This window comes from Halodesulfovibrio aestuarii DSM 17919 = ATCC 29578 (assembly GCF_000384815.1).
Lineage (GTDB): Bacteria > Desulfobacterota > Desulfovibrionia > Desulfovibrionales > Desulfovibrionaceae > Halodesulfovibrio > Halodesulfovibrio aestuarii.
Genome location: NZ_ARQF01000020.1, coordinates 1 through 230686 on the forward strand (window position 1 = coordinate 1; position 230686 = coordinate 230686).

Sequence of the window (230686 nt, forward strand, 5' to 3'; positions counted from 1 at the left end):
TATTAGCAGTCGTTTCCAACTGTTGTCCCGTACCAATAGGTAGATTATCCACGCGTTACTCACCCGTGCGCCACTCTACTCATCTCCGAAGAGACTTTCGCGTTCGACTTGCATGTGTTAGGCACGCCGCCAGCGTTCAATCTGAGCCAGAATCAAACTCTCCAGTTTAATAATTCTGTATTGAATTGCCCGTTACCTTAGTAACGAACAACGCTAGCTGATCTCTAAATCAATCCGATTCGCTATTTAATTGTCAAAGAGCTTTCTAAAAGCTCCGCGCGGCTTTTCGGCCTTGCGTCGAGTTGGCGTTTATGCCACCTCGTTTTGGCTCCGTCAACAAGTTTTTAATTTTTAGTATCTTAAAAACTTGCAGACTACTGCTTGCTTTTCTGAAGCGCAGAAGTATTTTTTACGAAAATGACACCGTTGTGTCAACTAGTTTTCAAAAAAATACTTACAGCATTTTCGATTCGCAAACTGAGTCACTGCCTCATCAGCAGCGGAGAGGAAATCTACGCGCTTTTCTTCACAAGTCAACACGTTTTTTGTTTTTCTCTTATTTTTTTGTTAACTTTCTGTTTTTACACTGTCTTTTTTTTACTCTGTCACTCTGACCGCGTTGTATCTTATAATCTGGCGTACTATTCAAAGATGCGCTACACACTCCCATATACAAAAGGAGAGCAACATGGGCTTTTTAAACGCCAGTACTTCATTCACCCGATATAAGATTACAGAGCCTGTTCCTAAAGAGCTCTGGCCGGAAATTCCTGAGAAACTTCGCCAGTTTTCTTTCAAAGAAATTGAAGAGTCCGCAGAAGAACGCGGCTGGGGATGGGTCTGTTTTGACGACATGCTGGATTCTTCATGGCACACCGCACCGCCTGAAAAAGGGGCTTACCTTACCTTTTCTTTGCGCCTTGATACTAGACGTATCCCCGCAGCAGTTATGAAAAAACACGTTGCAATTGCTATTCGTGAAGAAGAGCGCAAGATCAAAGAACAGGGTAAAAAGTACGTTTCCCGCGAACGTAAGAAAGAACTAAAAGAACAGGTACAGCTAAAACTTCGCGCACGCACTCTTCCGGTTCCAGCTGAATTTCATGTAGTATGGAACATGCAAACGAACGACGTATACTTTGCTTCAACTCAAGCAAAAGTGTTAGAATTATTTGTAGATTACTTTGCACAGACTTTTGGTGTCGATCTCGAGCCGATGACTCCATATTCCCTTGCGATATCCCTTATGGGTGAAGACATCGCAGAAAAACTTGATACCCTTGAACCGGCTAACTTCGCATAGGAGACATCATGGCTGATTATCTTGGTCAGACTACAGACATTATATTGGGTCAGGACTTTTTAACCTGGCTGTGGTTCAGAAGCGAAGTCACGAACGGTAACTTCTCTTCTAAGGAAGGACGCCCATACAATTTATATGTTGAGCAGCGTATTTCCGTTCAGGGTGGTGAAGGCGAGACTCTGGAAACAGCAACTGTGTCCGGCAGCACATCCGAACTGAAGGAAGCACGTCTCGGGCTGTCTATGGGAAAAAAAGTTACGCGTGCATTGATTCGTATTGAACAAGACACAGAAGCGTGGCAACTTACATTAAAAGCAGAAGATTTTTCTCTTGGCAGTCTCAAGACACCAAAAGTTGAAAAAGCTGATGCCAATGAGGAAGATGATGTTGACGGTCCTTTCCTCGAAAAAATATATCTGATCGAAAGTTGTCTGACACTGTTGGACGATACTTATAGAACATTCCTTGAGACACGTCTTTCCAACGACTGGAAAGAAACTGTTCAAAAAATAGGACAGTGGCTCAACAACTCGGAGTAATACCCCACTATGGAACATGCGCCTACGAGCGAGATAACGCCTTCAGTTATCCTACGCCGCGTCTTATACAGAGTTTGTAAGAAGATTGGCATGACCATGCTGATTCTCTTCGGCATTACGGTCATAAGCTTTTGGGTTATTCATCTTGCTCCCGGCTCTCCTACCGATTTACAGACGACATTGAACCCGCAGGTGGGTGCGGCAGCCCGCGCCCGCCTCGAACGTCTGTACGAACTGGATCAGCCTCTGCATGTTCAGTATTATAGGTGGGTCAAACGCATAGCGCGCTTTGATTTCGGTACATCCATGTCCGGTGACCATCGGCCGGTATGGGATAAAATAAAAGAACGAATGCCGCTTACCATAGGCATGAACGTTACCTCACTGATACTCACCCTGCTTTTTGCAATACCTATCGGGGTGGGAGCCGCCTACTATCAAGGGCAATGGTTCGACAAAGCGAGTACAGTCTTTGTCTTTATCGGATTTGCTATGCCCGGATTCTGGCTTGCACTTCTGCTGATGCTCTACTTCGGCATCTACCTGCAATGGCTCCCTATCTCCGGACTAACCTCGCTGGATTACCACAACTTATCTTTCTGGGGAAAAGCGGGAGACCTGGCGAAACATTTGGCGATGCCGATCTTCATTTATACATTTGGCAGCCTTGCCGGCATGTCTCGATTCATGCGTTCCTCAATGCTTGAAGTGTTACGACAGGATTTTATTCTTACCGCAAAAGCAAAGGGACTGCCGTTGCGCACTGTTATCTATAAACATGCTCTCCGAAACGCCCTGCTTCCGGTCATTACAATCCTCGGCCTTTCCATTCCAAGCCTTATCGGCGGATCAGTTATCATTGAATCAATTTTTGCGTTACCAGGACTTGGGCAGCTTTTCTATGCATCTGTTCTCGCACGAGACTATCCTATGATTATGGGGAACCTTGTGCTCGGAGCGGTACTCACACTCGCAGGCAACATGATAGCCGACCTTTGTTACGGCCTAGCTGACCCTCGAATCCGTAATACAGGAGGTAATGCATAATGCTTCCTGTCACCTCCCGTGCTTTTTGGAGCCAATATGGGATGCTCATAATCGGCCTCGTCATTGTGGGAACCATGACGCTAGCCGCCGTTTTTTCCCCGTTCCTTTCACCTTTTGATCCAGACGCACTAAACCTTGACTACATCCTTCAACCGCCTTCTCTTGGTCATCTTATGGGGACAGATGCTCTTGGACGCGATATTTTCTCACGAATGCTTCATGGAGCACGCATTTCTTTATGGGTTGGATTTGTGGCTGTCGGTATTTCGATTTCTATCGGGCTTATACTCGGACTTATTGCTGGATATTTCCGAGGCTGGGTAGATGAAATCATTATGCGTTTTGTTGATGTGATGCTCTGCTTCCCGTCATTCTTTCTTATCCTTTCTGTTATCGCCTTCCTTGAACCGAGTTTAGTCAATATTATGATAGTCATCGGACTTACTTCATGGATGGGAGTCGCCCGACTTGTACGGGCAGAAACATTAAGTCTGAGGGAAAGAGACTTTGTTGCTGCGTCGCGCCTTACCGGTGCATCATCCACCCGCATAATCATACAGCATATCCTGCCCAACGCTCTTGCACCGGTGCTTGTTTCCGCGACTCTCGGAGTAGCCGGAGCAATTCTCACAGAATCTGCACTCAGCTTTCTCGGACTCGGCGTTCAGCCACCGACAGCAAGTTGGGGCAACATGCTTCTGGAAGGAAAACAAGTGTTGGAAATTGCACCATGGCTCTCTATGTTCCCCGGTTGCGCTATTCTTATCACAGTGCTCGGCTACAATTTACTTGGTGAAAGCCTTCGCGATCTACTAGACCCACGTTTGAAGCGCTAGTCTAATTGCTACGAACTACTTCCCATGCATTGCCAAAGTATGCTGCTCTGTATAAGAATACTCGCACGAAAGCTTTTTAAAATTTTTTAATTAAATAATTACAGGCAATTAGAATGCTCGAACTTCTCCGAATCCGTCATCTTGCGTTAATTGACGATATGGAACTTGAGTTTTCCGGCAAGATGAATGTTCTCACCGGCGAAACAGGTGCCGGCAAAAGCTTTATCTTAAAGGCACTCAATTTTCTAACAGGCGAAAAAATGCGCGCAGATCTTGTACGCGCCGGTGAAGAAAAAGCACAGGTTGAAGCTATTTTTCTTATCAATGATGAAGAGTACATCATCCGAAGAGAGCTAGTGGCAGCAACAGGCCGAAGCCGACTGTACATCAACGACAAACTGAGCTCACAAGAAACTATTCGAACGCTAAAACCTAAATTGCTGGTCCATACAAGCCAGCACGGTCAGCAACAACTGTTACAGCCAGCCTTTCAGGAAAAACTATTAAATAGTTTTCTTCAACGTCCCGATCTTTTTGAAAAACGAAATACTGTTGTAAAAACGTTGCGTGACATTGCTGCTCAACAGGATGAGTTACGGGAACGCGCGCGCAATCTGGAAGATAAGCGCGATTTTCTGGAATTTCAGCAAAAAGAAATTGCAAAAGTAGCTCCAGTTACCGGAGAAGAAGAAGAGCTCGAAGCTAAAAAGCAGGAAACTCGTGAGCAAGGTCTGGTTCAAGAAGCTGTAGATCACACATTAGGACTGTTTTATACAGACAGCGGCGGCTTGGCTGAAATGATCAGCCGTCTTGAAAACAGTCTTGATGACGTTTGCCGCTATATCCCGGAGTACCAGCCAGATGTTGAACGCATTATGGAGTTCCGTCACTCACTGGGAGAAATTGAAAGCCGGCTGCGCAACCAGCCTATGAACAAACCGGACGAAGATTCCATTGAAGAAATAGAAGCCCGACTTTACGAACTTTCGCAACTTAAACGTAAGCTCAACCGCTCTCTTGATGAGATCGTAAACATGCAGGAAGAAATTGAAGAAAATCTGACTTTTCTAGATACCTGCAACCTTGATCTCATCCTTCTTGAAAAGCAGGAAGATGAAGCACGCACTACACTTCAAAATATTTTACAGCAAATTAATGAGCTGCGTGAAACAAAGGGCAGCGAACTTTGCCGTGCCATTGAGACTGAACTAAAGACTCTCGGCTTCTCTGAACATGTTCACGTGGAGTTTGATTTTACTCCCACCGAAATTTATCCGGAATGCTTTGAACATAAAGCACGTCTCATATGGGTGCCAAACCCTGGACAATCGCCGCAGCCGTTGGATAAAATTGCATCCGGCGGTGAACTTTCCCGATTCTTACTCGCTGTTGTCGGACTCATGAACAAAGATGAGACACCTACGCTTATTTTTGACGAGGTGGATGCAGGCATTGGCGGCATTACACTTAATTATGTTGCAGATGCACTGACCAAGCTTGCGGAACGTCAGCAAATGCTGTTGATTACTCACTGGCCGCAGCTTGCAGCGCGTGCAGAAAAGCACTTCCTCGTACATAAAGATGTCCGGAGCAGTGCAACATTCACAAGCTGCGACGCTCTGTCCGAAACCGGCATTCGCCATGAATATGAACGGATGGCTGGCGGCGGACAACAAGGTGAGGCTCTCGCCCACAAACTGTTAGGAACTGGATAAAAAAAGGGCTTCACATACTGCATGTGAAGCCCTTTTCTACTTTCTTTTTCCTAAGGCATGTTATTCGGGAAGAACCTATTCGCCGTTCTCGTCAGAAGTATCTTCGCCTAAGGCGTCCTCTTCCCGTAACTTCAGATTAATTTCCATTCGAGCCAAGTTAACATCATAGAGCCAGACTTTTACAACCTGCCCTAATGCAAACCTGCGTCCAGTCCGCTCGCCTATAAGCTCATTCCGCTCTGAAAGATACACATAGTAATCGTCATCAATGCTAGACAACCGCACCATGCCTTCTGCCATAACTTCTTCCAGCTCCGCCCAGAAACCAAATTCTGCAACGCCGGAAATAACGCCTGTGAATTCTGCACCAACCTGAGTCAACATGTATAACGCAGTGATGCGTTTCAGAATTTCGCGTTCTGCTTCCATTGCCACACGTTCACGCTTATTAAGATGTTCTCCGATAGCCTGAACTTTATCTACACCACGGATATGCTCATACCCTTTTACCTTCAGCGCATGTTTCAGTGCACGGTGTACAATAAGGTCCGCGTAACGGCGAATTGGAGACGTGAAATGACAATAGCAGTCCGAAGCAAGACCGAAGTGAGTCTGATGAATGGCAGTGTACTGCGCCTGCATCATGGTTCGCAGTGTAAGCCGATGAACGACAAACTCCTGCTCGGTTCCTTCTGCAATTTTTAATACGACTTGCAAGTTTTCCGGCGTCGGTTCCTTCGGGAATGACTCACCAAGTTCAGTACGATGCAGCATCTTGAACAGTCCAGACAACTTATCCAGCTCAGGAGCCGGATGAATACGATACAGGAACGGAACCTCAACCTCGGTAAGGAATCGTGCCACCGCCTCGTTTGCGGCAATCATAAATTCCTCAATCATCATATGCCCGAAATGACGAATCTTTCGATCAATAGCAATCGGAGCACCGGAAACATCAAAGGTTATTTGTGCTTCCGGAACATCAAAATCAAGACTTCCGCGATCACTTCGCTTCTGTTTCAATAGCCTTGCCAGTTCCTCAGCCCTTTCAAGCATCGGTAAAACAGGAGAAATAACTGCTCGTTCTTTTTCATCCTTATCCAGCAAGGCACGCTTTACCTGACCATAAGTCAATCGCGCTTTACTCTGGATTACTGCCGGATAAAATTTAGACTTACCATAGGTTCCGTCTGCATAGAAGTATGTCTCAGCAACCATCGCCAAACGAGGGACTCGTGGATTCAAGCTGCATAATCCATTTGACAGTTCCACAGGAAACATCGGCTCCACAGACTGCGGGAAGTAGTATGAGTTGGCACGCTGAACAGCCTCCTGATCCAGCACAGAATCTTCCTGCACATAGTGGCTTACATCAGCAATTGCTACCCACAAACGATAGCCGTCACGCTGCTCTTCGACGTACACAGCATCATCAAAGTCACGAGCCGTCGCCCCATCAATGGTGACAAAATCAAGATTGCGCAAATCAATACGATCAACAAAATCTTCTTCAGATGGAACAGCAGGCAAGCCCTTTGCAGCTTCTGTAACTTCATCGGGAAAACTCATTGGAATATCGTGATTTATTTTAACCAGACGTTCCTGCACATTACCGTCTTCCTCGTCGCCAAGGCTTTCAAGAATTTCAGCGGCCCATAATCCGGCTTCAAGCTGCTCACGAGGTTCAACCACCAGCAATTCATTTTTACGAGGACGACGTTCAAGGACATCGCCTGTAGCAAGAATTGAGAAGGTTAGACGGGAGTCTGTCGGACGACAAATATAGCCGCTCTTACCCATTTTCTTAATAACACGGCAGGTAATTGTAGCTCGGGCACGCTTCAAAATCCGGACGATGCGTCCTTCCTGATTTTTACCTCTACCCCCCGGTAACAACGCTACAACAACAGTGTCGCCATGCATTGCATTCCCAAAGGCAGACGGGGCTACAAAAATGTCAGCACGACGTTTATCATCCAGCAGGACAAAACCTACACCGGAACGCTGCACCTGCAATTTGCCTGTGAGTAGGTGAAGATTTTTTGTTAATCCCCATGCACCACCGCGCAAACGGATTATTTTTCCATCTTTTTCGAGATGTTCAATCATATCCTCAAGATCACGCCTCCATCGCTTGCTTAAATGCAAAAAGCGATAAAAGTCATTCATCTTTATCGGACGTTTCACTTCACGAAAAAGCTCAAGTATATCTTTAGGTGAAATCGGGCATTCGCCGGATTTCGGTTTTCTTTTTTTTACCATTCTCTATTCTTATCCCTTAAACAATTGTTACAGGAAGTTTTATACTATCCCACAATGTTACAGGTTATTGTCATATTATTTTTCATTTTTTAAGACGGGACGCGGTGCAGACGTTGCAACAGCCGATTTCTTCGTTATTTTCTTTCTAGTACCGGAAGCATCCCGCATGGCATTCCATTCTTCCTGCCACCAGTCAGCAAATAATTTCCCCGTGAACATGGAATCACCAAACTTTGTGCTCAAAGCAAACGTCCAAACTTCAACCCCTAAGACCTCCGGAACCTTCACGGCGTCTTTAGGTGTGCATAGCAATGGCAGCCCTACGTTCCCCATCTCCGCAATTTCTGCCTCAGTGTATGCGTGATGATCTGCAAAACGCTGATGTTTGTAAGGAGAGCGGCCCATAAATTTTTTAGCTGTTTCTTCAACCTGCGCAGGTTCCCCTACCCCATTAAACAGAATATAATTTTTTAATATGACAGTTTGATGCTTTTCTTTTGCTTTTTCAAAGGCTTCAATCGCTGCTGCACTTACCGGAACAAGCTGTTGCGGTACCAGAGAAAAGCTGAATACTGGCACACCGAACTGAGCAAGCCTATCTTTTATAACACTTTTTAGTGGAGCAAGCGAGTCAACTTTTATCAAAAAAGCATGTGCGCGAGACAACGCACTTTGATCTTCACGCCATGAACCTGCGGGGATCACTCTATCCCACTCAGTAGTCAAGTCTTCTGGTTTAAGCAGAACCAGATTCAAATCACGTTTCACTGCCAGATGCTGAAAGCCGTCATCAAGTACCAAAAGTTCCGGTCGAAACTTTTTTTCCGCCCACGCTCCTGAACGTCTCCGAACCGGATCGACAACAATACGAGCTTTGCGGTGTGCATTGGCAAGCATAACAGGCTCATCCCCTGCCTGCGCTGCAGTACTTTCCGGAGTAACAAGATACGGAGTTTTTGGCGGTGACGCCTTATAACCACGGGAAAGAACCACTGATGAATAATGATTACGCTCTGCCCATTCCAACAGCCAGCTGACAACTGGAGTTTTTCCAGTCCCCCCCCAGCTGATATTCCCTACAGCAACACAAGGCGCTTTGGGGGAAAACTGCTCTTTTGCTCCCGCTTCGTACTGTTTACGTCGATACGACATAGCAAAGGAATAAATTTTACTAATTGGATATAAAAGTGGGAACAATGCCCGCTGGATCGGCAGTGAAGACATAAACTCTCCTGAGAGCTTTCAGTTTCAATAAGTAATGGATTAGGTGTCGGAAAATATGTCTCATGAAAAAAAAGGAGAGCCGTTGCAGGCCCCCCTTATTTAATCGTCTATGTGCGAATTTCTTTAATTTTAGTCTCTAGCTGATCCAAACAAACGAAGCAACATCAGGAACAAGTTAATAAAGTCGAGGTACAAAGTTAGTGCACCAAGAATAGTACCACGACGAACTGCGGTAGCATCGTTAGCAGGCATAGTTTCACCCATTTCTGCGAGACGCTGCGTATCGTATGCGGTCAAACCGGTAAATACGATTACGCCGATTGCGCTAATAACCAGTTCCATCATGGTAGAGCCAATAAAGATGTTCACGACGGTCGCGATGATAATACCGAACAGCCCCATCATCATGAAGCTACCCATGCTTGTCAGGTCGCGCTTGGTTGTCATGCCATACAAGCTCATTGCACCGAACATACCAGCTGCGGTAAAGAATGCTGAAGAGATAGTACTTGCTGCGTACACAAGAAGAATTACAGACAGGGTTACACCATTAAGCGCACTATACAGTAGGAACAACCCAGTAGCTGCACCTGCGGAAAGTTTGGCAATACGGGCACTCAAATACATTACAAGTCCAAACTCAGCAATAATCAGTGCGAAAAAGCTGAACTGGCTGCCAAAAACAAGCTGTTGAACAGCAGGAGTAGTTGCAGTTAAAAATGCACAGACCGCAGTCACAAGAAGACCCAGCATCATCCAGCCATAGACGCCACGAAGATACACATTCACAAGTTCTGCACGGCGTACATTTGGCGCTGCTGCATTTCGTCCTAACATTCCATCCTCCGGAATTATTTATATTCAGTTGATACCATTTTTTTAATACGTAAAAAATAAGGTATCAAGCCCACTCCCGTATTGCAAGCCTATCAGTACAGTGATCTATTTTAAAATAAAAAAGCCCGATCAGAAGATCGGGCTTTCTATGGGCGTACGGTGTGGTTCGACTATAAACCACAAGAGCGAAGATCTTCGCCAAGGTATATACGTTCATTCTCACCGAGAACACCGAGAGCAAGAGCAACAATCGTCCATAAATGAACAACATGGTAGCCTGCTCCGTAGTGTTCGGAGAGATCATGAATCTGAGAGTGACAGTTATGACATGGTGCGATGACATACGGTGCACCAGTATTAACAAACTGCTCGTTTTTAATCTTACCGTAATGACGGCGCGCTTCGGGGTAGCCAGCCTGAAGAGACCCACCACCACCGCCGCAACAGTAGTTATTGGATTTATTAGGCCATGTATCAATAAAGTTCTCTTCACCGACACACGTTTTTATTACGTAGCGCAACTCGTCCGCTGCAACATCGCCGTAGCCTTTACGAACGAACTGACAAGGATCCTGTACGGTAAATTTGACGTTATTAACGTTCCAATCTGAATTAACTTTCAGAACGCCCTCTCGTATCCAACGGGCGTAGAGACGAATAACGGAAAGTACTTCAAATTTAGGCTTAATACCAAATTTTTCCAATCCAGTACGGAATGAATAAAGCTCATGACCACACTCGGTGTTGAGCCAATACTTGGCACCAAGGTCCTCTACAGCCTTAACTGTATTTCGAACAATTGTTTCCCAAGCTTCATCATCAGCTGCGAACATACAATAGTTCTCACCGGCCCAGCCTACAGAGCCGTAAGTCCAGTCGTCACCGGCGCCGATATTCATGATTTTCCAAAGAGGAACCATTTCTTCAGGCTCAGTTACCGGCTCACGAGAGTTCTGGTTGAGGAAGTAGGTTTTTCCGAATGCATCAAAAGGTACTTTGAGATCTTCCATACCTTCCTGTTCGGTCTGTACTTCTTCAAGAACGTCTTCAACTACAAACTTAAAGTCTTCAGAGGAAGCGCCCATTGCGCTGTGGCCAGGGTTACGTAAGGCCACGTCACAAGAGTCAACAATACCTTTCGGGCGGTCTTCACGTGGCCAGGCCTGACGAGCCTTGTACACGAGTTGCGGAATGTTAATCTGCATAGGGCAGACATACGTGCACCGTTGACACATGGTACACATCCATACCCAAGGGGTGGTGGTGATTTCTTCATCCATTCCAAGTGCGGCAAGACGCAAGAATTTGCGTGGATCCATATCCTCAAGCCCTGTTGCGGGACAGCCTGCAGAGCAGGCACCACAAGTAAGACACATGTTGAGGTTACCACCTTCCGGCAGTAATTGGGCTACACTTTCTATGAAAGAACCACCGCACTCCTTCTCAGGATGCTGCTTTGAATCTGACATATAAAAATACTCCTTAACCGCTTTGCGCTGCTCTTTGTGTTGCGTTTTTTTTTAACAAAGCGGCTGACGCTCTATTAAACTGGGTTAGCATTGGTGACAAGATAACAAACGCAAATTGCTTCACAATTAATTTTTCCTGCAAAGCACATACGTTTTCTATTGTCATTGCTCAATGGTCACAGACCCGCCTACATTTTTTACACCATTTAAAAATTAATAAAAAATGTATAAAACATACTTAACTAGGAGGTCTAATGGGCACTAACCCATAGTGGTTACACGCATTTTAAAAAGGCGCACCAACTATTTTGCATTATATTGCATGGCGGTTTTCCAACCTCATAGCAGTATTTTTGCGTTCCGTCATACTGATTATCGATGAAACCGGTTAACTTTGCATTTAATTGACATTGATGCGGCTTTATTGATATTTTGACCTTCAAATGAATTGTTCATACAATCAATATCCATGCGAAGATACTTTCAACAAATAACCTTTTATTTTCTGGGGTATTCTTGTATCTTCCACAACTAGAGACTTGACCACTCGCGAACTATGTTCTACCTCAGAATTTCGCCCGCCATGTCGGGCGCTTTTTCTTGTGAAGAAAAAACGGCCTCCTGTTAGCCGGAAAATGCAGGAAAGAATTTTTTAAGGGAAAAATGATGAGTAGTATTCCTATTTCAATTGAAGGCTTTGAAAAAGTTAAACAAGAGCTTGAGGCTCTAAAAAAAGAGCGCCCAGCAATCATTCAGGCTATTAAAGAAGCCCGTGAAGAAGGCGACCTGAGCGAAAACGCAGGGTACGATGCTGCACGTGAGCGTCAGGGTATGCTCGAAGCACGTATCTCCTACATCGAATCTCAGATGTCTCGCTACAACGTTATCGACCTTAAAACCCTCGGTGGCGATAAAGTAACTTTTGGCGCAACTGTAGAAATTGAAGATCTCGATACTGGCGAAGTAAAAAAATATACCCTGCTCGGACCAGATGAAGCTGACTATCAAAATGGCAGTATTTCTGCGCTTTCCCCTGTTGGCAGAGCAATGCTCGGCAAAGAAGAGGGCGACGAATTTGTTGTAAACGCACCTAAGGGACGTATCTCTTACGAAGTAGTTTCCATCGAGTTCAATCACTAAGCAGCACGGTAGCCCCACCGGGCACCACCGACGTTCTCTATCAAGAGAAAAAGCCATGCCTCATCACATAATTGCGTGATGAGGCATGGCTTTTTTTACGTCGAGAGAGTCAGACAGATTTACACTGCGTGACTTAGCTTTTTATCTAGGATTTCAAGGGCCTTTACGGCTTCAGCAAATTCTGGATTCACTTCTACAGCCTTAGCCAGCATGACCCGAGCTTTTTTATATTCTTTTATTTCAACAAGCACCCGCCCCATATTATAAAGCAAATGTTCATCCAATGCTGAAAGTTTTTGTGCTCTGCTATAGAATTGCAATGCCTGATCATACATTTTATTTTTACGAAGTTTGATACCAAAATCGTTAAACATATGTTTATGCTCTTCAGCAAAGGCCGCTTCCATTTCTACCAGCTTCGAAAAAACTTCCTGCCCTTTATCTATCTCGTTCCGTTCTAAATATGTTAGCCCAAGACCAAATGTCGCACGAACATTCTCCTCGTCCATATCCAGAACCTGAAGATATTCAACCTCAGCCCCATAGGGTTGTCCATTCACACGCAGACGGTCACCTCTGGCAATCCCCTGAGCAACCTTGCGCATAGCCGGATAAATATTTTCTTGGTAAAATGCCGGTTCAGGTAAGTACTCTGCCATAAGAGTCTCAAATGAAACTTTGTCGTACTTTTCAAATGGGATATGGTTCTTGTTCAGCTTCCATAAGATAATGTCTCCATTACCTTCCTGCTCTGCATATAACATTACAACGATTTTATTTGTCCGCTTCGTTGCACCAAAGCCCACCCGCACCAGTTTTTCAGCAGAAAACGCCCCCCGAATAGGCTGTTTCTGATGGCTACCATCCATATGCATCCCTCTAGCTAATCAAAAAAAGCTTACTACTGCCTACAAAAATAGAATAAATAATCCAAACAGTCTCGTTATGCCGTTACATAATCATGCTAACGGCCAGTTGTCATCCTTTTATGATACAATTTCCCGAATTGAAGCATCATGGAGGAACCATGTCCCCTTATCTATGTATCCACGGTCATTTTTACCAGCCCCCCCGCGAAGATCCATGGTTAGGCGAGATAATGCCTGAGGGCAGTGCTGCACCAATGCTTAACTGGAATGAACGTATCACACGGGAAAGTTACACTCCTCTTGCATTTGCTAAACGTCTTGATGGCAAGGGAAATATTATTGAACTGATAAACTGTTATGAATGGATCAATTTTAATGTAGGTCCTACCCTTATGCGGTGGATGGAAACAGCATTCCCTGACACCTACAAACGAATCATTGAAGCCGACAAAGCCAGCGTCCACAGATTTGGGCATGGCAACGCAATTGCGCAAAGTTACCATCATACCATTCTTCCACTGGCAAATAAACGGGACAAAGAACTCGAAATTCAATGGGCCATTCAAGACTTCACAAAGCGTTTTGAAAGAAAACCGGAAGGCATGTGGCTTGCAGAATGTGCAATTGATACAGCCACACTGGAGACTTTGGCCCGACATAATATAAAATTTACGATTCTTTCACCGCATCAGGCCCAGGCAATAGGGAATAACGGAGACTGGGAAACAATCAAAGACAGCGCTTTTGATACTTCCATGCCTTACCAGATAGCGTTGCCAAGCGGGAGAACCATTGCAGTATTTTTTTACGATGCTGAAATATCACAGGCGGTAGCATTTGAACGCCTTCTTTCTGACGGCGATAAGTTCTGGAACAAAATAAAGTCATCCTCAAGCAACGGCGTTCTTACAATCAGTACTGACGGTGAAACCTACGGTCACCACTTCAAATTCGGAGAAATGGCACTTGCCCATGTAATAGATAACGCCCGAGGCTCACGGGACGGCATAGAATTAATAAACCTTGCAGCATTCCTTGCCAGCAATCCACCGCAGCAGCAGGTTCGCCTGTATGAACCTTCTGCATGGAGTTGTGCGCACGGCATAGAACGCTGGCGGAGCAACTGCGGCTGTACAGACGGGGGACATCCTGACTGGCAGCAGGAGTGGCGGAAACCATTACGCGACGCAATGAATTTTATGAAAGAATGCGTTGATAATTTTTTTGATTTAAAAGCACACGAGTACTACAATTCACCGGAAGAAGCACTGCAAGCTTACGGCACCGTCCTTTCGGGACAAAAAAATCGTGATGAATTTATGTCCGAGTATACCCTCAAGGGACTTACAGAACAACAGAAGCATGAAGCCACCCTTCTTCTTTTCATGCAAGAACAAGCGCTGTCAGGCTTTGCAAGCTGTGCTTGGTTTTTTGATGAATTAACGCGCATTGAACCAAAAAATGCCCTTTCCTATGCGCTGCATGCTCTGAATATTCTGGAAGAGTTTGAAGGACACACCCGGCTGGATGACTTTGCAGAAATACTCACCGATGCCGTCTCTAACAAGAAAGGCCACGAAACCGGCAAAGAACTATTATATGAACGTATTCTCCCGCGCAAAGAATCTGAATCGTCCATTCTGCTTCAGGCACTGCTTCTTCTATGTAATGACAATGAGTTCCCGCAAAAAGGTAAGACCTATATTGTCACATGGAGTAATGTGAACATCAAAGTTACGCCGGACAATATTGAAGGTAATCAATTTTCCGGTAATGCAGTAATCTTCTGGAAAGATTCAACTGTGGGAACCAACCTCACATGGCAATATGCTAAACTTCCTCCCGGTTTTATAAACAGCTCAACCGTTACTGCTACCGTAGAAGGGAAAGCCCCACAAAGTTGCATGTACACAGCACTGCCGCGTAACAAACGACAATCTATTACCGCCCACTTTATGCAGCATATTGTGGAAGACCTTGCAACGACATATTCGCCACTGGGGTTAGATGCTACAGTACTTTTTGAAACATGGACAGAAGGGCAGCACGACCAGCCGGCAGGAGAACTGTGGGACAGCATGTGTCCAGCACTCATCGAAGGATATATTTTCTCCGAACATTGCGAAGTACAACTCAAAAAAGAACAAATAACTTTTTTACGCAAGTATCTAAAAGGATGGATAAAACGTCGACGCTTTGATCCGACAATAACATTACGAAAAGTTGAAACAAAACTTATTGAAATACTTTCAGATGAAAACCCTGCATACGTCAAAGCGACAGGCATTCTGGAACGGACTAAAGAGCTTTTTCCTGCCGTTCATACGGATGCTCTGCTATACTTCATATGGCTGGAAAAGCAGCACGATCCGCACATCCGCGACATTGCAGCGTTAGTAAACCTTGTGTTGCCTTAACATAAACACAACCTCAAAAAGGATGGAGACTTTTACCTCCATCCTTTTTTATAGGCAAAATAACGTTGCAACATAGTTATCACATTGCGTCACAGACTTGTGCAGCATGCGACACTTTTTCGTAACACAGGTTCATTAGTTTCCTTCCAACGCAACTAAAACTATCTACGTTTTTAATTTTGGAGGAATCAACATGCGTCCTTGGTACTATATTTTTTCTGCTTTCTTAGTTCTTAGTCTTACTGCACCTGCTATGGCTGCTAATTCTATTACAGTTAAGGGCTCCACAACAGTACTCCCTATTATGCAACGAGCTGTTGAAGCTTTCATTGCTGAAACCGGCACCCCTGTCGCTGTTTCCGGCGGCGGTTCTTCAAACGGTATAAAAGCACTTCTCGATAACAGTACTGATATCGCAATGGCATCCCGTAAAATGAAAGGCAAAGAAATCAAACTTGCCAACTCTAAAAACCTCACCCCTGTTGAGCACGTAATCGCACTTGATGCTGTTATTCCGATCGTGCACCCGTCCAACCCGGTAAGCAACCTTACTTCCGGTCAGCTCAAAGCCATTTACGAAGGTAAAATCACCAACTGGAAAGAAGTTGGTGGCGATGACGGTAAGATCATCGTTATTTCCCGCGATACTTCTTCCGGTACCTACGAAACATGGCACAAAATTATTATGAAGAAAGCACGCGTATTCCCGGGTGCACTGCTTCAGGCATCTTCCGGTGCAGTACTGCAGGCTGTTTCTAAAAACAAAAACGCCATCGCTTACGATGGCATCGGCTACATCAACAATACAGTCAAAGCACTTTCTGTAGACGGTATTACAGGCAGTGCTGCCACTGCAAAAGATAAAACCTATCCAGTGGCACGTACCTTACAAATTTACACTTCTTCTGCACCTTCTTCTGCAGCAAGCCAACTCGTTGAATTCATCCTCTCTCCAAAAGGTCAGGATATCGTTGAGCAGGCTGGCTTCATCCGCCGCTAGGCAACCTGCCGAATCTATTTACCTGCCTTTCCTTACCGTAAGGAAAGGCAGGTTTCATGCATCTGCACTATTGGGGACATACTATGCGGATTTCAAGACAACATAAGGAAATGGCAATCCACGGCAGTTTTTTTGCCATTGCCTCGATGAGTATTCTCGTTCTTACTCTCATAATGATTTTTCTCATTATGGAAGGGCTACCAATTTTTCATCAAATATCCTTACCGGATTTCATATTCGGTAAATACTGGTATCCGACAGACGATCCCGCAGACTTCGGGATTCTGCCCATGATCACGGGATCACTTTCCGTAACTGCATTTTCTTCCTGCATTGCCATACCACTTGGACTTATGACTGCAATCTACCTTGCAGAAATAGCAACGCCGCGTATGCGCAGCATCGTCAAACCGCTTGTTGAAATGCTGCAAGCGCTGCCTTCCGTTGTTATCGGCTTCTTCGGTATGGTTGTAGTCGCACCACTGCTTCAAAAATGGTTCGGCATTGCAACAGGACTCAACTTATTTAACGCCTCTATCATGCTGGCATTCATGGCAGTACCTACAATTACTTCTATAGCAGAAGATGCCATCTTCAGTGTGCCGGAAGAACTCAGAGCCGCCTCACTCGCTCTTGGCGCCACAAAATGGCAAACCATTGCCGGCGTAGTTATCCCTGCTTCACTGCCCGGCATCAGTACGGCTGTAATTCTCGGTATGGCACGCTCCATAGGTGAAACTATGGTAGTTCTCATGGTAGCTGGCGGTGCCGCAATGACACCAACATCAATTTTCGACCCTGTGCGCCCTATGCCGGCATCCATTGCAGCAGAAATGGCAGAAGCACCATATCAGAGCGAACATTATTATGCTCTTTTCGCTACAGGCATGGTTCTATTTCTGTTCACCCTGATGTTCAATGTTCTTGCAGCGTATATTGCAGAAAAGAAAAAACAAATCGGCACGGCTTCGCTGTAGCAACAAGGAGAGTACAATGTCTCAGTTGATAGACACTGCAGGAAACCAAATAGTACATCATTCGCCCGCCACTTCCGGAGCATGCTCTATGCGCCACGTTATTCAAAAATGCATGTTCACGCTGTTCAAACTGAGCGTGATCATTAACGCGCTTGCGCTAATCATTGTCTGCGGGTTCGTACTATATTATGGCGCTCCTGCCATTTCATGGGAATTCTTACTCGAAAACCCGCGTAACGCTATGACAGAAGGCGGGATTTTCCCATGTATTCTGGGCACGATTGCCCTGTCCTACGGCTCCATGCTTATTGCACTGCCATGGGGCGTTGCCACCGCAATTTATCTTCATGAATATGCAAAACCGGGCAAAGTGGTTCATCTTATCAGGCTTGCAATTAACAACCTTGCAGGTGTCCCCTCTGTAGTGTTTGGTTTGTTCGGCCTGTCACTCTTTGTTACGGTTCTTGGTATGGGGGTTTCGCTCCTCGCAGGTATGCTTACCCTTGCGGCACTTGTCCTTCCACTAATTATTGGAGCCTCAGAGGAAGCGCTGAGGAGTGTTTCCCCCACATACCGCGAAGCCTCATTAGGACTCGGTGCCACCAAATGGCAGACTATCTACCGGATTGTACTGCCAGCTGCTGCACCGGGAATTTTGACAGGCGCCATTCTTTCTGTAGGACGCGCTGCAGGTGAAACCGCAGCAATCATGTTTACCGCGGCAATGTTCTTTTCTCCACTGCTTCCACAATCTATTTTCGACAGCGTAATGGCTCTGCCATATCACATATATGTTCTGGCTACTGCCGGTACAAATATCGAGCAAACACGGCCGCTGCAATACGGCACATCTCTTGTACTCATTGTGCTGGTACTAAGCATGAACTTCATGGCCATTATGCTCCGGGCACGAATGCAGAAAAAGCTTTCATAATATAATCAGACCTAAAACAAACATCCACTGTCCAGTAAAAGCCCGTAGGCACCAAGCCTGCGGGCTCTTTGTGTCTTCGTCTATTTTCAACAAAACGGCAGCAGCAGTCCCCTCATATCCTGTGTTATTCGTTGCCTGCCAACAATATTATGTGTATTTTATCAAAAAGATAAAAGGGGTGCAGAATGGACAACAAAAAATATTTTCTGAATGAAATTAGTTTGTTTAATATCCGCAACAGGAACGAAGTGCGCGTAATCAAGATTATGAAACAAGTTATGGATACCCCTCCATACTACAAGCCATCCGAAAAAGATCTGTTGGACATTTATGCGCTATCGCTCAACTCCCTTCCTCCACGATACGCACAGCAGGGGACAATTGTTTTGCGTGATCCTGTCCGTGATAACGAAATTGAAGATGCAGTGCGCAAAGCATTTGCCATTGTTGTTGAAAATCCTAAAAAATAACACAGGACTATTATGATCTCCGTTGATACCCACATACACACGCTGTACTCCCATGGCAAAGCTACACCTGAAGAGATGTATGAGGCTGCTGTAAAAAAAGGGATTAAGGTATTCGGCTTTTCTGAACACTCGGTACGCCCAGCGGGCATGAGCTACCCACAACGAGAGTACAGAGAGCATTTAGCAGCACATTGGGACACCTATATTAAAAAAGTAACTGCTCTGAAAAATAACAATGATGACGTTACTGTTTTACTGGGTATTGAAGTAGATTGGATGGAAGGCAACGAAGAATTCATTAAGGCACAACTTGCAAAGCATGATTTTGATTATGTGCTTTGCGGCATCCATTTTTTAGAAAACTGGGGATTTGATTACTCGGAAGCAGATTGGGAATCTCTTAACTATGATGAACAGGTAGCACTTTACAAAAAGTACTTCGAAACTATGGTCACGATGGCTAAGACGGGTATTTTTGACACAATTGCACATCCCGATATCATTAAGATTTTCTCATGCGCTTATTTCAGCAAATGGATTGCAACAGAAGAAGCACAGGCGCTAGTGCACCAAGCACTTTCAGCTGTTCGTGATGCAGGTATGTCCATGGAGATTTCTTCAGCCGGAATACGCAAGAGTTGTCAGGAAATTTACCCGGGTGAGATTATCATGGGTATTGCCAGCAAGCTTAACCTGCCAATTTCCTTTGGTTCCGACGCTCATTCCACATCGTCCGTAGCTTTCAATTTCGACAAGCTGGAAGAACATGCGCGCCGCTTCGGGTACACAGAAAGTGTCTATTTCCAAAATAGAAAAATGCATTCACGTCCATTCTAACTGACACGCATGCTCAATAAACATTCAAAATTTCACAGCCTCATACAGATTGCCGGAGTCCACGACGTGCAGGAAACACAAATGCTTGCCGACTGTGGGGTGCATTGTGTGGGGCTGCCTTTACGTCTACCGGTCAACAAGGAAGACATCACAGAAGATGAGGCCCGGGAAATTATCCAACAGACCTGTACACATATTCTTCCCGTCTGCATCACATATCTCGATAAAGCAGAAGATATCGTCCAATTCTGCAGCGAGTTGAACATTACACATGTACAATTACATGGACATGTTGAATTGGCAGAACTGCAAAAGCTTGCGCGCATTGCACCAGATCTCTACATCATTAAATCACTTGTAATACAGGCAGACGGCAGCAACAAAAAGGCACTATTGCAAGTTGTCAAAGATAGTGCCCCCTATGTTGATGCATACATTACTGACACCCACAATTCTAAAACCGGTGCAGACGGTGCGACAGGTTTAACCCACGATTGGAACATTTCTGCCGAGCTAGTGCAGCAATCACCGCGCCCTATCATTCTCGCAGGTGGACTAACTGCCGACAACGTTGCTGAAGCAATCCGCATTGTAAAACCGTCAGGAGTTGACGCGCACACCGGTGTAGAAGATGCCACAGGTCGAAAAAGCCAGACGCTGGTATATAAATTTGTTCAGGAAGCAGCCAAGGCTTTTGCTAAACTCACAGGTTAACTGCCTCTCTCCCAAAGAGTTACAAGGAAGTAAGCCGCCTCTATCTTCTTGTGAATATCAGTAATTTACAGTATGTACCCTGCGTGGGCTAAAAAATTTTCAAGAGCTGGCAGGCTCAACAGACAAGGAGTGACAACATGGATTATATTTTCTTTTTTCTCGGAATAGCTGCAGTTGCCTGCGCATTGCGCTACATCAAAAAAACAAGCTAATTGCCGCAACCAGAAACCGTTATGGAACTGGTTGACCGGAATACCGGTCTACTTCAGGACATGAACTCATGCAGTACATGTCCTTTTTTGCGGCCTGCACTACAGCAGACATCCTTAATAAAGCGTAATTGTCAGCTAGGCGACAGATGGGCAACCCCAATCAGATGTACCCTTTGCGAAGCATTTCTGTAGTTTTTTCATCAAACGTAGACGAGGTTTGTAGACTATGTCTCAAAAAATTGTAACGCCCCATATTCTACGGCGCGTTATTCAGTGTCTTTTTCTCTTATTCTGCCTCTTTATCGGCTACCGTCTCTTCCAACATTTTATATGGGCAACAGGCCAATCTTCGGTATTCGTTTCTAAACCTCCGTCCGTAGAAGCATTCCTCCCTATCAGTGCGCTTATGGCAGCCAAACAATTCATTCTCACAAAAAAGTGGGATATGGTTCATCCTGCCGGCTTGACGCTCTTTTTTGCCTTTATCTGGATGGCACTTTTATTCAGAAAAAGCTTTTGCGGATACATTTGTCCTGTGGGATTCATCTCGAACCTTATAGAACAACTCGGACGAAAATTAAGACTGCAAAAAGAATTACCAGCAAGGGTTGAACGTGCTCTTTCTGTACCCAAATATCTTATCCTAAGCGGATTTGTATACTTCATTGTCTTCAACATGAGCACCCGCCAAATCAGCAGTTTTCTCACCCTTCCATACAACTATGTTGCTGATTCCAAAATGCTGACATTTTTTCTTGCCCCGTCTGGAACCACATTGATCGTAATTGCTATTCTTGCAGTTCTTTCTCTTTTTATCCGCAACTTCTGGTGCCGATTCCTCTGCCCTTACGGCGCACTATTAGGACTTTGTTCCACATTCAGCCCTACAGCTATTACGCGCGATACCGGTTCCTGCATCTCCTGTGGTAAGTGCAGAAAAATTTGTCCTTCAGCCATCCATGTCGACAAACGAAAAACTGTTCATTCGCCAGAATGTGTAGGGTGCGCAGAATGTGTAGGGGTATGCCCAGTTAACGACTGCCTCACCGTCCGAACGTTCAACAAAAAAGTACCGTTTGCGACCATAGCCATCGGCGGCATCTGTGTTCTGCTTGCCTTCTATGGAATCGCCATTGCCACCGGACACTGGTATTCAAACGCAACGCCGGAACTTATCCGAAAGTTCCATATGCTCATCTTCAACAAATAACTAATAGGCAATCTCACCTGCGAGAAAAAATAGTTTCAACATGTTAGGCAACCTTTTCCATCCGAAAGGTTGCCTTTTATCTGGCACGTCTTATACATTCCAGATAAAGAAAGTATTCATACTCATTCAGGCATTGATCATTTTCGCAAGGAGACTCAAGAATAATGACAAGCAACTTAAAAACAATGATGTTACTTGCCCTACTCTCCGGAATTATTATCGTTCTGGGTGGAGCACTTGGTGGCAAGGGCGGGATCATTATCGCTTTCGTGTTAGCTCTTCTCATGAATGTTGGGAGCTACTGGTACTCAGATAAAATTGTTCTTCGCATGTATGGAGCACAGGAAGTTTCCCCGCATGATGCTCCTATGCTGCACAATATCGTTGAAGAACTTGCATACAAAGCTGGTATACCCAAACCACGTATCTGCATAATTCCCGAGCAGGCACCAAATGCATTCGCAACTGGTCGTGATCCGGAACATGGTGTTGTGGCGGTAACTCAGGGCATCATGCAACTTCTTTCAACAGAAGAACTCAAGGGAGTCCTAGCGCACGAAATCGGGCATATCACCAACCGCGACATTCTGATCCAGTCAATTGCAGGTGTTATGGCATCTGCCATTGTAAGTATTGCACATTTCATGCAATTTGCTGCAATTTTCGGATTTGGAGGTGGAGATGATGAGGAAGGAAGTAACCCGTTTGCGGCGCTGCTGCTTGCATTTGTAGCACCAATTGCAGCCAGCCTTATTCAGTTTGCAATCTCCCGTTCCCGCGAATACCTTGCAGATGATACAGGAGCACGCCTTTCTGGAAACCCATTGTACCTTGCATCAGCATTAGAAAAGCTTAACGCATACTCACAGCGGGTACCAATGCATCATGGCAGTGAAGCGACCGCACACATGTTTATTGTTAATCCCTTTTCAGGCGCCAACATGGCTAAACTTTTTAGCACACACCCACCAATCGAAGAACGCGTAAGTCGACTTCGCCAGATGGCACACAGATAATTACAAGCCCCGCACAGCGGGGCTTGTTTTCTCTACCAACTTAGCACCTGTTAACTACAGACACACTGTCTCCAACTGACAAAAACGCCTTCTTCCCTACCCCCATTCGAGCCTCCTGCTCTGTCTACATAAGGCGGATTACAGCAGCCTGTTGCACACAATCTTACATCTATTTGTACAATAAAGATTTCTTTGTGCAGAACCACACTCATCAGGGCATACTTGCTAAGACTTTCCCAAGGGGCTACAACGCGACTTTGATTTACGATTATTTAAGAAACTGAAGAGAGAATTATGATTGAACTCGGCGAATTAATTTCTTCTGTTGGCGGCTGGAGCAACATTTATGTTGTCAAAGATGCACCAAACATGTGCGTTAAGGTACTTGCACCACATCGCAAATACCAAGGCGAAAAACCCGATCCGAATTTAGTTTCAAAGAAAAAATACGGCATCGATGACATGCTGGAATTTGAATACGCCAACTATCAAAAAATTATCGAATGCGTTCCTGATGCTCTCAAAAAATATTTTGTGCGCATTGATGGTATGTATATGACTTCCATTGGTGTTCGCGGGCTGGTTATGGAACGTGTTATGACTGCCGAAGGCACTACCGCTCCGAGTCTTGATCACTACAAAGGTAAAGCCCTTCCTGATGCTTTTTTCTGCAGACTGGAACAACTTCGCCGCGACATTCTCCATAAGTATTCTCTTGATCACTTTGGAGTGGCACGCAGAAATGTTCTCGTTCGTGACGAACAGACTCCTGTACTGATTGATTTCCAAAAAAACCGCCGTATCTACCGCAGTCAGATAAATCTCTATATTCCTTACTTCACACGCCAAAAAGTGAAGCGTAACTTCCAGCGCCTTTACAGAGAAGCAAAAGTTCAAGACTGGACAAAAGTTTCTGAACTAAACTGCTCAGAATAATTCTTACGCGAATATATCTACCTGTTTTCTTTAAGCGACCGATAATCCTACGCACCAGCTCAGAACAATTACCAGTTCTGAACTGGTGCGTAGGATTGCTGCCCGCAATTGCTGACAACAACTTTTCTGCGTACACTACTGTTATGGAAAATATTCACCAGCCACTTATAGACTTTATTGAATCCGGAAGTCCTTTTCACCGGTTTCTTAATATTCAAGTCATTGATGCAAAACCCGGTTTCATAAAACTGCTTCTTCCATACAAAGAAGAATTTGGCGGGAATATGGAGCGCGGAATTTTACACGGCGGTATATCCGCTATGTTCGTTGATATTGTCGCGGCTTCTGCCTTGTGGACACATCTAAAACCAGAAGACAAAAGCGCAACCATTGATCTGCGTGTCGATTACCAACGTCCGGCAATGCTGGAGAATTTAATAGGGGAAGGCGAAGTCCGTATGCTCGCAAACTCTGTTGCGAACGTACATGTCCGCCTCTACAGTGCTTCCACTCCAGATACACTACAGGCGGAGGGACGCGCTGTTTTCCACATTAAACGAAAAAGCAGCACGTAGTCTTACATAGTATACGCTGCGTTATATACACATACAAAAAGCGCTGTTCAGTAATACTGAACAGCGCTTTTAAACTGTTTCTAAGCAGAGAGGCGTGAGTACTGCTCAGAGACAGGGTCTACTACCTCTAGCGAAAACTTATAGAACGACCTTTCCCACGAATGGGGTGTCTATAACAGAACAAATCTGTTTTATAAGCCTACGCAAAAACGCAACTATGCGCCGAATTTTTCTAATCGGCCTGCTTACGAATAAAAGACGGAATTTCGAAATCTTCTTCAAAAACGAAAGTGTCTTTCCCTGGTTCGTGAGCATGACGTACTTTATGAGCACGCTGTGCAGCCTGTGCACTGCGGCGGATGTACGTTGGCACATTGGTGTCATCAGCTTTAAAATCGTAGCCTTCTCGTGCTGGCTCAGGATGGGTAATATCCATCTTTGGCTCTACGCGAGGAGCAACTGCCTGTGGCTGTTGCACTGGCTGTGGAACAGCTTGTACAGGCTGTGCTGACTGTACTGGAGCAACCTGAGGTGCAGAATAAACCTGCTGTACAGACTCTGCCTGAGGTACAGACTGAACAGAAGGATCCACCGGTGCAGCTTGAGGCTGTGGAGCCTGAACTGGAGCGGCCTGAACTGCCTGCGCCTGCGGTGCCTGATATGCCTGTGACTGTGGAGCTTGATATGTCTGAGTCTGCGGAGTAGGGGCAGCTTCAGCACGCGGTGCACTTGCACGGGCGGAAGAAAGAGACGTTACGCTGCGTGCACCATTGCTGTTAACCGCAACGCCTGATCCGTTTCCCTGTGTTCCAGCATCCATAGTATCAATGCCGGTAGCAATAACAGTAATGCGCATTTCATCACCAACAGTATCGTCGAACACAGTACCAAAGAAGATACGTGCATCGTCGTGTGCTGCTTCCTGAATTGCGCCAGCTGCTTCGCTCACTTCATCAATAGTGAGATCTGGACCGCAAGTAATGTTCATAAGAACACCACGAGCTCCATCAATAGATACATCTTCAAGCAGTGGGCTGGTGATTGCCTTCATTGCGGCTTCGCGCGCACGACCTTCACCTATAGAACTACCGGAACCCATCATAGCAAGACCGGATTCACCCATAACTGCTTTTACGTCAGCAAAGTCAAGGTTGATAAGACCCGGAACCATAATGAGGTCAGAAATACCTTTAACTGCAAAGTACAAAACTTCATCAGCTTTTTTAAGCATTTCTACGAAGGTTGCTTTTTTGGAAGCCAAAGAAAGCAAGCGATCATTCGGAATGGTGATGAGAGAATCAACATGCTCACGGAATGCTTCGATTCCGGCATCAGCCGCTTCCTGACGCTTTTTGCCTTCAAAGAAGAAAGGCTTGGTTACAACACCAACGGTAAGTGCGCCCATTTCTTTTGCTACCTGAGCAATTACTGGTGCTGCACCAGTACCGGTGCCTCCACCCATACCTGCAGTAACAAAAACCATATCTGCTTCGCCGATTGCGTTGCGGATTTGGTCAATAGATTCCTGTGCAGCTTCACGGCCAACGGCAGGATTTGCACCTGCGCCAAGACCTTTAGTGAGCTTATCACCAAGTTGAATTTTTACTTCTGCCTGAGAATTGTTAAGCGCCTGTACATCAGTGTTTGCAGTAATAAACGTAACACCTTTCAGTACGGAGCTAATCATGTTGTTAACGGCATTGCCTCCGCCGCCACCAACACCGACAACCTTAATCTTCGCTTGGCTGTCGTTTTCAATTTCATGAAATTCCATACGCCTCTCCTTTTGCCAATACCTAGGTTACTTGTAGACCCATTATACTTTTACAGGAGCGTCTAAGAGACATCTGTAAACCATTTTTTCATTGTAGAAAGCACACGGTTGAACATAGAACTTTCACGCTTTGGACTGCTACTACTGAAATGAATATCGAAATCTTCTTTTTCAGATCCGTAGTTGAGTAAACCAACCGCTGTTGCAAATTTAGGGCTGTTAACGACATCTTTAAGTCCGCCCACCCCGCGAGGGTACCCTATACGGGTCGGGAGACCAAAAATTTGTTCACCAAGTTCCTGACAACCCTCAATAAGAGAAGTTCCACCAGTAAGAACAATACCTGCACCTATAAGATTCTTAAATCCGGATCGGATAAGTTCCTGATCCACAAGAGTAAGAATCTCTTCCATGCGTGGCTCACAAATTTCTGCCAAAACCTGACGGGAAAGCTTTCTTGGCTCTCTACCGCCTACGCTTGGCACTTCGATAACTTCATCACCCTGCACTATTTCAGCCAGTGCACAGCCATACTTCATTTTAATTTTTTCAGCACTCACCATAGGAGTACGCAAACCAAAAGCAATATCGTTGGTAAGATTCTGCCCGCCTAACGGCAACACTGCAGTGTGTTTAACAGAATCATCTGCGAATACGGCAATATCAGTAGTTCCGCCACCAATATCTACCAACGCAACACCGATCTCGTTTTCTTCTGCTGTCAGAACAGCTTTGGAAGACGCCCAAGCTTCGAGTACTATATCAGAAACATCAAGGCCGCTTCTGTGACAGGAACGCACAATATTCTGAGCACTTGTCACTGCACCTGTTACGATATGCACACGAACTTCAAGACGAACGCCCGCCATACCGAGAGGATCAGCAATTCCATGCTGATCATCAACAATAAATTCTTGTGGCAAGGTGTGGATGACTTCACGATCAAGTGGAATAGCTACCGCTTTTGCGGCATCCATAACACGTTCAACATCACGGCTGCATACTTCGCCGCCTTTAACTGCGATCACGCCATGGCTGTTAAACCCTTTAATGTGGCTGCCGGCAATACCTGCATACACAGAAGCGATTTCACAACCTGCCATTAATTCAGCTTCTTCCAAAGCTTTCTTAATAGACTGGACAGTCTGCTCAATATTTACCACTACGCCTTTGCGCAAACCAGTGGACGGAGCAGTGCCAATGCCTACAATATCGACCCCGCCCGGAGCAGGTTCCCCGACTACGGCACAAATTTTTGTCGTTCCAATATCAAGGCCCACAATGAGGTCGGACTTAGACATGCAACACTCCTCTTTATCTAACTTGCCAGTTTGGAAGTAGTACCGGTATTCACCCAGACGTTTCTATCTTCCGCCTTAATACTGCGAACATTAACAAATTCGCTACGCCGTTTAAGATCATCAATAGTGGCGACCAGATGACGCAAATTGGAAGCCCAGTTATCTACTCCAACGCTCAACAAAATATTTTCTGATTCCAGAAACAGTGTAATCCCGCCGCTTAAGCTCAGTTTTATCCATGCAGCATTTTGCGATGACACCGGAAGTCTCGAAGAATCCAGTTCTGCCAACAATTGTGGCAACCGTTGTAATAAATGTTCTGTGCCTGCATCTACAGATAGAAAAGGAAGGGAGGCAAATTTATACGTGCCTACGTAGTCAATAGGATTTCCCTTTTCATCTGCATAAATGATGCGGTTCTCTTGCCGCATCCAATAGCGTGGTTCGCGCTCTTCAATAGTAATAGCGAGATTACCCGGTAACTGACGCTTAACTGATACGTTTTCAACCCAAGGGCTACGGAGCAGTTGGTATTCTATCTCTGAAATATTTACTGCGATACTATTGTCACCACTTTTAAGGTGAGCAAGACTTAAAACGTCTTCTTGTTCCAAACGGACATTTCCAGAAATCTGAATTTTTTGCACCGCAAAAAAAGTACTATTCGTAATGAAACGATAACTGAATAACAGTCCGACACTTATTATGACAATAAAAGCCGCTCCAGTAAAGAGGGTTATCGCCCAAGAAAGCAACAAAGAGGTACCTTTTGCATGAACAAAATTCGAAAGCAAACGTCTATACCGTTTCTGCATTAAAGAATAAGGAACTTTTTTTTGCCTTCTTACAGCCATAGTACGTTACCCGATTACTTTTACTTCAAGCTCTAGTGAATATCCGGATACATCCAAAACAGTCTGTTGTGCTATATGTAAGAGCTCAAACGCTTCTTTGCTTGTGCCGTTATTTACGTTGACAAGAAAATTTGCGTGCAATGGAGAAAACGCCACTCCACCATAAATTTTTCCTTTAAATCCGCACTGATCGAGAAGCATTCCTGCGCTGACACCTTCTGCAGGATTCTTAAAAACACACCCTGCGCTATGTGCAGAAACCGGCTGTGTGGCTTTTTTTCTCGTTAAATTATCATCGATAACTTTCTTTATCTCTTGAGGATCTTTCTTGTTCAATCTGAAGACACTACTTAATATAACGGGCTGATCATTTACAGTTGGAATAGAAAAATGTCTATACTGTAATACTACATCTGTTTTTTTGAACACTGCAGTACCAATTTTCTTTATGAAAACTTCTACAGAGTCTAAACAGTCTACAACCTCACAACCATACGAACCGGCATTCATTGCCACGGCCCCGCCCACAGTTCCGGGTACACCGGCCAGTCCTTCCAATCCAGCGTATCCATGTGTAGCGCACCAGTTCAAAAAACGGGGCAGGCGATATCCCGCCCCGACGTGTACTGTGACAGTTTCATCTGTTTCTTCTACACAAACCGGCTCAGTCGTAATAGCCGGATTTACAATCACCACGGGTAATTCACCATCTTTTGCAAGCAAATTGCTGCCACGCCCGATGACAAGAGGCTCCCCGCCCAGTGAAAGTAAAATATCTGATAACTGTTCACAATCATCAGTATGCGTCAACACCACTTCTGCAAGGGCACTACCGCCCATACGAAGCGTCGTACGCTCACTGAATGAAAAAGACGGGTGAACAGTAATCGCCATTAGTTATCTCCATCCAAGTATCCTTGGCCAATTGTCCAGATATTACCCGCACCAAGTGTGATAAAGATATCGCCCTGTTGCAGTTCTTCAGGCAGTTTTGCAGATACTGCTTCAAAATCTTCGCAATATTCAACTTTAGTAGTGGATGCCTGACGAATACCATGCGCTAATGACTCACCATTAATACCTGGAATCGGGGATTCGGATGCAGGGTAAATTTCTGTAAGAAGCAGCTTGTCCACACCTTCAAAGGCAGTACAGAACTGACCGAACAATGCCTGAGTGCGACTGAATCGGTGAGGCTGGAATGCTACAACAAGCCTGCGTTCCGGGAAACATTGACGCGCTGTTCGTATAGTTGCTGCCACCTCTACAGGATGATGACCGTAATCATCAATAACAAGAACACCGTTGCGTTCACCTTTCCGTTCAAAACGACGACCTACGCCGTTGAAAGCGGTAAGTCCGGAGATGCAGTGATCCGCAGAGATGCCGGATTCAATAGCAACACCGATTGCACCAAGTGCATTCAAAATGTTGTGTCGGCCCGGTTGTGAAAGCAAAACATCACCAATTTCTTTTCCGTTTACTACAACTGTAAACGCAGACTGCTCGCCGCACGACTTTTCAATTGCACGGATATCGTTCCCTTCTTCAAAACCATATGTAATCACACGGCGCTTAACCTGTGGGATGAGACGCTGTACGCCTTTATCATCACCGCACACAATATTTGCGCCATAAAATGGCACACTGTTCATAAACTGAACAAACGCTGTGTCAATGTCTTCTTGTCCGCTATAGAAATCGAGATGGTCACAATCCACATTAGTTACAACGGTAATAATCGGGAACAGACACAGGAATGAACCGTCAGACTCATCTGCCTCTGCAATCAAAAATTCACCGGCACCAAGGCGGGCATTTGCACCATATGCGTTGAGCCGACCACCAATAATAACAGTCGGGTCAGTCTTTGCTTCATCAAAAATGGCTGCGGTCAAAGAGGTCGTCGTTGTTTTGCCATGAGTACCGGCAATTGCAATGCCGAGACGCAGACGCATAAGTTCTGCAAGCATCTCTGCGCGCGGGATAATGGGAATCCCCATTCTTGTAGCTGCTATGATTTCGGGATTATCGTCAGAAATCGCAGTGGAACGCACAACAACCTGTGCATCTGTAATATTTTCTTCTGCATGCCCAAAGCTCACGCTTGCACCAAGTTCGCGCAATCGCTGAACAGGTGCCCCGTCAGACAAATCAGAACCTGTCACGTTAAAATCAAGATTCAGCAGAACTTCAGCGATACCGCTCATTCCTGAGCCGCCGATGCCTATCATATGGATATTTTTAATTTTAGAAATCATATTCTAATCCGTTGATTCATTGTTTTCCGGATCATTGTAAGGATGAACCAGAGATTCAAGAGAGACTTTAGGCAGCAGATCCATTACACAGCTCACAACATTTGCTGCGGCTTCCGGTCTACCAAGTTTTTTTGCTGCCTCGCTCATGGACTGAAGCTTTTGGTCGTTTGTTAGTAGCTCAGTCACAATGGAATTCATATCTTTCTGTACAAGCTCACGCTCTTCCACAACCACGGCTGCCCCTTTTGATTCCAAATAACGGGCATTATGCACTTGATGATTATGCGTGGCATAAGGAAAAGGAATAAACAGCGCAGGCTTACCGGCAACTGTCAATTCTGCAATCGTTGTTGCACCTGCACGGCAGATAACCAAATCAGCGGCAGCATACGCTGCAGCCATATCATCAATAAAAGGTTCAACAGTGCACTGCTCCATGCCTGCCTCTTTATATGCAGTCCGGATACTTTCTAAATCTGCTTGACCTGTTTGATGATGGATAATGCAGCCAAGTTTTTTCAACGTCGGCAACATACCGACAACTGCACTATTTACAGCTTTAGCGCCAAGACTTCCACCACAAATCAACACGGAAGGTGCATCAGCATCCAACGTTTTAAAAACACAACGAATATCTGCAATGGCTGCACGGACAGGGTTACCTGTCAATACGGTATAGTCCGGTTCAAAAAATTCCTGCTCATCCGGCAGTGAGATAAAAATGCGCTGGGCGACTTTACTCAGCAATCTATTTGTTAAACCGGGAACCGAGTTCTGTTCGTGAATTGAAACCGGAACGCCGCATAATTTTCCGCCAACACAACCGGCAACAGCAGCATAACCACCAAAGCCGATAACAACTTCCGGATTAAATTTACGAATAATCCGCATGGACTTAAGAGTGGATATACCAAGCCCGACTAAAGCGCCGATCGCCTTTATTCCACGGCCGAGTACTCCACGAACAGGTAATCCAACAAAAGGGATACCTGCTCTTTCTACCATCTGACGTTCCGGACCGTATTCCCCTCCAATAAAGAGGAATTCAGCGTCAGGGAAACGCCTGCGAATTTCTTCAGCAACAGCCAAAGCAGGAAAAACATGCCCGCCTGTGCCGCCAGTGGTTAATACTACCCGTTTCATTTTCTGCCTCTACCCTCGCGCTCTTCTTGCGAGCGGGAAAAATTCAGTAACAATCCAGTGCAGAGCATCATGGCAATGAGGTTACTGCCGCCGTAACTCATAAATGGCATGGCTATTCCTTTTGGAGGTGCAGCACCCATAACAACAGCAAGGTTTAACACAGCGCCAAGGGAGATAATAAGAGCCAACCCAAAGGTGATAAACTTATCCCTAAGTTCAGTCTGCTTATAGGAAATAGAAAAAGCTCTGAAGAGTACTATTCCCATTAACAGGAAAAAGAGGGACATGCCCACAAAACCAAGCTCTTCACCAACAACGGCCATAATAAAGTCATTATGAGCCTCCGGCAGGTAGAACAATTTTTGCTTTCCTGCCCCGAGTCCCTGTCCGCTGAAGCCTCCTGAACCGAAAGCATAAAGAGACTGCACAAGCTGATAACTAATGCTATCAGCATCCTTGAACGGATCAAGGAATGCAAGCAGCCGTCTGAAACGATACGGCGACTGTACAATCAGCATGTATCCGGCACATAAAGCCAATACCCCTGAACCGGCAAGATACAAAGGACGTGTTCCACCGTACCAGCACATGAAGAAGAGTAACGCGGCCAATACCGCTGCACCACCGAAATCCGGCTGGATCAGCAACAGGGCACATAAAAAAGCAGTTATCAAAAACGGCGGAATAACACCTTTTGAAAACGTCTTAACTAATTCTTGCTTGGTGCTGAAAAAGTATGAAAGATACAGCACCAGAGAAATCTTTGCGAACTCCATCGGTTGAACCGAAAACGGCCCGATACTGATCCAACGGCTTGCACCATTAACCTTAACTCCTAGCGGAGAAAGTGTTATAATCAAGGCACATATTGACATACCCAGTAATGGATAATGCAGTTTGTAAATAAAACGCTTCGGCAGCATGGCACTAATACTCATGACCACAAGGCCGATGCCCGCAAACATAAGCTGTCTCTGGAAGAAGTGATATTTACTTCCAAAATTACGCTCTGCCATAATCCCGCTGGAACTCAGAACCATTATCAGTCCGAATGCAAGAACACACAGGACTGCGATTAACAGCATCCAGTCCATGGAGATAGTTGTGTTCTGTCGCTTATCAGCCATATAATGACTCCAACCATAGCCGGCGTTCACCGGCAATTATCGATTATTTGCTAAGTATATTGGCGATGCGTCTAAAGTCATCACCGCGTGCTTTGTAATTTGCATACTGGTCAAAACTGGAAGTAGCCGGCGAAAGCAACATTACGTCACCATCATGCGCTTTATGCATTAAAGCTCGAGCTGCATCTTCCATAGACTCATGCCACTCAAGATCAACAATGCCGTCCCATGCTGCTTCAAAAACATCGCGACTGTCACCATAAAGCCCGACAGCACGAACATGCTTTTTCAAGAGATCTGCAAGAGAGGCCAGATCGCCGCCTTTGTAATGACCACCTGCAAGAAGCAGCACTGGATCTGTAAAACTTTCCAATGCAGCACGAACAGAATCAACGGTTGTGGCTTTGGAATCGTTCACAAAAACAATCCCGTGGCCTCGGGCAACCGTTTCCAATGTATGCGGTGCAGCAGAAAAATCTTTCACAGCGGCTAAAGCACCATCCAAGGTTACACCGAACGGAGCGGTTGCTGCATAGGCAGCTTCCATATTCAAACGATTGTGCGTCCCCTTAAGATGCGCCTTTGCAAAACGTCCTGTGTCCGAAAATACATGCTGTTCGGCACGCTGCAGTCCAGCATTATTGCTGCCAGAAGCGAGCTTTTGTGCTTCTTCTCCCAGAAGAGCCTTGTCACCTTGCTCCATGTTGGAGAACAGGTGCAACTTGGCATCAAGGTATTCCTGCATGTCTTTATGATAATCGAGGTGGTCTTCTGTTACGTTAAGCAACACTCCCACTGTCGGACGAAAATGACGACATGTCTGTAACTGGAAGCTGGAAACTTCCAGAACGAGCACATCTGCTTCCTGCCTTTCCAGAACAAATTCGCTAAGCGGTGTCCCGATGTTGCCACCGAGAAAAACACGCTTCCCAGCTTTTCGAAGCATGGCATCACAAAGTCGCACAGTAGTTGTCTTACCGTTTGTTCCGGTTACAGCAATGGTTGGAAGATGGGGCACGCATGACCATGCAAGCTCCACTTCAGCCAGCACTACAGCCTGTTCTGGAATAAACGCTGCAAGCTTGAGCATTGGGACACCCGGGCTTGGTACAACCACATCTGCACCGGCGAACTGCTCTGCAGTATGAGGGCCGAATGCGGTTTCAAACCCGCATTCGGCTATTGTTTTTCGGAAGGTTTCCGGAACGGACTCCTCATTCATATTCACAATGCGTACAGAGGCACCAAGAGAATGCAGCAACCGCGCAGCAGCCTGACCAGAACGGCCAGTGCCGACAACAACGGCTTTGCACCCCGGTGTAACTACCTGTGGTCTATATTCCACGAGTCACTCCTTAACGCAGTTTGAGAACGCTGAGAGCCATTACGCCAAGTAAGATCGAAATGATCCAGAAGCGGATAATGACTTTAGATTCCGGAATGCCACTTATTTCAAAGTGGTGATGGATTGGTGCCATCTTGAATATCCTTTTTTTCCGCAGCTTATAGGAACCTACCTGCAAAATTACAGACAAGGTTTCCACAACAAACAAGCCACCGACAACGATCATCATCAGTTCCTGCTTGCAGAGCACAGAAATAAATCCAAGAGTACCGCCAATAGAAAGTGAACCGACATCACCCATAAAAACCTGTGCCGGATACGCATTGAACCACAGGAAACCAAGCCCTGCGCCCACAAGCGCTCCGCAAAAAACGGTAATTTCACCTACTCCAGGCACCCCTGCAACTTGCAGATACTGCGAGAGTGCAGCGTGACCGGCAATATATACGAAAACACCATATACAAGTGCGGTGACAACAGCAGGTACAATGGCAAGCCCATCCATACCGTCTGTAAGGTTCACACCGTTTGATGAGCCGATAATAACCAGCATGGCAAACGGGATATAAAAGAGTCCAAGATCCGGACTCACATTTTTAAAAAGTGGAACATATAACTCTGTGGAGTATGCCGGAAGCTGCACCAGCAGGAACAAGGCAACTCCGGAAATAACTATCTGACCTAAGAACTTGGCACGGGCGGATAAGCCCTGATTTTCTTTACGGCGTAACTTTGTAAAGTCATCCATAAAACCGACAAGTCCGAACCCTGCGTATACAAGCAAGGTAAGCCAGACATACGGGTTAGTTAAATCACACCATAACAGTGTGCTGGTTATGAGTGAAAACGCGATCAATACGCCGCCCATTGTAGGCGTACCAGCTTTACTGGTGTGACAGGCCACTTCAGACTGAATGTACTGTCCGCACTTGATCTTTTTTAGCCAGTTAATGAAATACGGGCCCAAAACGATTGAAAGAATAAGGGCTGTAAGTAGCGCCCCAACAGTTCGAAACGAAATGTATTTAAATACATTCAAAAAGCTCAGATCAGAACTGAGCGGGTAAAGCAGATTATAAAGCACCAGTTATCCCCGTTGTTCTGCCACGACAACAGTTGTCGCAGAACACAGAAACAAAACGCTCCAGCTTATTACCACGTGACCCCTTAAATAAGATGACTCCGTTGTTTACACTAAGCGTTCTGCAAAGATTAAGAAATTGCTGCGGTGTTTCCACGCAGTGGAATTCCCCGGTAAAGTTAGTCTCATCAAGACCTTCTTTCACCGCATTGCGGTTTTTGCCAATCCAGCACACAACGTCAGCTTTCGATTCAGTAATCTTTTCACCAAGTTTTTTGTGTGCCTCGTAAGCCTGCTCCCCCAGTTCCAGCATTTCACCCAATACCAAAACAAGCGGCTTATCTTCTGCCAACTCTGCTGCTGTTTCCAGCGCTCGGGCACAAGAAAGCGGATTCGAATTATAACAATCGTCTATAACAAGCCAGTTTCCACGCTGGGAACAATTAAACCGTTTTTCCGGTAATGTTGCCTGCGCAAAACCCTGAATTATTTCTGTAGACTTAAGCCCGATAATGTCTGCGGCGGCAGCAACTGCGATCACGTTCTCGGCTGCAAAAGCCCCCCTGAACGGAGCAGTCACTTCGAACTCTTTGCCACATAAATTAACACGATATTTTCCCTGAACTTCTGATACAGGCCCGCTGTATTCTGCGTAGTAACCACATTCAGGATCTTTAATACTAAAATACCGCATTTCATTAAATTGTCGGGCGCACGCTTCTGTCAGTTCTGGATAATCGGCAGAGACAAGCCCTACACCACCCTGCTGAACATATTTTAGAAGCTGCGATTTATAATGAGCTACACCCTTGTCACCCAGACCTTCTGTGTGACCTTCGCCCACGTTCAAAATAATGCCAAGGTCAGGTCGCAGAATAGCGCCAAGCTCGTCCATATCGTTCGGCTTGCTGATGCCTGCTTCCATAACCCAATATTTTTCATCACCGGATGCGCCAAGCATTGATACCGGCAATCCGATCTGATTATTTAAATTAAGATGATTTCTAGCTGTGGTACCGCGGACGGAAAGAACCTCTGCAAGTAATTCCTTTACAGTTGTTTTCCCTGCAGTTCCGGTAATACCGGTGACAATAGCTTTGGTAAGCAGACGATGATACGCTGCCAGCCTTCCGAGAGCCACCACACAATCCTGAACCATCAACAGAGGTACGCCGCCTTCACGGCATTCCATGTCCATCATTTCTTCCATGGAAAAAGGAGGACGTTCTGCAACAATAGCGCATGCGCCATGCTCAAGTGCTGCTTTCGCAAAGTTATGGCCATCAAACCGTTCGCCTGAAATACAAAAGAACAGTTCACCGCGCTTCAGCACGCGGCTATCAGTCTGCACACCGGCAGGTACCGTACTTTCCGAGTCACCAAGGAAACCCACAGCCCCCATTGCGCTCTGAATCTGACCGAGCGTTAACTTCACTAGAGCAACTCCTTAAGAATTGCCTGATCGCTGAATGATACTTTTTTAGTACCGATTACCTGATAGTCTTCGTGGCCTTTACCAGCCACAAGGATACAATCACCAGGTGTCGCAATGGATACTGCAAGCTCAAGAGCTTTTTTACGATCCACTTCAACATGTACTTCTTTACAATCAGCAAGACCCGGCTTCACATCTTCAAGAATAGCGTCAGGATTTTCTGTACGCGGGTTATCAGAAGTTAACACCGCGACATCAGATCCCTTTGCCACTGCCTCACCCATTATCGGGCGTTTTGTACGGTCACGATCGCCGCCGCAGCCGAACACGGTAATTATGCGCTTAAACCCTGTCTCACGCAGAGCGGAAAGAACGTTCACCAGCGCATCAGGAGTATGTGCGTAGTCAACAAAAGCATAAATACCTTTGTCTGTCGGAATACGCTCCAGACGCCCGCAAACACCGTTGTATCCGGAAAGACACTGCATCTGATCCGGAGTAAGTCCCATACCGATACCCACAGCCATCGCTGCAAGCAGGTTGGAAGCGTTATGTGTACCTACCATCGGTGAAACAATATTCCACTCCTTCCCTTCGAAGGACATGTGGAGATGAAGGCCATCCACGGTAGACTCAACAATGTTGCCACGTAAAATCCGGCAACCTTCAATTTCCCTACCGGTCAAAGTAAAGCCGATACCGTTCGTGAGCTCCGGCAACAGACGCTTACCATACTCATCATCGATATTCACAACACCGAGCTTTGCAATGTCCGGAACTGTGGTAAACAACTTTTTCTTTGCTTCATAATAGGTTTCCATATCCCCATGGTAATCCAGATGATCCTGTGTCACGTTTGTGAGCACACCACCGGCAAAACGAATACCGGAAGAACGATTCTGATCAAGAGCATGGGAGGAAACTTCCATAAAGGCATACTCAACACCGGCAGCTTCCATCCGGGAAAGGAGAGAATGCTGTTTTAAACAATCAGGTGTTGTCATGCTGGCAACGATCTCCGTACCCGGCCAGCGATACGCAACGGTGCCAATAACACCTGTTTTGCGCCCTGCCTGAGCAAAAAGATATTCCAGAATGCTGGTTACGGTTGTTTTGCCGTTTGTACCGGTAACACCCACCAGTTTCAAATTCAGGTTCGCCGTTCCAAAACGGGCAGAGGCTAACTTACCAAGAGTTTCTTTTGGATTCTCAGCCACAACAAATACCGCATCGGCAGAATCTGCTGGAATATTATCTTTGCTGCATACAATGTATGCTGCACCATTCTCAATGGCGTTTCCGATAAATTTCCCACCATCAACAGAAGCACCCGGAAGCGCGATAAACACGTCTCCCTGCTTCACTTTTCGGGAATCAATATGCAGCGTTAGCAAGCCGGTTGCTACCTGCTGCTCCAGCTGTTCCATAGGTATTATCTGCGCCATATTACGATTGCTCCGATAGCCACAGTGTATATTGCTGTTTACTTCCGGCAGACCACTTTGCACCTGCTGCCGGTTTTTGTTTTTTTACAAAAGCGCCACTGCCCATTACAGAAGGTATAATGCCCTGACGCGCATAAACTTCCATTGCGAAGCGTATAGACCTGCCCCGTAAGTCCGGAATTGAATTTCCGGAAACCTGCGGCTTGCCGCCTACATCAAAACGTCGCTCACCATATTTTGGGATAAGTGTTGACGGAATTGCAGATGCAAGAAGACGGGACTTTTCAAAGTCGGGCAATGTGCCATTGAGAGCCATGTACCGCATAGCGATTTCTTTAAAAGCTGGTGCGGCAACCTTGCTCCCGTAATAGTTTTTTGCAGGTTCATCAACAACAACTAATATGATGAACTCTGGATTTAACGCCGGAATCAGCCCGACGAATGAAGAAGTATACTTACTGCCGTACCCGCCACTGCGGGCTGCTTTTTGCGCTGTGCCTGTTTTTCCACCGATAGAAACACCAGAAATGGCAGCACTTTTCCCTGTACCGGACTCAACAACATCCTGCATCATTTTTAACACAGTATGTGTTGTTTCTTCTGAGAATACCCGCTGGGAGTTTTCTTTCAGCACCTCTTCACGTAATGGAAAATTTTTTACCAGCCGCAACGGTTTTCGTACTCCACCATTTGCAAGAACAAGGTAGGCCTCTGCCAACTGTGGCAGTGTTGAAGCAAAGCCCTGTCCAAATGCTGCGTTGGCAAGGTCAACCTGTGTCCAGTTCTTTAGTGGTCGCAGGATTCCGGAGGACTGACCAGCCAGTGGCAACGCCGCTTTTTTGCCAAAGCCCAACCGCACAAGGTAGTCACGATACTTGGTTGCACCAAGTTCAAGTCCAATTTTGGCTGTGCCGATATTGCTGGAATAACTCAGCACTTTTTTTGCAGTAAGCCACTGTAATTTTTTCGTGTCACGAATCCGGACATTGTGCAGCTTCCATTTGCCATTTTCACAAAAAAACAAGGAATCCGGTTCAATAATTTTTTCTTCCAATGCTGCCGCCATAAGAAACGGCTTAATGGTTGAACCCATTTCAAGCACGTCCTGCGCAATGTGGTCACGACGCTGACTGGAAGAATACTGTCCAAACACGTTCGGATTAAACATAGGAGCCTGAGCCCATGCAAGGATATCACCGCTGGCAACATCAACAACCATGGCTCCACCCCATTTTGCATCATACGCATTAACGGCATACTGAACGGCCTGCTCTGCAAAGAACTGAACCTCTGAATCAATGGTCAGGCTTATGTCATCACCCTGTAGCGGAGTAGTTTCTTCTGCACCTTGCAAAAAAAGCCTCCGACCAGCGGCATCACGCTGCACAACAAATTTAGAGGAGGACCCGGTGAGCGTTTTATTAAATGCATACTCAATACCAGCAAGTCCCTTCTCGTCTACACCAACATAACCGAGCAGGTTACCGGTCAACATTTTATTCGGGTATATCCGCCCGAATTCAGTCTGAAGATATACGCCTTTCAGTCCTTGTTTTTTAATGGCAGCAGCTGTCCTGTCGTCGATTTTTCTTTTTATCCAGACAAAATTCCGACCTTTTTTTATCTTCTTACGAATAAATTTGGGATCAACCTTCAGAATATTGGCAAGACGAACTGAGACGGTATACGGGCTTTCCACTTCATAGGGACGCACAAAGACAGATTTAATGGCAAGAGTTGATGCCAGTACCCTGTTATCCCTATCAAGAATTTTGCCTCGCCGCCCTGTTACCAGTTCCGATGTAAGATGCTGGCGAAGTGCCCTGCCGCTCAAATTTTGCGTATCCACAACCTGCAAACTATAGGCTCGCCCCCATAAAGAGCACCACACTACCGCCATAAGTGCTGCAACGCACAAAAACCGCACGCGGCTCCAGTCCCGCTTTTGTGAAGCGGAAGCCCGGTTTGCCGAGGCGGTTCTTTTTGATCGGGAAAGTGATTTGGTTCGCGTTGCCCTGGCCACGGTCACTCCGTCATTCCTTAATAGGTTTGTTACCCAGTTGCCGTATCTGCCCGACCTGAGCGGCCTGCATACCAAGTCGGGCGGCTTCTTTCTTCAACCTGTACGGAGACAACAAGTTGTCCCGTTCTAACTGAAGTCTGGCTGTATGGGCTTTCTTTTTATTGACACTGACCTGAAGCTCTTTCAGGGCATAGCCCATGTTCACCTGCTCAATATTCAACCACACAGTGGTAAGACACAGAGCCAAAGTGACTACTCCGGAAAGGACCAATGCAAGAATCCATACATCAAACTTTTTGGCCATTAGCTTCTCGCTACAGTTTTTCAACCACGCGCAATTTTGCGCTGGAAGAACGGGAGTTGATCTTACGTTCTTCTTCGGTTGCAGTAACCGGCTTTTTGGTTAGCAACTTAACATTCGGGGTATGGTTGCAAATACAAACAGGAATCTGTTTCGGACAAATACATCCGGTTGATTCTTCCTTGAACATGCGTTTGACCATACGGTCTTCCAAAGAATGGAAGGTAATTACCGCAAGTCGCCCACCCGGGCGAAGATGATCCAAAATGCGTTTCAAAAATGCTTCAAGCTCTTCTAATTCGCTGTTAACGACCATACGCAACGCCTGAAAAGTTCGTGTTGCAGGATGGTTTCTAGATTTAGCGCGCCACTTGGCCGGATACGCTTTTTCTACAATTGAAGCCAACTGTGTGGTGGTTTCAATCGGAGCAATCGAACGTGCTTCTAGAATTGCTTTTGCAATGCGTCCACACATCGGATCCTCACCATATCGGCCAATAATAAATTTTAACTTTTCGTATGAAGCCTTATTTACAATGGAGCTTGCTGGCGGCATGCCTCCGGCAGGGTCCATACGCATATCAAGCGGTCCTTCTATTTTAAAACTGAACCCACGCTCCGGTTGGTCAATCTGCATAGAAGAAACACCAATATCGATAAGTGCCCCGTCAAGTTCATCCCACCCAGCATCACGCAGCACCATTTCAAATTCGCTGAACTTGGCATGGGCGGTTACAACATAATCTCTAAACGGCTCAAGACGCTTGCGGGCGCGTTCAAGAGTTTCAAGATCTCTATCAATACCGAGCAGATGCGCTTTACCTTCTGCTTTTTTCAACAAAGCTTCGCTATGCCCCGCGAGACCAAGGGTACCATCCAAATAGTATCCCCCCGGTTTCGGGTCGAGATAGTCGATCACTTCGTTCAGCAACACCGAGACATGATCGCCCCATTCTTGCTGGTTTTGTGCGCTATCCTGTTCGGAACTCATTACTAATCACCTTATTCCTAAATCGGGAAATCAATCCCACTTTCTGTTAATTCGTCGGCCACATCATCAAAGTTGAGTGTCATCAGATCTTCAAACCGAGTTTTATCCCAAATCTCGAACTTGCTTCCCTGCCCAACAATCACTATTTCTCTTTGAAGTCCACCGTATGCCATATGGTCCGCAGGAATTCTGATGCGTCCCTGCTTATCCACAATAATTTCTTCGGCTCCGCCAATAACGAGTCTTCGAAAATGACGCAACTTAAGAGATGGATTTTTTAATCGATGAAATTTTTGTTCGAACTCTTCCCAATCAGGCAGAGGAAAGCCCATTACACACCTGTCGTAGGTGGTAAGGACAAGAGTCCCGCCTTCTGAGCGAGATAGAAGAATGTCCCTAAAGGCTGAGGGGAGCATTACCCTACCCTTATTATCGAGACTTCGGTGGGATCGGCCTCTGAAATACATATTTCACCTCTACCACCTTTTACCACACTTTACCACCCCAACTATTATAGAATGCCATCTCCCCAAATTTGTAAATAGACGCATACAAACTAAAACCGGTTTCACGCTTCAATAGCTCTTGACAATATGTTGCAAATCACAAAATATCGATAACATGAGAACTAAAATTATTGCCACCATTGGTCCGGCCAGTAACTCCCGACAAAAATTGTCAGAGCTTATCGAAGCCGGCGTACGAATTTTCAGGCTTAACTTCTCTCATGGTGATGCGACCATGTTTGAAGGTCTTATTGCACTTATCCGTGAACTCGAAACAGAGTACGAGACTCCAATTACCATCCTTCAGGACCTTTCCGGCCCTAAAATGCGTATTGGTCAGCTTAGCGAAGACAGCTATACGCTGAAAAAGCATGACCGTCTCGTTCTCGGCCCTTCCGGTTCCGAACACGTGCGTCAACTTCCTTTCATTCCGTTCGATGTTCCTGAGATCATGGAAACTCTGGAAATCGGCGACAAAATCGTGCTCGCAGACGGTGTTCTTCCGTTCCGCGTAACCGAAAAACTCGACCTCGGCGCATTCGAGATCGAATGTCGTAACGACGGATTCCTGACCTCCCGTAAAGGTCTTGCTCTTCCAGGTAAGCCGATCAACCTTCCGGCTATGACCGAAAAAGACCAGAAAGACCTGCGTGACGGTCTGCGTCTCGGTGTTGATGCTTGCGCTCTCTCCTTTGTTCAGACTGCTGCTGACATTGAAGTTGCACGCAAAATCATCCTCGAATCTGGCAAGAACATTCCAATTATCGCAAAGCTTGAGCGCCAGAACTCTGTCACCAACCTCGATGCTATCCTCGAAGTTACAGACATCATTATGGTTGCCCGTGGCGACCTTGGAGTTGAATGTCCGCTCCCACAGCTTCCTGCTATGCAAAAACGCATTATCGAAGCATGTAACCGCGCAGGGAAACCGGTAATTGTTGCAACCCAAATGCTTCTGTCTATGGTGAACAACCCTGTTCCTACCCGGGCAGAAACTACTGACGTTGCAAACGCAGTGCTTGACGGTACTGACTGTCTTATGCTTTCCGAAGAAACCGCTATGGGTAACTATCCGGTACAGACAGTTAAATATATGACGAACATTGCTCAAGAAGCAGAGAAATACTACTTTGAGCAAGAGCGTGACATGACTCCAAGCAAAGGTCAGGCTACTCCGGACTTCCTTGCGTACTCTGCATGTCTCATGGCTGAAAAAGTAGAAGCTAAAGCGCTTGTCTGCCACTCTAACAGTGGCACATCCGCCCGTCTTTTATCAGCCCGACGTCCAAATCAACTCGTTCACGCACTCACTCCGAATGAAAATGTTCGCCGTGCCCTGAACTTCTCATGGGGAGTTGTCAGCGATCCTATTGACAAATCTATTGAAGCCCACCTACAACGAGCTGAAACATTTGTTGAAACATCCCCTGAATTCCATGCTGGTGATCGAGTTGTTATTACTGCAGGACAGCCTAAACCGGGAGGACAAGCCAGGGGTACAAACTTGGTTAAAATCTACCATAAGTAAGTATGACAACTGACCACTCCGCTGCTTCAGAAAGCTTTAGAGAAGCCTATTACCAGATAGCGAAATCTATTCTGGAAAGCTTTCCGAAATACAGGCCACCACTGGACCTGTTCGTATTCAAAGATGAGTCTGCCACACTTGAGACCTTTTGCCGTAAGGGCCAAAGGCTCTCCAACGAGCAGGTAGATGAGATCCACAGCCTTTGTGCTGCCGGAAGCCTGTTTGTAGCCCGAGCAGACCATTCGGTTTACTTTAAGCACATTGTCAAACAGCTTGACCTCGTGCTTGTTGATGAAAACTTGAAACAGAGTGAAGTAGCTGAAGTTATTATTCAGGCGTTAACCATCCGCCTTGAAGAATTCATGGATCAGCCTGTACGCCCGATGTTTGAAAAGCTGTACAAGGACGTCATGGTCTTTACAGAGTTTCTTTCTCAGGACAAGTTTCGTATTAAGCTCTTCATGCGTCGTTTAATTACGGAAGAGTATGCGCTTAGCTCACACTCACTGAACACAGCGATAACCGGTATCTGGCTCTTCTTTGAAACCCGCAAGGATTTCAAACGCAGAGACTTAGACAAGGCAGCGCTGGCGCTCTTGCTTCACGATATTGGAATGTCAAAAGTACCTTCCTTTATCCTGTCTAAAAAAGAGCCGCTGAACCGTGATGAGCGTGCAAAAATTATCGAACATGCCCTTCAGGGTGGAAAAGTAGTACACAAACTCGGTTTTGCTTTCGATGAAATGGTGCAGGCAATTATGCAGCACCATGAGCGGTTGGATGGATCAGGATACCCTAACAAACTTAAAGGTGATGATATTGGCTGGTTCGGCAGACTTACTGCTGTTGCCGATTCCTTCAGCGCAATGATTACAGACCGTAATTATGCTAAAGCGATACCGCCGGCTGAAGCTGCTGTTTCCCTTCAAAAAGATGACAAGCGGTACGACAGCAAATACGCCTCCTTGCTTAATGCTGCGTATGCCACCAATCTGTTTTAGCATCACCGCTATTACGCCCATAAGAGACCACTGTTCTACAGTGGTCTTTTTTTATGCCCGAAGTTCTAACCGTCCCTTACTACAGGTATGATTATTCTTCAGCCATCTCTCTTAGAATAGCTATCACTCTCATGGTTAGAGTACAGTTGAGCAGTCTCTACACAGAAAAGGACATATACGAATGCGTAAACGGACTGTTATTTTTTTATCTGTGCTTATAACCGTATTGCTCATTTCTGGAGCAGTGTGGTTTATCAGTGTGCAGCAAAAAGGCAGTTCAATAAAAGTATTACAGACAGTTCAAGTTCAGCGTGGCAGCGTATCGGTTCAACTCAAATCCACTGGAATAGTTCAGCCGCAAGTTGGCGCTGTTGTCAAAACGGGTACTCGTGCCACCGGTGAAATTGAACGCATGCTCGTCCATGTTGGTGACAAGGTTGAAAAAGGAGTACTCATTGCAAAAATTGACGACAGAGAAGAACGGGCAGCCTATCTGATTCAAGAAGCAGCGTTAAGGCAAGCACAGGCAGAGTTGGTTAATGTAAACAAAACCTATCCACTGCAAATAGAACAGGCACAGGCCACTCTTAACGGCTCTCTTGCAAAACGGCGGTATACGTATCTCACATGGCAACGCAGAACAGCACTCGTTGCTACCGGAGTTTTGGAACAGGCATCACTTGATGAGGCATATCAGGACTATGTTGTGGCAGTTACACAAGCTAAAGCAGACAAAGAAGCACTCCGCCTTGTAGAAGAAAACTATGCAACCGCCATTATTAATGCTGTTGAAGCCGTTGCTTCAGCACAGGCAGAGTTAGAAAACGCCAATATCCAAATCAGCTATACCGAAATTTATGCGCCAATCACCGGCCTTGTAAGTCAGGTAACCGCACAGGAAGGTGAAACAGTCGTAGCCGGATTGCAGGTTGCAAACCTGATTACCATTCTGGATCCAACCCGCCTTGAAATGCTCATCTATGTCGACGAAACGGATGTCGGAACAGTCACCAGCGGAATGGCGGTTAACTTTACTGTAGATGCTTACCCGAATGTCATTTTCAGAGGAACTGTTTCTCAAATTTATCCTGAAGCGGTGGTGCAGGATAACATTGTCTACTATCAAGCCCTTGTTCCGCTCTCACCAGAAACGGCTATCCAGCTCCGACCTGAAATGACCACTCAATGTTCCATTATTACCAAAGAAATAGACAGCGTACTTGTCGTCCCCAATGACGCAATCAAATGGGTAGACGGCAAAAAATACATTTATATCGTGGATGAAAACGACAGAGCAACGCCTGTTTCGCCTGAATTGGGTGTAATGGGAGAGAACAATACTGAAATAGTGTCCGGCATCAAAGAAGGGGATAGGGTTGCCACGCGGATTATTATTCCAACCACGCAAACAGCTGATGACAAGTAAAGCTCATGAACAAACCAGTAATAGAAACAAAAGGCTTAACAAGAACATTTCTACAGGGCGGGCAAACTATTAATGCGATAAAGCCCCTTGATATGGTCATCAACCATGGTGAACTTGTTGCTATTCAGGGCACATCCGGTTCGGGAAAATCCACGTTGCTTCATCTTCTTGCACTACTCGACCGACCAACTGCCGGTTCATACTTTTTGGATGGTACAGACACAGCGAAAATGTCTGACAACGAACAAAGTGACGCTCGAAACAGGCTCATCGGAATTGTCTTCCAAAATTTCTATCTTATCCCTTATGCAACCGCCGTAGAAAACGTTATGCTCCCCGGTCTCTATCGACGAGGCAAACAGCCCCGAATCCGTCAACGCGCTGAAGACCTTCTGGAGTCAGTCGGGCTTGGAAACCGCATTAACTTTAAACCGTCCAGCCTTTCCGGAGGCCAGCAACAGCGTGTGGCGTTGGCCCGTGCAATGTTCAACAATCCACCGCTCCTTTTAGCAGACGAACCCACAGGTCAGCTGGACACAACCACAAGCAACGAAATTCTCGACTTATTCGAACAAATTAATAAGACCGGAAAGACCATCATCCTTGTCACACATGATCCACTTACGGCGGATACCGCTAGACGCCACATCACCTTTAAAGACGGGGAAGTAGTAAGCGATAAGGAACAGCCTGCTACCCGCAAAAAAGACCAACGTACAGTCTCGAACAATAAGTGAGGAAGTTATGTATAAACAAATTATTACACTATTTTTTACAGTAACACTTATGGTAACAGCTATTCCTGCATCAGCAGAAAAAGCTCCTATTCGATTTGCAGTACCACCATGGTCAGGTGCCATGGTAAAAGCAGAAATCGCCACCCAAATACTTGAGGCCATCGGCTATACAACCGCTACCACGCCCATGGATGCAAGCGAAGCCTACGAAGCTCTTAAAAATGGCGATGTTGATGTATTCATGAGCGCTTGGCTCCCTACACAGGAAATGCTGCTTGCCCCGCTATTAAAAAATAACTCCGTACATGTTGCTGGCGCCAACGTTGAACACGCTCGAACCGGCCTCTGTGTTCCGGGATACGTAAGTAAAAAGGGAGTCACTTCGATTACAGATCTTGCACCGAGCGCTGCAAAGTTTGACTCAACTATCTACAATATTGAGCCGACCTCTGGCATGTATCTCGTTGTTGACAAGTACATTCATAACGACTTTGAAGGACTCGGCAGCTGGAAACAGAAAGGGACATCAATAGACAACATGCTTGGTAATGTAATCAAAGCATTCAAAGAAAAACAGTGGATTGTGTTCAGTTGCTGGGAACCGCACTGGATGAACATTACACTTGATATGCGATATCTAAAAGGTGTGAAAGGCTCTGAAGAGCTTATTGCAGAAAACACCATCAACACACTTATACGCCCAGAGTTGAAGACTACATATCAGACTCCCTACATGATTCTTTCCCGCTTCAAAATTGACAAGCTCACACAGGGAAAATGGACATACGATGTTTCGTTAAAAGGACAGTCTGTAAAAGAAACAGCCACTTCATGGATCAAGGGCAACCTCAATGTAGTTCGCCAGTGGCTTGGAAATCTTAAAGTAGCCAATGGCAAAAGAGCTGTTGATATCATCGAAACAAAGTTTTGATTTTCAACAAAGTCGAACTTGACATTTTTGTACAAGTCGTTGTAGTTGGAGAAATATGAACAAGCTCACCACCAACATCTTTTATGCATTTTTTGATTTCCGCGGCATTCAGGCCTGCGGATCGGTCGAGTATGTTCAAACATAACGTAATATAACTCTATGCACCGATGAAACCGCAGGCGAAAGTCTGCGGTTTTTTTTATACCCAATCACAAGGAAGGCACTCATGTTACTAGGACTTGGAAGTATTGAAACGGCCCTGCCGTACTGGCTTTGCATTTTATCAACAATTGGCTGCATCGTTTACGGAATTAAGAACTGGAACAATGCAGGTACGCCTGACACCGTCACAGCTGAAGTTGAATCAATAGTGCAAAATTGCACGGATAATTAAAAGGAGAATCTGACGTGGCCGTCAAACTTATTACTGCAATGCTGTACTTTGTTACAGTTTTCTATCTGGGCTGGAGAGGGTGGAAAGAGACCAAAGGCGCAAGCGACTACATGCTTGCAGGGCGCTCTGTTAACCCTTTTATTATGGCCATGTCATATGGTGCCACTTTCGTATCCACCTCAGCCATCATCGGCTTTGGCGGTGTTGCAGCAATGTTCGGTATGCCTCTGCTCTGGCTTGCCTTTCTCACCATTTTTGTGGGTGTTTTCATTGCAATGGTATTCCTTGGCAAACGTACACGGCGCATGGGGCTTACTCTCAACTGTCACACTTTCCCGGAGTTGCTGGGCAAACGGTACAATTCTAAATTTGTGCAGTCCTTTTCCGGCGGCATCATCTTTTTCTTCATTCCTGTTTATGCCGCCGCAGTGCTCACAGGTATCTGCCGCATGACAGAAGTATCCCTCGGTTTACCATACGAATGGATGCTCATCGGCATTACTGCCATCCTGTCTCTCTACGTTATTACTGGTGGTATGAAAGCCGTTATGTACACAGACGCATTCCAGGGCACAATAATGGCTGCTATGATGCTCTTCCTGCTCGGATATACATACTACCTGCTCGGCGGGGTCATTCCTGCACATGAAAAGCTTACAGCCATGTCGCATCTTATGCCGCAGGCGCTCCAAAAAGGCGGAATTCTCGGCTGGACACAAGGCTCCGCACAGGGAACCCCTCTCTGGCTCGTTATCTATACGACACTTGTGTACGGTGTAGGTATAGGCGTACTGGCACAACCCCAGCTTGTTGTTCGCTTTATGACTGTTTCCAGTGACAAGGAACTTAACCGTGCAGTGCTCTACGGTGCAATTTTTCTCCTGCTCACCGTTTTCGTTATCTTTGTCGTAGGCGCACTTTCAAACGCAATATTCTTCGATAACTTCGGAAAAATCAGCATCCAGATGGCGGGCGGCAACCTTGACAAAATTATTCCGGTGTTCATTGAAAGAATTATGCCGCCGTGGTTCTCCGCCGCATTCCTGCTTGCGATGTTTGCCGCTGCAATGTCGACCCTTTCAAGCCAATTCCATATTGGAGGAACTTCACTTGCTCACGATGTATCTCAAGTCGTCCTTCCAACTAAACGTGACGCCAAACAAATTAACCAGCTCGGGATCGTAATAACCATCCTTGCCACACTCATTTGGTCATGGCTGCTGCCGCCTTCCATTGTTGCACGCGCAACTGCGTTCTTCTTCGGACTCACAGGCGCGGCATTCCTTCCTGCATACGTCTTCGGACTCTACTGGAAAGGCATGACTAAATCCGGAGCAAAGGTATCCATGGTAGGCGGATTCACAGTATCTATGCTATGGATGCTTTTTATCCATAAAAAAGAGGCTGTTGCCATAGGACTGTGCAAAGCCCTCTTCGGCAAAGCAACTCTCGTGGCAGACGCAGCACCCGGCAGCACTATGTTTCTGCTGCAATGGGTTGACCCGAACGTAGTTGCACTGCCAGTGTCCATCTCTATTGCTATCATCGTGAGTCTGGTTTCGCGTAGTCTTGCAGAAGACCATATCCAGCTTTGCTGGCAGAATAATTAACCACGACAAACGACTCTTATCTCAGGCGGGTCATAGGCCCGCCTGAGGCGTCTCTCAACCTGACCTCTTTCGATATAGCAAAAGAATACACTTTTCTGTTTTATCGAACTTGACATTTTTGTACTACAGTGAGTACTAATAAAGGCATGAACACAATCAACCGCCATATGAACAACTATTTCTATGCATATTATGGTTACCGCGTCTCCAAGACCTGCGGATCGGTTGAGTGCGCGTAACAGCGCACACAGATTAAGGGAATTATACCGACAAGCCGCAGGTGACAGCCTGCGGCTTTTTTTATGTAAAAGGAGAACTACATGCTGTTAGGACTCGGAAGCTTTGAAACTGCTCTGCCTTACTGGCTCTGCATCATATCAACCATTGGCTGTGTCGCGTACGGCATTGCGAACTGGAACAACGCGGGTACGCCGGACACTGTAAATGTTGAATCGCTGGTGCAGGAAAGCACTGATAAGTAACGGGAGAACTCGACATGGCCACCAAACTGATTACCTCACTGCTCTACTTTGGAATCGTCTTCTACCTAGGCTGGAAAGGATGGAAGGAAACGAAAAATGCCGGCGACTACATGCTCGCCGGACGTTCTGTTAACCCTTTCGTCATGGCTATGTCGTATGGTGCAACCTTTATCTCTACCTCTGCTATTATCGGATTCGGTGGCGTTGCGGCTATGTTCGGCATGTCGCTTCTCTGGCTGGCGTTCTTAAATATTTTTATGGGCATTTTCATAGCGATGGTGTTTTTAGGCAAACGCACCCGTCGCATGGGCTTGGTACTAAACTGCCACACGTTTCCAGAGCTTCTCGGTAAACGCTACAACTCAAAATTTATCCAAAGCTTCTCGGGCGGTATTATCTTCTTCTTCATTCCCGTGTACGCTGCTGCGGTTCTCACCGGTATATGCCGAATGACAGAAGTTTCTCTTGGCTTGCCATACGAATGGATGCTTGTTGGCATCACGGCTATCTTGTCTCTTTACGTTATCACGGGCGGCATGAAAGCCGTTATGTACACAGACGCATTTCAGGGAACCATCATGGTTGCTATGATGGTCTTTTTGCTGGGCTACACCTACTACCTGCTTGGTGGTGTTATACCTGCGCATGAGACACTCACATCCATGGCGGATCTTGTGCCTGCCCCGCTACAAAAAGGCGGAATCTTAGGCTGGACACAGGGCACAAAGACAGGCTCCCCACTATGGCTCGTTATATACACCACCATCGTATACGGCGTCGGCATCGGTGTTTTGGCACAACCGCAGCTTACAGTTCGATTCATGACTGTTTCCAGTGATAAAGAACTGAACCGTGCAGTGCTGTACGGCTCCATATTTCTTCTGCTCACTATTGGCGTAGTCTACGTTGTGGGAGCACTCTCTAACGCAATTTTCTTTAACCAGTTTGGCAAAATCAGCATTCAGATGGCTGGCGGCAACCTCGATAAAATCATTCCCGTTTTTATTGAAAAAGTAATGCCGCCTTGGTTCTCTGCCATGTTTCTGCTGGCTATGTTTGCCGCAGCCATGTCCACACTCTCCAGCCAGTTCCACATTGGTGGAACCTCTCTTGCGCATGATGTTTCAAGAAACATTATGCGAAGTAAAAACAATCTGAGCGCTTCATCCATCAGCCAACTCGGCATTGTTGCTACTATTATTGCTACTCTTGTGTGGGCATGGCTGCTTCCTCCTTCCATTGTTGCACGCGCAACAGCGTTCTTCTTTGGATTAAGCGGAGCGACCTTCTTACCGGCATACGTCTTCGGACTTTACTGGAAAGGTATGACAAAATCCGGAGCCAAGCTCTCCATTGTGGGAGGATTTACCGTTTCTATGTTGTGGATGCTGTTCATCCACAAAAAAGAAGCTGCGGCTATAGGCCTGTGCGAAACACTGTTTGGAAAAGTAACGCTTGTTACAGATGCAGCACCGGGCAGCACAATGTTTCTCCTCCAATGGGTTGACCCGAATGTCATCGCGCTACCGATATCCATTGCAATTGCTGTCGGCGTAAGTCTTGTTTCCCGCAGCCTCGCGAAAGACCATATCCAGTTATGCTGGCAAAATTGCTAAAAAAATAGAACAAATAGAGACCCGTTATGGTAGCAGGAAAACGCAGCAGTTTAAGAACCTGCACAGAGCATGTGTTGTTCCTGCTACCTGCGCGGCTCCATATTCAAAAAAAATGCTTATTTTTTTCAAAAGAACGATCTGATATCCGTGTAGAGTCAGTCCCAATCCATACAACCACTCAGCAGATACATCTCCTGCCTTTATGTGTCTGCTGAGTTGAAAGCATCCCGAACTTGCTTTCACACGGATACCCAATATTGATGCTTCCCTCCCTGAAACATCATACGTTCTTTTGATCCCCCAAGGTCCGGCTTCACGATGTGTGCGTGAAGCCGGACCTCTTTGAATAGCAATCTCCGTACTACGCCTTGCATTGTTTATAGATTCTATGCCCCCCGCTTTGAATCTATACGCCATCTCTCTTGTCCAAGTATCCATCTCAGGTACAATGACATGAATGAAACTCGACGAACTCAGATCAACTATAGCTATCCTGAGCAGAACAGGATTACTCGCGCTGCATGCACTGTGGGCGTATAAAATTCGCTCGATCTTTGTAATCATCTCAGTTTCTCTCGGCATTGCCTCTCTTACAGTCATTATTGCTGCACATGACGGTGCGAACCAAAAAGCTGACGAACTGACACAATCTTTCGGGCCGGATGCCATACTTGTGCTTGGCGGGGATATTTTTAACCGTCCAGTAGGACAACGCACACTGACTCTCTCATGGAACGACCTGAATCAAATAAAGCGCTCCCTGCCGGGAACATATCTTGTAGTCCCCTTAGGAACTGTGAGAGAAAAAAAAATTCGTTACAAAAACAAAAGCTGGGACGTAGCACTCGTCATCGGCACATCTGCCCAATACAGTGAAGCATGGAACTGGCCGCTCATTTCCGGAAGAGATCTTACACAGGAAGACGTCAACCGGGGATTAAGGGTCTGCCTAATAGGCGAAACCGTCACCAGCGCACTTTTTTCTAAAAATGAAAGCCCCATCAGTAAGACCATCTTTGTCGATTCCATTCCGTTTACTGTTATCGGGGAACTCTCCCACAGGGGATTCACAGGTGGAAACGGGATAAGCATTGATGACCGCATCATCATACCTCTCACCACGTTGGCACAACGCTTTGGAGCTAACAGGCAATACTTCAGGGGGCTGCGCATCAAATACATTGATATGCAGAACATGCAGGCAAACATCAACAATTTAACCAGCTTCCTGCGACACTTGCATAAGATCTCCCCCAGTGAGCCAAACGACTTTACCATTATTTCCGCTGAAGAAGTGCAGCAATTTCTTTCTGCCCTCAAAGGCGGACTAACTGTTTTCCTTGGCGTTACAGCAATCACTGCCATGATTGTAGGCGGCTTTGTGTTGGCTAATTTATTCTATCTTTCCGTTTCAGAACGCACACTGGAAATAGGGATAAAGCGCGCTATCGGCGCAACCCAAGGTGCCATAGTGCGCCAATTCTTGCTGGAAGCGGTACTTCTAACTATTCTAGGAGGATTACTCGGGATTATTATGGGGCTTGCTCTCGCGCGAGTACTCTTTATTTTCAACCTGATAGAGATACGGCTCTCACTTAAGATTTTCCTTTCCGCATTGGGAGCGGCCATGACAGTGGGGCTTATTTTCGGTCTCGGTCCCGCGCGGCAGGCAGCAGGTTTTGACCCCATTCGCGCATTGCGGGGAGACGGCTAATGTTAAACTATCTACGTATAGCCCTGCGATCGCTTGCTGCGCACAAACTACGCTCAATCCTTGCTATGCTGGGGGTTTTTCTGGGTACACTGGCGCTGACAGGGGTTATACACGTATCTGAAGCGCTCAAAGAACAGGCACGGATTGAAACAGAAAAACTAGGCCCGAACCTGCTCGTAGTTCTCGCGGGAAAGCCGACATTCAGACGCAGCGGATCCTTGAGATATGGTGGACAGACAACGACGTTCAAGCTTGAAGATGCAGAAGCCCTGCTGGCCAATAACCCCTTTGTTAAACAGGGAACGCCATTTGTTACAAAAAACTCCACAATCAGCTACCGCCGCAACACTATAAACTCACAACTTATCGCAGCAAATGCAGATTTCCCCGCTGTGCGTGCCGCCCCTGTAGCGATTGGGCATTTCTTCACCAAACAGGATGTCAGACAACGGGCTAAGGTCTGTATTCTCGGCTTCACTGTTGCCAGCAAACTTTTTACACACCATACACAAGCCATCGGTAAAATTGTTCAATACGATTTTACCAATCTGCGTGTTATTGGTGTTATGCCTAAACGCGGGAGTGATCTTGCAGGAACAGATCAAGACGAACAGGTCTTTGTCCCCATCACGACGTACATGCGCAGAATGTCGAATCAGGATTGGGTGTCCGGTGTATTTATGACGCTGTACACAGACAAAGATGAAGAAGCTGCAAAACAATCTGCCATTGCTATTATGCGGCGACAGCACAACATCACACGAAAAACGGATGAAGATTTTTTGGTACTTTCCCCGAAGGATGTATCCGAACTTAAGACACAGGCATTACAGCTTGTGTGGCTTCTCGGGCTCATGAGTTCATCTATTTCTTTTTCAGTCGGAGCAATGGGCGTATTATCTATCATGATTCTGCTCGTACAGACACGTAAGCTGGAAATCGGTGTCCGGCGTGCAATCGGAGCGCGCCGCAGCGCTATTATGTCCCAATTCTTATTAGAATCCAGCCTGCTCTCCGGTATCGGAGGGACACTAGGCGCTCTTGTCGCTCTTATTATCATCACCATTGTCTATTACGCGGCAGGGTACCCCTACGTGTATAAACCCGCCCTTATAGCCGGAGCAAGCATAGGTTCATGTCTGCTTGGCGTTGTCGCCGGTGCCTATCCAGCCTGGGTTGCCTCCAATGTCGATGTTCTTGACGTGTTGAGAGACAAATAGCGTTATTTAATAACACATTGACATATGAAGACTTTCATAGACAATACACTATGAAGAAACATTTGTTGTGAGGTAATTTTCAAGACATACGATACGATCAATTTTGGAGGAATAAATGAAGTTGCATGGACTTTCATGGAAATCAGTCCTTCACGCAATACTGCTTGGTTTTCTTATACTGACGATTCCTGCTGCTGCATTAGCAGAAACAAGCATAAAAATGAGTTACAACGGCCCACCAACGGCAGAGGATAATGCTGTTCACGTATTCGCAACTCATTTCAAAGAAATTGTTGAAAAGGATACCAACGGTACTGTTACTATTGAGCTATACCCGAACAGCCAACTCGGTAATGAGCAACAGCGTATGGAACAGGTAATGACTGATCCAATGATAAATGTTGCATCATTCGGCGGCATGGAAACAGTATTCCCAGAAATTTTTGCGACAAATGTACCATTCCTTTTTGACAACTACAAAGCTGCGCACATATTTTTTGATTCCAGCCCTGTCATGGCAAAGCTACGCAAAGAATTCAGAGAACGCACTGGGATTCAGTTACTTGAAGTAATTGAAGAAGGAGGTTTTATCGCATTTACTTGCACAAAACCCATCAGATCACCCAAAGACTTTAACGGGCTTAAATTTCGGGCAATGGATGCCAGCCAGGTCGCAATGTACGAGGCCTTTGGCGCTACTGGTACTCCTATCCCTTGGACAGAAGTCTACCTCGCGCTAAAAACAGGTGTCGCAGACGGGCAAATGAACCCGCCTACATACATCATTATCGGTAGTCTTTTTGAAGTACAGACCCACCTCACACTTGCCAACGTACAGTACTCCGACCAGTTCCTTCTGGCGAACAACGCCATGATGGAAAAACTTAGCGAAAAAGAGCGTTCCGCCGTTCTAGCTGCTGCTAAAAAAGCAAACCAACTGACCCGTGAATTTGTTGAATCGCAGGTAGAAAGCAGAATTAACTTCCTGCAAGAAAAAGGAATGCAAGTTTACAGACCAACCCCTGAAGAGATGAAAGCCTTCAAAGACCTTAGCACCCCCTCTTACATCGCATGGTTAAGCAAACAGATTAATCGCGAATGGATTGACCAATCTATTGCAGACGCACAAAGAGCTAATGACAAGGTGAAGTAATGACCTCTATGGCAACGATATGCCAAACTATTTCGAATAAACTGGAACGCCTCTGCCTGTTCGGGGCAGGGGCGCTTCTGCTTATAAATTTGGCAACAGTAATTTTAGGAGTATTTTCCCGATTCTACCGTCCGCCTATATGGACAACAGACCTCGCAAAGATAACTCTGGTCTGGATGGTTATGCTTGCCGCTGCTCCTGCGTTAAAGCATGGCGAGCACATGGCAATTACAATTCTTGTAAACAGGCTTCCCCCGTCTTCCAAACGTATTGTCACCTTACTGCGTACGTTGTGCTTTTTCTGCATACTCCTGCTTATGATCTGGCTCGGATTTAACTACGCGTATAAACTGCGTCTGTTTACCATCATGACGCTCGGCATTAAAAAAGCGCTTCCGCTGTTGGCTGTCCCTGTCGGTATGTCTTTGATGCTTCTTGAATATCTGCTTCAACAGTTCATTCCTGCTGAAGATGATAAACTGTCTGTATCCACGAACGTAGCAGAACCTTTATCTACTACGTCCAATTCAACGCAATCTTCACAAAATATGTCTTCGTCCGTTACTGCCCCTTTCAGACCGACTCCCAATGATCAACCGTCAGAGGATACATAACCATGGCTCTCGTTCTTCTATGTATTTTCTTCGTAACTCTAGCTGCCGGCCTTCCGCTCTTTGCTGCCATGCTTTCCACCGCATTTTCCGGTATCGTCTATATCGGTAAGCTTGGCCAACTGCGTATTATGATCCAGCAATTCTACGGCGGAATGGAGCCCTTTTCGCTCTTAGCGATCCCCTATTTTATTCTGGTGGGAGAGCTTATGAGCCACTCCGGCCTTACTGCACGTCTGCTTCGCTTTTCTGAAGCGTTAGTGGGACACTTAAAAGGCGGCCTTGGTTACGTTACCGTAGTGGCAAGTATCATCTTTGCCGGAGTAAACGGCTCCGCCGCAGCTGACGCCTCTGCTGTAGGCTCCATCATGATTCCTGCCATGAAAAAAGGTGGATACCCTGATTCATACGCCGCCGGACTGACAGCCGGCAGTTCTCTTATTGGGCCGATCATCCCGCCGAGTATTTTTATGATCCTCTTCGGTGCTATGACAAAAACTAACGTAGGTGCTCTGTTCATCGCCGGAGTTGTTCCCGGCCTGCTGCTCGGGCTTGCCTTTATCATCATGCACCGCATCAGTGCCTCCCGTCTCGGTCTTCCGGTAGTCAACGCTAAATTTTCCTTTAAAGAACTATTCGTATCCGCAGGTGGTGCGGCTGCAGCACTATTTGCCCCCGGAATCATTGTAGGCGGCATCCTTTTTGGTTTTATGACGCCTACAGAATCAGGCGCAGTTGCCAGTGGGTATGTGCTACTTATGGGGCTACTATGGACAAGGCAGCTCTCCTTTAAAGGGATTGTACAATCCATTTCCAGCACAGTTCGGCTCAGCAGTGTCATCTTTATCGTTATTGGTGCTGCTACCATCGTGGGCTGGATTCTATCTTCAGAACGAATGCCGCAACAACTCGCACCGCTTGTAATGCAGTATGCATCCACGCCATCTACAGTGCTCCTCCTTATCAGCATTGTAATCTTCGCCATCGGGATGTTTATGGAGGAAATTGCCGCGTTGGTACTGCTGACTCCGGTATTCAGCCCACTAGCAGCTCAGGCGGGTATAGATCCACTCCATTTCGGTATTGTTATGACGCTTAACATCACCATTGCGCTCATCACTCCCCCCATGGGCGCATGCGTCTATATCGTGTCTTCCGTCGGCAATGTTCCTTTGGAAAAAATGTTCAAACATATCTGGCCTTTTGTCGTTGTTGCGCTTATTTGCCAGTTACTGCTTATTTTTGTGCCGGAACTATCCCTCTGGCTACCGCGCCGACTGGGATATTAACGTTGACCTATACATATTACAGGATTTGTCATGCCTGATAAAATTGTACCTCCCATTCATGGACTGTCTGAACCATCATGGGAATCTGTTTACGCCATCCCTTCTGTAGAATCACATGAAGAAGTTGTATCTCTGTCATTAGCACCGGAACACATGCTCAGTCGTTCAATTTATTTTGAACGCCAGATAACCGGAGCACTGCCGGAATGCTACGCACGTGAAGGAATTGTCGATCGGCTGCTGCACGCTTCATCCCTGCTCCCGTCTCATCTGCGCCTCGTAATATTAGACGGCTGGAGATCAACAGACGTACAGTCATTTCTTTTTTCAGAATGCAAAAAAGCACTCGCCTCCATGTATCCCGACAGATCTACAGATGAAATCTTTATTATGGCGCAGCAGTATGTTGCTAAACCAATGAAAGACACAAGTACCCCTGCACCGCATTCAACAGGCGGGGCAATTGACCTTGCCATCGCAGACCGCGCTGGAAAAATGTTATTCTTCGGTGCCCCCTTCGATTATCCCGGAGAAATTTCAAACACGCAGTATTTTGAAAAAAAACAGGAACAAGGATACAAGTTCACTAAACAAGAAGAGGAAGCACTCTATAACAGACGCCTGCTCTACTTTGTTATGACGCAGGCAGGCTTTGTAAACTTCCACTGCGAATGGTGGCATTTCGAATACGGTACACAGCGCTGGGCATTAGCTACACACGCCGAACATGCCATCTATGCGCCAACACAATTTTCGCTCAATCCGTATGCAAATCTGACAAACATCTAATTATTTATCCGGCAGTTACAGCTACGTTTTCACACAATGCTGTAACTGCCGCACTAAAAACCACTCTCCCCCCTTGCCCTCCACACATGTCAGTGATAGCTAACATGCTTATTCAAAAGGGGAATCATACATGACATTGAAGGGTATAGAGTCTTTCACCATTAAGACCTATCATACAGACAGGTTTGGAAAAGCTTGTCCTGCGACCTTTGCCGCATTTTTTGAAGAGGCAGCCGCTAACAACGCACGCTTACACGGCTTTCCGGGTGAATATCTATTGCAGCATGGTATTGCATGGGTACTCAGCAGACTAACCTTTACTGTTGATCGCTACCCGAATATCGGAGAAACCATCTCCATTCACACATGGCCTTCTGCCCACACACCTAATCTTGCGTTACGTTGTTTTGAAGCCTTTGATGCGGAGAACCACCTTATCGCGGAAGGAACAACGGCTTGGCTTGTCATCGATATCAAAAAGCGTAAACTCGTTCCGGTGCCGGAGTTCGTCACCGAAAACTACCCGCATAGCAACCCGCCATGTAAAGAATTCCCAACTCGTGCCGTGCCGCGCCTGCGCAATCCACAGCACGAATGCCCGCTCATAAGCAGAAAAGCGGACATTGACACTAACGGGCATGTTAATAACGTTCGGTACCTCGGTTGGATTCAAGAATCCATGCCGGAAGAATTCATTATGGAGTACGAGCCGGTACTCATCGACATCAGCTATCGTATGGAGTGCGGAGCCTTTCAAAAACTCACAAGCAAATCAGGCGGTACAGATGACGGTGATTACCTGCACACCGTATCCTTTGACGAAACGGGCAGAGAACTATGCAGAGCCCGTACTGAATGGCGGAAACGGCAACACGTTGACGTGCCGTATTTACAGCACCACATATAAGATCGACTAACTATATAAAGGGAATGACTATGGCAGAATTTCCAACTCCCGAAATATGGATGGCGCATCGTGTTTCCTATGGTGAAACAGATGCTATGTCTGTCATGTACTATGCCGAATATCTCCATTTATTCGAGCGGAGCCGTAGCGAATACATTCGCGAACAGGGTATGAGCTATAACACTGTAGAAGAACGGGGCATCATGCTCCCCGTCCGAGAAGCACAGTGTCGTTACAAACGCCCTGCCCGCTTTGATGATTTGCTGTACGTTCGTGTCGGTATCAGCAAATGGGGCCGGGCTTCCATGACCTTTGAGTACGAAATTTACAACGAAGCAAAAGACACCATTCTTGCCACCGGCCATACAGAACACGCCTGTACCAACGATAAAGGGCGCCCTGTAAAAGTTCCGGACTGGCTGAAAGAACTCTTCGTAGGAAAATAACTTCTAATATTAAAAGAACGCTGCACTATTATGTATCTCGATTTCCACACTCACGCATTTCATCCAAAAATTGCCGCCAAGGCTGTTGAGCATTTGAACTCCCATTACGGGATAACTTGCCAATGTACTGGCATCATGGACGACCTTATCCGCCGAGTTAAAAAAGCCGGTCTGGATAAGATGGTGGTACTCTGTGCAGCAACCTCAGCCGCGCAGGTTATTCCAGCGAATAACTTTGCGTTGTCCCTTAAGGCTGCACACCCCGATGCAATTCCTTTCGGCACCATTCATCCCGACTTCGATGATTGGGAAAATCAACTCACACGCCTAAAAGCACGCGGAATCAAAGGGCTTAAACTGCATCCTGATTTTCAAGGATTCAGGCTGGATGAAAAACGTCTGCTGCCGATAATAGAGGCAGCTCAGAAAGACTTTGTCATACTTTTCCATATAGGTGACAAGCTGGAGCCCAAAGATAACCCGTCCTGCCCATACAAGCTTGCGGCACTACTTGAAAATTTCCCTAATGCACGTTTTGTAGCAGCGCACTTTGGTGGATACCATCACTGGCAACACGCTCTGGAAGTGCTCATAGGAAAAAATATCTACATCGACACCTCAAGCACGCTTGATTTCATCGATGATATGACTCTAAGCGCGATCATGAAAAAACACCCGCACGAGAAAATCCTCTTCGGGTCAGATTATCCGCTCTATAGTCCGGATAAGGAAGTCACCAAACTAAAAAAACGCCTCAAACTTTCACTGCCGAAGTTAGAAATGTTTCTCAGCAACGGCGCAGAACTGCTTGGGTTGGAATAACGTTTTTGCCCCCGCGGCCAGAAAACATTGTTGTATGACTGGTAGCTCCCCTCTCATATACTTCGAGAGCAGCTACTGCTTTTAAAGCAGGCTTTCTGGACTTTCTCAAAAATTTTACCTGTGTCAGCCCGTTCCTTATGCTCTCATGCGGCTTGACCTTGCTACCGTTCTAAAAATAAGAAAAGGCTGTTCTTACATAAAGAACAGCCTTTTCTTATGGAAGACTATCTGGGCATAACCAGTTATTTTCTCTACTGACAAGTTTTTCTACACACCGCGGTCAAAAGAAGGTTCCCCTTACAGGTGCGGGGTAGCTTCCTTCTTCAACGAAAGCAATAAAAACTCAAAAAATCAGAAAAGTTATACTAAAATTTTTTCTGGCGGGCGGCGTTCAGGGATAGCCACTTCGCCATGCTCTTCCTGATTGTATTCTTCTGTCACGTAGAGACCGCAATAACAGGTACCAAACTCTTCTAAATCCGGATCGCGATACTCACACGGACAGACAATATCTCTATCTTTATCAAAATCACCATTAGGCAAACGGCAAGGACACGCCATGTAACCGTACTCGTCTTTGTTAATTAACAAGCTTTCAAGAAGCGGTATGGTGATGGACATATCTTTGTTAAAATAAAACCCACGCGGCTCTTGAATTTTTTTAAGCATTTCATAGAGCTTTTCAGCTGTCATTTTTTCACTCATAAGTTCAATGCCTCCTCAACCTTATCTTTATGGAAGCCCACAATAATACATTCTCCTCCTTTAACAACAAGCGTCGGGAAAGAGAGTTTCGGGTTGTAGTTTCTAATTTTATCGAGAATTTCTTTTCGCTCATCGCCTCTCAGCTTATCCACGAAAATATTATCGAACGCTACATCATGATCTTCTAAAAAAACTTTCATTCTTCTGCAATGAATACAGGTAGAAAGTGCATACAGGGTACATTCTATCGACATTTCGCCCCCATTTGAAAATGTAAGAGTACGTCAGACTAAATAAAAAAATCAGACGCAATGAACAATTACAGCCTGCCATTCATATCTCACAACAACCAACTGCTACTAAGCAAATTGTTGTTACCTACTCAAGGTTCTACAACATTGACGATTTCCCGGGCAATAAGACGTATAGTCTCTTCTTCAGTTGCAGCCTGATGGGTTGTAATAACATTACCATCCTCGTCTTTGCACTCTATGACAAAGCTTTGGTGCATAGCCACATCATCTGAAAAATCCTGCTCGTTACCTCTAATTGAGAACTGCGTCAGCCGATGAGTAATTTCTACATATGATTTTTCAAAAATAATCGCCACACTGTCGCGGTTATTTTCTATAGTAAACTGCTTTTCTTCTGGCAATGCAGCATTCATTTCTTGAAGAGCCTGTTTCACAGGAATCAACTTTTTCATGCCGGTCTCACGAAGACGCTCTATATTAGCCGCTATCTGTTCCTGCTTTTTCCGTCGCTGTTTCAGCTCATCTTCCATAATTTTCGCAGGTGATTTTAAGCGATTCAAAAAGTCTCTCACTATCCACACAACAAGTACGACAAAGACAATTCCAACAAGTATATTAATGTACATATGTACTCCCGAATCAGCAGTATTGTCAGAGACAAAAAATTAAGGACTGATTATATTTCTATAAGTTACAATAAAATTCAACAAAAAGGTATGTATCCATTTGAGAATTTAAAATTTTCACCTGAGAGGTTGACAAGTACCGCTGCGTTATACAAGGTGGAAGCATAGGGGTGCCCCCTAAAGCATCACATCGGCACCCCCTCTAGACAAGTTATGGAACACCGCAGTTTGCATGTTAGCAGGCATAATCCCCTAAAACCACATAAGGGAGAAGGTATATGGCCAAGACACTTGATTCTCAGAGAACTTATGCCCTTGTGGGCACAGGAGGAAGTGGAAAAACCTCGCTGGCTGAAATGCTTATGTTTCAGTCCGGGGTTATCAATCGCCTTGGGAAAATTGAAGAAGGCACCACTTCACTCGACTATGAACCAGAGGAAGTAAAGCGGAGGGGGTCTATTCAGCCCGGCTTTGCCACCATTGATTGGAACAAAAATCGCCACTTCCTTATGGACATTCCCGGCGACAATAACTTTGTAGGCGACATTAACTACCTGTTGTTCGGGGTTGATGGCGCCGTTTTTGTTATTGACGCGGTTGACGGAGTCCGCCCCCTCACCAGTCGTCTTTGGAATTTTGTCCAAGAGGCAAATCTTCCTTCCATCATCTTCATCAACAAGATGGATCGAGACCGGGCAAATTTTGATTCGGCCTTCAACGGACTTTCCTCAATTCTTGGAATCCGCCCAGTCTTACTGCAAGTGCCAATCGGTCAGGGTGATGATTTTAAAGGATACGTTGACGTTCTCAACAACAAAGCGTTCTTCTTCAACGAAGATGGAACAACCGCAGAAGGCGAGGTACCAGAGGACCTCGCTGATGAAGTTACCATGCTGCGTGAAACAACCATCGAAAATATTGCGGAAAGTAATGAAGAGTTGATGGAAAACTACCTTGAGACAGGGGAACTCTCTCAAGACGAAATCACTTCAGGGTTACGAGACGGCGTACTCTCACGCGAACTCATTCCGGTCATGCTGGGTTCCGCCCTTGATAACCGTGGCGGAACTGAACTGCTCAACGCTGTGCAGGACCTTTTGCCTTCCCCTCTGCAGCACCCTGCATGGATGGACAAAGAGGGCAATGAACGCCTGTCTTCTCCGGATGAACAGCTAGCCCTGCTTACTGTTAAAACATTAACTGACCCATTTTCCGGTCAACTCTCCATCATGCGTGTTCTTTCCGGTTCTTTCTCTGGCGACGCGACCGTGAAAAACGTAAACCATGATGAAACAGAACGTATCGGTGCTCCACTCTTTATGAATGGCAAAGAATCTTCACCAGCTAAAGGTGATATCGGACCGGGTTCTATTATCGCGGTACCTAAGCTCAAAGTTACAAAAACTGGCGATACGCTGGCAGATCCTAAAGCCTCTTTTGAAGTTCTGATGCCGAAACTTCCTCCTAACCTGATTTCATACGCGATCGCTCCTAAAGAAAAAGGCGACGAAGATAAGATTTACGCTGCTGTCCAAAGACTACTTGACGAGGATATTACACTCACCCTTTCCCGCGATACAGAATCAAGTGACATTCTACTCTCCGGCATGGGACAGCTGCACATTGAAACAAGTGTTGAACGCGCCATGCGTCGGTACAAATGCGACATGGTTCTAAAGACACCTAAAATTCCGTACCGTGAAACTATTAAGGGTAAAGCACAGGTTCAAGGCAGACACAAAAAGCAATCTGGTGGGCGCGGTCAATTCGGTGACTGCTGGATTGAAATTGAAGGGATGCCACAAGGCTTTGGCTATGAATTTGAAAACGCTATTGTTGGCGGTGTGATTCCTCGCCAATATATTCCTGCTGTTGACAAAGGCATTCAGGAAGCTGCGCAACGCGGATGTCTTGCAGGATTCCCTCTGGTAGATTTCAAAGTAAAACTCTACGACGGTTCATACCACTCTGTTGACTCGTCCGAAATGGCATTTAAAATTGCCGGATCCCTTGCCCTCAAGGGCGCAATGGATCAGGTAAAACCAACGTTGCTTGAACCAATTGTATTAATGACCGTACATATCCCTGATGAGTTCATGGGCGATGTTATCGGCGACCTGTCATCACGCCGGGGTAAAGTTCTCGGATCAGACTCCCAAACAGGTATCACCGAAATTAAAGCACATGTCCCGATGGGCGAAGTACTCCGCTATGCTCCAGACCTTCGTTCCATCACAGGCGGTCAGGGTGTCTTCACCATGGAATTTGACCATTATGAAGAGGCACCACCTCCGGTAATCGATAAAGTAGTTGCTGAAAAAAAAGCAAGCTAGCATCGCTAGTCGGTAACAAAAAAGAAAACCCACTTTCTGCGGGTATTATAGAAAAGCCCCCTGTCTGTTGGCAGAGGGGCTTTTCTATTGCAACCATATCAGCAGCTCTTCTCAGCTACGCTATTGAAGTCATACCTCATATCTCTCACTTAGCGAGTCCATTAATATTCAAAAGCTTATCATGTATGGTACGGTTTCGACCCCATATTATTTATGAGGAAAAGCATAAAAATACGCATCACACCCGCAGCGATTGTATAGGTGAGAACTGCATCAGCATAGTGGAGGGGATATGAAACCGACAGATTTGACATTAAATGAGCAACTAAGAATCACAACCCGTGAACTAAGCAAGCGAAAAAAAGCTTTCAATATTTCTGAAAAAAGCATTCAAACCTTGCTTGAAGCAAAACCTATTATATTCGCTGAGTTAGACGATATTGTAAACGATTTCTATAAAGAATTACTCAATGTTGATGGAGTTCCAGAAATAATCGGTGATGCAGAAAGTCTGCATCGCCTTGGAAATCATGTTAAGTTCTATATCCGCACACTCTTGGGTGGAACGTATGACATGGACTATATTCAATCGCGTCTGCGGATTGGCATGGTCCATAAGCGGATTGGAGTTTCTCCAAAGTTATATTTTGCTGCCTATAAAATATTTAACAAACTCATTCGGACTAGACTATTGACTTTGGGTAACACTTCTTCATGTGAATCTTGCCTAGACCGAACCGATGCACTAGAAAACATAATACTTTTTGATTTAGCACTGGTATCAGACACGTTCATTCTAGGGCTCGTCAACGAACTTAACCGAAGTAAGGAAGAACTTGAAGAATATGCCCATGAACTTGAAAAAACTGTTGCAATACGTACAAAGCAATTAGCAGAGCAGGCAAGTAAAGATGGCCTTACAGGACTCTACAATCAACGTACATTTTTTGACCATCTCGAACTTGAAATTTCTAGATCCCACAGAAGAGGTGATACATTTTCCATTTGTTATTTCGACCTAGACAACTTTAAAAAGGCCAATGACACACACGGACACAAATACGGTGATGAAATACTCATAAACGTTGCCACCGCCATGAAGCAGGTCTTGCGCAAAGAGGACATCGCAGCACGATATGGTGGAGATGAGTTCTGCATACTCTTTCCTGACACCCAGAGTGGAGAGTGCAGAACAATCTGCGAACGACTGATAGAAGATTTTTCTAAAATCAATTCAATGAATATCGTCACCATGAGTATCGGCCTTGCGGAATTCTCTCCCGAAACGGGGCTAGACGCAGATACGCTTATTAAAATGGCCGACAAGGCGATGTATTCATCGAAAAAAAAACCGGGACATTATATTACCCAATATTCTGATGTTGTTATTACATCACCTGACGATGAATACGACCCAACAGCATAAAAACCTTATAAGAACCTTGGCCAACCTTTATTCATAGCCTTTAATAAAAGTTGGCCTTTTTTATTTTGCGAGCAGCAACTATCCCTTCGGAACCTCAACCACCTATCACTACTGAAAATTTTCTGGCACAATAAAATGCTAACGGCTTTCCTCGCCTCCATGCTACAAGCACCGCATCATTAAATCGCGCCCCGCTTTCTGTTCTTGAGCCTGGTGCTGATTTTAGTTAGTCTACCAGCTCACTTTTTATTTGGATAATGTATGATACGCACAATTTGGTTTTATTTTTCTTTTTTACTTACAACGCTTTATGTCTGCATTTTTATGCCTATAGCTGCAGCACTGGACAGCACAGGGAAAATGGTTCGTTACTTTGGGCTATTCTGGTGCAAATCTGCACGCTTTTGCTCCCAGATCAGGCTTATTGCAGACACTGACAATATTCCAACAGATACACCGGTAATCTTTGTTGCCAACCATCAGAGCCAATTTGATATACCGCTTTCCTCGGTTGCTCTTGAAAAGGCGCTACCTGCGTTCATGGCAAAAAAAAGTCTGCAAAGCCTTCCATTGCTCGGGCGCTGCTTCAGATTATTTGGTAATATTTCCGTTGATCGAAGCAACAGACGTGCCGCAATGGAGTCTCTTGAAACTGCGGCCGCCACAATCCGCAATGGACGTTCTGTTATTATTTTTCCTGAAGGCACTCGTCAGGAGCAGCTCGAAGAGCTCGGGGAATTTAAAACCGGTGCCATTATGCTTGCGCTGAAAGCCGGTGTCCCCATTGTACCTGTCCTAATTGAAGGTACAGGAGACATTCTGCCTAAAGGCCGAATTTCCCTTGGCACCCGCAAAAATGTTTATATCACTGCCCTAGAGCCAATCAGCACTGAAGAATACACAGTTAAGCAACGAAACGAATTTAGTGACATGCTCCGCGAGCACATGAACCAAAAATACATGGAGATGCGTGCATGCCACAAAAATCAAGCGTAACGCTTACGCCTTTAGGCGGCATGGGCGAAATCGGCATGAACTGCACCATGTGGTCTACCGAAACAACCACTGTTATCGTAGATTGCGGCCTTATGTTTCCGCACGATTACCATCTTGGTGTTGATGTCATCATTCCACAGTTCGAACATATACTTAAGCAGAAAGAAAAAATTAAGGGAATCGTGCTCACCCACGGGCATGAAGACCACATCGGCGCTCTGCCATGGCTTATCCGCTGGCTCAGTGTCCCGATCTATTCTTCCCGTTTCACGCTTGCCCTTGTTGAAAGCAAATTACGCGAGGCAGACCTGCTTCACCGCACCAAACTTATTCCTGTAGCCCCACGGGAACGTGTGGAGCTTGGCGACATGGCCTTCAACTTTTTCCCTGTATGCCATTCTATCATTGAAGGTTATAGTTTAGGAGTGGAAACGCCGGCGGGAAAAATAGTCCATACCGGAGACTTTAAACTTGATAAGACGCCACTCGACAACCATCGAACTGACCTTGAAGGCATACAGGCTTTTTCAGAAGACGGTGTCGAACTTCTTCTTTCAGACTCAACAAATATTGAACGAGAAGGCTGCTCTTTAAGTGAACGTGATATTAAAAGTGCATTTGAAGACCTCTTTGCCAACGCAAAAGGACGCATTATTGTCACCCTCTTTTCCAGCCACATTCAAAGGATCCAGCAGGTCCTCGACATTTCAGCCCGTTACGGACGCAAAATTGCCGTATCCGGCCGCAGCCTTGTCAAAAATATTGAAATCGCTAACGAGCTAGGTTTCCTTCGTATTCGCACTCCTTTGTACATGGACACACGGGAAATGCCCGAATTACCGGATGAAGAAACCGTGCTGCTCCTTACTGGATCACAAGGCGAGCCACTTTCTGCACTCTCCCGCATTGCACGTGGAGAACATAAGCATCTCGCAATTGAAGAAGGTGATACGGTTGTTATGTCTTCCCGCATGATTCCGGGAAACACCCTTGCTATTACCCGCATGATTAACGACATGTATCGCATGGGTGCCGAAGTATTTTACGAAAGTTTCCGAAACATTCACGCTTCAGGGCACGCCTATCGTGAAGAGCTAAGTGAAATGTTAAGCACAGTATCACCTAAACACTTTATCCCCGTGCACGGTGAATACCGTCATCTTGTAAAACACTGCCGCCTTGCACAACAATGCGGCATTGAAAAAGAAAATACGTTTATAGTTGAAGATGGACAACCTGTTACCTTATGTAACGGCACCCTCAACCGCGAAACACCGCTTAAACTGGAAGAAATTCTTGTAGACGGTAAAGGTGTTGGTGATGTGGGACTGACCATACTAAAAGAACGACAGATTCTAGGCGGAGAAGGAATGGTCGTTGTCTTTATGGTACTGGATGAGCAACTCTGGGAAATTCTGCACGGCCCTACCATCGTCTCCAAGGGCTTTATCTTTGAAGCCCATTTCGACCATGTTCTGGAAGATGCAAAATGCATCATTCTTGAACTTCTCGAAAATATAGGCCCAGAAGATATCGAATTACTTCAAGACAGAATTCGCTCCACGCTCCGACGGTTCTTCCGTAAAGTACTGGAACGCGACCCTGTTGTCGTTCCGGTCATTACAATGGTATAGAAATATACAATAAAAAGTCCCGCTTAGGCTGTCCTAAGCGGGACTTTTTATTGTATGCCCAAAGAGGGGACGCATATAAAGCACAATACTCAAAAATATTCAGAACGCTCCCTATTCCTTACCGAAAATAAAATCAGTCTGTTCTAGATCTTCCCGCGGGGTACGCAAGGCGACAGTCATGAATACGACCCACACAAACAGGCTGACGATATTTTCAGCAAATTTAATATACCTCATCGGAACAATTTCTAAACTCACAAGAGAAGAACCAACTAACGCTAACAACAATGGGATAATAAACATAACTACAGGTAAAAATTGCGGATGTACTCCGGCAAGAATGCTTATCTGCTTTAGCCAGCAGTACAGAACATAGCATCCCAGAGCAGAAGAAATGAGAAATGAGACACTGCCTACGACCACAACAACCTGCGAATACTCATAAAAAAAGACTGCGCCAACGCCTATCGCGAAGAACGCTATAATAAGAAAAGCTTTTTTCAGTGATCCGTTACCAAGGCGGTATGCAACATAGAAATTCCGCAGAGGAATGAGCCAGTTCCACCAGCCTCCAGCAACATTTCTCCGTGTTGCAATTATCCAGCACGGCAAGACTGCTAAAATCGAATACAGTGTAAATCCGGCTAACAAAAGTACGCCCATCATCAGTATTCCTGTTTCACTCATGTGTGGCACACATCCTCCTGTATTACGCAAGATGTTCTAGTAATCTCAGAAGTAGGACACCGCTTGCGGATTTTCATTTATTTAATAAAATTATGGCACTGCGATCCATTTCTAATAGAGATGAAGGGCTTCGTTATAGGTAACAATTCCAGCCGATCAATTCCGACTGGCGTTTCACTATCTTGAGCATTTGTTTCCGTATCACGGAACTAACCGGCTTGAAAAAAATCCAGTACACTTTAAAAAAACGACTGGTAATAGTAGACGGACAAAGAACACGCGTCTCGGTGCTGACTTTCGTCAATCCAGGACTAATTTCAGATAAGCTGAAATTCCACGCAACCTTAACCTTTGCAGAAAGAGAATGCGTTAAGAATTCTTTGGCATTTGAAATCGGGGCAACGCGAGTATTTGCCAAAAAACCGATAAGATGTTCAATAGGATAATTCTCTGCAAGACAAGAAAAGCCAAGATCATCGATAAGCCCTTGCAAGTTCATCCGCCGAGTCGGTAAGCCACGAAGCTTAAATAGCGTCATAATCAACGCGGACTTTGAAAGGTCCACGTTTTTTGCAACTTCGTACACCTCTTCAATAGGGCTGTTGACGAGAATCTCGTGACAGGCATTGTAAGTGTACTCTGGTAAAAATATATCAATCAAAGCAGACTCTGACATTACGGACTCCTGGCAGACAGACAATAAACTCTTTGGTATCGACCTGAAATTACATTCTAAAATAGATTCAATAATAATTGGATAAACTGTGTAATCTTACATAAAAACAAGATAATTTAACACTTTTTTGTTATAGTGACGAATATTTGCACACCAGTTGTTTCCTTCATTGATATTATCGACAAGGTGTTGTCGAAACCATAGATTGAATTTATACATCTACCATAGGATGCATGTATCATTACAGGAGCGTGCCATGAAAATAGTTCGAGTCAATTACCAGTACAAAACATTCTACGCAGCCCTTGAAGATGGACTATTACGCTGCCTCACTCCGCAAATTGGAATTACAGAACGCTTTCCGCTGGAAGAAGCACAAGTGCTGCCATTAGTCACGCCATCAAAAGTAGTATGTGTCGGGCTCAACTACAAAGACCACGCAGCAGAACTAGGCATGCCATTACCTGAAGAACCCATGTTTTTCCTCAAGCCACCGTCCTGCATCATTAACACAGGCCAGGCAATTTATCTCCCCCCACAATCCTCACGGGTAGATTACGAAGCAGAACTGGCTATCATCATAGGACGCGAAGCCCGTTTTCTGGCCCCGCACGCGGTGCCGGAATACATTTTCGGGTACACCTGCGCCAATGATGTAACAGCACGCGACTTACAAAAAAGCGACGGAATGTTCGGAAGATGTAAAGGATTCGATACGTTTCTGCCTATCGGCCCATGGCTTGAAACCTATCTCCCTGATCCGTCAGACCTTTCTGTAAAACTCTATAAGAATGAACAGCTGGTGCAGCAAGGCCACACATCCGACATGCTCTTCAGCCCGCTGGAACTTGTTGCCAACATTTCTCACGTAATGACCTTACTCCCCGGTGACGTAATTCTCACTGGAACTCCGCATGGAGTAGGCCCACTTCAGGAAGGGGATGAAATACAGGTAGAAATTGACGGCATAGGTACCTTAATTAATTCAGTGAAAAAATTTTCACAGCGACAAACCTCGTCAGGGCTTCCTGTTCAGTAGATTCTACGATACACTTAAAAAATTGGTAGAGCGATCACCATACATAAAAAATGCGACTGAATGGCAAGAATGCTTGCCAAACTCATTTATTCGCAGTATGTATCCCTGCCTTTTAATACAAAGCACACTCCGTTGCATCTTCCCTGGGTGCCTTTAGAATTCGTAAGATTCTAAAGGTGGAGGGACTTGGCACGGGGTGGAAGAAAAACCCATTGAAGGAGATTACAATGGCTTACGTAACTATGAAACAAATGCTGGAAACCGGTGTTCACTTCGGTCACCAGACCCGTCGTTGGAACCCGAAAATGCGTCCATTTATCTTTGGTGCTCGTAACGGCATCCATATCATGGACCTCCAGCAGACTGTAAAACTGTACCGTCGTGCTCACGACAAAGTAGTTGAAACTGTTGCCAATGGCGGCAAAGTTATCTTCATCGGTACCAAGCGTCAGGCTCACGAAGCTGTGAAAACTGAAGCTGGCCGTGCTGATCAGTACTACGTAACCAACCGCTGGATGGGTGGTACTCTTACCAACTTCCAGACTATCCGTAAGTCTATCGACCGCCTCAAAAAGCTCGAGATCATGTTCGAAGACGGCACCGTTAACCGCTACCAGAAGAAAGAAATCCTTCGTCTGCGTCGCGAAATGGACAAACTCGAAGCTACTCTTGGTGGTATTAAAAACATGGAACGCCTGCCACAGCTCGCGTTTATTGTTGACCCTAAGCGTGAAGATATCGCTGTTAAAGAATGCCGTAAACTCGGTATTCCAATCGTTGCAGTAACTGACTCTAACTGCGATCCTGACGTAATTGATTACATCATTCCAGGTAACGACGACGCTATCCGCGCTATTAAGCTTTTCGTATCTCACATTGCAGATGCATGTGCTGAAGGCGGCGCTATGTCTAAAGATGGCAAAGACGCTGAAGCTGAGATGGTTAAAGCTGCTGAAGCTGAAGAAGCTGCTGAAGCTACCGCATCCGAATAATTCATTCAGAGGGAGAATAGATCATGGCTACTATTACTGCTGCTATGGTTAAGAGCCTGCGCGAAAAAACTGGCGCCGGCATGATGGACTGCAAAAAAGCACTCGTAGAAAACGACGCAGATGAAGCTGCAGCACTCGACTGGCTCCGCCAGAAAGGTCTGTCTAAAGCTGCTAAAAAAGCAGGTCGCGCTACCTCTGAAGGTCTCGTAGGCTGCGTAGTTGAAGCCAACCGCGCTGCTATGGCTGAATTTAAATGCGAAACTGACTTCGTTGCCCGTAACGAAAAGTTCCAGGAAATCGCTGCTAAATTTGCTGCAGACGTTCTTGAAAACGGTGCTGAAGATTTCACTGCACGTGTTGAAGCTGAAGTTAACGATGCTATCGCTACCCTCGGTGAAAACATGTCCGCTGGCCGTGCACATCGCATGGAACTTTCCGGCGAAGGTATCATCGGCTCCTACGTTCACTCCAACGGCAAAATCGGTGTTCTCGTAGAGATCCTCGGTTCTGACGATGCAGATATGGCTAAAGGCGTTGCAATGCAGATTGCTGCAACCAACCCTGTAGCTATCGACGAAACCGGCGTACCTGCAGATCTCGTTGCTCGCGAACGCGAAGTTCAGCGTCAGAAAACCCTCGAAGAGGGCAAACCTGAGAACATCGTAGACAAAATCGTTGACGGTCGTATGGCTAAATTCTTCAAGGAAATCACCCTTGTTAACCAGCCTTACATCCGTGACGACAAAATGACTATTCGCGACCTTCTTAAAGGCGCATCCATTGCTTCTTTTGCTCGTTTCGAACTTGGTGAAGACGACGCTAAAGAAGACGCTGAATAGAGAACCTACGTTTATCTGACAGCTTATAAGGGGGGAGAGTTTTCTCTCCCCCTTTTTTACGCGTAACCTTAAGTTCTATATAATCTTAGAAGTTACCAGACGTAAAACTAGCTGTTTTTTTATCTACCGCTAGGCTACTATTATGTGTATATTGACGAGAGCAAGAAACATAATAAAGGTTACACCGTGAACATTCCTTTCAACAAACCTTGCCACAACAGCAACACACTCAAATACATTTGCGATGCATTTGAGCGTAATCAAACTGCTGGTGACGGCGCCTACACCAAACTGTGTAATAAATGGATTGAAAAACAATTTTCTGTAGCTAAATCTCTTCTTACCCACTCTTGTACCGCAGCACTCGAAATGGGTGCTCTTCTTTTTTCAGTAAAAGAAGGGGACGAAGTAATTATGCCTTCGTTCACCTTTGTTTCTACTGCAAACGCATTTGTTCTACGTGGGGCAACCCCTGTCTTTGTCGACATTCGACCAGATACGTACAACCTCGACGAAACACTTATCGAAGAAGCCATCACGCCACGTACCAAGGCAATTGTACCTGTGCACTACGCCGGTGTTGGATGTGAGATGGATACGATTTGTGACATTGCAGCAACACATGATCTCAAAGTCCTAGAAGATGCAGCACAAGGTTTTGGTGCTACCTATAAAGGCAAAGCGCTCGGCTCCATCGGTGAGTTAGGAGCCCTCAGCTTTCATGAAACTAAAAATATCATGTCCGGAGAAGGCGGTGCCTTGATCATCAATGATACCTCCTACTGCGAGCAAGCAGAAATCATCCGTGAAAAAGGTACCAACCGCAGTAAATTTTTCCGCGGTCAGGTAGACAAGTATACATGGGTAGCTCCCGGATCAAGCTACCTGCCAAGTGATATTTTAGCAGCATGTCTCTATTCTCTTCTTGAAGACGCTTCCCCTATTAATGCAAGAAGAATGGATATATGGAATCGCTACAACAACGCGCTCAAGCCATTTGAAGAAAAAGGCATCATCAAGCGTCCTACAATTCCGGATTATTGCACCCACAATGCGCATATGTACCAAATTCTACTGCCCGACTTAGAAACACGGACTGAATTTATTGCACATTTGAAGCAGTACAACATTACAGCACCTTTTCATTACATTCCACTGCACTCTGCTCCAGCAGGTCTTAAGTATGGCCGTACCAGCGGTGAACTGAATGTTACCGACGTTATTTCCGACACCCTTGTTCGCTTGCCGCTGTTCTTTGACCTGAGTGATGAGAATGCTAACCTGGTTATTGAAATTGTATCCGAATTTTTACAGAAACTGTAGCCTGTCTACAAACCATACGTCTTGTAAACTGCAGAGAAAATAATGGCGACAACTACAGGCTTAATACTGACATACAACGGCGGCAGGACGCTTAAGCAATGCATTGAATCTCTCAAGTTCTGTGACACCATTCTTGTTGTTGATTCTTTTTCTACAGACAACACCGTTGCTATCGCAGAAAGTCTTGATGCTACAGTTATCCAAAATGCATGGAATGGCCCTGCAGCTCAATTCGAGTTTGCATTTACCCAAATTGATACTGATTGGGTTGTAAGCCTTGATCAGGATGAGGTGTGCACATCCTCCCTCAAAGCTAAAATTGTTGACGCCCTCTCTCATGCATCGGATAACACTGCGGGATACTATACCAAGCGCAAGAGTTGGTATTACAACCGTTTTATGAAGCACTCAGGATGGTATCCTGACTGGTTATTCCGTGTTTTCCGACCAGAAAAACTTGAGGTGAAAGTGAGCGGAGCTCACTACTCCTTCCACCCAAAAGGACAAACAGACAAATTAGACGCTGAGATTCTGCATTACCCGTACATGAGCTTTGCCCAGCATTTGCAAAAGATCGACTCATACGCGCAGCAAGGCGCAGACGACCTCCGTGCTAAGGGAAAAAAGGGCGGTTTATATAGAGGGATTGCTCACGGAACAATGCGTTTTATAAAACTCTATTTCATTAAACTTGGCTTTCTTGATGGCAAGGCCGGGCTTATTAATGCAATACACGGAGCTTTTTACGCCTTTCTCAAATACGTTCGAGTTACGGAAGGTACATGGGGTGCTCCATTTGATGCAGACAATTAAAACACTAACTTGTGGTGTTGTTATTCTTTTATAACTGAAAAGAGGATATTTATGAGCGAATTACGCTATAAACGCGTTCTGATTAAACTTAGCGGCGAAGCACTTGCCGGTGATGGCAAGTTTGGTATTGATCCGGAAACAGTTGCAGGAGTCTGTACTGAAATCGCTGAACTTGCTGATATGGGATTGCAGATTGCTCTCGTTATCGGCGGCGGTAACATTTTCCGCGGTCTTTCCTCCTCTGCAAAAGGCATGGATCGTTCCTCTGCTGACTACATGGGCATGATGGCAACAGTTATGAACGCAGTCGCTGTTCAGGATCACCTTGAAAAACACGGTCACCCGACCCGTGTACTTTCCGCAATCACCATGCAGGAAATCTGTGAGCCATACATCAGACGCCGTGCCGAACGCCACTTGGAAAAAGGCCGCATTGTTATTTGTGCAGCCGGAACTGGTAACCCATTTTTCACCACCGATACAGCAGCAGCTCTGCGCGGTATGGAATTAAAATGTGAAGCTATCATTAAAGCTACCAAAGTAGATGGCGTTTATGATAAAGATCCTGTAACAAATGACGATGCAGTTATGTTCAAGTCCCTCAGCTTTATTGAGGTACTCCAAAAGAACTTGCGAGTAATGGATTCTACTGCCATTTCGCTGTGCATGGAAAACAATGTGCCAATTTTGGTTTGTAACTTGTTCAAGGGTGACGTTCGTAAAGTTATCCTTGGTGAAGATGTTGGTACAATCGTACACGGAGGCTAATCATGGATGATATTCTACTTGATGCCGAAGAAAGAATGGAAAAAGCGTTAGTAGCACTGGAACGGGAATTCAGCCGGTTACGCACTGGTCGCGCACACGCCAGCCTTGTTGATCACATTATCGTTGATTACTATGGCGCGCCAACCCCTATTGGACAGCTCGCTTCTATTGCTGTTCCAGAGAGCCGCAGTCTTACTATTCAACCTTGGGACAAAGGTGCTTTTCCTCTCGTAGAAAAAGCTATCATTAACTCTGACCTTGGTCTGACCCCAATGAACGACGGTAAACTCATCCGCATCTCTATCCCGATGCTGACTGAAGAACGTCGTCGTGAACTTGTTAAGCTTGCTAAGAAGAGCGTAGAAGATGCAAAAATTGCTATCCGTAACGTTCGTCGCGATGCTAATGAGCAGATGAAAAAGCTTGAGAAAGGCAAAGACATTTCCGAAGACGATTGCCGACGCGGTCAGGATGATGTTCAGAAACTTACTGACTCATTCGTTGCAAAAGCTGATGTTAAAGGAAGTGAAAAAGAAGCAGAAATCATGGAAATCTAATTTGCTGATTTGCTTCGGCTGAATTTCAGTCATAAAAAGGCCGGGTGTTCTATCCGGCCTTTTTTGTTATGCTGGGACTGTACTTCAAATTCGCTTTCTTGACGGAATGCGGGCTTTCCCATTATAACTCAACGTTTCTTTTATTACTCAAACGCATATTGAGGTATGTTTTGTCAAATTCACAATTACTGGACAGGGCGACTCTTGAAGCCCTTCCTGTACATGTTTCATTCATCATGGATGGAAACGGACGCTGGGCAAAGCGAAGGGGAGAAGAACGTACGGCAGGCCACCGTGCCGGTTCTGAAACAGTCCAGCGTATTGTGCGAGAATCCCGGAAACTAGGCATCAGCAATGTGACCCTGTACACGTTTTCACGTGAAAACTGGGCACGTCCCAAAAAAGAAGTGAGCTTTCTTTTCGAACTACTCGTCAGCTTTTTAAAAAAAGAACTCCCTGCTCTAATTGAACAAGATATCAAGCTTAACATTTTCGGTGAAATCAGTGAGTTACCCCTTGCTGCTCGCACGGCTTTACAGCACGCTATGAAAAAAACCGAAAAGAATACCTCAATGACGCTTAATCTTGCTTTAAACTATTCTGGCAGAGAGGAAATTATTCGTGCGGCAAAGCAGCTAATTACCGATTCGGTACCTGTGGATGAAATAACGGAAGAAACCTTTGCCGCTAGACTCTATTCTTCTGACATCCCTGATCCTGATTTGATGATCCGTACGAGTGGAGAGGTCCGCCTCTCAAATTTCATGCTTTTTCAGCATGCTTACAGCGAAATGTATTTCACCGAAACTTTATGGCCGGATTTCTCAATAGAGGAATTCCACGACGTGCTCAAGGCATACGCCGCACGGGAACGCCGTTTCGGAAAGACCGGAGACCAACTTAATAATGACTAATTCACACAGACAGCGTTGGATGACCGCACTTGCAGTATTTCCTGTACTTATCGCCGTTCTAGCTATCGGAGACTGGGCACTGCTTGCAGGCCTTCTCGCTGCCAGCGTTGTAGGACAGTACGAATTTTACTCAATGTTCTGGCCCCGCAACGAAAAGATGACACTCAAACTTTTCGGCTGCCTCATGGGCATCGCCATCCTCATTGCCTCATACCTTAACCTGCCGACGGCTGTTATCGGCGTCCTTGTGCTTACTTTCTGGCTAAGCAACTTTGCCTTTCTCAGTAAATACGGCATCACCAAGCGTGATGACGCAGACTTTACTCAGGCACAGATCGTCACAAGCGGTGTTATGTACCTGCCACTGCTCTTGCAGGCTGCATTCAGCTTTCAACGTATCGAACTCATTCTTGTGCTCTTTGCTGCTTTTGCATCAGATATCGGTGGATTTTACGCAGGCCGCTTTTTTGGTAAAAATAAAATATGGCCTCGTGTCAGCCCTAAAAAAACCGTCGAAGGCTCCCTTGGCGGTATGTTCGGCTGCTGCATCATTACACTTACCATCGGCTTAACCTTCGGCACCGCTCCGTGGTATGCTCTTGTTCTGCTTGGAATTTTTCTCAACTGCGCATCCCAGCTCGGTGACTTTTTTGAATCCGCTCTCAAGCGAACGGTCGGGGTTAAGGATTCCGGCGCGATATTACCAGGACACGGCGGTGTTCTGGATCGTATCGATTCTATTCTCCTTGTGCTACCTACCTACTGGTTCGCGCAGAGCATTTATTCATTCTTTTAACCATCCGGCGGACATGACTTATGGGTGACAAGCGCCAGTCCCTTGATCTTGAACATCTAGACGACCACCTTGAACGGGTTGCCTCGATTATTGGTGATTACATCAAACATATCTCTGATGCACCAGTCGTGACACAAACCCCAATGGAAGACATTAAAGACGCTCTATTTGAAGAAATGCCGATGAATGGTTCGTCTCCTGATGACGTACTTGATCAGGTTGAAAAGTCTTTCAAGTCTGCATGTACCAAAATAGGTCACCCTCGATTTTTAGCATGGATAACTACCAGCCCGTCACCGGCAGGTACGATTGGTGAGCTCCTCAGCGTCGGATTCAATCAGGCCCCCCTACTCTACAAAGGCAGCCCTCCGGCTACAATTTTAGAAAAAGTGGTTCTCAGTTGGTTCGCAAGACTATTCGGCTATCCCGACACATGGGGTGGAACTCTTGTTTCCGGAGGTACGGTAGCCAACCTTATGGGGATGACTGTAGGACGCCACACACATGCGCCGGAAGTTGCGGACAGAGGCATGCAGGCTCTTGAAAAGCCACTTACTGTCTACGTTTCTGATCAAGGTCATATGTCCATATACCGTTCTGCCATGCTGCTTGGCATCGGGCACAACAATGTGCGCAGCGTTCCAACGGACGATGACTGCCGCATGATTCCAGAAGAACTCCACCGCATGATCGAGTCAGATAGAATGGCTGGAATGCAGCCATATTGCGTTGTTGCGCAAGCTGGGGCCGTTTCCACTGGTTCTATCGATCCTCTCAATGCTATCGCAGACATCTGCAAAGAAATGAAGTTGTGGCTGCATGTAGATGCTTCCTACGGCGGTGCGGCTATGATTTCCGATAAGCTGCGTCCTCTATTAGATGGTATTGACCGCGCAGACTCCATTGCAGTCGATCCGCACAAATGGTTCTTTATTCCTCTTGAATGTGGCATAACACTCTTTAAGAATAAAAAACAACAAAAGGACACATTCGTAGCGAAAGCTGTATATCTTGGTCAGGAGACAGACTGGGACTTGAAAAACACCAACTTCCAGCTATCCAGACAAGGACGAGCTCTCAAGCTGTGGTTTGCATTCAAAACATACGGTGTAAAGCGCCTTGCAGAAATTGTGGACCGAAACCACGAATACGCAAAACTTTTCCACACACTCACAACGGAGTCCCCTAACTGGGAACCAGTGTGTGGTGTTGAACTCTCTATGGCCTGTGCCCGTTACATTCCTGATAACTGCTGCGCATGGTCTGAAGCAGAGCTGGACAACCTTCAAGTCGATATTTTGAACGAACTGGAAAAAAGTGGTCTCGGTTTTATGACTCCCGCCCGCATTTGCGGCAAAGGCGTTATTCGTCTGTGCGTTGCCAACCACCGCACCACTGATGACGACATTATGCTACTCTTCAACTTTATGACCGAGACAGGCGCAAAGCTTGCAGCTCAACACGCTTAGGACACCTTGTGATACACTATATATCATCAATGCCGGATGCGACGTACGCGTCTACTTTTCCACGCTCAATAGTTATAATGGGGTCAACAGGTTCCATTGGTACAAACGCACTCAAAGTAATTGAAGAACAGCCGGAACAGTTTATCGTTGTAGGCTTAGCAGGTGCACGAAATATTGCACTTCTTGCAACGCAAGCTATTCGCTGGCGTCCACCATTCCTTGCAGTCCTTACAGAAGAAGCAGCTGCAGACCTGCGCACAAAGCTTCCTTCCGATTACACTCCTGAAATTCTCGTAGGCGGTGACGGCTACGCGCAGATGGCTCAGCTGGATGAAGCGTCAACAGTTCTCTCTGCACAGGTTGGCGCCGCGGGTTTACGTGCCACCCTTGCAGCAGCAGAATCCGGAAAAGTTATCGCCCTTGCCAATAAAGAGTCACTTGTACTTGCAGGAGACCTCATTCGTGAAGTCTGCCAGCGCACTGGGGCGGTACTCCTCCCCGTTGATTCCGAACACAACGCTATATTTCAAGCTCTTTCAGGCCATGACAAAGCGGAAGTCCGCAGGATTATCCTTACAGCGTCTGGTGGTCCGTTCCGCGGGAAAAATCGAGATTTTCTCTCTACAGTAACCAGCAAAGAAGCACTGGCACACCCGAACTGGTCCATGGGGCCTAAAATTAGCATTGATTCTGCAACGCTTATGAACAAAGGTTTAGAAGTAATCGAAGCCTATCATTTATACGGTGTTCCGCTGGACACTATTGAAGTTGTAGTGCACCCTCAATCTATCATACATTCACTTGTAGAATATAATGACGGTTCACAGATTGCCCACATGGGGCCACCGGATATGCGTATTGCTATTGGCTACTGCATCGGATGGCCAAAAATCATAAAAACCGGCGTGACGCCGCTTGATTTATTTTCCTGTGGCGACTTGACCTTTGAAAAACCTGATGTACTTTCTTTTCCGTGTCTTGAACTGGCACGGGAAGCATTACGGGGCGGTAAGGGACTTTGCATAGTCCTCAATGCAGCCAATGAAATTGCTGTTGATCTTTTTTTGAAAGACAAAATTGAGTTTCTACAAATTCCAGAACTCATCAAAAAGGCAATGGACAGGCATGAAATGATCTCCCCTGCATCTATCGAAGACATCATAGAGCTGGATACTGCAACTCGTGAACGCTCCTTAGAGTGGGCTCGCACGCTGTAACCGGCACTACTTAAATTACGGAGTATCTAAGCAGTATGCTAAGCAGTGCAATCGCAATTATCCTTGTTCTAGGCGGGCTTATATTTTTCCATGAACTTGGGCACTTTAGTGTAGCCCGGGCATTTGGTGTGGGCATCCGCACCTTTTCTCTTGGATTTGGCCCGGCAATTTACAAGTTCAAGCGTGGTAGAACAGAGTACAGACTCTCTGCAGTGCCTCTTGGCGGGTATGTTTCTATGGTTGGGGAAAGCCCTGACGATGACATTAACTCTCCGGAAAATAGAGAATTTTCAGAAGCAGACAGCTTTATTAAGCGAAAGCCGTGGCAGCGCATATGCATTGTCGCAGCCGGACCTATTGCCAACCTGCTGTTAGCCTTTTTAATTTACTGGGCGCTATTTGTCGCAAACGGCCAACTCCAGCTTCTTCCAGAAGTTGGCAGTATTCTTCCAGACAGCCCTGCGGCAATAGCTGGATTAGAACAGGGTGACTCCGTCCAATCCATCAGTGGTACTAAAATTCAGTACTGGGAAGACATTTCCAAAACCATTGCTCAACATGGTAATAAGGAATTGCGCATTGTTGTTAATCGCGATGGAAAAGAACTGACGCTTAACATCACACCTTCCCTGCTTTCCCGTAAAAATCTTTTTGGAGAAGATGAAAAGACATACCTCATTGGTATTCAGGCAGCTGGAACAACTGAACAGATTGATCTCAGCTTTATCAATTGTGCATCCGCTGCAGTTAAACAAACATGGTCTATGACCGTGCTAACCATACAGGGGTTTGTCAAACTGATTGAGCGTGTGATTCCGGCTGAAACCGTTGGCGGCCCTATTATGATTGCCCAGCTTGTCAGCCAGCAGGCAGAACAAGGTATTATTGCAGTTCTCGGACTTGCAGCACTTATCAGCATTAACTTAGGTGTGCTTAACCTGCTGCCAATTCCAGTACTGGATGGCGCTCACATAGTAATGCTTGTATACGAAATAATCGTAGGTAAACCTATTCCTGCGAAAGTAATGGATTACTCGCTCCGTGTCGGTATCTTCTTTTTGTTAACTCTCATGGTATGGGCTACTTTTAACGATGTCCGCAGACTCTAAATTTACGCTTGTTTTCAATAGTGCAGAAGCCCGTTTACAAATCGTTTGTGGACAACAGGGACAACTGCTTTTTTCTAAGGAAATCTTTTCTCCTCGTCAGGGCATGCAGATACTGCTGCCAGCGATTATGGACGGATTGGAGAAAATGTCATTAACTCTGGATAACATAGATAAGATTGCCTGCGTACGAGGCCCCGGTTCATTCACGGGTCTACGCCTCGTACTTGCAACGGCACTTGGCCTTGCCCGTGCGCATGGCTTCGCTCTGGCTGGCATTGACTATCTTCCAGCACTTGCAATGGATACCTGCACAACAACTGATAAGGAAATTTGGGTAATAACCCACGCCAGACGCGGGCAGATTCACTATCAGGCATTTCGGGGACTCTCATCTGAAGGATTGCCACACGCATTAACTGCTCCGCAAGCCGATACTATTGAAAATCTTGCAGCAGTAATAAATGCGCGTAACACGGCAACTGTGCTGCTCGGAACAGGCGTTCAAAAAAATCGCGAGTTCTTTGAGACACAAATTCAGAACACGACGTTGCTCGGCGAACGCTTCTCGCATCCTAAGCCTGAAGCTTTGCTGGATATCGCTGCAACACTTGAATACGGAGATGCACCAATCGACCCGCTCTATCTGCGACCATGTGATGCAGAAGAAAACCTCGATTACATCGTTTCCTTAAAAGGTGTTGATCCGGAAGAGGCACGCCAGAAGCTAGCAAAACTCACAACAAGCTTGCCGGAGGCCTAACCCTGCTAACCTTGCTGTAAGATTCAAACATCCACCGGAGATGCGAGACAACCCGTTGATTCTTAATCACTGCAGCTTGCCGATCAATATTAAAATACAAAAAAAGGCGGAGTTTGATACTCCGCCCTTTTTGTATCTTATCAACAAACTGTATTCCGGTTAGACAACTCAGAAAAACTTTTTTCACCATTACCCTCTAACTAGGTTTCTTTATGGAATCTTTACGATGTTCTTCTAAAGACATCCTTTTAGATGCCGATATACTAAGTAAGCATGAACAGTGACGGGGGGCACACACCTCACTTTGGCATTCGCCTTGCTTTATCTATAGAGGGCTATTGTACGCAGGAAAATTTTGCCGCTTTTACATTGCACTATTTTCCGTATACTGTTTCACAGTTAAATTTACTATAATCCCCTCTAGTATCAATAATAGTTTGTTAGAAGTTTATGAGGAGCACGCAATGAAAACGGCCGCACAAGCCTACTTTTCTACTCAAGTTTCCACCACCTCACAGGGGCAACTGCTGATAATGCTGTATGAAGGCTGTCTCAAGTTCTTGAATCAGGCCAAAACCAGTATTGAAGAAAAAGACGTAGCTAAAAAAGGCATGCTCATCACCCGTGCAATGGACATTATCAACGAACTTGATAGTAGCCTTAACACAGAAGCCGGTGGTGAAATTGCAAAAAATCTTCACGAACTCTACTACTTCTGCAATACACGGTTACTGAAAGCTAACCTGCTAATGGACACAACATGCATTGATGAAGTTATCAAAATTATTGACGGCGTACGCGATGCATACGCTCAGATTATTGATACTCCAGAAGCCGTCGAAGCTATGAAAAATAACACAGCTCTGCCAAGCTCAAACACAACGGCACGCGCTAACTCTGCCGTTTTCAGCCAACAGCCAGTTCAGCCCGTAGCACAGCCAGCAAAACGCACTGGTGCTGCCATGTACCAAAAAATGGCAACCTCTGCTTAGTTCTCTATAAGTTTCTTTGCACCTAACGGAGCATAAAAAAAGCCCACACCTTTCGGTGTGGGCTTTTTTGTGCTCTAGGAATTTTTTTCCACAAACACCCCGACTAGAATGCTGCATTCTCTTCGGAATTATTCTGCTGCTGAACCGCAGCCCACTGGCTTGTCCACTGCTGTACAGGCCTTTTCATAGACTGTGCTATCGCAGTTGTAACAACCCACAATGGATCAGAGGGTAATCGGGTTTCTGCCTTAAACAGCAAAAAATCACGAGTTCTGTCCTTATCCATATACGCAAACTGATTCATCGACCAAATCAGTGCACCAGTTCTTGTATCATAAATATCAAGAGTCACACCGAGCCGTGCGCCGGTAACACTTCCACCGTCATAAAAATCTGTCAACTTGCCAGTTATCGCAAACAATGCTCCACGCTGACGCGCAAGGCGCACTGCATATTCTGGAGAATATGACGTAGTCATTTCTCTGAACTCTAATACGGTAAACGGAGCCTCACGAAGCCATTCACGCCAGAAACCTTTTGCAACCGCTGTACCTGTTTCGAGCGGATCACGAAGGCTGACGGTTGGCAGGAACGGGAAAAAAACTGCGGTCGGAGCAGCATCAGGCTTAGTTTGTGGATACACAGAAACGATTAAATCATCACCACGGACCCACTCGTCCCACACAATGGTGTCATCCCATCGTAACTCCGGGGTGAAGCCGGATGGAACAGGGTTTATGGTTGTCTGAACAACAGGAGTGGAACAACCGCCTATTGTCAGCAGTCCAGCGCACAACATTACCAGCATACAACAAGATACTATTTGTTTCATAACAGCCCTTACTCACAATGTCAGAAAAATGGCATTTCATTACTTATATTCATAATCATGCAAAAAAAATGCCTAACAAGAAATCAGTGAAGCTACTGTGTTCCTATCAGGCGTTTTATACTTTTTTTTTAACAAACACATTAAGTACGGTCTGCTACTGAATAACATCCGTGGCAACGGGCGTTGCTTGCATTGTATTAAGTAAATGACGTTTTGAATCCACAAGTGATTCATGCAGTTCTAATCGACGCTGTACGGAAAGCCTCCGAAATTCTGCCTTACCGGTAAGCTCAATAAGCTGTCCAGTCTCTGACTGAATTCGTTTTATCCTATCAATGGGCGTTGCTTCTTCATTGGCAAACATTTCCGCCATCTGAGCTAATTCACACAGCTCGGCAGCCAATATTCGAATTGCTTCCGGTGATACTTTTTCTTTGTATCTGATGCTGTCTTTGATCCTGCTAAAAGCTTTAGCAAACCATGCAAACATGCTCGCAACTCCTTATGCTACATAAATGTAACTCCTGCAGCTACTGCAATAAGCATTGAAGCTGCAAATAATAGAATTACTATTCCTACCAGTACAACTGATTTAACTATTGACAAATTATAACCAGACCGAATGCCGCTAACATACAACAATGGAAGATATATAAGAGAAATAACTGCGCCCAGTACAGGAATCAACAACCAGCAAAACGCACCACTACTATACGCTACTGTTTTTACACCCGTACTAAAGGGAACAGGCTCACAACCTAAAAGCTTTGCCCCTACCGTGGTAACAGCCCCGAAAGCAAGCGGCAGCAGCATTAGGCTACTACCAAACATCATCATCGCTGGAGCAAGATCAGACCACATAAATGTTACAGGAATAAAGTTTTGATGCGGCATTATTTCTTGTATTAAAGCAGCTAGTTCTCCCGAGTTCGCGGTTAGCACCTGTCCCCATAAAACTATCGCAGCACATGAAAGCACAACCATAAAAAGCGAAAACAGCATGGGAAGCACAACCTGAGGCTTAGCATTTACACCGCGCCAAAAGCAAACCGGATGCATGACCAGACCGCCAAAGGTACTCCAAACCCGCCCAAAACTGCTCAGACGAGAATCTTCCCATGGAATAATATGCACTTGTGCTCCGCACCCGGGAACAAAAGACTCCGTGCATTCAGGCTCATCACCCATGGCAGCAATAGCATCCCAAATATCGGCTTCAATCTCTGTTTCAGAAACGATATGCGCAGAAGCAGTTTCTATCACGCTGGACTCTTGCGCCTGTTCATAGCGTTTTACAGCCTCTTCCTCCGCTTCCGCGACATCAATGGAAATAACACCTCGTTCTCTCAAAGCCTGAGCCGAGGCAGAACGCTTTATAAATGACGTTGGCTTTTCTGACGTAGCCGTTTCAGCTTCTGGATTCTCTTCGGAAGGGCTGTCCAAGGGTGTAGACGGCAACTCAACGCTTACTGCCGGTACATCAACATCTTCTTCAGTCAGCTCTCTGACGGTTTCCCGAAGCTTCGCATTATCAGCTTGTGACACTTCACCGTCTTCTTCCTCCTCAGCTTTCAGCAGTTCTTCAATTTCTTCCTGCATTGCCGCGACCATTGCCGACTCAATGTAATCGTCTTCAATGCTCGTCTCAGTTTGCAGACTGTCACCGGCAGCTTTCTTCAAAAAAGCAGCTTCGCCAACCTGTGCCTCTGCTGATACGTCTTCAGAACTATCCCCAACATGCTGCTCTTCTTCGTGCAAAATGCGGAATCGAAATTTTGTTTTACATCGTGGACAGGTGGCAAGCTGTGCCTTGGACGGAATTGAGCCTGTATTTATATTTCGAGCAAACTGACACTCAGGACATGTTATAAGCATGAACCAACCCTCTTAAAATCGGACATCTCACTCCCCAAAAGTCGGGGCGTGACTGACTCTAACCAATACCCTTGGGTGGCGATAGGATACACCAGCATGGTATTACATAATACCCTGTGATTTCAAACTATAAACCACAAATAACACTAGCACTAGTACCAAAACGATTACCGGTGGTAGAACCCGGGTATAGGTTGTGCCGTGTGCGCTTTTCAGTCCCTTTACAATGATCACCAACTTCCATACTCCACCTACTAATGGCCCTACTACGGGCACTATGGAAAGAAGATCCGCAGTTGAAGCATAGCAGAGCACTCTAAGAGTTACTCCAAGCCGACCTTTAGCGGCGCCGGTTAACTTAAGCACTCCATGAAGTACGGCTCCTGTCATAAACAAATAAATCACAAGAATAAGCGGACTAATGAACATAATAGAAAAAAGTTCATTAAGAGAAAGCGGACCTGCGGCTTCTGCCGGGATAAGAGGGTTACCAAAAATGCTCTGCCAAACAGTTTCTACAAGAACGGACACCAAGGAAATAAGAATAAAGTAACTGAACGGAATAGAAAACTTCCCATCTTTACTCATAATTTCGAAGAAAAGTGAGGGCTTTAAAAGGACACCTTTTATCGTCGCGACAATGGCGGGGAAAAAGCCAAGTTCCTTTACGTCTGCCCACGGGACATCATTCGGCATTCCATCCAGAGAATTACCATCTGAATAGACCATCCGCAAAGGGTCTTCCTGCCGGGATGAGTTCTGCGAATCGTCTATCTTCCAAAATTCATCTTCTGAAGAATCTTCCTGCTCGGGAAGCCTGCTTCCGTGCATGGAAGGTGGATACAAATCTTCTGGACGAACGGGCCTTCTGGATTCCCCAGAGGTTTCATCTGCATCTGGTGTCTGTGCAGATCCCTGTTCATCCTGCCCTAAAATAAAGTCAGGGGATTGCTCGTCGGCTAAACGGAAACGAAATTTGGCACCGCATTTGGGACAAGTTGCGACAGTCAAATCGGCAGAAACTGAGTTTGGGTTTACATTGCGCGCATACCCGCACTCTGGACAACGGATTTCCATATTCTATCCTTATATAGTTACACTACTTCCGGCTGTAGGCACAACAAAGCCAGAGCACTACAATAAATCAAAGATGCATAATCTGCATCAAAGCAATATACAAATTCTTACATTAGGGAAAGAGCATGTTGCACATGATGAAGAGCACGGGAAAAAACATGGCAACAACTGGTAACACCTTGCGCCATTCCGTACAATGCATCGCTTTCAAGCTATATCCCAAAAAAATTGAAGAATAAATTACAGCGGTCAATGTTCCCGAGTACGGGAAAACGCTTAAATACAAACATGGTGCAGTATAGCACACACAACGTAATGTTGCAGCATAAGATGCATTTTTACCACGGGCCATCCACAAAAGGCTGTGCAAAAAAATAGCAACCCAAAATAAGCTGAAGACATAAAGGGGAACAAGCATCACCTGCTGCAAAATGACTTCGACCGGAGTCTGCCACAATGAAAATGCAAAAATGACAGTATAAGGAGCGAAATATTTTTCACAGAATATACCGACAAGGTTTCCAAGCCCGATCCGGACAAGCGGAACACTCATCAGAGTTAAAACCGCAAACATTACATTCCGCCATGGCACCTTTTCTGTCTGCTGTGATGAAAAAAACTTCGTAGGACTCACATATGGTTTCAAGTATGTAACTAGCATATATTTATGAAGTAAATTGTAAAAATGACGTAAACACGACATGAGCTAGCACATATTAACATTATGCGGTATAGAAACTTTAAACCAGTACTAATTACTACTAGCAAAAAAATTCCTACTGTGGATACGTGCCATTACGCTATCTCGTCCGCATTTTTCTACCTTTACCGTTATCTTTTGCTTAATGCAAAGACTGGCTTTCCTACTTTAACAGTTCTATATCACACGAAAAAGTTTGATTGTATTTGAGACTTAGGAAATTCTTTGCCCTGTGCGAGGTAGTTTGGTAAGGAAAAGCTGCATCGCACGTTCGCTGTACGTTCACACTTCAGCAAATTTTACATATGTTGTTTCAAAGGGAGCCTTTCCCTTTTTTGTTTTTTCTACTGAGGCTCGTTGAGTCTCGCTTTGGGTCAGAAGGCTTCACGCCTTTTCATATTATAAGGAGTCGTAATGATAGGCATTTCAAAACTTTACTGTGGTCAGGTTGAACCTTCCGACGCGCTGCGTTACGGCAGGGACTCTGGCAAACTTCCTTCCCACCTGCTGCAGTTCTCAAAAGATAAAAAGCCTGTTGTCGTATGGAATATGACCCAGCGCTGTAACCTCAAATGTGTTCACTGTTACGCTCATGCTGTTGATCCTGACAAGCATAAGGATCTCATCAGTACAGAAAAAGGGAAAGAGATTATTGATGATCTCGCCCAGTACGGCGCACCTGTAATGCTTTTCTCCGGTGGCGAACCACTCGTCCGCAAGGACCTTGTAGAACTTGCTAAGCATGCAACCGATAAAGGTATGCGTGCTGTTATTTCTACAAACGGCACCCTTATTACGAAAGAAAAAGCACGCGAACTTAAAGAAGTTGGCCTTTCCTACGTCGGTATCTCTCTCGACGGTATGGAAGAAGTGCACAACAAATTCCGCGGTGTTCCAAATGCATTCAAAAAAGCACTCGAAGGTATTGAGAACTGTAAAGCCGAAGGCCTCAAAGTGGGCTTGCGTCTCACTATCAACAAACAGAATGCCCCTGAAATTCCAAAAGTTTTCCAGCTTCTTAAAGATATGGATATCCCGCGTATCTGTCTGTACCACCTTGTGTACTCAGGCCGTGGTTCCGAGATCATTAAAGAAGACCTTGACCATCAGGCAACCCGTGACGTTGTTGATCTCATCATGGATGAAACCAAAAAACTTCACGATGCAGGTTACCCAAAAGAAGTTCTTACCGTAGATAACCATGCAGATGGTCCATACGTATGGATGCGCATGCTGCGTGAAGACCCAGTACGTGCAAAAGAAGTATTTGAACTGCTCCAGTTCAACGAAGGTAACAGCTCCGGTCGCGGTATCGGTTGCATCAGCTGGGACGGCAGCGTTCACCCGGACCAGTTCTGGAGAGAAAAAGTATTTGGTAACGTTCTCGAACGTCCGTTCTCCGAAATCTGGGATGACATGGACATCGAACTTCTTGCCAAAATGAAAGACAAAAAACAGCATGTTGGTGGCCGCTGCGCTAAATGCCGCTTCCTCAACATCTGTGGCGGTAACTTCCGTGCTCGTGCAGAAGCCGTATACGGCGACGAGTGGGCACAGGATCCAGCATGCTACCTCACCGACGACGAAATTCGTCCTGAATAGCAGCCCCCGCTCAATTATGATTCTACCGGCTCCCGCTGTTCCGCTCTGGAAGAGCGGGAGCCCTTTTATACAACGTTTTTCAGCAGCACAGCCAGCTATGCTTTTGTAGCTCGTTGGTTCCATCAACTTCTTTTCACATCTCCTGCTGAAACAGATATGAACCGATCCTTAACGATCAGGAGGATTCAATGGCAGACTTCTTCAGAGGACGACGTCTTCGCAATACAGCAGCCTTACGCGCTCTTGTGAGTGAAAATCTTGTTACAGCGCAAGACCTGATTATGCCATATTTCATTGTAGATACAGACGATTCTACGTTCCGCAAAGAAATTCCTTCCATGCCCGGACAATTCCAGCTTTCTCTGGACGAATTTGAAAAACAGCTTGCTGAAGCAGTTGCAGCCGGTCTTCGCTCCATCATCCTGTTTGGTATTCCTAAATGTAAAGACGCAACAGGCTCTGAAGGATATGCGGATGACGGTATCGTGCAACGCGCGGTACGTCTGGCAAAATCCCGCCATCCTGAACTTGTTGTAATTACTGACGTATGTCTCTGTGAATACACAGACCATGGTCACTGCGGTATCCTTCAGAAAATAAATGATGACGTAACCGTTGCGAACGACTCGACACTTGAACTTCTTCAACGTGTTGCAATATCTCACGCAAAAGCCGGTGCTGATATTGTTGCACCTTCCGACATGATGGACGGCCGTGTTCAGGCTCTGCGTGAAGCTCTGGATGCAGAGGGCTTTGTAAACCTTCCTATTATGTCCTACGCTGTTAAGTACGCCTCTGCATTCTATGGTCCATTCCGTGATGCTGCAGAGTCCACTCCACAAAGCGGAGACCGCAAAAGTTACCAGATGGATCCTGCTAACAGCCGTGAAGCACTTCGCGAAGCTGCAGCAGATGTTCTGGAAGAAGCTGATTTCCTTATGGTAAAACCAGCAGGTGCATACCTTGACATTATCCGTATGCTTCGTGACGGTTTTGACTTGCCGCTGGCTGCCTATCAGGTAAGTGGTGAGTACTCCATAATCATGGCAGCAGCACAAAACGGCTGGATTGACCTTGACGCAGTTACAATGGAATCACTTATTGCCATCAAACGTGCAGGTGCCGACCTCATCATCACCTATTTTGCCGAAGACGTTATTAAACGCGGACTGGTACGATAATATGTCTGATAAAAAAGAATCTCTCTGCGGTTGTGCTTCCAAAGATATTGGTCGCATTGCTGAAAAAGCACCGCTTGATCATATGCATGCACACAAAGAGGCTATCCTTGATACAGGGCTGCCTCCACAGAACCGCCCAGCAAAAGCAACACAGCATGCAGGACATCCAGAAATGCCTAAAGGACATCCAGAGGGTGTGTCAGCGGGACACCCCGGAGGACATCCACATGCAAATGGACTTTCAGGGTCTATGGCCCGCACCCTAGAAGACGGCTCCCCTTCCTGCAAACTTATTGCATGGGAAGTAACCCGTTCCTGTAACCTTGCCTGTAAACATTGTCGTGCTGAAGCACATGAAGAACCGTATCCGGGTGAGCTTGATACTGACGAAGCAAAAGCATTGATCGACACCTTCCCAAGCGTTGGTAATCCGATCATCATATTCACCGGTGGCGACCCGATGATGCGTACGGATGTATATGAGCTTGTTGCGTACGCAACAGAAAAAGGGCTGCGCTGTGTTATGTCTCCTAACGGAACACTTATCACCCCTGAGACCGCCCAGAAGATGAAAGACTCCGGTGTACAACGCTGCTCTATCTCTATTGACGGCCCAAGTGCAGAATTCCACGATGATTTTCGCGGTGTAGAAGGGGCATTTGATATGTCCTTGCGCGGCATTGAGTACCTGAAAGAGGCCGGTATTGAGTTCCAGATCAACACCACTGTGACCCGTCAGAACCTTCCGTATTTCAAGCAGATATTCCACCTGTGTGAAGACCTTGGTGCAGTTGCCTGGCACATATTTCTGCTGGTTCCGACCGGTCGCGCAGCACAGATGGGTGCAGAAGTTATTACAGCAGAAGAATACGAAGAAGTACTTAACTGGTTCTACGACTTCCGCAAAACCACAGATATGCACCTCAAAGCAACGTGCGCCCCACACTACTACCGCATCATGCGCCAACGGGCGAAAGAAGAAGGGCTTGCTGTCAACGCTGAGAACTTCGGCATGGACGCATTCACCCGAGGTTGCCTTGGCGGCACCGGTTTCTGCTTTATTTCCCATACAGGTCAGGTTCAGCCATGCGGCTATCTGGAACTTGACTGTGGACAGGTTAAAGAAACTCCGTTTCCAGAAATCTGGCGTAAGTCTGAACACTTCCGTCAGTTCCGTACAAAAGAAGAATACGACGGAAAATGCGGTGTATGTGAATACCACAACGTATGCGGTGGCTGCCGTGCACGCGGGTACTCCATGAAAGGTTCACATATGGCAGAAGAACCATTGTGCAGCTACACACCTCGCCGTCATAAATAATTCAGCCTGTAACTGCCTATATCATCGAGGTCGAAATGGATAAACAACTGGAATCTGCACTGAGCAGCACTGATCGTAAAGTTCTGACCATTATTCAATCCGGTTTTCCGATTGCCCCACGCCCGTATGAAGTTATCGGCGAGCAGGTAGATCTTACTGAAGCTGAAGTACTGGCGACCGTGCGTTCTTTAAAAGAACGTAAAATAATCAGACGCTTTGGTGCAAACTTTAACTCCAAAGGACTTGGCTGGCACTCTACCTTATGTGCAGCAAAAGTTCCTTCCGATCAACTTGAGTCATTTATTGCTGAAGTTAACGCACATACAGGGGTTACCCACAACTACCTGCGTGACCACAAGTTCAACATCTGGTTTACTTTTATCGGACCTAGCTGGGATGCTGTTGTGAGCACCCTGTCAGAGATTACTGAAAAAACCGGCATCGAAATCTTAAATCTGCCAGCAACAGCACTCTACAAAATTAAGGTTGATTTCAATTTGACTGATAAAGATTAGTACCAGCAAAAACCTTTTCTTCTATATTACAACTGGCGCAACTACAAAAATATGTAGTTGCGCCAGTTAGTTATATTTACCACTGCAAGTTAGAGAGCTTTAAATGCCATCTACCCAGAATCCCTATATTTTTATTCTAGCGCTGCTACTGTATACATGTGCAGTACTTTTTCTTGCGTTCTTTTTTATAAGTCACAAGAAGCCAACATGGGTATATGGATTATTAGGCAAAGGAATTGTCACACCAAAAGAAACAGATAGTTTTACACCGCAATTTCGTTCCAGTCTTTATAGTTCTGGTGCAATCATTGCAATTCGTTTCAACTTAGATACCGGTATAATAAAAGCTATCAATAAAACTGGTAGAGACCTGCTGGGCATAAAAGAAACTGCCAATTCAGGACATAACAAGTTCCTGCATAAGCAGTTTCTTTCAGATGAATCCAGAGAAGGTTTATCAAAAGAACTTAATCTCCATAAAAGAGTCAAAAACTACCCTGCAACATGCAGTGTTAACGACTCTCTTATTAAGACTCTTATTACTGCAGAAAAATATGAAAACGGCGATGTTGAAGCGATGATTATTGACATCACAAAACATTTTAACATCTACCAGCAAATCGAAGATCAAAACATCTTCCTGCAAAACATACTTAACGCACTTCCTGTTCCGGTTTTTGTGCGCAACACAAACGAACAATCCCCTTTTACAAACAAAGCCTTTAACGACACGTTTGGTGATGCAGACAATGATCCTTTCGAAATATATGATTTTCATGCTGCCACTGACTTTATTAAGCAGACGTTAAAGGAGCCTGAAGACACACGGCCCCGGCAGGCAAACACATCGATCTTTCAAACTGAATTTTCAACTACGATAAATGATGAATTTCGTCATTTTGAAGTTCAGAGACGTTCGCTTAAAAAAAGAAATGGCCAAATATTTGGGCTAGTCGGTGTAGCTACCGACATCACTCATCGCAAACAAATTGAGCAAGATTTACGAGATACAACAAGACGATATAAAAATCTGTTCTGGAATGCCGCTGAAGGCATTGCTACAATACAATCTGATGGTAGACTAACAGCAGTTAACCCTGCGCTGGCTACAATGTTTGGATACAACTCACCGAAACAGCTGCTAGAACTGGTACCGAACACTGAAGTAATATGGAGAAATCCAGAACAACGTCTTGAATATTTACAAATGATACATGAGAAAAAAACAGTTATCGGCTACGATTTTGAATTTGTTCGAAAAAATGGGACAACAGGATGGATGACTATCAGCTCCAATGGTAAATTTGACGCTCACGGAAATCTCAAATCCATTGAAAGCATTGTTTCTGACATTACTCAAAAAAAGCAATCAGAAATTGAATTGAAGCGCTGTGCGACAATTGATAGCACAACAGAAATTTCCAACCGAAATGCCTTAGAGGGATATCTGAACAGCTTACTTGGTACCAAAACCAATTCAGCATTTGCGGTTGTTTTCATTGATTTGAATAACTTCAAACCAATAAACGATAATCACGGGCACCATACTGGCGATAAGGTTCTCAAAATTATTGCCCAACGGCTTGTAGCCAATTGCCGCAAAGTTGATTTCACAGCCCGGCTTGGTGGTGATGAATTCATTGTTATTCTTAATGGCGTGGACAGTAAAAATATACTTTCTAAGATCACTAAGGGACTTTTGGATGCCATTGAGAAGCCCATTATTCTTGCTGGAACCACTCATACTATTTCCGCCAGTGCGGGCATCAGCCAGTACCCAGAAGATGGCAATACCATCACAGACCTACTGAAAGCTGCTGATGCCTCTATGTACGAGATGAAGCGCTTAAGCAAAGCCAGTAAAATCAACGAACAGCTACAGTTACTTGCAAACAGCTAACTGGCAGTAGAACTGATATCTGCTCTGTGCGGTGTCACGCTATCACATTCAGACATAAAAAAGCCCAACTGCAAGCAGTTGGGCTTTCTAACTGGATGGAATAAAGCTGAGCTATGCTTAGAAACCAAATCCACTGTCATCATTGCCAGAAGCACCGAAACCGAAATCATCCGGTACGGAACTGCCAGCAGATTCAGCAGGAGCTTCTTCAGGAGCTGCTTCTGCACCGTCTGCTGCAGCAACGGCTGCACCAGCAGGAAGAGATGCAAGAGCATCCTTAACTGCGCGGGAAACGATGTCTTTAACAGAAGATTCAACTTCAGTTTCGTTGATTGCAACTTTGCCTTCGAAAGTTTTGAGTTCTTTCTTAGCTTTTGCGAGATCTGTCTGAGCAGCTTCAAGCTTGCCAGTAAGATCTTCAACTTTTTTCTCAAGATCAGCAGCCTGAGCTTTAAATGGCTCAAACTCAGCTACGTTAGCCTGGAGGCCTTCGATTGCAGCAGCTTGTTCTGCAACGGTAGCTTTAGCGCCTGCTAATTTATCGAGAACGATAGAAATGCTTGCCATATCAGCAGCTGGAATCGGCTCAACAGAAACGTTGCTGCCCAGCTTAGATGCCTGTTTCTTAGTCCATGCATCAAATGGTTCGCCTTCTTCGTAACAGCACTGCATGAAACGAGGTTCCATGCTGTACAGCCAGCCTTTAGACATTGGAGCTACTACACCTTCTTCTTCAGCGGAAAGTTCACGCTGGGTGAGGTAGCAAAGTAAATCAGAAACATCGGTGCCGCCTTTTCCAGCGATCAAACCGAGGATTGTTTCCATTTTGAAAACTCTACGAGCTTCATCAGACATTGGGGCCTCCTATTATCAAGGAAAGATTTGTTTTCGTAATGGTCTTTTCTTGTTTTAAGAAGTGTGCCCGCTTAAGCAGGCACATAGTCGTTTCTTATTGGCGTCCCATGTGACGTACATAGGTGAGCGCGATGGTACGGTACACAACGTGGCCAAGCTTAGACCAAGGCAAGTACGCGAAGAGCATCCATACAGCTACCAAGTGGACGTAGTACACGGAGTACGCAATCTGGGGGATAGCGGCCAAGCGGAAGAGCTCGGATAATACGCCTGTCAGAGCGACTGCCCAGATGACATTCAACAAATACCAGTCATAGTAATTAGACTTGGTTTTTTCCGGATCTTTACCACGACGAGTGTTGGTAAGAATAGCCATACCAACGATCAAAGCAATAGCACCGAGGTTAGCCACAAGCTTAACAGGGTTAAGCAAATGAAGCGGTGTATGCAGGATACCAATCATCGGGATAAGTTTGCCACCCCAGTGGGATACAGCAATCAGTCCGGTTACTACCATCAGTGCAAGGAATGCGTAGAATACAAGCAAGTGACCAGTTTTACGGTCGGACTTGTCATCGCCACAATCTTTGAACTTCTTGTGTGTTGCAACTTCTTCAATAAGGACATCAATGAAGCAACGAACCATGGATTTTTGTTTACCAAGTACGAGAACTTCGCCTTCCGGCTTAAATGTTGCCAAGATATTCTTGGCACCCTTGAAGAATATGCCCACCATTCCGAAGAAGGTGATCATGAAAATAGGGTCAATGGTGAAATCACCAGGGAAAAGCTTGCCATAAACAATCTCGCCTTCTGGGAAGAAGGAACCGATCTGCCCTGCACGAATGAACCAGATAACGGCCCAAAGGATTGCAGGAATAGCAATAAGGTTAATCAGGTACTTAGGGCTGGAAAGCCATTTACCGATTACAGGCATCGGATTGATGCGCTGGTATGCCATATTACGCAGAGCAGAAAGAAGATCGCCCGGTTTTGCACCACGTGGGCACATGTCGGAACAAGTACCACAGTTGTGACAAAGCCAGATGTCCGGGTTATTCAGAAGCTTGTCTTTAAGCCCCCATGAAGCCCAAACCATCTCCTTACGAGGGTAAGGATTGCTTGCTGGAGAGATGGGGCAGGCTACGCTGCATGTGGCGCACTGGTAGCACTTTTTCAGCGAGTCCCCACCAACAGCTTGCAACTCTTTTACAAACTGAAGATCAGGTTCGATTCTTTGAGCCATTTTCCATCTCCTCCTAGTAGCCCTTGAATGGGTTAGGACCTTTCTCGAAGACCATGTCCATAAAGCTGTCAATCATGCCAGGTACCTTGTCGTACTCGTCAATTGCAACTTCATACTGTTCTACGCGGTCAGGTTCTACACCAAGGCGTTCCAGAGTTTCAGCAATGTTGTCTTTACGGCGGTTACAAATCTCAGAGCCTTTTACAAAGTGGCACTGGTAATCATCACCGTATTTACAACCGAGCAGCATAACGCCGTCAATACCTTTGGACATTGCATCAGCAACCCAGATGGCATTTACAGAGCCAAGACAACGTACAGGAATAATACGTACATACGGGCTCCATGACTTGCCACGAATTGCAGCCATGTCGAGTGCTGGGTATGCGTCGTTTTCACATGCAAGAATCAGAACGCGTGGGCCGCCCTCTTCCATGTCATCCGGTACATTGATTTCACGGATCATAGAACCGATCTGGTCAATGTTGTAGTTATCGAAGGAGATAACACGTTCCGGACAAGCACCCATACAGGTACCACAGCGGCGACAGCGGCTGAAGTTAGGAAGCGGAGTACCTTTTTCATCATCGTCAAGAGCGCCAAACGGACACTCTTCGGTGCAACGCTTACACTGTGTACAACGAACAAAGTTGAATACAGGGTAGCTAAGGTCACCGGAACGAGGATGAACAGCAACACCACGGTTAGCTGATTCAACACACTGAATAGCTTTCATGGTGGCACCGATTGCGTCTTCTTCTACAGCATCCATCATCATTGGCTGACGAACACAACCTGCAGCATAAACGCCGGTACGACGAGTTTCATATGGGAAGCAGATGTAGTTAGAATCTGCAAAACCGTCGAAGAGATCAAGATCAGGGAATGCAGGACCCTGACGGTACTCAAAGTTCATTACCGGATCTTTCGCAGTAGCTGGAACGATACCGGTAGGAAGAACAACCATGTCTACAGGAATTTCTACATCTTCACCCATGAGAGTGTTGCCTGCAGAAACTACAAGAGAGCCGTCTTCCTCTGTAATGCCTTTGATATCAGCCTTAGACATCATGATGCCAAGGCGATCCTGCGCAGCTTTGTAGTAACGCTCATGAATACCAGGAACTACCATGGAGTCATACAAAACGTATGCACGTGCATCTTCATGAGCATCGCAAAGGTAGTTTGCGTGCTTAAGAGCAATCATGGAGTTTACGTAGCTTGAGTAAGCAAGGTGACGTACAGATTCTAAGTCGTCATGCACGTACCCTTCAGTTTTCTCTTCAGATTCAGTATTTTCAACTTCTTCTGGTGCTGCGTAGATATCACCGCCTGTTACAGACTCGGTATTCACGATAAATGCAACACGCTTAGCGTCAAGTTTGCCTTCTTTAGCAAGCTTTTCATATTCAGCAGAGGTAACAACGTTCGGCATGCTGCCGTAGCCAAATGGAGCGAGCAGTTCGTTATCCATCGGCTTCCAACCAGCAGCAAGAACAACTGCGCCTACGCTGTATTCCTGACCTGCAACCTGTGCAGTATACTGACCAGGGGTACCAGCGAGCTTTTCAACAGTTGCGTTAAGAATTACCTTAACATTCCCGTTGCTTGTTACTTCTTCAATTTTTGCTTCGAGACCAGTCTCGTGAGCTTCTTCATACGGGAATTCAAGAGGAACTGTTTTGAGCATGTTCAGTGCTTTACCACCGAGCTGTGCATCTTTTTCCACAAGAATTACATTGTAGCCGTAATCAGCAGCCTGTTTCGCTGCGGTAAGACCTGCCCAACCACCACCGAGAACAAGAATCGTTTTAACGGATTCAAACTCAGGAGGCTTCGGGACTGCAGTTTTCTGAAGCTTGATAATACCCATGGTCACGTAGTCTTTAGCCATGGCCATAAGCAGTTCAGGAGCAGTACTGCCAGCAGCAGGGATGGTTCCGTCCGGGTTTTTGTACGACATTGCACATTGTTCGCGCAGGTTAATACGCTCTACAATAACGTTCTCAAACTCGTAGATATCCCAGTCGACGCGAGGGGAAGAACCACAGATCGCGATCCCGTCCAACCCATGCTCAACAATGTCTTTTTTAATTTCTTCACGTGCACTGGCTACAGCAAGCACAGGAAAAACTTTTACGACAGGGCAGGCATCGCCAAACTTGTTAGATACGCCAGTGCTAAGCTCTTCAGCATCAATGATGCCAAGTGCAGACTGGTCAAAATATACGCCAATTTTTTCGGCCATTCTACCTACCTCCCACGAACCGTCTGGATTGCTTTAAGCGCAGCACTAGTACCAGACTGAGCTGTGCGCATAACATCCAGAGGCTTTTGAGCACAACCAGCAGAAAAGATGCCTTTTGCTTCGCCATCAACAACAAAGCCTTCATCATCAAGGGTAACCCCGAACGGGTTAGCTGCGCCAGCAAGGCTTGGCTGCATACCAGTAGCGAGAACTACCATGTCGTGACGAATTTTAGCTTTGTGGCCTTTAACAGCATCTTCAACTTCAACAATGACATCACCAGTTGCAACGTCTTCTTCTACACCAGCTACTTTACCTTTAACGAGATGTAATTTCTCATCGGCAACAGCTTTGCGCATAAACTTGTCATAACGACCAGGAGTACGCATATCAATGTAGTAAATAGTAACGTCAGCATCTGGGTACTGTTCACGAACATACAGAGCCTGTTTAAGAGAAGCCATGCAGCAGATGTAAGAACAGAAACCTAAGTGGTTCTGATCACGAGAACCTGCACACTGTACAAAAGCGATCTTTTCTGGTGCTTTTCCGTCAGAAGGACGAGCAATAGCGCCATCAGTTGGACCGTTAGGAGAAGCAAGGCGTTCCATCTGCATATTTGAAATACAGTTGGTAATCTGGCCTGCACCAAGGTTGGTCAGGTTGGTAACATCATATGGTTTCCAACCGGTAGCAAGAATGATGCTGCCAACAGAGAGTTCAATCTCTTTAGGAGCTTCATTAAGGTCACACGATTCAGAAGCACCGACTTTAATAGCGTCAGCACTGCTCAATTTTTTTGGTTCCAGAACATAACGGTTCGGGAACGCAAAAGGCGTGTCCATGTAAAGTGGTTTTCGGGTTGCGAGTCCAAGGTTGAACTCATCCGCAACTTCACTTTCAAGTGAAGAAGCAAGTTCACCAAGGTCAGCACTGCTTGGAGCAGTACAGCGAGGTGCGATAGAAACTTTAACAGTAAAGTTTCCAGATTCACCTTCAACAGAATCCACAGTTGCCATTGTTAAAAACTTAACATTTGGATTCTTTTTAATACGCTGGAACTGAATCTCCAATCCACAGGATGGAGGGCAGAGCTTTGGAAAATATTTATTCAGCTGTGCCACTCTGCCGCCGAGAAACGGTGATTTCTCAACGATGTACACTTCGTAGCCGAGCTCAGCAGCTTCAAGGGCGGCAGTAAGGCCGCTGAATCCGCCTCCGACGACGAGTATGGAGTTCGACATTTAGCAATCCTCCCTACAATTGTTTCGGGCCTATAGTCAAAACGGCCTAAGCACAGACAATAAGTTGAGAACACTTACTGTCTCAGCTTAGACCGAATTGATAAGGGAAGAAAAAGGGGCGATTGCGGTGTCCCGCAACCGCCCCGGACGTTCAGTAAGAAGCTCTACAGATTATGCAGTAGGGATGATCTGGTAGTAAGGCTTCTTGAAGATGGTGGTTTCACCAGTCTTCGGATCGTATTTGGAGTTACAGAAGCACTTCCATTTTGCGTCGTCAAGACCCATGAAGTCAGCACGGTAGTAGAAACCAGGGTAACGGGTTTCAGTACGGAATGCGATGTGCTGCATGTGAAGACGTACAGTCCAGAGACGATGGTAGTTTTCCCAACAACGGAGGAGTTCGTGAAGGTCACGAGCAGCCAGTTTGAGGGAATCTTCTTCGAGCATGTCAAGCAAGTGGAAACCAGTTGCGAGAGCTGCTTCAGAAGTGGTGTAGTATGTGCTACAACCGCCACCATATTCGTCAGTAGCTTTAACCAGGCGCATCATGAAGTTCTTAGGAGAGATGTACTCTGGGTTAACTACTGGGTCAGTGGAAACTGCTTTGCCAGCTTCGTAGTTTCTGTACGGACGGTAAATGAGGTCCGCAAGATCTTTGGAGTTTTCAGCAACTGCAGGTTTGTAGTCTTTGTGGTCGATGCACCAGCGTACCATCTGTTTACCACAGATACGGCCTTCAGCATGTGAACCAGAGGAGAACTTGTGACCAGATGCACCAACACCGTCAGCACAAGTCCAGAGGCCCATAACGGAAGTCATACGGTTGTATACTTTGCCGTTAGCTGCGCGTACTTTGTAGTCTTCAGGAACCCATTCTTCGTCTGGACCGGAAGCCCAGATACCACAACAACCGGAGTGAGAACCAAGAAGGTACGGCTCGGTTGGCATGATTTCAGAACCAGTTTCTTCAGGCTGAATGTTCATTGCAGCCCAGAGGTTAGCCTGGCCAACACACATATCGAGGAAATCTTCCCATGCTTCAGACTCAAGGTGTTTCTGTTCAGCAGGAGAAAGAGATTCGAAAGTGGTCTGCAGTGCAGTCTTGGTATCCATGTAAATAGGACCACGACCTTCACGCATTTCACGGAGCATCATGTGGTTACGCAGACATGTTGGGATAACATGACCTTTAGCGTAGCCGCGATCTTCGTAAGGCTTAAGCATTGCGCGGTTAGTTTCACAGTAGTCTTCGCCGCGGAAGTTAGTTGCTTTAGCTTTGAAGAGAAGGAACCATGCGCCAACCGGACCGTAACCATCTTTAAAACGAGCTGGTACGAAGCGGTTTTCCATCATGGTCATTTCTGCGCCAACCTGAGCACACATGGTGTAAGTGGAACCTGCGTTCCATACTGGGTACCATGCACGACCCATGCCTTCACCAGTTGAGCGAGGCTTGTAAACGTTAACAGCACCACCACATGCTACAACCATAGCATTGGTACGGTAAACGTGTACTTCGTTATCACGAAGGTTAAAGCCTACTGCACCAGCGATGCGGTTTTCTTCGTTAGCGTCGAGAAGAAGCTTAACGATGAAAATACGTTCCTGGATACGGTCTTCACCGAGTGCGTTTTTAGCAGCTTCAGCAACGATGCATTTGTATGCTTCACCGTTGATCATCATCTGCCAGCGACCGGAGCGAACTGGAGCATCACCGTTACGGAGAGACTTGCCAGCAGCTTTAGCAGCAGCGCCGTCGAGGTTCTTGTTGTTCTCGTCTTTGATCCAGCAAGGAAGGCCCCACTCTTCAAAGAGGTGAACGGAGTCATCAACGTGACGACCAAGGTCGAAGATAAGGTCTTCACGTACGAGACCCATGAGGTCAGTACGAACCATACGAACGTAGTCGTCTGCAGTGTTATCACCAAGGTAGGTGTTAATTGCAGAAAGACCCTGTGCAACAGCACCGGAACGTTCGAGAGCAGCTTTATCAACGAGCAGAATTTTCAGCTCAGGTGCGTATTTTTCAGCCCAACGTACGGCTTCAAATGCTGCACCAGTGTTACCCATACCACCGCCAACCATGAGGATATCAACATCATGTTCTACGATTGCAGGTTCAGCAATCGCAACGCCTCGTGGTTGTTCCTTAACGGGAATCATCGGCATGATAATATCTCCTTAGGAATAAATTCCGTAAAAATTAAACAGCAGATGCCTTTGTGACCATGGTGATGTCAGCTTCTGCAACTTCAAACTTCTGGCCCATAGCTTCGATTGGAGTAGCGAGTTCTGTCTCAGTGAAGAGGAATTCGCTATCGAGGTCAGCTGGTTCCGGCTTACCTTCGAAAGGCTTAATAGAGCCTTCTGGAGTAGTACGGATTGGGAATTTAAAGCGTTTAACATTACCGTTACGGAACTTAACGGTCCACATGATAGAATCTGCGGAACGCATTGGGATACAAGTGCCACCAAGTGGTGCAAAGTCAGCATATGGACGTGCTGTGATTGCGCCCTGAGGACAAATTTTAACACAGGAGTAGCATTCCCAACATGCTTCTGGCTCCTGATTGAAGGCCTTCATTTCATCTGCATCGAGAATCATGAGGTCGTTGGGGCAGATGTACATGCAAGCGGTTTTCTCGCCACCTTTGCAGCCATCACACTTGGACGGGTCTACATATGTCGGCATACCTAATCCTCCAACACAACGATTAAGGGGTTTACCTAAAAAGCTTTTTTCCCACGATGGGGTCCACCACTCGATGGAGTCGATAAAGCAGGAAACTATTCCTGCCTCATTCAGGCTCCACCGAATCAGGGGGAGACAGCGATGCGGGCGCTTTCCGTATCGCTTGTGAAAGTTCTAACAAAGCTTTAGAGAGAAGGTCAAGCCTCTTGTGTGTTTTTTTCACAAAGACTCTTTCTTTTTCCATAACAAGCTGTTTTTACTATCACTCTATCAAAAAACAAAAAACTTACCCAGTTGGCACATGCCAAATGGACACAAGACATTTACAATTATTGGCAGGATGTTGCAAGCAATTCAGAAGGAACTTTATACTTTTTTTCACTTGCTCATCTTCAGCATTACGGTATTTTTTAATATTATCCATATTTTCAGCATATTAACATAAATTCCACACTTAACTACCATTCGTACTGTTTGTTCACACATTCACAGTTTATACTTTTATTTGCTTTGTTAATTTGATTGTGAAAATTGGCACATTAAATTTTAGTTCATCTGAATATCACCATCATTACATACCACGAGCCTGCTCTCTCTTAGTCCAGATACACATATTGCTATATAAAACGCACCTCCTCTTTTTTTATGATACATTTCTCCAAACAAGACTTTTTACAAGAAAGCCAGATTTCCACTTGCGACTCTAGCTGTTTCAGGCTAGGGGAACGCCATACCCACAAAGTAAGGCTACATTCTAATGAAAAAAAATATGACCCTAGTTGAAGAAATTTCTGAACTTGATCTTGAGCTTTTAAAACTGTTGGCTCGCCGATCAAAGCTTCTCAAAAAAACCCGCCGTCGCAAAAAAGAAGGTGCGGGTACTGACTCTATTTCAAATGAAAAGCAAATTCGTCTGGCATGGGAAGAATCTGCCACAAAATTCAGCAGAGACCCTCGTCTCGTCCACCAGATATTCACCCTGCTACAAGATATTGAGTTTATCTCCCGTGACGACGCTGAAGACCAGACCAGCTTCGGCCTTGCACCTAATACACAGCCCGTAAATGTTGACATTACAGGCCCTGCTGCATTGAATCCGACTCAAATATGGATTGCTCTCGCTGCTGCTAACGGCGTTGAATGCAACCTGACCGGAATCTCCACTGCTCATCCTGTATCTGATATTGTTAAAGCCTTTAACCAAGCTGGAGCACGTCTAAGCTGGAAAGGTAATGACCTCTACTGCAAAGAATCCAAGGCATTGGATTTTGCAGACAAAGTTATCTTTGCCGGAAACAGCGAATTCAACGTTTACCTTCTTGCACTTCAGGCTGCTGCCAACCATGGCATCCTCAAGCTGACTGGTGGCTCTACTCTGAAGGATGCAGATCTTTCCGCGTTCCGCAACTTTCTACCACAGCTTGGTGCACGTATCGCACACGTTGTACCTCGCTCCAACGGCTTACCTGTACGTCTTGAGTGCTCCGGAGTTATTCCGGAAACTGTTGTTATTCCGGAAACACTTTCCGAAAAGGCAATCGTTGCCACTCTGGTAGCTGCAACAACATGGGGCATGAGAGTTACTCTCGATCTTTCTCAGAACGAAGCTACAACCAATGCTCTTGCTATTGTTACTCCTATCTTCGAATCTGCCGGCATAGAGTATGTACTTGAAGGTACCAACCTTACAGTTCTTCCAGAAGAACCAGATTTTCCAGTATACCCTGCGATCACTATGGATCCAACAATCTGTGCAAGCCTTCTTGCCTACCCTGCATTCGCAGGCGGTAAAGTAACCCTGCGCGGAACATGGCCTAAAGACACAGCTGAGGGCGAAGCCGTTGTTTCCCTGCTCCAGTCTGTTGGCCTCACTGTAACGGTTAAACCTGACAGCATAGTTACAGTTAAGCCAGAACGCGGTCATTCAACCGATCCAGTAGACATACAAAACCTGCCTGAAAGCTACTTCCCGCTAGCTATGGCACTGACCTGTATCAAAGCTGCATCCACAAAAAGCCCTGTCAAACTTCCTGCTGCTCCTGCTGCCACCTCTCTTGAAGTTATCGAAAGCTTTGCAGCACAGGCCAACATGCTTCTTGACGATGATAAAGTGCATCCTAATGCGGACATTCCTCACGCTAAAGTGTGGACAAGCCCTGATGCTTTCTGGACCATGGCACTTGGACAGCTTGCGTTCATAAACCGCCCGCTCCAGCTTGCTAACCCAGGCAGCATTACTGATCTGATGCCTACATTCTGGATGTTCTACAACACACTTCCAGAACCGAGTATGGTTCGTAAGCCCAGGGAGGAAATGAGTGGAGACAAGCCAAAAAGACGTAGAGTCTTTGCCGACAACAATTCAAGAGGTCGAAACGCTGATTAAGCAATACGATAGCGAACTTCAGGCTATCGAAGATGCATTCCGCGAACTGGTCACATCGGAAGATCCATCTAAGGGAATCTTTCACGCCAGCGAAATTCATGAAAATCGTCAGCAAAAAAACATTGCAGAAGTCAACAGACAGTTTGCAGTGAACAAACGGAACAGACTCCGCATGGAAGCTGAACCATTTTAAAATAAAAAAACGCCGCACCTTACTAGTGCGGCGTTTTTTTATGTTCAGAAACTGGACACTTGCCTCAAGATTGCCTATCAATTTTCGAATAACAATTTAGTAAATATCCTGCTGAAAACATCACTTCAGACAAATTAAGACAACGCTTCGCTGTGCCCCCTTTATAGCACTTGCAACTCAAACTACTTAAACTGAAACAAGTTAGTTTATGAAGGTGCACGGCAGCGCAGGGATTTATCATCAATCTATAAAGTTCGATACATTTCTACGAGGTATCTCATGCAACTTCTTTCCTCCCAAATTACCGGATTCATGGAAAACTCTTCATGGATCAGAAAAATGTTTGAATCCGGAATTGCTCTGAAAAAACAATACGGTGAAGATGCAGTATGCGACTTCAGCCTTGGCAACCCGGACGTTCCGACACCTGCAATGGTAGGCGAAATTCTTCACGACCTTGCAAAAGAGACCTCAGCACCATTCACCTTTGGCTATATGCCAAACGGCGGTTTTCCATGGGCGCGCCAGATCATTGCCGATCTGATCAAGAAAGAACAAGGGGTTGAGCTGACCGCTGACGATACCGTGCTCACCTGCGGCGCGGCCGGTGCCATGAATGCATTTTTTCGCGCAGTAATGGAACCGGGAGACGAAGTTCTTGCAGTTGCGCCTTTCTTTGTTGAATACGGCTTCTACGCTTCTAACCATCAGGCAACATTCCGGACAGTTATGGCCAAGCCGGACACTTTTGAACTGGATATAGACGCTATTGATGCTGCAATCACCTCCAATACACGCGCCCTTATTATTAACTCACCAAACAACCCTACTGGCGCGGTGTACACCAAAGAAGAGATTATGAAGCTTGCTGCGGTACTTGAGAAACATAATAAATCAAACAACCGCCCTATCTTCCTTATTTCTGACGAACCTTATCGCTTCCTCGCATTTGACGGAATTGATGTACCAAGCGTCCTGCCTCTGTATGATTACGCAGTTGTTATCTCATCCTTCTCCAAAAATCTTTCCATGGCAGGAGAACGGGTAGGCTACATTGCAGTAACGCCGCGCATGGACTCACGACAGCAGCTTATCAATGGTCTGATGCTTACAAACCGCATTCTCGGTTTTGTAAACCCTCCTGTTGTCGGCCAGCACATGCTTAAAGCCGCTCTCGAAACGCAGGTCGATCCCTCTATTTACGAAAAACGCCGTGACGCCATGGCAAAGGTTCTTGCAGATGCAGGGTATGACTTCCATATTCCCAAAGGTGCATTTTACTTCTTCCCTAAAGCACCGGGGGGAGACGATGTGGCATTCTGCAATCGCCTTATGGAAGAAAAAATTCTTGCAGTACCAGGAACAGGATTCGGTGGGCCGGGCTACTTCCGCCTCACATTCTGCGTAGAAGAAGAAGTCATCAACCGATCAGCAGAAGGCTTTAAGCGCGCGATTAAAAGCGTAGCATAACCAACCAAACGCCCAAAGGGTGTGGAGCTAAAACTCCACACCCTTTTTTTTGTTATAGACATATTACAATATTATAACTGAACTTTAAAAATAATCAGAATATGCTTTGCCAATTTTCAGAGCAGGGAAAACCCTATCGGCAGAAAACAATTTCAGGGAGCAGCGGCAATGCAAGTTGATATGCATTATTACGGGACATACACTTTAGCACGAGTTGCTGGGCTTGACCGAGAAACTTCTGAATTAATTGCAACTGCCTCCCAATTTGTTGATGACAATACCTCAGCAGGTACCATCCGCTTTTCTGATGGTGGACAGATGACACTTACCGCTACAGGGCACCATTTTGAACATACTAAAAACCTCTCATCAACCGCGCAGCGCAACATATGGATCCCCTTTCATTTCCTTCCCGGCGGCTTAGGAAATACTTTCACTGAACGGCTCATATGTAAAAAAAACAGTGCGACTGCCGCAGAAATGGTCGACAACCATCTAGGTCTTTCACACAAATCATTCGCTCCGCTACTCATAGGCATAACCGCGCACGTGCTTGCGGACACATTCTCCCATCATAATTTTTCCGGTGCGAGTTCTCGTAAGAACGACATAGACCAAGCTACCATTACAATAATGGAGCCCAAAAACGAACTTACCCCCCTTGCAGAAGACCGGATGCGATTCTTTGAGCGCTTCGAATGTCTTCAGCCGAATATCAGAGTCATTTCGGAAGAAGAGCTTATGGGAACCCTTGGGCACGGTGCTGCCGCGTCGTACCCTGATCTGCCATACCTTACATGGTCATACAAAACGGCAACAAATCCGACTCAAACGGTGCGACGATATAATCCGGACGATTTTATGGAAGCCGCAGAGGCACTCTATTCGCTTTTTGTGCAATTCGCCGAACTAAGACCAAATCTAACAGAAATGCAGCCTGTACCATTCGACCGAATTCAAGACTCACTGGCGATAATTTTTGCAAGTCCGGGCAACAAGCATCAACGTTCCGGATTTTGGCAATTTGCAATGGCGCAGGGAATTTTCCTAGAAGGAAGACAGGAAGAAATTCCTCCTTACAAAGGGCAAATGTGGAAAAATAGCTGTGAAGAGTGTGCAAGCTGTCCAGACTGTGCTCTCATCACTGAAATGGATGTCTTTAAATTTTATCAAGCAGCTACAATACATAAAACATATGTGTTGCAGGAGCTATTGCCTGCCCATGACATCAGTGCCTACTAACCCATGGGTAACGTCTCCCTACCGCCTGCACCACTAACAAACGACGTTTTATAATAAGGCACATAGCCATTGACCTAATCATATAAAACAAAAGATTATTTTTTTATCATCACAGCCCGTGCGCAGACTCTGTAAGATGCCTACTTTCCTTTTATTATGAAATACAGTAAACCTCGCTTGCCGGTTGCGGCACTCAGGCATTTGCCATTCTAAACTTGACTTATCTCGTAATCTCACTTAACGAACCATCTCTTATGTCTATCTTGCGGAGTGCTGATGTTTGAGACCTTATCTGACAGATTAAACGGTGTATTTGAAAAGTTCAGTGGTCAAAAGACCTTGAACGATGAAAACGTACAGGCTGGCCTGAGAGAAGTGCGCCTTGCACTGCTCGAAGCAGACGTTAACTTTAAAGTCGTAAAAGAATTTGTCGCCCGTGTTGGCGAAAAATGTCTTGGCCAGGATGTACTGAAAGGTGTCGACCCTGCTCAGCAGGTAATCAAGATAGTACATGATGAACTGGTTGAACTGCTTGGTGGTGACACTACTGAGTTGAATATCTCCGGTTCAAAACCGGCAGTCATTATGATGGTCGGTCTGCAGGGGTCTGGTAAAACGACCTCCTCTGCAAAGCTTGCCAACTTATTGCGTAAGCAAAACAAAAAGCCGTTCCTTGTTCCGGCTGACGTTTACCGCCCTGCTGCTATTGACCAGTTACAAACACTGGCAAAACAGCTCGGTATTCCTGCGTACAACTCTACGCCGGATATGAATCCGGTAGACATCGCATCCGCCGCTCTTGCTGAAGCAAAAGAGCAGGAATACGATGTCGTACTCATTGATACCGCAGGTCGTTTGCACATAGACGAACAGCTGATGGAAGAACTTGCGACAATTAAGCGCAATGTTACTCCGCAGGAAATCTTGTTCGTAGCTGATGCTATGACCGGTCAGGATGCTGTAACTGTTGCTGAATCGTTCAACGAACAACTTGAAATTTCTGGTGTAGTACTCACCAAAATGGATGGTGATGCACGTGGTGGTGCAGCTCTTTCCATTAAATCCGTAACCGGCAAATCCGTTAAATTTGTCGGTATGGGTGAAAAACTTTCTGAGATGGAAATTTTCCATCCGGACCGTATCGCAGGTCGCATTCTTGGAATGGGCGACGTGCTTACGCTCGTTGAAAAAGCGCAAGCTGAAGTAAGCGAAAAAGAAGCCGAAGAAATGGCTCGCAAGATGCAGAAAGCGGAATTCGACTTTGAAGATTTCCGTACACAGATGCGCCGCATGAAAAAAATCGGCTCTCTGGACAGCATCTTGAAAATGATTCCGGGCATGGGTGCACTTAAGAACAAACTTGGTGACCTCAATATTCCGGACAGCGAACTGAATCGCATTGAGGCTATTATCAACTCAATGACGAATCAGGAACGCCGCAATCCGCAACTCATCAATCAGAGTCGTAAAGAACGTATTGCTAAAGGTTGTGGTCTTAAACTCAAAGACGTTAACGACCTTATCAAAAGCTTCACGCAAATGCGCCAGATGATGAAACAAATGATGGGTGGCGGTAAGGGTAAAAAAGGCAAATTCCCTAAACTTCCAGGATTGGGCGGTTTAGGTGGCGGCGAAATGCCTGATATGAATGCTCTTGGCGGCATGGGCGGCATGCCTGGCATGGGTGGCTTACCAGGAATGGGTGGACTCCCTGGCATGGGCGGACTTCCTGGCATGGGTATGGATGATTCCTCCGGCCCTACCAAAAAGGAACTCCAGAAAAAACGTGACGCCCGCAAAAAAGAAAAGAAAAAGAAAAAACTGGGTCGTAAGAAAAAATAACACGATCCTGAATAAAGAAATACGCTGACTCAACCATGTCAGTATTGCTTTCTTAAAAAAAAACCATATGATTACAAAATATAATGGGAGAACAACAATATGGCCGTTAAGTTGAGACTGACCCGTATGGGCAACAAGAAGCGTGCATTTTACCGCGTGGTGGCTGCTAACAACCAGAGCCGTCGCGACGGACGTCCTCTTGAGTACCTCGGTTACTATAACCCTATGGTAGAACCAGCTGAAATCAAGCTCGACATGGAAAAGATTGAGAAATGGATTGCTGAAGGTGCTGAACCGACTGCAACCGTTCGTGGTCTTATCAAGAAAGCTAAGTAGCTTTTTCTGTTGACAGCTTTCTCTCAGCAGGTCATCGATAGCTAATATTGATATCATGCTGAACAACGAGTGGAGGTGAGTCGTGTTGAAAGATCTAGTTGAGTATATCGCTAAGTCACTGGTGGACAACCCTGACGATGTTGTCGTTACTGAAGTTGAAGGTGAACAGACATCTGTACTTGAACTCAAGGTTGCAAAAGAAGACCTTGGCAAGGTAATCGGTAAACAAGGCCGCACTGCCCGGGCAATGCGTACCATCCTCGGCGCCGCCTCCACAAAAGCCAAGAAACGTTCTGTCTTGGAAATCCTTGAATAGAACGTCCTAAGGGCACATGACTGAAACTCATTTCATTGAAATTGGATTGATAGTCAAGCCACACGGATTGCGAGGGGAAGTCTGCGTTAACTACTTCGCGGACTCCCCTTTTCTCTTGAAAGGCTCAGTCTGGCTTCAAAAAGGCAAAAGTAACCCTGTCGAACACAAGGTTGTATCGTCCCGCCCTCACAAAGGGCAGGAATTGCTTACGCTTGAAAGTTGCCGTGACCGAAACTGTGCAGAAGAATTACGCAATGTGAAGGTTTTGGTTCCTGATGATGAACTGCCGGAACTCACTGAAGAAGAAGTGTACCTCCATCAGCTCGAAGGCATGAATGTTATACTGGAAAATGGCTCTATCGTTGGCCGTATCTCAGGATTTCAGTTCAACCTTGGTGCAGAAGTCTGGGTTATTACAACCGAAGACAAGAAAGAAGTGCTCTTTCCTGCTACAGAAGAATTTGTCAGCGACATCGATTTTGAAAAAGCAACTGTTACCATAGCGCCGCCTCCCGGCTTACTGGAACTTTACCTAAGCGAGAAGTAGCGCGATCATGCAGTTTAACATTATTAGCCTCTTTCCAGAGTTTTTTGACTCTGCGCTCACATGCGGGCTTATGAAAAAAGCGTCGGACTCAGGTCTGGTCGCTTTTGATTTTCACAACCCGCGTACGTTTACAACCGACAGACATCAAACTGTTGACGATCGTCCCTATGGCGGCGGCCCCGGTATGGTTATGATGCTTGATCCGCTTGTACAAACGCTGCGCAGCATTAAAAAACCCGGGCGCATTCTCATGATGGCGCCTAAAGGAAAGCCTTTTACCCAGTCCATGGCTAAGGAGCTTTCCAAGGAAGATAATCTCACGATCATTTGCGGTCGGTATGAAGGATTTGATGCCCGTTTAGAAGAGCTTTTCGACATTGAACCAGTCTCCATCGGTGACTACGTTCTCAATGGTGGCGAAACAGCCGCTCTTTCAATAATTGAATCTACCGCCCGTCTTGTTCCAGGTTACATGGGTCATGAAGATTCCGGCGAAGAGGAAAGCTTTTCCTCCGGACTGCTCGAGTACCCCCACTACACTCGACCTGTTGAGTATGAGGGATTAACCGTTCCGGAAGTTTTACGTTCAGGTGATCACAAACGCATCGCAGAGTGGCGTAAGGAACAATCTTTAAAACTTACCCTGCACGAGAGACCCGACATTCTTCATTGCGCCCCACTCGACGCTAATGATATGGAAACACTGAAGAACGAGGATAGAGAACGCATTGGAAGAAACCTTTATTGCGCATTGGTACACTATCCAGTGGTCAACAAAGAAAATAAATCTGTTGCTGTTTCTTTGACAAATCTCGACATTCACGATATAGCCCGCTGTTCATGCACCTATGGTCTCGGTGGGTACTATATTTCAACGCCTATCGCGGACCAACAGCAGATGCTTGCGGACATTCTCAAGCATTGGGTCACAGGCGCGGGAACAACAGCTAACCCTGATAGAGGGGAAGCCCTGCAAATTATCAAGGGCGTCCACTATATCGAGGAAGCGATTGAGGATATTATAGAGCGTACCGGCCAACGCCCTCTACTGGTTGCGACGAGTGCCAGAGGGGCTGGTGACATACATTACGAACAGTTACGTGACGTAATGGTGGACCGACCGATACTGCTCCTGTTTGGTACAGCTCACGGTCTTGCACCGCAGATTCTGGATATGTGTGACAGAATGCTGCGTCCAGTTAGGTATCTTGATGGATATAACCACCTATCTGTAAGAACCGCTGCTGCTATCATCATTGACCGGATATTAGGTGATGCCTTATAGGGCTGAGCCGTTACGTAATTTTTTAACGCAGACTCGTGCTGCGAAGAAAGGCATTTAAAATGAATATTATTGAAAAAATCGAACGCGAACAGCTTCGCATGGATATCCCTGAGTTCAAAGCTGGTGACACTGTTAAAGTTCACATGCGTATTATCGAAGGCGAAAAAGAACGTATCCAGATTTTCCAGGGTGCAGTAATCCGCGTTAGCAACGGTACCACCAACGCAACTTTCACCGTACGTAAAATTTCTGACGGTGTTGGCGTTGAACGTGTATTCCCAATGCACACCCCTTCCATCGAGCGTATCGAAGTTGTTCAGGAAGGCCGTGTTCGTCGTAGCCGCCTTTACTACCTCCGTAACCTCAAAGGTAAAGCTGCTCGTATCAAGCCGAAAAACCGCTGGTAGTCGCAAGACTTCAACGATTTCGTTTTCAAAGGGAGTTGGCAATGCCGGCTCCCTTTTTTGCGGTCAACACCCCCTATATTCTCTGTCCAACACATGCTACCCTGCATCCTGTAATATAACGACACGCTTATGAAACAAAATACGCTTACGCTTTTTACAGCTTCCCCCGAAGAAGCAGACTGGCCAATGCCATTTGCCGGTATAGACGAAGCTGGCCGCGGTTGTCTTGCAGGCCCTGTTGTAGCTGGTGCCTGTATTCTTGATCCGTCTCACCCAATTGAAGGTCTTACGGACTCTAAGAAGCTTACAGAGAAACGCAGACAGGCTCTCTATCCTCAAATCAGGGAGAACGCTCTTGCATGGGGAATCGGAGTTGCCTGGCCGAAAGAAATAGATCGTATTAATATTCTTCAAGCCACGTTTCACGCAATGTTCAGAGCAGTACGCTGCTTAAAAGTCCCTCCTGTTCTACTTGCTATCGATGGTAATGCCACTATCCCTAAAGAAATTGCAGGCACCATTGACCAACAATGTATCGTAAAAGGTGACTTAAAAATTCAGGCGATCTCTGCGGCCTCTATTCTTGCAAAAACATTCCGCGATGACCTTATGGTTAAACTCGACAAACAATATGGCGGATATGGCTTTGCAGGCCACAAAGGCTACGGCACAAAGGAACACATCGCTGCTATTGCCGCAAAAGGGCCATGCAAAATGCATAGACTCACCTTTGCAAAGGTAAAGCCTGAACCACCGAAACAGGAACAAAACTCTCTATGGTAGCACCGCATCTGGAGACAGGCACCGCCGGAGAAGAAGCTGCAACTGCCCACCTTGTCGCCCAAGGCTATTCTATAGTAGCCCGCAATTGGCGTGCTAAGCAGCTCGAACTGGATATTGTCTGTACCAAAGGTGACTATGTTATTTTTGCAGAGGTAAAAACGCGTTCCTGTTCAGGCATGTGCACGGCCCTTAACGCCTTGTCCACGTCAAAAATGAAAAAGCTATGCAAAGCTGCAAAGCTCTATATTTCTCAAAACAATCTTTGGGATACCCCCTGCCGTTTTGACCTGCTCGCAGTAACCAAAGCCGGCACCGAGTATCAGGTGGAGCATATTCAAAATGCCTTCGAACTCTCCCAGCCTTTGGGTGGTGGCAACACCGCTTGGCAACCATGGTGATCTTTCCCCAAGAGCACGAGAAGTGCTCGAAGCAGTCGATATGGTACTTGCGGAAGACACCCGCCGAACCGGTCTGCTCTTAAAATCTACAGGGGTCACTGCAAAAAAACTTGTAAGCTTTCATGATCATAATGAAGAAGCGAAATCACCCGGTATTATTGCCGCAATGGAAGAAGGACAGGTCTTTGCTGTTGTTTCTGACGCCGGTATGCCGCTTTTTTCCGATCCCGGCTATCGCCTAGTGAAGCTTGCCCGTGAAAAGGGAATTAGGGTTTCCGTAGTTCCCGGCCCAAGCGCACCACTTACCGCACTTGCTGCCAGTGGTATTGCGCCACAGCCTTTTACATTTGTAGGGTTTCCACCGCGAAAAACCAGTGATCAAAAAAAACTTTTTGAAGAATTTTCCACCCTCCGCTCTACGCTTGTGTTTTTTGAACGCAAAAACCGTTTAGCAGCAACGCTTAAAACCGCATTTGAAATTCTTGGCCCACGAGAATTATGTGTTGCTCGAGAATTGACCAAGCTTCACGAGGAGTTTATCTTAGGTCGGCTGGAAAAACACAATGAAATACCGGAAGATTTGTTGGGCGAGATTACAGTCGTCATCGGCCCGCCGGAATCCAATGGTAAGACAAGCGAAGCTGAACTGCTAAAGTTGATTGCTGAAGAGACAGAGCTTGGCGGCAAGCCGAAAGAGATTGCACGCCGCGTAAAAGAAGAAGCATCTGGCTGGACAGTAAAAGCTGTGTATCAGTTCATGCAGGAAAATTAATTCCAACACGTTGTACGCTCAGGATTACCTATGCTTACTGCCCGCACTCTCATAACCTGTTTTCTCCGAACGTACCTTATAGGTACGGGATTTAACACTCGTGGCCTGCAAAACACAGGCTTAGTGTTCACTATGGAGCCGGGATTGCGGGAACTATATAAAGATCCTGATGCACTTCGTGAGGCCAGAAGCCGCTATTTAGAGCTGTATAACACACATCCCTTCTGGACGCCTCTTTTAGTGGGCGTGTTCCTTTCTATCGAGTCACATATTGCAAAAGGCAACCTGCCCGCAAAAATACTTGGCTCGGTAAAGGAAACAACCACCTACACTCTTTCAGCAATTGGTGACTCCTTTTTTGGAGGAAGTTTACTTGCCATGTGGGCTCTGTCCACGGTCTGTTTACTTGTCGCGGGATTTGATTCTATTGCCTTAGCATGGACGCTGCTACTTTTTGCAGCCTTGCAGGTATTCAAGTTCTTCACCTTTGTTTCCGGAGTCCGAAACGGGCTAAAAATGATAACAAATCTTAAGAACTGGGACCTCATCAACTGGGGGGAGAAGATAAAAATAGCCAACTCCTTTGTCCTTGTTCTTATGTTGTGTCTTTTCTGGCCGGGAACCCACAGCATTCCAGAGTGGTCGCTTATTGCGGGCACTTTATTAAGCGCAAGTTTTGTTGTGGGAAGACTGCATTTCTCACGCGTATTGCTAGTATATCTTTTACTCTTTCTTATGTTTTTTATACTACCGTGGATTAGCAAAGTTATTCCACTTTCCCCAATCTAGAGGAATTGACAACTAATGGAACCTACAGGTGAAAATAACAGCCTAGAAGTAATTGTTTGCGTAAAAAACGAGTTAGGCCTGCACGCTCGTCCGGCAGGTAAAGTTGCTCAACTTGCGCAATCATTTCAGGCTGACATCGCTCTTTGCTTGGCAGATCAAAGAGCAGACGCAAAATCCATTCTGGATATTCTGGCCCTTGCGGCACCGCAGGGAACAGAAATTTGCATCAAAGCTTCCGGCACCGATGCCTGTGAAGCCCTTGAACAGATCAGTCAACTTTTTCATGACAAGTTCGAAGGGGATACATAGTGGCCCGTACAATTCTTCGCGGCATACCTGTTTCTGCAGGTATTTCTATCGGCAAAGCATACTTTGTTAACCGCCAGAAAGAACGCCGCATTCCGCGCGAAACCATTCCACACCATCTGGTGACCGTTGAAACTCAGCGCCTTCGCAATGCTGTTGAAGAAGTGCGGCAGAATTTCATGGATGCTCGAGCGCGTGTTCCTGAAGAATTGAAAGAACACGGAGCCATCATTGATTCCCACTTGATGATTTGTCAGGATCCAAAACTCGTAGATTCAGCAGCCAAGAACATTGCTGACCGAGCTATCACCGCAGAATGGGCGTTGGAACGTTCTATCGACACCATCGGCAAAGCATTCAGCGCAATTGATGATCCTTACATTCGTGATCGGATGCAGGATGTACGGGTGGTGGGTGACAAAATCATGCAGGCACTTATTGGTGTCCCTAAACCGGCAGATTTACCTTCTGGCCGCCGGGTCCTCATGGCGCATGATTTGACTCCGGCTGATGCCATTGAGCTTGAACTTAGCAGAATTATGTCTTTTGCCACGGCAGAAGGCGGTAAAACCTCACATACAGGAATTCTTGCCCGTTCCCTGCAAATACCTGCCATTGTTGGTGTTGAAGACCTAGAGGATTCCATCAGAGATGGTGATCTGGTCATCATAGACGCTCTCAAGGGACTTATCTTCATTGACCCGAGTGAAGAGGAGCTTGCCCACTACAGTGACAGAAAATACCAATTTGAAGATTATCAGAAAGCCATTGTAAAACAATGCCACCTCCCAGCTGAAACCGTTGACGGATATCGGCTTGATGTGTGTGCCAACATTGAACTTGCTGAAGAACTTGTTCAGGTAAAAGACAATGGCGGCCAAGGCGTTGGACTCTATCGTACCGAATATGCATTCTTTAACAAAAAGAAAATGCCGGACGAAGAGATGCTGTACGAAGAATACACGACTCTGGCGGAACAACTTGCACCCGGAAAAGTTATTTTACGAACACTGGACGTTGGCGCCGACAAGCTTCTGGATGAACAGGCGATGCTTGAAGAAGCCAACCCAGCATTAGGGTTACGCGGAATCCGCTTCTGTCTGCGCTATCAGAATATTTTCCGCATGCAGCTGCGTGCAATGCTGCGCGCCTCTGTGCATGGTAATGTTTCGATCATGTTTCCAATGATCTCCGGCTTAAAAGAGTTGCGTCAGGCTCGTTTTATACTTAACTCTGTAAAGAGCGAACTTGACGCCGAAGGGCTTGCCTACAATCCGAATATTCCGGTAGGTATTATGATTGAGCTTCCGAGTGCAGTCATGATTGCAGACACCCTTGCCCGTGAGGTAGATTTCTTCTCCATTGGAACAAACGACCTTATTCAATATTCACTGGGTATTGATAGAACAAACAAGCATGTTTCCTATCTTTACCAACCGCTACACCCGGCTATTGTACGGTCTATTAAGTACGTTATCGATGCCGCGCATAAAGAAGGTATTGAAGCATCCGTATGTGGCGAAGTAGCATCAGACCCGTATTGTGTCCCTATTTTGATGGGCATGAGGGTTGACGGAATTTCCATTGCACCGCAAGCTATTCCGGGAATTAAACGCATAATCCGCCAGATTGATATGGAAGAATGCATTGAACTGTTAGGCGACGTGCTTACCCACGCGACCGTGTCCAGAATCAATACAAAAGTTCGCAAGCGTATTTTTAAACGCTTCCCAGAAGAACTTTCATTCTTTGCATCACTCATTGAGCAGGATGATATAACGGAACCGTAATGAGCAAAAAGAAAAAAAAGAAAAGTGGCGGCAGCTGCATTGCCGTTAATAAAAAAGCACGACGTTACTACGAAGTGCTTGATACACAAGAGGCTGGCCTTTCATTGGTCGGCACTGAAGTAAAATCACTGCGTGCGGGACAAGTGGCCTTCACAGACAGCTATATTAACTATAAAGATGGTGAAGCATGGATCGTAGGGCTGCATATTGCCCCTTACGAAAATGCCGGTTACTCCCAGCACGACCCGGAACGAGACCGCAGACTTCTTCTCCACCGTCGTGAGATTGAAATGTGGATGACCAAAGTGGAACAACGTGGACTGACTGTTGTCCCCCTAAAACTCTACTTTAAAAACTCTCGCATCAAACTGGAAATTGGTTTGTGCCGTGGTAAAAAACTGCACGATCAACGCGAATCCATTAAGCAGCGTGATGCTGCTCGTGACCTTGCACGTCAAATGCTGGATCGCTAATCTTATCTTCTTTATGCCGGAAAGAACGTATCAATACGTTCTTTCCGGCATATTCTGTTGTATAAGATATTACTTCCGGCTGGCGGAACAACCTTGTCTCCACAAGGACAACTCCCTCCTTGACCTCTATTTGATTCAAGATGAAGGTACAGCACTGCCCTCATTATTTTCAGGCAAAAATTTCAGGATAGATGCATGTCGTTACTTTCCCTTCCACATCGTAATTTTTTACAGAACCTTTTTTCCGAGGCAGACTGTCTACTGACACCGGAAGAAATGGTTGTGTACGAAGCCGACGCAAGCCGTCTTGAAGGCACGCCTCTTGCTGTAGTCCGTCCAGAAACAGAAGAGCAAATAATAGAACTTATGCGTTGGGCAGATACAGAGCGCATTCCACTATACCCACGCGCCCGCGCAACAAACGTAGTGGGACTTTGTGTGCCGCAACAACCGGGTATTGTTGTTTCAACACTGAAAATGGATTCTATTCTGGAAGTCGATTCAGATGACTTCATTGCTCGCGTTCAACCGGGAGTTATTACTGGCGACCTGCAAAAACGTGTTGAGCAGGAAAAACTATTCTACCCGCCAGACCCTGCAAGTTTAGGAATTTCCACTATCGGTGGAAACGTGGCCACCTGTGCAGGTGGTATGCGTGCACTGAAATACGGTGTTACCCGTGAATGGATACTGGGCTGCAAAGCTGTTTTGCCGGGAGGTAAAACCATTACCTGCGGTGGCCGTAACCACAAAAACGTTGTGGGACTTGATCTGCTTCGCCTGCTGACGGGCAGCGAAGGCACGCTTGCTTTCATGACAGAAATCACACTCAAGCTAATTCCAAAACCGGAATCCACAGCTTCTATCCTCGCAGGATTCTCCAACCTTGAAGAGGCACTGCACGCTATAAAAATTATGTTTAAAGCGGGCATGCTCCCTGCTGCACTTGAATTCATGGGGCCAGAAGTTCTAGCAGCATTACAGAATTCCAGAACTGTTCCATGGCCTTCCACGGTGACCGCTTCCTTACTGCTTCGTTTTGACGGTTCACATCAAGCCCTGAAAGCGGACTTGGAAAAAGCAGAAGCTATCTTCAAAGCATGCAACGTTCTCTGGTCTACCACAGGAATTGGCAAAGAAGAGGAAGAACCACTATGGGATGTCCGACGTTCCATTAACCCTGCTTCTTTCAAGGTAGCACCAGACAAATTTTCTGATGATGTCACGGTTCCCCGTGGCAGACTTTTGGACGCTGTAACCGGCATCCGTAAAATTGCAGATAAGTACAGCCTGCCAATCCTTACCTTCGGTCATGTGGGTGACGGCAACATCCACGTCAACATCATGCATGATGCGTCAAACGCGGACGAATTGACTCGCGCAACATCTGCAAAAAAAGAAATTTCAAAATTCATTCTTTCACTACGGGGAACTCTTTCCGGTGAACACGGAGTAGGCTTGGTGAAAGCGCCTTATGTTCATTTGCAGCTTAGCGAAACAGAACGGTCGCTTATGAGACAGATCAAACGTGTATTTGATCCGCATTGCATTATGAATCCAGACAAAGCGTTTTAAGGGATAGCAAATGACACAAGACAACACACACAAACCTACCCTTGAAACTCAACGTCCTGCAAAACAAGAGCGGGAAGCTGCCTGTATCCTCTGTGGCAAATGTGTTTCTGTATGCCCTGTATTTCTTGCAACAAAGCAAGAGGAACTGTCTCCAAAGGCAAAACAACGCACCATTGCCTCTCTCAAAGAAAATAAGCAAAAGCTCAATATTACAGACTGCAACAAACTTGCAGAAATGTGTGTTTCCTGTGGAAAATGCGCTCAAACCTGTCCACAGGGACTTAACTTTCCTGAACAGCTTGCCAACATTCGTGCTACGCACTCCGGTTGGCGCCAATGGGTCTGGAACCGTTGGGTCAATCAGGGCACAGTACTATGGCCTATGCTCTCAACCCTAAGTAAAGCGGCACCGGACTCCAAAGGCAAAAATGACGTAACACGTTTTGTGCAGTCTATTCAGGCAATGCAATCTCCGACAGATATTTCACCATACATTTCAGTTGCCAAGTACGACACAGAACTCGCCAAAGGACAACGAGTCCTTCTTTTTTCCGGTTGCACTGCAAACCGTGTACAAAAGAACTGGAAGCGTAAAAGCGAATCAATTCTTAAGCATCTCGGCTATCAGCTCCTTCCGGCTAAAGACTTAACATGCTGCGGACTCACCCTTGACCACGCAGGTCTCCCTGATGCCGCACACAAAAGCCGTATGCAGAACCTGCGGGCATGGCGTGCTGCAGAGCGTCCGCTTCTCGTTACGTTCTGTGCAACCTGCTATCTGGGATTGGCAGAGTACGCTCACGATGATTCGCTTGACTGGGCTGAAGGTGAGCAGGAAGCATGGACAAATGCACTGCGTTCTCTTTCTACCCTATGGGGAAACTCACTTTTTACAGTAGATGCACCGAGCAATCTTCTTATACGCTACCATCAACCATGCCACTGGCATGGCAACGATGCTGATTATGCATGGTTAAAAGAAGTTCTCTACGAAGAGATCAGTGCACCGGACTCCGCCTCCTGCTGCGGAATGGGCGGCATTTCCCAGCTTGGCAACCGTAAACTTACCCGCACCGTTGCAGGACGCTGTTGGGAAAACCTGCTTCAGAAGCCTCCTAAAAAAGATGATAGTGTGCCATGTTACAGCAACCCAAAAGGGAACTGTCTATGTGACATCTATGACGACGAAGAGGAAGAAACTTCCGAGCTATGTGATCAGGTGGAATTCACTTATCTTGTCATCACCGGTTGCAGTGGCTGTACGCTCCAGCTTCGCGGCACAGCGCCAGTACTCAATGGTGAAAAAGTAAAGGTGGGACACTGGCTTGACATTATCGAACCATAATTGTTCCGAGGTGCCCGTAAGGGCAAAAAGAGGCTGTACCCCTTGCCAATCTTCATTGCATTATTAACTTAATTCCAGTACCAATTGTTGGATTGTCCTGCGCTTCAGCGACATAAATTACAGCCCCGTATTACAAATTTTCCCTCCATACTTATATGGAGTTTTATACTGTTTTTCAGGAGAAAGAATGATCAACTTCGTTATCAAGAAAGTATTCGGTTCTCAGAACGACCGCTACTTAAAAAGCCTGCGCCCGCTGATCGCACAAATCAACGAACTCGAGCCTACTGTACAGGCCATGCAGGATGAAGATTTTTCAGCACGTATTGCCGAACTCAAGGAAGAAGTTGCCAACGGAAAAGACCTCAAAGAAATTCTCCCTGAAGTTTTTGCACTTGTTCGTGAAACCAGTGTCCGCGTACTTGGCATGCGCCACTACGATGTGCAGCTGATAGGTGGTTGTGCATTGCATGACGGCAAAATTGCTGAAATGAAAACTGGTGAAGGTAAAACACTTGTTGCTACCTTGCCGGTTGTATTGAACGCACTTACAGGCAAAGGCGTGCACGTAATTACCGTGAACGATTACCTTGCAACCCGTGACGCCGAATGGATGGGACAACTTTACAATTTCCTCGGCCTGACCACAGGCATCATAGTTCACGGCCTCAACGATGAAGAACGTAAAGCTGCATACGCTGCTGACATCACATACGGTACCAACAACGAGTTCGGCTTCGACTATCTGCGCGACAACATGAAGTTCTACAAAGAACAACTCGTGCAGCGCCCGCACCACTTTGCGATTGTCGATGAAGTTGACTCCATCCTCATTGATGAAGCCCGTACACCTCTCATCATCTCCGGTGCTTCTGAAGACTCCACCGCGCTGTACGGTCAGATTGATACAATCGTTCCTTACCTTAAAGAAGAAACGCACTACACTATGGATGAAAAAGCCCGCTCTGTTGCTCTTACAGACGAGGGTGTTATCCGCGTAGAAGAACTTTTAAAAATCGACAACCTGTACGACCCAACCAACATCACCCTGCAGCACCACGTATTGCAGGCATTGAAAGCACATAAGATCTTCAAACGCGATGTTGATTACATCGTAAAAGATGGTCAGGTTGTTATTGTTGACGAATTTACCGGTCGTCTCATGCCGGGCAGACGCTTCTCTGATGGTCTGCATCAGGCACTGGAAGCAAAAGAAGGCGTTAAAGTTGAAGCAGAAAACCAGACTCTTGCTTCTATCACCTTCCAGAACTACTTCCGCATGTACGAGAAACTGGGCGGCATGACTGGTACAGCAGACACTGAAGCTGTTGAATTCCAACAGATTTACAATCTTGCAGTATGTTCCATTCCGACGAACCGCCCAATGCAGCGCAAAGATTTTCCGGACGTAATTTACCGCACCAACCGTGAAAAATTCAACGCTATTGCAGATTCCATTGCAGAACTGCATAAATCCGGACAGCCGGTTCTCGTCGGTACAATCTCCATCGAAACATCCGAGCTTATTTCTCAGCTTCTTAAACAGCGTCGTATTCCACACAACGTGCTGAACGCAAAGCACCATGAGCAGGAAGCGGAAATCGTTGCTGAAGCAGGTCAGAAAGGTCGCGTTACTATTGCCACTAACATGGCTGGTCGTGGTACCGACATCGTGCTCGGCGAAGGCGTGAAAGAAGCTGGCGGTCTACATATTCTTGGTACTGAACGTCACGAATCCCGTCGTATCGACAACCAGTTGCGTGGTCGTTCCGGTCGTCAGGGTGACCCGGGTTCCTCCCGATTCTACCTGTCTCTGGAAGATGATCTCATGCGTCTATTTGCGTCCGAACGTATGTCCAAGATGATGCAGAAACTCGGCATGGACGAAGGCGAGCCAATCGAAAACAGCATGGTTTCCAAAGCAATCGAAAACGCCCAGAAACGCGTTGAAGGTCGCAACTTTGAAATCCGTAAAACGCTCCTTGATTATGATGATGTTATGAACCAGCAGCGTGAGGTTATCTACACCCTCCGCCGCGAAATCATGATGAACGAAAGTCAGGAAGAACTCATTCAGGAATTCCTCGACGATCTCATGGACGTTCTCTACGAACAGTGGAATGCAACCAAGCCGGAAGATCGCAAGGAACTAGCTGAATCACTCCCTGTACAGCTTGATGAAATTTTTAACCTGTCAGCGTCCATCAGCCTTGAATCTGTTCCTACAGAAGAAGTGGCACACAAAGCTGTTCTGGAACGCCTTGCAGTACTCAAGAACGATGCAAAAGAAGTATACGAAGATGTATTGCGTTACTTCCTTCTTGAAGAACTTGACCGCTGCTGGAAAGAGCATCTTCTCAACATGGATCACCTGCGCGAAGGCATCGGTCTGCGCGGCTATGGCCAGCGCGATCCAAAGCAAGAATACAAACGCGAAGGCTTTGAACTCTTTCAGGATATGCTCTTCCGTATCCGCGAAAATGTATTCAAAGCTCTCACCCGCCTGCGTATTCAGCGCTCTCAAGAAGAAGAGGAGCAAATGCTGCGCGATGAATTCCGCCACAAAGAAGAGACTGACGTTACCTACTCCGGTGGTGAAGAAGAACACAAGCCTACAAAACGCTCCGAACCAAAAATCGGACGTAACGCCCCTTGCCCTTGCGGTAGTGGCAAAAAATATAAAAAATGCTGCGGCGCTTAGATCTGGCATAAGAGCAAGAATGCCTTCGGCGTATCTCCGACGGGTGGGACTTTGCTCCTGCACCCCACAACAGGGAAACCTGTTAGCGAAGGCCGCATGTTAATAAAGTCGATTACGGCTTAATCACGCTTTAAAAAAGGGTGGAGTTTTTAGCTCCACCCTTTTTTCGTTTAGAGAAAAATAATGAGGCATAATCCGCATCAAAACATAATCGACGGACTAAACTCGCACGCAAAAATCTTGGGAAGGGGTCTTAGGAGACAAAATAGAAAACAAATTACAATTGAACTTTATGCTATCCATTGACATTCTACGAACTCTCGCAAAGTATGACGTTTGATTAATGAAACCACTTTTTAACCAGTAACAAAGACGAGAAATGCTGTGGATACTCCTAAGGGATACAAATACGCTGCCATTGAAGGAAATTTAAAGTATTCTGGCAGACTCGACCTCGCGCTTATCGTAAGTGAAACACCGTGCGTTGCTGCAGGTACATTTACTGCAAACAAATTTCAGGCTGCTCCTGTGTTGGTTGCCAAAGAGCTTGTTGAAACTTCTTCTCGAGTTCAGGGTGTTATGATCAACGCAGGCAGCGCTAACGCATGCACCGGCGAAGAGGGAATTGCAAACTGTAAACGTTCGCTGGAGCTTGTTACGTCACGCCTCGGACTTACACCGGACGCTATCCTCCCCGCTTCAACCGGTGTTATCGGCTTACAGTTTGATATGAAAAAATGGGAAGCTGCTGCCCCGGTTCTGGCAGAAGCTGTGGGAAAACATACAGGTGATGATTTTGCGAAAGCTATCATGACCACAGACACGTTCCCTAAGAAAGCCAGTCGCTCCATCACTGTTGACGGAAAAACTGTTACTATTGCCGGTATGGCGAAAGGAGCAGGTATGATCTGCCCTAATATGGCGACCATGCTGGGTACAGTTATCACCGACGCAAAGATTGATGCAGCAATGTGGAAGCGCATTGTGAAAACTGGTGTCGACAGCTCGTTCAACTGCGTTTCTGTTGATGGCGATACTTCTACAAACGACTGTGTTCTTGCACTGGCTAACGGCGCAAGCGGGGCCAGTATTACAGAAGCCACTGAAGCAGAATTCCAGCAAGCAGTCACCGCCATTATGCGCGAGTTATCCTACCAATTGGTACAGGACGGTGAAGGCGCCACCAAAGTAATGCAGATAATGGTTTCCGGCGCTAAAAATGACGCTGAAGCTGATCAGGTTGCCCGTACAGTGGGGCACTCCCCACTCGTTAAGACTGCCATCTATGGCAAAGACGCCAACTGGGGTCGTATTGTTGCGGCCATAGGTCGAAGCGGCGCTGAATTTGAAGCAAATGATGTGCAGCTTACTATGTGCGGTATTGAATTATTCAAAAACAGTCAGCCAACTGATGCAGACTTTGACACTCTGCTCAAACCATATTTAGAAAAACGTGATATTCTCATCGACATTGTTCTTGGAAACGGAGAAGGTAAAGCAGAATTATTTGCATCCGACCTTACGCACGAGTATATTAACATAAATGCGGATTATCGCAGTTAGCAACGTTTTTCGCGCAACACAGTAAAAAAGGCCGCATAATTTAAAATTATTTTAAAAATTGCGCTTGACAGTTGCCCTTCGTTTTCTGTAAACACTCTTTCGTCGCAACGGAGGAATTTCTTCGTTAAGACCACAAAAAACACGGTGAGGTGTCCGAGCTGGCCGAAGGAGCTCCCCTGCTAAGGGAGTATACGCCTTAAAAGCGTATCGAGAGTTCGAATCTCTCCCTCATCGCCAGTGTTTATATGGGTTGTATCGCAAGATACAACCCTTTTTTTGTGCCGAGTATTCACCCAGCAGGCTACATTTGCCCTTCGATCTTTTACTATCTCCCCAATTATCTTAGCCGCATGCGGCACATGCCTAATATACAACCTATCCAGTTAAAGATATTATGCTTTTCTAAAAAAAAGCACGGAAATACGCCTTTGGCAAAAGGCTGAAAATGAGACAGACTCAAGGCAACGTGCCAATATCTGAACAACCCCAGATAACACTCGCGATTACGACTCTTTCATGTTTAACTGCTCTCAACGTTACCCTTTTATATTTTATCAACAGCCATCACGTTGCGGAGTCCTTATGAATGAGCAATATCGCATTGAGCACGACTCTCTTGGCGAGTTCCAAGTTCCAAAAGATGCGTACTACGGGGTACATACAGCCCGTGCGGTACAAAACTTCACCATCACCGGCATCCCCTTGCATCACTTTCCGGAGTTGGTAGTATCATTGGCGCGCGTTAAAAAAGCCTGCGCCCTGACAAACTTTGAAAGCAAACTCCTCACAGATATTCAGGCAAATGCCATTATTGAAGCATGTGACGATATCATAGAAGGAGAGTTTCACGATCAATTTGTGGTCGATATGATGCAGGGAGGCGCGGGCACATCTACAAACATGAACACCAACGAGGTTATTGCAAACCTTGCACTGGAAAAAATGGGGTTTGCAAAAGGTGACTATACACATCTGCACCCAAATGATCATGTTAACTGCTCGCAATCCACAAATGATGTTTATCCAACAAGTGCACGCATTGCTGTTTTGAGCAAATGCAAAGAGCTTACAGATCAACAACTGGAGCTAAGCGCAGCCTTCAAAGAACGGGCTGAAAAATTCAGTACAATCCTCAAAGTAGGCAGAACACAGTTACAAGACGCTGTACCTATCACATTAGGATCAGAATTCGCAGCCTATGCAGTAACCATTGAAGAGGATGTGGAACGTGTGGAGCAACTTTCCCAGTTGCTCAAAGAAATCAACCTTGGTGGCACTGCCATCGGTACCTGCATCAACACACCTCCGCACTTTTCGTACAAAGCAGTCCGGCACTTGAGTGAACTTGTGGGATACGAGCTTATCCCCGCAGCTAACCTTATCGAAGCGTCTTCAGACATGGGGGCATTCGTCACATTCTCAGGAACCCTTCGCCGTATTAGTGTCAAACTGTCCAAAATATGTAATGATCTTAGGTTACTCAGCAGCGGCCCATGCGCAGGCTTCGGAGAAATTTCACTGCCTCCGGTGCAGGCTGGCTCTTCCATTATGCCGGGTAAAGTAAATCCGGTTATACCAGAAGTCGTTAATCAGGTTGCATTTCAAGTTATCGGGCACGATGTTACTGTCACTATGGCTGCTGAAGCAGGACAACTTCAACTCAATGTCATGGAACCAGTTATCATCTTAAACGTACTTCAGTCCGTTCATATGCTAGTGAATGCAATGCGTGCCCTTGCTACAAAGTGCGTTAACGGCATAACAGCCAATGAAGAGCGCTGTACCGAACTTTTACATCACAGCTCTGTTATGGCGACTGCACTCGTGCCCATTATCGGTTACGAAAAGGCTGCGGACATAGCCAAACTTTCCCTTAAAGAGCGTATTCCAGTTGCAAAAGCCGCAGCTCAACTTGGCATAATGACAGAAGAAGATGTCTATGAGACATTCAACACATGCCATTTGGCTTAACCACCTTCCTCTTTAATAACTGCTTATAAAAAAACACCCCTGACAGAGTAACTCTGTCAGGGGTGTTTTTTATATCAGGATAATAGGTAGCGGCTAAGCGGCATCACCCGGTGCAGTAACTGCACCCTTGCGTTTTTCACTTTCTTCTATGGATTCTTTCAGAACTTCATCAGCATCGTCCTGTTTATGTGCTTCTTTATTGGTCAATTTTCCCCAGCGCGCTTTTGCACCATCTTTAAGGGAACAAAGCACAGGCACAACAAGCAGAGTAAGCATTGTTGCGACAAACAGACCAAAGATAACTGCAACAGCCATTGGACTCCACCATTCTGTAGAATCCGACTTCGTAATAAACGTGAACGTAAAGAAGTCAAAGCTCACGCCCACTGCCATCGGCAGGAGGCCGAGAATGGTTGTAATAGCAGTAAGTAACACTGGGCGGAAACGTGTAAGACCTGCCTTAACAAGTGCCTCACGAGTATTCATCCCTCTGACACGCAACTGTTCAAAATAGTCAATAAGTACAATTGCATTGTTAACAACAACTCCTGCCAGTGAAATTACTCCCACCCCTGTCATAACGACACCAAACGGCATTCCACAAATAAGAAGCCCTCCGAACACGCCGATAAGGGACAATAGAACTGATGTAAGAATAATAAACGGTGTAGCCATTGAGTTAAACTGCGCCACAAGCACAAGGAAAATCAGGAAGATAGTTGCCACAAATGCTTCGGTAAGAAACTCCTGCGCTTTACGCTGCTCTTCCTGCTCACCGGTAAAGGTGTATGAGTACCCACGAGGCCAGCTCATTTCTTTGAGACGTACGTTGAGTTCTCGAATCACATCGTTTGCAAGACGGCCTTCCACGTTTGCAGCAACTGTTACAACGCGCTTCTGATCTTTATGGTTGATAGCACCAAGACCGGAGGCAAGTTTAACAGATGCCACAGAGGTAAGCGGAATAGGCTCACCAGCAGAACCGGAGACCGTAATTCTACGCAACGCTTTGATAGACTGACGTTCACTTTCAGGAAGCTTGGTCAAAATATCGTACTCATCTTTTCCTTCACGGAACACGCCGACTTTGACACCGTTAATTGCTGCTTTGATAGTATATGCAATTTTGTACGTATCAAGTCCGAGTAGTGCAGCACGCTCTTTATCAACACGAATTTGCACTTCCGGCTTGCCGGAAACAAAGTCGTCCTTAACGTCAACAGGGCCCGGTATATCACGCATTATCCCACGAATCTTTTCTACAAGCACACCGAGTTCTCGCATATCCTTGCCATACACTTCAAGGTTGATTGCAGAACCGGTAGGAGGGCCGCCTTTTTCTTCTTCAACTCGTACTTCAGCACCAGTGATCATAGAAGTGAGACGGGCACGTACTTTATTAATGATATCAGAAGAAAGAATGCTACGCTCTGCAATCGGCTTAAAGTCCAAGGTTACAGCACCAAGGTGCGTACCGGTACCACCACCGCCGAATGCTCCTCCAGAACCGGAACCGGTATTGGCAATAACAAAACGGACATCGTCATACTCAGCCCCTACACGTTCAACTACACGCATAAAACGGTCTGTAGCATCCAGATTTGTTCCAACAGGAGCCTTAATGTTCACGTTTGCACGTGCAGGCTCTGTTTTTGGAAAGAACTCAACCCCTTTCCCGTAGGCTCCAAAAGAAAAAATAGATGCAAAAAACATCACCAAAGAGATTGCAAGCACGATGAAGCGATGATCCAGCGACCAGTTCAGCATCTTCAAATAAATGCGCCGTCCACCAGTTATCCTTTCTTCGCCGTCCTCCCCAAAGTCAGGGGCAGACACAGTCTGGAACCGTGCTGAAAATACGGGGTTGATAACCAACGCTACAAAAAGAGATCCGAAAAGCGCAAGAATAACTGTACGTGGGAGATAGGACATAAATTCGCCCATGATACCCGGCCAGAAAATCATTGGAAAGAACGCGCCAACGGTTGTCAACGTGGAGGTAATAACAGGCCATGCAACCTCATTTGTACCGTCCAGTGCTGCCTTGTATCTGCTCTTTCCTTCCTGCATATGTCTGTAGATATTTTCAACAATAACAATGCCGTTATCCACCAGCATCCCGAGTGCAAGAATAAGCGAAAACAGCACAACCATGTTGAGCGTAATATCCAGCATACGCAGCAACACAAAGGTGATCAGCATGGAAAGCGGGATTGCAATAGAAACAAAAAATGCAGAGCAACCACCGATGAAGAAGAATACAATCGCAAGAACCAGTACCAACCCCGTAAGAATATTATTCTCAAGATCAGATACCATACTGCGTACGTCATCAGCTCTATCGCCGACAACATCAAGGCACAGCGTTGGCGGAAGGAACGTCTTTGCCTCTTCCAGTGCAACAGTAACGCCCTTGTTCACTTTAATAATATTCTCGCCACTGCGCTTAATAATTTGAAGAGTGACTGCATTCTGACCATTCATTCGGCTCCGCGTTACCGGATCTTTATAATGGTCTTTAATCGTTGCGATATCGCGAAGATATACGGGTTTCCCATCACGAACGAATGCGACAATATTATTGATCTCTGAAGGTGACTGAAAATCTTCCGGAACACGAACCTGATAGCGGGCATCGCCAATATTCATGGAGCCGCCCGGCATGTTAACGTTTCCCTTTTGAACTGAGTCAACCAGCGCACTAAACGGAACATTATACGCCCCGATGCGGTCAAGGTCGAACTCAACATGAATCTCACGCTCAAGACCACCAATAAGACGCGCGTCAAGAACGCCTGGAACTGATTCAAGTTTATCTTCTAAGTCTTCAGCAAAGACTTTCAGACGTTTCAGACTGAATGGGCCGGACAACACCACTTGCATTGTCGGCATATCAGAGAAATTTGCCTCTGAAACAAGCGGGTCATCTTCCAAATCACTCGGCAGGTCACCTTTTGCCTGATCTACCTTATCACGAACCTTTTGCAATGCATCATCAATAATTACACTTGGTAAAAACTTAATTGCAATTGAAGATTCACCATCCAATGAAGTAGATCTAAGCTCCTCAACATCAGCAAGTCCTTTGAGTTTTCGCTCAAGAGGAATGGTAACCAGCTTTTCAATATCTTCAGGGGCAACACCCTCATATGCTGTATTTACAAAAACATACGGGATAGTAATGTCCGGCTCAGCTTCACGCGGGAGCGCAAAGTAGCTGCTTAGCCCGGCTAAAATTATGAGCCACAGTAATACAAATACTACAGACTGCCTCTTCAGCGCTACTTCGTTAAGTATCATCGAACATCCACCTTCACGCCGTCTTCAACTTCCCGCTGTCCTGCTACAATTAGGTTTTCACCTACATTCAGGCCGGCAAGAATTTGCACTCTGTCGCCATCAATAACCCCAAGAGTTACAGTGCGGGCTTCAGCTACGCCATCTTTTTCAATGAAGGCAATACGTTCTCCACCCTTGTCGATAACAGAGAAGAGAGGGACGGAAACAATATCACGAAGAGAGCGACGTACAAAACTTGCACGGGCAATCATACCAGGACGAATTCTGCCATCTGTATTCTTAACAATGATCCGGACAGGAAAGGTGCGCGTTGCAGAGTCTGCTTTCCACGCAACAAAATCCACCACTCCGCTCCATTTTTCATTCGGATAGGCATCAAACATGACAGGTGCAGTTTGCCCTTTTGAGAGGTACCGAATATCCATTTCCGGAACATTAACTGTAATTTTAATCTGATCAACATTTACTATGGTGGCGATAGAATTACCCTGAGATACATATTCGCCCGGATCAACGTTTACTTTGTTTACAACACCAGAAACAGGAGACACGACAATGCCATGCTCAAACTGAACTTCCGCTTCGCGCAACTTTGTTTTTGCTACAGTAAATTCGGTTTCTGCCTGTTCCAGTTCTTCCCGAGAAAGCACATTGCCTTCATAAAGCTTTCTACGGCGCTTAAGCTGATGCTTCTTCATCGTGAGGTTGGCTTCAGCACGATCCTTTGCAGCCTGAAGCGCTTCAAGGTTAATGCGAACAACTTGTTCGTTGGCTTTAACAGAATCACCTTCTGTCACACCAACCCATTCAATAAGGCCTTCCTGCTCAGCAGCTAACGAAACATCGAACATTGCTTCCGTTTCACCTGGCAACATAATTGTATCGGTAATTGCAGCAGGTTTAAGAGTCTCAACTTTTACCTTTACAACATACTCTTTTGCAGCTGGGACATTCTCTGCCTTCTCGCTTGCTACGCCGTTGCTACACGCCGTCAGCCCTACGGCTATACTGACAACAATCAACGCCGCACAAATTTGGAAAATCAATCTCTGCATCCATCCACTCCGAATAATTCTTAATGCCTCCGATGGAGAAGGCTGTAATATGTTGTGCAATACCGAAGACATCTTCGTCAGAAAAAAACTTCTGATCACGAGCTAACAATAAATCATCAATGTGCATTGCGTAGAAAAATAGTTGTGAAAAATAGCCGCTTGTCAGCGAATTTAACGTCTTGTCCTCCCACACATTACCAGTCATACCATCGACAATAGGGATAACCATCCCTCTAAGCTCAAGCCAATCCTTTTCTGTTACATGTAAAAATTCTTCAAAATCGTTAATGAAAGCATCAAGCAAGAGTTTGTTTAAGTTCCAGTACTCATCACCATGCGAAATCAACATTCCACTTAGACAACCTAGCGAAAAACCAAACAATCTCTCTTCCGGCGCTGCAAATTCTGGCACCCCTCCATGTAAGGGGTAAATTTTACGAGTGTCATATAAAAACTCCTCCAAAACAGCAGCCAACAATCTATTTTTATTACCAAAATGATAATTAACAGCTGAGACATTAGCATTTGCCGCAGTGCAAATTTCACGCACTGTTGCATCATGTCCTTTCTGAGAAAAAACAGTACGCGCTGTATTAAAAATACGACTACGGGTATCTGACGCACTCTGCGCTTGATCACGGTGTTCTTTCCAAGCTTGTAATGCCTGCTCCCGCGACTGATAATAATTACGCGCAATTTCTTTAAACCGCGCCGAAATTATATTTTTATTCATTCAAACCTCACCTCAAACAAATCCAACCAATATTCAAAGTTATATTTTAAGAATGTTTAAAGTTGTATTTCAAACACCGTTTGAATTTGTCAAGAAAATTCTAATCTCCAATACAATATATACATTCTGATATAAAATTAAATAGTTACACTTTGACACAAAATTTTACTCACAATATAGCCACACTTTTGCTAAACAACATTATTTAACAAGCCTAAACAATAAGTTACAGCAACAAGAATTCCACACACAAACTGACAACAAATTAACGTCCTTGTTAATCCAACCGATATAATACTTATAATAGAACACGACACATACTTTTCAAACCAGCATTCACGTAATGAATATATATAAATTGATAATCAAAAATTCTTTTGCTGGATAAATTTTAAAAGTAGAGAGAATATAAAATATATGCGAACTGAAACGACTATTTATTAAGTGTTACGTCATTATTAAGCAAATGATGTATCTAAAAGATTAATTATAACTATTGGGGACGAAAAAATGGAGCTAAATTTTAACCGTAAATTAATCGGCTCTGTGTTGTTTGTAATTTTTACACTGCTAAGCGTGCTTAGCTGGAACAACTACACTGTGTCACATGATGCATTGGAAAAACTTGGTAATCAATTTATCAAAACAATGGTCGTCGAATTAAAAGATAGTGTTGAAATGCAACACCAAATAACGCTTGAAAAACTTGAAACAGATATAAATGTTTTTGATGATGAAATTAAAAAACATGATGGGATTAGTCTTGATTCAGAGAATTTAATTACCACAAATATCACCAACCAGATTACGAAACAGTCTGAACAAGTCACAATCCCTGCACTTTTGCTTGGTAATGGTGCCAATGCAACAATATTAAATAAAAGTAATAAACTCGTTGATGGCGTTCAATCCATGGTCGGAGGTACGGCAACAATATTTCAAGCTCTTCCCGGAAAGCTCCTTCGAGTTTCTACCAACGTAAAAAAACTTGATGGTACCCGTGCTACAGGCACCTATATTCCTGCCAGCAGTCCCGTATACAAAACAGTAATGAGCGGGCAGACTTTCCGCGGCAAAGCCTATGTAGTAAACGCATGGTATGTAACAACATATAAGCCCCTGAAAGATGCCGACGGTAATATCGTTGCCGTTGTCTACTGTGGTAGACCAATGATGACGCCCCCGTTACTCGAAATGATCAAAAAAATCACGTATGACGGACATGGATACCCAATGATTGCCCGCTCCGACGGATCATTTGTATACCATCCAGATACGTCTTTGATGGTTAGTGGCAACATGAACGACACAGAATTCGGCCGCATAATGCTGAAGAACAAAAATGGTTTTTCTCGCTACAAATATAATGGTGTGGAACATCTTTCATTTTCACAGATAATTGACGCCAGAGACTGGCACGTGTTCTTCACAATACCGGTAAAAGATCTCAGTCTCGGTGCTAATGACACGTTACAAAAATTGAGCATTGCCAGCATCATCGGCGGCATTCTGATCTCAAGTCTTATTCTTATATTCTTGCTTCGCAAGCTGTTACGTCCCCTTGAAGAATTAGGAGAAACAACAAAAAAAATCGCAGCCGGAGACCTTAACGCACGTTCTGACTACCAGCTTAATGATGCCATCGGCAGCACTGTTGCTTCAGTTAATACGATGGTTGCCGAGCTCAAGAACAAGCTTGGATTTTCTGAAGGTGTCCTTAATGGCATTCCCACTCCGTGCTCCATAGTTGGGCCTGATTTCAACTTACTATGGATAAACCAACAGCTTTGTGACCTTATAGGAAAAGACGGAACGCCAAATAGCTATATAGGAGAACGCTCTGGAAGTGTCTTCTACAACGACGCGAACCGTGAAACATTATCTGATCAGACGATTCAATCAGAAGAACCTATTCACAAGGACATTGAGTTATTACATCCTTCGGGGAAAAAACTTCATATCGAGGTCAGTATCACCCCCTTCTATGACATGGACAAAAAACTGCTGGGCTCTGTAGCGTTCTGGCACGATATGACCGAAATTCGCGAAAACGAAGCTATAATCATTCATCAGAATGAACGCATTGCCGATACGGCAGCGCAGGCACATTCCATTGCAGACCAAGTATCCTCCGCTGCAGAAGAACTGTCCGCACAGGTAGAACAATGCAGGACAGGTGCCACTTCTCAGGCTGAACGCGTTGGAGAATCCGCAATTGCTATTGAAGAAATGAATTCTACTACACTTGAAGTTGCCAGAAATGCCTCCGACGCAGCAGAAAATGCTGAAGATGCACGAATCACAGCTAATGAAGGTGCCGCCGTTGTCTCTCTGGTTGTTACTTCTATTGAGGACGTATATACCAACGCAAACTCAATGCGAACTACCCTCAACGAACTTGGGGCACAGGCTGATGGAATCGGTAACATTATCAGTGTAATTAATGACATTGCCGACCAGACAAACCTGCTGGCACTGAACGCTGCTATCGAAGCTGCTCGTGCAGGTGAAGCAGGACGAGGCTTTGCTGTTGTTGCTGATGAGGTCCGTAAGCTTGCAGAAAAAACGATGAATGCGACGAAAGAAGTAGAATCTGTTGTACAAGGAATCCAAACAAGTACTTCCAACACACTCAATCAAATGAATGAAGTGGCAGGGCTTGTCGAAAACACCACATCACATACGCAAGATGCTGGGAAAGCACTAAGCCAGATTGTTGATAGAGTAATGGAAACCTCAGACAGGGTTCGCTCCATTGCTACAGCAGCCGAAGAACAATCCGCAGCTGCAGAGCAAATCGCCAGTGCTACTGTCGAGGTAAACCGCCTTTCCGATGAATCAGCCCAAGCGCTTACGGAATCTTCATACGCAGTAGTGGAACTGTCCAAGCTGGCACAAAACCTTAAAACACTCATCGACGACCTCAAACAATAAGTACTTCAAAAGAGCCCGTGTTCAACCCACGGGTTCTTTTTTCCATCCTCCCTCTTCTCAACAGTACAACCACATCGTGTACAGAGAACCAACACTCTTCCAGAACTTCAGTACTTCACTCTCTGCATTATGAGTGATATGGCGTTATTAACGATATATCATTTCATGCAAGTGCATTTTGCAGCCATCACACGTTACTATTCATTCAATCGAGCACTGGCAGATTATACAGGAGAAGGCTGTGTTTACTGAAAAAGCCAATGAATGCATTACACACGCGCATCGCGGAGCACGAGCCTACGCGCCGGAAAACACCATGCCTGCATTTCGTAAAGCCCACGATCTAGGCGCTGAGGCGATTGAGCTTGATGTAAACCTGACCAAGGACGGATACGCGGTTATTTACCATGACTACGTACTTACCCGCACCACCAACATTGCAGAACTCCCGCATCTGCAAAAGCATGGTAAAAAAACAGGCATCCACCATCTCACACTCGACGAAGTACGCGTGCTAGATGCGGGCAAGTGGTATGCGGAAACCGACCCCCATGGACAAATTAACAACGGTGTCGTTCCTGCTGAAATCGCAGCCGCATTTGCCGGAACCACCATTCCGACTTTGGACGAGCTTCTAATTTTTATTAAAAGTTCAGGAATGCTGCTCAACCTTGAAATCAAAGATCAAACCCAAATAGGTGACCACAGTCACACCATCATACATACAATCCTTGAACAGATTTTCAAACATGATGTAAAAGAACAGACAATGATCTCTTCCTTCAATCATGACTATCTAACAAAAATCTACGCAGAAATGCCTGATATGCCGTTAGGAGTTCTGACTGAAAAGCGCATTGAAAAGTCTGTTGAATACTGCAAAAAACTTAACGCATCCGCGTTCCACCCATGTCGCACATTTACGACGGCAGATGATATTAAAAAACTGCGCGAGGCCGGACTGATGGTTAACATCTGGACAATCAACAGTGAACATGAGTTGTACGCCTTTGCACACTGGGGAACGAGCGGCCTGATCTCCGACTTTCCTGACCGTGCTCTTGCCGCCATACAGGCAGTGCGCTCACGTTAACACCTAAAGCCAGCAGGGGTTGTTCATGCCGACACCTTCAGAAAAGACTCTTCAAGAATGGAAAACAGATCCCATCATCCGTGATGCAACAGCACTGACTGAAACCATATGGTTCAACCCAAATACCCGTCCGCTTGCTGACGCAATGAAGCACATTACTCTCACAGAAGCAGACGTTAAAGATGCAGCAGCACGGCTGGAACGATTCCGTCCGTACATCGCGAAAGTCTTTCCTGAAACAAAGAAATTGCAAGGTCTTATAGAGTCTCCACTTCGTCGAATCCCCCATATGCAAGAGGCACTTGAAAACCTTTTCAACCTGCAGCTCTCTGGAGAACTCCTGCTAAAATGCGACAGCCATCTCCCCATATCCGGTTCGATAAAAGCCCGCGGAGGCATCTACGAAGTTCTCAGCTATGCGGAAAACCTTGCTCTTGATGCAGGTCTCCTTTCTTTTTCAGACGATTATTCCAAACTAGACACCCCAGCCTTCCGTAAATTCTTCAGCAGCTACACCATAGCAGTCGGTTCCACGGGTAACCTTGGTCTATCAATCGGCATCATGGGTGCCCAGCTTGGATTCTCAGTCAGCGTACATATGTCAGCAGATGCGAGAGAGTGGAAAAAAGAAATGCTGCGCTCAAAAGGCGTTAACGTCATCGAATATGATTCTGACTATTCTCTGGCCGTTGCCGAGGGACGAAAACAGGCTGAAGGCGATCAGCGTTGCCACTTTATTGACGACGAAAACTCTGTCACGCTTTTCATGGGATACGCCGTTGCTGGAGAACGACTAAAGAAACAATTAGCGGAGGCAAACATCACGGTAGATGCAGAACATCCGCTTTTTGTTTACCTCCCATGCGGTGTCGGTGGTGGCCCCGGCGGCGTTGCTTTCGGTCTTAAGCTTGCTTTCGGGGACAATGTACATTGCTTTTTTGCAGAGCCGACCCATTCTCCTGCCATGCTTATCGGTCTGTACACGGGATTGCATGATGCCATTTCTGTTCAGGATTTTGGAATAGACAACCGCACGGCAGCAGATGGTCTTGCTGTCGGACGCCCTTCAGGCTTTGTCGGCAGCACATTGCAACATCTAATAGATGGTGCTCTTACCGTCAGTGATGATACAATGTTTGAGCTTCTGGCCTTGCTTGCAGATACAGAGGATATATGGATGGAACCATCCGCGCTTGCTGGCATGCCCGGTATTACACGCATTCAGCGCAGTAAAGACTATATCAAGCAGCATGCTCTGCAAGATCACATGAAAAACGCAACGCACATCGCATGGGGTACAGGCGGAAGCATGGTTCCGCGCAAAGAGATGCAGAAATATTACGATTACGGTAGCAAATTATGTAACAAAGCCTAAGCCGGCAACCTGTAAAGCATGTATCATCAGCATGTTAGCAAAGCAAAAAGAAGACAGCAGTCTTCTCCTTTCATCCAAACGTGTTACATGATATTGGCTCCGTACCTAATACGATATTTTTACGCTATACATCATAATATAAGGATAGATCATGACTGAACGTGAAACTCTTGCCCGCCGCGTTGATATGGCGGCTGGACGAACTCCAGTAGATACTCTCATTACCAACTGCAAAGTTGTCGATGTTTTCTCTCAGACCATTTTCGAAAGTTCTGTTGCCATCGGCGACGGTAAAATCGTCGGTTTCGGCGAATACGAAGCTGCAAAGACTATTGATGCTGCAGGTGGGTATGTTATGCCGGGGCTCATCGACGGTCACGTTCACATTGAATCCTCCGTTGTTTCCCCTGCCCAATTTGCAAAGTGTGTTCTTCCATACGGAACAACCACTATCGTTGCCGACCCGCATGAAATTGCCAACGTCTGCGGTCTGGAAGGCATTCGCTACATGTTGGATGCTTCAAAAGACTTGCCGCTCAACGTACGTATAATGCTTCCATCCTGCGTGCCGGCAACCCCGTTTGAACACTCTGGTGCTATTCTTGAAGCTAAAGAATTGTCAGAACTTATCGACCACGAAGGCGTGCATGGTCTTGCAGAGGTTATGAATTTCCCAGCCGTTATCAACAGTGACCCGGCAATGCTGGATAAGATATACATGGCTTCTTCCCGCAACCGCATCTCCGACGGGCACACTCCGGGCTTATCCGGTCGCGATCTCATCGCATACGCCGCAGCCGGAATCAAAACAGACCACGAGTGTTCAACCGTAGAAGAAATGCACGAACGCATACGCCTAGGCATGTACGTGCTCATCCGTGAAGGTTCTGCAACAAAAGACCTCCGTGCGCTTGCAAAAGGTCTTACCGATGCCAACTATCGCCGCTGCGTATTTTGTACTGATGATCGTGAACCGGCAGATATTCTTGCAAACGGTCATCTGAATAAGAACCTCAAAATTGCTGTTGAAGAAGGCGTTGATGCTCTCCAAGCTATTACCATCGGTACCCTTAACGCGGCAGAATGCTACGGTCTCAAAGGTAAAGGCGCAATCGCGCCGGGATACGATGCTGATATCATGGTCGTTCGAGATCTCAGCGATTTTGAAGTAAGCCACGTGTTCACAAATGGCGAACATATTGCCAAAAACGGAGCCTTGCTTGTTGAACCACAGGAACTTGTTCGCGAATCCGTTCGCGATACAGTGAACCTCTCTGACATCTCTCTTGAAGATCTCAAACTCAAGCTTTCCAGCAATAAAGTTCGTACTATGCGCGTTATTCCAGACACAGTACTCACAGAATCCGTAATCAAAGATATTGTTCTGGATGAAGAAGGCTATTTTAACGCAAAACAAAACGAAGGACTCACTAAAATTGCTGTTGTAGAACGACACAATGCCACCGGAAACATCGGCCTTGGCATTTTCGAAAACTACCACATCAAAAATGGCGCAATAGCCACAACCATCGCACATGATTCTCACAACATCGTTGTTGCAGGTGATAACGACGCAGATATGCTCGTAGCCATTAACGACCTCAAAAAAATTGGCGGCGGCATTACACTTGTTCGCGACGGAAAAGTGCTCGACCATCTCTCACTGCCAATCGCAGGACTAATGTCTGATCAACCAGCACAGGAAGTTGCGACCCAAATGGAAAAGCTGCTTAACCTCGCTAAAGAATTTAACATCAACCCGAAGTTACAGCCGTTCATGACTCTCAGCTTCATGAGCCTCCCAGTAATCCCAGCGCTCAAGCTCACAGATGGTGGCCTCTTCGATGTGACTACCTTCTCTTTTGTGCCTATTGAAGCTGACTAACTAGGTAACAGTTGGCTCCAACAACTAGGCTTCCTTTTTTGCCTCCGGCGGCCAAAGAACCTTGTTGAAACAAGGTCCTCTGGACTCTCCAAAAACTTTTAACTGCGAGTTTAGCCCGTTGGTTATATCGCCCCGCCGCTTATGCTCCACTACCCTTCGAAAAATAAAAGGGCTGTCCTTCATATGAGGGACAGCCCTTTTTTATTTAAACCAGTATGATTAAGTCGCATGAAAACATTATGTACGGATGTTCTTCGCCTAATAAGTTTTTTTGGAGAATTTTAAAAAACTCTTGCGAGCTTTAGCCGTTTACGAATCTTTGAGCTTTACGGATAAAGACAACAGAGCGAGGCTCATAAGCCGCCGGAGGCAAACGTCGTAGACACAAAAGCGTCGCAGACCATGGGAGCTATTTAGTGTTGCCAAACAGCATATAGCGGAGCTCTGGCAAACTACGCCCTGTTTTTTTAGAAAACTTCAGGAGTTCTTCGTACTCAGGCTTAGAAATTTTCACTCCGTCGATACTATAGCTTTTCCCGGCCATCTCGCCGAAGGGAGTTTCTGTACGTTCTTCTTTGCGCGGCAGAAGAACACGTTCAGTCTTCTGTCTACGGAGACCTAACGTATGCGTGTGAGTAAAGAAAAGCTGTTCGATTTGTGCCAAGTCGGTTGGCTTGCAAAGAACTTTCAAACTGCCTGCTGGACGATTCTTTTTCATGACCCCGGCGGTGAAGAAAACATCAAGCGCTCCAGCATCAATAAAAATATCAAAACAGCGCCCTAGTTCTTCACCGGTCAAATGATCGATATGACTTTCTAACACGTAGATTTCATCAATTATTGCTTCTGATTCGGTAGGCATGGTTTGCTTTGGCATATCTGATTCAAGCAGGCTGATGCGCAGCCCGCCGCGAGATTCTCTTTGGCCATAACCGAGGCCTGTTTGCAAAAGAGTTCCTTCAGCGCCGGACGAAAAATCAGTTACAAGCTGATCTATGAGCAATGCACCGGTCGGAGTTACGAGCTCCTGTTCACACTCTGTAGCAAATACGGGCTTTCCTTTGAGCAGTTCAAGAACAGCTGGCGCAGGAAGCGGCAATATTCCGTGCTCACACTCAACTGTTCCGGAAAACCACGGTAGTTTTGATGCAACAATGTTGGTGACATCAAGCTGCTCAACAGCCCAGAAGGCACCGACAACATCGACGAGTGTGTCTATTGCACCCACTTCGTGAAAATGTATATCCTGCACAGCCTTACCGTGAACTGCTGCTTCAGTTTCCGCAAGACGCTGAAAAGCGTCAATTGAACGGGCTTGCACCTCATTGGAAATGGCTAGTTTTTTGATGATAGCGACAATTTCCGGCAGATGCCGAAGCGGTTGCCCTTCAGGCCATTTTACAGATAAAGACGTCCCAATAATGGACTGTCTCATTGTACTTAACGGTTCTATTGATACATAAATGCCTGCTTCAATAAAAATACGCTGCAACCGCGACAAATCAACACCCAGTTCATGCATAGCAGCCAAAAACATATCACCGCCAAGCCCGAATCGACAATCAAGATACAGCGCTTTCATTCTCTATTTCCTTTCATCACTGGGAAAGTAAGACGTCCTGCCAATACAAGACACATTATAAAACATTAATCGAATCTAATATCTACTAAGCGAACAGTTGTGCAAAGTACAGTCGCTTTGACATGACAATTTTCGCTTGTTCACCTACAAAATAAATGCTTATATATAAAACAAGTATACTATAAATGATTAAACGCACGAGTGTATATCAGGAGGAAAAATCATGCTGGTTCGCGACTGGATGGCAAAAGATGTAATTACTGTCTCGCCCGATACATCAATGATGAAGGCCTCCAAGGCTTTAAAAGCACACGACATTAGCCGTGTTCCCGTGGTGGATCACAAAGGTCGTGTAGTTGGGATAGTCTCAGATAGAGATATAAAAGAAGCCTCCCCTTCCAAAGCTACGACGCTTGATGTTCACGAACTGTACTACCTGCTCTCCGAAATCAAAGTAAAAGACATCATGACGGTCGACCCGCTTGTCACAAGCCCAACCAATACCGTTGAAAATGCTGCCTTAATGATGATTGAAAAAGACTTTGGCGGCCTTCCTGTTGTTGATGACGAGGGAAAGCTGGTGGGCATAATTACTGTTAGTGACATATTTAATGTTCTCATCACCATCACCGGTGCTCGGCAGGGTGGTGTTCAATTCGGTATCCGCTTGCCAAACGAAGCAGGCACACTTCGCCCGATCCTGAAGATAATGCGCGAACATAAAGCTCGTATTGTCTCAATCCTTTCCTCTATGGAAGAAGAAGAAGGGAAAGGCACACGCGAAGTTAATATCCGTATCATGCCAATGGAGCGTACCAAGGAAAATCAGATCATTGAGGAGCTTAAAAAGCAATTTGATGTTACATTCTGGGCACGTGACAACGTTCACCCTCAATAGAATATCACACGTTCAATGGATTTATGAGCGGCTCATTTAGAGCCGCTTTCTTTTTTCAATTATCAGATGGGTGCTCAGCCCCGCAGTACTTGGCAAGTGCTCTATTCTCACTTGCCAGTTGTCAATGTCACAACCTTCATGCTGCAACAATGCAACAAGTTTTATAATTCACACCAATCCCGCTCTAGATTACCTCTTCATACGGTTACATATTTTTAATCTGGCAGCTGTAACATACTATTATTGGTGACAATACAGACACACTTGTACGCTTGTGTTTTTTGGAACACTGTGGCATCTTAGCGCCGTTGATAGCACTTCTTTTTTCTTTTTTTTATTCTGTAAGACAATAAGAAAAATTGAATTTTCTGGGCTTGCCCATTGACAAAATGACTATCACGGCTTTAACAAGTCAGTGTTTGCTTTGTAGAGCAAACCTGGATGGAGACAAGCGGTGGATCACTGCTTTACATCAGGTTGTCAGCTGTTGCTGCAACCCGGCATATGTCTGAGCTAAATATAACGCTTATAGACCATGTCCAAGGAGGACAAAATGGCTGAAATTACTTATGAAGGTAAAACTTTCGAAGTTGATGAAGACGGCTTCCTGCTTAAGTTCGAAGAATGGTGCCCTGAGTGGGTAGATTACGTTAAAGAATCTGAAGGCATCTCTGAGATCTCTGAAGATCACCAGAAAATCCTCGACTTCCTTCAGGATTACTACAGAAAGAACGGTATCGCTCCTATGGTGCGTATCCTTTCTAAAAACACCGGCTTCAAATTGAAGCAGGTATACGAACTTTTCCCTTCCGGCCCAGGTAAGGGAGCATGTAAGATGGCTGGTCTTCCTAAGCCTACCGGCTGCGTATAGTCAGCTGATCTTACAATTTGAGCATGTAAAGCGGGAGTTTTCTCCCGCTTTTCTTTTGTCTAAAAAACATTATTCAGCATGTTACTCATTTCTCCCTCACAAAAACACACGTCCCCTCAATGCTTTCGCATCAAGGGGACACATGCCACAACTAAATCGCCTAACAGTTTGATATGAGAATAGCTTAATGCTCTGTAGTCATATCTGCGTTATCAAGCAAATCAATCCATTTCCTCTCTTCTTGCAACAACTCGCTTTCCAGAGCTAATTGCACAGACTCTTGTGTTTCACGCATTGTCCCAAAAAGGTTTTCTACGTGCCCCACAATATTACGCATTATCTCGGGAGAGACGACAAAATCTCCGCAGTCATTTTTCTTAACGGAACGCAGCGTTCCAGAAAATTCTGAAAATTCTTTCCCAAGTTTTGAAATCATATCATCCATTGTATTTTTGAGCACGGTGACCCTCCAGCGTATATATTTCACTCTCTGATTCAGCCCTAACTCTTTCAACCATTCAAAAAAGTTAGAGGTTAAAGATGCCGCCTAAAACATCTGCAGAGAATATGATCTACTAACCTAATTTTACTGTACTTTTTATCACAAAAACATTTTCTGCTCTTGCTTGAAAAGCACACTAGACCGGAGGTAGTTTTGCAACAAGTATATTTTTTTCCACAAGGAATGGAAAGTTAGGAACAAATCCAAGTATATTAGTGATACACGGAGCTTTTTCATGTCAAAAAAAGGATCAACTATAACCAAGCTCATTTCAATAATTAAACTAACAGTAGCAACTAACGTATTCAAAAACCAATTATTTCTTCAAACGTTAGATTCTAATGAAACAGCCCGACTCAATAAATCGCACAGCAATTCTTCAGCCCTTGCAGTGTCTGCATTAACAGCAACTTTGACCTTCGGCAAAGCCGCGTTACCAGCAGTTTTACACAGAGAGCCTTCATCTTGTGGAAAAAGTTCATATCCTGCTAAAAAACTTGGAATGTCTGCACTCATATATCGGTATGTACATACTGACTTCTCTAGCAGGGAGAGTATCGTCAACGGATCATGCATATGCGCACCAACAAGTTTGCGCTCAGCAATACTCCATTCAAGCCACGGCTCAATACTGCGAATGAGACTCTGCCCCAAAGCCCCTTTCGCAGCAGAGCGAACTTTTCGCACATGATTATTTCGTAAGTAAAAATGGCTGGTTACATTAGCAGTAATAAAGCAGACAGGTACACCAGCCTGCAACACTTCAACAGTGGCCTGCTTATCATACCATGTATTAAATCTAAGCGTTGTTGCCCATATTTCCGGCGGAATATCCGCAGTGTCCCATTCAAAAGCAAGCTCCCCGTCTAGTGGGGCAAACGAGCCCCCCATATGTACAACCTCTTTTATAAGTGCCCCAATATCCGGTGCTTTTCGTAACGCCAGTGCAAGATTGGTAAAACTTCCCAGCACAACGACTATTATTTCATGAGGGTTTGCCCGCACTGCATCAATCAACACATCAGCACCGGATGGAAGCAAAGAAACATCACGAGCGGGGATATCGGGAGCATTTCTCCAATACGTTCTCTCCCGGCTTACTGATTTTGCATCCAAATACTGGTGATGTGCCTCTCTGTCACCAGAAAGGGGCGTTTCCGCCCCTAATCCCACTGGAATATCTGAAATTCCGAATTGATCAAGAAGATACAACGTGTTTTGTGCGGCCTCATAGGCTCTACAATTACAAGCCGAGGCAACAATCGCCTTCACATCTATCTGCTTGGAAACAAGGCTTATGATTAGCGCAATGCCGTCATCCAGCTCGCGTACAGGCATTCCAAAGGAATTGTCTGTATCAATCACAAGTGAAATAGCATTATCATTTTTTAAGCACATGCTCTTCCCAGCCTTTTTCCAACGCTTCCAACCACTCAGAAGGAATTTCAGGAACGGCTACGGCACTAAGTTCAGCAGGCTTCAAAGTTGCTTCACCAAGATTGACAGCAGCAAACTCCGTGACGGTTTCTGAAGGCAATTTATTCATATCAAGCGCAGGGAAATCTCCCCACATTGCTGGTGAAAATTTTGAAAGCTGTGCTTCTGGAGAAAGCAGATAGTTCATGACTACCAACGCACCGGATTTATTAGGAGCGTTCTTAGGAATTGCTGTAAAATGTGTGTTGAAAATGGAACCTTCTTTCATAACAAAAGTACGCACACTTTCTGGATATGTTCCATCCAGAATACGATTCTGAGCATGTGTAGGATGGTACGCCATCATCATGTCAATTTCACCTCGTGAAAACAGCGTAGCCTGAAATGCTGGATCTTTTGGATAGGCTCTTCCTTCCTGCCACAGATAGGGAGCAATCTCGTTCAGGTATGCCCAAAGCTTTGGCGCATTAGCATCAAACAAAGCCTGATCAAACCCGCCTAAGTACTGAGCATAACCACCTGTTACAGCATAGAATACCTGACGAATAAATGCAGAACCGGTAAAGTCAGGTGGAGACGGATAAGTAAACCGTCCCGGATTTTTCTTCACCCAGTCTTTTAACTCAGCAAATGATGTTGGGGGATTCGGCGTACGGGCACTGTCGTATTCAAAAACAAACTGGGCGCGACCGTACGGAGCCTCATACCCTTCCACGGGGTAGCCAAAATCTGTTGCAGCCTCATCTGGATTCACGAATGCGATGTAGTTAGGCAAAAGCTGCGTTACCGGCCCTTCAAGCAAATCTGCTTTACGTGCATTCTTAAAATTTTCACCATTGATCCATAGTAGATCAATACTGCCTGTGTTTTTCCCAGCACTCTTCTCAGCAAGCATCTTGTTCATGAAGACCGGCGCACTCATAGGCACACGTTCAACCGTAATGTCATACTGTTTTTTTATTGCAGGGGCGACAACACTATCAATCCAGTCGTTAACGTTATTCATGCCACCATACATATAAAAACGGACGGTTGTTCCCTTTGCATGGGCAACATGCTCATTCCAGCTGACATCCTGTACAGCCTGTTGTTTTTCTTCTGGACCACAACCAGCTACCAGAAAGAGAAGCAAACACATGATTCCTGTTGCCATCAAACGAAAGACCTGTTTCACAAGCTACCTCGATTTTTTTTAAATCCAACGGTGTCTGACCGACTGAAAAAACATTTGTCAGGGGGAAGGCATACGCAGTTTGTACCGCACTGTTCAGCCCAGTAGTGTAGAGTAGGAGATACAAGACAGCAACCACCTAAAAAAGCACGCTTTCTCCCCCTAACCGTATTTTACTGGCGTTCTTAATGTTGCCCAGAATGACAACTATAAAATTTTGATTCTCCTATCATTACGTATAGAAAAAGGCACTCTATCTAACAATAATAGAGTGCCTCTATAGATTCAATCAAATTGTATCAGTTAAAACAAACTCAAAAGCATCTTCGTTGCCACAACAAACAACAACACAGCGAAAATTTTTGATAGTTTTGCTACAGGAAGAGCATGTGCGAGTTTTGCTCCCAGTGGAGCAGTAAACCAACTGGCACAAATTATACCTAAAAGAGCCGGAATATATACATATCCCAAAGAATATGCAGGCGTTACAGGATCAGAAAATCCAGACACCACATACCCTAAAGTCCCAGCAAGCGCGATTGGAAGTCCAATGGCTGATGCAGTCCCGATTGCAGCATGCATCGGTACATTACAAAATGAGAGAAACGGCACAGACATGGTACCACCACCGATACCAACGATACTGGATACCATGCCGATAACACCACCAGCACCGGCAAGGCCTGCGGTTCCCGGAAGCTCCCGGCTGGCTTTAGGCTTAATTCCAAGTAGCATCTGCGAACCGACGTAGTACAAGAAGCAAACAAAAATCCCTTTCAGCAGGCCAGAAGACATATAGGAAGCAACCCCTGCCCCCACCAATCCGCCGACGATAATACCCGGCGTTACCAAACGAAAGACATCCCAACGCACTGCACCACGTTTATCATGTGCTCTATAACTTGCGACAGAAGTAAAGATAATGGAAGCAAGAGACGTACCCAAGGCAAGATGCATCAGCACTTCCTGAGGAATTCCCTGCAAGGTAAAACTAAACACTAAAAGCGGAACAATAACCAATCCGCCACCAATACCAAGCAACCCTGCCAGCACACCAGCAAATGCACCAACGGCAAGATACAAAAGCACTACTGAAATCATAGACCTACTCCATTCTCATTAGAAAAACTGCAGGGGCGATTATTCTTCCCCTTCCAATTCGGAAAGCGCCAGCGATTCAACATACGCTATGTGCTCATACATTTCTTTTCGTGCCGTCTCAGGGTCTCTGGTTTCAAGCGCCCGTAAAATTCGTTCGTGCGTCTCAATTGCCCAATGCCTGCGATGACTGTTCTCCAAAGTAAATTCTAAACTCTGTGAAACAATGTCATGAATGCGCGTCACCATCTCCAACATAACACTGTTTCTGGTACCAGCCGCAATCAACTTATGAAATTCACAGTCTGCTTCGGAGCCATTACGCCCCTGACTGATATCATCTATCTGTTCATCCAAAACCCGCCGCAGCTCAACAAGCTCTTCTTCTGTAATATACCGTGCCGCAATGGCAGCTATTTGCGGTTCTATAACCTTCCGCAATTCAAGAACTTCAACATAGCGGCATTTATTTCTATCAAGCGCAGCGGAAACAGGTTTTCTGCCCTGTGCTTCTTCTATTTTGCGTACGTACGTGCCATCCCCCTGTCTTGAAAAAACAAGTCCTTGCTCTTCCAATTTACGTAAGGCTTCACGAACGCCATGGCGAGATACTGAGAAAATTTCTGAAAGCTTGCGTTCAGAAGGGAGTCTTTTCCCCGAAGGGAATTCACCACTGGTTATCAGGTCACGCAACTGGTCGGCTATATGTTCATGCACCCGACGTTGCTTTGTTCTCCGGTTGCCCGTTTCCTTTTTTGATGACGACATTACCCACTCCTTACGTATTTCAACTCAAGTTACTATGAGCAGGTTAACCCAGCTATCCAGATTGGTCAGACCAATACAGACTTGATAGCAAGCACCAAATCGTCTGTAAACAAAAAAGACCGCAATATTGCGGTCCCAACTTTAACAAAGCATCTTTGTACACATGTAATTCTATATTTACAAAATAAACAATCAGTTATCGTGCTCTCATTGCAGTGTCAGACATTGCCTCTTCCCGTGCTAAAACACCTCATTTTTTGTACTTGCTACCCTTCCAGAACATGCTCAAGCGCCGTAGAAAGCAGTGTTGTAACATGGTCATCAGCAAGGGAATAATATACATTTTTCCCAGATTTCCGATACCGCACCAGCTTTGCAGTTCGTAACAACCGTAACTGATGCGAAACAGCAGGCTGACTCATCCCGATAATAGTAACAAGGTCACATACACATAGTTCATGATGCGACAAAGCGTTCAGGATACGTACACGTGTCCCGTCACCTAAAATTTTAAATAATTCCGAAAGACTACTTATATGCTCATTTGGAAGCATAGCTTTTTGTACTTTTGCCACAGCTTCATCATGAACACATGTTATTTGACAAACAGGTGTAATTTCTGCCACCCGCTCCTCCTGCAATGTTAGTATGCTACAACGCCATTCCGATTCCCCGCAACAATACGTTAGTCTACTGGGAAAGTCTATTTAGGCCTCTTCATAAAGATTAACGCTATTCGCTGACAATCACAGCACAAATAGGAACGGCTGCCCGAACCAGCGTACCCCCATCTTTAAACGATAAAATGTTCAACGTCCCGTTTACAAGCTCTACACGTTCACGCATGCTCCCGAGCCCCACACCTGATCTTGAACAAGTATCTATGCAAAATCCAACACCGTCATCTTGTACATATAACACACAGCTATCACCTTCCTGCTTGATATGAAGCCATATATTACTCCCCTTACTGTGCTTTGCCGCATTAGAAAGCGCCTCTTGTGCCACACGGAATAAAACCGTTTTCTGCAATTCACTGAAAACTTGTTCCGATAGATCAAAGGTACTGGAAAATGAAAATGCAGGATGCAAAATAGACGCCTCGTTCAGCAACCAACGCAATGCAGAAATAAGACCAAGATCGTCAAGAATTGTCGGCCTCAATGCCATAATGATACGGCGTAGCTCAACACTTGCGCCCTGTAGTAATTCAATCATTTTAGAAAGGCTGTCGGGCGACACATCTGCGCCCTGCTCTACTCGCGCCACCTCACTTTCCAGTAAATATTTGATACCGGAAATTGTCTGCGCCGTGCTGTCATGCAACTCCCGTCCGATTCGTTTTCGCTCATCTTCCTGAGCAGAAAGAACTCGCTTTGAAAGCAACTTCATTTGTTCTGTAGTGCGCTTTTCAAACGTCACATCTTCTGCATAAATCGCAACGGCATTGATATCCAGACTCTCTGTAAATACAGGATAAAAAGAGACCTTCCAGCACCGATTCACATCTGTTTCTATATGCTCAGCCATTCCCATAACAAGAGCAGCATCAAACGCACCACGCCATGCATTCACCACTTGCTCATTCAACACATCAAATAAGTTCACGCCCCCTGAAGCTTGCTCGGCTGCTTTGAACTCCTGCCCTGCAGCATGATTCATTGTGATCACAAACCCTTGAGGATCAACAAGCAAAGCACAATCGCTCGTTGCGTTCATTAAGGCTTTAAGGTTATTCTTATGCTCATGCATCTTACGTTCAGCTTCAATTCGTTCGCTGATATCAATAGTAAACGAGTAAACTAAGCTACGCCCTTTGTCTTTAGCCCCCACAAAACGCACTTCAACATACCGCATTTCATCGTTGGCCTGACGATGAAGCGCCGTGAATGAAGCCTGCCCCAAACGTTTTACTTCTTCTATCCTGTCCTGAATGGCAGAAACGGACATACCCGTAACCTTCTGCAAGGGCTGTCCAATCATGTCATCAAGTTCATACCCATAAAATTCTGCTGCACCAGCGTTCGCTTCTTCAATTTCAAAGGTTTCAGTATCCCATAAAAAGCGGATGCCGTGCTCGTTTAAAAAAATATTCCGAAACCGCTCTTCGCTTTCAATCAATGCCTGTTGCTGGCGTTTACTCCACAACACATGTTCTTCGAGCGTGTTATTAACTTTTGCAAGAATTGCTGTGCGATCTTTTACACGCTCTTCAAGCTCATCACGGGTTTGCTTTAGTTCAATCTGTGCGGCCTTCTGGTGCGTAATATCTGTTGCGGAATATAAATATACAACACCCACATCATCAGCCTGCACAATCTGTGTCCGGGTTTCAAACCATACATACGCACCATGTTCGCTTAATTTACAACATTCGCCACATGCTTCTTTCTGACTATCCCTAACTGCGAAGACTTGTTGTCCAACACAACGCCAAAAGCTCGTCTTTTTCCGTGCCATCCCTTCAACGTCAGCACCTTCCAACGTTCCAAAAAACTGCTCAAACAGTTTGTTCCAGTACATTGGGCTACATGTTTCCGAAAAGAGTGCAATGGCCACTGGTTCTGAATCCAGCACCTTGCTCAATAACTCATAAGGAAGAACTGGTCGTTCCGTGGAAGCCTCTTCAGGACAGCGAAACATTTCCGTATCACAGCTCTGCTGCGCAACGAAGGGTCTAGCGCATGCAGCACCCGGTGGTTCATTACCATTGCCTTTTTTACCTTCTCTTTTCCCTGATACCCCTGTCATGCAACTCTCCAGTTCTTATGTCGACTTTCCGACCAGTTATATCACACTCGTACGGAAACTAACATTGATTGCAAAACATTACCCTGCATTCTAAGAATTTTCTCCGTAATATTTATCCTTAACAGCCACTACAAAGCCCCATAAAAAGACCTTTAGCACAGTAACGCACTATTATTAATACTTATAATAACAAAAACACCCCGCAGATAGTAGTATCTGCGGGGTGTTTTTCATTGTGAAAAATATATGACTTCTTTCTCTTAGAAAGAAGATCGTCAACTATGTTCTACTTAACCTTTGCGTTACACACCTACGCTGTCCATAAGCTCAGTGGCAAGTTGTGCAATACGATCCTGATCATCGCTGGAGAGCAATTCCTGCAATGCTTCAAACGGCAACACAGTACTATCGTAGTCGACAGTTAATGTTTGCGTAAAAATATTCAGATTGGTCTTCTTAATAACAGAACTTCCACCTTTAGCTGCATGCTGCAATTGCGTTAACTTAGGGTGGTTTCGAATAGCTAAATTCACTTTTACCTTCAATCTTCCCGGCGTATGTTTTTTTACAGTAAGGTATTCTTTTAACTCTGCTAAAACACGTAAATCCATTATTCCATGTCCCCTGCGATAACTCGCATCAGAAGCAATCTGATGCATTATAAATGATACTATTTTTAAAAAAAATGCAGTGGTTCTCTACCACTTCAACCCGTTAATTGCAAACCACATCAAGGCAGTTTAACCATGCATAATTACAACAAATCAATGATATGGAACATGACAAGAAACTGTAATTTTCAATGTTCATACTGTTATTTTCCGCATACTAACGGTAAAATAATAAATTATATCTCTATTGAAACGTTACTTCGCTTTCTTAATAAGAATAATAACAGCTGGCTAGTTAACATGACTGGAGGTGAACCATTTCTATATCCTAATTTCGTCTCACTTTGTGAGCAACTTACACAAAAGCATTACATAGGGGTAGATACAAATCTTAGTTTATCAGCCCAGATAAAAGAATTTGCAAAAAGGGTTTCTCCATCAAAAGTTAATGATATCTATGCGTCGTTACATATTGAAGAACGTGAAAGAAAAAATGCAGTCCCACAATTTATTCAAAATTACCATATCCTTGCTAGTGCAGGATTCGCAATTAAAGTTAATTACGTACTGCATCCTTCGCTGGAAAAACGATATCCTGATGACATTTCATTTTTCAAAGAGAACGGAGTCCCCATTACGCCTCGCCCGTTCAAAGGAATCTACAACAATCTAAAATATCCACAGAATTATTCCCAAACCATCAAAAATATATTTACAAGCCACCCTGCTGCGGGAACAAAAATGGTTTTTAACTTCCGTGGGATAGACTGCAAAAGTGGCTGTTCATTCATTCGAATGGAACCTAATGGGACAATCTTCCGCTGCCCGGGGGATAGAACCGTTCTCGGCAATATTCATGACAATGTTACACTCAATGCAGGTGCCACTCCTTGTGCGGTAGACAGGTGTCCATGCCAAGGCATCAACTATGTAGACCTGAACCCGGCAGAGGGATGGTTTATTGAGGGAATGCGGTCATTTATCACTGGTTCAGAAAAGAATGCCGAGCATGCCTTCCGCCAAACGTTGCTCTATGACAGCGAACATTCCAGCGCATTGAATAATATTGGCGTATTCGCTTTCGATAGTGGAGATTATACGCATGCCAAACGCCTTTTTGAACATGCCCATAATATTCATCCACACATTCCGCTATATAAACAAAATCTTTCTATACTAGAGGGTGTTATCAACGAGAAAACAACTTCCAGTATGCATCCGGAAGTAAGTGAAATAGTACGCCCGTGTGCAACTACAGCCGAATACTATGTTACGACCGGGCAAGCGATACCAATGGCAGAGGAAAATTAGAGGTTTAACATCCTGTATTACAAAAACAATAATACTCTTTTCCCCCATAATGATTCACAGACTTAAATACTTGCATACGACTGTGAACTTCTTACCAAGGTGCAGCAATTACTCATGAGTTCTACATATAACATCCTCATGTATTCCCATGATACTTACGGACTTGGGCACATCCGAAGAACAATGGCTATCGCACGGAACTTAAGCGCTCCCGGTGTTAATATTCTTATCCTTACAGGATCCCCCATTGCCGGCCGCTTCCCGATTCCCTTCGGGGTCGATTTTGTGCGTATTCCGGGTATGATCAAACAAAGCAACACTGTCTATGTGCCTCACTCCATAAAAGTAAACCCCCAGAAGGCATTGGAAATACGGCAAGAGATAATTACTGCCACAGCAAAATCCTTTGATCCGGATCTCTTCATCGTGGACAAAGTTCCCGTAGGACTCAAAGGGGAAGTTCTGCCCGTGCTCCAATGGTTTAAAACTTCACGTCCTGACACTAACGTCGTGCTCGGATTGCGTGATATTTTAGACGATTCTGCATCAACACGTGCAGAATGGAATGACAAAAACTACTTTAATGTGCTGGAGAACCTGTACTCGGAAATATGGATTTACGGACAAGAAAATTTTTACAATCCTATTGTTGAATACGGACTGCCCTCCTCCATAAGCAATAAATGTGTCTTTACCGGCTACATCCCCCGCGAGACCCCAAATAAAAAAATCACCCTCAAGCACCTCCTGAACGGAAACGGGAACGGGATCAATGACTCCTGCAAACTGATCGTTGTCACTGCAGGCGGCGGAGGTGATGGCTACCACATGCTGGATACCTACCTTTCAATGGTAGAAGAAACGCCGGATCTTCCGTTTAAAACCTATATGGTATCGGGACCTTTTGTCCCCCAGGACTTGCAGGACTCTCTTGCAAAACGAGCCAAAAAGGCTGGCGTAATCTTCGCTACCTTCCATAAAAGGTTAGAAAAAATTATGGCGGCAGCAGACCTTGTTGTGAGTATGGGCGGATACAATACCATCTGCGAAATTTTGTCCCTTAAAAAAACGTCGCTCATTATCCCACGTGAAAGTCCGCGTCTGGAGCAACTCATCCGTGCAAGGGTATTACAATCCGCCAAACTGGCAGACTACATTAAATGGGACTGCCTCACCACGTCTTCACTGCGTGACAAAGTAATCACCATGCTGGAAGACTCTTCGCAATACGAACAAAGTATCAACGCATTTTCCATGACTGGACTTGAAATCATCCGTTCTCGGCTCTCCGAATTCAAGGGAGACACCATCGATGCATAACACTCCAACGCTCGGTATGATCCTGAAAGGGTATCCCCGCATATCAGAAACTTTTATTTCCAATGAAATAAAATTGTTAGAAGAGCAAGGCTTTACCATTCATATTTTTTCAATGCGGAAACCGCGTGAAAAATTTTCGCATAAGTCTGTAAAATCCATCCACGCAACAGTTACCTATCTTCCGGAATATCTTTCTCTTGGATTCCCACGTCTGCTGTGGAACACGCTCTTATGTGCCCTTCTACACACAACCACATTCTGTAATACCTTTAAATTTTTCCTCTCCCGCTTTTCAGGAACCAATAAAGTACATACATGGATCAAACACTTTATGCAGGCGTGTGTAGTTGCCAATAATATTGAGTCTAAAAACATCACACACCTTCACAGCCATTTTGCGCATACCCCGACATCTGTCGCCATGTACGCAGCAAAACTTGCCGGCATTCCGTTCAGTTTTACCGCACATGCAAAAGATATTTACACGCAACATCCCAAACGGGTTGCAGAAAAAATGCAGCAGGCACTGTTTGCCGTTACATGTACAAAATACAATAAACTTGCCTTAGAAACGATTGCTCGTTCTTTCCCTGCGCCTAAAGCACCACCACACTATGCGCTGCCCCCCATAGAGGACGGCTCTCCCATACGGACTCCACAGCCCGGCTACTGTCCGGTACATACTATCTATCACGGGATAGACCTATCCCTTTTCTCTACCAGACAAAACGGTCTCACTACCCATACGCCCTATTCAATTCTTACCGTGGCCCGTCTAGTGGAAAAAAAGGGGCTGGACACAATCTTAGAAAGTCTGCGTCTTCTCTTTTTACGCAATATCCCATTCAGATACACACTTATTGGTGAGGGCCCGCTTCTCGGTAAACTTGAAGAGATAGTCTACAAGTATGGACTAACAGATTTTGTTCGCTTCACCGGCACGCTGCCTCACGAGGATGTGCTGCGCCATTACCGCAAAGCCGATGTGTTCCTTCTCGGATGTACAACAGCGCAGGATGGAGACAGGGATGGTATTCCCAACGTACTGGCAGAAGCCATGGCAATGGGAGTCCCTGTTGTTGCAACCCGTGTTTCAGGAATTCCTGAGCTCGTAGAACACAATAAATCAGGCTTGCTTGTTCCATGCAACAACGCCGAGGAACTGGCCAAGGCCACAGAATGCCTGCTCACCGATGAAGCTCTGCGGCAGACCATCATTTCCGGTGCCGAACGTAAGGTTCATAAAGTCTTCAACAACAGACAGCTAATTGTACAGCTCGGTAATATTTTTGAAGAAAATGGTATCACCAGAGAGGAAGCAGATACAATGTCAGAAATGGAGTGGTCATCTTCATGAAAATTGCGTTCTGTACCCCGTTCAAACCGCTGACACACCCGCGCATATCCGGCGATGTGACTATTGCGGAAGATTTAGCGACGTTTTTCCAGAATCAAGGGCACGAAATATGGATCGTACCTCAATTATCCACTCGGTATATTTGGAAACGACCTCGCAACTGGGGACATATCTACGCAACCATGCAGCTTGTTAAAGAAAATATACAAAACGAAAAACCGGATGTGTGGTTTACATACCACTCATACTACAAGGCACCAGATATTCTCGGCACTATGGCAGCAAGAGAACAAATACCTTACGCAATATTTGCCCCTTCCCACGCTCCAAAACGAAAAAAGGACTGGAGCACTAAGCCGGGGTATTACCTCAATAAAAAAGCACTGCAACACGCAACACATATTTTTGCGAACAAACAACGAGACCTTGAGGGACTAAGCCATATTGTCCCGCCAAGTCATCTCACTTTCATTCCACCCGGAATCCGCACAGATATTTTCACACGGAATGAAACGTTGCGCGCAGAAAAACGCACTGCATGGAATGCAACAGACAGTATTGTTGTGCTGACAATTGCCATGCTGAGAAAAGGAACAAAATCAGAAGGTGTGGAACACGTCATCACCGCCTGCAGTGACCTTGCATATCAAGGGCACGACATCAAACTGATCATTGCGGGAGACGGCGTTATGCGTCCATATCTGGAAGAAGTCGCGCATAAGTTCTTACCAAACAGGCACATATTTTTAGGCATCGTCCCTTCTAAAGAGCTGCCGGCACTCTATTCCAGTTGCGATATTTTTGCCTTCCCCGGCATAAATGAAGGTCTTGGCATGGTCTATCTGGAAGCGCAAAGTTGTGGGTTACCAGTTGTGGCGTGGGATCATGATGGAGCACCGCAAGTGGTCAACAATGGCACTACAGGCATCATCACTCCATCGTACGACAATAACGCGTTTTCACAGGCTATAGGCAAACTTGCAGCATCGCCAGACCTGCGAACGGCCATGGGTGCAGCCGCAACAAAACATACTGCGACAAATCATAACATCCGGCAGAATTATGCCGAGTTAGACGCAAAGCTTCGAGCCATTGCACAACAGTAACAACAGTCAAGACGACATACGCCAGAGGTTACCATGAAACAAACGTATATTGGTCTCCTACGCCATGCCCCCACAGGATGGAACTCTGTCAAACGAATTCAGGGACAACATGATGTTTCACTTCCGCAAGAAAGTTACGATATCATCAGCGAATGGATTCCATCCATCATGCAATATCCATGGACACGTATCCTCACCAGTGATCTTGCACGTGCCTACCATACCGCGCTTGCACTTAACAAACATACAAACGTTCCTATTGAACGTGATCCTCGCCTACGTGAACAAGATTGGGGAGCATGGGCAGGTCATACCATTCAGGATCTGCGCGAAACGACCCCCGAAGAAATAGCACGTCAGGAAGCTGCAGGATGGGAGTTCAAACCACCGGGCGGCGAAAGCAGGATAGAGGTACTTAACAGGACCCTTGAAGCGATGCATGAAGCAACCCGACGATGGAACGGAGAACACATCTTGATCGTAACCCATTATGGCAACATTGCGTCCATTGCCAACCACCTCATGCATACAAAGTTCCTTCCCGAAGAAGGAAAGCTTATCAAAAAACATGCACTACATCGCCTGATTGCAGAACAAACTGCACCTGAAACAACACAATATTCAATCCTCTCCATTAATGAGGTGATCTGATGCGCGTAGTCCACTACTGTCAGCATGTGCTCGGCATGGGGCATTTTTTCCGCAGTCTGGAAATAGACAAGGCTCTCGTTGATCATGAAGTAACACTTGTTACCGGCGGCACTCCTTTATCCATCACCTACCCCCCGCATGTACAAGTAATCGAACTGCCCCCTCTTTCCATGGACGAAGAGTTCGGAGCCTTCATCCGTACAGATAAAGACGGCTCCAAACATATTCTCTCAGAAGCAGAGCTTGAAATCATTAAACTCCAGCGTACCGACATTCTTACTGAAACACTCAAGGCATTGCAGCCCGATGTTTTTTTAATTGAACTCTTCCCGTTCGGACGCAAGCAGTTCAGTTTTGAGCTTATGCCCGTCCTTGAACTCGCCAAGCAAAATGCATTTCCCAACATGTACACCATATGCAGTGTGCGTGATATTCTTGTAGAAAAAACGAAACAGCAACAATTCGAAGAACGTGTACTTTCTATCCTGAACTCATATTTCGATGCTGTTCTTGTACATACAGACCCGAAAGTTATCACGCTGGACGCCACATTCCCCCGTATTAACGAGATCACAATTCCGATCTACAACACCGGATACATAACACCACTTCCACACGATCTCTGCCCTGAAGCAGTGCGAGAATCCCTTTCTATCACACCTGATACGCCATTCATTCTCGGCAGTATCGGCAGCGGATCTGTACATCCGGAAATCATGCAGCAACTCGCAGCCGCCTCTATTTTGCTCAACAGAACCACCCCGCACAGACTGCTGATTTCCACTGGTCCTTTTATGCAACCTGATGCCCGAACACGCATTCAAGAGCTTTGCGCACCGTACCCGCACATTACTGTTACTGATTTTATCTCTGATTTCATTACACATCTCAGCGCAGCCGATCTCTCCCTTAGTATGGCCGGATACAATACAACAATGAATCTGCTGGCAGTAGACACGTTCGGACTGGTTTTTCCTTTTGATCAAAATAGAGAACAACGCATGCGATCAACCAGCCTTGAAAAACTTGGAGCACTCAAAATTCTTGAACAGAAAGAGATGGAACCAGACCGCCTCAGCGCAATACTTGAGCAGTATGTCAACACTCCTGCGCCACCGCCGCAACACTACGTTGACCTGCAAGGAGCAATGAAGTCTGTTCGGATATTGGAACAACTATTACAAAGTAAGGCCGTTGGGTAACTCGAAGCTTACACTACCCGCCCCTTTGAAATCAGTTTATTTTTTATGATAAATGATACGTTGTGAACCGTGGGAGGGAACACTATGGCAAAACAACGACCGTACATTTCAGCACTATGGCATGCAGTCCCTTCCAACATTCAAGAGTTGCTTGCACAGACCATCCAAGCTGGTGTGGAAGCCCATAAAACCAATGGGCGCCCTATGGGAAAAATTCCGTCAATATTTTTTCGCGCAGATGACATCGCTATCCCTTCAACAGCCTGCCGGAACATGCTTCGTATTTTTGCTGAATACGACACCCCTCTGGGGCTGGCAGTTGTTCCCGCATGGAGCACTGCCGCCCATGTTGAGGCACTGTTGTCAGTCGCACCTGAGAAAAATCACCTCTGGTGCTGGCACCAGCACGGCTGGTCTCACGTGAACCATGCAACGCATGGCCGAAGCTGCGAATTTGGCAACGACAGAAAACATGAGGAATGTGCTGAGGAGTTGCAACAAGGTCATGACACCCTGAAATCATTGTTCGGTGATACGTTCTATCCGGTATTCACACCACCGTGGAATAGAATTTCCGACTCGAACATCCAAATTTTAAAAGACATCGGTTGGAAAGCAATCTCCCGCACAGCTTCTGCACCCTATCAAAAGATTTTACCGGATATTCCGGTTAATGTTGATCTGCACACACGGAACGAACTGACTGCAGCAAGCGGTTGGAAGGGATTACTGGCAGAGCTGCGTGCCGGAATTGCCTCCGGCCGTTGTGGAGTAATGATGCATCATGACAGAATGAACAGCGCCGCCGAGGAGTTTCTGCAACGCCTGCTGATAATCTTACAAAGCTACCCCGTACAGCCTGTTCCCATATATTCCTATATGCTATGATGGTGGTTACTCATTATTTTGCTCAACCATAGAACGCAACATTATTGCATACAGGCCGGACAGACTACCTGCTTGCATATTTTCAGAAAAAATTTTCCATGAAAATACCCTGATTACTATGGTGAGCAGCAACCGTAGGAACAGCTATGCCGGAACAATCGTCACACACCGGATTTTTCACCCACGAGGCAGGCCAGAGTATCGGCTTTCCGTGGAGTAAATCTTTTGACTTTGCGGTTCAAAGTTTGCGGAACCGGTTCACACGCTCACTTATTACTATGAGCAGTCTAATCCTTGCGGTTGCTTTTCTTGCATTCATTTTGGTCAGTCTGGACATCGCCACAGGACTTATCAAATTCGGCGGCTCCCAGTTTGCCTCACTCCTCACAGAAATGGGGTTTGATGTTAACACCGCCCTCGGCACGGTAACAACCGGCCCTAAAGAACGCTGGATCGTCCTTCTCTCACTTCTCGTATGCACCGTCGGTATTATCAACGCACAACTTATGTCCGTTACCGAACGGTTCCGTATTATCGGTATATTCAAATGCCTTGGAGCGCTTGATTCCATCATCTTGCGCCTATTCCTCATAGAAGCAGCGCTTATCGGCATCATCGGTGCCGCAATAGGTGCTGCCGCAGGCATTGCCTTTGCGTTCCTTAACGGTCTGGTAAATTTCGGTGTAGCATCGTTGATTCTAGTATCGCTGATGAATGTCTTCATCTCGTTTCTTATTGCTACGGGTACAGGATTTGCGTTGAGCATTATCGGTGTATTGTACCCTGCCATTCTTGCTGCACGCATGGAACCAGTAAAAGCACTTAACGCACAGCACTAGGAAGTACTCATGCCACGCACGTTCTTCCCCTCAAAACGCCATCGCATGCTCACTGCATTGTGGTACTTGTTACGAAAGCCTCATAAGGCATTGAAATCCATTTATCGCGACAGACACGATGCTCTATGGTGGCAACAATACGTCACAAAGTCCTACGGGCTGGAACTGGGCCTGCCGCAGGTAGACCTGCTCGATCTTATTCCTGAATTTGAAGAAACAATTTCGCCATATGCTATGCTGGAAGCCGCCGCAACACCTATGGATATTGCCCTGCTCAAAGGACTCGCCCGATCATACGACGCGTGTGATTATCTGGAAATCGGGAGATGGCGCGGTGAGTCCATCACAAATGTAGCTCCGCACACAAGGACCTGCTTTTCTCTCAGTTTATCACCGGCACAGCAGGCACAAGCCGGGTTCAGCAATTCCATGATCCGGCAGGACGGGTTCTTTATCACGCCTACGCAGTATCCCAACATCACATGTATAGACTGCGATACGCTCTCGTTTGATTTTTCTACTCTTACAAAAAACTTTGATCTTATTTTTGTCGATGGTGACCACCATGCAGCCGCTGTTGCCAGTGACACCCGAAATATTTTCCCTTTGTTGAAAGACGATAATTCCATGATTGTATGGCATGATTACGCAAATTCACCGGAAAAAATTCGCTGGGCTGTACTGGCAGGAATTCTGGACGGCCTTCCGGCAAACGAACATCAGTACCTGTACCATGCTTCAAACACCCTTTGCGCCATCTACACTCGCAAAAAACTGTCCGCAACATATCAGGGGTTTGCCATAACTCCGGATAAAATTTTTGAAGTTACCATCCGCGCCCACAAGCTGGAGACACCGGCAATAGGGTATAGTCAGGGAGAGGCTCGATGGACGAAAAACAGATAATTGTCCGGGTTGAAGGCGTTAAGAAGACCTTCAAAATGGGTAAGCAGCTTGTACATGCATTGCGCGGCATTAATCTGGAAATTTATGCCGGTGAATATCTATCTATTATGGGGGCTTCCGGTAGCGGAAAAAGTACGTTGTTCAACATGATCGGTGGGCTGGATAAGCCTACAGAAGGAAAAGTTTTTATCGATGAAGTAGATATTTCTCAGCTGGATGCCTACGAGCTTGCATGGCTGCGCAACCGGAAAATCGGCTATATCTTCCAGACATTCAACATCATTCCAACGTTGACCGCGCTGGAAAATGTTACCCTGCCTATGATCTTTGCAGGAATGCATAATGAAGCTGCAACGGAAAAAGGATTACAGCTGCTTGACCTTGTTGGACTGGGCTCCCGTCATCAGCATAAGCCTCTGGAATTATCCGGTGGTCAGCAGCAGCGTGTAGCCATTGCTCGTTCTTTCGCAAACGATCCGACAATTATTCTTGCGGATGAACCTACGGGCAACCTGGACAATCGCACCGGCGAAGAAGTCATTGAGTTGTTGCGTACTCTGTGCAGAGAACGCGGAGTAACCATTATTACGGCTACACACGATTACAAAATGATCAGCGTATCCGACCGCGTAGTGTGGGTTAAAGACGGACGAGTTGATAAAGAAGAACACCGCGACGAACTTAAAATTTCTCTTGGTACCATCGGGGAGAAGGAGCACTAATGAACTCCATCTTTACCATACCGCCCCATAAGGGTTCCACCGCACCAAACATAATGATCTTCATTATGCTCTGTCTTATACTCTGCACTACAGTTCAAACTGGCTATGCACGTAAGTCCACAAACAGCGACAGGAAATTCAAACTGACCACAACGGCTCTTTCTTTACTGCAAGAAAGGTTCACAGGGTCGCAAGGTGCAAAAGAAGCAGCGCGCTTTATCCATGAACAACTCAAAACAGACTTTTCTGCCCATAAGTCTGTGACAACCGGTATCCAGTCATATCTCTTGCCCGTTACCCACTTCAAAGTAGGTACCCTTAGAAGAACAGACACATTACACCAGCAAAGTATAACGCTTCCCCCCTTGCGCCTCAATGCGGTCACACCATCAACCACCTCGGAAAAAGGCATCACAGGGCATGTAATATACGTTAAGGGGGGAGAGCTTGCAGAGTTCAACGGCAAGGATGTGCAGGGTGCTATCGTCATTATGGATTTAGCATCCGGAAAAAACTGGATTAATGCGGCACAACTTGGTGCATCTGCACTCATTTATGTAGATGAAGGAAACGCCACGCCTCCTACCAAAGCACTCTTTAACGATAAGTTTGAACTTACGCCTATCAACTTTCCCCGATTCTGGATCTCCCGCGAAAAAGCTGCGGAGTTTTTTGGTGACCTTAACTCGCTATACGAACAAACGCTGCCGAAAGATCCGGTAACAAAAGTCACAGTTTCCGCCAATATTGAATGGGTTCAGGCAGAAGGCGAAAACGTCTGGGCTTTTATTCCCGGCACAGGCACAGATGCCGACAGCAAATTTATGCTCGTAGAAGCGTTTTATGATGCAGCCGCATTTGTTCCGGAACATGCCCCCGGAGCAGATGAATCGACTTCTATTGCAACCTTACTGTCCATTGCTGAGCAACTAAGAAAGAATCCGCCGAAAGCATCCGTACTGTTACTTGCCACATCCGGCCACTCACAGAGCAATGCGGGGATGCGCTCTTTCGCGTCGCTATTAACGCAAAAGCTGAGTGATATAAAAGACTCTTCTACTCAACTTGCTCAAAAAGCATCAGATACCAGAGACACCATCGCACTTCTTCATAATCCAGAGCTATTCTCCACACCGGAATCTTTGAATATATATTCATCAAGGGAACGTGAACTTTTTCGCACTGCATTGGATTCTGTATCCAAAACGCAAGTTGACCTTTTCACCCGCGAAGTTGTCCGGTTACGCCTTGCGGCAACAGGTTCAAGTGAAGATTCTAAACGAATTAAAGAACTGGCGGCAAAACGCCTTGAACTCAGAAACGTGGTCTGGCTAAGTTCAAAAGTACAAGCACAAAATCCTGTTCCACCTGAAGAACTTAGGATCTTGCGCAACTTGGTATCTCTTGCGCTTGCAGAACAGCAGGAAAGATTTGCAGATCTCATCATCCGGTTACGCAGCGCAGACAGCAAACTCCTCCTGAAAGAAGCCATCGGCGAACGCACCATGCAAGCAGGATTCGGACTCTATCTATCTACCCATGGCACTGGTGTCGGCGGATTTACTCGAGGATATTTATATGAATTGAAAGCGAGTATTAACCGCACATCATTCTTCAGTCCATTGTCTGAGCTGGTGACTGAAAACGCTAAGAAACTGCCGAACTACGATACATTATGGCAAGATTCGCTTCATCCGACTCCAACGACACCATGGCAAAGTTATCTTCCGGATCTCCCAACATTCGACAGCGAAGTTCTGGCGATTGCGGGCTTTCCGATGATCAGTATTGCCTCACTTCACGATTTCCGTCCGCTATGGGGAACCCCGCACGACGTTCTGGCAGCAACAGACCAAAAATATGCACTGGAACAGAATCAGTTCGTCACGTCGCTTATTGCCAACATTGCAAATGAAAGTCTGCCCGATATTGAACGAGGCAGAAACGGCCTTGCCACACTGGGAGGAAGTGTCAACCTGCAAAGACAAGGAGAACCTTTTCCAGATAAACCTGCCGTAGGCACACTGGTTCTTACTTATCAAGGTCCTTCCCGTTTCTACGCCATGGTTAACACGGACGGCAGCTTTGAATTGCCGGGGCTTGCCACATCACAGCAAACCATCCATAAGGCTGTCATAGAAGCGTATAAGCTCGCTCCGGATACTGGTCTAGCAGTGTGGGCCGTGGATAAGCCGAGTACCGGCAAAAGCAATTACCGTGTCAAAATGCGCCGCAATACTATGGGAACCCAACTCACCATGTTTGATTGTGCGCAATCAACTCTTTTCAATTTACTTGATGCACGGACACTTGCGTACTTATATCGAACTGAAATTATTGATGCACGAACTGAAACCAGTCCGTTACGCTACTGGTATTCAAGACTGGATACTCGTGATTCTACGCTGGGGACTTTTTTCCTTGAGCCGGACGTCCCGTTCAAGCTCACCCTTTCGGATACTGTCCTCGGTAAAAAAGTTCTGCTGCTAAACAACACCCAGAAAGACCCGCTTGGCAAAGGCTATCTTATAAGTAAATGGCCCGTCATTCCGTTCACAGAATACCATGCCGCGAAAGACATGTGGACACTACTCATCCCCCGGATCAAAAATCTGGAAGAAAAGGGCATCAACAACGAGCGAATTTCCAATCTGTATCAACAAGCACAACTACTGCTTGAGCAAGCAGAACAATACTACCAGCAAAAAGACTGGGTTGGTCTGATGAACACATCACGAGCATCCCTTGCTACGGCTTCTCTTGTTTACAATGATATTGAAGGAACCCAAAGGGACGTTCTCTCCGGTGTACTTTTCTATATTGCTCTGTTTGTGCCGTTTGCCTATTGCCTTGAACGTCTGTTCTTCGGTTTTTCCTCCATCTACAAACGCATTATTGCGTTCCTCGGCCTACTCACGGTTACTATTATTCTAGTTTATTTTGTTCATCCGGCATTCCAGCTGACCTACAGCCCGCTCATTGTTATTCTGGCATTTTTTATCATCGGGCTTTCGTTTCTTGTGTCCATGCTCATATTCCTGCGCTTCGAACGGGAGGTCAAAATTTTTCAGGAGCAGGCACACAATATTCGAGTAACGGAGGCAAACAAGAGTGCAACTTTTGTAGCAGCTATGGCTATTGGAGTAAGCAACCTGCGCCGTAGACCTCTGCGTACAGCACTGACAATTACAACACTCACAATCCTGACATTCACTATTATGAATTTTACCTCCACCAAAAGTATACGCACTGCCGGATGGGTAGAATTCAGCACTTCAGCGCCATACTACGGCCTGCTTCTTAAGAATCCTAACTGGCGGGATATGCCGGTTGAAACATTACAAGTAACAAATGATCTGTTCGGCCAAGAAGGAATCATCGCCCCGCGCGTCTGGTTCGAAATCGAAGACAAAACCCGTGCCCCGTTCCTGCCGATGAAATACAACGGGAAGGAATCATCCGCACGGGCACTTATCGGACTAGCCCCTTCTGAAAGTGATATGAGTTCATTACGCAAACATCTTGTATCCGGCTCATGGTTTAACGAAAGCGACCAGCACTCCATTATCCTGCCGGAAGAGATCGCAAACCAGCTGGGCATAACACACGTAGGGGCCATTGCGCCTAAAATCACCTTTTGGGGAATTCCCTATACAGTACGCGGCATTATTAAAAACAAGGCACTTGCAGAAAGCAAAGATCTTGACGGCGAACCGATTACGCCAATCATTTATCCTAACATTGCCGCCTCTGACCTAAGCGAAACCGAGGCGGAAGCGTTGAACCGTGGAGAAGACTTACTCCGCTATGAAAGCCGGTACGAACACATAAGCGGCGCACGCACGGTTATCATTCCAGCACGCACCCTTCTTTCTGAAGGTGGCTCCCTTAAAGCTGTTGCTATTAAAACAGGGAAAGACAAACCCGATGATGTTAACCATGGTTTACTGAACCTTGGCTACCGATTCGGTATGCTTGTATTCAGCGGTACAACTTCGGGGACATATTTATATTATGCTTCGAATTTCATCAGTTACAGTGGCCTCTCCGCTATTCTCATTCCTATCGGCATTGCGGTACTGATCGTTTTAAACACCATGATCGGTTCTGTGTATGAACGACGCGGTGAAATTGGTGTATACACATCTGTAGGGTTGGCACCGTCTCATGTTGCCTTCCTCTTCGTGGCAGAATCACTAGCCTTTGCGGTTATCAGTGCTGTCTTCGGCTATCTCATAGCACAAACTGTATCCGGATTTATGGCCGGCACAGAACTATGGGCAGGTATGACTGCCAACTATTCATCCACAGCCGGTGTTATGGCCATGCTGCTCATCATTATTGTTGTACTCATATCCTCGATATATCCTTCCAGAGTTGCATCAGAAATTGCTATTCCAGACGTCACCCGTGCATGGAAACTTCCGGAAGCGGTAGGCGATGTCATGCGCATTGAACTGCCGTTTCTCGTAAGAAGCTCAGAGCAGGCCTTCGCCGGAGGGTTCCTGTTTGAGTACTACAACGGACATGCTGGCATATCACATGGCGCCTTTTCCACTCAGGATATTACGTGCAGCTTCCTGCCTCCGGATAATCTTGTTGAACAGGGACTCATTCCTGATTCAGTTCAACAGGACACCGCAGGCGACGCCTGTCTCACCTTTGATTTCAAAACATGGCTTGCTCCCTTTGACTTTGGGGTGCGCCAGAACGTGCAGCTTATTATGTGCCCGTCTGAATCGCATCACGGGTTTAAAGAAATCCATGTCATTCTTACCCGCGAAGCAGGAGAAAAACGCGTGTGGCAAAACCTTAACAAGCCGTTTCTGCATGGTTTGCGCAAGCAGCTTCTTGTATGGCGGTCTATAGAAAAAAGCGCGCGCTCAACCTACGAAAGAGACTTAAAAACCGCCCTTGCTAAAAAGGGGAAAGACATCCCGCACACAGCGATAGAGAACAAAGGAGATAGCGCATGAACACGTTACGGCTCCCCGCTCTAGTCTTTGCTATTCTTCTCGGTATACTTATGTGCGCAGCCGGGCCATTCAACACTGCATGGCTCGGAGGAACGCCACTCGGCGGCGGGCACTTCCCCCTCGCCCCCTTCTTTATTTCCTTTATCTTATTTATTGTTACAGCAATTATTGCCGCATCAACAAAGACAAATCCCATACTCAACGGCACAGAACAACTTGTCACATGGTTATTTATGGTCATCGGAATTGGTATTGGCTATTCCGGCCTTGCAGAATCATTTTTTCTTAATATTACCGCACCAATCTATTACCAGAGCGGCGGCTACAGCTGGGTCAAGACGCTAACTCCGTATCTTCCAGACTCGTGGTACATGAACAGTCCCTCCGTAGTAAAACCGTTATATGAAGGTTTTGTCGGTGGACACGACATGAGCATCCTGCAGGTAGTACAACAAATTCCATGGGCTGCATGGACAGGAGTTATGACACTATGGGGGTTGTTCATTATGATGGCATACCTCACCATGCTCTGCCTCGTTAACCTGTTTGGCAGACAGTGGATAGAAAATGAACGCATAAACTTTCCACTCCTACGCGTGCCGCAATTTTTGAGTGAAGCACTAGATGCCGGGAAGATGCGCGAGTTTCTTACAAATAAATTCCTCTTGTGGGGCATCGGAATTCCGGTGTTTCTCCACATGATTAACGGGCTGAGTTATCACTATCCATCTATCCCGCAACTGCCGCTGCTGGTTCTTGCCGGACAATATTTCCCCAAATATGGTCTTTTTTCCGGCTTTAATAAGTTACAATTGTATATTGTTCCTGCGTACATCGGCTTTGCGTTCCTTGCCACACGACAAATTGCATTCAGTTTCTGGTTCTTCTACATCTTTGGCGCACTTTTCATGGGAATATTGTATGTTATGGGATTCAATGTTCCCCAATCTGCCATGGGCATTACCTTCGGTCCCAACCTTGCCCGTCCGGCAGAAGCTACAGTTATCGGTGCCACATTCATATTCTTCCTGTTTATTCTCTGGCTTGCCCGTGAACACTTAGTCAACGTCTTCAAGACGGGACTTCACAATACAAAAGTTTACCAAGGTGAAATTATACCTGCTACATGGTCACTTTGGGGAGCTGTTATCGGCATCGGCGCAATGATGGTCTGGTGTCATTCGTTCGGTATGTCTATCGGCGGCTCAGTTATCATGCCAGTTGCATTTTTTATGATTCTGCTAGTTGTATCACGCGTTATTACACAAGGTGGATTGCCACAGTTTATGCTCACAGCCGCCCCCTCCGACGGACTTACCTCAATATTGGGAACCCGCTTTCTGGGAATGGCCGGAATTGCTCTCACGACTGTTATGCAGAAGATGATGTTTCTTGATGTGCAAGAGTCGCTTATGCCGAACCTTGTGCACGGTAATAAAATTTCCGAGCACACAAAAAGCAAACGACGCTTCTTTATCGCGCTGACAATCTTGCTTGCCTTGTGCGTATGCACAGCATTTTGTTCAATGCTTATTCTTGGATACAAAACAGGTCTGCGCGATTTAAAACTGGAAGTGCAAACGCAGTCAGTCCTCTCTATTTATGAAAATGCAGGCAGACTGATTGACGCACCACTGAGTGCGAATTCGTGGATCACCTCGTTTGCAATCGTTGGTGCTATAGTCATGGGTGTCCTTGTATTCTGCTTCTACAAATTTCCATGGTGGCCGCTTCACCCTTTAGGCTTTCTTGCAGCCTACAGCAAAAGCATGCGTATTCTCTGGGTCTGCTTCTTTCTTGGATGGCTTTGTAACTATCTGGTACTGCACTATGGCGGCACTGCCCTCTATAAAAAAGTACAAATGACTTTTGTGGGACTCATTATCGGCGATATGCTTATGGGAGGAACGTGGGCTATTGTAAGTTTATTCTCCGGAATTGTGTATCCAGTCTTTCCAGTGCTGGGAGGATAGACCATGTATCAAGATAAAGAATTACAAGAATATCGTGATCTACTTCAGCCACCTACCGAGTTTGAGCAAGGCTTTGACTGGAAAACCATAATCGGTGCCATATTTATTGGCTTCCTGATGATGCCGGGCAGCATGTACTTGCAACTCGTCATCGGTCAGGGCATCGGCCCTGCTGCGCGCTGGGTTACGATTATTCTCTTCGCAGAAGTAGCAAAGCGTTCGTACACCGAACTAAAACAACAGGAAGTATTTCTTCTATTTTACATGGCAGGTGCCGCTCTTGCATCACCATTTTCGGGTCTATTATGGAACCAGTACCTTGTGCAGTCGGACGCTGCAAAGATGCTCGGACTCACCGAATTTATTCCTACATGGATTGCACCTCAACCCGGTTCAGAAGCCCTCACAGGAAGAACCTTTTTTCATCAGGACTGGCTCATCCCGATATTGCTTCTTGTGGGTGCGCAAATAGTTCAGCGAATTGACCACTTCGGGCTGGGCTATGCTCTCTACCGCCTCACATCCGATGTAGAAAAGCTACCGTTCCCGATGGCGCCAGTGGGAGCCTTGGGCACTATGGCACTGGCTGAGTCAACTGAAGACCGCAAATCCGGTTGGAAGTGGAGAACCTTCTCTATTGGCGGTGTCATCGGACTTGCCTTCGGTTTTTTCTATATACTGCTTCCGGCACTCTCCGGCTTGCTTTTTGAAGAACCCATACGCTTAATTCCAATCCCGTGGATTGAACTGACACGCCATACGGAAGCTGTTCTTCCTGCAGTGGCGACAGGGTTACAGTTCGATCTGACGCTGGTCTTTGTGGGTATGGTACTCCCTTTCTGGGCAGTTATCGGCGGACTTGTGGGGCTACTTGTTACCATAGCCGCCAACCCTATCCTATTTGATATAGGCATCCTCCATCGTTGGAAACCGGGAATGGAAACCGTTGAAACAGTTTTTGCAAACAACTTTGACTTCTACATGTCCTTTGGTATCGGGCTAGGGCTTGCCATTGCCATCATCGGTATCTGGCAAGTAATCCGTTCTTTCAGATCACAAAGTGGCGATCTGGACTTTTCGAAACTCTTCAACCCGCCCGCAGGACGCGGTGATATTAACTTCTGGCTTTCCATAGGCATATACGTCTTCTCGACCGTCACATACACACTTATCTGCCGCTGGCTTGTTCCTAGTTTCCCCTGGATTTTTTTCCTGCTCTACGGTTTTGTCTACACTCCTATAGCATCATACATCAGTGCCCGTATGGAAGGTATTGTCGGACAATTTGTCTCTCTACCGTTCGTACGTGAAGCAAGTTTTATAGCCGGAGCAAAGTACTTTGGATATAGCGGAATAGAAATCTGGTATGCTCCGATTCCGTTACATAACTATGGGGAGGCAACGGTACAATTCCGAGAAATCGAACTTACCGGCACAAATCTGCGCGGTATCATCAAGGCAGAGTTTGTAGTCTTTCCGATTGTAATTATAGCCTCTCTTCTCTTCTCACAATTTCTGTGGAGACTGGCTCCAATTCCGTCGGCAAGTTACCCTTATGCTCAAAAAATATGGCACTTGCAGGCATTAAACTCACTCCTTCTGCAATCGTCCACCCTTGAAGGAAACTCTCTCTTCTATCAGGCTCTGAGTCTTTCCTATGTGGGTTCCGGTATCGGTCTCGGACTTATCATGTATGCATTCCTGTCCGTATTCGGGCTCCCAGTCATGCTTATTTATGGCGTTGTACGCGGACTTGGGCAATCCACACCTCACGGAATAATTCTGGAAGTTATCGGTGCTCTTTTAGGCCGCTACTTCTTCTTGAAAAAATACGGCAAACAATGGCGACATTATGCTCCAGTCCTTCTTGCCGGATTCTCCTGCGGCATGGGACTCACCGGTATGCTTGCCATGGGCTGCACACTTATCCTGAAATCGTTAAGTCAGCTTGCTTACTAACAATATGTCTACTTACCTCTACACAGTACGCCGCAATTTCACGTAACAAACTATCTTATTAAAAAAGAAAACAAACCGGAAAATCGTTTCACGATTTTCCGGTTTATTGCTTCCCTATGCCTGTTATTGACAGAGCTTAATCCAAACTTATTATCTAATAGTGCACTCAAGACTTCATTCATCCTTTTCACGTACGTCCGGTACATAGTGCTTCCTTCACAGAATGAGGTTCATCCTGTAACTAAAAGCACTGCAATATCACACAACTTACGTTACGCATTCTTTCATCATGTTAACGCATAACGTCGATGTGCTGTTGCCATCAATAAACAATGTTCATTCTGATTATTTCCAGTTCTTTCTCGTTATGCAACATCCTGCCATCTTTTAAATAACGGCTTGTGTTGTGTAACACTATGAGCAGGAAATAAAAGCGTTGTCCTCACTCGAAGTCACGATACAGTGGGGACTCCTGAATGTTCAGATATAAATCTTCCTGAGGAGATAGAATGGAATTTAATCTGGAATTAGAAACTAAAAGACTTGAACGTAAACTTACACATATCGCTGAAAAAGGTTTTCTACCTCAAGCTCTTTTACAAATCGTAAGCAACACGGCAGTGCTGCAACTTGCAAGCCGTGCTAAAATTTCTGTGCAGCCGCTACAGCCTCAGGTAACATCAGGCATGCACATTCAAGGCGCACCGCTTGTAACCAGAGCTGCGTTTACATACGACCCTAAAGAAACTGCTATTCTTTTTGGAAAATTGCTGGCTATGCTGGATAACGCTGAAGAACCGCTGGCATCTTCTGCTGTCAAACTCCGCAACGCCATTGAAAATAAAGAATTAAGCATTCAGGAAGCATGTGATGCATTTATTGCAGATGACAACATGTTCTTCGCAGACTGGGCTGCCCGCATTCCAGAATCTCCAAGTCTCGTACGCTTTCTGGCTCAAGGCAGCCTAACTCCGTCATTACAAGTACAAACAGATCTTTTGAAGGAACACAGAAACGACGAAGAACCGTGGCCGTACGGGCACTGCCCACACTGCGGATCTCAGCCTTTAATTGCTTCTTTAAAAGAAAAGGAAGGGTTCAAGCACCTTACCTGCTCATTCTGCCGCCTTGAATACCGGGCAAAACGCCTTCAGTGTGCGTTTTGTGGAGAAGAGGATCATAACAAGCTTGAATACTTTAAAGCGGATGGCGAGCCTGGATACGAAGTACACGTATGTAAAACATGCAGCTGCTATATCAAAGTTAGCGATTTCCGCGAACTCGACCGCGTGAGTATCCCCGTTCTTGATGACCTTGAATCTCTCACTCTCGACATTCTGGCACGTAAACAAGGATACGCTCGCCCTACACTCTCAGCATGGGGGTTCTAATGACGAAAAGTAAAACTCACTCCAGCTGCGAACCGAAACCAATTACGGTTACGCAGTATAAAGACGGTCAGTGGGCTGTTCATCCTGACATCGTAAGTATTGAAGTACCGATCAAACTAAACTTCGAAGGTGAGTCACATACGCTCTGGGCGTGGCCGGAAAACCTTGGAGATCTGGTTGCAGGTCACGCACTGCTCGACCTTGACGGAGGCAGTGCTAAAACTACGGTTGAGAAAGTCTGTAATGACGAATTTACCGTAACCATCGGCGACACCATTGAAAACAATCTTGAACCGGGAAAACTCCACGGTTCAGAGATACTCAGCGCTATCGCAACTTTTATTGAAGAAGAAGGCCAGTGGCACGGTACTGGTTGCTTCCATCGTGCAGGTGCATACAACGCAAAAACCCACACAATGCTTCACCGCACTGAAGATATTGGACGGCATAACTGTATTGACCGTCTTGCAGGATGGGCAAGCCGTACGGAAACCCCTCTGTCCGGCCTTGTCCTCATGATTTCTGCACGGGTGACAGCAAGCCTGTGTGCTAAAGCCATTCGCGCCGGATACAAGTTTATCATCAGCCGCTCTGCTGTAACAAGTGCTGCCATTGCAATGGCACAGGAGCATGATGTTACACTAGTAGGCTTTGCCCGTGATCAGGAAAAACGCTTTACCGTTTTTCACGATTTACAGACTCCGAGGGTTCTGACCTAATGCATAAAAGCGGTTCTGAACATCTCACCGGAATCGTTCTAGCCGGTGGGTTAAGCTCCCGCATGGGGCATGATAAGACCCGTATCCATGTGCATGGAGATTCCGAACCAGATCTGCTTGTATACACGTGCAGGCTGCTCGAATCGGTATGCTCAGAAGTCTGGATTTCCAGTAGAGATATACGGCCGCACGCTGACGGCTACCTCTGGGTTAAAGACGAAATTGAAGGTAAGGGGCCTATAGGCGGTGTAATGACCTCCTTGCGTGCAGCGCAAGGCCCTATCCTTGTACTGTCCTGTGACCTTCCGTTTATGAACAAGGAAATACTGCAAAAACTCATCAGCTTCTGGAAACAAAGGCCTGTAGGGACACTACATACGACCTTTGTGCAGGAAGAAACTGGTTTTATTGAAGCGCTAGTCTCTATTTACGAACTCGAGGCACTGCCTCTTTTTGAACAGGCGATCGATGACAGGATGTACAAATTAAGTCAGGTTGTTCCTAAGGATCAGCAATACTGTTTGCCGTATGACCAACAGGAATCACTACCATTCTTTAACGTAAACTATCCCGCAGACCTTGAAATGGCCCGGAGGATCATAGCTGCAATATGACACATACAACATCTAGTTCCCAGACAACGTCCTCCGTTGCTCTTACCGACAACCACGGGCGCACTGTCAATTACCTGCGTGTTTCGATTACTGACCGCTGTAACCTGCGTTGCATGTACTGCTGGTCTGCCGACGGGATGGAGTTTATCCCTCACAAAAACATTATTACGTATGAAGAGATTGTCAGGCTCGTGGATATTTCCGTTAACATGGGAGTCAGTAAAGTACGCCTTACCGGAGGCGAGCCGTTTGCCCGACGCAATTTTCTTGATCTGGTCAAAATGCTGCGGTCCAGACATCCTGATCTGGACTTGCGCCTTACCACAAACGCAACATTGATGAATGGTAAAGCAAAAGCGTTAGCTGACCTTGGCGTCCGTTATATAAACATTTCTCTGGATACGTTTGACCGCAAAAAATTCCAGAGTATTACAGGACGCGACATGCTTCGCAACGTAACACGTTCCATTGATGAATGTTTAGCAAACGGGCTTGGGGTAAAAATCAACACTGTTGCGCTTAAAGGCATCAATGATGATGAACTGCCTGTCTTTGTTAACTTTGCACGGAACAATCCGGTGGACGTACGTTTTATCGAGTTTATGCCTATGGGCAGTTGCAGCGCATGGAATGAAAGTAACTTTTGGTCTGCTGATGATATTTTAGAAGAAGCCGGAAAGCTGGCTGTCCTCACAAAACTTGAAAAGGGAGAACGACGTTCCGGACCGGCAAAGCTGTTCGGGATAAAAGGTGGCAAAGGGCGCCTCGGCTTCATTACACCTATGTCAAACCACTTCTGTTCTTCCTGCAACAGGCTACGCATCACTGCTAACGGCATGTTGCGTACCTGCTTGTTCTCCGACAGCGAAATTGATTTACGTGCGATGCTACGCAACTCCTCCATTACTGATGGAGATATTGCCAATGTCATGCGTGAGGCTAATGCAAATAAACCGCTAGGAGTTGAGCTTCTTAAGGCCAAAAAACAAAATGAAGTGGCGATAAAACGTATGAACGCCATTGGCGGGTAGTCATTACCATAGACCACTACGATCCGCCCCGACCTTGTTTGAAAAAAAGATGAATGGCTGCAGTATTGCATCCATTCATCTTTTTTATTAGCAAGTCAGCAGGAATCTATCTTTACACTTGTACCACATTGTAAAGCTACAATTTTCACCACAACACCCCACGACAATGACAACATAACACCTACAGACTAATGTATTGCTTTAACTGACCGATCCCAATGAAGTATGAGCAAGAAAAAACTCCAGCCATCCGCACCGATTCTCTCTCCACATTTTCACACTCAACCCAATATGACCGGAGTTACACATGAATTTCAAATCGTTAAAGCTAAAACTGCTTGTGCAGATTTCAGCCTGCTTCCTTGTGTTTATTGGACTTCTTCTCGCCATTTCAATCAGCTCGTCATACAATGAAGCGAATGAATCAGCGCGTCTTTTCTCTAACGAAGTTGTAAACAAGCAACAGTTAGCAATTGATGAACAATTTAATCAAGGCTTTACTATTGCCCGAACCCTTTCACAAACAATTAAGGGAATACTTAGTGCGGACACCCCGAAAAGCCGGGAGCAGGTTGTTCAAATTTTAAAAGATGTTGCTATCAGCAACCCGAATTTGTTTGGAGTTTGGCTCGCCTTTGAACCTAACGCCTTCGATAATGACGACGCTTACCTTAATGAAAAGACATACAGTCTGGACAGTGGTCAATTTGCCCCATACTGGAGCCGTTCCGAAGGAACATTACATCTGGCTCCATGCCCACCGCTAAACGATACGTGGTATACGCACAGCCGTGACACTCGCCAAGAGTTCGCCACTGAAGTTACAACCTATAAAACTTCATCAGGTTCCACTTACAGCGTTTCCAGTCTCTCTGTTCCAATTATCATGAACGGGAAAGTGCTCGGCGTTGTCGGCGTTGATCTTTCAACTGATTTTCTCAACAACATCGTGGACACACTTACCGCATTCAATGGAAAATGCAGTTTAACACTCGTATCTTCAAGTGGAAAAATTCAGGCTCACACAGGCAATCCAGACGCTCTGGGAACGAATATCGACACAATTATCCCACGCGGTAGCTCCCTGCTACAACGCACACAGCAGAATAAAGTTATACAGACAGAAGATGAAAACTTCTTATATTTTTTCGTACCGGTTCAACTCGGCAATGCAAACGATAACTGGGCGGTAGCCTTATCTGTAGCTAAAGACGTTGCACTTGTTAATGCAAAGAACTTAACCATAAAACTGATTCTGCTAGGCATGCTATGCATTCTCGGCGCGCTCGGTGTCACATTCTATCTTGCCGGATTTATCGCCCGCCCAATCATCCAAAGTTCTGACGTTATCACCCAAATTGCACAAGGAAACCTGTCTGCCCGTTGTAATCCGAATGGACGCGATGAAATTGCAGCAATGCAACACGCTGTGAACTCCATGGCAGAAACACTTCAGCAAAACATCCACGAAATTGAACATAATATGAAGGAAGCACGCGTCCGCTCAGAAGAAGCCGAACAAGCAACAACTCAAGCAAAAACTGCTGAAGAAAGCGCACGACAAGCTTATAATCAGAGCCAGGAAGCTGCTAAAGAACTTGATAAACTTGTACTGAATCTCACATCTGCTTCATCAGAGCTAAATTCACAGATTCTTAGCACCGCAGAGGGAGTACACCAACAAGACGCGCGAAACAGCGAAACCGCAACTGCTATGGAAGAGATGAACAGCACTATTCTGGAAGTTGCAAGAAATGCTTCTGAAGCGGCTACAAGTGTAGATGTTGTTTTCAATGAAGCAGAATCCGGCCTTGCAGTGGTAAGTGAGTCAGTTTCTACTATTAAAAATGTATCTAACCTTTCAGAACAGCTCACAAAAGAAATGAGCGGGCTTGGCAAGCAGGTTGAATCCATTGGAGAGATACTTAATGTAATCAGCGACATAGCAGACCAGACAAATTTACTTGCCCTTAACGCAGCCATTGAAGCAGCACGGGCAGGCGATGCAGGCCGCGGGTTTGCCGTTGTAGCAGATGAAGTGCGTAAACTTGCCGAAAACACAATGGAAGCAACGGGTCGTGTAGGAGCGGCTATACAGAGCATTCAAACCGAAACACAGCAAAACATAGAAGCTATGGCCAATACCGCCAGTGCGGTTGAAAACGCCACAGATCTGGTCACCCAGTCCGGAGAAGCCTTTGAGCGCATTGTTGCTAAAATCACTCCTGCTACGGATCAGGTAAGAGCCATTGCAACAGCAGCAGAACAACAATCAGCCGCCAGCGAAGAAATTACTCTGGCTATTGAAGAAATCAGTCGCATTTCTTCTATGACGACAGATAAGATGAAAGAAGCAGAATCAGCCGTACATGATGTAAATTCTGTTTCTGATTCACTCAAAGCAACAATGAATAAATTATTATCACTTTAATTAGCACTATTCAAAAATAGACATAAAAAAAGCGACCCCGAGGTCGCTTTTTTTATGTCATATTTATAGACTAATACGGAAGAACTCTTGCTCGTCCATTCGGCGATGTTACAACACGAACACGCTGCCCAACGCTATAATTTGATCCTTCAGCAGCCTGAACTATAGAGACAGAGTTTCCGGAATCTAATTTTACAGTTATCTGCACGCCGTTGGTTTTCTGAAACTCATCTTCGGCCAGTGCACCAGCAGCAGCACCAATAATTGCACCACCTACCGCGCCAAGAACCCGTCCAGATCCGCCGCCAATTTGACTACCAAGGACACCGCCAGCAACACCGCCGCCAACCAAACCGACGCCTGTGTTGTCGTCTTTAATGGTAACCGCGTTAATACGTGTAATTGTTCCGTAACTGATTTTGTCAGCCTGCATCGCTTGATCGCCGGAGTACACATTTGGATTATATCTGTTTGTACAACCTGCTAGAATTGCTAACGCCAGCAATACCAGAAGCAGTTGATACCGTTTGGTTATTGACCAGATCATGTCTCACCTCCTGATAGTTAGGTACCCTGTAAAAAATACGAAAAAGTCACCTATCCGAACACGATTTTTTTGACCCCATCCCGTTAGTTCGAGTATTTGAAGTCAAAAAAACTATTTAACTATCAAGTATTGTTGACAATATTTTACAGTTGCACATCCTGTATATTATCTACAAAGGTTGCAAATCTGGTCACACCCATTATTTCAAAAACATTGCGGAAGTTCTCTGACAAACCAGAAATAACAACTTTTCCGCCGTCATTATAAAATGAACGAATTGAGTCGGTCAGCAAGGCAATCGCAGCACCGTTAATAGAGGTATTTTCTGTAAAATCCAAAACGATTCGCTGAGCCCTTCCTGCGCCTTTAAACGCATGTTTTATTTCTGCTTCATCCGCAGTTCCAAGTGTACCGCGAACGCTAACTACCATCGTATCACTTGTAAATCGCGTGGCCAGTGTTATAAATTTTTCCGTGTTCAACTTAATACGCTCTTCAACACGTTCCAAAGCTTTTTCAAGAACTTCAAGACGGAGAGGCTTATTGATAAAGTCGGTGGCATCAAGGTGTAACGCCTGAATAGCAACATCCATATCGCCATGCCCTGTAATAACAACGACTTCAACATTAGGCTCGTCTTCTTTAAGACGACTAAGCACTTCAATGCCATCCATACCGGGCATTTTAATGTCAGTTAACACCAGCGGCGGACGATGTTCCGCAAAAACCTCAAGTCCACGTTCTCCGGAATTAGCTAACAAAACCTCATGCCCCAACGTACTCAATAACAATTGAAACATTGTTAGTGTAGGTTGCTCATCATCAATAACTAAAATCTTCATACAAATTACCTTTCCCTAATTGGCTACTCGAGCCACCTCTTGACGCGGGAAACGAACAGTAAAGCATGTGCCTTCACCTACTGTGCTTAGAATACTGAGCTCTCCCCCATACTCACGCACAATACCGTAGGATATAGCAAGGCCAAGCCCCATTCCTTGCCCTGTGGCCTTTGTTGTGAAGAACGGTTCAAATACCTTCTCCGCCACATGGTCAGGAATACCGGTTCCGTTATCTTCAACCGAAACAGATACCCCATCATCGTCATATTCTGTTCGAATCAGAATACGGCCTCTCACATCCCTTCCATCTTCATTTCTTTCTACAATAGCGTCACGGGCATTAATTACTAGATTCAACAACACCTGCTGCAACTTGTTGTGCTGTGCAGTAATGTACGGCAGTTCCGAATCTAGTTCTGTGACAATATGAACATCCTCAATAAGGAATTGTCTGCTAAGTAATGAAACAACAGACCCTACCGGCTCGTTCAAATTTACATCTTCAAGCAACAAGTCCGCTTTTCGACCGAACGACCTGAGTGTATTTATGATGTCAGAAGCCCTGTCGACCTGTGTGCTAATTTCAGTAACAACTTGTACATACTGCTCCGGCGGGATTTCAATACCCTGCTCGTGCACCATTGATAAGAAATCACTGCCCATACGGATGGCATTCAATGGCTGATTAAGCTCATGTGCTACCCCAGTGGACATTTCACCAAGAGACTTCATCTTAGATGCCTGAATAAGCTGAGCATCTTTTTCTACAATATCAGTAACATCGGTTGTCGCAACAATAATCGCCGGACGGGTGCGGTAACTGATAAGACAGGCTGTCAAGTTGACATACATAGGAATTCCGTCTTTGCGTAAATGCACAATACGCGCAGACTTCATCGCCTCAGCACACAGCTCATCATTGCCGAAGTATTCAAAACATTCTTTTGCATGCTCTTCACCAAGCACCGAATAGGGCATACCAACCAGTTCATCACGAGTATACCCGTAAAGTTCCTCTGTCCGCGGGTTTGCATCCACCAATTTCCGAGTCTGCACATCCACGACAAAAATAGGATCAGGCCCGCTGCGGAAGAGTGACCGATAAGTATTTTCTGATTCCTGCAATCTGCGACGGTACAACCGGATAGACCACACCATATTGCGAAAGGATGTAGTTAGCTGCTGAACCTCATCACCATCACTCGGCTCATTATAAAATGCACATTTTTTACAACGATGCGGTCTTGCCTCTGTTTTGCCGGAGCCCATCCGCTGTTCATCAAAATGCCAACAAGGCAAATCCGTATCATGAAAGGCAGGACACGCTATCTGCTCCTCAGTATTAATAAGGTCTGAAGAGGAAAAATTACCTCGCGATAGGTCATCTGAAATTTTGGTCAAAGTCATGACAGGATCGGCTATATATTTTGCTAACCTATGACTAACCCAAAAAGTAATAATAATGACCGCAGAGATAAACCCTAAGAACATTGCGCGCAACTTACCCACAAGGTTATCTATATGCGCCTTAGATAACCCCACATGAACCGTACCTATTTGATAAATACCCTCTTTAATGGGTACTGCAATATCATACGCTTCATGCCCTCCAAATGGCACAATCTCAACGCTCTTTTCTACCTTATGCGTAACGGGGTTAATACCCTTTAACCTTTTAGGAAAGGGAGTTGTAAACGTATGGCTCATAACCTTTCCGTTTTTCCCTTCAACATAGATATACGCGACAAGATTTCTACGCTCGTAGAGCTGCTTTTCATCAAAAAGCACACTTAGCAGGTGGTCTGTGTCATTTTCTAAAATATATTCTGTGCCACGTGTTGCCACGCTATGCGCAATAGCTGTCCCCCGCATTTCAAGTTCCTGCGTCAGCCCGGAAATAAGTATCCAGCGCGCAAGCAAAGCGATAGTGCCGCTAATAAGCAAAATGACTATCAGAATAGAAAAGAAGAATTTATTCTTCAAACTGAGTTGTGCAAATTTTGAGCGAATCATTGGATAACAGGCTCCTCAAGTTTGACCAAAGCACTACGCTTTAACAATCGGTCAATATCGTCAATCAATTTAAATTCGCCATTGTCCAACACGGTATAGTACACCATATCCAAGCCCTGATGATCGTTAGGAGTGAAGGCTACAGAAGCATATCCACCAAGCGGTAAATCCATCGATTCCAATGCATTCATAAAACATTCTCGGGTTAGACTCCGTCCAGCCCTGCGCAATCCTTCAACCAGAACCCGTGCATTCAAATACCCTTCAAGGCCGACTGCACTAGGCACGTCTTCCGGATAATATACTTTCAGGTGGCGCACATAATCATCTGCAATCCCCATCAGGTCACCAACCTGATGCGCAGAAGGAGGGGGAACAACCTGCGAAACAAGCACGTCTCCCTTTATGCCGTCCGGCAAACGTCTGGCAAGCTCTTCCGCACCAACAAAAGATACATTAAAAAACACGGCGTCCAGCCCGAGGGCATCCGCTTTTTTAATAAATTCTGCGCAAGGCTCGTAGGTACCTACAAGAACAACAGCATCCGGCTGAGCTCCAACTATACGCTGCAGCGCCTCATCTATGTTCATTCGACCCCGAACATATGAGCCACGTGCAACGGGTGCAAGCCCTACTTCACGCAAAGCAAGCTCTGTTCCCGTAAGCCCGTCAAATCCATATGCATCGTATTGATAAAAAACTGCAATCCGTTTGCATTTCATTTTGGATACAAGCAAATCAACAGCCGCTTTCGTTTCCTGATAGTAAGATGCGCGGATATTAAAGACATACGGATTAAAAGGCACACGCAATGCATTAGCCCCTGTAAAGGCACCAATTAATGGAATTTGTGCTTCTTCAATAAGTGGTAAGACACGAACTGTAGTGGGAGTTCCAACAAAGCCGAAAAGAGAAAAGACATTTCCGCGACTAATCAGCTCATGCGTATTGGCAAGACATCTGGTGGGATCATACCCGTCATTAATAGCCTGTAATGTAATAAGCCTGCCATGCACGCCTCCAAGAGCGTTAACATTGCGTAAATAGCATAATGCACCACGCAATGTTTGTATCCCCAGATAACTTGCATGTCCTTCCAGAGCCAGCGAAGAACCAAGGGTAATTTCCGTGGAAGAGACACCAGGAACCGTGACATGCTGCACAGTTTTTTTCACTTCCGTTTCACATCCTAACAGTACAACACAGAGCACTGCACAAGCCGCAAACTTCAATGCATTACGCATACACGCTCCCTGGAAAAGTAGGAAAAAACAAAGGTACTCTTCTTATATGATGTATACTCTCAGGTAGTTAACCGCAAGTTCTTTGTAAGTAACAGCTGTGTCTTACAACCATGCTACGCTGATCTATACAGCATTTTGAAAATTTTATAATGCATTAACATTTCAAATTCTTGTTTGTACAACCAACTAAAAAGAATGTAGTTCTTGCACCAGTGTCAATTTAGCAGTAAGTATGTTCTATGCAAGAAACAGCAGTTTTCGACATCTCAATGCTTAATTCTGAAGAGGCAGCATTAGAATACCTTCTTTCTTTTTGTTGGCCTTCCGGAGTGCGCTTCTGCCCAAGATGCGGACAGCACAAGCTTTATAAGCTCTCAGGAGGACGCTATCGCTGCGCGACTTGCAAATATACTTTTCAAGATTTCAGTGGGCGCTGGATTAACAACGGCAGCCTGCCTTCATCTACTTGGCTCCATCTCGCACACATGTTCCTGCAAGAATATACAGTGCACGAACTGGCACAGGAAGTTAACCTTTCCTACAATGCTGCCTACAAAGCAGTAACCACTATTCGTTTCGCCTTACTTGCGCACGCAACAGATGCGCGACAACTTCTCGGGCCTGAAACCGGTCTTGGCAAATACATTAAAGGAAAGAAACTTACAGGTGCACCACCTGCAAGAGCCAAGGGTGCTATCCCTGTTTTTGGTATCATGGAGCGTAACGGCTGGGTCTTTATTGACCTCGTCAGTGGCATAGAGGCTGAAACCGTTTTCCATTTCAACCACAGTTTCCATCTTGCTCTTTTCCGTGCCGGAAACATCATATACACGGGTAAATACCGTCAGTATGATGCTCTTATTCTGTGCGGAGATGACTCCTTACCGTATGAGTATATACGAAAATATGATCATGACTTTCCGATAAAAGAAGGGTCCTTCTGGGAATTCGGTCATTCCCGACTAAAGCGTTTTAAAGGGATTACACCGCAACGCTTCCCGCTTTACCTCAAGGAACTCGAGTTCCGCTACAACAACAGAGATGGAGACACGCTCTCCCTTCTTCTGTCCCAGCTGTGCGATCTTGTTCCTGACTTCACCCCTTTCAAAAAGTAGCAACACCGTAAAATTTTTACATGTAGAGTAGTTGCGTCCAATCGAGTGCCAAACTATGCGCATAACCAGTGTCAAACCATGAGCATATGTTTTTCTCATCACCATAACATGCTGAATTTTAAAACTATACACGCTATACCGAGTGCTGTAGACCCCCTAAGCTCTCTTCTTTTGTATAACAACATCATTCATCGCTAAGCTACTTTCATCATAATGATTTCATTGTGTTTTCATCACAGTGATCAATTTTGGAAGGGGTTTTTTTATGGAACGAAAAATTCGTTCTCAACACGATGAAGTGATGTTGCTTCCTTTTTCCGGACTTGGGACTACCTTGTCCTGCGCTAACGCGCATGCCGCGTTGTGTAAACTTACTCTCATCCCAACCGGAAAAAAATCTGACTCTGTTCGACCGTTGCTGCCTACTGCATTCATTTCCGTATACAATGGATATGGTTCCGGATTCGGCATGCTAATAGCGCTTGGTCGAGAAACCAGAGGGCGCTAACAGTGCTTCATTATCAGGAGGAACAATGACAGTCTCACGCAGGCAATTCCTCAAGCTTTCTGCAGGCGCTGCCACCGCGTCTGCTTTTGGCGGTCTAGGCATTTCCTTAAAGCCAACCGTCGCGAAAGCTGAGCTCCAAAAACTTAAATGGGCTAAGCAGACAACATCCGTATGTTGTTACTGTGCTGTAGGTTGCGGCCTTATTGTACACACAGCCGAAGACGGAACCGGCCGCGCAATTAACGTAGAAGGCGATCCGGATCATCCAATCAATGAGGGTGCCCTCTGCGCTAAAGGCGCTTCCATCTGGCAACTCGCAGAAAACGCAAACCGTCCTCAGACTCCATTATATCGTGCACCTAACAGCACAGAATGGAAATCCGTTTCATGGGACTGGGCGCTCTCAGAAATCGCTAAACGCGTAAAACATACCCGCGACCGATCTTTCCAGCTCAAAAATGAAAAAGGCGAACAGGTCAACCGCACCGAAGCCATAGCGTCTGCTGGCTCAGCAGCTATGGATAACGAAGAGTGCTGGGCATATCAGTCATTACTCAGATCTCTTGGATTGGTATACGTAGAACATCAGGCGCGCATCTGACACAGCGCAACTGTAGCGGCTCTGGCAGAGTCGTTTGGACGCGGTGCGATGACAAACCACTGGATCGATCTAAAGAACAGTGACTGTGTATTAATCATGGGCAGCAACGCTGCCGAGAACCACCCGATTTCTTTTAAGTGGGTAATGAAAGCCAAAGACAACGGCGCAACACTTATCCATGTAGACCCCCGCTTTACTCGTACCTCTGCAAAATGTGATGTGTACGCCCCTATTCGTTCAGGAGCGGATATTCCGTTCCTCGGCGGTCTGATCAAATACATCCTTGATAACAATAAGTACTTCCATGACTACGTTGTTAACTACACCAACGCATCTTTTGTAGTGGGTAAAGACTACACATTTGATGACGGATTATTCTCCGGTTTCGACCCGAAAAAGAGCACCTATGACAAATCTAAATGGGCTTTTGAAGTGGACGACAAAGGAGTTCCGGTCCGTGACGAATCCTTGAAGAATCCGCGTTGCGTATTCAACCTGCTTAAAAAACACTTTGCACGTTACGACGTAGATACCGTTTCCACCGTTACCGGAACCCCAAAAGAAGACATCCTTACAGTTTATAAAACATATGCAGCGTCCGGTGCGCCGGATAAATCTGCAACTATCATGTATGCAATGGGATGGACTCAGCACACAGTCGGTGTTCAAAACATTCGCACCATGGCGATGGTACAGCTCCTTCTTGGTAACATCGGCGTTGCCGGTGGCGGTGTTAACGCGTTGCGTGGTGAATCCAACGTACAGGGTTCCACAGACCACTGTCTGCTCGTCCATATTCTGCCGGGCTACCTCGGCACTCCGAAATCAAAATGGGCAGACCTTGCAGCATATAACAAAAACTGTACTCCTAAATCTGCTGATCCTATGTCCGCCAACTGGTGGGGTAACAAGCCTAAGTATGTATCCAGTTTTGTGAAATCAATGTATCCGGTAGCATCCCTAGAAAAGGGGTACGAAATGCTGCCAAAACTTGATGCGCACAAGCCGATGACAGAATACTACTGGCTTTCCATGTTTGAAAAAATGCACAAAGGCCAGTTTGACGGCTTCTTTGCATGGGGACAGAACCCTGCCTGCGGTGGTGCAAACGCCAACAAAAACCGTGAAGCAATGGCTGAACTTGACTGGCTTGTTAACGTAAACATCTTCGATAATGAAACAGCATCGTTCTGGCGCGGGCCGAATATGAAGCCCGAAGATATCAAGACGGAAGTATTCTTCCTTCCATGTGCTGTTTCCATTGAAAAGGAAGGTTCCGTCACCAACTCCGGCCGCTGGATGCAGTGGCGTTACCGAGGGCCAAAACCATATGGTCAGACCCTTCCTGACGGAGATATAATCCTTAAACTCACCGACAAAATCCAACAACTCTACAAAACAGAGGGCGGCGCCTATCCTGACCCTATCGTAAGCCTTGGTTTACAAGACTGGCAGAACAGCCATGGCCATTTTGACGCACATGGCATTGCTAAACTTATCAACGGTTACTTCATGAAAGATACCGAGATTAAAGGCAAACTGTTCAAAAAAGGTCAGCAGGTCCCGAGCTTTGCATACCTCAAAGATGACGGCTCAACCTGTTCCGGCAACTGGCTCTACTGCGGGTCCTATACAGATAAGGGCAACATGGCTGCCCGACGTGACAAAACCCAGAATGACGCACAAGCAAATATCGGCTTGTATCCAAACTGGGCATGGTGTTGGCCTGTAAACCGCCGTATTCTCTACAACCGTGCATCCGTTGACCTCACCGGTAAGCCATATGCACCTAAAAAAGCTGTTATCAAATGGACTGGAGACAAAACTAAGTGGCAGGGCGACGTTCCTGACGGTGGATGGAAACCGGGCACTAAGCATGCGTTCATCATGCGCAAACACGGCTTCGGCCAGCTCTACGGCCCGGGTCGAGCAGAGGGACCATTCCCCGAACATTATGAACCGCTCGAATGTCCTATAGCGAAGAATCCGTTCTCTTCACAGCTGCATAACCCTACTGCGTTCCAGATTGCCAGTGAGGAAAAAGCTGTTGCCAACCCGCGCTTCCCATATGTCGGTACAACCTACCGTGTAACCGAGCATTGGCAGACCGGCCTTATGACCCGTTATCAAGGCTGGTTACTTGAAGCAGAGCCGCAGCTGTTCTGCGAAATCAGTGAAGACCTTGCGAAAAAAGAAAATATTGCCAACGGCGAGACTGTTCATGTTTCCAGTCTGCGCGGCAAGCTCGAGTGTGTTGCCATCGTAACTAAACGCATCAAGCCTTACAAAGTCCATGGTCAGGACGTACATCTCGTTGGCCTGCCTTGGCATTATGGCTGGGTGACACCGAAAAACGGTGGTGATTCTGCAAACCTCCTCACACCTTCTGTGGGCGACCCTAACACCGGTATTCCGGAAACCAAGGCGTTCATGGTCAACGTGAGCAAGATAAAGAGAGCGTAAGTCATGGCAAAGAAATTCTTCGTTGATCTTACCCGCTGTACGGCATGCCGTGGCTGTCAGGTTGCGTGCAAGCAATGGAAAAAGCTTCCGGCTGAAGCAACTGTCAACTGGGGTTCACATCAAAACCCTAAGGACCTTAGCTTCAATACGCTGCGGCTTGTCCGTTTCGAGGAAATCGTAAACAATGGTAAAGTTGACTGGCTATTCTTCCCAGAACAATGCCGACACTGTTACGAGCCGCCTTGCCTCGGGCAGGCGGAACTCGATGACGAACGCGCAGTTATTCAGGACGAAGCAACAGGCGCAGTTATTTTTACCGAGTACACCAAAAATGTTGATGCTGACGGCGTTCGCGAGGCGTGCCCGTATGATATTCCGCGCAAGGATCCTGCAACGGGACAACTCTCAAAATGCGATATGTGCATTGACCGTATTCAAAACGGTATGAAGCCAGCCTGTGTTCTTTCCTGCCCGACAGGTGCTATGACCTTCGGTGACGAAGACGAAATCGACGCACTGGCAAAGGATCGACTCGCAGCAGCACAAAAGCGCTATCCAGAAGCCGTCCTCGGTGATCCGGATGATGTACGTGTGGTCTACCTGTTCCAACAGGATCCTGCAAAATACTTTAAAAAGGCTATTGCAGCCGCATCCCCTAATATGATGAATCGTAAGCAGATGTTTGCACGTCTGCTCGGCACCTCAAAGGCATAGCAATTCACGCTCCTGATAGAGAGGCATGCAGTCCACCATCTGCATGCCTCTTTTTTAAATTCAGAAATGTCATCTTCAAATTTTTTTATAGTGTGCCAACGCCCTACCTATAAAAATTAAAAAAGCCCCACCTGATATCAAGCTCGAAGTTCTTCTCCTCCATGCTTTTTATTAGATGAGGCCTCTTATGGCTTATGTATTGATCGTGTTAGCTGACATTACTAAAAAGTAACCCCTAACTCTACAGCCCCGCCATACACTCCACTCCCACCGTATGCACCAGCTACATCCAAATGAAATGCACCAAATGGAGAAAATCCTAAACCAGCAGTCACTGTTCCCGGAATAGTTCCGAGCATGTCGTATCGGTAGCCGGCACGCAGCTGAACCCAGTCAAAAGCATTTATTTCAGCACCGACTCCGACAAACTGCGTGTCATCGAAGGAGTTACTAAAGCTGTTAATCGTGCCGGTAACATTATCAAAACGTTCGCGCTTTGTTAATTCGACATCAGCAGAAAGAGTAATCCAATCTATAGGAGTATACGCGGTCCCCACCGTAACCATCGGGTTAAGTTTGTACTCCCCTTTCACAGCGGATAACCCTTTGCCATTCCCATCGATATCAAAAGATTTCGGAACAAGGTTCTGAGCAGTAACAGCAAATGTCACATCGTAATGGGTTGTAAAAGCGACTCCAAGGTCAACATTACCTGTAAATTCAGAGTGTTTAAAGTCATCCAATTCGACATCGTCACTATCAAAAGAATCAACTTTCTGCACATATTTCATTGTCCGTACTTCTTGAAGTTTTGGACTAACGCCAACATAAAGGTCACCATACTTCACGGTAAACTTTTTAGCGAATGTCACCCCGTACTCTGTGGCATTAAATAGAAATGCACCACCCTGAGACTGTAACGGGTTGCCCGCAATTGCATTAGCGACATCAGCATCAATATCTCCAATATCACCAAAGCCAAAAGAATCAACATGGGTCACAGCAAAAAAACCAAACGTTACTAAATCGGCAGGAACAACAACCGAAGCACCTGCACTTACTTGAGCATTAAGAGTAGAATCATTAACGCCTGTTAATAGCTGTTTTGCCTTCTGGATTTCTTCAATTGAAGAGCCTGCATCTAAATCGATCGCATCCTTGAGATCATCCAGATCCTCCACCAAATTATCCTTATCGTAAAAAACCCCGGAAACACTCGGTAGCGCTAATCCAATATCATCTGATTCTTCATACTTGGCAGCTAAAGCAGGGTTATGAAATAAGGCTGTTTTGTAGTCAGCAGAAGCAACACCACACCCTCCCATCCCTAGAGAGCGAGCATCTGTCAGCTGTTGTGCAAATGATGTTTCTGCAAAAATGCAAAGCAAAAACATCATAAAATACGCAACTTTTATCATTCTCATTGTAGAACCCCTCGTAATTCACTAAAAAATTGATATAGTTTCGACCAATACACTACATCTGCTATCATTATTTATTCTAAAAAGGAATCAACACTCATTTATCACTGGTTATACAATTGTTAAGCTGAGTTATATAAGAAAAATACTATTTCTATCTCATGTATACATATACAAAAAAAGTCTCAGCATTAACTGAGACTTTTTTTACTTAATAATAACAATGTATATTTTTTAAGAAAAAGACGACTATCTAGAATTGCATGGGTTTAACATTAACATTATATTACAATATAAATTCTATACAATATAAATGTAAAATTTAAATTACAAAATACATAAACAATGTTTACCAGTGCATCTGATTTATAACAAAAAATGGACACTACGTTGCAGCAGATGGTGCTATCGCCTAAATTCATTTAACAAGGTTGAATTTCAGACGTGCGAAATTATACATTGATATGATCAAGAAATATCAATGCTTGATTTTTCCTGCACCGAAGGCGAACATATATTTTTAAACACCGTATTGAGGTCTTCGTTATGAAAGCTGTCAGCATTGTTGGATACAAAAAATCTGGTAAAACAACTCTCACCCGCAAACTTGCTGATGCTCTTGAAGCACGCGGCAAGACCGTGACAATTGCAAAATTCACTCACTCCGGCTTAACCAAACCGGATACCGACACTGGGCAATTCATAAAACAAGGAAGAACCGTCATTGGGCTTAGCGAGGATGAATGCGCCATCCATTGGGGTAATAAAAAAATGCTGCCAGATGTACTTCCATTAGCACAGGCAGATTACTTGCTGGTTGAGGGAGGGAAGACTCTAAGCTGGCTGCCACGTGTTATCCTCCTGCGCAAACCGGAAGAACAGGAAACCTTGGACAGAGGGCTTGCTATTGCTTCTTTTGGCGACCTCAAAGCAGCAAACCTTCCAAACTACACTGATGCAAACCTTGATGAACTTCTTGACCGTATTGAAAAAAAATCCTTTATGCTGCCAGCACTTGACTGTGGAGCCTGTGGTGAAGAAACTTGTGAAGTCATCGCTCAAAAGATAGTTGCGGACAAAGCTACCATAAAAGCATGTAAATCTATCAATAACGCAACAATGACCATTACAGTCAATGGTTCTCCTGTCGGCCTTAACCCCTTTGTAGAAAACATCATCCGTGGCTCCATAGAAGGAATGCTCGGCTCCTTAAAGGGCTACGCTCCCGGTAGTGACGTCGAGATAAAAATTTCTAAATAAAATACATGAGCCGATCTGCCTGATCGGCTTTTTTTTACCGCTTATACAGCAGGACTCACACCTACCGCTTACTCCTTCCAACACTTGCTGCCACAAGAAGTCTGCTAGATTCTTGGCACGGCTCTACACACAACGAAACACGGTGCAACAGGTAATGATATAAACAGGTACAACCGTTCCCATTCGGTTAGCTGTTTATTAAAATTCGCTCACAGCGTCGTCGCGACTTGTATACATACCAAACAATTGGTCATAACCCGATATTTCGAATACTTCTTGAATATAATCACGCGCACAGCACACTGCAACTTTACCACCATTTGGATGAAGTTGCTGATATGCCATAACTAAAATTCTAAGACCGGCACTATTAATATAATCAAGCTCTTCAAAATCGAACAGTAAGCGCTGGTTTCCTCCACCAATCAATTCTTCCACTTTAATCTCAAGCTCTTTTGTATGGGAACCATCCAGACGGTTGCTCATTGCGAGAATCGTACAGTTGGGTAAATCAATGGTTGTTAATGCCATATATGGCTCCTTTCTAGTGAGTTTCCGAATTTATCCTTGCACAAATAAGAGCGTAGTTTTTTCCTGCAGACCTATAATACGTAAACGAATCCATAAGCTTACGCACCAAATGTACACCCATGCCGCCTATTGGTTTCTGCCTGTCTTCTATCGGAGTGTTTAATTCCGGCTCCTGTATTTTGGAGATGTCAAAGGGCATCCCCTCATCTATAATCTTGGCATAGAAGACGCCCCGATCAATACACACTACAACATCCACTTCGGGAGTTTGCGTCTCGTTAAAAGCATAGTTAAAGATGTTACTTATCAGCTCATCCAGTGCGAGGGTAATCTTAAATACTACAGAAGGCGCAATAGAGCGCTCCTCTGCCATATCATCAATTGCAGATACAAGTTTGATGAATTCATCGCGCGTGCGAATTACCATTCTATAGCATATGCGCCCGCTATTCATTCTTATCATTCTCCTGCATGAAGAAATCACTATTACAAATGGTTGTATCCTGACACCCTTCATTTGCAGTTTTATCTTTCTTAAGTACAACAAGTGTTACATCATCTGCATTCGGGATATTCTTTTGCCATGCCTCAACAGCATCAAGCACGTAATCTCTTATTTCCTCAGCAGTTTTTGTAGCATGTTCACGGATAATATCACGCACACGCTCTTTACCGAACAAATCTCCGTATCCACCTTTTCTCGCTTCCCATATTCCGTCAGTTCCCATAAAAATTATAGTTCCCTGTTGGGATAGCTCTATTTCGCTTTCCTCATATTCAAAACGCTCTATCACACCAAGCGGCAATCCTTTGCCTCGCAGTTCTATAAAATCATCCTGCTCCGGCAGATACACGATTGCGGGATCATGCCCTGCCCGAACCCAACGAACAATATTACTATGCTGCATTATTTCCAGATAAAACAGAGTCATAAATTGCCCCGTACCATGCACATCCTGCGCAAGCAGATTACTCACCTGAGAAACCCTGCGGGAAGCACTTATTCGTGAGCATTCAGTATGCACCCTCAACAAAGCACGAGCCGTAGTCATCAATAAGGCAGAGGCTACACCATGGCCAGAGACATCACCGACAACAACAGAAAGCACAGGCTCCCCGTCACACGCAGTCATATAATAATCGTAATAGTCTCCACCAGTTTGATCACAATAGCGAATAGCACCTGAGATTTGCCATCCCGGCAATTTTGGACTCCGGGCCGGAAGCAGGTTCTCCTGAATTCCCTGCGCCACATCAAGAGCCTGCTGTGTTTCCAGTAGATGTTCGAGCTGCGGACCTATCCGGTTAAACGTCTCCACAAGCGTATCGCGTTCGTCACCAGTTTTAAAATCAACCCGTGCACCAAAATTACCCTGAGCCAGTTCTTTGAAAGCATCGATCATTAAATTCATCGGCTTAGAGATAGTTTGGCTGGCGTAAATAGCAAAAAAGAACGTCAGGAAGATAATGACAACAACAGCTATCTCAACAATGCGCTGTTGAGCAGAGCTTGCCCAGTAGAGATAGGCCAGTATTTTGTTGGTCAGCTGCATTACATCATCTTCCGGCACCACAGCTATAAAATAACTGTTATCTTTAAATGGCGCCCATGCCACAAGACAAGACACCCCTTCCCACGGCATTAACAACGTACCGGATGTACCGGATGCAACGGCGTTCATAAATTTTGCTTTCAGTTCATCATTTTCAAACGTAACCCAGCGCTCTTTCGCTCCCCCCATTACCCATGAATACTCTTCATTGTTCTCGCCCCTCTTATAGGTATGGGCAATTATGCGCAGCCCTGCACTCCCTGTCCTCGTATCATCCGCTTCTTCAGCAAGAATCAAACGAGCATTGTTCGACCATGCCGCCGTGATATTCCCGCCGGATAATCCTTGCTCCATTAGAATATCCAATCCCACAACGCCAACTATCTCATTTTCCGCACCGTATAGCGGTGCCGAGACTGTGAATAACAACTTGCCTGTCGAAATATCCGTCACCGGGGCACGCCAAACTATTTCTTTCTTTTCAACAGCAAGGCGATACCATATTCGTTTGCGCGGATCATACCCTTCTGGAAATCCTGCATGAGCAGGATAATAAGCTAACAACCCGGACTTGGTACCAATATAGACTTTGTAGAGAAATGATCCGCATGATTTTTTCAGTTCTTTGAATAAGGGGAGTAAGCGAATCAGTTTTTCTGCTTCACGCTTTGCAGCAGCTTGTTCGGCCTGCTTCTGCGGCAAGTAAAAAGCCATATTCCCAAGGGAAATATACTTGCTTATGTCACTGCCATATTTGACCATATGTTCACGAGTCGGCGCGTGTTGTGGATCGACAACAAGATCTGCAGGATACGGGAGAGTCGGATTAATTTGGTCGGAGAACAGCAGCTTTGAATTTACAGACGGAGGCATCTCCATAAGATTTTGAGATGTAAGAGAAACTACATCAATAATGACGCGTCGCATCCGTTCACTGCTCTCAAGATTTTCTGCAAAGTTGACTGCAATATTTTCCATAGAGAGACTTGCCTGTTTCACAAGATCATTACGGGTACTCTCAAATAAGTATTCTTTTATGTCTGTTTCCAGCTGCTCCACTGTAATCAGCGTACCGCAAATAGGGAGCACGCTGAATAACACCAACGTGAGAAACAGTTTCCACCGTAAGGACAATCTGTGAATAAGTGTCAACTTTTTAAGTGCCATTACACATAGTACCGTACCTCTCTTCTTAATATTGTTATATATCCCTGTAAGATGTGCCTTTCATTTATAAAAGGATACCAAGCATGGCAAAACAACTTCCACCGGTTACGAAGCGTTCCATGTACTTTTGGGTACTACATAAAAACAGGCCGTTACAACTAACAATGATTACAATCATTGTTATAACGGTCGCCATGCGACTTGTTCCTATTGAAATGCAAAAACGCATTGTTTCTGATGCAATTCAACTCAAAAAAATTGATGCCCTTATCTACTACTGCATGATTTATATTTCGGCAGTATTCCTTGCCGGTATTCTCAAGTACACGATCAATATTCTTCAAGCAAAAGTAGGAGAAAGCACTCTCTACAGAATCAGAAAACATCTCTATGACCATATCCTCACCCTCCCCATGCCTTTCTTCCGCAGGACTTCCCCCGGCCTTGTCGTTTCCACTCTCATGGCAGAGTTGCTGCCCATGGCTACGTTTGCTGGTATGGCCATTTCAGCCCCATTAGTAAACATACTCACATTCTTCGCTTTTGCAGGATACATGGTCTACCTAGACCCACTTCTTGCGGCACTTTCCGTTGCCATTTACCCCGTAGAAATGCTGATTATTCCAATCCTGCAACGCAAATATAATAAGCTGAATCGCCAGAAAACAAACGAATGGCGACGCACAAGCAGTATTATCAGTGAGTCTATGACCGGCATCCATGAAATACAAGGTAACTGTGCATATTCATTGGAAGAAACAAAATTTCAAAAATCTGCAAACTGGCTTTATGACCTAACGTATCGTCTTCAAATCGTAAAATTCGGCATCAAGTTTACGAACAATATTTTCCAATCTCTTGGGCCATTTATTCTATTTCTTGTCGGCGGCTATCTGGCAATTCAAGGAAAATTTCAGTTGGGTGCACTGGTGGCATTCCTTTCTGCATACGAAAAACTTTACGATCCATGGAAAGAGCTTATGGAGTTTTATCAGCTCTATCAGGACTGCGTTGTGCGGTACAAACAAGTTATGGATTACTTTGATCTGCTGGCAGAATTTCCTTCAATGCCAGTGGGCAGAGATGTCTACAAACTGAACGGCCACATCGAACTGAAAGATTTATCTTTCACAATCGGCACGAACATTCGACTACTGGATAATATTAATCTGGAGATTAAAGCTGGAGAGCACCTTGCCCTTGTCGGGTTCTCAGGAAGCGGTAAATCCACACTCGCAAGTGCAGTTGGGCAAATGCTTAAATATACCGGAGGCAGTGTGCAGCTGGATGGACATGAGGTTGCCCAGATGTCCAAACAGGATATAGCGGAAAACGTTGGAATTGTTGCCCAGCATCCATTTATCTTTGACGGCACCATACTGGACAACCTTGTGTACAGCAGTGAAGCGCTCATGCGGCAACGAGGTGAAACAGAGCCAGAACTGCCAGATTTGGACCGGATCATTGAAGTAGCGCAACAGGTGGGTCTCTTTGTTGATGTGCTCGGTTTCGGCCTGCGCACAACTCTTAAAAAAGATTCTTCACCGGAACTAATAGAAAGTCTCATCCGCGCCCGGGAGCAGTTCCAGCAATTGCACGGTGCACAGCTTCATAATGATATTGAATTTTTTGATTCCAGAAAATATCTGCAATACGCGTCCATCGCAGAAAATATTGTATTTGGTGCCCCGCGGGATGAAAGCATCTCCCTCTCAAACCTTCACGAACAACCAATTTTTGTTAATTTCCTTAAAGAATCAAATATATTTCAACAACTTGAACTACTAGGCAGCAATATTGCCATACGCACCATTGAGCTTATTCATAACTCTCCGGATGAACAGGAACTACTGCAACGCAGCCCAGTCCCTGCGGAAGATATGCCTAAGTTCAGCCGCATAGTCGAACAACTGCGCAGAGCTGAAACGCCCGAAAAGGGACTGGAAAATCTAGATCAAGAGGCCCGTGGAGCTCTCCTCTACCTTAGCCTCAACTTTACGCCTAGCCAGCATACTATCTCCTCCATACCGGAAGATATTTTCACCTCAATAAGCGGGATTCGCACGTCATTCAAAAAATACATGGATGAACATATGCCGAACACGTTCAACACATACAACCGTAAAAGTTATGTGCACACACTGACTATTATGGACAACATTGCGTACGGTCACATCAAACTTGATAACGCAGGAGCAGAAGAACGTGTCCAGCAACACATGAACCAGTTGCTTATTATTGAAGGCGTATTGGAAACAGTCCTGCAGATAGGTTTGGAACACAATGTTGGTAACATGGGCGAAGATCTTTCAGGCGGTCAACGTCAAAAAGTTGCCCTTGCACGAGCTTTCCTCAAACAACCACCTATTTATATTTTCGATGAAGCCACTTCCGCCTTGGATAATGCGTCACAGACCCGCATACAAAATATTATGGAAAGGATGCTCAAAGGCAAAGCAACTATTCTCTCTGTTGTACACCGTCTGGACACCTTACCGGGGTACGATAAAGTGGCAGTGCTGCGTAGCGGAAAGCTTGTGGAAAAAGGAACCTATGTTGAACTTATGGAAAAAAAAGGCGCTCTTTACGAACTCGTGCATGGTGCTAACTAACTATAAAGAACTCGGGAGAAGATATGGAAACCAGTCAAAAGCCCCCATCCTGTGAATATGATCAAAATCTCGACTTGCTGCTTAAAGCTGAAATTTTTTCCAAAGTGCCGCTCGAACGTCTTCGTTCCTATGCTCTGCTCGTCAAACGAATGCATTATCAGGTTGGAGAACATGTTTTTCATCAAGGCGACATCGACAACAAAGCCTATCTGCTTATTGAAGGTTCACTTTCAGTAAAACATAGCTATGTGGACAAATCGAGCACACATGGAACTATTACTCAAGGACGTATTTTCGGTACGCTGGCGCTTCTCGCCGATACCGAGCGTCTTTTTTCTGTTCAGGCAATCACAGCTGCAATGTGTCTTATTCTTCCACGTCCAAAGGGCTTAAGTGAACTTGATAAAGACCCTGAGAGTGCAAAAACATTTTTAAAAATTATTACAGACCGAATAACTCACTGGGAAAAAAACTGCTTAGTTGAAGCAGCTTCGATTGAAAGTTGTCCTTGTAAATATGGAGTAAGCTTAATCTAAAGTTATGTGACACCCTTCTTTAACACGTACAGGCAACACAAAAATGCTCTTTTACTTTTTTTTCAAATATATTTTAACCGGCTATAATCAATCATTATTAAATATTTGTCGCCATATTTTTCGTAAGTAGCACTACAATTTTAACTTGCTAGCGCTATTGATTGAGTGTACAACTTGCATACGTTACTTAATGTAACTCAAAATTTCTCTCTGCAGCACCTTCGGGTGCGCTCATTGCCACTCCAGTCTGTCATCAGCTAGCCCGCATTTGGCAGACTGCTTACCGAGAGAACAGCGGTCTTCTCCTCTGTCTTTCATATATGCCTGCAACATATATAATATCTCTCGGTCGGCGAACCGGCATGCCCACACCCTGTCGGTTCGCCAACCCTTTTCCCGTTCCCCAATGAATAAAAAAAGCCGTATGCAATGCACACGGCTTTTTTTATTCATATCTATCAGCTTATAACGAGTATGTTACCGGCAGCCAGCTACCCATTTTTTACGCAGAATTCGAAAAATATTTCCTACTCGCATCCCCAGAACATGAGCCTTCGAAAGAGGCTTACGCGCTGTTTTTTCAGAAATTACTCCACAACGTTCTGCAATAATAATACGGGCAGCAAGTTCAGTTACATTCCCTGTAAGCATTGTACACTGCGCAAAATGCTTTGCTGCATCCTCTTTAAAATTTCTGGTAAGCGTACGACAGCACGTTGTCTTATGATTTCTCACAAAAGCATCATGCAAATCTTTTCCACACTCACGTGCGTGCGCGTTGCTTGTTGCCAGACGCCCTTTGCCAGTGAACATGCCTACAGAAGCAAGTCCGCCTGCGAGTGCCCCGCACATACAACCAGCACTGCCCACTCCCATACAAAAAGTCGAACCAAGGTTAATGGCCTGCTCTTCAGAAAGAGAACCATCAAATGCTTCGTTCAGAGTGACCAGAACAGCCTCGGCACACAACAATGCCCGAGTCTCAAAGAGATTTTCTGCCTGAAGCTTCAGCCTTTCAACAATGGCTGCTGCCTCAGGAGTTAATTCAGCATCAGCAAATGACGCTTCAGCGTACTTATTTAACTTCATCTACAGGGTATCCGGCTTCTTTCCATGCTTTAATACCACCAGGATGACGGTAAACATTAGTATAACCAAGTTTACGAGCCCACATGGCACCATTATGAGAACGGGTACATTTTACAAAACCGCAGTAGAAAACAAGCATGCGATCTTTATCTGCACCAAGCAATGCAACGAAGTCAGCCTGAGTTTTGCCACCGGTTTCTTTACCATCCCATTCGTTCATCTCTGGAACTGGGAATAAAAATTGTTTTGCACCGGGAATGTGATTCTTTTTGTAAGAAGCTTCATATGGCATGGTATCAATAACAAGTATGTTATCTTTGCCAAGCGCATCCTTCAATTCCTGCGAAGAAATGACGTTGTAATCACCACGCTGCACTTCTTTGGCAAGCTTAATAGCCTTAGCTTCAAGCTCAACTTCAGAGTCTCCAATTCCCATAAAACCACTCAACATCATAACCCCAACCAACAGTACACAGCATACGAAAATCTTACGCACAGCACACTCCAATTCAGCATACAGTTTTATTTACAACAGCTACAAAATCTTAACGCCCTGTTTCTTTCGCATAGAAGAAACAAATAAAAAACAGCAAGCCGACAACAAGCCGACATCCCGTATGAATGCGTCCCGTAACGCACTGCCATCATCATATCCGGAAGGCACTTCACCCGCAGCAAAACAGCCGCAGTCTGCAATAACAAGCCCTTTATACATGGCGTAGCCAAGTACTGCCATAAACATCAGGTTCATAGCAGTGATCACAGTCAAACTTCCTCGCACGTTCCAAACAAGCCCGACACCGGCAAGGATCTCGAGCACGGGAAGTCCAACAGCAACAAAGGGAAGCAGCCCCAAAGGAAGCACGCCAAACTCTTCAATGATAATTGCAAATCCGTGTAAATCCCAAAGTTTTCCGGCTCCCGCGTATATAAAAACGGAACCAAGAAAAATGCGCACAACCAGTACAGCTGTCGCACGTTGAAAAATACAAGAAGGAAAATTGTCGGGTACAATCATAATCACATTTTTATCACCCTGATGTTTTTAATCAAATCGATAATACCCATCACAATCACCTTATTGCATCAGTTTTATCTATAGCAATAGACATATCTTATAGATATCGCGCTAGCTATTTTTTTTGCAATTTCCACTACTCAGCAGTATACATTACAAATGGCAGAAAAGAGACTACGAGAAGGTTATACAACAGGTTCGTCTGCATCAGCAGCAGCAGGTGCAGCACTCCGTTTATTGCTTACGCAAGAAATTGTCACCACGCTGGAGATTGCACTTCCACCGTTTTTACAGGAAAACGGGGCTACTGGTACACCAAATGAACGACTAGAAATCCCTGTTCATAGTGTCCGTCTTGAAAAAAACGGGGCTGTCGGAAGTGTTATCAAAGATGGCGGTGACGATCCAGATGCGACCAATGGCCTACACATAGAAGCACATGTATCGTTGCTCCCTGACAGTACAGGTATCATCCTTGAAGGCGGGAAAGGCGTCGGGCAAGTAACCCTCCCTGGATTACCCGTACCGGCAGGAAATCCTGCAATTAATCCGGAACCACAGGAACAAATAAAAGCAGCAGTACAAGAAGCATGTGCTGAAGCTGGATACACAGGCGGCGTTTATGTCCGTATAGAAGTACCTCAAGGTGAAGAGCGGGCAAAAAACACGATGAACGCCCGACTCGGAATTCTCGGCGGCATCTCTATTCTTGGAACCCGTGGAACTGTGAAACCCTATAGCCATAGTTCATGGAAGGCGACCATCCTGCAAGGTATGGATGTCTCTCTTGCGGCAGGAGTGGAATGCATTGGATTTTCCACAGGTAGACGCAGTGAACGTTTGCTTATGGAGGCTCTACCCGATTGGAAAGAACTTGCCTTTGTGCAAGCGGCAGATTTTGTACAATTCTCTCTGGAATCGGCTGCGGATAAGGGATTCAAATGCGCTGCTTGGTCATGCTTTTTCGGAAAACTGGTGAAGCTGGCACAAGGACACGCCTACACCCACGCAAAGACCTCACCTATCGATTTTGTTTTGCTCGCCCAATGGTGCCGTGAAGCGGGAATTGCCGAGACGTTACTCCCTGAAATTGAAGGAGCCAACACAGCAAGGCAAGTTCTTGACATCATTAATGGTGATCCAAACAGGGACGTTGCGCTGCGCTACATAGCAACCATAGCTCGCGATTCCGCACGGGCATGGGCTAAAGAACATGTTGAAATTTCTGTCTATTTATTTGATTTTGATGGCACCCTGCTCACTGTTGTGTAATGCTGCAAAAATATTACACACGGAAACCTGCTGGAGATAGTATGGCTATTCATGTCGTTGGTCTCGGGATTGATCCCGACACACTTCCTGAACTTCACGAACAAATAATCACAACCGCTGATGTGCTTGTGGGGGGCAAACGTCAACTAGCCGCTTTCGCCGACCTTGATGCAGAAACTATCCCTATCACATCACCACTATCCAATGTTTTTAATGCGATAGAAGCCAGCTATAACGCACGCAAAGAGGTTGTTGTCATTGCTGACGGTGATCCTTTGTTCTATGGCATCGGTGACAGTATTATTAAAAAGTTCGGTTCTGAAAATGTGGTTATCCACCCAAACACCGCGACTATCCAAGCTATTGCAGCACGAGCAAAAGTTTCATGGCAGGACATGCGCATGCTGTCCCTGCACGGACGCAACGACTACACCCCACTCTACACAGCACTTATGCAATGCGACCACGTAGCCGTGCTTACAGATGACACCAATATACCTGCGGTTATTGCCCAAAAATTATTAGACAGGGGGCTTACATGGTTCAACATTGGTATCTTCGAGGACATGGGGACAGATAACGAAAAAATTACCAACTGTACTCTGGATGAAGCAAGCTGTCGCAGCTTCTCCAGACTCAACGCCGTACTTATTAAACGTACAGGCCATCCAGAACAGCCTTTACGCGTCGGGATTCCGGATACGCAGTTTGCTACCGAGCGCAAACTGATAACCAAACGCCCTGTACGCGCAGCATCACTCAGCATGCTGGAATTAGAACCACGGAACATCATGTGGGATATTGGAGCAGGAAGCGGCTCAGTTAGCATAGAAGCAGCTCACCTTTTATCCAAAGGTGCCGTATATTCTGTTGAGCGCAAAAGCGAACGAGTAGATCTTATTCGCAAAAACCGCGCGCGGTTCGGAGCCCTCAACGTGGACATTCTGCATGGTGATGCGCAAACATGCATTGAGGGATTACCAACGCCGGACAGAATCTTTATCGGAGGAGGACTAGGTTCTGACAACGCCCTCCTCGCATCACTCTGTGAACGTCTGCAGCAACACGGTCTTATCGTTGTAAACTGTACTCTTCTTTCCAGCCTTGAGACAGCAAAGAACCACTTTAAGTCCTGTGGATGGGAATACGACGTCACAATGATCCAAGCCTCTGTATCCAGTCCACTAGCAGGAGACATCCGGCTTGACAGCATGAACCCGATATTCATCATCAGCGCACGCAAGCCAGTGCCTGAAAAACAATCAGACTAGAACCAAGCTAACGGAATATACATGACGACCACACGCCCTGAATGGAAGACAGCCCCTGTATGGTTTATCGGTGCAGGCCCCGGAGATCCTGAGCTCATCACACTTAAAGGCGCCCGTATGATCGCTGAAGCAGACCTAGTATTATATGCAGGTTCACTTGTTCCTCCCGTCATCATCGAAGGTGCAAAACCATCTGCGACGGTTATGGATTCTGCTTCAATGAATCTGGAAGAAACGCATGCCGCAGTTGTAAAAACCGTCCGTGACGGCGGCACCGTCGCCCGTGTACACACTGGTGACCCAAGCCTGTACGGTGCCATCCGCGAACAAATGCGTCTGTTGGATAAAGAAGATATCGGCTATGGCACCATTCCCGGTGTAACAGCCAGCTTTGCAGCCGCAGCAGCATCCGCAACGTCCCTTACTGTACCGGAAGAGTCACAGTCAGTAATCATCACCCGCCTTGAGGGGCGCACTCCTGTGCCGGAAACAGAAAAACTGCGCGACATGGCAAAACATCGCTGCGCAATGGCAGTCTACCTTTCTGCTGCGCATCCTGAACGGCTCGTGGAAGAACTGCGCGTCGGCGGCCTCGAAGATGATATTGTGGTTGTTATCGCCTACCGTGTAGGCTGGCCTGAACAAAAAATTATCCGCACAACCATCGGCAACGTCTGCGAAACTGTTGCAGAACACAACTTAACTCGTCAGACAGTCTTTCTTGTTCTCCCGGGTGAAGACAATAAAGAACATTTTTCAAAACTCTACGATGCCGGCTTCCTGCACGGCTTCAGAAATTAACAGCTTCCTTTACGGGCAGGATTTATCCTGCCTAAAAAATACCTCTTCGTCATTTTTCCAAAAAACGGTCAAGAAACACAATTTGCTTCGTGATAAAGAGAACCAGATGAATACGAAGAAAGTACATATTCGCGAGCAGATAGCGCAGACACAACGGTACATAGAGGAACACCTTGATTCAAATATTCCTCTTGAATCTCTGGCAGCATCATGCGGATATTCCGCACTCTATTTTCACTCTATTTTTACAGGAATAGTCGGTGAAGGAGTAAAAGAATATCAACGCCGCCTGCGTCTACAGCGTGCAGCGAACCAGCTACTTTTCTCCGAAACATCACTCATAGATATTGCTCTGGACACAGGGTACGAATCGCAAGAAGGATTTTCGCGCGCATTCAAAAAACGGTTCAACTTCTCACCACTACAATTCAGAAAACTACAGCCAAACTATGGTTCTTTATCTGGAGGCAAATTAATGAATACTGTCATGCCACAATCTGCACCAAAAATATCTATCAAAACCTGTGCACCCATAACCGTAGCAGCGGTGCGCCATATAGGTCCCTACAGCGAGTGCGAAGTTGCTTTCTCCACTCTCTGCACATGGGCACGGAAACACGGTCTCTACGGCACATTCAGACAAGTCATAGGCATAACACACGACGACCCGCGGACAACGCCAGCGGAAAAACTCCGGTATGACGCCTGCATGGAGATCCCAAACGACTTTGAAGTCTCAAACGAAGTGCAAAAGTACACCATCTCTGGTGGACGCTACGCATGCTGCACCCACAAAGGGTCATACCGCAACATAGCCAAAACGTTTGCAGCTATACTGGGTAGCTGGTTCCCCGATTCCGGCGAAAATCTCACAAACAATCCACCGCTCGAAATTTACCTCAACTCGCCTTCCAATACCCCTGAAGATGAACTGCTTACGGAATTACGGATTCCGCTAAGATAAGCTGTCTTCGAAAGCTGTTGCCTTCGGCGAGTCTACGACGCTTTTTTATGTCTCCGACATTTGCCTCCGGCGGATTACGCCCCCTGTTACACTGTCGCTATCTATAATCACTCATTCTTCGAGAACAGCTACCGCTTTGAAAAAGTGCTTTTTAAGAATCTCCTAAAAAATTTACATACGAAAAACATCCATTAGTTCCAGTTTTCGCACGGCTTATACCCCACTGACTTTCCACGAAAAAGGCTGCCCTACATGTAAGGCAGCCTTTTTATTATCAGAAAGGTAATGAAGCTCAAGCCGCGAAGCTCTATAAACAACGAACCAAGCTCGCAGTTAAAAGTCTTTGGAGATTTTTAAGAACCTTTCTACAGAGAAGGTCTTAATGCCCTGCTGGTAAGCGCCGTCGGAACCAACAATATATCGCAACCTGACTCAACACTGATGCGAATAGAATTCAAGCTCCGGCACTGATGGGATTTCCTTTGCTTCTGCAAGACGTTTAAAGAACAGGCGTAACCCCTTTTGTTCTTCCTCGCCGAGGTCATAAACAAGGCTCTGGAAATACTGGGTCAACCCTTCTGTATCCATATACCCTGCTTTTTCTGCAAGCCCGATTACTTGTTCAATATTCTCATCACCCCAGTTCTTTGCATTTCTGAAAAGTTCTGCAGGATCTTGAGTGAAACAACCGGATTCGACAGATTTTCGAGAGACTATCCAGACGCCGAAAATAAAGGGAAGTCCTGTCCATTCGCGCCATGCTTCACCGAGATCAAGACGATACGGGTAACGGTCGTCATTTCTGAGTCGTAATGCTTCGTCACCGATACAGAGGGCGGCTGTCGGCAGGTCACCTTGATCAATAAAATCGGATACGGAGCCAGTTTTATAAGATACATCAAGCTTCAGACAATCCCGGAACAGCATACGCAGGAGCGCTGCTGACGTATGAGACTGCGCTGTTGTAAGAATTTCTTCCCCGCCAAGCTCAGATATGGGTTTCTGGCTTATGAGCAGCACACTCATAACTGGTCCGGCACTGCCTATAGCAATATCTGGCAGAAGAAAATATTTTTCAGGATGCCGTGCATATTCAAAAGAAGAACAGGAAGAAACGTCCAGATTCCCTGCATCCATCTGCTCGTTCAGTTCTGCCGGAGTTCCGTATACGAGATCAAAATTTTCTCCAAGCAAACCGGTTTCCAGCGGATGATAGATTGGTAGCACGTTCAAATAACGAATACGTCCTACCCGCAATTTTTTTAACGACTTCTGCACGGGCTAAGCTTCCTTATCTTCGACAAGTGAGTAGTCCATAGTACGCTGCTTTGGAGTAAATCCAGCAGCTTCAACAATGGAATGAATTTCCTCACGAGTAAGACGGAAAGAAGTACCTGCCGCCGCAACAACGTTTTCTTCAATCATCAATGAACCGAAATCATTTGCACCGTAGGAAAGAGAAAGCTGTGCAATCTCCGGTCCCATTGTAACCCATGATGCCTGAATGTTGTCGATGTTATCGAGAACAATTCGGGACATAGCAAGCACACGAAGATAACCGGCACTAGGTTCAGGAAGGCAAGAAATATTGGTATTCCCCGGCTGGAAGGTCCAAGGGATAAAGGCAGTAAAACCGTTGGTTCTGTCTTGCACTTCACGTACTGCAAACAGATGCTCGATGCGGTCTTCCGGCTTTTCTTCATGTCCGAACATCATAGTCGCAGTTGTATTCAACCCTTGGTAGTGAGCTTCTTCCATCACGGCTAGCCAACGCGTTGCGCTGCATTTGTTAGGAGAAACACGTTTACGAACTTCATCGACAAGAATTTCAGCACCGCCCCCCGGAATAGAATCGAGACCGGCAGCACGAAGACGCGCTATAACATCTTTCACGAGCAATTGCTCATTTTCCGCAAAAAACACAATCTCCGGCGGAGAGAACGCGTGCACGTGAATAGAAGGATACGTATCTTTAATCCAGCGAATCATATCCTCGTAAAATTCCATGGTCAGGTCAGGATGATGCCCGCCCTGCATAAGAATCTGAGTACCACCGAGAGCGATGGTTTCCTCGATTTTCTGACCAAGTTCTTCACGACTGATGACATAACCACCGTCAGTCTCGGCTTTTTCCGGTGCAACAAAAAATGCACAGAAGCGACATGCACAGCTGCAAATGTTGGAATAATTGATATTGCGGTCAGCCACATATGTCACAACCCGCTCAGGATGTTTTGCAAAACGTACGTTGTTTGCAAGGTATGCAAGAGTATGCAAGCTTGCTTCGTTATACAGAACACTCGCCTCACCCTGATCAATACGGGCACCACGAAGCACCTTTTTAGAAACTTCGACTACGGCGTCACTTTCATGAAATGGACTATGAACAAACATGCCTACGCCTCCTGCTTAGCATTAACTGGCTTAAAGAAACTGTTGCGCCGTACCGGATTAAAGCCGGAACGAACAATCATCTCTTCGAGTTGCGGGATCGTCATAGCCTGATCTGACTGCGCTCCTGCATCGTGACCAATTTTTTCTTCAACAATAGTTCCGTCCATATCATCAGCACCAAAGTGCAGCGCAACCTGAGCAAGCTTGACGCCGAGCATCACCCAATATGCTTTAATATGAGGAATATTATCGAGCATGAGACGGGAAATAGCGATAGTACGGAGCTTATCAAGTCCAGTATGCTTACCTTCGCGTTCTTCAGGCAATTCAAGCATGCTGTTTTCTGTGAGGAATGGAAGGGGAATAAAACAGGAGAAGCCGGCAGTTTCATCCTGCAGTTTGCGCAATCTATCAAGATGATCCAAACGATCATCAATTGATTCAAGATGTCCGAACAACATGGTACAGTTTGAGGTAATTCCAAGAGTATGTGCTTCACGAGCTACTCTCAGCCACTCATCAGCTGTTGCTTTTCTTGGACAAATTTTTTCACGAACTTCAGGTGCAAAAATTTCTGCGCCACCGCCCGGCATGGCTTCCAGGCCGACAGCTTTCAGGCGCTCAAGTACTTCCAGAGTAGAAATATTTTCAAGCTTAGCAAAATGGGCAATCTCTACCGCGGTAAATGCTTTAACAATAGTCTCTGGGTAGGTAGCTTTGATGCGTGCAATAGCCTCTTCAAAAAAGCTCAGTGGCAGCTTTGGATGACAGCCACCGACTATATGCACTTCATCATACGGAAGACCGTCTTTAGGATCGAGCTTAGTGATAATATCATCTATACTCAGACGAAATGCACCTTCCTGCTCATCTTTTTCTTTCTGGTAAGCACAAAAAAGACAAGCGTTTACACAAACATTTGTGTAATTTACGTGACGATTAAGAACATAATATGTGGAATCCCCATGCATGCGAGTGCGCGCATGATGCGCCAAGGCGCCAAGGGCATTTATATCTTCACAGGCAAACAGTTCTCTTCCATCTTCAATGGACAGGCGCTCACCGTTCATAACCTTTTCAAATATACTGCCCAGTCCAAGACGAGCATAGTAACCAGCATCTAACATAATCACGGTCTCCAGATGTCTACTTAAACAACCACGCACCATACTTTATCGAAAGACAATATCCCGATGTCTTGTTGCTACCGCAGTATGAAAAACAAATCGAAACGTTCCAATTTACCTAACAATAAATACACCGTATAAAAGGCGTGCAGCAACACCTGCGTGTGGTCTTCGGCGGGCTGAGTATCTGCTTGCATGCGAGCTATGTCAACCGTAAGAATATACACAAACAAATCGTGCTACGTGCGTTATCTATAAAAAAAACGAACCCCTTACAACCCGAGGATTTTATGCAATTAGAACTCGGCATATCTCCCTGCCCTAACGACACATGGATTTTCTATGCCCTTGCAAATAAGAAGATAGACCTTCCCTTCGATTTCACAATGTACATGGCAGACGTTGAAGATTTAAACGTCCGCGCACGCAAAGGTGATATCGCTGTAACTAAATTATCTGTAGCCTCCGTGACAGATTGCCTCGACAAATACATCCTGCTTCGCACCGGTGGCGCACTCGGCAGAGGCTGCGGTCCAATTATTGTCACCAAGCAGGACACCTGTTTTCAGTCCGCCAGAGAAGCAGACAAGAAAATTGCAATCCCCGGAAAACTCACCACAGCAAACATGCTCCTTTCGCTTAACAATTCACTGAAAGGAGAACGAGTGGAAATGCTTTTCGATGAGGTTATGCCGGCAGTGCAGGCTGGTACCGTAGACGCAGGTGTCGTTATCCATGAAGGACGCTTCACCTACGAAAATTTCGGGCTCAAAAAAGTACTCGACCTAGGTCAATGGTGGGAAAATACAACAAACCTGCCACTCCCACTCGGGGCAATCGCCGTTCGCCGTGATCTCGGAATGGACGTGGCTCGTCAACTGGAAAAAGCTATCCGCGCAAGCCTTGCCTACGTTCAGCAGAACCCGGAAGAAGCCACCGCGTACATTAAAGAACATGCGCAAGAAATGGACGACAACGTCATCAAAGAACACATCGCAACCTTCGTAAACGAATTCTCTATGGAACTCGGTGCAGACGGCGAATACGCAATCCAGCTTCTGCTGGAAAAAGCCTTCGAAATCTCAGGCAAACCAATGCCTGACCTGCCAATCTTTGTGACGGACTAGTTTTTTTATTTTATCTCCGACGGCAGAGTATCCCGTTGCACTGTCGCAATCAGGACTCTCCTAACAGCTTTTACTTGCGAGAGTAGCTCATCTTTTGCAATACCTCGCATACTCTTCTAAGAACAAAGAAAAGGCTGCCCTGCATAATCAGGACAGCCTTTCTTATTAAAATCAGTGAAATTACGTCACGCAAATACAGTATTATCTTGTATTTTCAGCCTAATATTTTTTTCCAAAAGGGAACTGGGAAAACAACATTGCCAAAGGCAGTGTCGAAAAATAGCCAGAGCCCCGTCAACGTCTTTTCAAAAACTGAATTACTCTTTGCTCCTAGCAACAGCCTGCTGTCCATATATTCCCATACCGATGGCAAAAAGGACAAGTGCCACACCGACAAGACCGTGGGTACCTGTAGGACGTTTAAAGAATATGACGTCCCATACGAAAGCAAGAGCAGGCTGTAAGAGCATCAGAAGCCCTGCAATGGCAGCCGGCAACTTCGGAAGTCCCTTGGATATAAATGCCCAGCCTATTCCTTGGCAAAATACGCCATAAAGAATGAGGTAAAACCAATCGCTGACTGTTGGGATAACGAATGAATCACCTGTTGCCCCCATGGATACGCCGACACTTAGAGCTGTTATGAGAGAAATTATGCCCATGTTAGCAAACAAGGGCAGCTTTTTTTCTGTAAACTGCGATTGGCGTAAACAAATCAAATAACAAGAATAGGACACGGCCGTGAGAAATCCGAAAAGGAGTCCCCATAAAATATCTGAAGACACTTCGTGCAGGTCCAGACCAATAAGAAGGAATAAACCGATTACGGCTAACGGCAACGCTACGATGAGCCGCTTGGATATTATTTCTTTAAAAAGAAGTGCACCAAATGCAGCCGTGGCAAAGACTTGCAGGTTACCCAGAATAGTTGCCAGCCCCGGCCCAACGTAACCGATGGCGCGGTGCCAGCATTTAAGATCAAAAGCAAAAAATAGCCCTGCCAGTACCACCAGCCCCCATATACGAAGGGGGACAGAGAAACGTTCGCGCCTGATAAAAGAAATAATCATAAGGGTGATGCCACCAAACAATACGCGATAAAAGGCAGAACTGTCAGGAGACACGCTGGTTAAACGCACCAACACTGGCGAAAAACTAATAATTAAGGCACCGATTGGTACTACAATATATGGCGAAGAAAAAAACGCCTTCAAACGCTGGAGCACTACAATTCTCCTGCCTTCACAAGCGCCTGATGCGCATCCTGTTTTTTGCCGCATGCTTCTAACGCACGGGCAAGCTGGAGCCATGCTCCTTTAAAATCCGGTCGCAATGCTGCTGCCTGTCTGGCAAGCACCTCTGCAATTTCAGGATCCTCTCCCCCATCCAGATAAATTCGCGCCATTAACTCCAGTGCAACCGCATCCTGTGGATTATAGAGTAACGCCTGATGAAGATGTTCACGAGCTTTATCCGGATTGTCTTCCTTCATGCATAAGCGGGCAAAGTTACGCTCCACAAGAGGTTTATTTTCTTCCAAGGCACGGGCACGTTCAAAGAACATACGCGCTGTGGAAAAATCGTTCTCCATTTCATTCACCTGTCCAAGGCGGATAATAGAGAAAAAATGCTTCTCATCATGCAAAAGGCAGTTGTCATAGTATTTGCGGGCAGCTTTAAAATTACCGAGAGTCTGCGATATATGACCGAGGTTATACAAAGCCATCACATCGTCTTCATCACGGGCAAGAGCACCTTCAAAATGCTTACGCGCCTCTTCCGGACGCCCTAACCCCGCGTAACACACTCCAAGAGAGTTCCACGCCATAGTATTATCTTCATCTGCAAGCAGCGCACGCTTATACTCTTCAATGGCACCAAAAGAGTCATTCTTGGAATACAGCTTGTCTGCACTGATGTTGAGCGCAAGCGAATCAAGAATCCCGACACGGGGAACAGGAAGCAACATGGCATATTCGAGCGCTTTCAAACAGCACTCCAACGCATCACCTTTACGATAATCGAGGTAAGGATAACAGAAAATACCCACTGCCGCCTCGATCCCTAAATTTGTCAACAACCGTTCACACAGCTCGTTAAAAAGGATTTGCACAAACTCCGGCTTTCCTTCCGGATAGAAACAGATAAGGGAGTTTAAACCATATCTGCCGCCAATCATATCATTACCCAAAATATCACGGCATTGCTGAGTTGCTTCCGCTAAAACCTGTTCCCCTGCACCACCTTGCACGTGCGGAATACGGGAAAGACGAATAAGCGCAAGCGCGAAAGAATCGGTCGCTTCCCGTTCTTTAGTGAATCGGGCAATAAAATCTCTGTGCTTGTAAAGCCCTGTGAGCGAATCAAGCTGTTCAGCCTCTTTATCCTTCTCAACTGTTACGCCAATGCCTTTTTCTTCCGGCAACAACTTGATGGTATCGGTTGGTTCCACTGCCCATGTAGGATCGCCCATATGCATAATCTCTGCAATAGAGTCTGCTTCACGAACCTCCATGAGCACAAGTTCACCTTTATAGAGAGGGTGTCTGTTAATGAGAGAATCTGCGGGGACGCCGTTGGCGTACGTGGAGTCATAATTATTTGACCAGATTGAAAAACGCTGCCCTTCGCGTGCGCCCATTGCCCCCCCCACATCAACCACTACACGGTTGACAGGAAGTACTTCACGAATAGTTCCACCTTCGTGCAACAAACGGTTAAAGCCAAGTACATGCGGAATAAGAAGAGATTCACCAAGACGTTTTGCTACACCTGCCCCGATACGTGATTTGCGGAGCAACAAGCGGCTTTGCTCTTCACTCTTCAGTTCAAACTGTGCGCCCTCAAAATCCTGAGGAAAAGCAGCATACCCTGCAGCTATATCAACGCCTACACGATGTTCTGTAATGCTATGAACTTTTTGAACAGACCGAAGAGTACGGACGGCTTCAGCTGCAATTTTTCTGCACGCGCTCGATGTACCGGCCGGTATAAGAATTGCGTATTCATAATCACCACTGCTGCACACAAAAGCCTGCTCCGGCGCGACAGATTTCAGGGAATCTGCAAACTGCACAGCCAACTCTTCTGCAAAGAGATGACCAAATTCTGTCTCAACAGAACGAAGACCTGAAAGATCAAGCAACACGACACCGACGGTGGCACGATACTCTTCACTCCCTGCGGTACGCCGTTCTCCGGAAAGATGAAAGCCTTCACGGATCATGCTAATTTCACGGTTAGCTGCATGATGCAGATAGTCGCGGGTAAACAATCCGTTTTGCGCATTGGTTATGCTGGACTTTACGCCCTGAATCTTTTCAAGAGCCAGTGTTGCCACTGCCGGCAGAGTTGAAACCAGAGTCTTTGGCGCGCGAATGGTCACGCCTCTGGCCACAAATTGCCCGTAAAATTTATTATTCATGACAAGAGGGAGCAAAAGCTTTTTTTCTTTTGCATCCCATATAGCCTCAAGACTTTGTATTTTTCTAGGAAAATACAAACTGTACGATGAAAAATTGATAATAGATTTGATCGATTCAGCGAGTAGATGCTCATAGGTTATGAGATCATATCTGCTTAATTGTGTCCGCTCTGAATTCAGAATATCTATTTGCGTTTTCATAACCATTTTTTATACATAGGTTACACCACAATGAAAAGCATCCGTTGCATTATGTCTTATTTTTCGGGTTGCTACGTCAACTTTTTCACTAACTGTACCTTGTGGTATTAAATAAAAAAACACGCTACCAGAATAACTACGCACCATAACAAGCTGTAGTATAAAATAAAATAAGGAGACAGCATGTCCAATCCTGTTCTTACAGCATTACGAGAACGTCGCAGCATACGCAAGTATACGGATCGTGAAGTTAGCCGTGAAGAGATTACTGCCATGCTGGAAGCCGGTCGATGGGCTCCCAGCGGCAAAAACAATCAACCTTTCCGTTTTATTGCTATCCGCCGGAATGATCCACGAATTGACGGATTAGCAGATTGCACGATCTACTCACATATCGTACATAATGCTGCTCTGATGATTGGCGTTTTTCTCGACAAAAGCAGCCTGTACCATGAACTAAAAGATCATCAGTCTGCTGGCGCTTGTGTCCAGAATATCATGCTTGCAGCACATTCCCTTGGTCTTGGCTCTGTATGGTTAGGACAAATGATGAATAATGCCGAACAGGTTCTTGATGTTCTCTCTCTCGATTCTGACAAATATGAATTCATAACTTTTATTGCCATCGGCGAACCTGCGCAGGAGGGAACTGCCTCACGCAAACCGCTGAAAGATATTATGCTGGAGCAATTTTAATGCAAGTAAAAACATTCCCTTTAGGCCCGCTTGAGACAAATTGCTACGTTCTTTCCCACGAAGGGAAAGCTGTTGCAGTTGATCCGGGCGGAGAACCAACTGCAGTTATCGATTTTCTTAAAGAAGAAGATCTGACTCTGACTCATATTCTTGTTACCCATTTTCACTTTGACCATCTGTACGGAATCAAAGCACTGCAAGAAGCAACGGGTGCAACAGTTATCAGTGGCAGTGAAGATGTATTTCTTCTTGATTCAGAAGTCGGCCAAGGCGGTATGTGGGGCTTTCCTAAAGTTCCTCCGTTCAGCTTTACTTCCATTAATGAAGGCGACCACACATTCATGGATTTAGAATGTAAAGTGCTTGCTACTCCCGGACACTCTCCCGGAAGCCTTTCTTTTTACTTCCCTGCCGCAAAGGCAGTCTTTGTAGGTGATGTATTATTCTACCGCGCAGTTGGCCGCACAGATCTGCCGGGTGGTGATTTTGATGTTCTGAAAAAAGCTGTAACAGAAAAAATCTTCACACTCCCACCGGAAACCGTAGTATATTCAGGTCACGGACCACAATCTTCCGTTAATGACGAACAAATCAATAACCCGTATTTTTCTGATTTCCAACGCTAATGGGTTTGTTCAGGCGCAAAGCTATGCGCCTGAACAAACAAATACTGCCAAATCATTAAGATAAAATTAGCATGTTGGATTAAAAACGTTACTATACGGACTAGTCATCAATCTGGAGTTACTATGACGACACATATTGAAGACACAGAAACTGCTGTTGCAGATTTGCGGAATGGATGCTGAGGGTTGGGACTCGAGATAAGTTTCTATCTCGGTTTTCAGAAGAAGAACAGAGTCCTTCTTCTACTTCCTCCTCACTCACATGCTCCTCTTGAGTATGCATTGGAGAAATATCCTCAATGGCATTGCGAAATCCAAACAGATGACACCACAGAGCTTTCAGCTTTGTGCGAGCGTGTTGCAAAAAAATAATTCTGCAACAATTAAAAGGAGAGATCATGAACTCAACGCAATCTTTCACGAATGCTCTTCAAATATTAGGTTGCAGCGCCCGTAAAAATGGTAACACTGACGCCGCCGCAAAACTGTTTGCTCAAGGGTATGAAGCCGCTGGAGGACATACCCAGACGCAGTTTATGCGCGATTACACAATACGTCACTGTACAGCATGCGAAGCATGCGCGGTTCCCGGAAGCACAAAATGTGTGCAGGAAGATAAAGACGAAAGTGCAGAACTCTATTCTATGCTTTTAGAAGCACCAGCAATATTTATCAGTTCACCGATTTATTTTTACCACCTGCCGTCCATTTTCAAAACATTTATCGACCGCTGTCAGTGCTTCTGGTTCCGAAAACACAACCGCGACCCGTTCGTCCTTTCTCTTCCCCCCAGAAAGGCATACATTTGCCTTGTTGCAGCACGTCCTGTGGGTGCCCAACTCTTTCAGGGGTCTCTACTGACACTTAAATATTTTCTGTCACCGTTCAACATCAGGCTGGCTGAGCCACTCCTTATTTATGGCAAAGACGGCCCTACTGAACTAGCCAGTGATCCAATGACTGTTGAACAAATTCTTGAATACGCTAAAGCAGCGTGCAACGACACTGTACCTCTTTATTCAACTCAAAAATAATATCCGGACACCAGAATATGCATAGTGTTTTTGCTTTACTCAAGAGTACTGCCGCCTTTCTGGGATTAGATGAAACCCGTTGCGTATCTTGCTTTGCGCCATACAGCCCTCTTACGGATATTTCGTTTCGTTCTCTTTACGAAGAGCAGCTCACTACACCTGAAAAAACTGAATACAGTGAAAGGCTCCATCACCAATGGAGCCTTTCACTACAACTATGTCCGGATTGTCTGCGGCAACTGGCACCGCGTACACAAGGGTATTGCCCATCCTGCGGCATGCTGTACGCAAAAGCTTCCGGAACGCCATCGCGCTGTTCTTCCTGTATGATTACACCACCCCCATGGACACACATAACACTCTACGGAGCCTACGAAGGCATTCTGCGGGAATTGCTTCTCAAACATAAATTTCATAACAGGCTTGATGCAGGGCTTACCCTTGCCCGATTGCTTGCAACCAAATATTATCCTCTCGCAATTACACCTGCCGCAGTTGTACCGATTCCGTTACATAGCTCACGGCTACTGCATCGCGGACATAATCAGAGCATGCTGTCCGCCAAACTCCTCGCACAAAAAATTAACGCTCACCTTATGCCCGAGTTACTCCAAAGAAACCGTGAAACAACACCTCAAGCAACCCTAAGTAAAAAAGAACGCAACCGGAACCTTTCCGGCGCGTTCACTGCAACTATTCCTTCAGCACTCAAAAACACCCATATCTTACTTGTAGATGACATCGCCACAACCGGCTCAACGTTACGCCAGGCAGCTAAAGCTCTTCTTTCCGGTGGCGCAGGCTCGGTTGAAGTGGCGATTATGGCGCGAACGCCTGAACCTGAAAACGTGATCAGATAAAACAGGTTACAGCAATACCATATAAAGACACATCACCTTCTCTGAGCAAAAATGTCCTTTCCTATGCCCACTCTTATAAAACAGCATTATTAAATGCCCACTTCTCCAGCATCATTCAACTACCCTTAGGGGAGTAACACGGTTGCAAGGTGCCCACTTTTTTTACAAATCAAAATTACGCATAACAGTTTGTTTTTTTAATAAAAAATTAGAAAAAAACATCTACTCATAACACGACTGATCATACATATAGCACCATTTTAGTCTTTTTATTTTGGTAATGACACGATTATTCAAATCGTGTAACCACGACATAGGTGTTCAGCTATATCTATTTTTTTCAAAACAATAGGAGCAGTTATGCGTACTATCATTCTTACTTTTATCACCTTTATGCTTGTCGCTACACCGGCATTTGCTCACTTCGGTATGATAATTCCTGATGCGAATGTCGCAACGCAAAAAGCACGTAGTACAAACATTACAGTTTCATTCTCTCATCCATTTGAAAACGTTGGAATGACGCTTGAAAAACCGAAACAATTTTTTGCTATTGCAAACGGTAAAAAGATTGATTTGCTTTCAACGCTTACTGAAACGAAAGTTATGAATGAAGGAGCATGGAAAACCACATTCCGCTTCAAACGTCCCGGCGTATACCAGTTTGCTCTGGAACCAACTCCATACTGGGAACCGGAAGAAGACTGCTTCATCATCCACTACACAAAAACCTATGTTGCTGCCTTCGGCTCAGAAGAAGACTGGGATGCACCAGCAGGACTGCCTACAGAAATTATCCCTCTGACCCGTCCATTTGGATTATATGCAGGTACTAGTTTTACCGGTCAGGTTTTAAAAAACGGCAAGCCAGTACCAAATGCTGAAGTTGAATACGAACTTTACAATAAAGAAGGCTTCACCGCACCGACAGAACATAACGTAACTCTGGTTACGAAAACAGACAGCAACGGTATATTTACAGTAACTTGCCCTAAAGCCGGCTGGTGGGGATTTGCAGCGCTTACTACCGCTGACTACACACTTACCGCACCTTCAGGAAAAGAAAAGCCCGTTGAATTAGGCGCAGTTACATGGATTAAGTTTGATAGTTTCCAGAAGTAGAAAGTTTTGAGGCATCTCCCCTCTTGACTCATACCTCTTTATAGTTACATGGTACGGGAACATATCTTACATGGAGAACTGTATGAAAATGACTCGACCTATTGCCTTACTTCTTATCCCAGTCTTAGCTGCCGTATTTATTATCGGTATGGCAGACTTTGCAGACGCCAGACGTTTTGGCGGGGGTAGGTCTTTTGGCAGTAAGCCAATGTTTAGCAAAAGTTTTTCCAAGCCCGTACCCAGCACTCCGTTTAGCCAAAAAAAATCCGCTATGACCAACACCGCACAACCTCGTAGAGGCCTCTTCGGCGGCAGGGGTGGCATGTTCGGCGGTCTTCTCGCCGGCACATTGCTTGGCTCTTTACTCTTCGGTGGCGGTTTTGGAGGCATAGGGTTTTTTGATATTATCTTACTGGTATTAGCGTTTTTCTTTCTCCGTAACATGTTCCGGTCTCGAAGAATGCAATCGCAGCAAACGGCCTATCAAGGCGAAGGCCATGCGAATTACAATCAACAGCAAGCGTATACATCACCTCAGGACGACTATTCAAACATGCAGCGGCAAGCTCAGGATGCATGGTCAAACCTGCGTAGCACTCCTGCGGGGGGAAGCCATGCACAAGACGTACAGCCTGAGGTGGCAACACCTGCAGGATTTGATACTGACGATTTCCTGAAAGGTGCAAAAATAGTGTTCAACCGCCTGCAACAAAGCTGGGACAGCCGGGACCTTGACGACATTAAGCAGTTTACGACTTCAGAAGTATTTGAGTCCATTAAACAGCAGATGAAAGAAGATCCTGAACCCTCACGCACTGAAATACTTATGTCTAACGCACGATTGCTTGAAGTTAAAGAAGACACAGAAGGCATTCTTGCCACTGTATACTTTGATGTGCTTATGCGAGAAGATCAATCAGCACAGCACCCCGAGCAAGTACGTGAAGTGTGGCATTTCTTAAAAGCCCACAAAGACGACTCCATGTGGCTTCTCGACGGTATCCAGCAATTGGAAAACTAATCGGAATCCACTGACAATACGAGAAAAGGGGAAGCACATGCTTCCCCTTTTTATTTTGGATAATATAGTAGCTGTTATGCAGTCAGGTCTGGTTTTTTAAAAATAACGCCCTGCTGTACAGCAAAATCCCGAAGTTCCGCTGCGGAATGTACACACAATTTCTGCATCAAATTGGAGCGGTGCTTTTCAACCGTTTTAATACTCACCACGAGCATGTCTGCTATTTCCCTGCTCTTATATCCCTCTGCCACAAGCTGAAAGATTTCTTCTTCTCGCGGGGTCAACTCTGCCAACGGAGACACACCTTCGGCTGCCGTACCACCGTTCAGATACCCCCTGATAACACTATTGGCCACTCCCGGGGAGATATACGTCTTTCCTTCTAATACGCTTTTTACTGCAAGTAAGAATTCTTCACTGGTAGCATCTTTAAGAATATAGCCATCGGCTCCGGCAGATAAGGCAGAATGAACATAATCGTTGGCATCATACTGAGTAATAATAAGAATTTTGATTTCAGGAAGAGTTCGTTTAATTATTTTTGTAGCCTTCAAGCCATCCAGTTTCGGCATCGACAAATCCATCAATACCAAATCTACACTTTGAGTTTCGCAGAAGTCTACAGCCTGATACCCGTCACTTGCTTCACCCACTACAGTAAAGTTTTTAAACGTTTGCAATAATGATTTCAGCCCCTCACGCAATAAAACATGATCTTCAGCTAAAACAACACGATACAACTCTTCCATCACCATGCCTACCTTTTAAGTTTTACCCCCAATATAAACGAACAAATAGCCAATGTACTTATCTGGTTAACACGCTAACCATGCTCCTTTTCTACCCTTATATGCGTAGTAATCAGACTATACCCTACCATAAAAATACGGACAATCCCAATACAAAAATACAGCATGCGCCTAATTCACGCATCATGAACTATATGGTTTATTTTATATCAGAGTAGGAGAGTATCCGCAGGACCTCACAACGACCGCGGATATATGGTAATTGGCAATTCGTCTAACTTTGATAGTAAGGATGGCTTTATGAGAGAAACTGTAACTCGCGTGACACAAAACATGGTTCTAGGCGCACGACAATCAAAGTGGGTAGCAGAACAAATCGGTAAACCTTACCCAACAATGATGCGTGAATTAAATCCGTATGATCAGAGTGCTAAGCTTGGCGCGGATACTCTGCTCGACATAATGCGTGCAACCAAAGACATTACTGCCCTTGAATTTATGGCAAAAGAGCTTGGTTACGAACTCAACCCCGTTCAGCTAGAATTAGATCACCCCTTCATCGACGAGTAACCAACATATTTTTCATGTTCTACTGCCAGACGATTTGATACAATCGTCTGGCAGTTTCTTTTTATGGGCTTATATTAACACTCAGGTATCGGGGTTGGTTATGCAAAAAACAATTCTTATTGCAGATGATCATCCTGAAATAAGGACACTTGTACGCATCACCCTTTCAAGTGACGGATTTAACGTTGCAGAATGTAAAACAGCTCCGGAAGCCGTTGCCCTTGCAAAAAAAATCTCTCCGCACCTTATTCTTATGGATATAGACATGCCCGGAGAATATAACGGCATAACTGCAACACAAATATTAAGCACTGACCCTGAAACAATAAAGAGCCCTGTTATAATGCTTACGGCTTCAAAGGACTTACAAGATGACAGCCTTCGATCCGGTGCCGTAGCATACCTCACCAAGCCGTTCAGTCCCCTTGCTCTCTTAAAACACGTTCAACTCTTTGCACGCAATAATTAAGATAAGAACACACATACTTTCCATTTCCACATCATATTTGTGGTAAAATACCCGCTATACCTGCTATTCTCATAGTATATATCTAAGAGTGGCGCATATGATTACAAGACAGCTTTTTTAAACAAGCCTGTAATCTTATGCGTTGCAGTTAATGTCTGCATAAAGGATACGTACTATGTCTAACAACGATGCTTGTGAAGCCAAAGTAAAAGAAGCATATGACCAACTTATAAAATATGCAGAAGACTTACATACAACAATTAATCTACTTAAAAATTCACATCGAGATTTAGAACTGGCTTACGTAGATACAATAAATAGACTTGCCCAAGCCGTTGAGTACAAAGATGAAGCAACTGGACACCACGTTATTCGTATATGCTTTTTCAGTGCAATCCTCGCGAATGCCCTGAAACTTCCTAATAATAGAGTCCTACGAATCTACAACTCAGCAGCAATGCATGATGTTGGAAAAATTAGCATACCCGACTCCATATTGCTAAAACCGGGGCCGTTAACAAAAGAAGAATTTGAAATAATGAAGACACACACCACGGTGGGTGCAAGGCTGCTGGCAAATTCCAGGTCACCCCTTCTTAAAACCGGCCAACTTATTGCTCTAAATCATCACGAACGCTGGGACGGTACAGGCTACCCGAGAGGTCTGAAGGGGTCCGGTACCCCAATTGAAGGCCGTATCGTTGGATTAGTTGATGTATACGACGCATTACGCTCCGAACGACCATACAAAAAAGCCTATTCCCTAGCCAAAACAACAGCTATTATCCGTAAAAACTCAGGAAAGCTCTTCGACCCACAGCTTGTGAAAGCATTTTTTGATAACCTTTCCAGTTTTGAACATATTGATAGAATTCTACGAAATTCAGACCCGCAGGATATTGAAGCTCTGTTCAAAGAGTTGCTCCCAGACTGTAAGCAAAACGACAGCATATCCATAACAACATTCTTATAATATTGAACAATGCAGTTATGCACACTGAACCAAAGCAATACATCCTCATTGCTGTAACTGACTCAGCAATGGCAGCACAGCTGAAGGAAGGCGTTGAGACTGCTAGTGGAAAACCCTGTCTTATAGCTAGCACCTCATCAGAAGCCTACGCTTTTGCAGCGCGTTATAGTGAGCAACTGCCTTTGGCGATTCTAGATACGGCGCTTAGCGGCATAACAGAAAGTTTATTTTATGTGACAGCAGAACAATGTATTCCCACCCTGCTTATTACAGACAATTATACTGAAGCGTGCGCTTCTTGCTCTTTGTCCCCTACTATTATCGATATAATCATCAAAAGTAGCGATACAGTAGTCAACGTTGTGGAAACAGTACAACGATTGCACAGAAATCAGGACACGAATGTACTCATTGTCGAAAGTTCAGCCTCCATCCGGCACTACCTCTCGTATATTATTTCCAATTACATGCTGAATCCCAAAACAGCCAAGTCCGGCAATGAAGCCATTACCTTGCTAGAAAAACAACAATACCCACTTATCCTGATTGATGCGCACCTTACAGATATGACAGGCATAGACCTCACCCGCATAATACGCAAAACACATCCTCCCGAACACACATCCATTATCGGAATATCCGGCAATACAGACCTGTATATTTCAGCCATGTTTCTAAAAAGCGGTGCAAGTGACTTTCTTAATAAACCATTCAAAAAGGAAGAACTCTATTGCCGCATGATACAAAATTTAAAAATGACGGAGCTACTTACGTATCTGGAACAACTGAATACGCTAAAAAATAAAATGCTCGGCATGGCTGCCCATGATCTGGTCAGCCCGATTACAGGCATACAAGGACTCGCCACCATCCTTAAAGAGGGATATGCAGGTGAAGTAACTTCTCAACAAAAAGAAGTTGCACAGGCAATCTACGCTGCCAGCGATGACATGCTTACACTTGTTACTGACATTCTGGAGGTATCAACAATCGAAAGCGGGCACCTGTCCATCAATAAAGAGTCTATCCAATTAAATGAGATTGTCGCTCATAGAGTAGGTCTGGCAGAATTATCTTCAGCTAGGAAGTCAGTAACACTGGAGCAACACCTTACCCCTTTGGATAATATATACGGAGACCCGAAACGTATTGGCCAGCTACTCGACAATTTGCTATCCAACGCCATAAAATTTTCTAATCCGAAAACAACAATCCAAATCAGCACTCAAAAAACTGATGACGCAATTCAGCTTATTGTAAAAGACGAAGGTCCTGGAATCGCTGAAGAAGAAATCGAAAAACTTTTCACCCCTTTCACTAAGGGAACAGCCTTACCAACTGGAAACGAGCCTAGCCACGGGCTTGGCTTACACATAGTAAAGCGTATTGCTAGTGCCCATAATTGTAGTGTAGATGTAGCAAGTTCACTGGGCAAGGGCACGAAATTCACCATCAGCTTTCCGTTACAGGCTGCTCCAAAATAACTTTTTCCTCTCACATAATATGATAGAAAATCTCTCAACTGCGACTGTTCCAAAGACGTTAAATAATACACGCCTTGACGCTGCCCTTTCTATATTTCTTCCTGAATCCGGTCTCCGTATCCGCAGAAGAATCTTTGAAACTCACACAGTCCTCGTTAACGGTGTCCCCCGCTCAAAAGGACATACGGTATTAACCGGCGACCAAATTATTCTTGTAGAAAAAATTGTTCCAGAAAGTATGGCCCCAAAAAAAACAACTCAGAACAGCACTCCGGAAGACATTCCCTCTGAGCTAAAAGAGCAACTGTATATTGTACATGAAGATGCTCACTTTGCAGCAATTTTCAAACCGGGCGGTCTGCACACCACAACCATTGCCGGAAAAAATACCCCAAGCCTTGAAGAAGAACTTCCGTCTCTTTTTTCCCAACAGTTCACAAGTGAAGACGAGCTGCCTATTTTAGTAAACAGACTCGATTGCCTGACATCCGGCATGGTCATGGCTGCAAAGTCACAAGCCGCCGCAGCCATGTTTAAAGAACTTGAAGACGCTGGTGCTATAGAAAAAATCTATATTCTTCTTGTACACGGTTCCGTTCCAGCCCCTCTGCTTGTCACCAACAAGCTTGATATGGCAAAACGCAAAGTCACAAAAGTACTTCCAGAAACAAACCCAGATCCCTTACGACACACAACGTTTCTCCCGTTGCTGGAAACCACAGTGCCGAATGATCCTTCCAGTTCTGCAACGCTCCTTATGGCTGCCATCAGTAAAGGGGCCCGTCACCAAATTCGTGCACACATTGCCTCTCAAGGCTTCCCGATTGTTGGAGACCCACTCTATGGCAATGTTGAAACACGTTTTGAAACGTCTCAAGACAAAACCATGTACCTACACCACTATCAGATTGAACTAGGTTCTTTCTCTGCAATGTGTCCCCCTGCATGGAAGACATGGGAACAGTGGAAACTCTCAATTCCAACTAAATAATCAGTGGATTGCGACAAAAAATATTTTTTTGCATTTTTTAATTGAAAAAGATTTTCAATTTCAATATAAAGAACTCAACACAAACATAGTTGGCAAAAAAACATGAAATCACAGATTATTATTACTCCTTCACAGATTATTATTACTCCTTCACAGATTACCGGGCCGTCTCACCAAAGGCGGTCCGGCCTATCTAGATTACAGACCTACAACATATATACGGTCGACTGTAGATTGCTGTTGTATAGTAATACAACAGCGTAACCAAACAGGAGACAATATTATGGCATCAGTATTTATTGCATACGGCTCCACTACAGGTAATACCGCATATGTTGCAGAGAGTATCCAGCGTACCCTGAAACAAAACGGTCATGAAGTAACGATTGAAGATGTTGCAGACATCAACGTTGCCGAGCTTACCAAACCATATGACCTTTGCTGCCTTGGGTGCTCTACTTGGGGCGATGACGAAATCGAGTTACAGGATGACTTTATTCCCGTATTTGAAGAAATTGAAAATATTGATCTTGCCGGTAAAAATATTGCCTGCTTTGGCTGCGGTGACAGCAGCTACGAATACTATTGTGGTGCGGTAGATGCCATTGAAGAAGCATGCAAAAATGCAGGGGCTACCATCTTCACAGATTCACTTAAAATTGACGGTGACCCAAAATCCGAGCAGGCGGACATTGATGCGTGGGCACAAGACCTCATTGCAAAACTAAACGCATAGTATGAAAAGGGTGCTTTATGAATAAGTCACTAAGTATTAGCTCGTGTCACCATGCACAAACTATCCGCAACTTTTTTAAAAAAACGCGGATAGTTAAAACAGAACCTCCTATCTCTTACTCAAATAAAAAGCCGAAACATGACGAATCAGAACAAAATGAATAAAAAAGGAGAACAGGTAGTACAGCCCCTGTTCTCCTGTAAGAGACATGGTATGAACAAACGAAATATCATCGAAACAATTGTCTTTGCTTCCCTAGTGGTAGCCTTACAAATAGGAGCAGCTACTCTGATGATGTAGCAAAAAATACATAAAAATTTCACGCTGGACGTTGTCCCCAGTCAGAGTAGCTTCTGGTGCATTTAACTCGGTCTCTTCACTGACACGCATCTGCTCTCTGACTACCTAATCCAGCATGACGGCACCCTTGCTCCGGCAAGGGTGCTTTTTTCGCATCAGTAAGACCTAGTGATAATAAAAAAAAACAGGCTGTGGAAAAGCTCCACAGCCTGTTTCATTTTCTATGCATAAAACGAGCGCATTAGCCCCAAATATACGACGCACCGTAGACAACGACGAACATACCGATGCCGAATTTAATGCTCATCCCAAGGAACTTGCCATAGAAGGCACCTTTAGCTGCGGTCATAGATTCGTGCAAATCCCGACCATGCGCTATCTCAAAGATAAGACAACCAGCATATGCCCCCCCAAGAGCCCCGAACAAGGCGCCGAAGCCAAGAAAGAATGGAGCGCCGATAATAGCGCCGCACACAGCACCGATGATGCCACCCAAGTTCCCCTTTCTTGACCCGCCGTACTTTTTTGCCCCCATTAACTGAGAGATAAATTCCAAGGCTTCACCAAGCAGCACAAGTCCGCCGGTAGTCACAAAGAACATTGAATTCATATCCACAGCTTGCGCTGGATACATAAACTTCCACAAAACCAGTATACCCATAATCAAGAAATTTGCGGGCATACTCAAAAAATGAAGGCCGAGAAACGCGACCATCAGAGCTGTAAAAACAACTGCGAAAACTGTTTCCACTCAGTATTCCTTATTCTCGTTTATCAACTACTCGTTGCGCTTTGCCTTCTGATTTCGGCAAACTGTTATGCTGAACAATTTCAACGCGCGGAGTAATAAGAATTTCGCTACACAGCCGTGAAGCAATTTTACGTTGCAGTCCCTGCAGGACACGCATGTCCTCAACAAAGTGTTCCTCTTTAATTTCCACTTTCACACGCAACTGGTCGATAAAATTCTCACGTTCAAGCTCAATCACATAATTCTCGCCAACTTCACTAAACTCCATAAGCACACGCTCTACCTGCATAGGGTAAATATTAACCCCTTTAATGATAAGCATATCATCTGCGCGGCCTAAAATTCGATCAATGCGTCTATGCTGTCTGCCACATGGGCACTCGTCTGTAATAAAACGGGTAAGGTCTCTAGTACGGTAACGGATAATCGGCATACCAGTACGACACAAAGTGGTCATAATAAGTTCACCAATTTCGCCATCAGCCACCGGTTCCAAGGTAACAGGGTCTACAATCTCTGGAAGAAATGCATCTTCCCAAATGTGCATACCGTGCTGTTCTGTACATTCAAAAGCAACACCGGGACCGTTCATTTCAGACAACCCGTACGAGTTGTAGGCCTTAACTCCAAGCAATTTTTCAATACGCTGGCGAGCCTCTTCCGTATGCGGTTCCGCACCTGTAACAACAATACCTAACGGTAACTCTTCCGGGGCCATCCCCATGTCACGCAGCGCTGCACCTAAATATAGGGCATAGGAAGGAATAATGTGCGCTGCATACGTATTAAAGTCCTTCATCAGCATAAACTGACGTTTTGTATTCCCCGGCCCTGATGGCATGGTGAGACACCCTAACCGCTCTGCACCGTAATGCAAACCAAGCCCGCCTGTGAACAGGCCATAACCTGTCATATTCTGGAAGACGTGCTCTGGACGCACTCCAACCATATGCAAACAACGGGCAACAAGGTCAGACCAACTATCAAGATCACTCTGAGTGTAGTGAATAACGGTCGGAGAACCTGTTGTTCCGCTGGATGCATGCATGCGCACAATATCTTTTCGCGGAACAGTATTCATTTTATCCGGATACTGGGCACGAAGATCATCTTTCGTTGTCACAGGCAGCTTACGTACGTCGTCAACACTCTGAATAGAGTCAGGAGTAATACCCATTTCATCAAATCTGTTACAATAGATTGGAGCCTTACGAGCCTGAGCTATAGTTGCACGCAAACGGGCAACCTGTGCCTGTTCGATTTCTTCCCGTGACCATCCTTCTGCCGGATCAAAGTATAACATTCAACAACCCCTTATTCTCTAGGTGAGTGGGGATTATACGTAGCTAGCAAACGATGTCAATTTCGGCATTATCGAAATTCGATTTACTACATATTCTGTAGTGCCTTAAGTAACCCAAAACATCCTGCAAGCATCATATCACCACCCGGTGCAATCATTACCCCTTGCCCTTCCAAAATACCACGTTTTGGTCCAAGCAAGTATGTCGGAACAAACCCTTCGCCTTCATCCGGCAAATCAAGGTACATACACCCGTGCCCACCGGCATCACGTACCATTTCATCTGTTAACCAGCCACGCCGAAATTCTTTTAAATCGTGCAATAACGCGTCGTCAGACAACATTCCGGTGTGATGCTCATATACACCATAAATTTTTTCCTGATACACAAGAAACGCAGAGATATGGCTATTACCCACATTTACAACAGTAATACCAGTACGCCAGCTGCGTTGCGCAACTTCCGGTGAATACAGTGCACCAAGTACCGCAGCAGAAGCACTGTCGGCCACACAACCACCGCCAGTAGCCTTCTGGATAGAAGCCAGTCTGGTAAGGGCTGCTGCTGGCTTTTTATACAATAAAGAATACGGATTTCCTTTGTGGCGAGTTAACAAGTCATGCCACATACGGAACCGTCCGATTCTATTCCCCTCATCTTCGTGCACACCATGATCTTGAGCAGCTACAACAACTTCATCCGGACTAGATAAGCCTGCCATACCAAGATAAGCATTCCACCAGCCGGCATTGTAGTCACAAAGTTCCACAGGTACGTAACCGGAAGGACAGCTGTCACAAATAGTAACACCGAGGGCTGCAACACGTTTCGGATCGTCATTCAATGCATAGGCAGCCTCAGGATGAATAGCCACATGCAATCCGGCATCAAGATGCTTTTTCATTGCACCAAAGAAACCGCCGCCCATATTAGAGCCGAACATATAAATATCACTTCTAGTTTCAGTGAGCTCTACAATACGTTTTGCAACCATTTTAGCGGGAGATGGCAACACAAATTTACTGCAATTTTCAAGTTCCATATCATCCCGATAATACAAAACATCTTGAGTCCCGCTGCCAATATCAAGAAAAAGAGTCGATTTCATATAAATGCTCCAGTGGAGTTATGTAGCTACAGATAGGTAATATTGCCTTGCAAAGGCTACATTTTTTCTAGGCTTGGTATGCAATATCATTCAGGTATCTAATTTTATGCATTACAAAAAGCCAGAATTTTTGTTCGCACATAAAAATCTCTCGTTTGGAAAAGACTATAAACATACAAGTTAATCAACTAGATATGCCAACAACATGCTTTTCAAACTATAATTTCTCAATAAAAATACGGAAAAAACGCAAAAAAACGCTTGCCAAGCACCGTCGTTACGCATAAAAGCTTTTCCGCGTTAAGGAACAACAACCTAGCGCAACCTCAGAGTGACGCACTAGCGAAGCTCATATAAGTGCCCAGGTGGTGGAATTGGTAGACACGCTATCTTGAGGGGGTAGTGGGCCACGCCCGTGGGAGTTCGAGTCTCCCCCTGGGCACCATGCACTTATGAAAAGATCATACGAAAGTATGATCTTTTTTTTTGGGCTTCTTTTGAAACTATCTTTTTTTATTAAAAAATATCTTCCTCTCTTTCGCTCCCCCCTTTTCGTTACCTTTTTTCGCTACGACCAACTAAAAAAATTCCATTTAAATTAAGTATGTTGAGACAACATACAAGACTCATCTCTCTTTCATTTAAAAACATAATCACGAGAGATACTTCATTATTTAGAAGCGCCACACATTTGTAACCGCATACATTAATTAACAATCTATCTTGCAACGATAATAACTAATAAAAAACGATGTTTTTTCCACAATCAAAACAGCAAGTTAGTTTTTATACAACAGGAACAATTTTTTTGAAATAAAAGTAAAAAAAATGCAGGAAACGATTGACCAACCCGCCCATCGCATATATGGTTCTTTAATCGTATTTACATCGTGCTTCAATTGCCCTCGGGTTTGTAGCACACACGCCCCCAACAAAGTTTACTTTGTGGTGGGGGGACAATCCTTTCTTTGGAGTTTTTTGTTTTGAATAAGAATATTTATGTTGGCAACCTTTCCTGGGGCTGTACTGACCAAGACCTTCGCAACCTTTTTGCTGATTTCGGCGAAGTTGCATCTGCTCGTGTTATTGAAGACCGTGAAACTGGTCGTTCCCGTGGTTTTGGCTTCGTGGAAATGGATGCTAACGGCGCGACTCAGGCTATTGAAGCACTCAACGGCACCAGCTTCCAGGGCCGTGACCTTCGTGTAAACGAAGCACAGCCTCGTGAACGTCGCCCTCGCTACTAAGCGATTTTAGCTTCGACGATCAAAGCTCACCTTTAGGTGGGCTTTTTTTTTGGCCTTCCTTCAGAACAGCTTTCCTTCAATCGCCATTACAATACATCCTGCATCGAACATTTTTTCTCTCTAAGCAAGAAAGTCACTACCAACCCAACAACATCAAGCATATTTCGAAACATTTTATTATGGGTTGCCCTTAAGACTTACTGCACAAACTCTCCTCCGATAAATTTACGAGTATCTGCAACATCTTCAACACGCAGTAAAAATGCTCCAATAAAAAAACAGCCTCCGCCGAACGTTAGATATCCACTGGCCATTTCAGGAGCAAAAACGTCACCAGTTTGCGGCAAATAAAAAGCAACAGCACTTGAAATCTGAAATGCAATGGATCCAACGATATTTACCCAAACAATCCACCACTCTTCTGACCGAAACGCCTTGATAGAACGATCTCGATAAATTTCAAGCCATGCAAAGGCGCAAGAAAGTAAAAAACAGATACTCCCCAACATTCCCGGTAGCCAGATAGAGATATTTTTTTCTACTGGAGTTACTGCAAACAACGCTGCTACACAGTTAACATTAAAGAGCAACGTACCCATAAACTGCACCACCGATGACAAGTAGCCAAGGTTTTTAGGACGCCATGCTATTCGTATCCAATGACACCGCTGTGTCCTGAAAAGTTCCGGATTTGTAATATCCTTATTAATGGACTCGATTAGTTGCAGATATGCCGCAGAGGTAAAGAAGATTGAGCCACAACAAAATATAATATCGAAGTAAGCAGAATATGAATCCGACAAAAAACCGGGGATGGTAAACAGAAAAGCTCCGACCATGAACAGTACTGCAACCCAGTAGTTAATCCTTTTAACGCAAACCACATATTTTGCCTGTTCCTCTTTACTCAGCATCATTGGCCGTATCCAGCGAACACCTTTTCGCACTGGACGTGCTGTGTAAACATCACTGCCATGTCTATGATGTAACCATACATGCGTGACAAAAGGCCCTACAGTTTCGTACTCAAGCCTATGTTCCCCTAATCCGTTCATTCCGCTTCCTGCTATCTGTTTTCTCTCAATACCTACCGCATGCTTACAAGAACACAAACCTATTTAGATGAACACACGGTTACAACAAGGGCGCCACAACTATTTTCCATTCTTCATTATCTTGCAGGAGGGGGATTTTTGCATTGAGAACATGCCTCAACTGCATTTAAAAATAGTAACTACCGTTCGTAATTTTTTTAAACTCAGTAGCATCCCCCATGTCACCCGTTTCATTTTTTTCTATTTTTTTAAAAAAACACTTGCCAAACGAGTGTAATACACATAGATACAATTTCCGCGTTAGGGGAAAAAACTTAACGCGTCCTCAGAGCATCGCGCAAGCGAAGTTCATATAAGTGCCCAGGTGGTGGAATTGGTAGACACGCTATCTTGAGGGGGTAGTGGGCCATGCCCGTGGGAGTTCGAGTCTCCCCCTGGGCACCATGCACTTACGAAAAGATCATACGAAAGTATGATCTTTTTTTTGGGCAATTATCCCCCGTTCATGACACACAAAACAGCCCGCAAACAATCAAACGTTCTTACTGCCAATAATTCCCACCCGCTCTTCATGAGCAAATATGGCATAAAATATGATCGGCAAACGGTTGTTACAAGCTTTGAAGCGTCACACATTATGAATCAATCAGCGATTCAAATCATCAATTAACTCGCTTCACTCTATCAGCGTGCAGACAAAACTATGTTCGTTTGACATCTGAAGAAACACTGTGTTCGTCTGATTGAAAAAGCAGATAAAATCTGTATTGCGAACGGACTTGAAGATACAGACCACGTTGTCTCAACTGACTGAAATCATAACTATCAAAAATCTATTGCAACTGCAGTTTCATAACTTTTCCGCAAGCATTTACTACTTAAGAAAAGAGTTAGTTACAGGGATAACTAACTCTTTTTTTATTATACTTACCTATTTTGTAAGACTGTACGTTTCTTACAACCATTTTATTTTACTACATTCCAATGTTGCCAACATAAAATTGACTTTATATTCTAGACAACAACACGAAATTGACTCTTTATTAACTACACTATAAATACTAGAGGCGACCTTACATGTCATAATTAACAGTCATTACATGTCATATATAGATTTCTTTAACAGGAAGATACGATGAACATACAAACCACAACAGAAACATATAGATACCGTGCTGTTCTGTTGGCTTTTATCATATCGATTACACTTTGGGCGCTGGTACGCTTAGGGCTACTTATATATTCATGGAATGATGCTTCACCATCTCCCATTGAAATCATTAAAATATTTTCTGTCGGCTTCCTTTTCGATCTATGCTTTTTCGCATTCGCCACAATTCTTCCTTGCCTATATATTACCGCTGCCCCCAACTTCATATGGCGCTCCACCTTAAACAAAATTTTCGTGTACAGCGCATTCTTTCTAACTATTTTTCTTCTCATTTTTGGAGCAACCGCAGAATTCTTCTTCTGGGAAGAATTCAACGTACGCTTCAACTTTATATCAGTTGACTATCTCATCTACCGCAAAGAAGTTGTTAACAACATTTTAGAATCATATCCAATTTTCGTTATCATTCCTACACTTGCGACTATTTCCGGCCTAGTCACATACAAAGTCCGTTCAGTAATTAACGGTGCGCTTGCAGCACGAAACTCATTTGTATCCAATTGTATTCCTTTTGCAGGCATCCTACTGATAGCTACAACGGGAGGACTTTTCCTTACCAGCGAATTACGAGATTTTTCAGACAACACGTACCAAAAAGAACTGGCTGCGAATGGCCCATACCAGTTCGTATCTGCATTCAAAAATAATGAGCTGGACTACTATCAATTTTATCCATCGATTGAAGAAACCACCTCAAACAAAATCATCCGTGCAGATCTTTCTAAAACTACAAACACTTTTTTGTCTGAAAACCAACACAGTCTGTTCAGATCAATCCAACGTTTTGGTGAAGAAAAAAAATACAACGTAATACTCGTCACTCTGGAAAGTTTTACCCCAAAATATCTTTCCCGCTACGGTGCCGAAAAAGACGTCGCCCCAAATATGAATGCACTTATTTCCGAGGCTCAGTTCTATACGCACCTGTTTGCGACAGGTACCCGAACAACCCGTGGACTGGAAGCACTTACGCTTTCAATACCGCCTACTCCTGGCCGCTCCATTATTAAACGCATCGGCAACGAAAAGGGCTACATATCTCTAGGACGTATCTTCGCATCCAAAGGATACTCCAATTACTTTATGTATGGTGGACGCGGCTACTTTGACAACATGAACGAATTCTTTGCCGGCAACGGCTACAAGATCGTTGACCAATCTTCCGTACCGGATAAAGAAATCGGTTTTGAAAATGCATGGGGAATGGCTGATGAGTACCTTTTTAATCAAGTAATTAAGACTGCAGATAGTGAAGCGGCTGCAAAAAACCATTTCTTTCTTCATGTCATGACGACATCGAACCATCGCCCATACACATACCCTGACAACCGCGTTGCAATTCCATCAGGTGAAGGACGAACTGGTGCTGTTCAGTACACAGACTGGGCAATTGGTGACTTCCTGAAAAAGGCAAAGCAGAAACTCTGGTTCGACAACACAATCTTTGTATTTGTTGCCGACCATCAGGCAAGCAGCGCAGGACGTGAACACTTACCCGTACGTCGATACAGGATCCCGATGTGGATTTATGCGCCTAAAATTGTAAAGCCTAAGCTTGTGGATATGTTATCCAGCCAAATTGACGTTGCCCCGACAATTCTCGGATTACTCAATTGGTCGTACCCTTCTTTCTTTTATG

General features: G+C 45.5%; 197 protein-coding genes, 3 tRNA genes, 1 rRNA gene and 2 pseudogenes (1 of these 203 cut by a window edge). 134 read left to right on the forward strand and 69 right to left on the reverse strand.

The window, feature by feature from the left end:
* Positions 1-168 (reverse strand): 16S ribosomal RNA (locus F461_RS0106020); the annotation flags it as partial.
* A 520-nt stretch (positions 169-688) separates the two neighbouring features.
* Here F461_RS0106020 and rdgC point away from each other — a divergent pair.
* The 5 genes from rdgC (at position 689) to F461_RS0106045 (ending at position 5440) form a co-directional block, all read left to right on the forward strand.
* The gene (gene rdgC, locus F461_RS0106025; RefSeq protein ID WP_020000248.1) at positions 689-1303 is read left to right on the forward strand and encodes a recombination-associated protein RdgC; all 615 of its coding nucleotides are present in this window, start codon (positions 689-691) and stop codon (positions 1301-1303) included.
* 8 nt (positions 1304-1311) lie between these two features.
* The gene (locus F461_RS0106030) at positions 1312-1842 is read left to right on the forward strand and encodes a hypothetical protein (RefSeq protein ID WP_020000249.1); all 531 of its coding nucleotides are present in this window, start codon (positions 1312-1314) and stop codon (positions 1840-1842) included.
* A gap of 90 nt (positions 1843-1932) precedes the next feature.
* Positions 1933-2889 (forward strand): ABC transporter permease, encoded by a 957-nt coding sequence (locus F461_RS0106035; RefSeq protein WP_020000250.1) that lies wholly within the window; start codon positions 1933-1935, stop codon positions 2887-2889.
* Positions 2889-3725: an ABC transporter permease gene (locus F461_RS0106040; RefSeq protein ID WP_020000251.1), complete on the forward strand. Its 837-nt coding sequence runs from the start codon at positions 2889-2891 to the stop codon at positions 3723-3725. The genes F461_RS0106035 and F461_RS0106040 overlap by 1 nt, the downstream gene beginning before the upstream one ends.
* 113 nt (positions 3726-3838) lie before the next feature.
* Entirely contained in the window at positions 3839-5440 is a 1602-nt protein-coding gene (locus F461_RS0106045; protein WP_020000252.1) for a DNA repair protein RecN, read from the forward strand.
* 75 nt (positions 5441-5515) lie between these two features.
* Here the strand turns inward: F461_RS0106045 and rnr are convergent, their stop codons facing one another.
* From rnr to F461_RS0106065, 4 genes are all read right to left on the reverse strand, one after another.
* Positions 5516-7702: a ribonuclease R gene (rnr, locus tag F461_RS0106050; RefSeq protein WP_020000253.1), complete on the reverse strand. Its 2187-nt coding sequence runs from the start codon at positions 7700-7702 to the stop codon at positions 5516-5518.
* Between the two features lie 75 nt (positions 7703-7777).
* Positions 7778-8926: a tetraacyldisaccharide 4'-kinase gene (gene lpxK, locus F461_RS17225; protein ID WP_020000254.1), complete on the reverse strand. Its 1149-nt coding sequence runs from the start codon at positions 8924-8926 to the stop codon at positions 7778-7780.
* Between the two features lie 129 nt (positions 8927-9055).
* A complete protein-coding gene (locus tag F461_RS0106060) occupies positions 9056-9763 on the reverse strand; it encodes a Bax inhibitor-1/YccA family protein (RefSeq protein ID WP_020000255.1) in 708 nt (235 codons plus the stop codon).
* 170 nt (positions 9764-9933) lie between these two features.
* A complete protein-coding gene (locus F461_RS0106065) occupies positions 9934-11232 on the reverse strand; it encodes a (Fe-S)-binding protein (protein ID WP_020000256.1) in 1299 nt (432 codons plus the stop codon).
* Positions 11233-11898: 666 nt separating this feature from the next.
* On the opposite strand from F461_RS0106065, the gene greA reads away from it, so the two are divergent.
* Positions 11899-12372 (forward strand): transcription elongation factor GreA, encoded by a 474-nt coding sequence (greA, locus tag F461_RS0106070; protein WP_020000257.1) that lies wholly within the window; start codon positions 11899-11901, stop codon positions 12370-12372.
* A 119-nt stretch (positions 12373-12491) separates the two neighbouring features.
* Here the strand turns inward: greA and F461_RS0106075 are convergent, their stop codons facing one another.
* Entirely contained in the window at positions 12492-13241 is a 750-nt protein-coding gene (locus F461_RS0106075) for a tetratricopeptide repeat protein (protein ID WP_020000258.1), read from the reverse strand.
* Positions 13242-13399: 158 nt separating this feature from the next.
* Here F461_RS0106075 and F461_RS17230 point away from each other — a divergent pair, with 158 nt between their 5' ends.
* From F461_RS17230 to F461_RS0106130, 11 genes are all read left to right on the forward strand, one after another.
* The gene (locus F461_RS17230) at positions 13400-15658 is read left to right on the forward strand and encodes a DUF3536 domain-containing protein (protein WP_162139287.1); all 2259 of its coding nucleotides are present in this window, start codon (positions 13400-13402) and stop codon (positions 15656-15658) included.
* Between the two features lie 193 nt (positions 15659-15851).
* Entirely contained in the window at positions 15852-16658 is an 807-nt protein-coding gene (locus tag F461_RS0106085) for a phosphate ABC transporter substrate-binding protein (protein ID WP_020000260.1), read from the forward strand.
* Positions 16659-16741: 83 nt separating this feature from the next.
* The gene (gene pstC / locus F461_RS0106090; protein ID WP_020000261.1) at positions 16742-17635 is read left to right on the forward strand and encodes a phosphate ABC transporter permease subunit PstC; all 894 of its coding nucleotides are present in this window, start codon (positions 16742-16744) and stop codon (positions 17633-17635) included.
* 16 nt (positions 17636-17651) lie between these two features.
* Positions 17652-18569, forward strand: coding sequence for a phosphate ABC transporter permease PstA (pstA, locus tag F461_RS0106095; RefSeq protein WP_020000262.1), 918 nt, complete (start codon positions 17652-17654; stop codon positions 18567-18569).
* A gap of 185 nt (positions 18570-18754) precedes the next feature.
* The gene (locus F461_RS0106100) at positions 18755-19039 is read left to right on the forward strand and encodes a late competence development ComFB family protein (protein ID WP_020000263.1); all 285 of its coding nucleotides are present in this window, start codon (positions 18755-18757) and stop codon (positions 19037-19039) included.
* A gap of 12 nt (positions 19040-19051) precedes the next feature.
* On the forward strand, positions 19052-19876 hold the full coding sequence (locus tag F461_RS0106105; RefSeq protein WP_020000264.1) for a histidinol-phosphatase: 825 nt from the start codon (positions 19052-19054) through the stop codon (positions 19874-19876).
* A 66-nt stretch (positions 19877-19942) separates the two neighbouring features.
* Entirely contained in the window at positions 19943-20590 is a 648-nt protein-coding gene (locus F461_RS0106110; RefSeq protein WP_235633763.1) for a phosphoribosylanthranilate isomerase, read from the forward strand.
* Positions 20591-21028: 438 nt separating this feature from the next.
* A complete protein-coding gene (locus F461_RS0106115) occupies positions 21029-22012 on the forward strand; it encodes a 4Fe-4S binding protein (protein WP_020000266.1) in 984 nt (327 codons plus the stop codon).
* Positions 22013-22176: 164 nt separating this feature from the next.
* Positions 22177-23028, forward strand: a complete 852-nt coding sequence (gene htpX / locus F461_RS0106120) for a zinc metalloprotease HtpX (protein ID WP_020000267.1) — start codon at positions 22177-22179, stop codon at positions 23026-23028.
* A gap of 294 nt (positions 23029-23322) precedes the next feature.
* Complete coding sequence (locus tag F461_RS0106125) at positions 23323-23964, forward strand: YrbL family protein (RefSeq protein WP_020000268.1); 642 nt, start codon at positions 23323-23325, stop codon at positions 23962-23964.
* Between the two features lie 95 nt (positions 23965-24059).
* Positions 24060-24539, forward strand: a complete 480-nt coding sequence (locus F461_RS0106130; protein ID WP_020000269.1) for a PaaI family thioesterase — start codon at positions 24060-24062, stop codon at positions 24537-24539.
* Positions 24540-24771: 232 nt separating this feature from the next.
* On the opposite strand, the gene ftsZ is transcribed toward F461_RS0106130, so the two are convergent.
* The 15 genes from ftsZ to mraZ form a co-directional block, all read right to left on the reverse strand.
* Positions 24772-26313, reverse strand: coding sequence for a cell division protein FtsZ (gene ftsZ, locus F461_RS18920; protein ID WP_020000270.1), 1542 nt, complete (start codon positions 26311-26313; stop codon positions 24772-24774).
* A 62-nt stretch (positions 26314-26375) separates the two neighbouring features.
* Complete coding sequence (ftsA, locus tag F461_RS0106140) at positions 26376-27614, reverse strand: cell division protein FtsA (RefSeq protein WP_020000271.1); 1239 nt, start codon at positions 27612-27614, stop codon at positions 26376-26378.
* Positions 27615-27631: 17 nt separating this feature from the next.
* Positions 27632-28468, reverse strand: coding sequence for a cell division protein FtsQ/DivIB (locus F461_RS0106145; protein WP_020000272.1), 837 nt, complete (start codon positions 28466-28468; stop codon positions 27632-27634).
* Positions 28469-28474: 6 nt separating this feature from the next.
* Complete coding sequence (gene murB / locus F461_RS0106150; RefSeq protein WP_020000273.1) at positions 28475-29362, reverse strand: UDP-N-acetylmuramate dehydrogenase; 888 nt, start codon at positions 29360-29362, stop codon at positions 28475-28477.
* Positions 29362-30729: a UDP-N-acetylmuramate--L-alanine ligase gene (murC, locus tag F461_RS0106155; RefSeq protein ID WP_020000274.1), complete on the reverse strand. Its 1368-nt coding sequence runs from the start codon at positions 30727-30729 to the stop codon at positions 29362-29364. Before murC ends, murB begins: the two co-directional genes overlap by 1 nt.
* Before the next feature lie 3 nt (positions 30730-30732).
* Positions 30733-31872, reverse strand: a complete 1140-nt coding sequence (gene murG, locus F461_RS0106160; protein ID WP_020000275.1) for an undecaprenyldiphospho-muramoylpentapeptide beta-N-acetylglucosaminyltransferase — start codon at positions 31870-31872, stop codon at positions 30733-30735.
* Entirely contained in the window at positions 31869-32999 is a 1131-nt protein-coding gene (gene ftsW / locus F461_RS0106165; RefSeq protein ID WP_020000276.1) for a putative lipid II flippase FtsW, read from the reverse strand. Before ftsW ends, murG begins: the two co-directional genes overlap by 4 nt.
* A gap of 43 nt (positions 33000-33042) precedes the next feature.
* Positions 33043-34344 (reverse strand): UDP-N-acetylmuramoyl-L-alanine--D-glutamate ligase, encoded by a 1302-nt coding sequence (gene murD / locus F461_RS0106170; RefSeq protein WP_020000277.1) that lies wholly within the window; start codon positions 34342-34344, stop codon positions 33043-33045.
* Between the two features lie 10 nt (positions 34345-34354).
* A complete protein-coding gene (mraY, locus tag F461_RS0106175; RefSeq protein ID WP_020000278.1) occupies positions 34355-35428 on the reverse strand; it encodes a phospho-N-acetylmuramoyl-pentapeptide-transferase in 1074 nt (357 codons plus the stop codon).
* Positions 35418-36860 carry a UDP-N-acetylmuramoyl-tripeptide--D-alanyl-D-alanine ligase gene (locus tag F461_RS0106180; protein ID WP_020000279.1) on the reverse strand — a complete coding sequence of 481 codons (1443 nt, stop codon included), beginning with the start codon at positions 36858-36860 and terminating at the stop codon, positions 35418-35420. Before F461_RS0106180 ends, mraY begins: the two co-directional genes overlap by 11 nt.
* Positions 36860-38305 carry a UDP-N-acetylmuramoyl-L-alanyl-D-glutamate--2,6-diaminopimelate ligase gene (locus tag F461_RS0106185; protein WP_026364651.1) on the reverse strand — a complete coding sequence of 482 codons (1446 nt, stop codon included), beginning with the start codon at positions 38303-38305 and terminating at the stop codon, positions 36860-36862. Before F461_RS0106185 ends, F461_RS0106180 begins: the two co-directional genes overlap by 1 nt.
* Position 38306: 1 nt before the next feature.
* Positions 38307-40328: a penicillin-binding transpeptidase domain-containing protein gene (locus F461_RS0106190; protein WP_234702108.1), complete on the reverse strand. Its 2022-nt coding sequence runs from the start codon at positions 40326-40328 to the stop codon at positions 38307-38309.
* A gap of 10 nt (positions 40329-40338) precedes the next feature.
* The gene (locus F461_RS0106195) at positions 40339-40632 is read right to left on the reverse strand and encodes a hypothetical protein (RefSeq protein WP_020000282.1); all 294 of its coding nucleotides are present in this window, start codon (positions 40630-40632) and stop codon (positions 40339-40341) included.
* A 10-nt stretch (positions 40633-40642) separates the two neighbouring features.
* Positions 40643-41620, reverse strand: a complete 978-nt coding sequence (gene rsmH, locus F461_RS0106200; RefSeq protein ID WP_020000283.1) for a 16S rRNA (cytosine(1402)-N(4))-methyltransferase RsmH — start codon at positions 41618-41620, stop codon at positions 40643-40645.
* A gap of 17 nt (positions 41621-41637) precedes the next feature.
* Positions 41638-42087: a division/cell wall cluster transcriptional repressor MraZ gene (gene mraZ / locus F461_RS0106205; protein WP_020000284.1), complete on the reverse strand. Its 450-nt coding sequence runs from the start codon at positions 42085-42087 to the stop codon at positions 41638-41640.
* Positions 42088-42241: 154 nt separating this feature from the next.
* Here mraZ and pyk point away from each other — a divergent pair, with 154 nt between their 5' ends.
* The 18 genes from pyk (at position 42242) to F461_RS0106300 (ending at position 60802) form a co-directional block, all read left to right on the forward strand.
* Positions 42242-43654 carry a pyruvate kinase gene (pyk, locus tag F461_RS0106210; protein WP_020000285.1) on the forward strand — a complete coding sequence of 471 codons (1413 nt, stop codon included), beginning with the start codon at positions 42242-42244 and terminating at the stop codon, positions 43652-43654.
* A 2-nt stretch (positions 43655-43656) separates the two neighbouring features.
* A complete protein-coding gene (locus F461_RS0106215; RefSeq protein WP_020000286.1) occupies positions 43657-44655 on the forward strand; it encodes an HD-GYP domain-containing protein in 999 nt (332 codons plus the stop codon).
* A 181-nt stretch (positions 44656-44836) separates the two neighbouring features.
* Positions 44837-46081: an efflux RND transporter periplasmic adaptor subunit gene (locus tag F461_RS0106220; protein WP_020000287.1), complete on the forward strand. Its 1245-nt coding sequence runs from the start codon at positions 44837-44839 to the stop codon at positions 46079-46081.
* Between the two features lie 5 nt (positions 46082-46086).
* Entirely contained in the window at positions 46087-46818 is a 732-nt protein-coding gene (locus tag F461_RS0106225) for an ABC transporter ATP-binding protein (protein WP_020000288.1), read from the forward strand.
* 7 nt (positions 46819-46825) lie between these two features.
* Positions 46826-47749, forward strand: coding sequence for a glycine betaine ABC transporter substrate-binding protein (locus F461_RS0106230; RefSeq protein WP_020000289.1), 924 nt, complete (start codon positions 46826-46828; stop codon positions 47747-47749).
* Positions 47750-47975: 226 nt separating this feature from the next.
* Positions 47976-48143, forward strand: coding sequence for a symporter small accessory protein (locus tag F461_RS19305; protein ID WP_020000291.1), 168 nt, complete (start codon positions 47976-47978; stop codon positions 48141-48143).
* A gap of 14 nt (positions 48144-48157) precedes the next feature.
* Positions 48158-49753 (forward strand): sodium:solute symporter family protein, encoded by a 1596-nt coding sequence (locus tag F461_RS0106240; RefSeq protein ID WP_020000292.1) that lies wholly within the window; start codon positions 48158-48160, stop codon positions 49751-49753.
* Positions 49754-50073: 320 nt separating this feature from the next.
* Positions 50074-50235, forward strand: coding sequence for a symporter small accessory protein (locus F461_RS19310; protein WP_020000293.1), 162 nt, complete (start codon positions 50074-50076; stop codon positions 50233-50235).
* Between the two features lie 14 nt (positions 50236-50249).
* Positions 50250-51851 carry a sodium:solute symporter family protein gene (locus F461_RS0106250; RefSeq protein ID WP_020000294.1) on the forward strand — a complete coding sequence of 534 codons (1602 nt, stop codon included), beginning with the start codon at positions 50250-50252 and terminating at the stop codon, positions 51849-51851.
* 457 nt (positions 51852-52308) lie between these two features.
* Complete coding sequence (locus F461_RS0106260; RefSeq protein ID WP_020000296.1) at positions 52309-53565, forward strand: ABC transporter permease; 1257 nt, start codon at positions 52309-52311, stop codon at positions 53563-53565.
* Positions 53565-54785 (forward strand): ABC transporter permease, encoded by a 1221-nt coding sequence (locus F461_RS0106265; RefSeq protein ID WP_020000297.1) that lies wholly within the window; start codon positions 53565-53567, stop codon positions 54783-54785. Before F461_RS0106260 ends, F461_RS0106265 begins: the two co-directional genes overlap by 1 nt.
* A 115-nt stretch (positions 54786-54900) precedes the next feature.
* A complete protein-coding gene (locus tag F461_RS0106270; RefSeq protein ID WP_020000298.1) occupies positions 54901-55938 on the forward strand; it encodes a TRAP transporter substrate-binding protein in 1038 nt (345 codons plus the stop codon).
* Positions 55938-56552, forward strand: a complete 615-nt coding sequence (locus F461_RS0106275) for a TRAP transporter small permease (RefSeq protein WP_020000299.1) — start codon at positions 55938-55940, stop codon at positions 56550-56552. Before F461_RS0106270 ends, F461_RS0106275 begins: the two co-directional genes overlap by 1 nt.
* Before the next feature lie 2 nt (positions 56553-56554).
* Positions 56555-57838, forward strand: a complete 1284-nt coding sequence (locus F461_RS0106280; RefSeq protein WP_020000300.1) for a TRAP transporter large permease — start codon at positions 56555-56557, stop codon at positions 57836-57838.
* A 30-nt stretch (positions 57839-57868) separates the two neighbouring features.
* Positions 57869-58627 carry a M15 family metallopeptidase gene (locus tag F461_RS0106285; RefSeq protein WP_020000301.1) on the forward strand — a complete coding sequence of 253 codons (759 nt, stop codon included), beginning with the start codon at positions 57869-57871 and terminating at the stop codon, positions 58625-58627.
* A 130-nt stretch (positions 58628-58757) separates the two neighbouring features.
* Positions 58758-59534 carry an acyl-[acyl-carrier-protein] thioesterase gene (locus tag F461_RS0106290; RefSeq protein WP_020000302.1) on the forward strand — a complete coding sequence of 259 codons (777 nt, stop codon included), beginning with the start codon at positions 58758-58760 and terminating at the stop codon, positions 59532-59534.
* A gap of 29 nt (positions 59535-59563) precedes the next feature.
* The gene (locus F461_RS0106295; RefSeq protein ID WP_020000303.1) at positions 59564-59980 is read left to right on the forward strand and encodes an acyl-CoA thioesterase; all 417 of its coding nucleotides are present in this window, start codon (positions 59564-59566) and stop codon (positions 59978-59980) included.
* A 30-nt stretch (positions 59981-60010) separates the two neighbouring features.
* Positions 60011-60802, forward strand: a complete 792-nt coding sequence (locus F461_RS0106300; RefSeq protein WP_020000304.1) for an amidohydrolase family protein — start codon at positions 60011-60013, stop codon at positions 60800-60802.
* A gap of 360 nt (positions 60803-61162) precedes the next feature.
* On the opposite strand, the gene F461_RS0106305 is transcribed toward F461_RS0106300, so the two are convergent.
* From F461_RS0106305 to F461_RS0106315, 3 genes are all read right to left on the reverse strand, one after another.
* Positions 61163-61507 carry a ferredoxin-thioredoxin reductase catalytic domain-containing protein gene (locus tag F461_RS0106305; protein ID WP_020000305.1) on the reverse strand — a complete coding sequence of 115 codons (345 nt, stop codon included), beginning with the start codon at positions 61505-61507 and terminating at the stop codon, positions 61163-61165.
* Positions 61504-61761: a glutaredoxin family protein gene (locus F461_RS0106310; protein WP_026364652.1), complete on the reverse strand. Its 258-nt coding sequence runs from the start codon at positions 61759-61761 to the stop codon at positions 61504-61506. Before F461_RS0106310 ends, F461_RS0106305 begins: the two co-directional genes overlap by 4 nt.
* A 128-nt stretch (positions 61762-61889) precedes the next feature.
* Positions 61890-62387: a hypothetical protein gene (locus F461_RS0106315; RefSeq protein ID WP_020000307.1), complete on the reverse strand. Its 498-nt coding sequence runs from the start codon at positions 62385-62387 to the stop codon at positions 61890-61892.
* Positions 62388-62665: 278 nt separating this feature from the next.
* Here F461_RS0106315 and F461_RS0106320 point away from each other — a divergent pair, with 278 nt between their 5' ends.
* The 4 genes from F461_RS0106320 (at position 62666) to F461_RS0106335 (ending at position 68776) form a co-directional block, all read left to right on the forward strand.
* Positions 62666-64720 (forward strand): elongation factor G, encoded by a 2055-nt coding sequence (locus F461_RS0106320; protein ID WP_020000308.1) that lies wholly within the window; start codon positions 62666-62668, stop codon positions 64718-64720.
* Between the two features lie 292 nt (positions 64721-65012).
* Complete coding sequence (locus F461_RS0106325) at positions 65013-66146, forward strand: GGDEF domain-containing protein (protein ID WP_020000309.1); 1134 nt, start codon at positions 65013-65015, stop codon at positions 66144-66146.
* 261 nt (positions 66147-66407) lie between these two features.
* On the forward strand, positions 66408-67142 hold the full coding sequence (locus tag F461_RS0106330; RefSeq protein ID WP_020000310.1) for a lysophospholipid acyltransferase family protein: 735 nt from the start codon (positions 66408-66410) through the stop codon (positions 67140-67142).
* Positions 67121-68776: a ribonuclease J gene (locus F461_RS0106335; RefSeq protein ID WP_020000311.1), complete on the forward strand. Its 1656-nt coding sequence runs from the start codon at positions 67121-67123 to the stop codon at positions 68774-68776. The genes F461_RS0106330 and F461_RS0106335 overlap by 22 nt, the downstream gene beginning before the upstream one ends.
* 111 nt (positions 68777-68887) lie before the next feature.
* Here the strand turns inward: F461_RS0106335 and F461_RS0106340 are convergent, their stop codons facing one another.
* Positions 68888-69472: a hypothetical protein gene (locus F461_RS0106340; RefSeq protein WP_027361739.1), complete on the reverse strand. Its 585-nt coding sequence runs from the start codon at positions 69470-69472 to the stop codon at positions 68888-68890.
* Positions 69473-69596: 124 nt separating this feature from the next.
* On the reverse strand, positions 69597-70139 hold the full coding sequence (locus F461_RS0106345; RefSeq protein WP_020000313.1) for a hypothetical protein: 543 nt from the start codon (positions 70137-70139) through the stop codon (positions 69597-69599).
* Between the two features lie 256 nt (positions 70140-70395).
* Between F461_RS0106345 and F461_RS0106350 the strand changes: the two genes are divergently transcribed.
* From F461_RS0106350 to fliS, 14 genes are all read left to right on the forward strand, one after another.
* The gene (locus tag F461_RS0106350) at positions 70396-71178 is read left to right on the forward strand and encodes a fumarylacetoacetate hydrolase family protein (RefSeq protein ID WP_020000314.1); all 783 of its coding nucleotides are present in this window, start codon (positions 70396-70398) and stop codon (positions 71176-71178) included.
* A gap of 227 nt (positions 71179-71405) precedes the next feature.
* Positions 71406-72170, forward strand: a complete 765-nt coding sequence (gene rpsB, locus F461_RS0106355) for a 30S ribosomal protein S2 (RefSeq protein ID WP_020000315.1) — start codon at positions 71406-71408, stop codon at positions 72168-72170.
* A 23-nt stretch (positions 72171-72193) separates the two neighbouring features.
* Positions 72194-73009: a translation elongation factor Ts gene (gene tsf / locus F461_RS0106360; protein ID WP_020000316.1), complete on the forward strand. Its 816-nt coding sequence runs from the start codon at positions 72194-72196 to the stop codon at positions 73007-73009.
* Positions 73010-73195: 186 nt separating this feature from the next.
* Positions 73196-74332, forward strand: a complete 1137-nt coding sequence (rffA, locus tag F461_RS0106365; protein WP_026364654.1) for a dTDP-4-amino-4,6-dideoxygalactose transaminase — start codon at positions 73196-73198, stop codon at positions 74330-74332.
* 42 nt (positions 74333-74374) lie between these two features.
* Positions 74375-75145, forward strand: coding sequence for a glycosyltransferase family 2 protein (locus tag F461_RS0106370; protein WP_020000318.1), 771 nt, complete (start codon positions 74375-74377; stop codon positions 75143-75145).
* 51 nt (positions 75146-75196) lie between these two features.
* Positions 75197-75913, forward strand: a complete 717-nt coding sequence (gene pyrH / locus F461_RS0106375) for a UMP kinase (RefSeq protein WP_020000319.1) — start codon at positions 75197-75199, stop codon at positions 75911-75913.
* A 2-nt stretch (positions 75914-75915) separates the two neighbouring features.
* The gene (frr, locus tag F461_RS0106380; protein WP_020000320.1) at positions 75916-76470 is read left to right on the forward strand and encodes a ribosome recycling factor; all 555 of its coding nucleotides are present in this window, start codon (positions 75916-75918) and stop codon (positions 76468-76470) included.
* Between the two features lie 170 nt (positions 76471-76640).
* Positions 76641-77384 (forward strand): undecaprenyl pyrophosphate synthase, encoded by a 744-nt coding sequence (gene uppS, locus F461_RS0106385; RefSeq protein WP_020000321.1) that lies wholly within the window; start codon positions 76641-76643, stop codon positions 77382-77384.
* A complete protein-coding gene (locus F461_RS0106390) occupies positions 77377-78180 on the forward strand; it encodes a phosphatidate cytidylyltransferase (RefSeq protein ID WP_020000322.1) in 804 nt (267 codons plus the stop codon). The genes uppS and F461_RS0106390 overlap by 8 nt, the downstream gene beginning before the upstream one ends.
* A gap of 20 nt (positions 78181-78200) precedes the next feature.
* Positions 78201-79649 (forward strand): pyridoxal phosphate-dependent decarboxylase family protein, encoded by a 1449-nt coding sequence (locus F461_RS0106395; RefSeq protein WP_020000323.1) that lies wholly within the window; start codon positions 78201-78203, stop codon positions 79647-79649.
* A gap of 8 nt (positions 79650-79657) precedes the next feature.
* Positions 79658-80866 (forward strand): 1-deoxy-D-xylulose-5-phosphate reductoisomerase, encoded by a 1209-nt coding sequence (gene dxr, locus F461_RS0106400; RefSeq protein ID WP_026364656.1) that lies wholly within the window; start codon positions 79658-79660, stop codon positions 80864-80866.
* 35 nt (positions 80867-80901) lie between these two features.
* Entirely contained in the window at positions 80902-81975 is a 1074-nt protein-coding gene (gene rseP, locus F461_RS0106405) for an RIP metalloprotease RseP (RefSeq protein WP_020000325.1), read from the forward strand.
* Positions 81959-82735, forward strand: coding sequence for a tRNA (adenosine(37)-N6)-threonylcarbamoyltransferase complex dimerization subunit type 1 TsaB (gene tsaB / locus F461_RS0106410; RefSeq protein WP_020000326.1), 777 nt, complete (start codon positions 81959-81961; stop codon positions 82733-82735). Before rseP ends, tsaB begins: the two co-directional genes overlap by 17 nt.
* Positions 82736-83199: 464 nt before the next feature.
* Positions 83200-83727 carry a flagellar export chaperone FliS gene (gene fliS / locus F461_RS17235; protein ID WP_020000327.1) on the forward strand — a complete coding sequence of 176 codons (528 nt, stop codon included), beginning with the start codon at positions 83200-83202 and terminating at the stop codon, positions 83725-83727.
* A 103-nt stretch (positions 83728-83830) separates the two neighbouring features.
* On the opposite strand, the gene F461_RS0106420 is transcribed toward fliS, so the two are convergent.
* The 4 genes from F461_RS0106420 to F461_RS0106435 all read right to left on the reverse strand — a co-directional run bounded on the left by F461_RS0106420 (position 83831) and on the right by F461_RS0106435 (position 87511).
* The gene (locus F461_RS0106420) at positions 83831-84559 is read right to left on the reverse strand and encodes a hypothetical protein (protein WP_020000328.1); all 729 of its coding nucleotides are present in this window, start codon (positions 84557-84559) and stop codon (positions 83831-83833) included.
* Between the two features lie 154 nt (positions 84560-84713).
* On the reverse strand, positions 84714-85049 hold the full coding sequence (locus F461_RS0106425; RefSeq protein ID WP_020000329.1) for a hypothetical protein: 336 nt from the start codon (positions 85047-85049) through the stop codon (positions 84714-84716).
* A 17-nt stretch (positions 85050-85066) separates the two neighbouring features.
* Positions 85067-86434: a zinc-ribbon domain-containing protein gene (locus tag F461_RS0106430; RefSeq protein WP_020000330.1), complete on the reverse strand. Its 1368-nt coding sequence runs from the start codon at positions 86432-86434 to the stop codon at positions 85067-85069.
* A gap of 102 nt (positions 86435-86536) precedes the next feature.
* On the reverse strand, positions 86537-87511 hold the full coding sequence (locus F461_RS0106435; protein WP_020000331.1) for a YIP1 family protein: 975 nt from the start codon (positions 87509-87511) through the stop codon (positions 86537-86539).
* Between the two features lie 1114 nt (positions 87512-88625).
* On the opposite strand from F461_RS0106435, the gene ahbC reads away from it, so the two are divergent.
* The 5 genes from ahbC (at position 88626) to F461_RS18565 (ending at position 94730) form a co-directional block, all read left to right on the forward strand.
* Entirely contained in the window at positions 88626-89813 is a 1188-nt protein-coding gene (gene ahbC / locus F461_RS0106445) for a 12,18-didecarboxysiroheme deacetylase (RefSeq protein ID WP_020000333.1), read from the forward strand.
* A gap of 188 nt (positions 89814-90001) precedes the next feature.
* Positions 90002-90994: a porphobilinogen synthase gene (hemB, locus tag F461_RS0106450; protein ID WP_020000334.1), complete on the forward strand. Its 993-nt coding sequence runs from the start codon at positions 90002-90004 to the stop codon at positions 90992-90994.
* Positions 90995-91166: 172 nt separating this feature from the next.
* On the forward strand, positions 91167-92315 hold the full coding sequence (ahbD, locus tag F461_RS0106455; protein WP_034606229.1) for a heme b synthase: 1149 nt from the start codon (positions 91167-91169) through the stop codon (positions 92313-92315).
* 35 nt (positions 92316-92350) lie between these two features.
* A complete protein-coding gene (gene ahbA, locus F461_RS0106460; protein WP_020000336.1) occupies positions 92351-92830 on the forward strand; it encodes a siroheme decarboxylase subunit alpha in 480 nt (159 codons plus the stop codon).
* Positions 92831-92933: 103 nt separating this feature from the next.
* Positions 92934-94730, forward strand: a complete 1797-nt coding sequence (locus F461_RS18565) for a sensor domain-containing diguanylate cyclase (RefSeq protein WP_020000337.1) — start codon at positions 92934-92936, stop codon at positions 94728-94730.
* A 117-nt stretch (positions 94731-94847) separates the two neighbouring features.
* Here the strand turns inward: F461_RS18565 and F461_RS0106470 are convergent, their stop codons facing one another.
* The 6 genes from F461_RS0106470 to aprB all read right to left on the reverse strand — a co-directional run bounded on the left by F461_RS0106470 (position 94848) and on the right by aprB (position 103015).
* Positions 94848-95585 carry a hypothetical protein gene (locus tag F461_RS0106470; protein ID WP_020000338.1) on the reverse strand — a complete coding sequence of 246 codons (738 nt, stop codon included), beginning with the start codon at positions 95583-95585 and terminating at the stop codon, positions 94848-94850.
* 94 nt (positions 95586-95679) lie between these two features.
* Positions 95680-96831 (reverse strand): quinone-interacting membrane-bound oxidoreductase complex subunit QmoC, encoded by a 1152-nt coding sequence (gene qmoC / locus F461_RS0106475; RefSeq protein WP_020000339.1) that lies wholly within the window; start codon positions 96829-96831, stop codon positions 95680-95682.
* Positions 96832-96844: 13 nt separating this feature from the next.
* On the reverse strand, positions 96845-99079 hold the full coding sequence (locus tag F461_RS0106480; protein WP_020000340.1) for a hydrogenase iron-sulfur subunit: 2235 nt from the start codon (positions 99077-99079) through the stop codon (positions 96845-96847).
* 5 nt (positions 99080-99084) lie between these two features.
* Entirely contained in the window at positions 99085-100323 is a 1239-nt protein-coding gene (locus F461_RS0106485; RefSeq protein WP_020000341.1) for a CoB--CoM heterodisulfide reductase iron-sulfur subunit A family protein, read from the reverse strand.
* Positions 100324-100494: 171 nt separating this feature from the next.
* Positions 100495-102492 carry an adenylyl-sulfate reductase subunit alpha gene (gene aprA / locus F461_RS0106490; RefSeq protein ID WP_020000342.1) on the reverse strand — a complete coding sequence of 666 codons (1998 nt, stop codon included), beginning with the start codon at positions 102490-102492 and terminating at the stop codon, positions 100495-100497.
* A gap of 34 nt (positions 102493-102526) precedes the next feature.
* The gene (gene aprB / locus F461_RS0106495; RefSeq protein ID WP_020000343.1) at positions 102527-103015 is read right to left on the reverse strand and encodes an adenylyl-sulfate reductase subunit beta; all 489 of its coding nucleotides are present in this window, start codon (positions 103013-103015) and stop codon (positions 102527-102529) included.
* A gap of 769 nt (positions 103016-103784) precedes the next feature.
* Here aprB and F461_RS0106500 point away from each other — a divergent pair.
* The 23 genes from F461_RS0106500 (at position 103785) to F461_RS0106610 (ending at position 127505) form a co-directional block, all read left to right on the forward strand.
* Entirely contained in the window at positions 103785-105401 is a 1617-nt protein-coding gene (locus tag F461_RS0106500; RefSeq protein ID WP_162139288.1) for a 3-phosphoshikimate 1-carboxyvinyltransferase, read from the forward strand.
* Positions 105334-105594, forward strand: coding sequence for a hypothetical protein (locus tag F461_RS0106505; RefSeq protein ID WP_143154790.1), 261 nt, complete (start codon positions 105334-105336; stop codon positions 105592-105594). The genes F461_RS0106500 and F461_RS0106505 overlap by 68 nt, the downstream gene beginning before the upstream one ends.
* Before the next feature lie 279 nt (positions 105595-105873).
* Positions 105874-107064, forward strand: a complete 1191-nt coding sequence (locus F461_RS0106510; RefSeq protein ID WP_020000346.1) for a pyridoxal phosphate-dependent aminotransferase — start codon at positions 105874-105876, stop codon at positions 107062-107064.
* Between the two features lie 168 nt (positions 107065-107232).
* Positions 107233-108306 (forward strand): DUF6765 family protein, encoded by a 1074-nt coding sequence (locus F461_RS0106515; RefSeq protein WP_020000347.1) that lies wholly within the window; start codon positions 107233-107235, stop codon positions 108304-108306.
* Between the two features lie 276 nt (positions 108307-108582).
* Positions 108583-110148, forward strand: a complete 1566-nt coding sequence (gene ffh / locus F461_RS0106520; RefSeq protein WP_020000348.1) for a signal recognition particle protein — start codon at positions 108583-108585, stop codon at positions 110146-110148.
* Between the two features lie 99 nt (positions 110149-110247).
* Complete coding sequence (gene rpsP / locus F461_RS0106525) at positions 110248-110484, forward strand: 30S ribosomal protein S16 (protein WP_020000349.1); 237 nt, start codon at positions 110248-110250, stop codon at positions 110482-110484.
* 82 nt (positions 110485-110566) lie between these two features.
* The gene (locus F461_RS0106530) at positions 110567-110800 is read left to right on the forward strand and encodes a KH domain-containing protein (protein WP_020000350.1); all 234 of its coding nucleotides are present in this window, start codon (positions 110567-110569) and stop codon (positions 110798-110800) included.
* A gap of 16 nt (positions 110801-110816) precedes the next feature.
* The gene (gene rimM, locus F461_RS0106535; RefSeq protein ID WP_020000351.1) at positions 110817-111347 is read left to right on the forward strand and encodes a ribosome maturation factor RimM; all 531 of its coding nucleotides are present in this window, start codon (positions 110817-110819) and stop codon (positions 111345-111347) included.
* Between the two features lie 7 nt (positions 111348-111354).
* On the forward strand, positions 111355-112632 hold the full coding sequence (gene trmD / locus F461_RS0106540) for a tRNA (guanosine(37)-N1)-methyltransferase TrmD (protein WP_020000352.1): 1278 nt from the start codon (positions 111355-111357) through the stop codon (positions 112630-112632).
* A gap of 59 nt (positions 112633-112691) precedes the next feature.
* Positions 112692-113039, forward strand: coding sequence for a 50S ribosomal protein L19 (gene rplS, locus F461_RS0106545; protein WP_020000353.1), 348 nt, complete (start codon positions 112692-112694; stop codon positions 113037-113039).
* Positions 113040-113168: 129 nt separating this feature from the next.
* The gene (locus F461_RS0106550) at positions 113169-113822 is read left to right on the forward strand and encodes a ribonuclease HII (protein WP_020000354.1); all 654 of its coding nucleotides are present in this window, start codon (positions 113169-113171) and stop codon (positions 113820-113822) included.
* Positions 113816-114220 carry a YraN family protein gene (locus F461_RS0106555; RefSeq protein WP_020000355.1) on the forward strand — a complete coding sequence of 135 codons (405 nt, stop codon included), beginning with the start codon at positions 113816-113818 and terminating at the stop codon, positions 114218-114220. The genes F461_RS0106550 and F461_RS0106555 overlap by 7 nt, the downstream gene beginning before the upstream one ends.
* Positions 114162-114992, forward strand: coding sequence for a 16S rRNA (cytidine(1402)-2'-O)-methyltransferase (gene rsmI / locus F461_RS0106560; RefSeq protein WP_020000356.1), 831 nt, complete (start codon positions 114162-114164; stop codon positions 114990-114992). Before F461_RS0106555 ends, rsmI begins: the two co-directional genes overlap by 59 nt.
* 30 nt (positions 114993-115022) lie before the next feature.
* Entirely contained in the window at positions 115023-115781 is a 759-nt protein-coding gene (locus F461_RS0106565; RefSeq protein WP_020000357.1) for a PTS system mannose/fructose/sorbose family transporter subunit IID, read from the forward strand.
* 15 nt (positions 115782-115796) lie between these two features.
* Positions 115797-116090, forward strand: a complete 294-nt coding sequence (locus tag F461_RS0106570) for an HPr family phosphocarrier protein (protein ID WP_020000358.1) — start codon at positions 115797-115799, stop codon at positions 116088-116090.
* The gene (ptsP, locus tag F461_RS0106575) at positions 116090-117877 is read left to right on the forward strand and encodes a phosphoenolpyruvate--protein phosphotransferase (RefSeq protein ID WP_020000359.1); all 1788 of its coding nucleotides are present in this window, start codon (positions 116090-116092) and stop codon (positions 117875-117877) included. The genes F461_RS0106570 and ptsP overlap by 1 nt, the downstream gene beginning before the upstream one ends.
* On the forward strand, positions 117877-118350 hold the full coding sequence (smpB, locus tag F461_RS0106580) for an SsrA-binding protein SmpB (protein WP_020000360.1): 474 nt from the start codon (positions 117877-117879) through the stop codon (positions 118348-118350). Before ptsP ends, smpB begins: the two co-directional genes overlap by 1 nt.
* A gap of 195 nt (positions 118351-118545) precedes the next feature.
* Positions 118546-119925 (forward strand): FAD-binding oxidoreductase, encoded by a 1380-nt coding sequence (locus F461_RS0106585; protein WP_020000361.1) that lies wholly within the window; start codon positions 118546-118548, stop codon positions 119923-119925.
* 10 nt (positions 119926-119935) lie between these two features.
* Positions 119936-121270, forward strand: a complete 1335-nt coding sequence (locus F461_RS0106590) for a (Fe-S)-binding protein (RefSeq protein ID WP_020000362.1) — start codon at positions 119936-119938, stop codon at positions 121268-121270.
* A 187-nt stretch (positions 121271-121457) separates the two neighbouring features.
* Entirely contained in the window at positions 121458-123971 is a 2514-nt protein-coding gene (gene secA / locus F461_RS0106595) for a preprotein translocase subunit SecA (protein ID WP_020000363.1), read from the forward strand.
* A 384-nt stretch (positions 123972-124355) separates the two neighbouring features.
* The gene (gene argJ / locus F461_RS0106600) at positions 124356-125534 is read left to right on the forward strand and encodes a bifunctional glutamate N-acetyltransferase/amino-acid acetyltransferase ArgJ (RefSeq protein WP_020000364.1); all 1179 of its coding nucleotides are present in this window, start codon (positions 124356-124358) and stop codon (positions 125532-125534) included.
* A gap of 143 nt (positions 125535-125677) precedes the next feature.
* Positions 125678-125771: transfer RNA gene (locus tag F461_RS0106605), tRNA-Ser, on the forward strand.
* A 345-nt stretch (positions 125772-126116) separates the two neighbouring features.
* On the forward strand, positions 126117-127505 hold the full coding sequence (locus F461_RS0106610) for an aspartate ammonia-lyase (protein WP_020000365.1): 1389 nt from the start codon (positions 126117-126119) through the stop codon (positions 127503-127505).
* Between the two features lie 93 nt (positions 127506-127598).
* Here the strand turns inward: F461_RS0106610 and F461_RS0106615 are convergent, their stop codons facing one another.
* The 3 genes from F461_RS0106615 to F461_RS18570 are packed head-to-tail and all read right to left on the reverse strand — an operon-like array spanning position 127599 to position 132593.
* Positions 127599-130805: an efflux RND transporter permease subunit gene (locus F461_RS0106615; RefSeq protein WP_020000366.1), complete on the reverse strand. Its 3207-nt coding sequence runs from the start codon at positions 130803-130805 to the stop codon at positions 127599-127601.
* Complete coding sequence (locus tag F461_RS0106620) at positions 130802-131860, reverse strand: efflux RND transporter periplasmic adaptor subunit (RefSeq protein ID WP_071410331.1); 1059 nt, start codon at positions 131858-131860, stop codon at positions 130802-130804. The genes F461_RS0106615 and F461_RS0106620 overlap by 4 nt, the downstream gene beginning before the upstream one ends.
* Positions 131787-132593 carry a TetR/AcrR family transcriptional regulator gene (locus F461_RS18570; RefSeq protein WP_020000368.1) on the reverse strand — a complete coding sequence of 269 codons (807 nt, stop codon included), beginning with the start codon at positions 132591-132593 and terminating at the stop codon, positions 131787-131789. The genes F461_RS0106620 and F461_RS18570 overlap by 74 nt, the downstream gene beginning before the upstream one ends.
* Before the next feature lie 510 nt (positions 132594-133103).
* On the opposite strand from F461_RS18570, the pseudogene F461_RS19630 reads away from it, so the two are divergent.
* The 5 genes and pseudogenes from F461_RS19630 to ade form a co-directional block, all read left to right on the forward strand.
* Positions 133104-134627 (forward strand): annotated as a pseudogene (locus tag F461_RS19630) (Cache 3/Cache 2 fusion domain-containing protein); the annotation flags it as partial.
* A gap of 303 nt (positions 134628-134930) precedes the next feature.
* Positions 134931-135527, forward strand: a pseudogene (locus tag F461_RS19635) (methyl-accepting chemotaxis protein); the annotation flags it as partial.
* 241 nt (positions 135528-135768) lie between these two features.
* Positions 135769-136620 carry a glycerophosphodiester phosphodiesterase gene (locus F461_RS17250; RefSeq protein ID WP_020000370.1) on the forward strand — a complete coding sequence of 284 codons (852 nt, stop codon included), beginning with the start codon at positions 135769-135771 and terminating at the stop codon, positions 136618-136620.
* Between the two features lie 25 nt (positions 136621-136645).
* Positions 136646-137995, forward strand: coding sequence for a D-serine ammonia-lyase (gene dsdA, locus F461_RS0106640; protein WP_020000371.1), 1350 nt, complete (start codon positions 136646-136648; stop codon positions 137993-137995).
* 151 nt (positions 137996-138146) lie between these two features.
* Entirely contained in the window at positions 138147-139880 is a 1734-nt protein-coding gene (ade, locus tag F461_RS0106645; RefSeq protein ID WP_020000372.1) for an adenine deaminase, read from the forward strand.
* 409 nt (positions 139881-140289) lie between these two features.
* On the opposite strand, the gene larC is transcribed toward ade, so the two are convergent.
* A complete protein-coding gene (gene larC, locus F461_RS0106650; protein WP_020000373.1) occupies positions 140290-141462 on the reverse strand; it encodes a nickel pincer cofactor biosynthesis protein LarC in 1173 nt (390 codons plus the stop codon).
* 223 nt (positions 141463-141685) lie between these two features.
* Between larC and F461_RS0106655 the strand changes: the two genes are divergently transcribed.
* Positions 141686-142360, forward strand: coding sequence for a CBS and ACT domain-containing protein (locus F461_RS0106655; RefSeq protein ID WP_020000374.1), 675 nt, complete (start codon positions 141686-141688; stop codon positions 142358-142360).
* Between the two features lie 553 nt (positions 142361-142913).
* A complete protein-coding gene (locus F461_RS0106660) occupies positions 142914-143231 on the forward strand; it encodes a TusE/DsrC/DsvC family sulfur relay protein (RefSeq protein ID WP_020000375.1) in 318 nt (105 codons plus the stop codon).
* A 184-nt stretch (positions 143232-143415) separates the two neighbouring features.
* Here F461_RS0106660 and F461_RS0106665 read toward each other — a convergent pair whose 3' ends face one another.
* The 8 genes from F461_RS0106665 to F461_RS0106700 all read right to left on the reverse strand — a co-directional run bounded on the left by F461_RS0106665 (position 143416) and on the right by F461_RS0106700 (position 151569).
* Entirely contained in the window at positions 143416-143691 is a 276-nt protein-coding gene (locus F461_RS0106665) for a hypothetical protein (protein ID WP_020000376.1), read from the reverse strand.
* A gap of 366 nt (positions 143692-144057) precedes the next feature.
* The gene (locus F461_RS0106670; protein ID WP_020000377.1) at positions 144058-145131 is read right to left on the reverse strand and encodes a nucleoside hydrolase; all 1074 of its coding nucleotides are present in this window, start codon (positions 145129-145131) and stop codon (positions 144058-144060) included.
* A complete protein-coding gene (locus F461_RS0106675; protein ID WP_020000378.1) occupies positions 145115-146323 on the reverse strand; it encodes an ABC transporter substrate-binding protein in 1209 nt (402 codons plus the stop codon). The genes F461_RS0106670 and F461_RS0106675 overlap by 17 nt, the downstream gene beginning before the upstream one ends.
* Before the next feature lie 321 nt (positions 146324-146644).
* The gene (locus F461_RS0106680; protein ID WP_020000379.1) at positions 146645-147442 is read right to left on the reverse strand and encodes a sulfite exporter TauE/SafE family protein; all 798 of its coding nucleotides are present in this window, start codon (positions 147440-147442) and stop codon (positions 146645-146647) included.
* Between the two features lie 39 nt (positions 147443-147481).
* Complete coding sequence (locus F461_RS0106685; RefSeq protein ID WP_020000380.1) at positions 147482-148207, reverse strand: FadR/GntR family transcriptional regulator; 726 nt, start codon at positions 148205-148207, stop codon at positions 147482-147484.
* Positions 148208-148473: 266 nt separating this feature from the next.
* Positions 148474-148833 (reverse strand): ArsR/SmtB family transcription factor, encoded by a 360-nt coding sequence (locus F461_RS0106690; RefSeq protein WP_020000381.1) that lies wholly within the window; start codon positions 148831-148833, stop codon positions 148474-148476.
* Between the two features lie 106 nt (positions 148834-148939).
* Positions 148940-150958 (reverse strand): sensor histidine kinase, encoded by a 2019-nt coding sequence (locus F461_RS18575; protein WP_020000382.1) that lies wholly within the window; start codon positions 150956-150958, stop codon positions 148940-148942.
* Positions 150959-151260: 302 nt separating this feature from the next.
* Entirely contained in the window at positions 151261-151569 is a 309-nt protein-coding gene (locus F461_RS0106700) for a hypothetical protein (protein ID WP_020000383.1), read from the reverse strand.
* 168 nt (positions 151570-151737) lie between these two features.
* On the opposite strand from F461_RS0106700, the gene F461_RS0106705 reads away from it, so the two are divergent.
* The 18 genes from F461_RS0106705 to F461_RS0106790 all read left to right on the forward strand — a co-directional run bounded on the left by F461_RS0106705 (position 151738) and on the right by F461_RS0106790 (position 176965).
* Entirely contained in the window at positions 151738-152880 is a 1143-nt protein-coding gene (locus tag F461_RS0106705; protein ID WP_235633765.1) for a radical SAM protein, read from the forward strand.
* 114 nt (positions 152881-152994) lie between these two features.
* Entirely contained in the window at positions 152995-154200 is a 1206-nt protein-coding gene (locus tag F461_RS0106710) for a glycosyltransferase family protein (protein WP_020000385.1), read from the forward strand.
* Positions 154193-155557 carry a glycosyltransferase family 4 protein gene (locus F461_RS17260; RefSeq protein ID WP_020000386.1) on the forward strand — a complete coding sequence of 455 codons (1365 nt, stop codon included), beginning with the start codon at positions 154193-154195 and terminating at the stop codon, positions 155555-155557. Before F461_RS0106710 ends, F461_RS17260 begins: the two co-directional genes overlap by 8 nt.
* Entirely contained in the window at positions 155554-156663 is a 1110-nt protein-coding gene (locus F461_RS0106720) for a glycosyltransferase family 4 protein (RefSeq protein WP_020000387.1), read from the forward strand. Before F461_RS17260 ends, F461_RS0106720 begins: the two co-directional genes overlap by 4 nt.
* Before the next feature lie 33 nt (positions 156664-156696).
* Positions 156697-157314, forward strand: coding sequence for a histidine phosphatase family protein (locus F461_RS17265; RefSeq protein ID WP_020000388.1), 618 nt, complete (start codon positions 156697-156699; stop codon positions 157312-157314).
* On the forward strand, positions 157314-158516 hold the full coding sequence (locus F461_RS0106730; RefSeq protein WP_020000389.1) for a glycosyltransferase family protein: 1203 nt from the start codon (positions 157314-157316) through the stop codon (positions 158514-158516). The genes F461_RS17265 and F461_RS0106730 overlap by 1 nt, the downstream gene beginning before the upstream one ends.
* 84 nt (positions 158517-158600) lie before the next feature.
* Positions 158601-159404: a polysaccharide deacetylase family protein gene (locus F461_RS17270; RefSeq protein WP_020000390.1), complete on the forward strand. Its 804-nt coding sequence runs from the start codon at positions 158601-158603 to the stop codon at positions 159402-159404.
* A gap of 146 nt (positions 159405-159550) precedes the next feature.
* Positions 159551-160243 carry an ABC transporter permease gene (locus F461_RS0106740; protein ID WP_020000391.1) on the forward strand — a complete coding sequence of 231 codons (693 nt, stop codon included), beginning with the start codon at positions 159551-159553 and terminating at the stop codon, positions 160241-160243.
* A 9-nt stretch (positions 160244-160252) separates the two neighbouring features.
* Positions 160253-161149 carry a class I SAM-dependent methyltransferase gene (locus F461_RS0106745; RefSeq protein WP_020000392.1) on the forward strand — a complete coding sequence of 299 codons (897 nt, stop codon included), beginning with the start codon at positions 160253-160255 and terminating at the stop codon, positions 161147-161149.
* Positions 161131-161871, forward strand: coding sequence for an ABC transporter ATP-binding protein (locus F461_RS0106750; RefSeq protein ID WP_020000393.1), 741 nt, complete (start codon positions 161131-161133; stop codon positions 161869-161871). The genes F461_RS0106745 and F461_RS0106750 overlap by 19 nt, the downstream gene beginning before the upstream one ends.
* On the forward strand, positions 161871-166847 hold the full coding sequence (locus F461_RS17275) for an FtsX-like permease family protein (protein WP_020000394.1): 4977 nt from the start codon (positions 161871-161873) through the stop codon (positions 166845-166847). The genes F461_RS0106750 and F461_RS17275 overlap by 1 nt, the downstream gene beginning before the upstream one ends.
* Positions 166844-168820, forward strand: coding sequence for a DUF6785 family protein (locus F461_RS0106760; protein ID WP_020000395.1), 1977 nt, complete (start codon positions 166844-166846; stop codon positions 168818-168820). Before F461_RS17275 ends, F461_RS0106760 begins: the two co-directional genes overlap by 4 nt.
* 3 nt (positions 168821-168823) lie before the next feature.
* The gene (locus F461_RS0106765; RefSeq protein ID WP_020000396.1) at positions 168824-170779 is read left to right on the forward strand and encodes a peptide transporter; all 1956 of its coding nucleotides are present in this window, start codon (positions 168824-168826) and stop codon (positions 170777-170779) included.
* Positions 170780-171288: 509 nt separating this feature from the next.
* On the forward strand, positions 171289-172170 hold the full coding sequence (locus F461_RS0106770; RefSeq protein ID WP_020000397.1) for a formate dehydrogenase accessory protein FdhE: 882 nt from the start codon (positions 171289-171291) through the stop codon (positions 172168-172170).
* Entirely contained in the window at positions 172170-172889 is a 720-nt protein-coding gene (locus F461_RS0106775) for a formate dehydrogenase accessory sulfurtransferase FdhD (protein ID WP_020000398.1), read from the forward strand. The genes F461_RS0106770 and F461_RS0106775 overlap by 1 nt, the downstream gene beginning before the upstream one ends.
* The gene (locus tag F461_RS0106780) at positions 172889-173503 is read left to right on the forward strand and encodes a molybdenum cofactor guanylyltransferase (RefSeq protein WP_020000399.1); all 615 of its coding nucleotides are present in this window, start codon (positions 172889-172891) and stop codon (positions 173501-173503) included. Before F461_RS0106775 ends, F461_RS0106780 begins: the two co-directional genes overlap by 1 nt.
* Positions 173500-174534: a GTP 3',8-cyclase MoaA gene (gene moaA / locus F461_RS0106785; RefSeq protein WP_020000400.1), complete on the forward strand. Its 1035-nt coding sequence runs from the start codon at positions 173500-173502 to the stop codon at positions 174532-174534. The genes F461_RS0106780 and moaA overlap by 4 nt, the downstream gene beginning before the upstream one ends.
* A gap of 307 nt (positions 174535-174841) precedes the next feature.
* Positions 174842-176965 carry a methyl-accepting chemotaxis protein gene (locus F461_RS0106790; RefSeq protein ID WP_020000401.1) on the forward strand — a complete coding sequence of 708 codons (2124 nt, stop codon included), beginning with the start codon at positions 174842-174844 and terminating at the stop codon, positions 176963-176965.
* Between the two features lie 70 nt (positions 176966-177035).
* Here the strand turns inward: F461_RS0106790 and F461_RS0106795 are convergent, their stop codons facing one another.
* The 4 genes from F461_RS0106795 to F461_RS0106810 all read right to left on the reverse strand — a co-directional run bounded on the left by F461_RS0106795 (position 177036) and on the right by F461_RS0106810 (position 181611).
* Complete coding sequence (locus tag F461_RS0106795; protein ID WP_020000402.1) at positions 177036-177512, reverse strand: outer membrane lipoprotein; 477 nt, start codon at positions 177510-177512, stop codon at positions 177036-177038.
* A gap of 143 nt (positions 177513-177655) precedes the next feature.
* Positions 177656-178354, reverse strand: coding sequence for a response regulator (locus F461_RS0106800; protein WP_020000403.1), 699 nt, complete (start codon positions 178352-178354; stop codon positions 177656-177658).
* 15 nt (positions 178355-178369) lie between these two features.
* Complete coding sequence (locus F461_RS0106805) at positions 178370-180367, reverse strand: ATP-binding protein (protein WP_020000404.1); 1998 nt, start codon at positions 180365-180367, stop codon at positions 178370-178372.
* Complete coding sequence (locus F461_RS0106810; protein ID WP_020000405.1) at positions 180364-181611, reverse strand: ABC transporter substrate-binding protein; 1248 nt, start codon at positions 181609-181611, stop codon at positions 180364-180366. Before F461_RS0106810 ends, F461_RS0106805 begins: the two co-directional genes overlap by 4 nt.
* 239 nt (positions 181612-181850) lie before the next feature.
* Here F461_RS0106810 and F461_RS0106815 point away from each other — a divergent pair, with 239 nt between their 5' ends.
* From F461_RS0106815 to F461_RS0106835, 4 genes are all read left to right on the forward strand, one after another.
* A complete protein-coding gene (locus F461_RS0106815; protein WP_020000406.1) occupies positions 181851-182726 on the forward strand; it encodes a transposase in 876 nt (291 codons plus the stop codon).
* 265 nt (positions 182727-182991) lie between these two features.
* The gene (locus F461_RS0106820) at positions 182992-183234 is read left to right on the forward strand and encodes a hypothetical protein (RefSeq protein WP_020000407.1); all 243 of its coding nucleotides are present in this window, start codon (positions 182992-182994) and stop codon (positions 183232-183234) included.
* Between the two features lie 25 nt (positions 183235-183259).
* On the forward strand, positions 183260-186298 hold the full coding sequence (gene fdnG / locus F461_RS0106830) for a formate dehydrogenase-N subunit alpha (protein WP_082208186.1): 3039 nt from the start codon (positions 183260-183262) through the stop codon (positions 186296-186298).
* Positions 186299-186301: 3 nt separating this feature from the next.
* The gene (locus F461_RS0106835) at positions 186302-187012 is read left to right on the forward strand and encodes a 4Fe-4S dicluster domain-containing protein (protein ID WP_020000408.1); all 711 of its coding nucleotides are present in this window, start codon (positions 186302-186304) and stop codon (positions 187010-187012) included.
* 221 nt (positions 187013-187233) lie between these two features.
* Here F461_RS0106835 and F461_RS0106840 read toward each other — a convergent pair whose 3' ends face one another.
* Positions 187234-188436: a conjugal transfer protein TraF gene (locus F461_RS0106840; protein ID WP_020000409.1), complete on the reverse strand. Its 1203-nt coding sequence runs from the start codon at positions 188434-188436 to the stop codon at positions 187234-187236.
* 543 nt (positions 188437-188979) lie between these two features.
* Between F461_RS0106840 and F461_RS0106845 the strand changes: the two genes are divergently transcribed.
* The gene (locus F461_RS0106845; RefSeq protein ID WP_020000410.1) at positions 188980-189693 is read left to right on the forward strand and encodes a molybdopterin-guanine dinucleotide biosynthesis protein MobB; all 714 of its coding nucleotides are present in this window, start codon (positions 188980-188982) and stop codon (positions 189691-189693) included.
* Between the two features lie 198 nt (positions 189694-189891).
* Here the strand turns inward: F461_RS0106845 and F461_RS0106850 are convergent, their stop codons facing one another.
* The 3 genes from F461_RS0106850 to F461_RS0106860 are packed head-to-tail and all read right to left on the reverse strand — an operon-like array spanning position 189892 to position 192944.
* Positions 189892-190224, reverse strand: a complete 333-nt coding sequence (locus F461_RS0106850; protein WP_020000411.1) for an STAS domain-containing protein — start codon at positions 190222-190224, stop codon at positions 189892-189894.
* 13 nt (positions 190225-190237) lie between these two features.
* Entirely contained in the window at positions 190238-190678 is a 441-nt protein-coding gene (locus F461_RS17280; RefSeq protein ID WP_020000412.1) for an ATP-binding protein, read from the reverse strand.
* A complete protein-coding gene (locus F461_RS0106860; RefSeq protein ID WP_020000413.1) occupies positions 190671-192944 on the reverse strand; it encodes a SpoIIE family protein phosphatase in 2274 nt (757 codons plus the stop codon). The genes F461_RS17280 and F461_RS0106860 overlap by 8 nt, the downstream gene beginning before the upstream one ends.
* Before the next feature lie 83 nt (positions 192945-193027).
* Here F461_RS0106860 and F461_RS0106865 point away from each other — a divergent pair, with 83 nt between their 5' ends.
* Together F461_RS0106865 and F461_RS0106870 are read left to right on the forward strand one after the other, a co-directional pair.
* Entirely contained in the window at positions 193028-195556 is a 2529-nt protein-coding gene (locus F461_RS0106865) for an ABC transporter ATP-binding protein/permease (RefSeq protein ID WP_020000414.1), read from the forward strand.
* 23 nt (positions 195557-195579) lie between these two features.
* On the forward strand, positions 195580-196092 hold the full coding sequence (locus tag F461_RS0106870; protein WP_020000415.1) for a cyclic nucleotide-binding domain-containing protein: 513 nt from the start codon (positions 195580-195582) through the stop codon (positions 196090-196092).
* Positions 196093-196569: 477 nt separating this feature from the next.
* Here the strand turns inward: F461_RS0106870 and F461_RS17285 are convergent, their stop codons facing one another.
* From F461_RS17285 to F461_RS0106890, 3 genes are all read right to left on the reverse strand, one after another.
* Positions 196570-197181, reverse strand: a complete 612-nt coding sequence (locus F461_RS17285; protein WP_020000417.1) for a C-GCAxxG-C-C family (seleno)protein — start codon at positions 197179-197181, stop codon at positions 196570-196572.
* Positions 197168-197635, reverse strand: coding sequence for a rhodanese-like domain-containing protein (locus F461_RS0106885; RefSeq protein ID WP_051089204.1), 468 nt, complete (start codon positions 197633-197635; stop codon positions 197168-197170). The genes F461_RS17285 and F461_RS0106885 overlap by 14 nt, the downstream gene beginning before the upstream one ends.
* 81 nt (positions 197636-197716) lie before the next feature.
* On the reverse strand, positions 197717-198199 hold the full coding sequence (locus tag F461_RS0106890) for a MauE/DoxX family redox-associated membrane protein (protein ID WP_071410333.1): 483 nt from the start codon (positions 198197-198199) through the stop codon (positions 197717-197719).
* Between the two features lie 159 nt (positions 198200-198358).
* Between F461_RS0106890 and cbiD the strand changes: the two genes are divergently transcribed.
* The 4 genes from cbiD to F461_RS0106910 all read left to right on the forward strand — a co-directional run bounded on the left by cbiD (position 198359) and on the right by F461_RS0106910 (position 202507).
* The gene (cbiD, locus tag F461_RS0106895) at positions 198359-199471 is read left to right on the forward strand and encodes a cobalt-precorrin-5B (C(1))-methyltransferase CbiD (RefSeq protein ID WP_020000420.1); all 1113 of its coding nucleotides are present in this window, start codon (positions 198359-198361) and stop codon (positions 199469-199471) included.
* A gap of 41 nt (positions 199472-199512) precedes the next feature.
* Positions 199513-200742 carry a bifunctional cobalt-precorrin-7 (C(5))-methyltransferase/cobalt-precorrin-6B (C(15))-methyltransferase gene (locus F461_RS0106900; protein WP_020000421.1) on the forward strand — a complete coding sequence of 410 codons (1230 nt, stop codon included), beginning with the start codon at positions 199513-199515 and terminating at the stop codon, positions 200740-200742.
* A gap of 21 nt (positions 200743-200763) precedes the next feature.
* On the forward strand, positions 200764-201543 hold the full coding sequence (gene cobM / locus F461_RS0106905; RefSeq protein ID WP_020000422.1) for a precorrin-4 C(11)-methyltransferase: 780 nt from the start codon (positions 200764-200766) through the stop codon (positions 201541-201543).
* Positions 201544-201649: 106 nt separating this feature from the next.
* Positions 201650-202507, forward strand: a complete 858-nt coding sequence (locus F461_RS0106910) for an AraC family transcriptional regulator (protein WP_020000423.1) — start codon at positions 201650-201652, stop codon at positions 202505-202507.
* Between the two features lie 432 nt (positions 202508-202939).
* Here the strand turns inward: F461_RS0106910 and F461_RS0106915 are convergent, their stop codons facing one another.
* From F461_RS0106915 to mqnE, 3 genes are read right to left on the reverse strand one after another with little or no spacing between them, the layout of a single operon-like run.
* The gene (locus tag F461_RS0106915; RefSeq protein ID WP_020000424.1) at positions 202940-203785 is read right to left on the reverse strand and encodes a menaquinone biosynthetic enzyme MqnA/MqnD family protein; all 846 of its coding nucleotides are present in this window, start codon (positions 203783-203785) and stop codon (positions 202940-202942) included.
* A gap of 3 nt (positions 203786-203788) precedes the next feature.
* A complete protein-coding gene (gene mqnC, locus F461_RS0106920) occupies positions 203789-204901 on the reverse strand; it encodes a cyclic dehypoxanthinyl futalosine synthase (protein ID WP_020000425.1) in 1113 nt (370 codons plus the stop codon).
* 2 nt (positions 204902-204903) lie between these two features.
* Positions 204904-206028, reverse strand: a complete 1125-nt coding sequence (mqnE, locus tag F461_RS0106925; protein WP_020000426.1) for an aminofutalosine synthase MqnE — start codon at positions 206026-206028, stop codon at positions 204904-204906.
* Between the two features lie 290 nt (positions 206029-206318).
* Between mqnE and F461_RS0106930 the strand changes: the two genes are divergently transcribed.
* On the forward strand, positions 206319-207155 hold the full coding sequence (locus F461_RS0106930; RefSeq protein WP_020000427.1) for a 1,4-dihydroxy-6-naphtoate synthase: 837 nt from the start codon (positions 206319-206321) through the stop codon (positions 207153-207155).
* Between the two features lie 317 nt (positions 207156-207472).
* Here F461_RS0106930 and F461_RS0106935 read toward each other — a convergent pair whose 3' ends face one another.
* Together F461_RS0106935 and F461_RS0106940 are read right to left on the reverse strand one after the other, a co-directional pair.
* Complete coding sequence (locus tag F461_RS0106935; protein WP_020000428.1) at positions 207473-208381, reverse strand: DMT family transporter; 909 nt, start codon at positions 208379-208381, stop codon at positions 207473-207475.
* Positions 208381-210780 carry a tetratricopeptide repeat-containing diguanylate cyclase gene (locus F461_RS0106940; RefSeq protein WP_143154787.1) on the reverse strand — a complete coding sequence of 800 codons (2400 nt, stop codon included), beginning with the start codon at positions 210778-210780 and terminating at the stop codon, positions 208381-208383. The genes F461_RS0106935 and F461_RS0106940 overlap by 1 nt, the downstream gene beginning before the upstream one ends.
* Before the next feature lie 183 nt (positions 210781-210963).
* Between F461_RS0106940 and F461_RS0106945 the strand changes: the two genes are divergently transcribed.
* The 6 genes from F461_RS0106945 (at position 210964) to F461_RS0106975 (ending at position 216139) form a co-directional block, all read left to right on the forward strand.
* Positions 210964-211476 carry a nitroreductase family protein gene (locus tag F461_RS0106945; protein WP_020000430.1) on the forward strand — a complete coding sequence of 171 codons (513 nt, stop codon included), beginning with the start codon at positions 210964-210966 and terminating at the stop codon, positions 211474-211476.
* Complete coding sequence (locus F461_RS0106950) at positions 211476-212102, forward strand: MBL fold metallo-hydrolase (RefSeq protein WP_020000431.1); 627 nt, start codon at positions 211476-211478, stop codon at positions 212100-212102. The genes F461_RS0106945 and F461_RS0106950 overlap by 1 nt, the downstream gene beginning before the upstream one ends.
* Before the next feature lie 398 nt (positions 212103-212500).
* Positions 212501-213136, forward strand: a complete 636-nt coding sequence (locus F461_RS0106960; RefSeq protein ID WP_020000433.1) for a flavodoxin family protein — start codon at positions 212501-212503, stop codon at positions 213134-213136.
* A 17-nt stretch (positions 213137-213153) separates the two neighbouring features.
* Positions 213154-213996: a ComF family protein gene (locus F461_RS0106965; RefSeq protein WP_020000434.1), complete on the forward strand. Its 843-nt coding sequence runs from the start codon at positions 213154-213156 to the stop codon at positions 213994-213996.
* Between the two features lie 360 nt (positions 213997-214356).
* Positions 214357-215118: a DUF4198 domain-containing protein gene (locus F461_RS0106970; RefSeq protein WP_020000435.1), complete on the forward strand. Its 762-nt coding sequence runs from the start codon at positions 214357-214359 to the stop codon at positions 215116-215118.
* An 82-nt stretch (positions 215119-215200) separates the two neighbouring features.
* Positions 215201-216139, forward strand: a complete 939-nt coding sequence (locus tag F461_RS0106975; protein ID WP_020000436.1) for a Tim44 domain-containing protein — start codon at positions 215201-215203, stop codon at positions 216137-216139.
* Between the two features lie 74 nt (positions 216140-216213).
* Here F461_RS0106975 and F461_RS0106980 read toward each other — a convergent pair whose 3' ends face one another.
* Positions 216214-216888 (reverse strand): response regulator, encoded by a 675-nt coding sequence (locus F461_RS0106980; protein WP_034603914.1) that lies wholly within the window; start codon positions 216886-216888, stop codon positions 216214-216216.
* Positions 216889-217188: 300 nt separating this feature from the next.
* Here F461_RS0106980 and F461_RS0106985 point away from each other — a divergent pair, with 300 nt between their 5' ends.
* The 6 genes from F461_RS0106985 to F461_RS0107010 all read left to right on the forward strand — a co-directional run bounded on the left by F461_RS0106985 (position 217189) and on the right by F461_RS0107010 (position 222111).
* The gene (locus F461_RS0106985; protein ID WP_026364667.1) at positions 217189-217458 is read left to right on the forward strand and encodes a phage regulatory CII family protein; all 270 of its coding nucleotides are present in this window, start codon (positions 217189-217191) and stop codon (positions 217456-217458) included.
* Positions 217459-217558: 100 nt separating this feature from the next.
* Entirely contained in the window at positions 217559-217927 is a 369-nt protein-coding gene (locus F461_RS0106990) for a response regulator (protein WP_020000439.1), read from the forward strand.
* Positions 217928-218102: 175 nt separating this feature from the next.
* Complete coding sequence (locus tag F461_RS17290; RefSeq protein ID WP_020000440.1) at positions 218103-218900, forward strand: HD-GYP domain-containing protein; 798 nt, start codon at positions 218103-218105, stop codon at positions 218898-218900.
* 17 nt (positions 218901-218917) lie between these two features.
* On the forward strand, positions 218918-220384 hold the full coding sequence (locus F461_RS17295; protein WP_020000441.1) for a hybrid sensor histidine kinase/response regulator: 1467 nt from the start codon (positions 218918-218920) through the stop codon (positions 220382-220384).
* Positions 220385-220403: 19 nt separating this feature from the next.
* Complete coding sequence (locus F461_RS17300; protein WP_020000442.1) at positions 220404-221375, forward strand: pseudouridine synthase family protein; 972 nt, start codon at positions 220404-220406, stop codon at positions 221373-221375.
* Between the two features lie 283 nt (positions 221376-221658).
* Complete coding sequence (locus F461_RS0107010) at positions 221659-222111, forward strand: flavodoxin (RefSeq protein ID WP_020000443.1); 453 nt, start codon at positions 221659-221661, stop codon at positions 222109-222111.
* A 541-nt stretch (positions 222112-222652) separates the two neighbouring features.
* Here the strand turns inward: F461_RS0107010 and F461_RS0107015 are convergent.
* From F461_RS0107015 to F461_RS0107025, 3 genes are all read right to left on the reverse strand, one after another.
* Positions 222653-223162, reverse strand: coding sequence for a DUF456 domain-containing protein (locus tag F461_RS0107015; RefSeq protein WP_020000445.1), 510 nt, complete (start codon positions 223160-223162; stop codon positions 222653-222655).
* A gap of 10 nt (positions 223163-223172) precedes the next feature.
* A complete protein-coding gene (locus F461_RS0107020; protein WP_020000446.1) occupies positions 223173-224465 on the reverse strand; it encodes a phenylacetate--CoA ligase family protein in 1293 nt (430 codons plus the stop codon).
* Between the two features lie 86 nt (positions 224466-224551).
* Positions 224552-225574, reverse strand: a complete 1023-nt coding sequence (locus F461_RS0107025) for a DUF1786 domain-containing protein (protein WP_020000447.1) — start codon at positions 225572-225574, stop codon at positions 224552-224554.
* A 359-nt stretch (positions 225575-225933) separates the two neighbouring features.
* Between F461_RS0107025 and F461_RS0107030 the strand changes: the two genes are divergently transcribed.
* A tRNA-Leu gene (locus tag F461_RS0107030) sits at positions 225934-226019 on the forward strand.
* Between the two features lie 538 nt (positions 226020-226557).
* Positions 226558-226821 (forward strand): RNA-binding regulator, encoded by a 264-nt coding sequence (locus F461_RS0107035; RefSeq protein WP_020000448.1) that lies wholly within the window; start codon positions 226558-226560, stop codon positions 226819-226821.
* Between the two features lie 197 nt (positions 226822-227018).
* On the opposite strand, the gene F461_RS0107040 is transcribed toward F461_RS0107035, so the two are convergent.
* Positions 227019-227876 (reverse strand): hypothetical protein, encoded by an 858-nt coding sequence (locus F461_RS0107040; protein ID WP_020000449.1) that lies wholly within the window; start codon positions 227874-227876, stop codon positions 227019-227021.
* 358 nt (positions 227877-228234) lie between these two features.
* On the opposite strand from F461_RS0107040, the gene F461_RS0107045 reads away from it, so the two are divergent.
* Together F461_RS0107045 and F461_RS0107050 are read left to right on the forward strand one after the other, a co-directional pair.
* Positions 228235-228320 (forward strand) — tRNA-Leu (locus F461_RS0107045).
* 691 nt (positions 228321-229011) lie between these two features.
* A protein-coding gene (locus F461_RS0107050; RefSeq protein WP_020000450.1) for an LTA synthase family protein crosses the window boundary here: on the forward strand, positions 229012-230686 show its 5' portion. Its footprint extends 281 nt past the window's final position; 1675 of the gene's 1956 nt are visible here — the first part of the coding sequence; its start codon is at positions 229012-229014; the stop codon falls past the right edge of the window.

Bases quoted from the DNA above. Each gene is read 5' to 3' on its own strand.
- fliS (WP_020000327.1), top strand. From the start codon at position 83,200: ATGAAAACGGCCGCACAAGCCTACTTTTCTACTCAAGTTTCCACCACC.
- F461_RS0107010 (WP_020000443.1), top strand. From the start codon at position 221,659: ATGGCATCAGTATTTATTGCATACGGCTCCACTACAGGTAATACCGCA.
- F461_RS0106335 (WP_020000311.1), top strand. From the start codon at position 67,121: ATGCCACAAAAATCAAGCGTAACGCTTACGCCTTTAGGCGGCATGGGC.
- F461_RS0106865 (WP_020000414.1), top strand. From the start codon at position 193,028: ATGGCAAAACAACTTCCACCGGTTACGAAGCGTTCCATGTACTTTTGG.
- F461_RS0106395 (WP_020000323.1), top strand. From the start codon at position 78,201: ATGGGTGACAAGCGCCAGTCCCTTGATCTTGAACATCTAGACGACCAC.
- F461_RS0106590 (WP_020000362.1), top strand. From the start codon at position 119,936: ATGACACAAGACAACACACACAAACCTACCCTTGAAACTCAACGTCCT.
- F461_RS0106225 (WP_020000288.1), top strand. From the start codon at position 46,087: ATGAACAAACCAGTAATAGAAACAAAAGGCTTAACAAGAACATTTCTA.
- F461_RS19305 (WP_020000291.1), top strand. From the start codon at position 47,976: ATGTTACTAGGACTTGGAAGTATTGAAACGGCCCTGCCGTACTGGCTT.
- F461_RS0106795 (WP_020000402.1), bottom strand. From the start codon at position 177,512: ATGATCTGGTCAATAACCAAACGGTATCAACTGCTTCTGGTATTGCTG.
- ftsW (WP_020000276.1), bottom strand. From the start codon at position 32,999: ATGGCTGATAAGCGACAGAACACAACTATCTCCATGGACTGGATGCTG.
- F461_RS0106750 (WP_020000393.1), top strand. From the start codon at position 161,131: ATGGACGAAAAACAGATAATTGTCCGGGTTGAAGGCGTTAAGAAGACC.
- F461_RS0106610 (WP_020000365.1), top strand. From the start codon at position 126,117: ATGAATGAGCAATATCGCATTGAGCACGACTCTCTTGGCGAGTTCCAA.
- F461_RS0106620 (WP_071410331.1), bottom strand. From the start codon at position 131,860: ATGCAGAGATTGATTTTCCAAATTTGTGCGGCGTTGATTGTTGTCAGT.
- F461_RS17295 (WP_020000441.1), top strand. From the start codon at position 218,918: ATGCACACTGAACCAAAGCAATACATCCTCATTGCTGTAACTGACTCA.
- larC (WP_020000373.1), bottom strand. From the start codon at position 141,462: ATGAAAGCGCTGTATCTTGATTGTCGATTCGGGCTTGGCGGTGATATG.
- F461_RS0106265 (WP_020000297.1), top strand. From the start codon at position 53,565: ATGTTAAACTATCTACGTATAGCCCTGCGATCGCTTGCTGCGCACAAA.
- F461_RS0106550 (WP_020000354.1), top strand. From the start codon at position 113,169: ATGAAACAAAATACGCTTACGCTTTTTACAGCTTCCCCCGAAGAAGCA.
- F461_RS0106285 (WP_020000301.1), top strand. From the start codon at position 57,869: ATGCCTGATAAAATTGTACCTCCCATTCATGGACTGTCTGAACCATCA.
- F461_RS17260 (WP_020000386.1), top strand. From the start codon at position 154,193: ATGCATAACACTCCAACGCTCGGTATGATCCTGAAAGGGTATCCCCGC.
- F461_RS0106325 (WP_020000309.1), top strand. From the start codon at position 65,013: ATGAAACCGACAGATTTGACATTAAATGAGCAACTAAGAATCACAACC.
- F461_RS0106085 (WP_020000260.1), top strand. From the start codon at position 15,852: ATGCGTCCTTGGTACTATATTTTTTCTGCTTTCTTAGTTCTTAGTCTT.
- F461_RS0106290 (WP_020000302.1), top strand. From the start codon at position 58,758: ATGACATTGAAGGGTATAGAGTCTTTCACCATTAAGACCTATCATACA.
- F461_RS0106700 (WP_020000383.1), bottom strand. From the start codon at position 151,569: ATGGATTTACGTGTTTTAGCAGAGTTAAAAGAATACCTTACTGTAAAA.
- F461_RS0106770 (WP_020000397.1), top strand. From the start codon at position 171,289: ATGGAATTTAATCTGGAATTAGAAACTAAAAGACTTGAACGTAAACTT.
- F461_RS17300 (WP_020000442.1), top strand. From the start codon at position 220,404: ATGATAGAAAATCTCTCAACTGCGACTGTTCCAAAGACGTTAAATAAT.
- F461_RS0106515 (WP_020000347.1), top strand. From the start codon at position 107,233: ATGCAAGTTGATATGCATTATTACGGGACATACACTTTAGCACGAGTT.
- ffh (WP_020000348.1), top strand. From the start codon at position 108,583: ATGTTTGAGACCTTATCTGACAGATTAAACGGTGTATTTGAAAAGTTC.
- F461_RS0106300 (WP_020000304.1), top strand. From the start codon at position 60,011: ATGTATCTCGATTTCCACACTCACGCATTTCATCCAAAAATTGCCGCC.
- F461_RS0106740 (WP_020000391.1), top strand. From the start codon at position 159,551: ATGCCGGAACAATCGTCACACACCGGATTTTTCACCCACGAGGCAGGC.
- F461_RS0106275 (WP_020000299.1), top strand. From the start codon at position 55,938: ATGACCTCTATGGCAACGATATGCCAAACTATTTCGAATAAACTGGAA.
- F461_RS0106790 (WP_020000401.1), top strand. From the start codon at position 174,842: ATGAATTTCAAATCGTTAAAGCTAAAACTGCTTGTGCAGATTTCAGCC.
- F461_RS0106270 (WP_020000298.1), top strand. From the start codon at position 54,901: ATGAAGTTGCATGGACTTTCATGGAAATCAGTCCTTCACGCAATACTG.
- F461_RS0106390 (WP_020000322.1), top strand. From the start codon at position 77,377: ATGACTAATTCACACAGACAGCGTTGGATGACCGCACTTGCAGTATTT.
- F461_RS17280 (WP_020000412.1), bottom strand. From the start codon at position 190,678: ATGAATAGCGGGCGCATATGCTATAGAATGGTAATTCGCACGCGCGAT.
- lpxK (WP_020000254.1), bottom strand. From the start codon at position 8,926: ATGTCTTCACTGCCGATCCAGCGGGCATTGTTCCCACTTTTATATCCA.
- rsmH (WP_020000283.1), bottom strand. From the start codon at position 41,620: ATGAGTTCCGAACAGGATAGCGCACAAAACCAGCAAGAATGGGGCGAT.
- F461_RS0106765 (WP_020000396.1), top strand. From the start codon at position 168,824: ATGTATCAAGATAAAGAATTACAAGAATATCGTGATCTACTTCAGCCA.
- F461_RS0106435 (WP_020000331.1), bottom strand. From the start codon at position 87,511: ATGGAAATCCGTTGTCCAGAGTGCGGGTATGCGCGCAATGTAAACCCA.
- trmD (WP_020000352.1), top strand. From the start codon at position 111,355: ATGCAGTTTAACATTATTAGCCTCTTTCCAGAGTTTTTTGACTCTGCG.
- tsaB (WP_020000326.1), top strand. From the start codon at position 81,959: ATGTCCGCAGACTCTAAATTTACGCTTGTTTTCAATAGTGCAGAAGCC.
- ahbD (WP_034606229.1), top strand. From the start codon at position 91,167: ATGCCTAAAGGACATCCAGAGGGTGTGTCAGCGGGACACCCCGGAGGA.
- F461_RS0106860 (WP_020000413.1), bottom strand. From the start codon at position 192,944: ATGGCACTTAAAAAGTTGACACTTATTCACAGATTGTCCTTACGGTGG.
- pyk (WP_020000285.1), top strand. From the start codon at position 42,242: ATGAGAACTAAAATTATTGCCACCATTGGTCCGGCCAGTAACTCCCGA.
- F461_RS0106980 (WP_034603914.1), bottom strand. From the start codon at position 216,888: ATGGAAGAGTTGTATCGTGTTGTTTTAGCTGAAGATCATGTTTTATTG.
- F461_RS0106730 (WP_020000389.1), top strand. From the start codon at position 157,314: ATGCGCGTAGTCCACTACTGTCAGCATGTGCTCGGCATGGGGCATTTT.
- F461_RS0106035 (WP_020000250.1), top strand. From the start codon at position 1,933: ATGACCATGCTGATTCTCTTCGGCATTACGGTCATAAGCTTTTGGGTT.
- frr (WP_020000320.1), top strand. From the start codon at position 75,916: ATGGATGATATTCTACTTGATGCCGAAGAAAGAATGGAAAAAGCGTTA.
- F461_RS0106885 (WP_051089204.1), bottom strand. From the start codon at position 197,635: ATGATGTTGAGTGGTTTTATGGGAATTGGAGACTCTGAAGTTGAGCTT.
- F461_RS0106470 (WP_020000338.1), bottom strand. From the start codon at position 95,585: ATGTCTGATGAAGCTCGTAGAGTTTTCAAAATGGAAACAATCCTCGGT.
- F461_RS0106710 (WP_020000385.1), top strand. From the start codon at position 152,995: ATGAGTTCTACATATAACATCCTCATGTATTCCCATGATACTTACGGA.
- F461_RS0106065 (WP_020000256.1), bottom strand. From the start codon at position 11,232: ATGTCAGATTCAAAGCAGCATCCTGAGAAGGAGTGCGGTGGTTCTTTC.
- moaA (WP_020000400.1), top strand. From the start codon at position 173,500: ATGACACATACAACATCTAGTTCCCAGACAACGTCCTCCGTTGCTCTT.
- F461_RS0106990 (WP_020000439.1), top strand. From the start codon at position 217,559: ATGCAAAAAACAATTCTTATTGCAGATGATCATCCTGAAATAAGGACA.
- F461_RS0106105 (WP_020000264.1), top strand. From the start codon at position 19,052: ATGATCTCCGTTGATACCCACATACACACGCTGTACTCCCATGGCAAA.
- qmoC (WP_020000339.1), bottom strand. From the start codon at position 96,831: ATGGCTCAAAGAATCGAACCTGATCTTCAGTTTGTAAAAGAGTTGCAA.
- smpB (WP_020000360.1), top strand. From the start codon at position 117,877: ATGAGCAAAAAGAAAAAAAAGAAAAGTGGCGGCAGCTGCATTGCCGTT.
- F461_RS0106810 (WP_020000405.1), bottom strand. From the start codon at position 181,611: ATGCGTAATGCATTGAAGTTTGCGGCTTGTGCAGTGCTCTGTGTTGTA.
- F461_RS0106950 (WP_020000431.1), top strand. From the start codon at position 211,476: ATGCAAGTAAAAACATTCCCTTTAGGCCCGCTTGAGACAAATTGCTAC.
- murB (WP_020000273.1), bottom strand. From the start codon at position 29,362: ATGGCGATTACTGTTCACCCGTCTTTTTCATTCAGTGAGCGTACGACG.
- pstC (WP_020000261.1), top strand. From the start codon at position 16,742: ATGCGGATTTCAAGACAACATAAGGAAATGGCAATCCACGGCAGTTTT.
- F461_RS0106705 (WP_235633765.1), top strand. From the start codon at position 151,738: ATGACAAGAAACTGTAATTTTCAATGTTCATACTGTTATTTTCCGCAT.
- F461_RS0106800 (WP_020000403.1), bottom strand. From the start codon at position 178,354: ATGAAGATTTTAGTTATTGATGATGAGCAACCTACACTAACAATGTTT.
- F461_RS0106655 (WP_020000374.1), top strand. From the start codon at position 141,686: ATGCTGGTTCGCGACTGGATGGCAAAAGATGTAATTACTGTCTCGCCC.
- F461_RS0106720 (WP_020000387.1), top strand. From the start codon at position 155,554: ATGAAAATTGCGTTCTGTACCCCGTTCAAACCGCTGACACACCCGCGC.
- F461_RS0106685 (WP_020000380.1), bottom strand. From the start codon at position 148,207: ATGTCGTCATCAAAAAAGGAAACGGGCAACCGGAGAACAAAGCAACGT.
- F461_RS0106760 (WP_020000395.1), top strand. From the start codon at position 166,844: ATGAACACGTTACGGCTCCCCGCTCTAGTCTTTGCTATTCTTCTCGGT.
- F461_RS0106295 (WP_020000303.1), top strand. From the start codon at position 59,564: ATGGCAGAATTTCCAACTCCCGAAATATGGATGGCGCATCGTGTTTCC.
- cobM (WP_020000422.1), top strand. From the start codon at position 200,764: ATGACGACCACACGCCCTGAATGGAAGACAGCCCCTGTATGGTTTATC.
- F461_RS0106775 (WP_020000398.1), top strand. From the start codon at position 172,170: ATGACGAAAAGTAAAACTCACTCCAGCTGCGAACCGAAACCAATTACG.
- F461_RS0106870 (WP_020000415.1), top strand. From the start codon at position 195,580: ATGGAAACCAGTCAAAAGCCCCCATCCTGTGAATATGATCAAAATCTC.
- F461_RS0106060 (WP_020000255.1), bottom strand. From the start codon at position 9,763: ATGTTAGGACGAAATGCAGCAGCGCCAAATGTACGCCGTGCAGAACTT.
- F461_RS0106975 (WP_020000436.1), top strand. From the start codon at position 215,201: ATGAAAATGACTCGACCTATTGCCTTACTTCTTATCCCAGTCTTAGCT.
- F461_RS0106910 (WP_020000423.1), top strand. From the start codon at position 201,650: ATGAATACGAAGAAAGTACATATTCGCGAGCAGATAGCGCAGACACAA.
- rseP (WP_020000325.1), top strand. From the start codon at position 80,902: ATGCTAAGCAGTGCAATCGCAATTATCCTTGTTCTAGGCGGGCTTATA.
- pyrH (WP_020000319.1), top strand. From the start codon at position 75,197: ATGAGCGAATTACGCTATAAACGCGTTCTGATTAAACTTAGCGGCGAA.
- F461_RS0106370 (WP_020000318.1), top strand. From the start codon at position 74,375: ATGGCGACAACTACAGGCTTAATACTGACATACAACGGCGGCAGGACG.
- F461_RS17270 (WP_020000390.1), top strand. From the start codon at position 158,601: ATGGCAAAACAACGACCGTACATTTCAGCACTATGGCATGCAGTCCCT.
- F461_RS0106940 (WP_143154787.1), bottom strand. From the start codon at position 210,780: ATGAAAACGCAAATAGATATTCTGAATTCAGAGCGGACACAATTAAGC.
- secA (WP_020000363.1), top strand. From the start codon at position 121,458: ATGATCAACTTCGTTATCAAGAAAGTATTCGGTTCTCAGAACGACCGC.
- hemB (WP_020000334.1), top strand. From the start codon at position 90,002: ATGGCAGACTTCTTCAGAGGACGACGTCTTCGCAATACAGCAGCCTTA.
- F461_RS0106075 (WP_020000258.1), bottom strand. From the start codon at position 13,241: ATGGATGGTAGCCATCAGAAACAGCCTATTCGGGGGGCGTTTTCTGCT.
- F461_RS0106480 (WP_020000340.1), bottom strand. From the start codon at position 99,079: ATGGCCGAAAAAATTGGCGTATATTTTGACCAGTCTGCACTTGGCATC.
- F461_RS0106125 (WP_020000268.1), top strand. From the start codon at position 23,323: ATGATTGAACTCGGCGAATTAATTTCTTCTGTTGGCGGCTGGAGCAAC.
- F461_RS0106195 (WP_020000282.1), bottom strand. From the start codon at position 40,632: ATGGCCAAAAAGTTTGATGTATGGATTCTTGCATTGGTCCTTTCCGGA.
- aprA (WP_020000342.1), bottom strand. From the start codon at position 102,492: ATGCCGATGATTCCCGTTAAGGAACAACCACGAGGCGTTGCGATTGCT.
- F461_RS17230 (WP_162139287.1), top strand. From the start codon at position 13,400: ATGTCCCCTTATCTATGTATCCACGGTCATTTTTACCAGCCCCCCCGC.
- F461_RS0106305 (WP_020000305.1), bottom strand. From the start codon at position 61,507: ATGAGTGAAAAAATGACAGCTGAAAAGCTCTATGAAATGCTTAAAAAA.
- F461_RS0106420 (WP_020000328.1), bottom strand. From the start codon at position 84,559: ATGAAACAAATAGTATCTTGTTGTATGCTGGTAATGTTGTGCGCTGGA.
- murC (WP_020000274.1), bottom strand. From the start codon at position 30,729: ATGATTTCTAAAATTAAAAATATCCATATGATAGGCATCGGCGGCTCA.
- F461_RS17285 (WP_020000417.1), bottom strand. From the start codon at position 197,181: ATGAAGTTAAATAAGTACGCTGAAGCGTCATTTGCTGATGCTGAATTA.
- F461_RS0106485 (WP_020000341.1), bottom strand. From the start codon at position 100,323: ATGTCGAACTCCATACTCGTCGTCGGAGGCGGATTCAGCGGCCTTACT.
- F461_RS0106320 (WP_020000308.1), top strand. From the start codon at position 62,666: ATGGCCAAGACACTTGATTCTCAGAGAACTTATGCCCTTGTGGGCACA.
- ftsZ (WP_020000270.1), bottom strand. From the start codon at position 26,313: ATGGAATTTCATGAAATTGAAAACGACAGCCAAGCGAAGATTAAGGTT.
- F461_RS0106900 (WP_020000421.1), top strand. From the start codon at position 199,513: ATGGCTATTCATGTCGTTGGTCTCGGGATTGATCCCGACACACTTCCT.
- F461_RS0106260 (WP_020000296.1), top strand. From the start codon at position 52,309: ATGAAACTCGACGAACTCAGATCAACTATAGCTATCCTGAGCAGAACA.
- F461_RS0106660 (WP_020000375.1), top strand. From the start codon at position 142,914: ATGGCTGAAATTACTTATGAAGGTAAAACTTTCGAAGTTGATGAAGAC.
- F461_RS0106350 (WP_020000314.1), top strand. From the start codon at position 70,396: ATGAAAATAGTTCGAGTCAATTACCAGTACAAAACATTCTACGCAGCC.
- F461_RS0107020 (WP_020000446.1), bottom strand. From the start codon at position 224,465: ATGTTATACTTTGATCCGGCAGAAGGATGGTCACGGGAAGAAATCGAA.
- F461_RS0106330 (WP_020000310.1), top strand. From the start codon at position 66,408: ATGATACGCACAATTTGGTTTTATTTTTCTTTTTTACTTACAACGCTT.
- F461_RS0106030 (WP_020000249.1), top strand. From the start codon at position 1,312: ATGGCTGATTATCTTGGTCAGACTACAGACATTATATTGGGTCAGGAC.
- rpsP (WP_020000349.1), top strand. From the start codon at position 110,248: ATGGCCGTTAAGTTGAGACTGACCCGTATGGGCAACAAGAAGCGTGCA.
- F461_RS0107040 (WP_020000449.1), bottom strand. From the start codon at position 227,876: ATGAACGGATTAGGGGAACATAGGCTTGAGTACGAAACTGTAGGGCCT.
- F461_RS0106930 (WP_020000427.1), top strand. From the start codon at position 206,319: ATGCAATTAGAACTCGGCATATCTCCCTGCCCTAACGACACATGGATT.
- F461_RS0106840 (WP_020000409.1), bottom strand. From the start codon at position 188,436: ATGAGAATGATAAAAGTTGCGTATTTTATGATGTTTTTGCTTTGCATT.
- rnr (WP_020000253.1), bottom strand. From the start codon at position 7,702: ATGGTAAAAAAAAGAAAACCGAAATCCGGCGAATGCCCGATTTCACCT.
- tsf (WP_020000316.1), top strand. From the start codon at position 72,194: ATGGCTACTATTACTGCTGCTATGGTTAAGAGCCTGCGCGAAAAAACT.
- ade (WP_020000372.1), top strand. From the start codon at position 138,147: ATGACTGAACGTGAAACTCTTGCCCGCCGCGTTGATATGGCGGCTGGA.
- F461_RS0106280 (WP_020000300.1), top strand. From the start codon at position 56,555: ATGGCTCTCGTTCTTCTATGTATTTTCTTCGTAACTCTAGCTGCCGGC.
- F461_RS0106670 (WP_020000377.1), bottom strand. From the start codon at position 145,131: ATGTGCTTAAAAAATGATAATGCTATTTCACTTGTGATTGATACAGAC.
- mqnE (WP_020000426.1), bottom strand. From the start codon at position 206,028: ATGTTAGATGCTGGTTACTATGCTCGTCTTGGACTGGGCAGTATATTT.
- F461_RS0106960 (WP_020000433.1), top strand. From the start codon at position 212,501: ATGAACTCAACGCAATCTTTCACGAATGCTCTTCAAATATTAGGTTGC.
- F461_RS0106970 (WP_020000435.1), top strand. From the start codon at position 214,357: ATGCGTACTATCATTCTTACTTTTATCACCTTTATGCTTGTCGCTACA.
- F461_RS18565 (WP_020000337.1), top strand. From the start codon at position 92,934: ATGCCATCTACCCAGAATCCCTATATTTTTATTCTAGCGCTGCTACTG.
- F461_RS0106965 (WP_020000434.1), top strand. From the start codon at position 213,154: ATGCATAGTGTTTTTGCTTTACTCAAGAGTACTGCCGCCTTTCTGGGA.
- F461_RS0106220 (WP_020000287.1), top strand. From the start codon at position 44,837: ATGCGTAAACGGACTGTTATTTTTTTATCTGTGCTTATAACCGTATTG.
- F461_RS0106100 (WP_020000263.1), top strand. From the start codon at position 18,755: ATGGACAACAAAAAATATTTTCTGAATGAAATTAGTTTGTTTAATATC.
- F461_RS0106850 (WP_020000411.1), bottom strand. From the start codon at position 190,224: ATGGCATTAACAACCATTGATTTACCCAACTGTACGATTCTCGCAATG.
- F461_RS0106815 (WP_020000406.1), top strand. From the start codon at position 181,851: ATGCAAGAAACAGCAGTTTTCGACATCTCAATGCTTAATTCTGAAGAG.
- F461_RS0106310 (WP_026364652.1), bottom strand. From the start codon at position 61,761: ATGTCGATAGAATGTACCCTGTATGCACTTTCTACCTGTATTCATTGC.
- F461_RS0106045 (WP_020000252.1), top strand. From the start codon at position 3,839: ATGCTCGAACTTCTCCGAATCCGTCATCTTGCGTTAATTGACGATATG.
- F461_RS0106570 (WP_020000358.1), top strand. From the start codon at position 115,797: ATGGAACCTACAGGTGAAAATAACAGCCTAGAAGTAATTGTTTGCGTA.
- F461_RS17290 (WP_020000440.1), top strand. From the start codon at position 218,103: ATGTCTAACAACGATGCTTGTGAAGCCAAAGTAAAAGAAGCATATGAC.
- F461_RS0106145 (WP_020000272.1), bottom strand. From the start codon at position 28,468: ATGGCTGTAAGAAGGCAAAAAAAAGTTCCTTATTCTTTAATGCAGAAA.
- F461_RS0106040 (WP_020000251.1), top strand. From the start codon at position 2,889: ATGCTTCCTGTCACCTCCCGTGCTTTTTGGAGCCAATATGGGATGCTC.
- F461_RS0106820 (WP_020000407.1), top strand. From the start codon at position 182,992: ATGGAACGAAAAATTCGTTCTCAACACGATGAAGTGATGTTGCTTCCT.
- F461_RS0106250 (WP_020000294.1), top strand. From the start codon at position 50,250: ATGGCCACCAAACTGATTACCTCACTGCTCTACTTTGGAATCGTCTTC.
- F461_RS0106945 (WP_020000430.1), top strand. From the start codon at position 210,964: ATGTCCAATCCTGTTCTTACAGCATTACGAGAACGTCGCAGCATACGC.
- F461_RS0106845 (WP_020000410.1), top strand. From the start codon at position 188,980: ATGAAAGCTGTCAGCATTGTTGGATACAAAAAATCTGGTAAAACAACT.
- dsdA (WP_020000371.1), top strand. From the start codon at position 136,646: ATGCCGACACCTTCAGAAAAGACTCTTCAAGAATGGAAAACAGATCCC.
- F461_RS0106115 (WP_020000266.1), top strand. From the start codon at position 21,029: ATGTCTCAAAAAATTGTAACGCCCCATATTCTACGGCGCGTTATTCAG.
- F461_RS0106510 (WP_020000346.1), top strand. From the start codon at position 105,874: ATGCAACTTCTTTCCTCCCAAATTACCGGATTCATGGAAAACTCTTCA.
- F461_RS17275 (WP_020000394.1), top strand. From the start codon at position 161,871: ATGAACTCCATCTTTACCATACCGCCCCATAAGGGTTCCACCGCACCA.
- cbiD (WP_020000420.1), top strand. From the start codon at position 198,359: ATGGCAGAAAAGAGACTACGAGAAGGTTATACAACAGGTTCGTCTGCA.
- F461_RS0106890 (WP_071410333.1), bottom strand. From the start codon at position 198,199: ATGATTGTACCCGACAATTTTCCTTCTTGTATTTTTCAACGTGCGACA.
- ahbA (WP_020000336.1), top strand. From the start codon at position 92,351: ATGGATAAACAACTGGAATCTGCACTGAGCAGCACTGATCGTAAAGTT.
- F461_RS18570 (WP_020000368.1), bottom strand. From the start codon at position 132,593: ATGAATAAAAATATAATTTCGGCGCGGTTTAAAGAAATTGCGCGTAAT.
- aprB (WP_020000343.1), bottom strand. From the start codon at position 103,015: ATGCCGACATATGTAGACCCGTCCAAGTGTGATGGCTGCAAAGGTGGC.
- greA (WP_020000257.1), top strand. From the start codon at position 11,899: ATGAGTAGTATTCCTATTTCAATTGAAGGCTTTGAAAAAGTTAAACAA.
- F461_RS0106425 (WP_020000329.1), bottom strand. From the start codon at position 85,049: ATGTTTGCATGGTTTGCTAAAGCTTTTAGCAGGATCAAAGACAGCATC.
- F461_RS0106315 (WP_020000307.1), bottom strand. From the start codon at position 62,387: ATGTACATTAATATACTTGTTGGAATTGTCTTTGTCGTACTTGTTGTG.
- F461_RS0106675 (WP_020000378.1), bottom strand. From the start codon at position 146,323: ATGGCAACAGGAATCATGTGTTTGCTTCTCTTTCTGGTAGCTGGTTGT.
- rdgC (WP_020000248.1), top strand. From the start codon at position 689: ATGGGCTTTTTAAACGCCAGTACTTCATTCACCCGATATAAGATTACA.
- F461_RS18575 (WP_020000382.1), bottom strand. From the start codon at position 150,958: ATGACAGGGGTATCAGGGAAAAGAGAAGGTAAAAAAGGCAATGGTAAT.
- pstA (WP_020000262.1), top strand. From the start codon at position 17,652: ATGTCTCAGTTGATAGACACTGCAGGAAACCAAATAGTACATCATTCG.
- rpsB (WP_020000315.1), top strand. From the start codon at position 71,406: ATGGCTTACGTAACTATGAAACAAATGCTGGAAACCGGTGTTCACTTC.
- murG (WP_020000275.1), bottom strand. From the start codon at position 31,872: ATGAAACGGGTAGTATTAACCACTGGCGGCACAGGCGGGCATGTTTTT.
- rplS (WP_020000353.1), top strand. From the start codon at position 112,692: ATGAATATTATTGAAAAAATCGAACGCGAACAGCTTCGCATGGATATC.
- rimM (WP_020000351.1), top strand. From the start codon at position 110,817: ATGACTGAAACTCATTTCATTGAAATTGGATTGATAGTCAAGCCACAC.
- F461_RS0106985 (WP_026364667.1), top strand. From the start codon at position 217,189: ATGAGAGAAACTGTAACTCGCGTGACACAAAACATGGTTCTAGGCGCA.
- ftsA (WP_020000271.1), bottom strand. From the start codon at position 27,614: ATGTCTAAGTCCGACCTCATTGTGGGCCTTGATATTGGAACGACAAAA.
- htpX (WP_020000267.1), top strand. From the start codon at position 22,177: ATGACAAGCAACTTAAAAACAATGATGTTACTTGCCCTACTCTCCGGA.
- F461_RS19310 (WP_020000293.1), top strand. From the start codon at position 50,074: ATGCTGTTAGGACTCGGAAGCTTTGAAACTGCTCTGCCTTACTGGCTC.
- F461_RS0106680 (WP_020000379.1), bottom strand. From the start codon at position 147,442: ATGATTTCAGTAGTGCTTTTGTATCTTGCCGTTGGTGCATTTGCTGGT.
- F461_RS0106745 (WP_020000392.1), top strand. From the start codon at position 160,253: ATGCCACGCACGTTCTTCCCCTCAAAACGCCATCGCATGCTCACTGCA.
- F461_RS0106430 (WP_020000330.1), bottom strand. From the start codon at position 86,434: ATGCTTATAACATGTCCTGAGTGTCAGTTTGCTCGAAATATAAATACA.
- F461_RS0106500 (WP_162139288.1), top strand. From the start codon at position 103,785: ATGACCCTAGTTGAAGAAATTTCTGAACTTGATCTTGAGCTTTTAAAA.
- F461_RS0106345 (WP_020000313.1), bottom strand. From the start codon at position 70,139: ATGTCAGAGTCTGCTTTGATTGATATATTTTTACCAGAGTACACTTAC.
- ahbC (WP_020000333.1), top strand. From the start codon at position 88,626: ATGATAGGCATTTCAAAACTTTACTGTGGTCAGGTTGAACCTTCCGAC.
- rsmI (WP_020000356.1), top strand. From the start codon at position 114,162: ATGCCTTCGAACTCTCCCAGCCTTTGGGTGGTGGCAACACCGCTTGGC.
- F461_RS0106565 (WP_020000357.1), top strand. From the start codon at position 115,023: ATGCTTACTGCCCGCACTCTCATAACCTGTTTTCTCCGAACGTACCTT.
- F461_RS0106615 (WP_020000366.1), bottom strand. From the start codon at position 130,805: ATGATACTTAACGAAGTAGCGCTGAAGAGGCAGTCTGTAGTATTTGTA.
- F461_RS0106805 (WP_020000404.1), bottom strand. From the start codon at position 180,367: ATGATTCGCTCAAAATTTGCACAACTCAGTTTGAAGAATAAATTCTTC.
- mraZ (WP_020000284.1), bottom strand. From the start codon at position 42,087: ATGTATTTCAGAGGCCGATCCCACCGAAGTCTCGATAATAAGGGTAGG.
- F461_RS0106230 (WP_020000289.1), top strand. From the start codon at position 46,826: ATGTATAAACAAATTATTACACTATTTTTTACAGTAACACTTATGGTA.
- F461_RS0107025 (WP_020000447.1), bottom strand. From the start codon at position 225,574: ATGAAATCGACTCTTTTTCTTGATATTGGCAGCGGGACTCAAGATGTT.
- mqnC (WP_020000425.1), bottom strand. From the start codon at position 204,901: ATGTTTGTTCATAGTCCATTTCATGAAAGTGACGCCGTAGTCGAAGTT.
- F461_RS0106185 (WP_026364651.1), bottom strand. From the start codon at position 38,305: ATGGCGCAGATAATACCTATGGAACAGCTGGAGCAGCAGGTAGCAACC.
- F461_RS0106780 (WP_020000399.1), top strand. From the start codon at position 172,889: ATGCATAAAAGCGGTTCTGAACATCTCACCGGAATCGTTCTAGCCGGT.
- F461_RS0106585 (WP_020000361.1), top strand. From the start codon at position 118,546: ATGTCGTTACTTTCCCTTCCACATCGTAATTTTTTACAGAACCTTTTT.
- F461_RS0106215 (WP_020000286.1), top strand. From the start codon at position 43,657: ATGACAACTGACCACTCCGCTGCTTCAGAAAGCTTTAGAGAAGCCTAT.
- F461_RS0106835 (WP_020000408.1), top strand. From the start codon at position 186,302: ATGGCAAAGAAATTCTTCGTTGATCTTACCCGCTGTACGGCATGCCGT.
- F461_RS17265 (WP_020000388.1), top strand. From the start codon at position 156,697: ATGAAACAAACGTATATTGGTCTCCTACGCCATGCCCCCACAGGATGG.
- F461_RS0106555 (WP_020000355.1), top strand. From the start codon at position 113,816: ATGGTAGCACCGCATCTGGAGACAGGCACCGCCGGAGAAGAAGCTGCA.